This is a genomic window from Streptomyces sp. NPDC053665, from assembly GCF_055585285.1.
In genome coordinates this window covers 111,717-336,046 of sequence record NZ_JBVJKK010000003.1, presented here as the reverse complement: position 1 = coordinate 336,046, position 224,330 = coordinate 111,717, and the positions used below count along the sequence as shown (strand labels likewise).

General features: G+C 72.1%; 208 protein-coding genes, 4 tRNA genes, 2 pseudogenes and 2 riboswitches (2 of these 216 cut by a window edge). Of the genes and pseudogenes, 60 read left to right on the top strand and 154 right to left on the bottom strand.

Going from position 1 to position 224,330, the window contains the following annotated elements; all coding sequences use genetic code 11:
- The 15 genes from ACZ6ZN_RS14495 to purN form a co-directional block, all read right to left on the bottom strand.
- Positions 1–196 carry the 5' end (the start) of an HAD family hydrolase gene (locus tag ACZ6ZN_RS14495; RefSeq protein WP_469646154.1) on the bottom strand. 548 nt of this gene lie to the left of the window's left edge, so only the first 196 of its 744 coding nucleotides appear in the window; it begins with the start codon at positions 194–196; its stop codon lies off the left edge, out of view.
- Positions 186–458 carry an acyl carrier protein gene (locus ACZ6ZN_RS14490; protein ID WP_451876566.1) on the bottom strand — a complete coding sequence of 91 codons (273 nt, stop codon included), beginning with the start codon at positions 456–458 and terminating at the stop codon, positions 186–188. The genes ACZ6ZN_RS14495 and ACZ6ZN_RS14490 overlap by 11 nt, the downstream gene beginning before the upstream one ends.
- A 62-nt stretch (positions 459–520) precedes the next feature.
- Positions 521–1,534, bottom strand: a complete 1,014-nt coding sequence (locus tag ACZ6ZN_RS14485; protein ID WP_398106954.1) for a beta-ketoacyl-ACP synthase III — start codon at positions 1,532–1,534, stop codon at positions 521–523.
- A gap of 121 nt (positions 1,535–1,655) precedes the next feature.
- On the bottom strand, positions 1,656–2,591 hold the full coding sequence (locus ACZ6ZN_RS14480) for an AvrD family protein (RefSeq protein WP_469646151.1): 936 nt from the start codon (positions 2,589–2,591) through the stop codon (positions 1,656–1,658).
- 118 nt (positions 2,592–2,709) lie between these two features.
- Entirely contained in the window at positions 2,710–4,176 is a 1,467-nt protein-coding gene (locus ACZ6ZN_RS14475) for an MFS transporter (protein ID WP_469646150.1), read from the bottom strand.
- Positions 4,177–4,280: 104 nt separating this feature from the next.
- Positions 4,281–5,078, bottom strand: a complete 798-nt coding sequence (locus tag ACZ6ZN_RS14470) for an ATP/GTP-binding protein (protein WP_398106957.1) — start codon at positions 5,076–5,078, stop codon at positions 4,281–4,283.
- A gap of 46 nt (positions 5,079–5,124) precedes the next feature.
- Positions 5,125–5,781 carry an AAA family ATPase gene (locus tag ACZ6ZN_RS14465; protein ID WP_398106958.1) on the bottom strand — a complete coding sequence of 219 codons (657 nt, stop codon included), beginning with the start codon at positions 5,779–5,781 and terminating at the stop codon, positions 5,125–5,127.
- A 207-nt stretch (positions 5,782–5,988) separates the two neighbouring features.
- Entirely contained in the window at positions 5,989–7,137 is a 1,149-nt protein-coding gene (locus ACZ6ZN_RS14460; protein ID WP_469646146.1) for an LLM class flavin-dependent oxidoreductase, read from the bottom strand.
- An 88-nt stretch (positions 7,138–7,225) separates the two neighbouring features.
- Positions 7,226–8,344, bottom strand: coding sequence for a Gfo/Idh/MocA family protein (locus tag ACZ6ZN_RS14455; protein WP_469646904.1), 1,119 nt, complete (start codon positions 8,342–8,344; stop codon positions 7,226–7,228).
- Between the two features lie 44 nt (positions 8,345–8,388).
- Entirely contained in the window at positions 8,389–8,886 is a 498-nt protein-coding gene (locus ACZ6ZN_RS14450) for a flavin reductase family protein (RefSeq protein ID WP_469646145.1), read from the bottom strand.
- A 197-nt stretch (positions 8,887–9,083) separates the two neighbouring features.
- Positions 9,084–9,905 carry an MBL fold metallo-hydrolase gene (locus ACZ6ZN_RS14445; protein WP_469646142.1) on the bottom strand — a complete coding sequence of 274 codons (822 nt, stop codon included), beginning with the start codon at positions 9,903–9,905 and terminating at the stop codon, positions 9,084–9,086.
- Positions 9,902–10,831, bottom strand: a complete 930-nt coding sequence (locus ACZ6ZN_RS14440) for a helix-turn-helix transcriptional regulator (RefSeq protein ID WP_469646139.1) — start codon at positions 10,829–10,831, stop codon at positions 9,902–9,904. Before ACZ6ZN_RS14440 ends, ACZ6ZN_RS14445 begins: the two co-directional genes overlap by 4 nt.
- 199 nt (positions 10,832–11,030) lie before the next feature.
- A complete protein-coding gene (locus tag ACZ6ZN_RS14435; RefSeq protein WP_469646136.1) occupies positions 11,031–11,690 on the bottom strand; it encodes a ScbR family autoregulator-binding transcription factor in 660 nt (219 codons plus the stop codon).
- A gap of 175 nt (positions 11,691–11,865) precedes the next feature.
- On the bottom strand, positions 11,866–13,428 hold the full coding sequence (purH, locus tag ACZ6ZN_RS14430) for a bifunctional phosphoribosylaminoimidazolecarboxamide formyltransferase/IMP cyclohydrolase (RefSeq protein ID WP_469646134.1): 1,563 nt from the start codon (positions 13,426–13,428) through the stop codon (positions 11,866–11,868).
- The gene (purN, locus tag ACZ6ZN_RS14425; RefSeq protein WP_398106965.1) at positions 13,425–14,063 is read right to left on the bottom strand and encodes a phosphoribosylglycinamide formyltransferase; all 639 of its coding nucleotides are present in this window, start codon (positions 14,061–14,063) and stop codon (positions 13,425–13,427) included. Before purN ends, purH begins: the two co-directional genes overlap by 4 nt.
- A gap of 319 nt (positions 14,064–14,382) precedes the next feature.
- Between purN and ACZ6ZN_RS14420 the strand changes: the two genes are divergently transcribed.
- On the top strand, positions 14,383–15,165 hold the full coding sequence (locus ACZ6ZN_RS14420; protein WP_469646131.1) for a hypothetical protein: 783 nt from the start codon (positions 14,383–14,385) through the stop codon (positions 15,163–15,165).
- Positions 15,166–15,200: 35 nt separating this feature from the next.
- Here ACZ6ZN_RS14420 and ACZ6ZN_RS14415 read toward each other — a convergent pair whose 3' ends face one another.
- Complete coding sequence (locus tag ACZ6ZN_RS14415) at positions 15,201–17,114, bottom strand: cell division protein PerM (protein WP_469646129.1); 1,914 nt, start codon at positions 17,112–17,114, stop codon at positions 15,201–15,203.
- A 96-nt stretch (positions 17,115–17,210) separates the two neighbouring features.
- Here ACZ6ZN_RS14415 and ACZ6ZN_RS14410 point away from each other — a divergent pair, with 96 nt between their 5' ends.
- Positions 17,211–18,830, top strand: coding sequence for a helix-turn-helix domain-containing protein (locus tag ACZ6ZN_RS14410; RefSeq protein ID WP_469646126.1), 1,620 nt, complete (start codon positions 17,211–17,213; stop codon positions 18,828–18,830).
- Positions 18,831–18,932: 102 nt separating this feature from the next.
- Here ACZ6ZN_RS14410 and sucD read toward each other — a convergent pair whose 3' ends face one another.
- The 6 genes from sucD to ACZ6ZN_RS14380 form a co-directional block, all read right to left on the bottom strand.
- On the bottom strand, positions 18,933–19,817 hold the full coding sequence (gene sucD / locus ACZ6ZN_RS14405; RefSeq protein WP_398106969.1) for a succinate--CoA ligase subunit alpha: 885 nt from the start codon (positions 19,815–19,817) through the stop codon (positions 18,933–18,935).
- 21 nt (positions 19,818–19,838) lie between these two features.
- Positions 19,839–21,020: an ADP-forming succinate--CoA ligase subunit beta gene (gene sucC / locus ACZ6ZN_RS14400; protein WP_398106970.1), complete on the bottom strand. Its 1,182-nt coding sequence runs from the start codon at positions 21,018–21,020 to the stop codon at positions 19,839–19,841.
- 380 nt (positions 21,021–21,400) lie between these two features.
- On the bottom strand, positions 21,401–22,567 hold the full coding sequence (locus ACZ6ZN_RS14395) for a VWA domain-containing protein (RefSeq protein ID WP_469646124.1): 1,167 nt from the start codon (positions 22,565–22,567) through the stop codon (positions 21,401–21,403).
- Complete coding sequence (locus tag ACZ6ZN_RS14390) at positions 22,564–22,689, bottom strand: hypothetical protein (protein WP_469646121.1); 126 nt, start codon at positions 22,687–22,689, stop codon at positions 22,564–22,566. The genes ACZ6ZN_RS14395 and ACZ6ZN_RS14390 overlap by 4 nt, the downstream gene beginning before the upstream one ends.
- The gene (locus tag ACZ6ZN_RS14385; RefSeq protein WP_469646119.1) at positions 22,686–25,067 is read right to left on the bottom strand and encodes a DUF5682 family protein; all 2,382 of its coding nucleotides are present in this window, start codon (positions 25,065–25,067) and stop codon (positions 22,686–22,688) included. Before ACZ6ZN_RS14385 ends, ACZ6ZN_RS14390 begins: the two co-directional genes overlap by 4 nt.
- Before the next feature lie 62 nt (positions 25,068–25,129).
- Positions 25,130–26,260: an ATP-binding protein gene (locus ACZ6ZN_RS14380; RefSeq protein WP_398106973.1), complete on the bottom strand. Its 1,131-nt coding sequence runs from the start codon at positions 26,258–26,260 to the stop codon at positions 25,130–25,132.
- 157 nt (positions 26,261–26,417) lie between these two features.
- On the opposite strand from ACZ6ZN_RS14380, the gene ACZ6ZN_RS14375 reads away from it, so the two are divergent.
- Both ACZ6ZN_RS14375 and ACZ6ZN_RS14370 read left to right on the top strand, forming a co-directional pair.
- Entirely contained in the window at positions 26,418–27,785 is a 1,368-nt protein-coding gene (locus tag ACZ6ZN_RS14375; protein ID WP_469646116.1) for an SWIM zinc finger family protein, read from the top strand.
- A gap of 251 nt (positions 27,786–28,036) precedes the next feature.
- Positions 28,037–29,719 (top strand): DUF5691 domain-containing protein, encoded by a 1,683-nt coding sequence (locus tag ACZ6ZN_RS14370; RefSeq protein ID WP_469646112.1) that lies wholly within the window; start codon positions 28,037–28,039, stop codon positions 29,717–29,719.
- Positions 29,720–30,008: 289 nt separating this feature from the next.
- Here the strand turns inward: ACZ6ZN_RS14370 and ACZ6ZN_RS14365 are convergent, their stop codons facing one another.
- Positions 30,009–30,425 (bottom strand): cobalamin B12-binding domain-containing protein, encoded by a 417-nt coding sequence (locus ACZ6ZN_RS14365; RefSeq protein ID WP_398106976.1) that lies wholly within the window; start codon positions 30,423–30,425, stop codon positions 30,009–30,011.
- A gap of 599 nt (positions 30,426–31,024) precedes the next feature.
- Between ACZ6ZN_RS14365 and ACZ6ZN_RS14360 the strand changes: the two genes are divergently transcribed.
- The gene (locus ACZ6ZN_RS14360) at positions 31,025–31,915 is read left to right on the top strand and encodes an esterase/lipase family protein (protein ID WP_469646901.1); all 891 of its coding nucleotides are present in this window, start codon (positions 31,025–31,027) and stop codon (positions 31,913–31,915) included.
- A gap of 218 nt (positions 31,916–32,133) precedes the next feature.
- Positions 32,134–33,723 (top strand): M23 family metallopeptidase, encoded by a 1,590-nt coding sequence (locus ACZ6ZN_RS14355; protein WP_469646111.1) that lies wholly within the window; start codon positions 32,134–32,136, stop codon positions 33,721–33,723.
- An 85-nt stretch (positions 33,724–33,808) separates the two neighbouring features.
- Here ACZ6ZN_RS14355 and pcrA read toward each other — a convergent pair whose 3' ends face one another.
- On the bottom strand, positions 33,809–36,292 hold the full coding sequence (pcrA, locus tag ACZ6ZN_RS14350) for a DNA helicase PcrA (RefSeq protein WP_451879671.1): 2,484 nt from the start codon (positions 36,290–36,292) through the stop codon (positions 33,809–33,811).
- 313 nt (positions 36,293–36,605) lie between these two features.
- A riboswitch (cyclic di-AMP (ydaO/yuaA leader) is annotated at positions 36,606–36,779 on the top strand.
- Between the two features lie 8 nt (positions 36,780–36,787).
- Here pcrA and ACZ6ZN_RS14345 point away from each other — a divergent pair.
- Positions 36,788–37,957 carry a C40 family peptidase gene (locus ACZ6ZN_RS14345; RefSeq protein ID WP_469646108.1) on the top strand — a complete coding sequence of 390 codons (1,170 nt, stop codon included), beginning with the start codon at positions 36,788–36,790 and terminating at the stop codon, positions 37,955–37,957.
- Between the two features lie 77 nt (positions 37,958–38,034).
- A complete protein-coding gene (locus tag ACZ6ZN_RS14340; RefSeq protein ID WP_469646104.1) occupies positions 38,035–38,976 on the top strand; it encodes an SLAC1 family transporter in 942 nt (313 codons plus the stop codon).
- On the opposite strand, the gene ACZ6ZN_RS14335 is transcribed toward ACZ6ZN_RS14340, so the two are convergent.
- Complete coding sequence (locus tag ACZ6ZN_RS14335; RefSeq protein WP_451879668.1) at positions 38,954–39,307, bottom strand: hypothetical protein; 354 nt, start codon at positions 39,305–39,307, stop codon at positions 38,954–38,956. The genes ACZ6ZN_RS14340 and ACZ6ZN_RS14335 overlap by 23 nt on opposite strands.
- A gap of 472 nt (positions 39,308–39,779) precedes the next feature.
- On the opposite strand from ACZ6ZN_RS14335, the gene ACZ6ZN_RS14330 reads away from it, so the two are divergent.
- Positions 39,780–40,838, top strand: coding sequence for a C40 family peptidase (locus tag ACZ6ZN_RS14330; RefSeq protein ID WP_469646101.1), 1,059 nt, complete (start codon positions 39,780–39,782; stop codon positions 40,836–40,838).
- Between the two features lie 64 nt (positions 40,839–40,902).
- Here ACZ6ZN_RS14330 and ACZ6ZN_RS14325 read toward each other — a convergent pair whose 3' ends face one another.
- Positions 40,903–41,646, bottom strand: a complete 744-nt coding sequence (locus ACZ6ZN_RS14325; RefSeq protein ID WP_469646099.1) for a LuxR C-terminal-related transcriptional regulator — start codon at positions 41,644–41,646, stop codon at positions 40,903–40,905.
- On the bottom strand, positions 41,643–42,935 hold the full coding sequence (locus ACZ6ZN_RS14320) for an ATP-binding protein (protein WP_451879665.1): 1,293 nt from the start codon (positions 42,933–42,935) through the stop codon (positions 41,643–41,645). Before ACZ6ZN_RS14320 ends, ACZ6ZN_RS14325 begins: the two co-directional genes overlap by 4 nt.
- A 187-nt stretch (positions 42,936–43,122) precedes the next feature.
- Between ACZ6ZN_RS14320 and ACZ6ZN_RS14315 the strand changes: the two genes are divergently transcribed.
- Positions 43,123–44,535: a PspC domain-containing protein gene (locus tag ACZ6ZN_RS14315; RefSeq protein ID WP_469646097.1), complete on the top strand. Its 1,413-nt coding sequence runs from the start codon at positions 43,123–43,125 to the stop codon at positions 44,533–44,535.
- Entirely contained in the window at positions 44,522–44,743 is a 222-nt protein-coding gene (locus ACZ6ZN_RS14310; protein WP_469646095.1) for a hypothetical protein, read from the top strand. The genes ACZ6ZN_RS14315 and ACZ6ZN_RS14310 overlap by 14 nt, the downstream gene beginning before the upstream one ends.
- Positions 44,744–44,817: 74 nt before the next feature.
- On the opposite strand, the gene ACZ6ZN_RS14305 is transcribed toward ACZ6ZN_RS14310, so the two are convergent.
- From ACZ6ZN_RS14305 to ACZ6ZN_RS14295, 3 genes are all read right to left on the bottom strand, one after another.
- Complete coding sequence (locus tag ACZ6ZN_RS14305) at positions 44,818–45,351, bottom strand: DoxX family protein (RefSeq protein ID WP_398106987.1); 534 nt, start codon at positions 45,349–45,351, stop codon at positions 44,818–44,820.
- A 151-nt stretch (positions 45,352–45,502) separates the two neighbouring features.
- Entirely contained in the window at positions 45,503–46,873 is a 1,371-nt protein-coding gene (locus ACZ6ZN_RS14300) for a hypothetical protein (RefSeq protein ID WP_451879661.1), read from the bottom strand.
- Positions 46,874–47,064: 191 nt separating this feature from the next.
- The gene (locus tag ACZ6ZN_RS14295; RefSeq protein WP_451879660.1) at positions 47,065–47,880 is read right to left on the bottom strand and encodes a class II aldolase/adducin family protein; all 816 of its coding nucleotides are present in this window, start codon (positions 47,878–47,880) and stop codon (positions 47,065–47,067) included.
- Positions 47,881–48,042: 162 nt separating this feature from the next.
- On the opposite strand from ACZ6ZN_RS14295, the gene ACZ6ZN_RS14290 reads away from it, so the two are divergent.
- Both ACZ6ZN_RS14290 and ACZ6ZN_RS14285 read left to right on the top strand, forming a co-directional pair.
- Positions 48,043–48,669 carry a hypothetical protein gene (locus ACZ6ZN_RS14290; RefSeq protein ID WP_469646091.1) on the top strand — a complete coding sequence of 209 codons (627 nt, stop codon included), beginning with the start codon at positions 48,043–48,045 and terminating at the stop codon, positions 48,667–48,669.
- A 41-nt stretch (positions 48,670–48,710) separates the two neighbouring features.
- Positions 48,711–49,211: a pyridoxamine 5'-phosphate oxidase family protein gene (locus ACZ6ZN_RS14285; RefSeq protein WP_398106991.1), complete on the top strand. Its 501-nt coding sequence runs from the start codon at positions 48,711–48,713 to the stop codon at positions 49,209–49,211.
- A gap of 23 nt (positions 49,212–49,234) precedes the next feature.
- On the opposite strand, the gene guaA is transcribed toward ACZ6ZN_RS14285, so the two are convergent.
- Complete coding sequence (guaA, locus tag ACZ6ZN_RS14280; protein ID WP_451879658.1) at positions 49,235–50,815, bottom strand: glutamine-hydrolyzing GMP synthase; 1,581 nt, start codon at positions 50,813–50,815, stop codon at positions 49,235–49,237.
- 332 nt (positions 50,816–51,147) lie between these two features.
- Between guaA and ACZ6ZN_RS14275 the strand changes: the two are divergent.
- A pseudogene (locus ACZ6ZN_RS14275) lies at positions 51,148–51,438 on the top strand (chorismate mutase); the annotation flags it as partial.
- A gap of 435 nt (positions 51,439–51,873) precedes the next feature.
- Here ACZ6ZN_RS14275 and ACZ6ZN_RS14270 read toward each other — a convergent pair.
- On the bottom strand, positions 51,874–53,010 hold the full coding sequence (locus ACZ6ZN_RS14270) for a hypothetical protein (RefSeq protein ID WP_469646087.1): 1,137 nt from the start codon (positions 53,008–53,010) through the stop codon (positions 51,874–51,876).
- Between the two features lie 214 nt (positions 53,011–53,224).
- Between ACZ6ZN_RS14270 and ACZ6ZN_RS14265 the strand changes: the two genes are divergently transcribed.
- Positions 53,225–54,208, top strand: coding sequence for an LAETG motif-containing sortase-dependent surface protein (locus ACZ6ZN_RS14265; protein WP_398106994.1), 984 nt, complete (start codon positions 53,225–53,227; stop codon positions 54,206–54,208).
- 98 nt (positions 54,209–54,306) lie between these two features.
- On the opposite strand, the gene ACZ6ZN_RS14260 is transcribed toward ACZ6ZN_RS14265, so the two are convergent.
- The 8 genes from ACZ6ZN_RS14260 to ACZ6ZN_RS14225 all read right to left on the bottom strand — a co-directional run bounded on the left by ACZ6ZN_RS14260 (position 54,307) and on the right by ACZ6ZN_RS14225 (position 69,774).
- Complete coding sequence (locus ACZ6ZN_RS14260; protein WP_469646085.1) at positions 54,307–56,094, bottom strand: GMC family oxidoreductase N-terminal domain-containing protein; 1,788 nt, start codon at positions 56,092–56,094, stop codon at positions 54,307–54,309.
- A gap of 38 nt (positions 56,095–56,132) precedes the next feature.
- Positions 56,133–57,770: a succinic semialdehyde dehydrogenase gene (locus ACZ6ZN_RS14255; protein WP_469646083.1), complete on the bottom strand. Its 1,638-nt coding sequence runs from the start codon at positions 57,768–57,770 to the stop codon at positions 56,133–56,135.
- 136 nt (positions 57,771–57,906) lie between these two features.
- Positions 57,907–59,622, bottom strand: coding sequence for a serine/threonine-protein kinase (locus tag ACZ6ZN_RS14250; RefSeq protein ID WP_469646081.1), 1,716 nt, complete (start codon positions 59,620–59,622; stop codon positions 57,907–57,909).
- 73 nt (positions 59,623–59,695) lie between these two features.
- Positions 59,696–61,354: a serine/threonine-protein kinase gene (locus ACZ6ZN_RS14245; protein ID WP_469646078.1), complete on the bottom strand. Its 1,659-nt coding sequence runs from the start codon at positions 61,352–61,354 to the stop codon at positions 59,696–59,698.
- 128 nt (positions 61,355–61,482) lie between these two features.
- Entirely contained in the window at positions 61,483–62,649 is a 1,167-nt protein-coding gene (locus tag ACZ6ZN_RS14240) for a serine/threonine-protein kinase (protein ID WP_451879762.1), read from the bottom strand.
- Positions 62,650–62,742: 93 nt separating this feature from the next.
- The gene (locus ACZ6ZN_RS14235) at positions 62,743–64,863 is read right to left on the bottom strand and encodes a serine/threonine-protein kinase (RefSeq protein WP_469646898.1); all 2,121 of its coding nucleotides are present in this window, start codon (positions 64,861–64,863) and stop codon (positions 62,743–62,745) included.
- A 180-nt stretch (positions 64,864–65,043) separates the two neighbouring features.
- Complete coding sequence (locus ACZ6ZN_RS14230) at positions 65,044–67,557, bottom strand: protein kinase (protein ID WP_469646076.1); 2,514 nt, start codon at positions 67,555–67,557, stop codon at positions 65,044–65,046.
- Positions 67,558–67,725: 168 nt separating this feature from the next.
- Entirely contained in the window at positions 67,726–69,774 is a 2,049-nt protein-coding gene (locus ACZ6ZN_RS14225) for a serine/threonine-protein kinase (RefSeq protein WP_469646073.1), read from the bottom strand.
- 172 nt (positions 69,775–69,946) lie between these two features.
- Here ACZ6ZN_RS14225 and ACZ6ZN_RS14220 point away from each other — a divergent pair, with 172 nt between their 5' ends.
- Entirely contained in the window at positions 69,947–70,990 is a 1,044-nt protein-coding gene (locus ACZ6ZN_RS14220; protein ID WP_469646072.1) for a serine hydrolase domain-containing protein, read from the top strand.
- An 85-nt stretch (positions 70,991–71,075) separates the two neighbouring features.
- Here ACZ6ZN_RS14220 and ACZ6ZN_RS14215 read toward each other — a convergent pair whose 3' ends face one another.
- Complete coding sequence (locus tag ACZ6ZN_RS14215) at positions 71,076–72,782, bottom strand: glycerol-3-phosphate dehydrogenase/oxidase (RefSeq protein WP_469646070.1); 1,707 nt, start codon at positions 72,780–72,782, stop codon at positions 71,076–71,078.
- A gap of 274 nt (positions 72,783–73,056) precedes the next feature.
- Here ACZ6ZN_RS14215 and ACZ6ZN_RS14210 point away from each other — a divergent pair, with 274 nt between their 5' ends.
- Positions 73,057–74,265, top strand: a complete 1,209-nt coding sequence (locus ACZ6ZN_RS14210; RefSeq protein ID WP_398107004.1) for a nucleotide sugar dehydrogenase — start codon at positions 73,057–73,059, stop codon at positions 74,263–74,265.
- Between the two features lie 541 nt (positions 74,266–74,806).
- Here ACZ6ZN_RS14210 and ACZ6ZN_RS14205 read toward each other — a convergent pair.
- From ACZ6ZN_RS14205 to ACZ6ZN_RS14190, 4 genes are all read right to left on the bottom strand, one after another.
- On the bottom strand, positions 74,807–75,931 hold the full coding sequence (locus ACZ6ZN_RS14205; RefSeq protein WP_398107005.1) for a GuaB3 family IMP dehydrogenase-related protein: 1,125 nt from the start codon (positions 75,929–75,931) through the stop codon (positions 74,807–74,809).
- 105 nt (positions 75,932–76,036) lie between these two features.
- A complete protein-coding gene (gene guaB / locus ACZ6ZN_RS14200) occupies positions 76,037–77,542 on the bottom strand; it encodes an IMP dehydrogenase (RefSeq protein ID WP_398107006.1) in 1,506 nt (501 codons plus the stop codon).
- 152 nt (positions 77,543–77,694) lie between these two features.
- Positions 77,695–78,282 carry a sigma-70 family RNA polymerase sigma factor gene (locus tag ACZ6ZN_RS14195; RefSeq protein ID WP_033311556.1) on the bottom strand — a complete coding sequence of 196 codons (588 nt, stop codon included), beginning with the start codon at positions 78,280–78,282 and terminating at the stop codon, positions 77,695–77,697.
- A gap of 508 nt (positions 78,283–78,790) precedes the next feature.
- Positions 78,791–79,402: a response regulator transcription factor gene (locus tag ACZ6ZN_RS14190; RefSeq protein WP_003948568.1), complete on the bottom strand. Its 612-nt coding sequence runs from the start codon at positions 79,400–79,402 to the stop codon at positions 78,791–78,793.
- Between the two features lie 380 nt (positions 79,403–79,782).
- Here ACZ6ZN_RS14190 and ACZ6ZN_RS14185 point away from each other — a divergent pair, with 380 nt between their 5' ends.
- A complete protein-coding gene (locus ACZ6ZN_RS14185; RefSeq protein WP_004927066.1) occupies positions 79,783–80,112 on the top strand; it encodes a WhiB family transcriptional regulator in 330 nt (109 codons plus the stop codon).
- A gap of 64 nt (positions 80,113–80,176) precedes the next feature.
- Here the strand turns inward: ACZ6ZN_RS14185 and ACZ6ZN_RS14180 are convergent, their stop codons facing one another.
- A complete protein-coding gene (locus ACZ6ZN_RS14180) occupies positions 80,177–81,073 on the bottom strand; it encodes a LysR family transcriptional regulator (RefSeq protein WP_398107007.1) in 897 nt (298 codons plus the stop codon).
- 80 nt (positions 81,074–81,153) lie between these two features.
- Between ACZ6ZN_RS14180 and ACZ6ZN_RS14175 the strand changes: the two genes are divergently transcribed.
- Positions 81,154–81,822, top strand: a complete 669-nt coding sequence (locus tag ACZ6ZN_RS14175; protein ID WP_469646067.1) for an MOSC domain-containing protein — start codon at positions 81,154–81,156, stop codon at positions 81,820–81,822.
- Positions 81,823–81,915: 93 nt separating this feature from the next.
- Positions 81,916–82,689 carry an SDR family NAD(P)-dependent oxidoreductase gene (locus tag ACZ6ZN_RS14170; RefSeq protein WP_469646064.1) on the top strand — a complete coding sequence of 258 codons (774 nt, stop codon included), beginning with the start codon at positions 81,916–81,918 and terminating at the stop codon, positions 82,687–82,689.
- Between the two features lie 72 nt (positions 82,690–82,761).
- On the opposite strand, the gene ACZ6ZN_RS14165 is transcribed toward ACZ6ZN_RS14170, so the two are convergent.
- From ACZ6ZN_RS14165 to ACZ6ZN_RS14135, 7 genes are all read right to left on the bottom strand, one after another.
- On the bottom strand, positions 82,762–83,223 hold the full coding sequence (locus ACZ6ZN_RS14165; protein ID WP_469646062.1) for a hypothetical protein: 462 nt from the start codon (positions 83,221–83,223) through the stop codon (positions 82,762–82,764).
- Positions 83,224–83,338: 115 nt separating this feature from the next.
- Entirely contained in the window at positions 83,339–85,147 is a 1,809-nt protein-coding gene (locus tag ACZ6ZN_RS14160; RefSeq protein WP_469646059.1) for an alpha/beta hydrolase, read from the bottom strand.
- A gap of 9 nt (positions 85,148–85,156) precedes the next feature.
- Positions 85,157–85,450 carry a hypothetical protein gene (locus ACZ6ZN_RS14155; RefSeq protein ID WP_469646057.1) on the bottom strand — a complete coding sequence of 98 codons (294 nt, stop codon included), beginning with the start codon at positions 85,448–85,450 and terminating at the stop codon, positions 85,157–85,159.
- A gap of 437 nt (positions 85,451–85,887) precedes the next feature.
- Entirely contained in the window at positions 85,888–87,519 is a 1,632-nt protein-coding gene (gene groL / locus ACZ6ZN_RS14150) for a chaperonin GroEL (protein WP_469646055.1), read from the bottom strand.
- A 116-nt stretch (positions 87,520–87,635) separates the two neighbouring features.
- The gene (gene groES / locus ACZ6ZN_RS14145; RefSeq protein WP_053135717.1) at positions 87,636–87,944 is read right to left on the bottom strand and encodes a co-chaperone GroES; all 309 of its coding nucleotides are present in this window, start codon (positions 87,942–87,944) and stop codon (positions 87,636–87,638) included.
- Positions 87,945–88,113: 169 nt separating this feature from the next.
- Complete coding sequence (locus ACZ6ZN_RS14140; RefSeq protein ID WP_469646054.1) at positions 88,114–89,067, bottom strand: polysaccharide deacetylase family protein; 954 nt, start codon at positions 89,065–89,067, stop codon at positions 88,114–88,116.
- The gene (locus ACZ6ZN_RS14135) at positions 89,064–89,942 is read right to left on the bottom strand and encodes a polysaccharide deacetylase family protein (RefSeq protein WP_451880271.1); all 879 of its coding nucleotides are present in this window, start codon (positions 89,940–89,942) and stop codon (positions 89,064–89,066) included. The genes ACZ6ZN_RS14140 and ACZ6ZN_RS14135 overlap by 4 nt, the downstream gene beginning before the upstream one ends.
- A gap of 205 nt (positions 89,943–90,147) precedes the next feature.
- On the opposite strand from ACZ6ZN_RS14135, the gene ACZ6ZN_RS14130 reads away from it, so the two are divergent.
- Positions 90,148–91,347, top strand: a complete 1,200-nt coding sequence (locus ACZ6ZN_RS14130; RefSeq protein ID WP_469646052.1) for a THUMP-like domain-containing protein — start codon at positions 90,148–90,150, stop codon at positions 91,345–91,347.
- 117 nt (positions 91,348–91,464) lie between these two features.
- Here ACZ6ZN_RS14130 and ACZ6ZN_RS14125 read toward each other — a convergent pair whose 3' ends face one another.
- Both ACZ6ZN_RS14125 and ACZ6ZN_RS14120 read right to left on the bottom strand, forming a co-directional pair.
- The gene (locus tag ACZ6ZN_RS14125; RefSeq protein ID WP_469646050.1) at positions 91,465–92,511 is read right to left on the bottom strand and encodes an LCP family protein; all 1,047 of its coding nucleotides are present in this window, start codon (positions 92,509–92,511) and stop codon (positions 91,465–91,467) included.
- Positions 92,512–92,655: 144 nt separating this feature from the next.
- The gene (locus ACZ6ZN_RS14120; protein ID WP_469646048.1) at positions 92,656–93,723 is read right to left on the bottom strand and encodes a LacI family DNA-binding transcriptional regulator; all 1,068 of its coding nucleotides are present in this window, start codon (positions 93,721–93,723) and stop codon (positions 92,656–92,658) included.
- A 186-nt stretch (positions 93,724–93,909) separates the two neighbouring features.
- On the opposite strand from ACZ6ZN_RS14120, the gene ACZ6ZN_RS14115 reads away from it, so the two are divergent.
- Positions 93,910–96,216 carry a beta-xylosidase/alpha-l-arabinosidase gene (locus ACZ6ZN_RS14115; RefSeq protein WP_469646045.1) on the top strand — a complete coding sequence of 769 codons (2,307 nt, stop codon included), beginning with the start codon at positions 93,910–93,912 and terminating at the stop codon, positions 96,214–96,216.
- A gap of 30 nt (positions 96,217–96,246) precedes the next feature.
- On the opposite strand, the gene ACZ6ZN_RS14110 is transcribed toward ACZ6ZN_RS14115, so the two are convergent.
- Genes ACZ6ZN_RS14110 through tsaB form a run of 4 tightly spaced genes read right to left on the bottom strand, consistent with a single transcriptional unit; the run spans position 96,247 to position 98,747 of the window.
- Positions 96,247–96,504 (bottom strand): hypothetical protein, encoded by a 258-nt coding sequence (locus tag ACZ6ZN_RS14110; RefSeq protein ID WP_398107018.1) that lies wholly within the window; start codon positions 96,502–96,504, stop codon positions 96,247–96,249.
- Positions 96,501–97,598 (bottom strand): tRNA (adenosine(37)-N6)-threonylcarbamoyltransferase complex transferase subunit TsaD, encoded by a 1,098-nt coding sequence (tsaD, locus tag ACZ6ZN_RS14105; RefSeq protein WP_469646042.1) that lies wholly within the window; start codon positions 97,596–97,598, stop codon positions 96,501–96,503. The genes ACZ6ZN_RS14110 and tsaD overlap by 4 nt, the downstream gene beginning before the upstream one ends.
- Positions 97,591–98,064: a ribosomal protein S18-alanine N-acetyltransferase gene (rimI, locus tag ACZ6ZN_RS14100; protein ID WP_398107131.1), complete on the bottom strand. Its 474-nt coding sequence runs from the start codon at positions 98,062–98,064 to the stop codon at positions 97,591–97,593. The genes tsaD and rimI overlap by 8 nt, the downstream gene beginning before the upstream one ends.
- Before the next feature lie 29 nt (positions 98,065–98,093).
- Positions 98,094–98,747, bottom strand: coding sequence for a tRNA (adenosine(37)-N6)-threonylcarbamoyltransferase complex dimerization subunit type 1 TsaB (gene tsaB, locus ACZ6ZN_RS14095; RefSeq protein WP_451880267.1), 654 nt, complete (start codon positions 98,745–98,747; stop codon positions 98,094–98,096).
- 113 nt (positions 98,748–98,860) lie between these two features.
- Between tsaB and ACZ6ZN_RS14090 the strand changes: the two genes are divergently transcribed.
- Positions 98,861–99,424 (top strand): hypothetical protein, encoded by a 564-nt coding sequence (locus ACZ6ZN_RS14090; protein WP_469646041.1) that lies wholly within the window; start codon positions 98,861–98,863, stop codon positions 99,422–99,424.
- A gap of 97 nt (positions 99,425–99,521) precedes the next feature.
- On the opposite strand, the gene ACZ6ZN_RS14085 is transcribed toward ACZ6ZN_RS14090, so the two are convergent.
- The 5 genes from ACZ6ZN_RS14085 to ACZ6ZN_RS14065 all read right to left on the bottom strand — a co-directional run bounded on the left by ACZ6ZN_RS14085 (position 99,522) and on the right by ACZ6ZN_RS14065 (position 104,998).
- Entirely contained in the window at positions 99,522–99,689 is a 168-nt protein-coding gene (locus ACZ6ZN_RS14085) for a hypothetical protein (protein ID WP_398107022.1), read from the bottom strand.
- Positions 99,690–99,898: 209 nt separating this feature from the next.
- Positions 99,899–100,420, bottom strand: coding sequence for a tRNA (adenosine(37)-N6)-threonylcarbamoyltransferase complex ATPase subunit type 1 TsaE (gene tsaE / locus ACZ6ZN_RS14080; RefSeq protein ID WP_398107023.1), 522 nt, complete (start codon positions 100,418–100,420; stop codon positions 99,899–99,901).
- A complete protein-coding gene (locus ACZ6ZN_RS14075) occupies positions 100,389–101,645 on the bottom strand; it encodes an alpha/beta fold hydrolase (protein WP_451880269.1) in 1,257 nt (418 codons plus the stop codon). Before ACZ6ZN_RS14075 ends, tsaE begins: the two co-directional genes overlap by 32 nt.
- 111 nt (positions 101,646–101,756) lie before the next feature.
- Positions 101,757–102,926: an alanine racemase gene (gene alr, locus ACZ6ZN_RS14070; protein WP_398107025.1), complete on the bottom strand. Its 1,170-nt coding sequence runs from the start codon at positions 102,924–102,926 to the stop codon at positions 101,757–101,759.
- A gap of 632 nt (positions 102,927–103,558) precedes the next feature.
- Positions 103,559–104,998: an NAD(P)H-hydrate dehydratase gene (locus ACZ6ZN_RS14065; RefSeq protein WP_469646037.1), complete on the bottom strand. Its 1,440-nt coding sequence runs from the start codon at positions 104,996–104,998 to the stop codon at positions 103,559–103,561.
- 167 nt (positions 104,999–105,165) lie between these two features.
- Here ACZ6ZN_RS14065 and ACZ6ZN_RS14060 point away from each other — a divergent pair, with 167 nt between their 5' ends.
- The gene (locus ACZ6ZN_RS14060) at positions 105,166–105,486 is read left to right on the top strand and encodes a hypothetical protein (RefSeq protein WP_469646034.1); all 321 of its coding nucleotides are present in this window, start codon (positions 105,166–105,168) and stop codon (positions 105,484–105,486) included.
- Between the two features lie 23 nt (positions 105,487–105,509).
- Here the strand turns inward: ACZ6ZN_RS14060 and ACZ6ZN_RS14055 are convergent, their stop codons facing one another.
- A complete protein-coding gene (locus ACZ6ZN_RS14055) occupies positions 105,510–105,881 on the bottom strand; it encodes a holo-ACP synthase (protein WP_398107028.1) in 372 nt (123 codons plus the stop codon).
- A gap of 221 nt (positions 105,882–106,102) precedes the next feature.
- On the opposite strand from ACZ6ZN_RS14055, the gene ACZ6ZN_RS14050 reads away from it, so the two are divergent.
- On the top strand, positions 106,103–106,447 hold the full coding sequence (locus tag ACZ6ZN_RS14050; protein WP_398107029.1) for a hypothetical protein: 345 nt from the start codon (positions 106,103–106,105) through the stop codon (positions 106,445–106,447).
- A 72-nt stretch (positions 106,448–106,519) separates the two neighbouring features.
- Here the strand turns inward: ACZ6ZN_RS14050 and glmS are convergent, their stop codons facing one another.
- Complete coding sequence (gene glmS / locus ACZ6ZN_RS14045) at positions 106,520–108,367, bottom strand: glutamine--fructose-6-phosphate transaminase (isomerizing) (RefSeq protein ID WP_451878289.1); 1,848 nt, start codon at positions 108,365–108,367, stop codon at positions 106,520–106,522.
- Positions 108,368–109,089: 722 nt separating this feature from the next.
- On the opposite strand from glmS, the gene ACZ6ZN_RS14040 reads away from it, so the two are divergent.
- From ACZ6ZN_RS14040 to ACZ6ZN_RS14030, 3 genes are all read left to right on the top strand, one after another.
- A complete protein-coding gene (locus tag ACZ6ZN_RS14040) occupies positions 109,090–109,497 on the top strand; it encodes a hypothetical protein (protein ID WP_451878288.1) in 408 nt (135 codons plus the stop codon).
- A gap of 145 nt (positions 109,498–109,642) precedes the next feature.
- On the top strand, positions 109,643–110,611 hold the full coding sequence (gene coaA, locus ACZ6ZN_RS14035) for a type I pantothenate kinase (RefSeq protein WP_398107033.1): 969 nt from the start codon (positions 109,643–109,645) through the stop codon (positions 110,609–110,611).
- Positions 110,612–110,641: 30 nt separating this feature from the next.
- A complete protein-coding gene (locus tag ACZ6ZN_RS14030) occupies positions 110,642–111,574 on the top strand; it encodes a DUF389 domain-containing protein (RefSeq protein ID WP_469646895.1) in 933 nt (310 codons plus the stop codon).
- Between the two features lie 117 nt (positions 111,575–111,691).
- Here the strand turns inward: ACZ6ZN_RS14030 and glmM are convergent, their stop codons facing one another.
- From glmM to rplM, 3 genes are all read right to left on the bottom strand, one after another.
- A complete protein-coding gene (gene glmM / locus ACZ6ZN_RS14025) occupies positions 111,692–113,050 on the bottom strand; it encodes a phosphoglucosamine mutase (RefSeq protein WP_398107035.1) in 1,359 nt (452 codons plus the stop codon).
- Between the two features lie 185 nt (positions 113,051–113,235).
- Complete coding sequence (gene rpsI, locus ACZ6ZN_RS14020; protein ID WP_004927169.1) at positions 113,236–113,748, bottom strand: 30S ribosomal protein S9; 513 nt, start codon at positions 113,746–113,748, stop codon at positions 113,236–113,238.
- A gap of 43 nt (positions 113,749–113,791) precedes the next feature.
- Positions 113,792–114,235 (bottom strand): 50S ribosomal protein L13, encoded by a 444-nt coding sequence (gene rplM / locus ACZ6ZN_RS14015; RefSeq protein WP_010036634.1) that lies wholly within the window; start codon positions 114,233–114,235, stop codon positions 113,792–113,794.
- Between the two features lie 618 nt (positions 114,236–114,853).
- Here rplM and ACZ6ZN_RS14010 point away from each other — a divergent pair.
- Complete coding sequence (locus tag ACZ6ZN_RS14010; protein WP_469646029.1) at positions 114,854–115,723, top strand: hypothetical protein; 870 nt, start codon at positions 114,854–114,856, stop codon at positions 115,721–115,723.
- A gap of 7 nt (positions 115,724–115,730) precedes the next feature.
- On the opposite strand, the gene truA is transcribed toward ACZ6ZN_RS14010, so the two are convergent.
- The 33 genes from truA to ACZ6ZN_RS13845 form a co-directional block, all read right to left on the bottom strand.
- Positions 115,731–116,585, bottom strand: a complete 855-nt coding sequence (gene truA / locus ACZ6ZN_RS14005; protein ID WP_469646027.1) for a tRNA pseudouridine(38-40) synthase TruA — start codon at positions 116,583–116,585, stop codon at positions 115,731–115,733.
- A 141-nt stretch (positions 116,586–116,726) separates the two neighbouring features.
- A complete protein-coding gene (gene rplQ, locus ACZ6ZN_RS14000; RefSeq protein WP_376329276.1) occupies positions 116,727–117,218 on the bottom strand; it encodes a 50S ribosomal protein L17 in 492 nt (163 codons plus the stop codon).
- 181 nt (positions 117,219–117,399) lie between these two features.
- Entirely contained in the window at positions 117,400–118,422 is a 1,023-nt protein-coding gene (locus ACZ6ZN_RS13995; RefSeq protein WP_003966937.1) for a DNA-directed RNA polymerase subunit alpha, read from the bottom strand.
- Between the two features lie 151 nt (positions 118,423–118,573).
- Entirely contained in the window at positions 118,574–118,978 is a 405-nt protein-coding gene (gene rpsK, locus ACZ6ZN_RS13990) for a 30S ribosomal protein S11 (protein WP_003956432.1), read from the bottom strand.
- A 64-nt stretch (positions 118,979–119,042) separates the two neighbouring features.
- A complete protein-coding gene (rpsM, locus tag ACZ6ZN_RS13985) occupies positions 119,043–119,423 on the bottom strand; it encodes a 30S ribosomal protein S13 (RefSeq protein WP_004984507.1) in 381 nt (126 codons plus the stop codon).
- A gap of 194 nt (positions 119,424–119,617) precedes the next feature.
- Entirely contained in the window at positions 119,618–119,731 is a 114-nt protein-coding gene (gene rpmJ, locus ACZ6ZN_RS13980) for a 50S ribosomal protein L36 (RefSeq protein ID WP_003974245.1), read from the bottom strand.
- 59 nt (positions 119,732–119,790) lie between these two features.
- Positions 119,791–120,012 (bottom strand): translation initiation factor IF-1, encoded by a 222-nt coding sequence (gene infA / locus ACZ6ZN_RS13975; RefSeq protein WP_003948620.1) that lies wholly within the window; start codon positions 120,010–120,012, stop codon positions 119,791–119,793.
- A gap of 234 nt (positions 120,013–120,246) precedes the next feature.
- Positions 120,247–121,083, bottom strand: a complete 837-nt coding sequence (map, locus tag ACZ6ZN_RS13970; RefSeq protein ID WP_398107038.1) for a type I methionyl aminopeptidase — start codon at positions 121,081–121,083, stop codon at positions 120,247–120,249.
- A gap of 129 nt (positions 121,084–121,212) precedes the next feature.
- A complete protein-coding gene (locus tag ACZ6ZN_RS13965; protein ID WP_398107039.1) occupies positions 121,213–121,875 on the bottom strand; it encodes an adenylate kinase in 663 nt (220 codons plus the stop codon).
- Entirely contained in the window at positions 121,875–123,188 is a 1,314-nt protein-coding gene (secY, locus tag ACZ6ZN_RS13960) for a preprotein translocase subunit SecY (RefSeq protein ID WP_398107040.1), read from the bottom strand. Before secY ends, ACZ6ZN_RS13965 begins: the two co-directional genes overlap by 1 nt.
- A 245-nt stretch (positions 123,189–123,433) precedes the next feature.
- Positions 123,434–123,889 (bottom strand): 50S ribosomal protein L15, encoded by a 456-nt coding sequence (gene rplO / locus ACZ6ZN_RS13955; RefSeq protein ID WP_030233862.1) that lies wholly within the window; start codon positions 123,887–123,889, stop codon positions 123,434–123,436.
- A 2-nt stretch (positions 123,890–123,891) separates the two neighbouring features.
- The gene (gene rpmD / locus ACZ6ZN_RS13950; RefSeq protein WP_003974250.1) at positions 123,892–124,074 is read right to left on the bottom strand and encodes a 50S ribosomal protein L30; all 183 of its coding nucleotides are present in this window, start codon (positions 124,072–124,074) and stop codon (positions 123,892–123,894) included.
- Positions 124,075–124,076: 2 nt separating this feature from the next.
- Positions 124,077–124,682 (bottom strand): 30S ribosomal protein S5, encoded by a 606-nt coding sequence (rpsE, locus tag ACZ6ZN_RS13945; RefSeq protein WP_009190144.1) that lies wholly within the window; start codon positions 124,680–124,682, stop codon positions 124,077–124,079.
- A 41-nt stretch (positions 124,683–124,723) separates the two neighbouring features.
- Positions 124,724–125,107, bottom strand: a complete 384-nt coding sequence (gene rplR / locus ACZ6ZN_RS13940) for a 50S ribosomal protein L18 (protein WP_007494754.1) — start codon at positions 125,105–125,107, stop codon at positions 124,724–124,726.
- Between the two features lie 3 nt (positions 125,108–125,110).
- Positions 125,111–125,650, bottom strand: coding sequence for a 50S ribosomal protein L6 (rplF, locus tag ACZ6ZN_RS13935; protein ID WP_333932833.1), 540 nt, complete (start codon positions 125,648–125,650; stop codon positions 125,111–125,113).
- Between the two features lie 24 nt (positions 125,651–125,674).
- Complete coding sequence (gene rpsH / locus ACZ6ZN_RS13930; protein ID WP_015658459.1) at positions 125,675–126,073, bottom strand: 30S ribosomal protein S8; 399 nt, start codon at positions 126,071–126,073, stop codon at positions 125,675–125,677.
- Positions 126,074–126,286: 213 nt separating this feature from the next.
- Positions 126,287–126,472 (bottom strand): type Z 30S ribosomal protein S14, encoded by a 186-nt coding sequence (locus ACZ6ZN_RS13925; protein WP_003956452.1) that lies wholly within the window; start codon positions 126,470–126,472, stop codon positions 126,287–126,289.
- A 5-nt stretch (positions 126,473–126,477) separates the two neighbouring features.
- Complete coding sequence (gene rplE, locus ACZ6ZN_RS13920) at positions 126,478–127,035, bottom strand: 50S ribosomal protein L5 (RefSeq protein ID WP_333932834.1); 558 nt, start codon at positions 127,033–127,035, stop codon at positions 126,478–126,480.
- Complete coding sequence (gene rplX, locus ACZ6ZN_RS13915) at positions 127,035–127,358, bottom strand: 50S ribosomal protein L24 (RefSeq protein ID WP_003992365.1); 324 nt, start codon at positions 127,356–127,358, stop codon at positions 127,035–127,037. Before rplX ends, rplE begins: the two co-directional genes overlap by 1 nt.
- Positions 127,359–127,360: 2 nt before the next feature.
- Entirely contained in the window at positions 127,361–127,729 is a 369-nt protein-coding gene (rplN, locus tag ACZ6ZN_RS13910; RefSeq protein ID WP_003998823.1) for a 50S ribosomal protein L14, read from the bottom strand.
- Positions 127,730–127,829: 100 nt separating this feature from the next.
- Positions 127,830–128,117: a 30S ribosomal protein S17 gene (rpsQ, locus tag ACZ6ZN_RS13905; RefSeq protein WP_010036717.1), complete on the bottom strand. Its 288-nt coding sequence runs from the start codon at positions 128,115–128,117 to the stop codon at positions 127,830–127,832.
- Positions 128,117–128,341 (bottom strand): 50S ribosomal protein L29, encoded by a 225-nt coding sequence (gene rpmC / locus ACZ6ZN_RS13900; RefSeq protein ID WP_010036720.1) that lies wholly within the window; start codon positions 128,339–128,341, stop codon positions 128,117–128,119. Before rpmC ends, rpsQ begins: the two co-directional genes overlap by 1 nt.
- Complete coding sequence (gene rplP / locus ACZ6ZN_RS13895; protein WP_255954215.1) at positions 128,341–128,760, bottom strand: 50S ribosomal protein L16; 420 nt, start codon at positions 128,758–128,760, stop codon at positions 128,341–128,343. The genes rpmC and rplP overlap by 1 nt, the downstream gene beginning before the upstream one ends.
- Before the next feature lie 5 nt (positions 128,761–128,765).
- The gene (rpsC, locus tag ACZ6ZN_RS13890; RefSeq protein ID WP_369195975.1) at positions 128,766–129,587 is read right to left on the bottom strand and encodes a 30S ribosomal protein S3; all 822 of its coding nucleotides are present in this window, start codon (positions 129,585–129,587) and stop codon (positions 128,766–128,768) included.
- Positions 129,587–129,934: a 50S ribosomal protein L22 gene (gene rplV / locus ACZ6ZN_RS13885; RefSeq protein ID WP_033308966.1), complete on the bottom strand. Its 348-nt coding sequence runs from the start codon at positions 129,932–129,934 to the stop codon at positions 129,587–129,589. Before rplV ends, rpsC begins: the two co-directional genes overlap by 1 nt.
- A gap of 44 nt (positions 129,935–129,978) precedes the next feature.
- Positions 129,979–130,260 carry a 30S ribosomal protein S19 gene (rpsS, locus tag ACZ6ZN_RS13880; protein WP_053759516.1) on the bottom strand — a complete coding sequence of 94 codons (282 nt, stop codon included), beginning with the start codon at positions 130,258–130,260 and terminating at the stop codon, positions 129,979–129,981.
- A 12-nt stretch (positions 130,261–130,272) separates the two neighbouring features.
- Positions 130,273–131,109, bottom strand: a complete 837-nt coding sequence (gene rplB, locus ACZ6ZN_RS13875; protein WP_369195974.1) for a 50S ribosomal protein L2 — start codon at positions 131,107–131,109, stop codon at positions 130,273–130,275.
- Positions 131,110–131,147: 38 nt separating this feature from the next.
- Positions 131,148–131,567, bottom strand: coding sequence for a 50S ribosomal protein L23 (gene rplW, locus ACZ6ZN_RS13870; RefSeq protein WP_333932837.1), 420 nt, complete (start codon positions 131,565–131,567; stop codon positions 131,148–131,150).
- Positions 131,567–132,223: a 50S ribosomal protein L4 gene (gene rplD / locus ACZ6ZN_RS13865; protein ID WP_398107041.1), complete on the bottom strand. Its 657-nt coding sequence runs from the start codon at positions 132,221–132,223 to the stop codon at positions 131,567–131,569. The genes rplW and rplD overlap by 1 nt, the downstream gene beginning before the upstream one ends.
- A gap of 4 nt (positions 132,224–132,227) precedes the next feature.
- Complete coding sequence (gene rplC / locus ACZ6ZN_RS13860; RefSeq protein WP_369195972.1) at positions 132,228–132,872, bottom strand: 50S ribosomal protein L3; 645 nt, start codon at positions 132,870–132,872, stop codon at positions 132,228–132,230.
- 17 nt (positions 132,873–132,889) lie between these two features.
- Complete coding sequence (gene rpsJ, locus ACZ6ZN_RS13855; RefSeq protein WP_003948644.1) at positions 132,890–133,198, bottom strand: 30S ribosomal protein S10; 309 nt, start codon at positions 133,196–133,198, stop codon at positions 132,890–132,892.
- A 435-nt stretch (positions 133,199–133,633) separates the two neighbouring features.
- Positions 133,634–133,840, bottom strand: coding sequence for a DUF397 domain-containing protein (locus tag ACZ6ZN_RS13850; RefSeq protein WP_469646015.1), 207 nt, complete (start codon positions 133,838–133,840; stop codon positions 133,634–133,636).
- Positions 133,837–134,715: a helix-turn-helix domain-containing protein gene (locus ACZ6ZN_RS13845; protein WP_469646012.1), complete on the bottom strand. Its 879-nt coding sequence runs from the start codon at positions 134,713–134,715 to the stop codon at positions 133,837–133,839. The genes ACZ6ZN_RS13850 and ACZ6ZN_RS13845 overlap by 4 nt, the downstream gene beginning before the upstream one ends.
- Before the next feature lie 154 nt (positions 134,716–134,869).
- Here ACZ6ZN_RS13845 and ACZ6ZN_RS13840 point away from each other — a divergent pair, with 154 nt between their 5' ends.
- Together ACZ6ZN_RS13840 and ACZ6ZN_RS13835 are read left to right on the top strand one after the other, a co-directional pair.
- Positions 134,870–135,286, top strand: coding sequence for an ATP-binding protein (locus tag ACZ6ZN_RS13840; RefSeq protein WP_469646010.1), 417 nt, complete (start codon positions 134,870–134,872; stop codon positions 135,284–135,286).
- A gap of 204 nt (positions 135,287–135,490) precedes the next feature.
- Positions 135,491–136,765, top strand: a complete 1,275-nt coding sequence (locus ACZ6ZN_RS13835) for a family 16 glycosylhydrolase (RefSeq protein WP_469646007.1) — start codon at positions 135,491–135,493, stop codon at positions 136,763–136,765.
- Between the two features lie 137 nt (positions 136,766–136,902).
- Here the strand turns inward: ACZ6ZN_RS13835 and tuf are convergent, their stop codons facing one another.
- From tuf to ACZ6ZN_RS13760, 15 genes are all read right to left on the bottom strand, one after another.
- Complete coding sequence (tuf, locus tag ACZ6ZN_RS13830) at positions 136,903–138,096, bottom strand: elongation factor Tu (protein WP_030839706.1); 1,194 nt, start codon at positions 138,094–138,096, stop codon at positions 136,903–136,905.
- A gap of 156 nt (positions 138,097–138,252) precedes the next feature.
- Positions 138,253–140,379, bottom strand: a complete 2,127-nt coding sequence (gene fusA / locus ACZ6ZN_RS13825; RefSeq protein WP_398107046.1) for an elongation factor G — start codon at positions 140,377–140,379, stop codon at positions 138,253–138,255.
- Positions 140,380–140,418: 39 nt separating this feature from the next.
- Positions 140,419–140,889: a 30S ribosomal protein S7 gene (rpsG, locus tag ACZ6ZN_RS13820; RefSeq protein ID WP_003992340.1), complete on the bottom strand. Its 471-nt coding sequence runs from the start codon at positions 140,887–140,889 to the stop codon at positions 140,419–140,421.
- A gap of 2 nt (positions 140,890–140,891) precedes the next feature.
- Positions 140,892–141,263, bottom strand: a complete 372-nt coding sequence (gene rpsL, locus ACZ6ZN_RS13815; protein WP_003948652.1) for a 30S ribosomal protein S12 — start codon at positions 141,261–141,263, stop codon at positions 140,892–140,894.
- Between the two features lie 323 nt (positions 141,264–141,586).
- The gene (locus ACZ6ZN_RS13810) at positions 141,587–142,111 is read right to left on the bottom strand and encodes a DUF1707 and DUF4190 domain-containing protein (RefSeq protein ID WP_398107047.1); all 525 of its coding nucleotides are present in this window, start codon (positions 142,109–142,111) and stop codon (positions 141,587–141,589) included.
- 221 nt (positions 142,112–142,332) lie between these two features.
- Positions 142,333–146,232, bottom strand: a complete 3,900-nt coding sequence (locus ACZ6ZN_RS13805; RefSeq protein WP_451878285.1) for a DNA-directed RNA polymerase subunit beta' — start codon at positions 146,230–146,232, stop codon at positions 142,333–142,335.
- Positions 146,233–146,326: 94 nt separating this feature from the next.
- Positions 146,327–149,812: a DNA-directed RNA polymerase subunit beta gene (rpoB, locus tag ACZ6ZN_RS13800; RefSeq protein WP_398107049.1), complete on the bottom strand. Its 3,486-nt coding sequence runs from the start codon at positions 149,810–149,812 to the stop codon at positions 146,327–146,329.
- Between the two features lie 574 nt (positions 149,813–150,386).
- Positions 150,387–150,776, bottom strand: coding sequence for a 50S ribosomal protein L7/L12 (rplL, locus tag ACZ6ZN_RS13795; RefSeq protein WP_376329234.1), 390 nt, complete (start codon positions 150,774–150,776; stop codon positions 150,387–150,389).
- A 114-nt stretch (positions 150,777–150,890) separates the two neighbouring features.
- Complete coding sequence (gene rplJ, locus ACZ6ZN_RS13790) at positions 150,891–151,421, bottom strand: 50S ribosomal protein L10 (protein ID WP_094054440.1); 531 nt, start codon at positions 151,419–151,421, stop codon at positions 150,891–150,893.
- A 284-nt stretch (positions 151,422–151,705) separates the two neighbouring features.
- Positions 151,706–152,566, bottom strand: coding sequence for an SCO4651 family lipoprotein (locus tag ACZ6ZN_RS13785; RefSeq protein ID WP_469646000.1), 861 nt, complete (start codon positions 152,564–152,566; stop codon positions 151,706–151,708).
- 127 nt (positions 152,567–152,693) lie between these two features.
- On the bottom strand, positions 152,694–153,419 hold the full coding sequence (gene rplA / locus ACZ6ZN_RS13780; protein ID WP_234849665.1) for a 50S ribosomal protein L1: 726 nt from the start codon (positions 153,417–153,419) through the stop codon (positions 152,694–152,696).
- 79 nt (positions 153,420–153,498) lie between these two features.
- Positions 153,499–153,933 carry a 50S ribosomal protein L11 gene (rplK, locus tag ACZ6ZN_RS13775; RefSeq protein ID WP_093613725.1) on the bottom strand — a complete coding sequence of 145 codons (435 nt, stop codon included), beginning with the start codon at positions 153,931–153,933 and terminating at the stop codon, positions 153,499–153,501.
- A 170-nt stretch (positions 153,934–154,103) separates the two neighbouring features.
- Entirely contained in the window at positions 154,104–154,943 is an 840-nt protein-coding gene (gene nusG, locus ACZ6ZN_RS13770) for a transcription termination/antitermination protein NusG (protein ID WP_469645995.1), read from the bottom strand.
- Between the two features lie 80 nt (positions 154,944–155,023).
- Positions 155,024–155,308, bottom strand: coding sequence for a preprotein translocase subunit SecE (secE, locus tag ACZ6ZN_RS13765; protein WP_185012667.1), 285 nt, complete (start codon positions 155,306–155,308; stop codon positions 155,024–155,026).
- Between the two features lie 108 nt (positions 155,309–155,416).
- A tRNA-Trp gene (locus ACZ6ZN_RS13760) sits at positions 155,417–155,489 on the bottom strand.
- Positions 155,490–155,794: 305 nt separating this feature from the next.
- On the opposite strand from ACZ6ZN_RS13760, the gene ACZ6ZN_RS13755 reads away from it, so the two are divergent.
- Together ACZ6ZN_RS13755 and ACZ6ZN_RS13750 are read left to right on the top strand one after the other, a co-directional pair.
- The gene (locus ACZ6ZN_RS13755) at positions 155,795–157,021 is read left to right on the top strand and encodes a pyridoxal phosphate-dependent aminotransferase (RefSeq protein WP_469645992.1); all 1,227 of its coding nucleotides are present in this window, start codon (positions 155,795–155,797) and stop codon (positions 157,019–157,021) included.
- Between the two features lie 151 nt (positions 157,022–157,172).
- On the top strand, positions 157,173–158,204 hold the full coding sequence (locus tag ACZ6ZN_RS13750) for an adenosine deaminase (protein WP_398107054.1): 1,032 nt from the start codon (positions 157,173–157,175) through the stop codon (positions 158,202–158,204).
- Positions 158,205–158,691: 487 nt separating this feature from the next.
- On the opposite strand, the gene ACZ6ZN_RS13745 is transcribed toward ACZ6ZN_RS13750, so the two are convergent.
- The 9 genes from ACZ6ZN_RS13745 to ACZ6ZN_RS13705 all read right to left on the bottom strand — a co-directional run bounded on the left by ACZ6ZN_RS13745 (position 158,692) and on the right by ACZ6ZN_RS13705 (position 163,914).
- Positions 158,692–159,747, bottom strand: a complete 1,056-nt coding sequence (locus ACZ6ZN_RS13745) for a UDP-N-acetylmuramate dehydrogenase (protein WP_469645990.1) — start codon at positions 159,745–159,747, stop codon at positions 158,692–158,694.
- A 95-nt stretch (positions 159,748–159,842) separates the two neighbouring features.
- Positions 159,843–160,223: a DUF3291 domain-containing protein gene (locus ACZ6ZN_RS13740; protein ID WP_451878279.1), complete on the bottom strand. Its 381-nt coding sequence runs from the start codon at positions 160,221–160,223 to the stop codon at positions 159,843–159,845.
- A 31-nt stretch (positions 160,224–160,254) separates the two neighbouring features.
- The gene (locus ACZ6ZN_RS13735; protein WP_469645987.1) at positions 160,255–161,691 is read right to left on the bottom strand and encodes an MFS transporter; all 1,437 of its coding nucleotides are present in this window, start codon (positions 161,689–161,691) and stop codon (positions 160,255–160,257) included.
- Positions 161,692–161,785: 94 nt separating this feature from the next.
- Entirely contained in the window at positions 161,786–162,355 is a 570-nt protein-coding gene (locus tag ACZ6ZN_RS13730; protein WP_398107058.1) for a TetR/AcrR family transcriptional regulator, read from the bottom strand.
- A gap of 123 nt (positions 162,356–162,478) precedes the next feature.
- Positions 162,479–162,907 carry a MaoC family dehydratase gene (locus ACZ6ZN_RS13725; protein ID WP_469646893.1) on the bottom strand — a complete coding sequence of 143 codons (429 nt, stop codon included), beginning with the start codon at positions 162,905–162,907 and terminating at the stop codon, positions 162,479–162,481.
- An 8-nt stretch (positions 162,908–162,915) separates the two neighbouring features.
- Entirely contained in the window at positions 162,916–163,368 is a 453-nt protein-coding gene (locus tag ACZ6ZN_RS13720; RefSeq protein ID WP_369195954.1) for an FAS1-like dehydratase domain-containing protein, read from the bottom strand.
- A gap of 100 nt (positions 163,369–163,468) precedes the next feature.
- On the bottom strand, positions 163,469–163,633 hold the full coding sequence (gene rpmG, locus ACZ6ZN_RS13715; protein WP_003948671.1) for a 50S ribosomal protein L33: 165 nt from the start codon (positions 163,631–163,633) through the stop codon (positions 163,469–163,471).
- Positions 163,634–163,722: 89 nt separating this feature from the next.
- A tRNA-Met gene (locus tag ACZ6ZN_RS13710) sits at positions 163,723–163,795 on the bottom strand.
- Between the two features lie 46 nt (positions 163,796–163,841).
- Positions 163,842–163,914 (bottom strand) — tRNA-Thr (locus tag ACZ6ZN_RS13705).
- Positions 163,915–164,184: 270 nt separating this feature from the next.
- Between ACZ6ZN_RS13705 and ACZ6ZN_RS13700 the strand changes: the two genes are divergently transcribed.
- Both ACZ6ZN_RS13700 and ACZ6ZN_RS13695 read left to right on the top strand, forming a co-directional pair.
- Positions 164,185–165,447 (top strand): amidohydrolase family protein, encoded by a 1,263-nt coding sequence (locus ACZ6ZN_RS13700; RefSeq protein ID WP_469645984.1) that lies wholly within the window; start codon positions 164,185–164,187, stop codon positions 165,445–165,447.
- Between the two features lie 129 nt (positions 165,448–165,576).
- Complete coding sequence (locus ACZ6ZN_RS13695) at positions 165,577–166,233, top strand: SDR family oxidoreductase (protein WP_469645982.1); 657 nt, start codon at positions 165,577–165,579, stop codon at positions 166,231–166,233.
- Between the two features lie 81 nt (positions 166,234–166,314).
- Here ACZ6ZN_RS13695 and ACZ6ZN_RS13690 read toward each other — a convergent pair whose 3' ends face one another.
- A complete protein-coding gene (locus tag ACZ6ZN_RS13690) occupies positions 166,315–166,527 on the bottom strand; it encodes a hypothetical protein (protein ID WP_398107061.1) in 213 nt (70 codons plus the stop codon).
- 208 nt (positions 166,528–166,735) lie between these two features.
- Here ACZ6ZN_RS13690 and ACZ6ZN_RS13685 point away from each other — a divergent pair, with 208 nt between their 5' ends.
- Positions 166,736–168,247: an MFS transporter gene (locus ACZ6ZN_RS13685; protein WP_469645979.1), complete on the top strand. Its 1,512-nt coding sequence runs from the start codon at positions 166,736–166,738 to the stop codon at positions 168,245–168,247.
- Between the two features lie 75 nt (positions 168,248–168,322).
- Here the strand turns inward: ACZ6ZN_RS13685 and rox are convergent, their stop codons facing one another.
- Positions 168,323–169,753, bottom strand: coding sequence for a rifampin monooxygenase (gene rox, locus ACZ6ZN_RS13680; protein ID WP_469645976.1), 1,431 nt, complete (start codon positions 169,751–169,753; stop codon positions 168,323–168,325).
- Positions 169,754–169,998: 245 nt separating this feature from the next.
- A tRNA-Tyr gene (locus ACZ6ZN_RS13675) sits at positions 169,999–170,080 on the bottom strand.
- Between the two features lie 221 nt (positions 170,081–170,301).
- Here ACZ6ZN_RS13675 and ACZ6ZN_RS13670 point away from each other — a divergent pair.
- Positions 170,302–170,790 (top strand): YajQ family cyclic di-GMP-binding protein, encoded by a 489-nt coding sequence (locus ACZ6ZN_RS13670; RefSeq protein ID WP_451878273.1) that lies wholly within the window; start codon positions 170,302–170,304, stop codon positions 170,788–170,790.
- A 133-nt stretch (positions 170,791–170,923) separates the two neighbouring features.
- Here ACZ6ZN_RS13670 and ACZ6ZN_RS13665 read toward each other — a convergent pair whose 3' ends face one another.
- Positions 170,924–171,190 (bottom strand): GlsB/YeaQ/YmgE family stress response membrane protein, encoded by a 267-nt coding sequence (locus ACZ6ZN_RS13665; RefSeq protein ID WP_376329182.1) that lies wholly within the window; start codon positions 171,188–171,190, stop codon positions 170,924–170,926.
- Positions 171,191–171,384: 194 nt separating this feature from the next.
- Here ACZ6ZN_RS13665 and ACZ6ZN_RS13660 point away from each other — a divergent pair, with 194 nt between their 5' ends.
- Complete coding sequence (locus ACZ6ZN_RS13660) at positions 171,385–172,656, top strand: APC family permease (RefSeq protein ID WP_469645971.1); 1,272 nt, start codon at positions 171,385–171,387, stop codon at positions 172,654–172,656.
- 292 nt (positions 172,657–172,948) lie between these two features.
- On the opposite strand, the gene ACZ6ZN_RS13655 is transcribed toward ACZ6ZN_RS13660, so the two are convergent.
- The 12 genes from ACZ6ZN_RS13655 to ACZ6ZN_RS13600 all read right to left on the bottom strand — a co-directional run bounded on the left by ACZ6ZN_RS13655 (position 172,949) and on the right by ACZ6ZN_RS13600 (position 185,049).
- The gene (locus ACZ6ZN_RS13655; RefSeq protein ID WP_469645969.1) at positions 172,949–173,341 is read right to left on the bottom strand and encodes a YccF domain-containing protein; all 393 of its coding nucleotides are present in this window, start codon (positions 173,339–173,341) and stop codon (positions 172,949–172,951) included.
- Positions 173,338–174,201 (bottom strand): zinc metalloprotease HtpX, encoded by an 864-nt coding sequence (gene htpX / locus ACZ6ZN_RS13650; RefSeq protein WP_398107081.1) that lies wholly within the window; start codon positions 174,199–174,201, stop codon positions 173,338–173,340. The genes ACZ6ZN_RS13655 and htpX overlap by 4 nt, the downstream gene beginning before the upstream one ends.
- Before the next feature lie 248 nt (positions 174,202–174,449).
- On the bottom strand, positions 174,450–175,973 hold the full coding sequence (locus tag ACZ6ZN_RS13645) for an NADH-quinone oxidoreductase subunit N (protein WP_469645966.1): 1,524 nt from the start codon (positions 175,971–175,973) through the stop codon (positions 174,450–174,452).
- Positions 175,970–177,544: an NADH-quinone oxidoreductase subunit M gene (locus tag ACZ6ZN_RS13640; protein WP_469645961.1), complete on the bottom strand. Its 1,575-nt coding sequence runs from the start codon at positions 177,542–177,544 to the stop codon at positions 175,970–175,972. The genes ACZ6ZN_RS13645 and ACZ6ZN_RS13640 overlap by 4 nt, the downstream gene beginning before the upstream one ends.
- A gap of 6 nt (positions 177,545–177,550) precedes the next feature.
- Positions 177,551–179,545 (bottom strand): NADH-quinone oxidoreductase subunit 5 family protein, encoded by a 1,995-nt coding sequence (locus tag ACZ6ZN_RS13635; protein WP_469645958.1) that lies wholly within the window; start codon positions 179,543–179,545, stop codon positions 177,551–177,553.
- A complete protein-coding gene (gene nuoK, locus ACZ6ZN_RS13630) occupies positions 179,542–179,949 on the bottom strand; it encodes an NADH-quinone oxidoreductase subunit NuoK (RefSeq protein WP_398107085.1) in 408 nt (135 codons plus the stop codon). Before nuoK ends, ACZ6ZN_RS13635 begins: the two co-directional genes overlap by 4 nt.
- Entirely contained in the window at positions 179,949–180,842 is an 894-nt protein-coding gene (locus tag ACZ6ZN_RS13625) for an NADH-quinone oxidoreductase subunit J family protein (RefSeq protein ID WP_469645956.1), read from the bottom strand. Before ACZ6ZN_RS13625 ends, nuoK begins: the two co-directional genes overlap by 1 nt.
- Complete coding sequence (locus tag ACZ6ZN_RS13620) at positions 180,839–181,510, bottom strand: NuoI/complex I 23 kDa subunit family protein (protein WP_469645953.1); 672 nt, start codon at positions 181,508–181,510, stop codon at positions 180,839–180,841. The genes ACZ6ZN_RS13625 and ACZ6ZN_RS13620 overlap by 4 nt, the downstream gene beginning before the upstream one ends.
- 2 nt (positions 181,511–181,512) lie before the next feature.
- A complete protein-coding gene (locus ACZ6ZN_RS13615) occupies positions 181,513–182,481 on the bottom strand; it encodes a complex I subunit 1/NuoH family protein (RefSeq protein WP_469645950.1) in 969 nt (322 codons plus the stop codon).
- Positions 182,478–183,947 carry an NADH-quinone oxidoreductase subunit C gene (locus tag ACZ6ZN_RS13610; RefSeq protein WP_469645947.1) on the bottom strand — a complete coding sequence of 490 codons (1,470 nt, stop codon included), beginning with the start codon at positions 183,945–183,947 and terminating at the stop codon, positions 182,478–182,480. Before ACZ6ZN_RS13610 ends, ACZ6ZN_RS13615 begins: the two co-directional genes overlap by 4 nt.
- Complete coding sequence (locus ACZ6ZN_RS13605) at positions 183,944–184,651, bottom strand: NADH-quinone oxidoreductase subunit B (RefSeq protein ID WP_469645945.1); 708 nt, start codon at positions 184,649–184,651, stop codon at positions 183,944–183,946. Before ACZ6ZN_RS13605 ends, ACZ6ZN_RS13610 begins: the two co-directional genes overlap by 4 nt.
- Positions 184,642–185,049: an NADH-quinone oxidoreductase subunit A gene (locus ACZ6ZN_RS13600; protein WP_376329150.1), complete on the bottom strand. Its 408-nt coding sequence runs from the start codon at positions 185,047–185,049 to the stop codon at positions 184,642–184,644. The genes ACZ6ZN_RS13605 and ACZ6ZN_RS13600 overlap by 10 nt, the downstream gene beginning before the upstream one ends.
- A 238-nt stretch (positions 185,050–185,287) precedes the next feature.
- On the opposite strand from ACZ6ZN_RS13600, the gene ACZ6ZN_RS13595 reads away from it, so the two are divergent.
- From ACZ6ZN_RS13595 to ACZ6ZN_RS13575, 5 genes are all read left to right on the top strand, one after another.
- Positions 185,288–186,514, top strand: a complete 1,227-nt coding sequence (locus ACZ6ZN_RS13595) for a sensor histidine kinase (protein ID WP_451878262.1) — start codon at positions 185,288–185,290, stop codon at positions 186,512–186,514.
- A 255-nt stretch (positions 186,515–186,769) separates the two neighbouring features.
- Positions 186,770–188,131, top strand: coding sequence for a sensor histidine kinase (locus tag ACZ6ZN_RS13590; protein WP_469645940.1), 1,362 nt, complete (start codon positions 186,770–186,772; stop codon positions 188,129–188,131).
- Positions 188,132–188,566: 435 nt separating this feature from the next.
- Positions 188,567–189,226, top strand: coding sequence for a LuxR C-terminal-related transcriptional regulator (locus ACZ6ZN_RS13585; RefSeq protein WP_398112833.1), 660 nt, complete (start codon positions 188,567–188,569; stop codon positions 189,224–189,226).
- Between the two features lie 157 nt (positions 189,227–189,383).
- A complete protein-coding gene (locus ACZ6ZN_RS13580; protein ID WP_469645938.1) occupies positions 189,384–191,312 on the top strand; it encodes a 2-oxoacid:acceptor oxidoreductase subunit alpha in 1,929 nt (642 codons plus the stop codon).
- A complete protein-coding gene (locus ACZ6ZN_RS13575) occupies positions 191,305–192,384 on the top strand; it encodes a 2-oxoacid:ferredoxin oxidoreductase subunit beta (protein ID WP_469645935.1) in 1,080 nt (359 codons plus the stop codon). The genes ACZ6ZN_RS13580 and ACZ6ZN_RS13575 overlap by 8 nt, the downstream gene beginning before the upstream one ends.
- A gap of 36 nt (positions 192,385–192,420) precedes the next feature.
- Here ACZ6ZN_RS13575 and ACZ6ZN_RS13570 read toward each other — a convergent pair whose 3' ends face one another.
- A complete protein-coding gene (locus ACZ6ZN_RS13570; protein ID WP_469645932.1) occupies positions 192,421–192,807 on the bottom strand; it encodes a winged helix-turn-helix transcriptional regulator in 387 nt (128 codons plus the stop codon).
- A gap of 90 nt (positions 192,808–192,897) precedes the next feature.
- On the opposite strand from ACZ6ZN_RS13570, the gene ACZ6ZN_RS13565 reads away from it, so the two are divergent.
- Positions 192,898–193,752, top strand: coding sequence for an SDR family oxidoreductase (locus ACZ6ZN_RS13565; protein WP_469645930.1), 855 nt, complete (start codon positions 192,898–192,900; stop codon positions 193,750–193,752).
- A gap of 144 nt (positions 193,753–193,896) precedes the next feature.
- Positions 193,897–194,910 (top strand): EamA family transporter RarD, encoded by a 1,014-nt coding sequence (rarD, locus tag ACZ6ZN_RS13560; RefSeq protein WP_451877282.1) that lies wholly within the window; start codon positions 193,897–193,899, stop codon positions 194,908–194,910.
- 80 nt (positions 194,911–194,990) lie between these two features.
- Here rarD and ACZ6ZN_RS13555 read toward each other — a convergent pair.
- A pseudogene (locus tag ACZ6ZN_RS13555) lies at positions 194,991–196,070 on the bottom strand (MFS transporter); the annotation flags it as partial.
- 201 nt (positions 196,071–196,271) lie between these two features.
- Positions 196,272–196,895: a CGNR zinc finger domain-containing protein gene (locus tag ACZ6ZN_RS13550; protein ID WP_469645928.1), complete on the bottom strand. Its 624-nt coding sequence runs from the start codon at positions 196,893–196,895 to the stop codon at positions 196,272–196,274.
- Positions 196,896–196,916: 21 nt separating this feature from the next.
- On the opposite strand from ACZ6ZN_RS13550, the gene ACZ6ZN_RS13545 reads away from it, so the two are divergent.
- Both ACZ6ZN_RS13545 and ACZ6ZN_RS13540 read left to right on the top strand, forming a co-directional pair.
- Entirely contained in the window at positions 196,917–197,390 is a 474-nt protein-coding gene (locus ACZ6ZN_RS13545) for a VOC family protein (protein WP_398112064.1), read from the top strand.
- A 141-nt stretch (positions 197,391–197,531) separates the two neighbouring features.
- Positions 197,532–198,482 carry a M28 family metallopeptidase gene (locus ACZ6ZN_RS13540; RefSeq protein ID WP_469645923.1) on the top strand — a complete coding sequence of 317 codons (951 nt, stop codon included), beginning with the start codon at positions 197,532–197,534 and terminating at the stop codon, positions 198,480–198,482.
- A gap of 19 nt (positions 198,483–198,501) precedes the next feature.
- Here the strand turns inward: ACZ6ZN_RS13540 and ACZ6ZN_RS13535 are convergent, their stop codons facing one another.
- Positions 198,502–200,100: a tetratricopeptide repeat protein gene (locus ACZ6ZN_RS13535; protein ID WP_469645922.1), complete on the bottom strand. Its 1,599-nt coding sequence runs from the start codon at positions 200,098–200,100 to the stop codon at positions 198,502–198,504.
- 160 nt (positions 200,101–200,260) lie between these two features.
- On the opposite strand from ACZ6ZN_RS13535, the gene ACZ6ZN_RS13530 reads away from it, so the two are divergent.
- The 3 genes from ACZ6ZN_RS13530 to ACZ6ZN_RS13520 all read left to right on the top strand — a co-directional run bounded on the left by ACZ6ZN_RS13530 (position 200,261) and on the right by ACZ6ZN_RS13520 (position 202,620).
- Entirely contained in the window at positions 200,261–200,761 is a 501-nt protein-coding gene (locus tag ACZ6ZN_RS13530; RefSeq protein ID WP_469645919.1) for a DUF6668 family protein, read from the top strand.
- A 68-nt stretch (positions 200,762–200,829) separates the two neighbouring features.
- Positions 200,830–201,990 (top strand): amidase family protein, encoded by a 1,161-nt coding sequence (locus ACZ6ZN_RS13525; RefSeq protein ID WP_469645916.1) that lies wholly within the window; start codon positions 200,830–200,832, stop codon positions 201,988–201,990.
- 48 nt (positions 201,991–202,038) lie between these two features.
- Positions 202,039–202,620, top strand: a complete 582-nt coding sequence (locus ACZ6ZN_RS13520) for a flavodoxin family protein (RefSeq protein ID WP_398112069.1) — start codon at positions 202,039–202,041, stop codon at positions 202,618–202,620.
- Positions 202,621–202,669: 49 nt separating this feature from the next.
- Here the strand turns inward: ACZ6ZN_RS13520 and ACZ6ZN_RS13515 are convergent, their stop codons facing one another.
- Both ACZ6ZN_RS13515 and ACZ6ZN_RS13510 read right to left on the bottom strand, forming a co-directional pair.
- Positions 202,670–203,902: a LolA family protein gene (locus ACZ6ZN_RS13515; protein ID WP_469645914.1), complete on the bottom strand. Its 1,233-nt coding sequence runs from the start codon at positions 203,900–203,902 to the stop codon at positions 202,670–202,672.
- Positions 203,903–204,131: 229 nt separating this feature from the next.
- Positions 204,132–205,142: a polyprenyl synthetase family protein gene (locus ACZ6ZN_RS13510; RefSeq protein WP_398112071.1), complete on the bottom strand. Its 1,011-nt coding sequence runs from the start codon at positions 205,140–205,142 to the stop codon at positions 204,132–204,134.
- Between the two features lie 507 nt (positions 205,143–205,649).
- Positions 205,650–205,819, top strand: a riboswitch (cyclic di-AMP (ydaO/yuaA leader).
- A gap of 3 nt (positions 205,820–205,822) precedes the next feature.
- Here ACZ6ZN_RS13510 and ACZ6ZN_RS13505 point away from each other — a divergent pair.
- Complete coding sequence (locus ACZ6ZN_RS13505) at positions 205,823–206,623, top strand: transglycosylase SLT domain-containing protein (RefSeq protein ID WP_469645910.1); 801 nt, start codon at positions 205,823–205,825, stop codon at positions 206,621–206,623.
- Here the strand turns inward: ACZ6ZN_RS13505 and ACZ6ZN_RS13500 are convergent.
- Positions 206,587–207,435 (bottom strand): HAD family hydrolase, encoded by an 849-nt coding sequence (locus tag ACZ6ZN_RS13500; protein WP_398112073.1) that lies wholly within the window; start codon positions 207,433–207,435, stop codon positions 206,587–206,589. The two genes, ACZ6ZN_RS13505 and ACZ6ZN_RS13500, sit on opposite strands and share 37 nt — an antisense overlap.
- A gap of 186 nt (positions 207,436–207,621) precedes the next feature.
- Here ACZ6ZN_RS13500 and ACZ6ZN_RS13495 point away from each other — a divergent pair, with 186 nt between their 5' ends.
- The 4 genes from ACZ6ZN_RS13495 (at position 207,622) to ACZ6ZN_RS13480 (ending at position 211,766) form a co-directional block, all read left to right on the top strand.
- On the top strand, positions 207,622–208,692 hold the full coding sequence (locus tag ACZ6ZN_RS13495) for a GNAT family N-acetyltransferase (protein WP_469646891.1): 1,071 nt from the start codon (positions 207,622–207,624) through the stop codon (positions 208,690–208,692).
- 21 nt (positions 208,693–208,713) lie between these two features.
- Complete coding sequence (locus tag ACZ6ZN_RS13490) at positions 208,714–210,000, top strand: glycosyltransferase family 2 protein (RefSeq protein ID WP_469645907.1); 1,287 nt, start codon at positions 208,714–208,716, stop codon at positions 209,998–210,000.
- A gap of 116 nt (positions 210,001–210,116) precedes the next feature.
- Entirely contained in the window at positions 210,117–210,893 is a 777-nt protein-coding gene (locus tag ACZ6ZN_RS13485) for a polysaccharide deacetylase family protein (protein WP_469646889.1), read from the top strand.
- A 111-nt stretch (positions 210,894–211,004) separates the two neighbouring features.
- Positions 211,005–211,766: a hypothetical protein gene (locus tag ACZ6ZN_RS13480; RefSeq protein ID WP_469645905.1), complete on the top strand. Its 762-nt coding sequence runs from the start codon at positions 211,005–211,007 to the stop codon at positions 211,764–211,766.
- A 22-nt stretch (positions 211,767–211,788) separates the two neighbouring features.
- On the opposite strand, the gene ACZ6ZN_RS13475 is transcribed toward ACZ6ZN_RS13480, so the two are convergent.
- The 5 genes from ACZ6ZN_RS13475 to ACZ6ZN_RS13455 form a co-directional block, all read right to left on the bottom strand.
- Positions 211,789–212,934, bottom strand: a complete 1,146-nt coding sequence (locus ACZ6ZN_RS13475) for a glycoside hydrolase family 26 protein (RefSeq protein ID WP_469645902.1) — start codon at positions 212,932–212,934, stop codon at positions 211,789–211,791.
- A complete protein-coding gene (locus ACZ6ZN_RS13470) occupies positions 212,931–213,371 on the bottom strand; it encodes a hypothetical protein (RefSeq protein ID WP_469645898.1) in 441 nt (146 codons plus the stop codon). Before ACZ6ZN_RS13470 ends, ACZ6ZN_RS13475 begins: the two co-directional genes overlap by 4 nt.
- Positions 213,368–215,179, bottom strand: a complete 1,812-nt coding sequence (locus tag ACZ6ZN_RS13465) for a glycosyltransferase (protein ID WP_469645895.1) — start codon at positions 215,177–215,179, stop codon at positions 213,368–213,370. Before ACZ6ZN_RS13465 ends, ACZ6ZN_RS13470 begins: the two co-directional genes overlap by 4 nt.
- A gap of 195 nt (positions 215,180–215,374) precedes the next feature.
- On the bottom strand, positions 215,375–217,711 hold the full coding sequence (locus ACZ6ZN_RS13460) for a lipopolysaccharide biosynthesis protein (RefSeq protein ID WP_469645892.1): 2,337 nt from the start codon (positions 217,709–217,711) through the stop codon (positions 215,375–215,377).
- 4 nt (positions 217,712–217,715) lie between these two features.
- The gene (locus tag ACZ6ZN_RS13455; protein ID WP_469645889.1) at positions 217,716–218,963 is read right to left on the bottom strand and encodes a DegT/DnrJ/EryC1/StrS family aminotransferase; all 1,248 of its coding nucleotides are present in this window, start codon (positions 218,961–218,963) and stop codon (positions 217,716–217,718) included.
- 290 nt (positions 218,964–219,253) lie between these two features.
- On the opposite strand from ACZ6ZN_RS13455, the gene fahA reads away from it, so the two are divergent.
- The 5 genes from fahA to ACZ6ZN_RS13430 all read left to right on the top strand — a co-directional run.
- Entirely contained in the window at positions 219,254–220,465 is a 1,212-nt protein-coding gene (gene fahA / locus ACZ6ZN_RS13450) for a fumarylacetoacetase (protein WP_451877299.1), read from the top strand.
- 380 nt (positions 220,466–220,845) lie between these two features.
- Positions 220,846–221,784, top strand: a complete 939-nt coding sequence (locus ACZ6ZN_RS13445) for a M56 family metallopeptidase (RefSeq protein ID WP_398112181.1) — start codon at positions 220,846–220,848, stop codon at positions 221,782–221,784.
- 158 nt (positions 221,785–221,942) lie between these two features.
- On the top strand, positions 221,943–222,731 hold the full coding sequence (locus ACZ6ZN_RS13440; RefSeq protein WP_451877300.1) for a GntR family transcriptional regulator: 789 nt from the start codon (positions 221,943–221,945) through the stop codon (positions 222,729–222,731).
- A gap of 36 nt (positions 222,732–222,767) precedes the next feature.
- Positions 222,768–222,995: a 4Fe-4S dicluster domain-containing protein gene (locus ACZ6ZN_RS13435; protein ID WP_398112084.1), complete on the top strand. Its 228-nt coding sequence runs from the start codon at positions 222,768–222,770 to the stop codon at positions 222,993–222,995.
- Between the two features lie 15 nt (positions 222,996–223,010).
- On the top strand, positions 223,011–224,330 hold the 5' portion of the coding sequence (locus ACZ6ZN_RS13430) for an ABC transporter substrate-binding protein (protein ID WP_451877301.1). It continues 27 nt past the right edge of the window; only the first 1,320 of its 1,347 coding nucleotides appear in the window; it begins with the start codon at positions 223,011–223,013; its stop codon lies off the right edge, out of view.

Below are 224,330 nucleotides of genomic sequence, written 5' to 3'. Positions count from 1 at the left end.
AGTAGGCGCGGTTGGTCCGCGACCGGCACACGCCCGCCTCGGTCATGGCGCGCAGGCGCTGCCGCTCCTCCCTGTAGGCCTGGGCGGGGCGTCCTTCGGCGGCGAAACGGTACTCCAGGAACCGGAAGAGCGTGGTCTCCGTGGTCAGGGTGCCGTCGACGTCGAAGAACGCCGCTCCCGGGGCGTCAACGCGCAAGGCGCACGCCCTTCGCGGCCAGGAGCCGGGCGGTCTCGGCCACATTGGAGGCGTCGAGTATCTCGTCGTCGGTGATCTGCACCTCGTACACCTGCGACAGGTGGACGGCGAGCTCCAGCAGCACCAGGGAGTCGAAGTCCATGTCCTCGTACGGGGTGGCGGCGGTGGCGTCCTGCGGTGCCTCGAACTTGCCGCGGACGACGTCGAGGACGGCCTGAACCAGTTCGGCCGGGGCGGTGGTGGCGGTGGTCTGTGCGGTCATGGTCTTCCTTCGTCTGTTCCGTCGATGGGGTGGGCCAGGTGGCGAGGAGTGCCGTGGCGCGCTCAGGCGGGTACCACGTCCGGCCAGGTGAGGGCCGCGGAGCCCCAGGTGAGACCGCCGCCGAAGGCGGTCAGCAGGACCCGCTCCCCCACGGCGAGGGAGTCGGAGGCCGCGGCGTCGGCGAGGGCGATCGGGATGGACGCGGCCGAGGTGTTCCCGACCTGGTCGAGGTTGACCACCGCCCGCTCGGGGGGTATCCCGAGCTGTTCGGCGACCGCCCGCAGGATGCGGACGTTGGCCTGGTGGCCGACCAGGTGGCCGAGGCTGTCGACCGGCCAGCCGATCCGGTCGAGCAGGGAGCGGGACGACTCGCTCATCCGCTGCACCGCGGACAGGAAGACCTTGCGCCCCTCCATGGTGAAGTACTCGTCACCGGGGGCCGGTTCGGTCAGCGCGGCGCGCTGGCGGGAGCCGCCGGCCGGGATGCAGATCACGTCCTTCTGCGTGCCGTCGGAGCCGAGTTCGAAGCCGTGCAGCGCGCCGGGCCGGTCCGCGTCGCCCGCGGTCAGGACGACCGCGCCCGCCCCGTCCCCGAAGATCACGGAGGTGGTGCGGTCCGCCGGGTTGAGGATGGTCGAGTAGGTCTCGGCGCCGATGACCAGGGCCGTGGCGGCCCGTCCGGCGCTGATGGCGTTGGCCGCGGTCTCCAGTGCGTAGACGAACCCGGAGCACACGGCGCTGATGTCGAAGGCCGCCGCACCGGCGAGACCGAGCCGGGCCGCGACGTCGGGCGCGGTGGCGGGGCACAGGTGGTCGGGCGTGGTGGTCGCCAGGACCACGAGGTCGACCGCGCCCGGTTCGGGATCGACGCCCGCGGACTTCAGCGCGCGGTGCCCGGCCTCGACGGCGAGGTCACCGGTGGAGGTGCCGGGGTCGGCCCAGCGCCGGCTGCGTATGCCGGTGCGGGACGTGATCCATTCGTCGGTGGTGTCGAAGCGGTCCGCGAGTTCTTCGTTGCTGACGCGGCGCGGGGGAAGGTAGGCGCCGAGTCCGGTGAGTACGGCGGTCAGGGGCATGTCTCTCGCCTCCCGTGGAGGGCCATGGGCCGGTGGGGCCGGAGTGGCCCGGCTGCGGCCGAGGACGCAAAGGTGGGGATGGGAGCGGTGGGCTCCGGGTGGTGGGGCGCGCGAAGAACGGTCAGGCCGGGAGCAGGTGGGCGACGGAGCAGCTGAGCCGCAGGCCGGCGTGGTCGGCGACCACCTGGGCGCTGCGCCAGGTGCCCTGGGCGCTCCTCAGCAGCTGCGGCTCGCGCAGCCCGACCTCGAACCGGCCGTCCGACGGGGCTCCTTGGGGGGCCGGGCCGATGCTGGTCCGGCGCATCCACAGGGTGTTGCTGTCGGCGCGGGCGACCCCGTCCAGCGTGTAGAGCAGGACCTGGCCGAGCTGGAGGGCGGCGACGAACAGGTCGATCATCGTCGCCGGGCCGTCCGGGTCGAGGGTGAGGTCGGCCCGGGCGAGCGAGGAGTCCGGGAGCACCTCCACCGAGGTGAGCAGTTGCCGCCGGTCGCGGTGCGGGACGCCGAACGGCGCGTCGTTCCACGGCCCGGGCAGGGCGTCGGCACTGGGGTGGGAAGCCGTGCCGGGGGTGCTACCGGCCGCCTCCGCACGGCCGGTGCCCGCGGCGGTCTCCACCCGTACGGTGAGCAGTCCCACGCGGCATTCCATGGTGGTGGTGCCGTCGTCGGCCGTGTCCAGGAGCCGGCCCGAGACGGGGAAGGTGTCGAGTCCTTCCTCCTGCGGCTTGTTCCCGGCCTTGATGGTCAGTGACCGGACGGCGAACGGTGCCCCAGGGCCGAGGCCGCGCGTGTGGGCCGCGTGGAGGCCGGCGAGCCGAGCGCCGTAGATCATGACGTCGATGGTCGACAGGTGGGGGCGCTGGGTGCTGTCGCCCTTGCGGGACCAGGCTCCCGGGATCTCCAGCCCGGCGGTGGCGGTGATGCCCCCGGCGTCGATGGTGAGGTCGGTGAGCGAGTGGTGGACCCGCTTGAAGCCCTCGCCGAAGAACCGTCCTTCTCTGGCGCCGAGGAAGTCGTCCACGGTCCCCAGGGTGTCGAGAGGTGCTGCCGTAGTCATAGAGTTTCCTTCGTAGGCGGCCGACACCCTTGGGGATGAAGGCCGTTGAACGGCGACGGCGATGCCCGGGACCCTCCGCAACAGTGGACCGGGTATCGCCGGCGTCCGGGGACTGCGCTCAGGGGGTACGGGCGGCCTGCACGGGCTCGGCGGTGCCGGCGACCGGCTCGGTCTCGGCGGGGTCGACGTGGTCGCCGCCCGCCGGCTTCTTGAAGTTCAGCACCACCAGGAACGTCAGCGCGATGCCGACGGCGATCGCCCAGGTGGCGGTGGTGACGCCGTCCATCAGCTGCCCGGTGTCCTTGGCGTCGCCGCCGGCGGCGTCGGCGATGGCGATCAGCACCGCCAGGCCGACGGCACCACCGATCTGCTGACCCGTCGTGGCGATGCCGGAGCCGATGCCCTGGTCCGCTGCCTGCACACCGGTGGTGGCCGCGGCGAACATGGTGGTGAAGACGATGCCCTGGCCGAGCGAGAGCACGAACAGCGACGGGGCGATCAGCCCGTACGAGGCGTCCTGGCCGAGCGTCAGCGCGAGCACGACGGTGCCCACGAGACCCATGGTCAGACCGATGAACAGCGTGTTGCGGACACCGAACTTGGTGGCCCACTTGCCGCCCACGATCGTGCCGATCAGGACGCTGCCGGACGGCAGGACGAAGGCGAAGCCGGTGGTCCAGGCGCTGTAGCCCTGCACGACCTGCCAGTACTGCGTGAGGAAGTACGCCAGCGCACCGAACGTGGCCATGAACAGGAAGGTGATGCCGGCGCCGGTGGACAGGTTCCGCTTGCCGAACAGCCGCAGCGGCACCATGGGGGCCGCGCTCCGGCTCTCGATGACCAGGAAGAGCACGAACGTCACGACGGCCACGGCGAGCGCCGCCAGGACCTGACGGGAGCCCCAGCCCGCCTCCGGGCCCTGGACCAGGGCGAAGACGAACAGGGTGGAGGCGACGGTGCCGGTGAGGGCGCCCGGCAGGTCGAAGCCGCCGCCTGCCTGCGGCTTGTCGTCGGGCAGCAGCCACATGGCGACGAACATCGCGGCGCCCGCCAGCAGGACGTTGACGTAGAACACCGAGGGCCAGCCGAAGGCGTCGGTCAGCAGGCCGCCGAGGATGGAACCGAGCACCATGCCCGATCCACCGGCGCCGCCCCACACGGACAGGGCACGGTTGCGCTCGGCGCCCTCCGCGAAGAGCGTGGTGACCAGGGAGAGGGTCGCCGGCGCGAGGAAGGCCCCGCCCAGGCCCTGCACGGCCCGTGCCGCGATGAGCAGCCAGGGCTCCTGCGCGAGACCGCCCGCGAGGGAGGACGCCGCGTAGAGGAAGAGGCCGAGGACGAACATCCGCTTGCGGCCGAAGAGGTCGGTGGCCCGGCCGCCCAGCAGCAGGAACCCGCCGAAGGCGACGGCGTAGGCGGACACCACCCACTGGAGGTCCTGGGTGCCGAAGCCGAGGTTCTCGCCGATCTCCGGCAGGGAGACGAAGACGATGTTGTAGTCGATCGCAATGATCATCTGGGCGAAGGCGAGCAGTGCGAGCACCGCTCCCAGATGACGCGGCCGTGTCGAGTTGATGCCGGACACGCCGACTTCCTTTCGTGGTTGACGTCAGGGGACGAGGAGAGGGAGGGAAGGGAGAGGGGAAGGGGAGAGGAGCGGGAGGGGTCGGGGAGGTGACGCGGCGCGGGTCAGTAGCGCATGGCGTACGCGATGCGGCGCCCCAGCGACTTCTCGCGCTGGGCCTCGTGGAACCGGGCGTCGGCCTTGAGGTCCTCGATGTCCGCCTTGACGCGGCGCTGCGCCTCTTCGATGGCCTCCTCGATCGGGACCACCACCGGCAGGTCGAAGATCTTGACGATCTTCTCGATCCGGTCCGGGATCGGACCGCCGACGACCCGGTAGGGGATGTCCATCCGCTCCAGCGCCTCGACGAGCAGGTCGTCGGAGAGCCGGCGGAACTTCTCGGAGACCGGCCGGTGCCCGTCGGGCTCCATGTCGAACTCCACCGGCAGGTGGACGTAGGCGTCGTAGATGCGCTTGGCACGGGCGCGGGTGATGTCGCCGAGGGTGTCGGTGTAGCGCTGGTAGAAGTGCTTCACCGGCAGGCCCATGACCTTCTTGATGCCCTTGAACCACCAGTCCGCGCCGGGGTTGATGCCGACGCGCATACGCGCCTCGAAGTAGACCCACTCGTGGAACACGCCGCCGTCCGAGATGAACGCGTCCCCGCTCGACTCGTTGTGCACGCGCTCCTCGAAGCGGCGCAGTCCGAGTTTCACGAGTTCCATGGCATTGAGTTCCATGACGGTCTTGCCGGGGACGAGGTCCACGAGCAGCTCTCGGGACGTCTTGGCGTGGGTGCGCGGAATTCCGGTGGCTATGGAAAGGGCCTCGGTCGTCGTCGATTTACCGGTGGAATACGTACCGGAAATGGCGAGCTTGAGCTTCGGATTGTCCTTGAAACTGGGTACTTCGAGCGCGGACACAGTGGGTCACCTTCGCGGAAGAGAGCCGGAGGGCTCGATGGGTGGGTCAGCGGGCGGACGCGGCGAGCCCGACGGCCTCCTCGACCGTCATGACCGTCGCGTCCTCGAGCCCCAGGTGCTTCACGGTCTGGGTGAGGCGCTCGGCCACGTCGCCGTGGACGGTGTGCACGGGCAGGCCCGTGGCTTCGAGGGCCGGCAGCAGCAGTTCCTCGGACAGGTGCCGGAAGTTCTCGTTGATCGGGCGGTTGTCCGGATCCAGTTCGAACTCCACCGGCACGTGCACGAACGCCTGGTAGGCCGTGCGGGCGTGGTGCTTCATCAGCAGGCCGATGTCGTCCACGGCGGCTTCCAGTGCGGCCACCGTGGCGCTGCGGTGCCGGTCGGCCGGCGGGGTGCGCGTGCCCGGGTACGAACCGGCCACCAGGCGGAGCTTGGCGTACACCCACTCGTGCACCACGGAACCGTCGGACACGAACCCCTCGGGGTGTGCGGCCTCGCCGAGCAGGCGTTCCGCGTAACGGTTCACGGTGAGCTGGATGAGCTGGCCGTCCGTCCAGTTGTGGACGCTGCGGCCCTCGCCTCCGATCGGCTCCCGCATGGGCGAACCGTGGGTGCGGGGCAGGCCGGTCAGATGCGAGAGCGCCGTGGAAAGCGTGGTCTTTCCCGATCCGTAGGCGCCTACGACGGCGATTCGTTTCGTCACGGATCCAGCATCACAGTCGAGTTCGACTCGAACCAGTGGCCATCAACGCTATTGCCACGAACAACAGGATGCCCGGGGAATGCGGAACGAAGAATCCGGATACACGTTACGGCATCGAACGCGAACGTGGTCATGGAATTCACAATTCCGCAAAACAGGCGCGCGCCCGGCCCACAGGTGGACCGGGCGCGACAGGAGGGAAGGGGATCAGGAGGCGGTGGCGCCGAGTCGGGCGCGCAGCGGTTCGGTGTGCGGGAACAGGGCCCGGTTCTCGGTGCTCCACCGCACCGACTCCAGCCCGCGGTCGGCGGAGCCGGTGAACCGCGGGGCCACCTCGGTCGCCAGCAGCTCGAAGCTGCGCTTCACCTTCTCGAAGGAGGCCCAGTTGACGACGTAGGTGAGGAACGTGCCGAACCCGCCGGTCGTCTCCTGCAACTGCCGGATGGCCTCCACCGCGTCCTCGACCGATCCGACGACGGCCCGTCCCTGCTCGACGGTCGCCTCCAGGTGCTGGGACTCCGGTACGCCCTCCAGACCGCTCAGGACGTCCGCGCCGACCGCCTCGCCCCAGTAGCCGTGCAGCCACTTGCCGAAGCCCTCCCGGGCGTCGTCGAAGGCCTGCCGGCGGGTCTCGGCGATGTGCAGCGGCACGGCGATGCGCCAGTTGCGGCGGTCCACCTGCCGGCCGTGCTCCTCCGCCGACTCCTCCGCGTACTGCCACTGCCGGGCCAGGTCCACGGCCGGCCAGCCGGGCGGCGGCGCGCCGAACGACAGCAGGCCGAGGCCGTACTTGCCGGCGAGCTGCGGGCTGTTGGGGGTGCCCACGCTGGAGACGGCGATCTCGATGCCGGGCTTGCTGTAGCGCGGCAGCTGCATCTTGGCGTCCTGCAGCGTGTACCAGTCCGTCTTCTCGGAGATCCGCTCCTCGCCGTTGACCAGTTCGACGACGGTCGGGACGGCTTCGCGCGCCATGCGCTTGAGTTCGCCCAGGTCGAGCCCGAGCATGTGGGCGTCGTTCGGGGTGGCGCCGGGGCCGACGCCCAGGATGTAGCGGCCGCGCGTCAGGTGGTCGAGCATGATCGCCCGGGTGGCGACGTGGAAGGGGTGGTGGAAGGGCAGCGTCACCACGCCGTTGGCGAGCTTGATCTGCCGGGTCCGGTCGGCCAGGGCCGCGATCATCGTCTCCGGTGCGCCGACCGTCGGCCAGGACAGTGAGTGGTGCTCCCCGAACCAGCACTCGTCGAAGTTGAGTTCGTCGAGGTGCTCCACCAGGCTCAGGTCGCGGCGGATGGTCAGGTGGGGGTCCTGTCCGGGGGCGTGCAGGGGGGAGAGGAAGGCTCCGAAGCCGGTGTGCATGGTTCTCCTGGGGTAGGGGGTGGCGGCGCGCGCGACCGCGTGCCCGTCGGGCACGGCGTGCGGCCTGCGCGCGCCGGGTCGGGGGGGGTTACTGCGGTTCGCCGCTCCGGGCCGCGTGGACGACGCGGTCCAGCAGCCGGTGGTGCGCGGCGGCGTGCGCGAAGTCCGGCACCACGGAGGTGCCGTCGCGCAGGTCCGTGCGCAGTTGGTGGTAGGCGTGGGCGACCACGTGGGCGGGGCCCTGGAGGGACGGCAGGCGGTCGATCCCGTCGGGCAGCAGATAGTCGTCGGGGACCGTCAGCGGGCGCAGCTCGCGCTGGTCGCCCCGGGCGCCGCGGAGCTCCACCTGGCCGAACTGGAGATGGCCGGAGTCACCGGTCAGCACCAGATCGCCCTCCGTGCCGTTGATCTCCCAGAGCAGGTTGGTGCCGCGCGACGAGCCGCCCCGGTAGTGCAGGGAGGCGATCGCACCGCTCTCCAGCCGCCCGGTGACGGCGATCTGGTCCTCGGCGGTCATGGGGATCCGGGCGCCGGTCTCGGAGACCCGTACCCGGGGGCGTCGCGTCGCGGTGGTGGCGGTCAGGGTCGCGAATCCGGACAGCACCATGGTCAGGGCGTCCAGGGTGTGGCCGAACGGGACGGTCAGCAGGGTGGCGCCGTTGGCCCGGTCCGCGGTGTACGCGGTGCGCTCCGCCACCTCCGGTCCCCAGCCGCCGCCGGATCCCACCAGCGTGGTGGACAGCACGTCCCCGACGTATCCGTCCGCCACGAGGTCGCGCAGGTAGCGCACCACGGGAGCGGACCGCGCCTGCAGACCGACGGCGGTGCGCACACCCGTCGCGGCGGCGAGCCCCGCCAGTTCCTCGGCCTCGGCCAGGCCGTTGCCCAGCGGCCACTCGCTGAGCACCGTCTTGCCCGCCCGCAGGGCCGGCAGGATCAGCTCCCGGTGGCGGGGCACACGGACGGTGACCACCACGAGGTCGACGTCGTCCCGGTCCGCGAGTGCGGCGGCATCCGTCCCGGCGGCCGATTCCGGCAGTTCGAAGGCCGCGGCGGCCTTGCGCGCCGAGTCGGGTGTGGAGGCCGTCAGCGCGCGGAGTTCGTACCCTCCGACGGCTCTGAGCGCCGGCAGGTGCCCGCGCGCCCCCCAGCCGCCGTCGGCGCTGAGTCCGACGATCCCCACTCCGATCGGGGCCGCTGTGTGCATCACGAATGCGTCGTCCTTTCCTTCGGTACGTGGCTGGACGCGGGTCACATCCGGGCGTAACGCCCGTACAGCCCGCGGAAGAACAGCAGGGGCTCGTCCTCGTGGTGCGTGTCCAGGTCGTGGACGCGCGCGAGCACCAGGTCGTGGTCGCCGGCGGGTATCTCCTCCTCGACGGAGCACTCGATCCAGCCGATCGACCCGTCGAGCACGGGAGCCCCGCCCGGCGACGGCGTCCAGGGGACGCCGTCGAACTTGCCGGCCCCGCTGGTGGCGAACCGGGTGCTGAGATCGCGCTGGCCCTCGCCGAGGATGTTCACGCAGAAGCGGTCCGCCGAACGGACGTCGGGCCAGCTGGTGCTGGTCCGCGCCACGCAGAACAGCACGAGCGGAGGGTCCAGGGACACCGAGGTGAACGAGTTGACGGCGAGCCCTGCCGGAGCACCGTCCGCGGCGCGCAGGGCCGTCACGGCCACCACTCCGGTGGTGAACCTCCCGGCGACGGAGCGCAGCCGCCGCGGCTCGACCGGTGTCGTGCAGGACATCGGGGTAACAACCGTTGAGGACATGCCTCAAGGCTCAGCCGGTGCCCGGGGACCTGCCAGTGCGCAGGCAACATATTGGTCGCGCCAACAGAAGGGAACAGCCACTTAGGCCGAGATCGGGAACAAGTCCCGGTCCGCACAACGCAGTTCGGCGGCTGCCGGAACACAGCAGCCGCCGAAGGGGGTGGGGCGAGAGGTCAGCCGAGGGGCTCCCAGCGCGGCCCGCCGCCGGAGTCCGCGAGCCGTCCGAACACCGCGCCGGAGAAGTGGCCGGCGAATCCGATGGCGCCCGGCCGGGAGAGGTGGGCGACGATCTTGCGGCGGCTGCGGACCGCTTCGGCGGGGTCGAGGTCCGAGGCCGCCCGCCAGGTGAGGTCGGCCAGTTGCAGGGCCGAGTGCAGCACGTCGCCCACGACCACGGCCGTGGGGCCGTCCGCCCCACCGCGGATCACGTAGGAGAGGTGTCCCGGGGTGTGACCGGGCGTGGCGACGGCCGTCACGCCGGGGAACACCTCCTGGCCGTCCCGCACGGCCACCGGCTGCCCGGCCGGCCGGCGGTGCGCCCCCCGCCACTCGGCCGCCGAGGCCAGGAACCGGGCGCCGCCGAGCCGCTCGTCGGAGGCCCAGCCGACGTGGTCGTCGTGGACGTGCGTGAACGCCACGGTGTCCACCGATTCCCACGTGCTCCCGACGGCGGCGAGGGCGTCCGGCAGCCCTCCGCCCTGGAGGCGTCCGAGGGGCGCGATCGTGTGCTCGGCGGGGACGCGGACCGGGCCGAAGCCGGTGTCGACGAGCATCGCCCGGTCCTCCCACTCGACGAGCAGCGCGCCGACCGACGCCCGCAGGAAGCCCTCCTCGTCGAGGTGGTGGGCGTGGTCCCGCCAGAACGCCTCGGGCGAGTCCGGGAACCACGTCCTCGGGTTCAGCTGCACGTAGCCGTCCGGCAGGTAGGTCAGGCGGTGGGTGCCGAGCGCGACGGCGACCGGATGCGTCACATGGCTGTTCACGACGGTGGTCACCGGGCCTCCCGCACCAGGTCGCCGGAGCCCAGGCTGTTCATCTGCTGCCCCAGCGACACGTGCGACATCCTGCGCAGCGCGGCCTCCGTGCCGGTGCCCGGGGTGGGCAGGAACACCGTCATCCGCAGGGCGATGCGGCGGGTGAAGTCGAGTGTGGCTCGAGTGAAATGCAGGTCCCCGACGGCAGGGTGGGTGAGGAGTTCGGGACCGCAGGAGTCCTCCAGCACCTCGTGCCGGTCCCACAGCCGCGCGAACAGCGGGCTGGCGTCGCGCAGTTCCTCCACGAGCGCGGGGATCGCCGCGTCCTCGATGTGCAGCGCCACCTGGCTGCGGAAGCGCGCCACGACGCCGGGCGCGATCTTCTCCCACAGCGGGTAGGCGGAGCGCACGTCCTCGTTGAGGAAGAACTCCCGCAGGACGTTGTACGGCCGCTGCCGTCGCCCGTGACCGGCGGCCGCACCGCGGTCGACCGGCGCCTCGTCGGTGCGCCCTCCGCGGATGCCGAGGAGGGACTCCGCGGCGGCGTTGGCGACGACGACGTTCCACGCGTGGTCGGCGATGTACGCCGGGTTGGGCCACCAGTTCTCGACGAACGGCCGCATGGCCTCCGCCTCCGGCGGGCTGGCCGGCAGCAGCGGCACGGCCTGTACGCCCGCGAGCTGGCGCAGGTACAGCCGCTGGTTCTCGCTGAGGCGCAGCACCCGGGCGATGGAGTCCAGCACCTCCCCCGAGACGTTCTCGGCGCGGCCCTGTTCGATCCACGTGTACCAGGAGACCCCGACCCCGGCGAGGAGGGCGACCTCCTCCCGGCGCAGCCCCGGCGTCCGGCGCTTGCCCGCGTCCGGGAGTCCGACCTGGTTCGGTGACACCTCGGCCCGCCGTGCCATCAGGAACCGGCCGAGTTCGAGGAGATGCGGAGATGCCACGCGCCTGGCGGAAGCAGCGTTTCCCACGGTTACGGTTCCCCTTCTGTTTGTGGCAGAGCAGGGGGGAGGGTTGTTCAGCCTCCAGCAGCTCCCCCGTGCCGCCTGGCCTCATAACAAACATACATGCTTGTACGTTTCGGCGCTGTGACATATCCGCGTCAGCCACGCGCAGGGGCGTGACGCTCGCCACGCGCCCGGTTCAGCCGACGTCGTGCAGCACACGGCCGGCGTGGGCCTCGAACTGCTCCAGCTCCTCGGCCCGCCTCTCGTCGGCCCGCAGCCGCAGCAGCAGCCCCGGTGCGGCGATACCGGGCAGCATGGCCCGCCACAGCACGCAGATCCGGTGCAGCAGGTCCACCCGGCCGGTCGACAGCTGGGACAGCAGCTGGATGCCGGTGAAGGCCCCGACGACCAGGATCGCGAGCTCCTCGGGGTCGGTGTGCGGCAGGAGTTCGCCCTGCCTGCTCGCCTGCTGCAGCAGAGCACCCACGGTCTCCTGCGACCAGAGGTAGGGACGGGTGCCGGGCTCGTAGGAGGTCTCCTCGGTCGCCAGCCGCACCGCGGCCTGGAGGATCACATCGGTCTGCAGCCGCCGCGCGTAGGACAGCGTCAGATCGATGGCCGCCTGCAGCGGGCAGTCCGCGGTCACCGGCTGCAGCAACGGGATCTGGTACTCGACGATGGCGTCGGCCAGCGCCTCCTTGGAGGCGAAGTGGAAGTAGAGGGCCCCCCGGGTCAGACCCGCCCGCCGGAGCACTTCGGTGGTGCTGGCACCGTCGTAGCCGTGCTCCTTGATGCATTCGGCGGCGGACCGGAGCAGCAGCGCCCGGGTCCGCAGGGCGCGTTCCTGTCGTGGCATGGGACGGATCTCCGAGCGTGCGGGGCGGGGACCGGAACGGAGCCCCTGAAACAGATCAGTCTGTATGTTACTCGGGGTCCGGCCCGCCGATAAGGGTCCGGGTGGGGCAGAAAAACGGGCGGCGCCGCGCGTTCCCGCGCGGCGCCGCCCTCGTTCCCGTGGGACCGCCCCGGTCTCAGTGGAAGAAGTGCCGCGTCCCCGTGAAGTACATCGTGACGCCCGCCTTCCGCGCGGCCTCGACGACCAGTTCGTCACGGACCGAGCCACCGGGCTGCACCACGGCCTTCACGCCCGCCTCGGTGAGGATCTCCAGCCCGTCCGGGAAGGGGAAGAACGCGTCGGAGGCGGCGTACGCACCCGCCGCGCGCTCGGCGCCCGCCCGCTCGACGGCCAGCTTCGCGGAGTCGACGCGGTTGACCTGACCCATGCCGACGCCCACCGAGGCGCCGTCCCGGGCGAGCAGGATGGCGTTGGACTTCACCGCACGGCAGGCCTTCCAGGCGAAGGCCAGCTCGGCCAGCTCGGCCTCGCCCAGCGCCTCGCCGGTCGCCAGCGTCCAGTTGGCCGGGTCGTCGCCGTCGGCCTGGAGCCGGTCGGTGACCTGCAGCAGCGCGCCGCCGTCGATCGGCTTGACCTCGACCGGGGCGGCCGGGCCCTCGGGGCAGCGCAGCACCCGGATGTTCTTCTTCTTGGTGAGGGCCTCCAGCGCGCCGTCCTCGTAGTCCGGCGCGACGATGACCTCGGTGAAGATCTCCGCGACCTGCTCGGCCATCTCCTTGCTGACCGGGCGGTTGACGGCGATCACACCGCCGAACGCCGACAGCGGGTCGCAGGCGTGGGCCTTGCGGTGCGCCTCGGCGACGTCCGCGCCGATCGCGATGCCGCAGGGGTTGGCGTGCTTGATGATCGCGACGCAGGGCTCGGCGTGGTCGTACGCGGCACGGCGGGCGGCGTCCGTGTCCGTGTAGTTGTTGTACGACATCTCCTTGCCGTGCAGCTGCTCGGCCTGGGCGAGACCGCCCGTGCCGGAGACGTACAGCGCGGCCGGCTGGTGCGGGTTCTCGCCGTAGCGCAGGGTGTGCTCGCGCTCCCAGGTGGCGCCGAGGAAGTCGGGGAACTGCGACTCGTCGACCGGCGCGTAGGAGGAGGCGAACCAGGAGGCCACGGCCACGTCGTAGGCGGCGGTGTGCTGGAAGGCCTCGGCGGCGAGCCGCTTGCGCGTGGCGAGGTCGAAGCCGCCGTTCTGCACGGCGGACAGGACGTCGGCGTAGCGGGCGGGGCTGGTCACGACCGCGACCGAGGGGTGGTTCTTGGCGGCGGCGCGGACCATCGAGGGGCCGCCGATGTCGATCTGCTCGACGCACTCGTCGGGGGAGGCGCCGGAGGCGACGGTCTCGCGGAACGGGTAGAGGTTGACCACGACGAGGTCGAACGGCTCCACACCCAGCTCGGCGAGCTGCTCGCGGTGGCTGTCCAGGCGCAGGTCGGCGAGGATGCCGGCGTGCACGCGCGGGTGCAGCGTCTTCACCCGGCCGTCCAGGCACTCGGGGAAGCCGGTCAGCTCCTCGACCTTGGTGACGGGGACGCCGGCAGCGGCGATCTTCGCGGCCGTGGAGCCCGTGGAGACGAGCTCGACCCCGGCCTCGTGGAGCCCGCGCGCGAGGTCCTCGAGACCGGTCTTGTCGTAGACGCTGACGAGCGCCCGGCGAAGGGGCCGCTTGTTGCTCTCGGCGGTCACTGGATAACTACCTTTCGTCCCTCAATGCGATAGCCGTTGCGGGCGAGCCGCCCCACGACCTCGACGAGCAGCCTTCGCTCGACTTCCTTGATGCGCTCGTGCAGAGCGCCTTCGTCGTCCTCGTCCCGGATCTCCACCACGCCCTGCGCGATGATCGGCCCGGTGTCGACGCCGTCGTCGACGAAGTGGACGGTGCAGCCGGTGACCCTGGCGCCGTACGCGAGCGCGTCCCGCACGCCGTGGGCCCCCGGGAAACTGGGCAGCAGGGCCGGGTGGGTGTTGACGAACCGCCCGCCGAACCGGGCGAGGAACTCCTTGCCGACGATCTTCATGAACCCGGCGGAGACGACGAGGTCGGGTGCGAAGGCGGCGACGGCCTCGGCGAGCGCGGCGTCCCACTCCTCGCGGCTGCCGTGGTCCTTCACCCGGCACACGAAGGTCGGCAGGCCGGCGCGCTCGGCGCGGGCCAGGCCCTCGATGCCCGCGCGGTCGGCGCCGACGGCGACGATCTCGGCCCCGTACTCCTGCGCGCCGGTGGCGGCGATCTCGTCGAGCAGCGCCTGGAGGTTGGTGCCTGATCCGGAGACCAGCACGACGAGGCGCTTGGCGCGCGGGGCCACAGGCTTGGCGGCCACGGTGGTGGGCCTTTCTCGGGGGAGCGTCGGTCCGGGCGGCCGTTCCGGCGTCCGTGCGCCACGTTGGTGCGATCCTACGAATGCTGCGCCTCCCCGGATACGGGGAAGCCTACGAACCGGCCGGCCGTCAGCAACGATACCGGCACTCCGGACGGCCCCCACGGGACGGGGGCCCGGCCGGGAGGTAGCGTCTGGGCGGAGCCGGTCCGGGAACGCCTTCCGGACGCGGTGCGTTCAGGAGGTGACGGGCCGGGTTCCGTCACCACCCCCCAGTTCTGTCCACCGATGCCCCCTCACCAACGGGAAGACGCTCACCTTGATGCCGGACCGCAGCCTGCGACTCCCCACGATCCCCCAGCTGTCAGCACAGGGAGGGGAGCGCGGCGCCGTGCTGCTGCGGGAGCGCCCCAGCTCACCGCCCGACGCCCCGTCCGGCGGCGAGGGCCCGGACGGCCGGGGCCGCGGTCGCGAAGAGAACAACCCCTTCGCCCCGCCGCCCGAGGGCACCCCGGACCGCCCCTGGCAGCCCCGGCGCCCGTCCGGTGACGGCTCCCGGGACGGCGAGGAGGGCGACCGTTCCCCGTGGGGCAGCCGGTGGAGCGACCGGCAGCCCGGCCGCTCCCCCGACGGCTTCGGCGACCGCCCGCGCGGCCCCGAGGACAAGGGCGGCGGCCCCCAGGGCGGCGGGCCGGCCATGCGCTGGGACCCGACCGACCCCGCCCAGCGCCGGGCGCGCTACTCCCTGCTGTCGGGCATGTGGGCCTTCTTCTTCGCGCTGTTCGGCTGGCAGTACCTGGCCCTGCTGCTCGGCGCGCTCGCCCTGTACTGGGCCATCAGCGCGCTGCGCGCCAAGCCCCGCCCGGCCGAGCCGGACGCCCCGGCGGCCCCCGAGCAGCAGAGCCGTCCGCAGACGACGGCGGCGGTGAGCGGCCTGGTCACGGCGTCGCTGGCGATCGCCCTGGTCGCCGCGTCCTTCGCGGCCCAGCTCGTCTACCGCGACTACTACACGTGCACGAACGACGCTCTGACCAACGAGGCGAAGCAGTCGTGCTCCCGGCTTCTGCCCGAGGAGCTGCGGGGTCTGTTCGGCACGGACGGCTGACGCCCCGGCCGCCCCTTCGGCCCCCGGCCGCCGCGTCAGCCCCGGCCGGGCCCAGTGGACCGGTCGGGCGGGGGCGGTGACCCGTCGGTGGTGTCGGTGTCGGTTTCGGTGCCCATGTCGGTGTCGGTGTCGGTGTGGTGGGACATGCGGCCGGCGGCCTTGTCGAAAGGCTGCGGTGTCCGGTCCGCCGGCAGGGGGTCGAAGCCGAAGGCCGGGTCCTGCGGCAGGAAGTCGTACGGCTCGTAGCCGGGGTCGTCGTCCTGGTCGCCCAGTCCGTACAGGGCGTCGTGCCCGAGGGAGGACCGGAACGCGTCGGCTGCGTTGTCCGGGGGCGCCGACGCCGACGCCGACGGCCCCGCCTTCGCCGGGTCGGCACTCCCGGTGACCCCGGCCGGCCCCGCGACGCCGGTGCGCGGGAAGCGGCGGCCGAGCAGCGAGCCCTTCTCCGGGCGCCCCGGCCCGGCCTCCTCCCGCTGCCTGCCGATGCCCGGCTGCTCCGCCGAGAGCGTCCGGCTCCGGCTCCGCCACGAGCGCACCACCAGTGCCGTGAGCACGGCCGGCAGCACCAGCCACGCCAGGGCCGCGGCGCCCACCTGCCACCAGACCGGCCCGAACTCCGCCAGGACGTCCACGCCGAGCGGTCCGCCCGCCGGTACGGCGAGCCCGGTCAGCAGGGCCGCGCAGAGCAGCGCCCCCAGAGCCGCGGCCCGGGCCGTGCGTCCGGCGGGCCAGACGGCGGGCGCGCCCTCGCCGCCCGGCCCCGTGCCGTCCTGCTGCGGGACGGACCCGGCCGCCGTGCCCTTCGGTGGCGGGGCAGTGCCGGGCTGGGGCCGGGCCGAGGGGGTGGCGGCCTTGGCGGCCGTCCAGCCGACCACCACACCGGCGACGGCCGGCACCAGCCCCGCCAGCCAGTGCACGAGCGTCCCCGGCCCCGCCTCCGGCACCGCCGCCAGCAGAGGGAAGGGAGGCAGGAGCGGAGCCGGCGCGGAGGCGAGAGGGCTGACGGCGTGACCGGCGCCGAGCGCGAAACCGGGGCCCAGCGCGTAGGCCGCACCCCACACCGCCGCGTTGGGCAGCAGAGCCACGCACAGCAGCAGCACCGCGAACCGCCCCGACCAGCCCTCGGTCAGCCGCAGCAACGCCCCCTGCGCGCTCGCCCCGTGCCAGACCAGCGATACCGCGAGCAGCAGGGCACCGCCGCCGAGCAGGGCCGCCAGTCCGGCGCCCGCGGCCCGGGTGGCGGCGCCCGGGCGCCCGTCCGGGCCGAGCAGCAGCGGCCGCAGGGACCTCGGCAGCACGTGCAGCAGCCGTCGCAGCGGCCCGCCGGGACGGCCGTACGCCGACCAGACGCCCGCTCCGGACGCGACGACGGCGATCAGCGGAACGCACGCCCCGGCCCCCGTCCAGGACGGACGCAGGGGACCGCCGGCGGCGTAGAGGGCGGCGGGTGCGGCGACGGCGAGGTAGCCGAGGACGGCACCGGTCCACGCCGTGCGGGCTGGCACCAGCGGGGGTCCTTCGTCCTCGTCGGCGTAGCGGGCGTAGGCCGTGTGGCCGGCGCCGCCGTCGTGCCCGTCGCCCGCTCCGCCGAACGCCGCGTCCCGCCCCGCGCGGTGCAGCAGCCACACCGGCAGCACGAGCAGCAGCAGCGGGGTGACGCCCAGGGGGGCCGCGACACCGGAGAGCGTGTCGGTGCGCACCAGCTCGGCACCGTGGGCCAGCAGCCACAGGGCCGCCGCCACGTGCAGCGCCCCGCCGGGCCCGCTGTCGGGGTAGGGCGAGGTGATCCAGAGGAGCATCACCAGGACGGCGAACGAGGCGAGGCCCAGCCCGGCCGCGACGGCGCCGTCCACGAGACCGCCGCCCAGTCCGGGTGAGCGGTCGCGCATCCGGGTGAGCAGGGGCGGCGAGGGACGTCGGCGGGCGGTCATCTCCATCACGACGGCCATGCTCCCAACGACACGCGCTTTCCCGTCGTAACAGGCGAACCACCGCTGTGTCGCTCAATATACGTTTATGTACTTTTTCGGCCGGAGGAGCGTCCTGTGAGCCGGCGCCCCGACATCCCGCTTCCACCGCCCAAGGAGCGCCGACGCCTGCGGGAGAGCGCCTCGCTGACGCGCGCTCAGCTGGCCTCACAGGTAGGTGTCACCAGCGACACGGTGCGCGGATGGGAGACCGGCCGCTCCACGCCGCGCGGCCGCAAGGCGGAGACGTACGCGAGGCTGCTGAACTCCCTGGACGTCGAACCGGTGGTGAGGTCCTCTCAGGACGAGCAGGCCGAGCAGGCCGAGCAGGACGCAGCCGGTGCGGGGGAAGGCGAGACGGCCGACGCGGCGTCAGGCACGGCGGGCGGCGAGGCGGAGGCGTCGCGCACCGACGAGACGGCCGATACGAGTTCGGCCGCGGACACCCAGCCGGCCGCCCAGCCCGGTGGGAGCGCGGTCACGGCTCCGGCCGCGTCCGAGGGGTCCCGTACGGCCACCGTGGAGCGGAAGCGGGCCGGGGGCGGCCGAGGCCGGTTCCTCTTCACCCGGCGGCGCCGGGGCCCGGCGGCCCCCGACCGGCCCCGCGGCCCGGTTCCCGACCGCCCGCACACCCCCCTGCACGACCGGGCACACCCCTCCGGCCACCCGCCCGGCGCGGACCACGCCCCCGTACCCGCCCGGGACCGTGACCGTGAGCGTCATACGGGGCCGGACCGGAAGCACCCCGTCGGCCGCGGCCGCGGGCACGGGCACGAGCACGGGCCCGGACAGCACCGGTCCCCGGCCTCCGTGGCCGTCCGGGACCGGCCGCCCCTTCTCGAACGGGGGCCCGCCCACACCGGCACCGCCGGACCCCGCCGGCCGGACGGCGCGGCCGACGCGCTGACCCCGGCCGAGTCCTTCGACGCGCTGTACGCCTTCTGCGCACCCGCACTGGTCCGGCAGACCTACCTGCTGACCGGCCGCCGCGACCTCGCCCGGGAGTCGGTCGAGCGGGCGTTCCAGAACGCCTGGCAGCGCTGGCCCGAGGTGGCCCGGGACCCCGACCCGGCGGGCTGGGTGCGCGCGGCGGCGTACGAGTGGGCCCTCTCCCCCTGGCACCGGCTGCGGCCCCGCCACCGCCACCCCGAGCCGCCACCCTCCGACGCCCTCGACCGGGCGTTGATGAGCACCCTGCTGGAGCTGCCGCCGCCCTACCGCCGCGCCCTGGTGCTGTACGACGGGGTCGGCCTGGAGCTGCCCGAGACGGCGGCGGAGACGGAGGCGAGCACCCGCGCGACGGTGAACCGCCTGGCGCACGCACGCGAGGCGGTCGCGGAGCGGCTGCCGGACCTGGCGGACCCGGAGGTGCTGCACTGGCGGCTGGTGGAACTGGCCTCCGCCGAACGGCTGCGTGCGGCCAAACCGCCCGTCGTGCGCCGCGGCGGGGAACGCCGGGCCCGATTCTGGACCCGGGCCGCCATCGCCTTCACGGTCGCCCTCATCGGCACCACGGCCCTCACGCTCCACACCGCCCCGACGCGTTACGAGCCGCCCGTTCCGCCCGGGGAGACGGTCCAGGGCGTGCCGCCCCCGGTGGCACCCGGTCCGCTGTCGGAGTCGGAGCGGAAGCTGCGCTCGAAGCTGCGCGAACAGCAGCAGAAGGGGCCGGAACGGCTGCTGCCGCAACCACGGTGACGCGACTGCGGCGTCCGCGGCGCCTTCCGCGGCGCCTTCCGCAGACGACGGTGGGCCCGCCCCCGGAGAAGGGGCGGGCCCACCGTCGTGCGGCGTCCGCGCTCAGCCGGCGAGGATCTCGCGCGCGAGCTTGGCGGTCTCGGTCGGCGTCTTGCCGACCTTGACGCCGGCGGCCTCGAGGGCCTCCTTCTTCGCGGCGGCCGTGCCGGAGGAGCCGGAGACGATGGCGCCGGCGTGGCCCATGGTCTTGCCCTCGGGCGCGGTGAAGCCCGCGACGTAGCCGACGACCGGCTTCTTCACGTTCTCCTTGATGTACGCCGCGGCCCGCTCCTCGGCGTCGCCGCCGATCTCGCCGATCATGACGATCAGGTCGGTGTCGGGGTCGGCCTCGAACGCGGCGAGGGCGTCGATGTGCGTGGTGCCGATGACCGGGTCGCCACCGATGCCGACGGCGGAGGAGAACCCGATGTCACGCAGCTCGTACATCATCTGGTACGTCAGCGTGCCGGACTTCGAGACCAGGCCGATGCGGCCCGGCTTGGTGATGTCGCCCGGGATGATGCCGGCGTTGGACTGGCCCGGGGTGATGAGACCGGGGCAGTTCGGGCCGATGATCCGGGTCTTGTTGCCCTTGGACACGGCGTAGGCGTAGAACGCGGCCGAGTCGTGGACGGCGATGCCCTCGGTGATGACGACCGCGAGCGGGATCTCGGCGTCGATGGCCTCGACGACGGCGGCCTTGGCGAAGGCCGGCGGGACGAAGAGCACGGACACGTTCGCGCCCGTCTTCTCGATCGCCTCGGCGACCGTGCCGAAGACCGGGATCTCCGTGCCGTCGACGTCGACGGTCGTGCCCGCCTTGCGCGGGTTCACGCCACCGACGATGTTCGTGCCGTCGGCCAGCATGAGCTTGGTGTGCTTCATGCCCGTGGCACCGGTCATGCCCTGGACGATGACCTTGCTGTCCTTGTTGAGGAAGATAGCCATGGCTGTGTAGTCCCTCGTCCCTTACTTCGCAGCAGCCGCGAGCTCGGCGGCCTTGTCGGCCGCGCCGTCCATGGTGTCCACGCGCTGGACCAGCGGGTGGTTGGCGTCGGAGAGGATCTTGCGACCCAGCTCGGCGTTGTTGCCGTCCAGGCGGACGACGAGGGGCTTGGTGACGTCCTCGCCCTTGTCCTTGAGCAGCTGCAGCGCCTGGACGATGCCGTTGGCGACCTCGTCGCAGGCGGTGATGCCACCGAAGACGTTGACGAACACGGACTTGACATCCGGGTCGCCGAGGATGATCTCCAGGCCGTTCGCCATGACGGCGGCGGAGGCGCCACCACCGATGTCGAGGAAGTTGGCGGGCTTGACGCCGCCGTGCTGCTCACCGGCGTAGGCGACGACGTCCAGGGTGCTCATGACGAGACCCGCGCCGTTGCCGATGATGCCGACCTCGCCGTCGAGCTTGACGTAGTTGAGGTTCTTCTCCTTGGCGGCGGCCTCGAGCGGGTTGGCCGCGTCCTTGTCCTGGAGGGCCTCGTGCTCCGGCTGGCGGAACTCGGCGTTCTCGTCCAGGGAGACCTTGCCGTCCAGGGCGATGACCTCACCGGAGGCGACCTTGGCCAGCGGGTTGACCTCGACCAGGAGGGCGTCCTCCTTGATGAAGGTGTCCCACAGCTTGACCAGGACGTTCACGACCTTGTCGGCGACCTCGGCCGGGAACTTGGCGGCCGCGACGATCTCGCGGGCCTTGGCCTCGGTGACACCCTCGTTGGCGTCGATCGGCGTCTTGGCGACGGCCTCGGGGCGGGTGGCCGCCACCTCCTCGATCTCCATGCCGCCCTCGACGGACGCGATGGAGAGGAAGGTGCGGTTGGCACGGTCCAGGAGGAAGGAGACGTAGTACTCCTCCACGATCTCCGGGGCCGTCTCGGCGATCATCACCTTGTGGACCGTGTGGCCCTTGATGTCCATGCCGAGGATGTTGGTCGCGTGCTCGACCGCCTCGTCGGGGGTGCCGGCGAGCTTCACGCCACCGGCCTTGCCGCGGCCGCCGACCTTCACCTGGGCCTTGACGACGGACTTGCCACCGAGGCGCTCGGTGGCTGCGCGGGCCGCCTCAGGCGTGTCGATGACTTCACCGGCCAGCACCGGTACATCGTGCTTGGCGAAGAGGTCCCTCGCCTGGTACTCGAACAGGTCCACGCGCTTCCGTCCCTATCAGTGATCTCGCGGTTCGTTGTCTGCGTGGGCGTGCCGCGAGGGCAACGTGACGTCCGCTGTCTGTCACAAGGGAGGCGCACACGGTGTCCGAGCGCGCGGCATGTCCGTCTCGCAGGTTATCGCTGCTTCCGGGGGGCCTCTAAATCGAGGGTCACACCTGAGCGGTGATACCTGTCACATGATGCCGCGCTGCCTGGCACGGCGTGCCGGAGGCGGGTGTCGCGGTGCGTGCCGGAGGCGGGTGCCGGGCGCGTGCCGGGGTGCGTGCCGGAGTGAGGCGCCTCACCGGGCGGGGGCCGGCCCGGTGAGGCCCGCGGGACGCCCCTGCCCGACCCCCGAGGGTCCGGCCCCCCGGCCTCACCTCACGCCGCGTCCGGTATCGGCAGCGGCCGCTTCTCGAGCGCCGCCGCCATCACCTCCGGGAACAGGTCGGGCGTACAGGCGAACGCCGGCGCCCCGAGGGCCGCCAGGGCCGCCGCGTGCTCACGGTCGTAGGCCGGGGCCCCCTCGTCCGAGAGCGCCAGCAGCGTCACGAACTGCACTCCCGACGCCTTCATCGCCGCGACCCGCTTGAGCATCTCGTTGCGGATACCGCCCTCGTAGAGGTCGCTGATCAGCACGACCACGGTCTCCGCGGGCCGGGTGATCTGCGACTGGCAGTAGGCGAGCGCCCGGTTGATGTCCGTGCCGCCGCCCAGTTGCGTGCCGAACAGGACGTCCACCGGGTCGTCGAGCTGATCGGTCAGGTCGGCCACCGCCGTGTCGAAGACGACGAGTCGCGTGGAGATCGTCCGCATCGAGGCGAGCACCGCCCCGAACACCGATGCGTACACGACCGATGCCGCCATGGATCCCGACTGGTCGATACAGAGGATGACCTCCTTCTTCGTGGACCGGGTCGCCCGCCCGTAGCCGATGAGCCGCTCCGGCACGATCGTCCGGTGCTCGGGCAGGTAGTGCTTGAGGTTGGCCGCGATGGTGCGGTTCCAGTCGATGTCGTGATGACGGGGCCGGCTGACGCGGGCGCTGCGGTCCAGCGCGCCGGTGAGGGTGGCCCGGGTGCGGCCGGCCAGGCGCTTCTCCAGGTCCTCGACGACCTTGCGCACCACGGCCCGCGCCGTCTCCTTCGTGGTCTCGGGCATGGCCTTGTTGAGCGACAGCAGCGTGCCGACCAGGTGCACGTCGGCCTCGACCGCCTCCAGCATCTCTGGCTCCAGCAGCAGTGTGGCGAGGCCGAGCCGGTCGATGGCGTCGCGCTGCATGACCTGCACGACGGAGGACGGGAAGTAGGTGCGGATGTCGCCGAGCCAGCGGGCCACCGAGGGGGCCGACGCGCCGAGGCCCGCGGAACGGTCCCGGCCGGCCTGCTTCCCGCCGTCCTTCCTGCCGTAGAGCGCGGTGAGCGCTCCGTCCATCGCCGCGTCCTGCCCGGGCAGCACGCATCCCGTGCCGTCGGCGGCCTCGCCCCCGAGCACCAGCCGCCACCGCCGCAGCCTCTCCCGCGCGGCGTCCGTCGCCTCGGCCGTCACCGTTGCCCTCCCGCTCGCGGTCGTTCCCACAGCGGCATCACCGGCACGGTCGTCCCCGGCCGGCCGTCCGTCTCGTGCGTGTCGGCGACCGTCCTGGTCGCGGCCGTCGCGTCGGTCGTCATCCCGTCACCCCCGTCAGTTCGTCGTCACCGTGTTCCTCGTCCAGGCCGAGCAGCAGCCGGACGACCGGCAGTACGGCCTGTGCACGCGCCGGGTCGAGTTCGGGCGCGAAGCCGGGCGGGCCGGACGCCGCGGCGGCCGCGCCCCCCGTGGTGCCCGGGCCGCGCCGGACCAGTTCGCCCAGGGTGCGGCGCACCCCGGATTCGTACGCCGAGAACGTGCGCCGCAGTAGGGGCAGCACGTCCGTGAACGCGTCGGCCGGCACACCGGTCAGCCAGGCGTCGACCAGCCCGAGCAGCCGTTCGTCGTGCACGAGGAGCAGGCCGCCGCCGGAACCTCCTCCGACGAAGCCCTCGATCCAGGCGGCCGCGTCCGCGGGCGGGGTGCCCGGGGACAGGACGAGCCCCATGAGGCGCGCCGCCTCGTCCTGCTCCAGGGCGCCGTCGTCGAGCAGCAGCCGCACGGCCCGGCCCCTGATCACCCCGGGCACGGTGTCCCGCGCGGTCAGCACCCGGAGGACGGCCTGCCAGCGGTCCCTCAGCCGGCGGTGTCCCGCCGCGGGTGCGTCACCGAGGAGACCCACGGCCGAGTGCACGGCGTCCACATGGGACCGCATCTCCTCGGCGGCGTCCGCGTCCAGGGCGGCACAGGCCGGCGGCAGGCCGACGAAGACGCGCTCGGCCAGACCGGCGGCGACCTCCCCCAGCGCCCCGGTGTCCGTGCCGCGGACGTCTCCGTAGCGCAGGGAACGGACCAGGGCCGGGAGCGCCTGGGCGAGGTGGCCGACGTCCGCGTCGAGGGCGGCGCGGTCGGCCAGGATCCGCATCACCGTGGGCAGGGCGCCGGGCAGTTCGGCCAGCAGGCAGCGCTCGGCGAGTGCCGTGACGTCCGCGAGCCCCCGGGCGGCGACGGCGTCGGCCTCGGCCTTGGCGGTCGCGGCCGACAGGACGGTCGTGCCCCACACGCCGGCCTCGGCGATCCGCACGGACAGCTCCGGCTCCCAGCGCAGCCGCCATGTCTCGCGGAACGTACCCGTGCTGCTCCTGGACGCGGCCGGCTCGCCCCAGGCGATGCCGAGCAGCCGCAGCCGGTGCAGGAGTCTGCTGCGGGAGGCGTCGGTGTCCTTGCGCAGGTCGAGCTCCAGCTCGCGCTCCAGCGCCTCGGGCTTCAGCCGCAGCCTGCGCTGGAGCCGGTCCAGATCGCGTTGCAGCGGGACGGCCGGTGCCGTCGGCGGCACCTCCCCCAGCACGTCCCCCACGACCAGCCGGTCCTGCACCAGCGCCAGCGGCACGTCCGAGCCCTCGCACATGACCGCCCGCACGGCGTCGGTCGTCTCGCTCAGGCCGGGCAGCGGACGGCCGCGCATCGCGGCGAGCGTCTCCGCCAGCCGTACCGCCTCGATGACATGGGCGGAGGAGACGATCCGGTCCTCCTCGCGCAGCAGCCCGGCCACCTTGGTCATCCACCGCTCGACCGGCCGGTCGGGGGCGCCGAACAGGTGCCCGTACCAGCCCGGGGAGTCGATGCCCGCGCCGTACCCGCTGAACCGGGACAGCCTGCGGTGGGTCCACGGCACCCACGTCATGTCCGTCTTGACCTTGGGCAGGCCCTTCAGCAGCGCCTTGTCGGCGGTGACGGTGGTCTTCCGCCGCAGGGCCGGAACATGCCAGGCACCGCAGACGACGGCGACCCCTTCCGCGAACTCCTTCTGCGCCGCGCGCACGTGGAGGCGCATGTACGCCTCGCGCACCAGGTCACGGTCGCGCCCGCCGCTGCCGTACGCCTCCCGCAGGGCCGCCATGGCCTCCTCGAGCGCCGTGAACGGTGCGAGCGCGTCGCCCCCGCCCGTGCCCCGGTGCTCGACGACGTCCTCCCACCAGCGCTCCGGGTCGTCGTACCCGGCGGTCTCGGCGAGCACGCCGAGCGGGTCGATCCGCACCTCGGCGGGGTTCGGGCCCGGCGCTTCGCCGTCGCCGCCGGGCTCACCCGGAGGACGCTCCCCTCCGGCGTCCCCCTGCTCGTCCCACGCCAGGGTGTGCGTGGCCGGCAGGTCGATGAAGCGGGCCGGGACACCGTGCTCCAGCGCCCAGCGCAGGGCCACCCACTCGGGGGAGAACTCGGCCAGCGGCCAGAACGCCGAGCGGCCGGGCTCGTCCACCGCGTGGGCGAGCAGCGCGACCGGCGGCCGCATCTCCTCGTCGGCCGCGAGCGGGATCAGCGCGTCCGCCTCGGGCGGCCCCTCGACCAGCACGGCACCCGGCCGGGCCTGGTCCAGCGCGGCCCGCACGGCCCGCGCCGATCCCGGTCCGTGGTGGCGCACGCCGAGCAGCAACGGCTCCGCCCCGGACCGCCGGACCGCGGCCCCTTCCACCTCCGTCACCTTCTCCCCTCCCGTTCTCCCCTCCCGTCCCGTGTCCGCGGCCGGCCCCCGCACCGCGTGACTCACCCGCTCACCTCGCGGCAGGCCCGGTAGAAGTCCTTCCAGCCGTCGCGCTCGCGCACCACCGTCTCCAGGTACTCCTGCCAGATCACGCGGTCCGCCGCCGGGTCGCGGACCACCGCGCCGAGGATGCCCGCGGCCACGTCGCCGGGCCGCAGCACGCCGTCGCCGAAGTGGGCCGCCAGCGCGAGCCCGTTGGTGACGACGGAGATCGCCTCGGCCGTGGACAGGGTGCCGCTGGGCGACTTGAGCTTCGTGCGGCCGTCGGTCGTGACGCCGTCCCGCAGCTCCCGGAAGACGGTGACGACCCGGCGGATCTCGTCGAGGCCGTCGGGCGCGGCCGGCAGGTCGAGGGAGCGGCCGATCTGGTCGACACGGCGCGAGACGATGTCGACCTCGGCTTCCGGGCTCTCCGGCAGCGGCAGCACCACCGTGTTGAACCGGCGGCGCAGGGCGCTGGACAGGTCGTTGACCCCGCGGTCGCGGTCGTTGGCCGTGGCGATCAGGTTGAACCCGCGGACCGCCTGCACCTCCTGGCCGAGCTCCGGTATCGGCAGCGTCTTCTCCGACAGGATCGTGATGAGCGTGTCCTGGACATCCGCCGGGATGCGGGTGAGCTCCTCGACCCGGGCGGTCATGCCCTCCGCCATCGCCCGCATGACCGGGCTGGGCACGAGGGCGTCACGGCTCGGCCCGTGGGCGAGCAGCTGCGCGTAGTTCCACCCGTAGCGGATGGCCTCCTCCGGGGTGCCCGCGGTGCCCTGCACCAGCAGGGTGGAGTCGCCGCTGACGGCCGCGGCCAGGTGCTCGGACACCCAGGTCTTCGCCGTGCCGGGCACGCCCAGCAGGAGCAGGGCGCGGTCGGTGGCGAGCGTGGTGACGGCGACCTCGACGATGCGGCGCGGTCCCACGTACTTCGGCGTGATCACCGTGCCGTCGGGCAGGGTGCCGCCGAGCAGGTACGTGGCCACGGCCCACGGCGACATCTTCCAGCGGACCGGGCGCGGACGGTCGTCCTGAGCGGCCAGCGCGGCCAGTTCCTGCGCGAAGGCGTCCTCGGCATGCGGTCGCAACGCCTCGGCCGGTCGGGCCTCGCCCGCTTCGACGGACGTCGGCTCCACGGACACGGTCATGGCAAAGTCCCCCTCCAGCTCGCCCGGTTCGGATCTGCGGTCCACGTAACACCACGCCACTGACAATGCGCTCCGACCTGCGTGAACGCGGTCGCGGACGCCTGGCCGCCGATGCTCGCGGAGCCGATTGTCAGTGGCGGGATCTACCTTCGGTCCCATGACTCAGCAGGGGGTGCGCTGGACCGCGGACCAGGTGCTGGCACTTGCGCCTGACGCGGCATCACGCAAAGCGGGAAGCAAACTCGGCACGGCAGGGCCGTGGTCCGAGGCGGGGAGTACCGGCGAGGGGACGGTGTGGGGGCTGTGCAAGGGCAGCGGGAGCAAGCCGTATCAAACGGTCGTGGACCTCGCGGACGCGTCCGGGCCCGCGTACAAGTGCAGTTGCCCGAGCCGCAAGTTCCCGTGCAAGCACGCGTTGGGGCTGCTGCTGCTCTGGGCGGGCGAGGACGGGGCCGTGCCGGCCGGGGAGCCGCCGGGCTGGGCCGAGCAGTGGATCTCCGGCCGGCGCCGCCGTGCCGAGGAGAAGGCTGAGGACAGGAAGGGCGGGGACGGCACCGCGGGGTCGTCCGGTTCCGCCGGTCCGGAGGCCGCCCGCCGCCGGGCGGAGCGCCGGGCCGAGCGGGTCACGGCGGGCGCGACCGAGCTGGAGCAGCGCCTGGCGGACCTGCTCCGCGGGGGCCTGGCCTCGGCGGAGCACGCGGGTTACGGGCTGTGGGAGGAGACGGCGGCCCGCATGGTCGACGCCCAGGCCCAGGGTCTCGCCGCGCGGGTCCGGGAGCTGGGTGCCATCCCGTCCACCGGTCCCGGCTGGCCGGTGCGGCTGCTGGAGGAGTGTGCGCTGCTGCATCTCCTCGGCCAGGGCTGGCTGCGCCGTGAGCGGCTTCCGGACGGCCTCGCGGCCACGGTCCGCTCCCGTATCGGCCTGCCGGCCTCCGCCGACGGCCCGCCGCACAAGGACAGCTGGCTGGTCCTCGCCCAGTACGACACGACGGACCCGCGTCTGACGACCCGCCGGACATGGCTGCACGGCGCCGACTCGCAGCGCACGGTCCTGCTCCTGTCCTACGGCGCCGCGGGCCGGGCCCCGGAGTTGTCGCTGCCGGTGGGCCTGGCCCTGGAGGCCGAGGTGTCGGCGTATCCCGGCGCCGGGCAGCTGCGGGTCGCCCTGGGCGAGCAGTTCGCCCCGCCCGCGCCGACCGCGGTCCGCCCGCCGGGCCTGACGACGACCCGGGCGGTCGCGCGCTACGGCGACGCCCTGCGCGAGGACCCGTGGCTGGAGTCCGTTCCCGTCACGCTGGACCGGGTCGTCCCCGTCCCGGACGGCGGCTCCTGGCAGTTGGCGGACGCCGACGAGGACGCGGCCCTGCCGCTCACCCCCGCGGCGCGGTCCCGTCCGGGCCTGTGGCGGCTGGTCGCCCTGTCGGGCGGCGGGCCGGTCAAGGTCTTCGGCGAGTGCGGCCACCGGGGCTTCACCCCACTGACGGCCTGGCCCGAGGGCGCTGGCGACCCGGTCAGCCTCTGCTGACGGCGGGGCGAGGCGTTCAGCGACGCCCCCGCCGCGCCGCACGGACTCCCCCACACCACGGGCCGACCGCCGCACTCACCTCACCCACCCGTCGCCCATCGACCCGCCAACCCGTCGCCCCACCGGCCCGTCGGGCCATCCACCCGTCGACCCGCCACCCATCCCACGGATCCACGCATCGTCCGGCACCACAGGACAACCGGAGAGGACGGTCCTCGACCGCCCCCGGGTGTCCGGCAGAAGGGAAGTTCATGACCAGGACCTCCACACCCGTGGACGCGCCCGCCGAGGGCGCCTGGGAAGGGCTCGTCACGACCGCGCTGCTCGGCACCGACCGGCGCACCCCGCCGGGCATCGCTCCGGGTGCGGACGCGCCGGCGGCCCTGCTGGACGCGGCGGCCGTGGAGACCGTGCGCCGCCGGGCCGGTCTGCGTCCGGCACGGGCTGCCGAGCGTCCGCACCCTGCCCCGCCGGACACGCGCCCGCCGCTGCCGGCCGCGGCGGCCCGCAGGCTCGCCCTGCTCCTGGCCGACCGCCCGGGCCCGTCGGGCGGTGGCCGCCGGGGTGCGGCCCCCGACCTGATGGAACTGCTGCCGCAGTGGCTCGCGACGGCCAACGCCCGTGGCTTCGCACCGCCTGCGCACGTGCTCCCGGCGCTGCTGGACGCCGCCCGGGGCCGTACGGATCTGCGCCCGGCGGCACTGGAGTTCGCCGGGCCGCGTGCCCTGTGGCTGGCCCGGCTGAACCCGGACTGGCGGTTCGCCCTGCGGTCGACGCCCGGCGGTGGGGCGGCCCTGCCGCGCCTGGACGACGCCGAGGGGATCGAGCAGCTGTGGCAGGAGGGCCTGTTCGCGGAACGGGTCGCGCTGCTGTCCGCGTTGCGCTCCGGCGACCCGGCCGCCGCCCGCGAGCTCCTCGCGGCGACCTGGACGACCGAACGGGCCGAGGACCGGCTGATGTTCCTCGACTCCCTGCGCGCGGGCCTGGGCCCGGAGGACGAGCCGTTCCTGGAGCAGGCCCTCGCCGACCGCAGCCGCAACGTCCGGGCGACCGCGGCGGAACTGCTGTCGTCGCTGCCCGGTTCGGCGCTGGCCGCCCGGATGGCGGTCCGGGCGGCGGCCTGCGTGGCCATCGACCACACGCGGACGGCGTCCTCCTCCGCCGACGGACACGATGCGGACGCGGGGGCCCGTGAGTCCCGGGAGCCAGGACCGGCGATCGTCGTCGAAGCGCCGCACGAGTGCGACTCCGGTATGGAGCGCGACGGTGTGGTGCCCAAGGCACCCGCGGGACGGGGTGAACGATCATGGTGGTTCGGGCAGGTGGTGGAGGCGGCGCCGCTGGGCATCTGGTCGGGACGCCTGGGCGGCCGGACACCCGCGGAGATCGTGGCCCTGCCCGTGGCGGACGGCTGGCAGGGCGAACTGCACGCGGCGTGGTGCCGGGCGGCGGCCCGCCAGGGGGACGCCGCGTGGTCACGGGCACTGCTCGGCGAGCCCACGGCCCCGGAGGCGGGCGGCCCCGGAGCGGTGTCGCTGGCCGAACGCGCCAAGCTGCTCGACACGCTGGGTGGCGCCGAACGGGCCGAGTGGGTGGCCGGTTTCATCGCCACGCACGGCCTGTCCGAGGCGTTCCAGTTGCTCGGGGTGTGTGCGGTGCCGTGGGCTCCGCCGCTCGGCCGGGCGGTGGTGGACGCGCTCAACATCGCCCGGGACGCGGGGAGTTACCCATGGAGTTTCAGCGGAGTGATGGGACTGGCCGAGCGCTGCCTGGATCCGTCGGAGGCGGCCCGTCTCGATGCCCTGCTGGCCGTGCCGGACGAGGCGGAGAATTCCTCGCCCGGGGCCGGCGGCTACTGGGCGGAGGCCTTCCAGCGGCTGGTCACGACCCTGCGGCTGCGTGCGGCCATGACGGAGGAACTGCGGGCGCCGTGACACCCGGGGACCCGGCCGCGGGCACCACCGCCCGTCCGCCCGGCCCCGACCGGGTCGGCATCCGCCGCGTCAGCGACACCGACCGCACCGGCACTCACCACACCAGCCGCGCCCGAACTGCCCCACCCGCTCGAACTGCCCGACCCGCTCGGACCACCCGACCCGCTCGAACTCCGGGATCCGCTAAACGCGCCCGACCTGCCGACCCGCCCAACCCGCTCGGACCACCGGCTCCACTCAACCCGCCCGAACGGCCCGAACGGCCCGAACGCCCCGAACCGCCGGAGGCCTACGCCCCGGCCGGCTGGCGGACGTTCGCGCGGACCCAGTCGACGATCGCCTGGGTGGTCGCGCCGGGAGTGAAGATCTCCGCGACGCCCTTCTCCTTCAGCGGGGCGATGTCCGCCTCGGGGATGATCCCGCCGCCGAAGACCAGGATGTCCTCGGCGTCCCGCTCCTTGAGCAGGTCGATCACCGCCGCGAAGAGCGTGTTGTGCGCGCCGGAGAGGATGGAGAGCCCGATCGCGTCGGCGTCCTCCTGGATCGCCGTGTCGACGATCTGCTCCGGGGTCTGGTGCAGGCCCGTGTAGATGACCTCCATACCGGCGTCGCGCAGGGCACGCGCGATCACCTTGGCCCCGCGATCGTGGCCGTCGAGCCCCGGCTTGGCCACCACCACGCGGATCGGACCGGCTGCCACACCCATCACTGCCTCCATGAAGCGACTACATCCATCCGTACCGCCAAGTACCGCACAGATCCCCCGCGCAGTACACGCCGAACACACCGCTCGGGCCGCCGCCCACCGCAGCTGCTGCGGCGCCACGGCACGGACGCCCCGCCCCGAACCGTCCGGGCAAGTGAACGAACGTTATCTCCAGGATCCCGCACCCGGCAGTTTCGAGGTGCAGACCGAGGGGGAAATCACATGGTGGGACAAGCGCAAGGGGAGCCGCCAGGAGGTCCCCCGTTCGCCGCCGCACCCACCACACCCGGCGGCGGTACGGCACTTCGGCGAAGGCACACAGGGCCGGCACGACACGCGAGAGCACGCACGGCGCATCGGCGAGAAGCCTCGTCACCCCACCGATCGGGGACCTCGTCGCACCACCGGCGTCACCCACGCCACAGGCCGCGCACTGTTCCCGCAGCCCACGGGGCTCACACCGCTCGGGCGATCGTCGCCGGCCGTCTTCACGGCTGCTTTCCACGAGGGCACACGGGGGGCAAAGCCGCCCCAGGCGTGCCGACAGGAGGTCGGCCGTGAAGGTCACCGGGATCAGCGTGATCGCAGCCGTCGGCCGGATGAGCGGTGCTTCCCTGCCGTTCCTCCCGGCCGGCCGGAGTCTGCCGCCCGCGGCGACGGCCCTGCCGGGCGGATGGTCCGCGGCCCTGCTCAAGGCGACCGCCCTGGAGCTGGCGATCCTGGCCGGGCACCTCCTCCTCTACCCCTCCGGCATCACTCGGGAACGGCGCGCCCCGGTCCCGGCACCCGCCGGCGACGGCGCCGCCCGGCTGCCCGCGCGGGCGAAGCCGCCCGTGGTCCTGCTGCACGGGCTCATCGACAACCGCTCGGTCTTCGTCCTGCTGCGCCGCACCCTCGCCCGGCACGGCAGGCACCGGGTCGAGTCCCTCAACTACTCGCCGTTGACGTGCGACATACGGGTCGCGGCGGAGCGCCTCGGCCGGCACATCGAGGAGGTCTGCGAGCGCACCGGAGCCGAGCGGGTCGACATCGTCGGGCACAGCCTCGGGGGTCTGATCGCGCGGTACTACGTGCAGCGGCTCGGCGGTGACACGCGGGTGCGGACCCTCGTCACGCTCGGCACACCGCATGCGGGCACCCGGGCGGCGCGCCTGGCCGACGCGCACCCCATCGTGCGCCAGATGCGCCCCGGCTCACCGGTGCTCGAGGAGCTCGCCCTGCCCGCCCCTGACTGCCGTACGCACTTCGTCGCCTTCTGGAGCGACCTGGATCATGTGATGGTCCCGCCGGAGGCGGCCCGCATCGACCATCCCGATCTGTCGGTGCGCACCGTACGGGTCACCGGCATCGGCCATCTCGCCCTGCCCGTGTATCCCGCGGTCGCCGCCGGGATCCGGGAGGCTCTCGACGCGGCACACCCGGGGGAACCCTCCGCGGACGGGGCCGACGGCCCGGCGGGGGATGCCGCCGGTGGTCTGACGGTGGCCTGAAATTCGTCATACAGCCGCCACAGGACCGCGCAGCCCCGATCAGCTTCGAACAAACCTCGAACACAAGGCCAAGCCCGCGCCCGCATCCGTCAAAACACGGCCGAATGCCCGTTTCCTGCGCGCGTGAAACCTGCCGAAGATTGTCGTGCCCGCGTACCGCCGGGTACAGTCGCCGCACTGCTCTGGCAGCCCCTGTTGTCGAGGCGAAAGAGAAGTTGGTGAACGACCGTCACCCGTCGGGGACCATGCCCCCGGCTCCGGCTTCCGACGCCGACTCGGCGCACTACGCGTCGTACGGCACCCAGGAAGCCCCGTACGGCGACTTCACCACGTACGGCGACCACCCCGCCACCGGTTTTCCCTCCGGCGACGGCGCGGGGCTCGACGCCTCCGCCCACTCCGCTCCGAGCTTCGCCACGGACCCCCTCTTCGGCGACATGCCGGGCAACGGCCACGACACGGGTGCCTACAACTCCGGTCAGTGGTCCACGGGTACCCCCGAGCACGCGAACTATGACGCCTACGCGGCCCAGCACCACGCCGCCTATGACACCGGCGTCTACGACACGACCTCCTGGGCGACCGGGCAGCAGCCGGTGGCGGGCATCCCGTCGCCGTCCCCGGCCCCGGACGCCACCGGCCAGTGGGACAGCGGCGCCTGGCTCCAGCCGGACCCGTCGGGCAACGCGGCCGGCCACACCCAGCAGTGGGACTGGGGCACGCAGACCTTCGACACCGGCGCCTACGACGCCACGCAGTGGAACTCCGACGGCTCGGCACCGGCCGGCGACGGCCACGAGCACCCTGCCGAAACCTTCGAGCAGCGCGAGCCGACGCCGTTCGAGGCGCACGAGCCGACGCAGTTCGACCCGTCCGAGCCGGTGCCCTTCGACCAGCTCGAGACCGCGACGTTCGAGCACGTCGGCTACGACGACCCCACCGGCCACGGGCCCGCCGCCGACGGCGGCGAGACGGCCTCCACCGGTGAACTGCCCGCCGTCGGCCCGCTCCTGGACGGCCAGGAAGAGGTCGCGCCCCCCGGTTCCCGGGCCGCGGCGCGGGCCGGGTCCCGCTCCCGCCGCCGTACGCCGCCGAAGCGTTCGGCGCTGCTGACCGTCGCGGTGCCGTCGGCGTGCGTGATGGGTGTCGCGGGGATCGCGGCCGCGTCGGTGGGCAGCTTCACCGACGACAGCGCGGCCGAGGCGCACACGACGGCCGCGGACGTGCAGCCGGTGAAGCCGGCCGCCGCCAACAACAAGCTCGACACGCAGTTGCAGAGCCTCGCCGCCGGCGCCGACGACTTCGCCGACCGGGCCAGCCGGACGCAGGAGCGCATCGACCTCAAGGCCCAGCAGGTCGCCGAGAAGAAGCGGGCGGCGGAGGAGGCGGCCCGCAAGGAGCGGCTGCGCCCCAAGTTCGCCCTGCCGGTCTCGCAGCACGGACTGAGCGCCTACTACGGCCAGTCGGGCATCAACTGGATGTCCCTGCACACGGGCATCGACTTCCCCGTCGCGTACGGCACGACCGTGATGGCCGCGACCGACGGCACCGTGCGCACGCAGTGGAACAGCGCCTACGGCAACATGATGATCGTGACCGCGAAGGACGGCACGGAGACGTGGTACTGCCACCTCTCCACCTACACCGTCCCCTCCGGTACGGCCGTGAAGGCCGGCGACCCGATCGCCCGCTCCGGCAACTCGGGCAACTCCACCGGTCCGCACCTGCACTTCGAGGTGCGTCCGGGCGGCGGCTCGGCGATCGACCCGCTCCCGTGGCTGCGCAGCCACGGCATCAACCCGGCCTGACCGTCCGGCCGCCGGGGGCGCCCCGGCGGTTCCCGGCGCCCGGCTCCCGCCCGCGGCGTGCGAACGGGAGCCTCCGCTCAGCGGATCAGAGCTTCTCCACCGGCGCGTAGCGCAGCAGCAGCCGCTTGGGCTTGGTGTCGCCGAAGTCGATCGTCGCCTCGGCGTTCGCTCCCGTGCCCTTGACCGCGACGACCGTGCCGAGGCCGAACTGGTCGTGGGTGACCCGGTCCCCCACGGTCAGCGCCACCACCGGCTTCTCGGCGGTGCGGCGCGTGGCGAAGCCGGAGGCGCCGGACGCCGAGGAGCGCGAGCGGGACGAGGACAGGGAGGCCGCGACCGCGGAGACCGGCCCGGAGGACGCGGGCACGGTCGCACCCGTGCGCTTCCACTCGACGTGGGCCGGCGGGATCTCCTCCAGGAACCGGGAGGGCGGGTTGTACGAGGGCTGGCCCCAGGCGCTGCGCAGGGTGGACCGCGTCAGATACAGCCGCTCCCGGGCGCGCGTGATCCCGACGTAGGCCAGGCGGCGCTCCTCCTCCAGTTCCTTGTTCTCCCCCAGGGCGCGCATGTGGGGGAAGACGCCGTCCTCCATGCCGGTGAGGAAGACGACCGGGAACTCCAGGCCCTTGGCGGTGTGCAGGGTCATCAGCGTGATGACGCCGTCGCCGTCCTCCTCGTCGGGGATCTGGTCGGAGTCGGCGACCAGGGCGACCTGTTCGAGGAAGTCGGACAGCGTGCCGCCGGTCTCCGCGTCCTCGCCGCGCTCCTGCTCGAACTCCATGGCGACGGCGGCGAGTTCCTGGAGGTTCTCGATCCGGGTCTCGTCCTGCGGGTCGGTGGACGCCTGGAGTTCGGCCAGGTAGCCGGTGCGCTCCAGCACGGCCTCCAGGACGGTGGCAGGCCCGGCGCCGGACTCGACGATCGTGCGGAGGTCCTCCATCAGCGTGTTGAACCGCTTGACGGCGTTGGTGGAGCGCGCGGCCATGCCGTACGCCTCGTCGACGCGCTTGAGCGCCTGCGGGAAGCTGATCTTCTCGCGCTGGGACAGGGCGTCGATCATCGCCTCGGCGCGGTCGCCGATGCCCCGCTTGGGGACGTTGAGGATCCGGCGCAGCGGCACCGAGTCCTCGGGGTTGGACAGCACGCGCAGGTAGGCCAGGACGTCCCGGACCTCCTTGCGCTCGTAGAAGCGCACGCCGCCGACGACCTTGTAGGGCAGGCCGACGCGGATGAAGACCTCTTCGAAGACACGGGACTGGGCGTTGGTGCGGTAGAAGACCGCGACGTCGCCCGCCTTGGCCTCGCCGGCGTCGGTGAGGCGGTCTATCTCGTCGGCGACGAACTGCGCCTCGTCGTGCTCGGTGTCGGCGACGTAGCCGGTGATCCGCGCACCGGTGCCCGCGTTGGTCCACAGGTTCTTGGGGCGGCGGGACTCGTTGCGCTCGATGACGGCGTTGGCCGCGGACAGGATGGTCTGCGTGGAGCGGTAGTTCTGCTCGAGCAGGATCGTCGTCGCGTCCGGGTAGTCCTCCTCGAACTGGAGGATGTTGCGGATCGTCGCGCCGCGGAAGGCGTAGATCGACTGGTCGGCGTCGCCCACCACGCACAGCTCGGCGGGCGGCACCTCGGCCTCGGGCGGTACGTCGACCGGGTGCTCGGAGGTGCCGACCAGCTCGCGCACGAGGGCGTACTGGGCGTGGTTGGTGTCCTGGTACTCGTCGACCAGGACGTGGCGGAAGCGGCGGCGGTAGTGCTCGGCGACGTCCGGGAAGGCGCGCAGCAGGTTGACCGTCGTCATGATCAGGTCGTCGAAGTCGAGGGCGTTCGCCTCGCGCAGCCGCGACTGGTACATGGCGTAGGCCTGGGCGAGGGTCTTCTCGAAACCGTCGGTGGCCTGGGCGGCGAAGTCCTCCTCGTCGATCAGCTCGTTCTTCAGGTTGCTGATCTTGGCGCTGAAGGACTTGGGCGGGAAGCGCTTGGGGTCGAGGTCCAGGTCGCGGCAGACCAGGGCCATGAGGCGCTTGGAGTCGGCGGCGTCGTAGATCGAGAAGGAGGAGGTGAAGCCGAGCTTCTTGCTCTCCCGGCGCAGGATGCGCACGCACGCGCTGTGGAAGGTCATGACCCACATGGCGTTGGCGCGCGGGCCGACGAGCTGCTCGACGCGCTCCTTCATCTCGCCGGCGGCCTTGTTGGTGAAGGTGATCGCGAGGATCTGCCCCGGGTGCACGTGCCGCTCGGCCAGCAGGTGGGCGATGCGGTGGGTGAGCACGCGGGTCTTGCCGGAGCCGGCGCCGGCGACGATGAGCAGCGGGGAGCCGGAGTGGACGACGGCGGCCCGCTGGTTGTCGTTGAGCCCTTCCAGCAGCGCGGCGGCGTCGATCACCGGGCGGGGGGCGCCGTCCCGGTAGTGGGTGTCGCGGTCCGGCGGCACGTCGAACTTCCCGCCGAACAGATCGTCCGGAAGCGGCTCCGGAGCGTGATCGTCCTCGGGGGGCGGCGGGGGCTCGTCCGCGGGGCCCCGCTGGGCCTGGAGGCTCGCCAGGAAGTTGTCGTCAAAGAGGCTGCTCATCGCTCTCCGAGTCTAGGGCGCCCCACTGACAGTCCGCCGCCACCCCGGAGACATCGCCCCGGGCACCGGCGGGGCGGCCGGGCCCGTGGCGCGATGTCACCCTCCAGCGCCGCATGATCACGTTCCGCTATGTCCGCAACAATCCCGGGCAAATCAGGACCGAGCCGCCTGGATCGTTCACTCCGAGCAACGCTCCCCGGGAAGGTCACGAAAATGTATCGGGCATATCACCCATCAACCTTCACAGAGGCCACACGAGTTGGCTACCGTGCGACCAGGCCGCACGACCGTTTCCGGCGAACGTCGCCGGGCCGCGCGGCCTCCGCCGAGTCCGGTGTGCCGCAGCGGCAGCCGGAGCCGGGGACCCAACCGAGAACCCCGGGGTGAATCGGCCCGCCTCCTGATCCGGAGAAGGCCGTAGGGCAACCCTTCCGAACCACCCGCCCGAACCCGACAGCTAACCCGGTAGGCGGACGATGGAAGGAGTCGCCTCCCTTGGCGTCGCACCGCAAGTCGCGTCCCACCGGTTCGCGCGTGGCAGGCATACGGACCCCCGCCCTGGCAACGGCGGCCCTCACCTCCGTGGCCCTGCTGTCCCAGTCGGCCAACGCCGCCCCCGAGGCCGACGACAAGCCCAGCCTCGAAGAAGTCGAGAAGAAAGTCGACGACCTGTACCGCCAGGCCGAGTCGGCGACCGAGAAGTACAACGGGGCCAAGGAGAAGACCGCCAAGCAGCGCAAGCGCGTCGACACCCTCCTCGACGACGTCGCGCAGCGCGCCGGGAAGCTCAACGAGGCGCGCGAGAAGCTCGGCTCCTACGCCTCCGCCCAGTACCGCACGGGGGCGGCCGCGCCGGAGACGGCGACGTTCCTGCTCGCGGACACCCCGCAGGACTACTTCGACCAGACCCAGCTGATGGACCGGATGACCGGCCGCCAGAAGGAAGCGGTCGACGACTTCGTCACCCAGCAGTCCGAGACGATGACGAAGCGCCGGGAGGCCACCGAGAGCCTGGAGAAGCTCACCGACGCCCAGGGCGACCTGAAGGCGGCCAAGGCGACCGTCCAGCGCAAGCTGGCCGACGCCCGCGCGCTGATGTCGCGGCTGACCGCCGAGGAGAAGGCGCGGCTCGCGGCCATCGAGCAGGAGAAGCAGCGGGAAGCCGCCCGCCGGGCCGCCGAGCTGGCCCGGCAGCAGACCGCGCAGGAGCAGACCCAGCGCGAGGAGGCCCCCCGGCAGGAGAGCGGCTCGCCGTCGCAGGACTCCGGCTCGCCCTCCACGCCGGCCCCGGTGGACTCCTCGTACGCCACCAAGGCGGACAAGGCCCTGGCGTTCGCGCGCGCCCAGATCGGCAAGCCGTACGTCTGGGGTGCCGTCGGTCCCGGCTCCTACGACTGCTCGGGCCTCACCCAGGCCGCCTGGAAGGCCGCCGGCGTCACCCTCCCGCGCACGACCTACGACCAGGTCGACGCCGGCACCACCGTCCCGGTGTCCCAGGCCCGGCCGGGCGACCTGGTCTTCTTCTACGACGACGTCACGCACGTCGGGCTGTACATCGGCAACGGCATGATGATCCACGCGCCGAAGCCGGGCACGTACGTGCGCGAGGAGTCGGTCTACTACGACGGCGAGTCGGCGATCCACAGCGTGGTGCGGCCCGCCTGAGCGGACACGGACGTTTTTGAGGGGCACGCGCGCGTGCCCCTCACCTCCGGCGCGCGTTGCTCTCTAGCATCGGCGCTATGTCCGGTCCCTCCCCGTTTGCCACCTGGTGGGCGACGTATGCGCTGGCGACCGGCACCGTGTCGGTCGGTCTCGACTCCGCGGGTCACGCCACCCTCTCCCGCGTCGTGCTGGCCCTGGCCTGCGGGGCGTGGCTGGTGTCGGCCGTGAGCCTGCTGCAGCGGGCACGCGGCGCGTGGCGGGCGGAGGTGCCGGCGGTGTTCACCACCGCGGCGGCCGCCGCCCTCCTCGGCACCGGTTTCACCGCCGCGGGTCTGCGGTCCGTGGGCTGGGCGCTGCTGGCCCTGTCCGCGCTGGTCTGGGCGGTGCTGCTGGCCGTGGAGGTCGGCGGCCGGCGGGGAACGGTGTTCCTGCGGTGTGTGGCCACCCAGTGCCTCGCCGTGCTGGCGGCGGCCCTGGCCGCGGCCGAGTCGCTGGCCTGGCCGGCCCACGCGGCCCTGGTGCTGCTGTGGCTGGGGCTCGCGCTGTACGGCTTCGCCCTGTTCCGCTTCCAGCCACGGCAGGTGGAGGAGGGGCGCGGCGACCACTGGTTCGCGGAGGGCGCGCTGGCGGTCTCGGCGCTGGCCGGGGCGCAACTGCTGTCCGCCGACAGCTCCCGCCTCTACCTGTGGAACGAGGACGACGGCGACGCCCTGCGCAACACCGCCGTCACCCTGCTCGTGCTCGCCGCGGTCGCCTGCGTCGCCCTGCTGGTCGCCGAGCTGTTCTGGCCGCGGCACCACTACGACGCGCGGCGCTGGGCGACCGTGTTCTGCTGGGCCGTGACGGCGACGGCCACCCTGGAGGTCGCCACGGCGCTCGACGTCGCCTGGCTGGACGTCGCCGGCCAGGCGCTGCTGTGGGCGGCCGTGGCCGCGTGGCTCGCCTGCACCGTCTGGGCGGCCGCCTCGGCCCGGGCCGGCGCCCGGCCCTCCCGGGTCAGGTCCAGAGCACGGCGATGAAGACGTTGGCCGTGGTGAGCAGTCCGACCAGACCGAACAGGCCCTTGTCCACCCGCTCCTCGTCGCGCTTCACGTAGACCAGGCCGAGGATCACGACCAGGAGCGCCAGCTTCACGCCGATCTTGATGTTGTTCACGGACTGGTCGTCGGCCTGGTTGAGGCCGACCAGGGCCACGCCGGTGACCAGCATGGTCAGTGCGCCGTGCAGCATCGCGGGCGTGAAGCGGGCCGTACCCTCGCCCATCGCCTTCATCTGGGTGAGGAAGCCGCCCAGGAGCGAGGCGATGCCGATGATGTGCAGGCCGACGAAGAGGTGGATGAGGACGTCCATGAGGCCGGAGCCTAGCCAGGGCCCGTCCGGCCGCCCGACACCGGCCCGGCATCCCGAGCCCGGCGATCCGGCTCCGGCCCGGCCACCCGGAATCGGCCCGGTGGTGCATATATGCGCCCCATAGCACCCGATCACGGTCGTTCGCCCATGATCCCCGGCATCGGTCATCACGCTGAGTGAAGCGAGGGAGGCCGAGGCGGGATCTTGGTCGCATACGGTCACCACCGGTCCTCCGGGGACAGTTCCGCACACCCGCCACGAGGGCCGCACGCGCACCTCTACCGTCCTTCACCAGGTGACCGGCTCCCCACCGCCGCCCGGGCCAGGGGCGGCAGTCGGACACCACCGCCGAGAAAAGTCCGGCGGCGGCCCGTCTCCCCTGTGCGGGCCGCCGCCGGACGCGCAGGCCGCCCGTCCGCTCCCGGCGACCGCACACCCCCACCGGCGGTCGAGGAAAGGACGTGGCCCCCAGGTGGCAGCGCACCGCAAGCCCCGACAACGCCCCATGGCCGGCGGCACGGCCCGTACGGCCGCCACGATCGCGCTCGCCTCCGCGGCGACGGCGACGGGCTTCGACGGAACCGGGCACGCCGAACCGCAGCGCACCCCCGGCCAGGTCAGGGCGGAAGTGGCCAGGCTGTACCGGCAGGCGGAGGCCGCCACCGAGAAGTACAACGGCGCGAAGGAGCAGGCGGACGGGGCCCGGCAGCGGCTGAGGGGGTTGCAGGACCGGGCGGCCCGCTCGCAGGAACGGCTCGACGCGGCCCGGCAGGCGCTCGGCTCGGTCGCCGCCGCGCAGTACCGCTCCGGTGGCCTGGACCCGGCGATGCAGCTGGCCCTGTCCGACGACCCCGACCGCTATCTGGAGAACGCGGAGTTCGTCGAGCGGGCGGGCGACCGGCAGAGTGCCGCCGTCCGGCGGGTGCGCAGCCGGCTCCGCGAGATCGAGCAGCTGCGCGGTGCCGCCCGCGTCGAGCTGGCCTCCCTCAAGGCACGGCAGGCGGAGCTGAAGCGCCACCGGACGGCCGTCACCGGCAAGCTGGACTCCGCACGGCAGCTGCTGTCCCGGCTGACTCCGCAGGAACGTTCCCAGGTGGGCGGATCATCCGACCGCGCGACCCGCTCGGCCGGCGCGCGGGACACCCTCGCCCCTCCCGGATCCGCCACGGCCCGGGCGCCGGGCCCGCGGGCGGCCGCCGCCGTCTCCTACGCCTACGCCAAACTCGGCAGCCCCTACGTCTGGGGCGCGACCGGCCCGAACGCCTTCGACTGCTCCGGGCTCGTCCAGGCCGCCTACCGCTCGGCGGGCGTCTCCCTGCCGCGCACCACGTACTCCCAGATCGCCGCCGGGCGCCGCGTCTCCCGCTCCGAACTCCTCCCCGGCGACCTGGTCTTCTTCTACGCCGGGATCAGCCACGTCGGCATCTACGTCGGCGACGGGCGGATGATCCACGCCCCGAACCCGTCCGCCCCGGTCCGCGTCGCCCCGCTCGACGAGATGCCCTTCGCGGGGGCGACACGGGTGGCGTGAGCGGGCGGGCCGGCACCTGCCCGCGGGCTCACACCGACCGGCGGGATCGCACCAGCCTGCGGGCTCACACCAGCCGGCGGGCCGTCGCCCAGCGGGTGAGCTCGTGCCGGTTGGACAGCTGGAGCTTGCGCAGCACCGCCGAGACGTGGGACTCGACCGTCTTCACCGAGATGTACAGCTGCTTGGCGATCTCCTTGTACGCGTAGCCCCGCGCGATCAGCCGCAGCACCTCCCGCTCGCGCTGGGTGAGGCGGTCCAGGTCCTCGTCGACGGGCGGGGCGTCGGTGGAGGCGAAGGCGTCCAGGACGAAACCGGCCAGCCGCGGGGAGAACACGGCGTCGCCCTCCTGGACGCGGAAGATCGAGTCCACCAGGTCCGTGCCCGTGATGGTCTTGGTGACGTAGCCCCGGGCGCCGCCGCGGATCACGCCGATCACGTCCTCGGCGGCGTCCGACACGGACAGCGCCAGGAAGCGCACGGGCTGCTCGGTGGCCGCCATCAACGGCGCGCAGCGGCGCAGCACTTCCATCCCGCCGCCGCCCGGGAGGTGCACGTCCAGGAGCACGACCTCCGGCCGGGTGGCGGTGATGACCGTGACGGCCTGGTCGACGTCCGCGGCCTCGCCGACGACCTCCACGCCGGTCTGCGCGGTCTGCCCGATCTCCGCCTGGACGCCGGTGCGGAACATGCGGTGGTCGTCGACGAGGACCACGCGCACATGACGCCCCGGGCCGCCGCCCGACTCCGCGGCCCCGGCCGCCTGGTCCGGTCCGGCCGTACCGTTCGCCGCCTCGGTCGGGTCGCTCATGACGTCTTCTCCGCCCTCTCCATCTCCAGCTCGACCTCCGTGCCGCCGTCCGGCACCGCGCGCAGCCGCGCCGTCCCGCCGTTGCGCTCCATGCGGCCGATGATCGATTCTCTGACACCCATCCGGTCGGCGGGTATCGAGTCGAGGTCGAAGCCGGGACCGCGGTCCCGGACGGACACGAAGACCGTCTTCCCCTCGACCTCGGCGTAGACCTGCACGGCCCCGCCCTCGCCACCGTACTTGGCGGCGTTCACCATCGCTTCGCGCGCGGCCTGCATCTGTGCGGCGATCCGCTCGTCGAGGGGGCAGTCGCCGACCACCACGACCTCCAGGGGCACGCCGTGCTTGTCCTCCACCTCGGCCGCGTTGCGCCGCACGGCGTCGGCGAGGGTGGTGGGCTCGTCGGCCTCGTCCTTGCCGGTGCCCTCGGGCTTGTACAGCCAGGTCCGCAGGTCGCGCTCCTGGGCACGGGCCAGCCGTCGCACCTCCCCCGGGTTCTCCGCGTTGCGCTGGATCAGCGTGAGGGTGTGCAGCACCGAGTCGTGCACATGGGCGGCGACCTCCGCGCGCTCCTGGGCACGGATGCGCATCAGCCGTTCCTCGGACAGGTCCTGCGTCATCCGCACCAGGTAGGGCCCGGCCAGCAGCGTGATCCCGACGAGGACCGCGAGGGCCGCCTGGAGCACGGAACCGAGGTGGGCGGCGGAGCCCTGGAGCACGACGATGCCGGAGACACCGGCCGTGACCAGCAGCACGCCCCCCACCGAGCGCAGCAGGGCGACGGTGCGTCTGCGGCGGCCGACCTCCGCCCAGCGGGCCCGGCGGGCGTTGTCCGCCTGCCGCCACACCAGGGCGACACCGGCGCCGACGAGCACCGTCGGCCACAGGTAGACCCGGGCCCCGCCGCCGAGGTTCACGTTGCCCACGAAGACCAGGGCCACCACGACCATCAGGAGCAGCGCCACGATCTGGCCCTTGTCGGGCCGCCGGGCGACGAGTCTGCGCCGCCCGTCGGGCGAGGTCTCCGCGGTGGCGAACGACGGCGGCTTCTGCGCCTCGACACCGCCGACGCCGAGCGGGACGAAGAACCAGAACGCGGCGTACAGCAGCGCGCCGAGCCCGTCGGCCATGAACAGCCCGACGAAGACGAGCCGGACCCAGATCACGGGCAGCCCGAGGTGCCCGGCGAGCCCCCGCGCGACACCACCGAGCCAGCGTCCGTCGCTGCTGCGGTAGAGCTTGCGCGGCGGCCGCGGCTCGGCGAGGGGCGCTGCTGCGGCTTCCGACATGCCACTGATGGTCACACGGGCGCCAGGCCGGAGCATCAGGGTCGGCCCCGGAAACTCCCCTGATCTCCGGCGCCTCCGCCTCGCACCCGCCCGTGCCCGTGCCTGTGCCCGTCTCAGGGCCGATATCAGGGTCGGACCAGGGTCGATCCGGCTGCCGCCGCGCCGCCGCGCCCGTCACCATGGACCCATGACCGATCACGAGCACGCCGCGACGGGTCCGGGACCCGGCCCCGGCCCGCGCCCCGCCCCGGGCGACGGGCCGCAGGGTGCCGCGCCCGCCGCGGACGCCGGTCCGCCCGGCCCCGCCGGCCGGGCCGCGCCGGGCGGCCCGGCCGACCGGTTCCGGCGCGACCGCCGCCACAAGACCCTGGCCGGGGTCTGCGCCGGGCTCGGACGGCACTACGACATGGACCCGGTGATCTTCCGGATCACCCTCGCCGTGCTCTCCGCCACCGGCGGCCTCGGCCTGATCTTCTACGGCTTCGCCTGGCTCTTCGTCCCCTACGACGAGGACGAGAACGAGGTGCGCAAGCTGCTCACCGGCCGGGTCGACGGGCAGGCGCTGGCGGCGGTGCTGTTCGCGCTGGTCGGCTGCGGCGTCTTCCTGACCATGCTGAACAACGGCGGGGTGCTGACCTTCGCCGTCGTCCTCGCCCTGCTGCTGGCGGGCGCCGGCTACTGGTCGCGCCAGCGCGGTGCGCCCGACCCCGACCCGCTGGCCGCGCAGGCCGTCGCGGACGCCCCTCCGGAGCCCCAGGCCCCGCCGGTGTTCGCCTCCTCGCCCTCGTGGTGGCGCGACCCGATCGTCAAGGACGGCACCCACATCGGCGGCACGGGCTACCTGTGGGGCCCGCGCGACACGCACGACCTGGACATCGCCGCGGCGGTGGACGTGGCCCCGGGCACCCTGCGGCCCGGGACCCGTGAGACGGCCCCTGCCCCCCGCCCCCGGCAGCCCCGGCCCCGCGGTCCGCGCGCGATCGGCGGCTGGGCCTTCCTGCTGGCCCTGCTCGCCGGCGCCCTGGGCACCAGCCTGACGTGGGACGGCCACCCGCTCGGCACGAGTCTCCAGACGGGCCTGTCGTGCGCGCTGGTGGTGCTGGGACTGGGCATCGCCGTCAGCGCCTTCCTCGGCCGGACCGGGGCGGGCTCGATCCTGCTCGCGGTCGTCACGGCCGGTCTGCTCGCCGCCTCGGCGGCCCTGCCCCAGGACATCGGCACGCACTGGTCGCGCACCACCTGGCAGCCCGCCACGGCGGCGGACGTACGGCCGCACTACGAACTGGGCACCGGCGTCGGCACCCTGGACCTCACGCGGCTGGACCTGACGGGGAGGCAGACCGTGACCGTGCGGGCGGAGGTCGGGGTGGGCCGGGTGAAGGTGATCGTGCCGCGCGACGTGACGGTGCGGCTGAACGCCGAGGTGGGGATCGGGGACCTCCAGTTGCCGGGCGACGACCCGAAGGACGTGGACGTCCAGCCGGGGCGGCACCAGGAGGCCACCCTCTCGCCCGAGGCGGGCGTGCGGCGGTCGGGCACCGTCGACCTGGATCTCCGGGTCGGCATGGGACAGGCGGAGGTGGCCCGTGCTGCGGCATGAGATCCGGCCCGGCAGGCTGTGCGCGGGCACCGTCCTCACGGCGACGGGCGTCCTGTACGCCGGTGACGCGGGCGGCGCCTGGGAGATCCCCTGGTTCCTGGCCCTGCCCCTCGTGACGGGCGGGCTGTTCCTCGCGGGCGCGGTGGCGTTCGTGGCGGGCCGGGCGCGGCGACGCCGCCGAGCGGGCGGTGCGGAAGCGGAGGCCTGACCGGCCGGGACGGCGGTGTCCGGGGAAGGGCGGGACGGTGGTGTCCGGGAGGGGTCGGGACGGGCGGGCGCCCCCTAGCGGTATCCCCCGCCGCGTTGCCGTCGCCTCGCCCGCAGGGCGGCGTCCAGGGACAGCAGCGGCGCACCCGCCAGCACCAGGGGGATCCAGGCCATGAGGTACACCAGGTCGTTGCCGTAGTAGTACGGGTCGGAGGACCAGCTGACGGTGAGCCACAGGCTGAGGGAGATCAGCGCGCCCCCGAGGGCGGCGAGCCGGGCGAACAGGCCCAGCAGGGTGCCGATGCCGACGGCCAGCTCCCCGAGCGCGATCGCGTAGCCGAAGCCGGCCGGGCTCTTGAGGGAGAGGTCGACCAGGGCGGGGATGGCCGAGGAGTCGCGCACGGCACGCATCATGTCGCCGATCGACCCGGGGCCCGAGTCCTTCAGGAAGGCGCTGTCCGTGAGTTTGTCCAGGCCGGCGTAGACGAAGGTGACGCCGAGGAAGACGCGCAGGGGCAGCAGGGCGTAGCGGGCGGCGGTGTCCCGCCGGCCTCCTCCGTCGCCGAAGTGCGGGCCGTGGTGCGTGTCGGTTCTCATGCCGTGCGTCATGGCTGCTGGCCGCCTCTCACCCCGCCCGGTGCCGAGTCCCCTCGACAGACGATACGTACGTCGACCCGCCCGGGTTCAACCCCGCGCGGTCTTTTCCGCAGCCCAGCAGGCCCGCTGGCCCGTGGTCCGTGACGCCGTCGCCCCGGGGCCGTCACTCCGTCACGTCGATGGCGTACCGGTTCGTCTCCACGCCCGCCGCCGTGACGACCTGCACCTCCACCCGGCCCGGTTCCACCTCCGCCGGGACCGGCACGGTCAGCCGGGTGTCGGTCGGGTTGCGGAAGCCGCCGGGCACCGGCACCAGGGGCACGTGGACGTGCACGGCGCCCACCCGCACGACCATCCGCGCCAGCCGGTCGGCGCCCTGCGCCCCGGGCGGCACGAATCCGGCGCCCCGGATCTCGATGTCGTCGCCCGTGCGGATCGGGCCGTCCAGGTCGCCCGCCTCCCGGGCCCGGACCACGGAGAGGACGACCGGCCTGCCGCCCTCCGCGTACTTCCCGGCGAGATACGTCGCCGCCGACACCAGCACCACCACCGCCAGGCCCCACGGCAGGTCGGGCAGCTGGTCGGGCCGCCTGGCCAGCCGCACCGCCGCGAAGACGAGGGCGACTGCGCTGATCACCACGTACTGGAGGTCGGTGAAGGCACCCCGGCCGGCGTCGTCGGTCAGCAGATCGGCGGCCCGCGGCCGGTCGGCGCGCACCTTCTGGAGCCGCTGCCCCAGGACCCGCAACCCGACCACGCGCCGCACCAGCACGGCGACCCCGCAGACCACGGCGAGGACGGTCACCACCCCGGCGCCCCGGGCCAGATCCAGCCCGGCGATCAGCGCGTCCCGCTCCGCGTGCCGGGAGGCCGCGGCCAGGCGCCCGGCGAGCACGAGCACCGCGTAGGCCACGAAGAGCACCCAGGCGGCGGCGACGGTACGGGACGTGGAGAGCCGGTTGTCCTCGCCGATGACGGGGGCGAGGACACCGCCCCTGGCGCGGTGGAGCCACGACGCGGCCGTCAGCGCCGCGGCCACCACCAGCGCGGCGGCGAGCCCGGCCGTGCGGGCCGGCGTCCAGCCCGCGCCGAGCGCCGTGAGGGTCTGCGCGAGCAGCAGCGCCACGACGGCGGCCCCCACCACGGCGGCCGTCCGGCGCCACAGGCCCGTCAGCCACGCCCGCCCCTCGGCCCGGCCCCGCTCGGCCACCAGTTCGGCCGACTGCGCGAGTTCCTCGGAGACCCACTGCCGCGTGGCCGACGCCGAGTGGGCGACCGCGGCGGGCAGCCCGCGCCCGGCCGCGAACTCGTCCCGTGCGGCGAGGAACGCGGCGACGGCCCGCCGATGCCCCTCGCGCGCGCCGTGCGGGCAGTCCCCGCAGGCGCACCCGCCCGCGTGGCCGGTCCCGGCCCCGTCGGGAGCCCCGGCCCCGTGAGATCCGGCTCCGTGAGACCCGGCTCCGTGAGATCCGGCGTACGCAGCCGCGTACCCGCCCGTGTCCGGGCCGCCCTGCCTCGCCCCTTGCACCGCCACGCCCGACGCCCGCCTTCCCGCGATCCCGCCACCGCCGGCCTTCCGGACCCCGGAAACACCGCTGTGCAACTGCCCTGCGACGAGAGCGAATTGTGCCCTACACCACCCGCTCGGCGCGGTTCCGTCCGGTCACACGGGTGAACTTCGGCGCGCCGTGTTGACGCGGGGGCCGCATCGCCTCGGTGCGGCTGTCACGGTGCGCCCCCGTCCAGCAGGTCCGGTTCGCTGCGGCTGATCTCGCGCCACATCGGCTGGTAGTTGATCCACGCGACCAGGTCGCCGCCGAGCTGCTCCCGGGTGGCCACCGCCATCCGGTGGTCGATGCGCACCACCCGCCCGGCCGCCTGTGCCGTCAGCTGCACCTGGCACGAGCGCTCCATCGACACGAACCACCAGGCCGCCGCGTCCACCGAGTCGCCGACGGTCAGCAGCCCGTGGTTGCGCAGCACGAGCGCCTTGCGGGAGCCGAGCGCGGCCGCGATCCGGCGGCCCTCCTCGGCGTCGACGGCGACGCCCGTGTAGGAGTCGTACAGGGTGTGGTCCTCGTAGAAGGCGCAGCTCTCCTGGGTGATCGGCTCCAGCAGTGCGCCGAGGGCCGCGAGCGCCCGGCCGTGCACGGAGTGGCAGTGGGCGACGGCGACCACGTCGGGGCGGGCCGCGTGCACCTGGGCGTGCACGGTGAACGCCGCCTGGTTGACGTGGTAGCGGCCCTGGACGACCTGGCCGTCCGCGTTGGCCAGCACCAGGTCGCCGACGGTGACGTGCCGGAAGGGCATGCCGAACGGGTTGACCCAGAAGCAGTCGCTGTACTCCGGGTCGCGTGCGGTGATGTGCCCGGAGACACCGTCCTCGAAGCCCAGCCGCCCGAAGAGCCGCAGGGCGCCCGCGAGGCGTTCCTTGCGGTGCCGGCGTTCGTCCTCGACCGATTCGTGCATCGGCGGCATCGAGAACCGGAGCCGGTCCGTGGGCACCGGCCGGGGCGGGGTGGACCCGGGCGTCCCGTGCATGTGTCCTCCAGCACTGCGTTGGTTCACGGGGCGCGAAGTTACCCTCGGCCGGTCCGGCGCGACAGCTCGGTTCCGTAAAGACCGAAGGCAACCCTCGGGGCCCCTGAGGGGTCTGGTGTGCGGAATCAGCAGTGCAGCAATGCTTTTCAGCCAGGAGTGACCTTGAGCCTCGCCGACCGCCACATCGCGGCCCTCATGCGGCAGATCGCCACCCAGGACCGGTTCGAACTCGTCCACCCGTTCGCCGAGTGGCCGACGTTCGGCGCGCTCACGTACATCGCGGAGTGCTACGGCTTCCGGTACGCCGGCGTGCGCCTGGCCGGCAAGCAGAAGATGGCGCACATCGAGCTGGTCCGGGACCCCGGCCCCGAGGCGCAGCAGCGCGCGGCGGTCTGCCGGACGGCCTTCCCCGACCCGGGTCCCGGACGCCCGGCGCCGGGCATGTACCTCGGCACGCTCACCCCGGTCCCCGAGGCGCAGGCGGACGTCGACCTGGTCACCACGCTGATCCGGTACGACGCGGCGGGCGCCGCCGCCAACCGCAGGCAGCTGCTGGCCATGGCGTGGGCGGGACCGGCGCTCTTCGGGCTGCTGGCCGTGCTGACCGGCAAGTACGCCGTCCTCCTCCCGCTCGCCGTGCTGACCCCGGTGTTCCTGCTCGGCGCACTGCGGATCAACACGGCCCGGCGCGCGAAGCTGGCCGGGCGGCTGACGGCGGCCGGCTGCACACCCGTGCGGGACGAGGCCGGGCGGGAAGGGTTCGTGCGCCCGGCGCCGCACGCGGCGTAACCGGACAGAAGATGTCGGGTTTCGGCGGCACACTCGGGTTCATGAGCCCTGCCCCGCAGCCGATCCGCACGCCCCCGACGAACTGGGCCGCCTTCGCCGGCGCCGAGCCGGGCCTCGCCCGCACGGTCGAGGAGCGCTTCACCGCCCACACCCACCACGTCCTCGCGACCCTGCGCAAGGACGGATCCCCGCGCACCAGCGGGCTGGAGGTCCGCTTCCTGCACGGCGAGCTGTGGCTCGGCATGATGCCGGGCTCGCTGAAGGCCCTCGACCTGCGCCGCGACCCGCGCTTCGCGCTCCAGGCCAACCCGGGCGAGGGCACGGGCATGGGCGGCGGCGACGTGCGGATCAGCGGCCGGGCGGTCGAGGTCGGCGAGGGGGAGGCGAAGGCCGGATACGTCGAAGAGGTGGAACCGCCGCAGCCGTTCCACCTCTTCCGCACCGAGCTGACCGAGGTCGTGCGCACCCGCGTCGAGGACGACCACCTGGTCGTCCAGACGTGGAAGCCCGGCGAGCCCCTGCGCCTGATCAAGCGCACCTAGCGCCGGTCAGGCGCCCCCGGGGCCTACTCCCACTCGATGGTGCCCGGCGGCTTCGACGTCACGTCGAGCACGACGCGGTTGACGTCGCGCACCTCGTTGGTGATGCGGGTGGAGATCTTCGCGAGGACCTCGTAGGGCAGGCGCGACCAGTCGGCCGTCATGGCGTCCTCGGAGGAGACGGGACGCAGCACGATCGGGTGGCCGTAGGTGCGGCCGTCGCCCTGGACGCCGACGCTGCGGACGTCCGCGAGCAGGACCACCGGGCACTGCCAGATGTCCCGGTCGAGGCCGGCCGCCGTGAGCTCCTCGCGGGCGATGGCGTCGGCCTCGCGCAGCAGGTCGAGGCGCTCCTTGGTGACCTCGCCGACGATGCGGATGCCGAGGCCGGGGCCGGGGAACGGCTGGCGCTGGACGATCTCCTCCGGCAGGCCGAGCTCCTGGCCGACCATGCGGACCTCGTCCTTGAACAGCTTGCGCAGCGGCTCGATCAGCTTGAACTCGAGGTCCTCGGGCAGGCCGCCCACGTTGTGGTGGGACTTGATGTTCGCGGTGCCGCTGCCGCCGCCGGACTCGACGACGTCCGGGTAGAGGGTGCCCTGGACCAGGAACTCCACGGCCGGGCCCTCGTCGGCGATGATCTCCGCCTGCGCCTGCTCGAAGACCCGGATGAACTCGCGGCCGATGATCTTCCGCTTCTCCTCGGGGTCGGACACCCCGGCGAGCGCCTTGAGGAACCGCTCCTCGGCGTCCACGACCTTCAGCTGCACGCCGGTCGCGGCGACGAAGTCCTTCTCGACCTGCTCGGTCTCGCCCTTGCGCATCAGGCCGTGGTCGACGTACACGCAGGTCAGCTGGGAGCCGATGGCCTTCTGCACCAGGGCCGCGGCCACCGCGGAGTCCACGCCGCCGGACAGGCCGCAGATGGCGCGCTTGTCGCCGACCTGCTCGCGGATCGCTTCGACCTGCTCCTCGATCACGTTGCCGGTCGTCCAGTTCGGCGTGAGTCCCGCGCCCCGGTACAGGAAGTGCTCCAGCACCTGCTGCCCGTGCGTGGAGTGCATCACCTCGGGGTGGTACTGGACGCCGTAGAGCTTCTTCTCGTCGTTCTCGAAGGCGGCCACGGGCACGACGTCCGTGGAGGCCGTGACGGAGAAGCCCTCGGGGGCGGCGGAGCAGGCGTCGCCGTGCGACATCCACACGGCCTGCTCGCCGGGGGTGCCCTCGAAGAGGGTGGAGGACGCCTTGGCCACGTGCAGATCGGTGCGGCCGTACTCGCGGGCGCCGGTGTTGTCGACGGTGCCGCCGAGGGTCTGCGCCATCAGCTGGAAGCCGTAGCACATGCCGAAGACGGGGACGCCGGCCTCGAAGAGCGCGCTGTCGAGTCGCGGAGCGCCCTCCTCGTACACCGACGAGGGACCGCCCGAGAGGATGATCGCCGCGGGGTTCTTGGCGAGGATCTCCTGGACCGGCATGGTGCTCGGCACGATCTCGCTGTAGACCCGCGCCTCGCGGACGCGACGGGCGATGAGCTGGGCGTACTGCGCGCCGAAGTCGACGACCAGGACGGTGTCGGCGGCGCTGGCAGCGGGAGACGCTGATGACACGAGGTGCCTTCCGGCGGTGGGGCGGGGGTCTTGTGCCCCCGAGTCTACCGAGGTGCTCGCCCGCGGTGTCCCGCCCGCGGGCCCGTCCCGGTCCGCGGCCCGCCGTCTCACCATGCGAACCCGTTTGGCCACCGCCGGGCCCGCGGGCATACTGGCCGCATGCTCACGCACCCGACCTTCCGCTTTACCTATGGCATCCGGCCCACCGGCTGCCATGGTCGTGCTGCTTGAGCAACTGACAAGCGACTTCCCAGGCGCCCCGGGCCGACAAGGCCCGGGGCGCCTGTCGTCGTCCGGGCCCTGTCGCCCCGGGGCGGCCCCCGACGACGAGGAGCCCTTCCATGACCGTCACCGACGTGACCGGCGCCCGCACCACCGAGGCCGCCGACGTGATCACCGGCGCCCGTGAGCGCATCGACGCGCTCGACGACCGGATCATCGGCCTGATCCAGGAACGGGTGGCCGTCTCCGCCGTCATCCAGGAGGCGCGGATCTCCTCCGGCGGCCGCCGGGTGAACCTCTCGCGCGAGATGGAGGTCCTCGGCCACTACCGCGAGGCGCTGGGCAAGCCGGGCACGGCCCTCGCGATGACGCTGCTGGAACTGTGCCGCGGCAAAATCTGAATCGGCGTTCTGGAGACAGACGTACGCATCGCTCTCACCCGTACGGCGCGTGACCGCGTTCCACCGGGCGTCGTTGGTCCCGGTGTCCGCGCCAGCCAGCCGCGGGCCCGAAAGAACCACGCGTGGCTCACTGGGGCGATGAGACGCACGGATCGTGCCGTGCGTCGTGGGACCTCGCCCCAGGGAAGTGACCGGACGGCAGGGGACAGCAGCCCGGTCACCCAAGAGAACGGCCGGCTCCGGGGACGCCCGGGGCCGGCCGACGGACCTTGCACCACCACCCGGGTCGAGACCAGCGGCGCTACCCCCCGGCGCCGCTTCCGGGCACCGGCGCCGCCCTGCGCCGGTGCTGACGAGAGGAAGGGCCCCGCGGCTCCACACCGCGGGGCCCTTCGCCCTGTCCCGGCCCGGCCACCGGGGCGGGGCGGGGCGGACTCAGGTGCGGGTCACCGTCCCGCAGGCGCTGCCGTCGTCCAGCGGCCGGCTCCGGTCGTACGGGTCGACCTCGGGACCGCTCGGGGCCGGGTCCGCGGAGGTGGCCGACGGGAAGCCCGGGTGCAGGAAGCCGTCGTGGACGTCGCAGGAGGAGTTGCCTATCTCCTGGTCGTACTTCACCAGCAGCAGCCGGCCCGGGGTGACCCGGTAGCGGGCCGGGTCGGCGAGTTCGACGTCGAGGACGCGGCGCACGATGGTGCGGGCGACCTCGGTACGCCCGTCCGCCCGGACGAGCGGGTAGACGAAGGTGTAGTCGGCGTGCACGGCCACTCCCCCGTGCGTGCCCTTGCCGGTCGTCATGCGGCCGCGCGTCTTGATCACATCGCCCACCGGCCGCACCTCGTCCGGGTCGAAGCGGCTGAACAACGTCACCGGGTCGTCCTCGGCGCTCGGGGAGCGCAGGGCGGTGTTCAGGTCGTCGAACAGCTTCGGCTGCTTGGGGTCGAGGACGGCGAACGCGGCCTCGGGGCGCGCCCCGCCGATCACCCTCGGGTCGAGGTTGGTGCCGACCAGCAGCTTCTTGGTCAGCTTCAGCGCCTGTTCCACGCGGGCCTTCGGGACCGCGCCCACGGCCTTCGCCTCGGGCAGCACGATGCCCGCCTCGCCGTCCGCCCAGCGCAGTGCCGGGGATCCGGCGAACGGCTCGTCCAGGGTGGGCCGTTCCGTGCCGGCCGCGCCGGGGGCGGCGGTCGGCGCCGCGGTCTCCGCGGGCAGCGGCGCGGCCTCGGCGGCCGGCGGGTCCCCGGCGCCGAAGGGGTCGCCGGGCAGCAGCGACGGCTTGAGGGCCACCAGCACCACGGCCGCGGCGACGGGCACACCCACGATCGCCCACAGCGTGCGGCGCCGGCCGGCCCGCCCGTTCCCGGCCGGCCGGGCCGCGTCGGTGCGCCATCCGGGAGGCACTTCGCCCCGGGCGTCCTGCCGGCGCAGCCTCTCGGTCACGTGGCGCGCCCGCGCGGACGGCTCCTTCGGGGCGGAGGACCGGATGTCCCGCTCGGTGTCGCGGGCGAACTGCTCCCAGACGTCGTCGGGGATCTCCGAGTCCGACGACCGGTCGTCGGACGGCTTCTCAGACACGAACCCAAGATCTAATCGGGTGGCGGACGCCTCCACAAGAAGACCCCGCCTGTGACACAGCCCACATAAAAATTGCGTGAGGACCCGCACAACCTTTCACAGGTTCCACGGATCCAACCTGGCGAACCACGGGCCACTCCCGCGCCCCACACGCGGAGGCCTCCCCCAACGCTCGTACCGCAGCCCGCGGTACGCCGGACTCTCCGAGGTCTTCATGAAGCTTCGCCGCGCCATGGCAGCAGCGGCCGCAACGGCGGTCATAGCCCCGGTGGCACTGCTCGCGGCACCGGCCGCGTACGCGTCCGACGAAACCACGCCCACGCCGAGCGCGTCGGTGAGCGAGTCCGCTCCCGAGACGTCCGCCTCGCCGTCGGCCACCGAGTCCAAGCCCGCCGAGACGGCCCCGGCTCCGAGCACGTCCACGAGCGCCTCCGCTCCGCAGACGTCCAGCTCGCCGAGCACGTCCGCGAGCGCCTCCTCCCCGGCGCCGAGCACCTCCGCGCCGGAGGAGTCGGAGTCCCCCGACCCCGAGCCCTCCGTGTGCGAGGACACCAAGGTCGACGTCGCCATCTCCGGCCTGCCCGGCAAGATCGCCGCGGGCAGCGGCTGGCACAAGTTCTCGCTCAGCGTGCTGAACGACTCCGACTCCACCCTGAACGACCTCGACTTCTTCGCCGGGGCCTCCCCCGACAAGAACGGCGAGGAGCTGTTCACCAGCAAGCAGGTCCAGCTCCAGGCCTGGGACCCGGACAGCAAGGTCTGGACCGACCTGAACGAGGGCGGCTTCGCGGTCGGCTACGTCGGCTACACCGACGAGCTGAAGCCCGGCTACGAGGTCGACATCCCGCTGCGCCTCAACGTCAGCAAGTCCGCCCCGGTCGGCGCCGGCTTCTCGCTCGGCGCGACGATCTACGGTGACGACGACGCCGAGTGCACCGGCTTCGGCGACGTGTCGTACCGCTTCCAGATCGTCTCGGCCGGTACGGACACCGGTGGCACCAAGCCGCAGGAAGGCGGCAAGGCGCCCGTCACCGACGAGAAGCCGAGCGGGAACACGCCGGAGGTCACCGGCAGCCTCGCCGAGACCGGCTCCAGCTCCGCCCTGCCGATGATCAGCCTGGTCGGCGGTGCCGCGGTCGTCGCCGGTGCCGGTGCGATCTTCGTGGTCCGTCGCCGCAAGGCCGGCGCGGAGGCGTAAGCCACAGCGGCCGTCAGGCCGCAGCGAACGGAAGAGGGACCTGCGCTCGGAGGGGGGTGCAGGTCCCTCTTCCGTTGCCGTTCGGCCGCCGGTGGCGGCTACTTCCTGGGCGGCACCGCCGGCATGCCGAGGAACGGCAGCCGCAGCGCGCCGAACGCCTCCGCCGGGACCGCCGGCGACTTGGGCTCGACCGGCCGCAGCCGCGCGTACGCCGTGCCCTGCTCGGGGCGCGGGTCGGCGTCGCCCTTGTTGGGCCAGAAGGACATCGCCCGTTCCGCCTGCGCGGTGATGGTGAGGGAGGGGTTCACGCCCAGGTTCGCGGAGACGGCGGCGCCGTCGACGACCGAGATGCCGGGGTGCCCGTACAGGCGGTGGTAGGGGTCGATCACGCCCGTCTCCGGGGAGTCGCCGATGGGGCAGCCGCCCAGGAAGTGGGCCGTGAGCGGGGTGCCCATCAGTTCGCCGACGTTCGAGCCCGCGAAGCCGTTGATCTCGGCGGCCAGGGCCGAGGCGCCCTCGGTCGCGGCCTTGATCTGCTTGGGGTTGGGCGAGCCGTGGCCCTGGCGGGCGGTGAGCAGCCCGCGGCCGATCCCCGACGGCTTCACGTACGTCGTCAGGGAGTTGTCCAGCGACTGCATCACCAGGCCGATGATGGTCCGCTCCGACCAGCGGCGGTTGGACAGCGAGCGCAGGGTCAGCAGCGGGTGCCGGGCCGCGTGGGCGACGAAGCCGAGCACCCGTGCGGTGCCCGAGTTCCGCCCGGCGTAGGGCACTTGGAGGATGGACAGGCTGCCCATCGAGTTGGAGCCCTTGCCGTACCGGACCGGCTCGATGTGGGTGTTGGCGTCCGGGTGGATCGAGGACGTGATCGCGACGCCGCGGGTGAAGTCGGCCCGGGACGCGCCGTGGGCCTTGCGATAGCGCCGGTCGTCGGTCTGGGCGCCGACCAGGGCCTCGGAGTTGGTGCGGGTGAGCTCGCCCAGCCGGGCCGACAGCCGGGGCAACTGGCCGCCCGCCTTCATCCGGTGCAGCAGGGTCTGGGTGCCGTAGGTGCCGGCGGCGAGGACGACCTTGCGAGCCGTGTAGGTGCGGCCCTTCGCCTTGCGGCCGCCGTCGGTGGGCAGGGTGGCGACGGCGTAGCCGCCCCGCGAGTCGTCGGTGACGGACACGACCGTCGTCAGGGGGTGGACGACCGCGCCGGCCTTCTCGGCGAGGTGCAGGTAGTTCTCGTTGAGGGTGTTCTTGGCGCCGTGCCGGCAACCGGTCATGCACTCGCCGCACTCCGCGCACGCCTTGCGGGCCGGCCCGGCCCCGCCGAAGTACGGGTCGGGCACCTCCTCGCCCGGCTCGGCCTTCACCGTGCCGTCGGCGTCCTCGCCGTCGCCGAAGAAGACGCCGACCGGCGCGAGGTGGAAGGTGTCGCCGCAGCCCATCTTCTCCGCGGCCGCCTTCAGGTGCACGTCGGACGGCGTCATGGTCGGGTTGAGGCGGACCCCCAGCATCCGGCGGGCCTGGTCGTAGTACGGCGCCAGCTCGTCCTGCCAGTCGGTGATGTCACGCCACTGGGGGTCCTCGAAGAACGGCGCCGGCGGGACGTAGAGCGTGTTGGCGTAGTTGAGGGAGCCGCCGCCGACGCCCGCTCCCGCCAGCACCATGACGTTGCCCAGCAGATGGATGCGCTGGATGCCGTACATGCCGAGCTTGGGGGCCCACAGGTAGTTCTTGAGGTCCCAGGAGTTCTTCGGCAGGGTCTCGCGGGTGAAGCGGCGGCCGGCCTCCAGGACGCCGACGCTGTATCCCTTCTCGGTGAGGCGCAGGGCGGTCACCGAGCCGCCGAAGCCGGAACCCACGACGATGACGTCGTAGTCGTAAGCGTCCTGAGACACGTGCCGTCTCCCCTTCGAGTGGCTGAAGCGAACGTCGTCTACCGGAACCGGAACGCCTTCATCAGGCGCAGGCTCCTGCTCATGAACCGGGCGTACGCCTCGTCGTCCATGCCCAGCGAGGGGGCCATGGGCAGCACCCGCTGGTGGGCGACCGTCTGGGCCTCGGTGTACTTGAGGATGCCCTCGGAGCCGTGGCGGCGGCCCAGCCCCGAGTCCTTCATGCCGCCCATGGGCGACTGGACGCTGCCGTAGGCGGGCGCGTAGCCCTCGTTGATGTTGACCGTGCCGGTGCGCAGGCGGGCGGCGACCTCCCGGCCGCGGCGGCCGTTCTTCGTCCAGACCGAGGAGTTCAGGCCGTAGGCGGTGGAGTTGGCCCGCTCGATCGCCTCGTCCTCGTCCGTGAAGCGGTAGACCGAGACGACCGGCCCGAAGGTCTCCTCGGCGCAGACGGACATGTCCGTGGCGACGCCGTCGAGGATCGTCGGCTCGAAGAAGTAGGGGCCGATGTCCGGGCGGGCCACCCCGCCGGCGAGGACCTTCGCGCCCTTGGCGACGGCCTCCTCCACGTGCCGGGTGACGGTCTGGAGCTGGCGTTCGCCCACCAGGGACCCCATGTCGGCCCCGTACGCCAGCGACGTGCCCAGGCGCATGGCCCTGGTGCGGGCGGCGAAGCGCTCCAGGAAGGCGTCCGCGATCGACTCGTGGACGAAGAGCCGCTCGATGGAGATGCAGAGCTGTCCGGCCGAGGAGAAGCAGGCGCGCACGGCTCCGGCCGCGGCCTTGTCGATGTCGGCGTCCGCCAGGACCAGCATGGCGTTCTTGCCGCCGAGTTCGAGGGAGACGCCGACCAGCCGGGCGGCGGCGCCCTGGGCGACCTCGCGGCCGGTGCGGGTGGAGCCGGTGAAGGAGACGTAGTCGGCGTGCCGGACGACCTCGGGGCCGACGACCGGGCCGTCGCCGAGGACGACCTGGAACACGTCGGCGGGCAGTCCGGCCTCGAAGAGCAGGTCACGGGCCCACAGGGCGGTCAGGCAGGTCTCGGTGTCCGGCTTCATGACCACCGCGTTGCCCGCGGCGAACGCCGGGAGCGCGTCGCCGACCGACAGCTCCAGCGGGTAGTTCCAGGGGGCGATCTGGCCCACCACCCCGCGCGGGTGGCGCAGTTCGGTGACCTTGGTCAGGGTCGGCACGGCACCCGTGTGCCGCTTGGGCCCGAGGTAGGCGGGGGCCTTGCGGCCGTAGTGCCGGGCGGCGACCGCCACGGCCTGGACCTCCTCGTGGGCGTGCAGCCGCGCCTTGCCCGTCTCCAGCTGGATCAGGTCGAGCACCTCGGCCTGGCGCTCCAGCACCAGGTCGTGGAAGCGGAGCAGGACGGCGGCGCGCTGCCGCACCGGGGTCCGCGCCCACACGGCCTGCGCGGTGCGGGCCGCCGCGAAGGCCTGCGCCACGTCCTCGGGCGTCGACTCGGGCAGGTCGGCCAGCTTCTCGCCGGTGAACGGCGTGTGGTTGGCCGTCCGGCCCGAACCGGCCACGCCCTTGGTCAGCTGGGCGACCAGCTCGGGGGTGACCACGTCGGCGGCGGTGCGGGCGCCCTCCGGAGCGGGGGCGAGGGGGTTCGTACCGGCCTGAGCCGTGCCGGTCTCTGCCGTCTTCTCGGCGGCCTGCGCGTCCGTCATGAGGCGCAGGGTATGCCGCTGCGGGGCCTTTGGGTACCCGTCGGTAATACGGCTTCACCGGCTGCACACACGCTGCCAGTGACTGCTGGCAACAAACGCCCTGATCAGGGCGTGGGCGGTGACCGGCGGAACTTCCTCAGTCCTTTACGAACCCGAGACCGTCCCGGGCCCCCTCGAACACCGCGGTGCCCTCCGGCTCCTCCGCCGTCCCCCGGGCCATGTCGACGCGCAGCTCGTACAGGCGGTCGGCGGCGGTGCGCACCAGGAGCCGCAGGACGCGCCGGGGTGTTCCGTCCCGGGTGTAGGCGGTGTCGACGAGCACGGCGTCGTGGCCCTGGACGGTGGTCGGGGTGTACTCGGTGTGCGCCCGGCGGTCCCCGCCGACCTCGGTCGTGCGGGCCTCGTCCTCGAGGGAGCCGGGTGCCCGGTCCCAGCGGAGGAGCCGGACGCGGACGGTGCCGCCCCTCTCGTCGCCGTACAGGGCCGTGCGGGGCTGGTCGGCCGTGCTGCCGGTGCGGGCCAGCGCGCGGTAGTGGCCCGGCAGGTGGAGCACCGCCGCCAGGTCCGGCTCGTGGTGCGCGGTCCAGTCGGGGGTGGGGGCGGTACGGGAGGCGCGCCCGGCGGCCTGCGCACTGCTCGCGCCGACCTCGGCGCCCGCGCTGCCGGTGTCCGCACTGCTGGTGCCGGTGAGCTGGGTGGCCGTCCCGATGCCACCGGCCAGCAGCGCGCCCAGGAGGGCGAGGGGGGCGGGGCGGAGGAGACCTGGACGTCTCGGCGGCTCCTGCGGGCTCGATGCCGAAGCCTCGACCGGTGCTTCGGTGGCCGCTGCGGCCGCCGGCGCCTTCGGTGGTGCGGCGTCCGCGGGCGCTCCCGCAGTCCTGTCCGGCCTGTCCGGCCTGTCCGGCCTGTCCGGCCTGTCCGCAGGTGCCCTCGGCGCGGTGACGGCCGACGGCCCTGCCACGAGCGCCAGCGCGGCGGCCGCCTCCTCCGCGTCCGGCCGCTGGTCGGGGTCGGCGCTCAGCAACCGGGACATGAGCGGCCCGAGGGGACCGGCCCGCTCGGGTGCGGGCGGCCGGGACTCCAGGACCGCGGTGCGGGTCGCCTCGGGTGTGCCCCGGCGGAACGGGGACGAGCCCTCGACGGCGGTGTACAGCACAGCGCCCAGGGACCACAGGTCGGAGGCGGGACCGGCGCCGCGCCCGGACATCCGCTCGGGGGCGACGAACTCCGCTGGGGCGCCGGACTCCCCCGTCCCGGCGGCGTGTTCCCCGGCGTGCGGCTGAGCGATGCCGAAGTCGGTGAGCACGACCCGGCCGTCCTCACTGAGCAGGACGTTGGCCGGTTTCACGTCCCGGTGCACGATGCCGACGCTGTGCGCGGCGCGCAGCGCGCCGAGGACGGCGAGGCCGATCCGGGCCGCCTCCTCCGGCTCGACCGGGCCGCGGCGGAGCCGCTCGTGCAGGGACTCCCCCCGCACCGACTCCATGACGATCCACGGCAGTCCGTCGAGCATCTCGGTGGCGTCGAGCTCGTCGGGGCCCTTGGGGCCCGGGGGTTCGTCCCGCCGCTCCGGCTCGACCACCACGTCGTGGATGGTGACGGCGGAGGGATGGTCCACGCGGGCGGCGGCCCGCGCCTCGCGGTGCAGCCGGTGGGCGGCACGCCGGTGGCCGGCGTCTTCGGGGTCACCGGGCAACAAGGGCTGCCGTACGGCGACTTCGCGCTGGACGAGCTCGTCGTGGCCCCGCCAGACGGTGCCGGTCGCGCCGGAGCCGATGCGCTCGATCAGCCGGTACCGTCCGCCGACCAGCCGGCCCCGGGCGTCGTCCGTACCGCCCCCGTCGTTGCTCATGCCCCATCAGTACCGTGCGGCCCCGGGACTTGTCGACGCGGGGTGGGCGACGGGATGGCCAACAGGCGCCCTGTCAGGTGCCGTTGATGTCCAGGTTCTCGATCGCCTCGCTCGCCACCTCTGTGCCGCGGTCGGTGAAGTCGCCCTTGCCCGGGTAGCCGACGGTGAGCTTGTACAGGTCGCCGCCGGTGGTGCGGTAGTAGAAGATGCGCACTTCGCGGGGGCGGGGGTCCTGGGTGTCGTCGGTGACGTAGGCGACGGTGTTCTCGGCGGCCTTCTTGCCCCGGTAGGTCGTCGTGACGGGGTTCGTCCGCTCCGGGTCCGCCGGCATGTCCAGGACGTAGTCGCCGCTCTTCTTGAACTTGCTGTCGTCCTCGTACATCTCGGCGGCCGCGGAGGCCCCGATGGCGCCGCCGGTGTCCTCCGCCTTCTTCTCGAGGGTGAGTTCGATCCAGACGCTGCCGCTCCAGTCCGTGTACCTCACCCAGTGCTCGTCGTCGGACTCCCGGTCGGGCACGGTCCGCTGATAGCCCTCGGGAACGGCCATCGCCGCCCCCAGCGCCTTCTCCTGGCGGACCTCCCAGCCGTCGGGCAGGGGCCCGGCGAACGGGTCGGCGACCACCAGGTACGCCGCCACCGCCGCCGCGACGACCGCCGCGCCGAGGCCGGCCCAGCCCTTGCGGCCGAGGCGCGCGCCCCGGCGCCCGTCGGCCGGTCCGGTGACCCGGAGGGCCTGGGTGGGCTGCGGTGCGGGCGGCTCGACGGCCGCCGTCAGCAGGGCCCGTACCCGTGCCGCGTCCGGGCGGCGGGCCGGGTCCTTCTGCAGCAGTCCGCCGATGGCCTCGGCGAGCGGGCCGGTGGCCGAGGCAGGCGGCGCGGGCGTGGCGTTGAGGACGGACTGGAGGGTGGCGGGGGTGTTGCTGCGGCGGAACGGCGAGACCCCCTCGGTGGCCGCGTAGAGCACCACGCCGAGCGACCACAGGTCGCTGGCCGGACCCGGGCGCTGGCCCAGCACCCGCTCCGGGGCGATGTACTCGGGCGAGCCCACGAACCCGCCGGTGTCCGTCAGACTGGTCTCGCCCTCGATCTGGGCGATGCCGAAGTCCGTGAGCACGACCCGGTCGTGGCGGCCGAGCAGGACGTTGTCCGGCTTCACGTCGCGGTGCAGGATGCCCGCGGCGTGCGCGGCCTCCAGGGCGCCGAGCACCTCCAGGCCGATCCGGGCGGCCTCGCGCGCGGACAGGGTGCCCTCCTGCAGGGCGTCGCCCAGCGAGCGGCCCCGCACCAGCTCCATGACGATCCACGGTCTGCCGTCCACCACCGCGACGTCGTGGACGTCGACGACGGCCGGGTGGTCGAGCCGGGCCGCCGCCCGGGCCTCGCGGCGCATCCGCTCGAAGGCGTTGGCGCGTTCGCGCTCGGGAAGGTGCTCCGGGACGCGCGGTTCCTTGACGGCGACCTCCCGCTCCACCGTCTCGTCCTGCGCCCGCCACACCGTGCCCATACCGCCGTGGCCCAGCTTGCCGAGCAGCCGGTAGCGCCCGGCGATGAGCCGTCCCGTGCCGGGTTCCTCCGCCGGGCCGGCGGGCTGCCGGGGCGGCCCGGGCCGGGCGGGCTGCGCGGCGGGTGACGCGTACGGATCGCCCGGTACCGGCGCTTGCGGGTTCGGCGGTTGCAGAACGAAACTCGTCGGCTCGTCGGACCCGGAGCGGGCTCCCCCGTTGTTGCTCATGGGTCCATCCATATCGCGCCGGGCGCTCCCGTATCCACCATGGGCGGCAGCCGGTCACAGACCCGTGACGTCGGGGCGCGGCTCCCGGTCGGTGTCTCCGGCTCCCGCCGGTGCCGGCCGGGCCGCCGTCAGGGGGTGGCGGTGGGCGCGTGGCTGCTCGGGGAGGCGGACCCGGTCGCGGGGGTGCGGGGCGCCGAACTCGTCGGCACCGGGCCGCCGTCCCCGTCGCCGTCGCCGCGCAGCAGTGCCGCGGCGGAGATTCCGGCCCCGGCCATCGCGGCGACCAGCACCGCGGCGACGAGCACCCGCCGCCCGGGCTGGCGCAGGAACGGCTCCTCCCGCGGCCCGCCGCCCGGCACGGCCGCCGTCGGCGCGGGCGGCGGTCCGGCCGGGTCCGGCGGCCGGCCGCCGGGGACGACCCGCAGCACCGGGGCGTACCCGGGCGGGGGCGCGGGCGGGGTGCGTCCCGTCGTCAGGAAGGCCCGCAGCATCCGCTCCGCCCGGTCCGCGTCCAGCCGCCGGTCGGGGTCGCGTTCCAGCAGGCCGTGCACGACGGGCAGGAGCGGTCCGGCCTCGGCGGGCGGGCGGATGTCGCCGACGACCACCGCGTGCAGGACACCGCCGAGGGAGTCCCGGTGGAACGGCGACTCCCCGCTCAGCGCCGTGCACAGCAGCGCGCCCAGCGACCACAGGTCCGACTCCGGGCCCGTCCTGACCCCCGACATCCGCTCGGGCGCGGTGTACTCGGGCGAGCCGACGAACGAGCCGTTCTCGGTGAGCGTCGGGGCGCCCTGCACCTGCGCGATGCCGAAGTCGGTCAGGACGACCCGATCGGTACCGGACTCCAGCAGGACGTTGTCCGGTTTGAGGTCCCGGTGCAGCACCCCCGACGCGTGCGCGGCGCGCAGCGCGCCGAGCAGGTCCACACCGATGCGCGCGGCCTCGGCGGCGTCGACCGGGCCCCGCCCGGCGAGCCGGTCCGCCAGCGTGCCGCCCTCGACCAGCTCCATCACGATGTACGGCCGTTCGGCGTCCTCGACGACATCGTGGACGACGATGATGTGCGGGTGGCTCAACTGGGCGACGGCCCGGGCCTCGCGCAGCGTACGGTCCCGCTGGCGGCGGGCCTCCGCCGCGGACAGGGTGTCGTCGTAGGGGAGTTCCTTGACCGCCACGCCCCGGCCGAGCAACTGGTCGGTCGCCCGCCAGACCACGCCCATGCCCCCGCGCCCGAGCTTCTCCTCGAGCCGGTAACGGCCCGCGATGACACGCCTGTTGTGCCCCTCGGTCCCCATACGGCCATCATGCCCCACCGGACGGGACGGCTCCGGGGCGCCGGGACGCGGGTGGCCGAAACAGACGGCCGACGGGCCGGCGCCGGCCCGTCGTCAGGCGGTCTTCTCCTGCCAGCCTTGCAGGACCGAGGTGAACTGCTTGCGCGCCGTCGCCCAGTCCGCCGCCGGCGCGGACATGTAGAGGACGTACTCCGTGCCGTCGCGGGCCACGTACGTCTCCTCGATGGCGCGGCGGGGGCCGGGGAACTTGATGTCCTTGGCCAGCGCGGTCCAGGTGTACTCCCAGAGGGCGCCTTCGCGGTCGCGGTAGACGTTGCGCTCCAGCCGGACCCGCCGGTAGTCGACCAGCCGCTGCAACTGCTGCTCCAGGTCGAGCTGGTGCGCGTGGGGATCGGCGAAGTCCGGGGACGGGTCGACGGCGATCCGGACGAAGTGCCGTCCGTCGTCGGGCGTGTAGTCGATCTGCTTGATCTCGCCCTGCGCCCCGAACGGCTTGCGCTTCCAGCCCTCGGGCAGGTACAGGCTGAATCCGGCGGGGTCGTCGTGCCGCGTCCAGCCGTCCGGGACGGATCCCCCGGGCTTCGCGGTGCCGCCGGTGTCCGGCGAGCCGGAGGCGTCGCTCGTCCCGCGGCCCCGGTCCCACTGCTGGAGCACGACCGCGGTGCCGCCGCCGACGATGGCCGCGAGCGCCACGACCAGGGCGAGCGTGCGCAGCCGGCGCCGCCGCCGGCCGCCGGGCACCGGCCGGCCGGAGACCTGCGGCCCGGGCGGCTGCGGGGCCTGCGCGGTCGGGCCGACGGCCGTCGGACCGGTGCCCGTGCCGGTGATCCCCACCGTGCGGCTGCCGGCCGGGTGGCTGCCCACGGTGGGACGGCCCGCCGTGTGCGCACCGCCCGTGTGGCCGCCACCCGTGTGCGCACCGCCCGTGTGGCCGCCACCCGTGTGCGCACCGCCCGTGTGGCCGCTGCCCATGGGCGCACCGCCCGTGTGGCCGCCACCCGTGTGCGCACCGCCCGTGTGGCGGCTGCCCATGGGCGCACCGCCCGTGTGGCCGCCACCCACGTGTGCACCGCCCATGTGTGCACCGCCCATGTGTGCACCGCCCGTGTGCGTGCCCGCCGTGTGCGCCCCGGTCGTCGGCGACCCGCCGGCCGCGGTGCCGGTCTGCGGAGGGAGCGGGGCCCCGGGTTGCGGGGCGGAGCCGGTGCCGGCGGACCCGGCACCGGCCGGACCGGAGCCGCCCCGGCCCGCGCCCACCGGGCCCGTACCACCCCTGCCGGCCGTACCGCCCGTGCCGCCCGTGCCGCCCGTGCCGCCCGTGCCGCTGTGCGCCTCCCCGTACGGCGCCCCCGTCCCGCCGCCGTACCGCGTCGGCACGTACGCCTGCGCCCCGTTCGGGCGCCGCCCCTCCGCGGCCTCGGCGAGCATCTGCTCGGCCTCGGGCAGTCCGGGACGGGCGGCCGGGTCCTTGCGCAGCAGGGCGGTGATGACGGGCGCGAGCGGGCCGGCGTGGCGGAGTTCGGCGGCCTCCTCCTCGACCACGGCCTGCATCGTTGTCAGAGGGGTCGTCCGGCGGAACGGGGAGCGGCCCTCGACCGCCGTGTAGAGCGTCGCGCCGAGTCCCCACAGGTCCGAGGCGGGCCCCGGGTCCTGTCCGCGCACGCGCTCCGGCGCCAGGTAGTCGACCGAGCCGACGACCTCGCCGGTGCGGGTGATCGTCGTGTCGCCGTCGATCTGGGCGATGCCGAAGTCGGTGAGCAGGACGCGTCCGTCGCGGCCGAGGAGGACGTTGCCCGGTTTGACGTCGCGGTGCAGGACGCCCGCGGTGTGCGCGGCGCGCAGGGCCCGCAGCACCCACAGGCCGACGCGTGCCGCCTCGCGGGCTTCGACGCGACCGTCCTCCTTGACGGCGTCGGCCAGGGAGCGGCCCTCGACCAGCTCCATCACGATCCAGGGGCGCCCGTCGTGCTCCAGGACGTCGTGCACGGTGACGACCGCGGTGTGGCTGATCCGGGCCGCTGCCCTGGCCTCGGCGCGGGTACGCGCCAGCAGGATCGCCTGCTCGCTCTCGGAGACGTAGAGGGCGGCCGTCAGTTCCTTGACGGCCACCGACCGGTGCAGCACCTCGTCATGCGCCCGCCACACCCGGCCCATGCCGCCACTGCCGATGGATTCGGCCAGCCGGTAACGGCCCGCGACGAGCCGGCCCTGCATCTGATTCACGTTGCCCCGCAATGGTCTTGACAGGGTCAGCGTAAGGACCGGCCCCTCCCCGGGGAACAAGCGGGGTGCCACGGTGACCGCACTGTGACGGTTGTGGACTCCCGTGACCTCAGGGGCCGGTGAGGTGGACGGCGCCCGTTCGGCGGGCCCGCCGGTGGGTCCGCCGGCGGGTCACTTCGTCGCCCGGTACGTCGCCGCCGCCCGCTCGTACAAGCGGGTCACCTCGTCCCGCTCCGACTCGGGCCCGCGCACCTGGACCACGTGGTACCGCCCGTCGACCAGCATGGCGAGGTTGCGCACGTACAGCTCCTCGCCGTCGCCGCCGGTCCAGGTGAACTGCCCCTCGGCCATGGTCCGTCCGCCCACGTCGATCCGCTTCAGGCCGGTGGAGGTGGCCCAGCTGGAGTCGCGGTAGGGCTGCAACTCGCGCTCGCGCTCGCGCTGGTAGGCCATCGGATCGCTGCCGTACTCCGCGGCGCTGTCCCGGCCCGGCACGACGAGCAGCCGGAAGTCGCCCTTGGTGTACAGGACCTGGCCGTCGCCGTTGCGCGGTGTGCGGTCCCAGCCCTTGGCGACGGCGACCTGGAAACCGGCCGAGTCCTTGCGCAGGGTGAAGCCGTCACCGGCGCCGGGGCCGGTGGTCTGCGTCTCGCTGGAGCCGGTCGACGTCGACGGGCTCTCCCCGGGCGAGGTCTGGTCGGGCCGGGGCTCGCTGCTCGCGTCCGGCTCCGGAGCCCGGCCGGCCTCACCGGCGGCCCCGGTACGGTCCGTGCCCTGTCCCTGGCCGGTGTCCGACTTGGGCATGAAGAGCATGGCGTAGGCGATCGCCGCGGCCATCGCGAGCAGGACCAGCAGGAGCAGGGTGCGGCCGAGGCGGTGCGGCGAGCGGGTCTGCGTGCGGGCCCGCTTGTGCCGCCCGTGGTGCGCGGGCAGTCCGGCCCGCCGTCTGCGCACCAGCTCGCCCCGGCGGCGTACGACGGGCAGCCGGCCGGCGTCGACGGGCGGCGCCGGGACGACGTGCACCCCGGCCTCCGGCTCGGGCGCCGAACGCACCAGGGAGCGCAACCAGCCCCGCAGCTCCTCGAAATCCAGCCGGTCGGTGGGGTCCTGACGCAGCAGCGACTCCACCACGGGCCGCAGCGGCCCGCACTCCTCGGCGTACGCGGGCGGTTCCGCGCACACCAGCTGCACCAGCTCGGCGGTCGATTCCTCCGGGTAGGGCGCGTGGCCCTGCACGGCCCGGAACAGCAGCGCGCCGAGCGCCCACAGGTCGGTCGCCGGGCCGATCGGCGGTGCCAGCTGCCAGTTCTCGTGCACGGGCCCGGCCTGCTCCGGCGCCCAGCGTTCCGTCACCGGCCCGACCACCGCCATCCGGGCCTGCCGCGCCCGCTCGGCGGCCAGTGCCGTGGCGGGACCGCGCCGGGGGGCCGGGGTGTCGGCGACCAGGTCGTCCCAGCGGGTCGGCCCGCCCGGGGCGGCGCCACCGGCAGCGGGCGGCAGCGCGGCCTGCTCGCGTCCGTGCGGCGCGGCCGCGTCGCGGGGTGTCGCGCCGTGCCAGGCGGTGCCGGCCCGGGGGTTGCCGCCCACGCCGTAGGGGTCGGCGATCCGTCCGGGCGGCGGCGCCCCGGGGGCGGTGCCCTGCCCGGGGATGTACGGCGCGTGCGCCGGTCCGCCGCCGTAGGTCTCGTCGTCGGTGGCCGGCCGGGCTCCGGGGAGCGCCGCCCGCTCGCCCTGCTGGGCCTCCTGGACGCGTGCCGCGGCCCGGGCACCTGCCCGGTAGGCCGCGATCGCCCCGGCGCGTGCCGCCCTCGGGTCGGCGCTGTCCTGCTCCGCCCGGCGCGCGGGCACGGCCGGGCCGCCGCCGCCCGGTCCCTCGCTCCCGGCCGGGGGCAGTCCGCGGGACTCGCGGGCCTCGATGGCCGCCCGCCGGGCGGCCTCGGGGTCGCCCGCGCCGCCGGGCCCGGCCGGGCCCGAACCGCCGCGTCCCGAACCGCCGGTTCCCGGGCCGCCGTCGAACCCTTCCGTGCCGCCGCTGCGCTGCCCGGGCTCCCCGAGGGCCGGTTCCGGCACCGGGTCGTAGCCGCACAGCGCCTCCTCCGCCGCCCCCACGGCCAGCCCGGTCAGCATGACCCGGCCGTCCTCGCAGACCAGGACCGTGCGTGCGGTGATGTTCCGGTGCACCCAGCCGTGCGCGTGCAGCACGCGCAGCGCCGTGAGGACGTCGGAGGCCACCTCGGCCGCGCGGTACGGCGTCAGCGGCTTCTCGGCGAGCAGCGCGGCCAGCGGGCGCGCCTCCACCAGCTCGCTGACGACCCACAGGGAACCGCCCTCGGCGAACACGTCGAAGACCTGGTCGAGCCGGGGGTGGTCGGGGATGGCCGCCGCCGCCTGCGCCGCCTCGACCGCGCGCCGCACCACCGGGTCCGCGGGCCGCCGGCCGCCGCGGGTGCCCGCCCGTGCCCCGGACCGCCGCACCCCGCCGTCACGCGCGGTGAAGCCGTCGGGCAGCCCTTCCGCGTCGAGGACCTCCGCCTCGACGACCTCCGGCAACGGCACCTGCCGGACCAGGACTTCCTGCCCGCTGTAGGTGTCGAAGGCCCGGGTCTCGGTGAGTTCGTACTCTTCGGAGGGCGGCAGTGGCAGGCGGTAGCGGTCGGCGAGCACCCGGCCCGCGTAGTCGTCCACGTTGCCTCCCCCGGCAGCCCGGTCGGTCACATCCGTTCGCCTCACGGTCCGTTCCGGCTGCGCACGGTCCGCAAACATTCACGATACGTGCCACGGGCAACCCGCAGCGTGGGGATGCCAGATCTGCCTCCCCGAACCGCGCCTCCCCGAACCGCGGGCGGCCCATGCTCAGGACTTGGGTTCGAAGCTCGTGGTCAGCGTCCGCCAGGTGTCCTTGCGCAGCTTGCCGTCCCAGTCGGCCGCCTTCGCCGTGTACATCAGCGCGTACCCCTGCCGGTCGTCGACGACGAAACCCCGGTCGATCGTCCGGTACTTCGTACCGCCCTCCGCGTAGGTGAACTCCCAGTCGGCCGTCTTCCAGCCGCGGTAGTCCACCTCCTCTATGCGGATCTTGTCGTACTGGGCGCGCCGCATGTAGCGCTCCTGGTTGCGCCAGTCCGCGACCGGGTCGCCCTTGGGCGTGGACGTCCAGGCGATGAGCAGCTTCTGCCCGTCGGGGCCGGTGAACCGGTCTCCGGCGGCACCCGTCGTGGTGTACTTCCAGCCCTTCGGCAGGCCGATGGAGTACCCCTGGTTGCCCTGGTGCTCGGAGACCGCCGTGCTGCCCTTGTCCGCGGAGCCGCCCGAACCGGAGCCCTTGCCGGAGCCCTTGCCGGAGGAGTCGTCGGAGGTGTCACCGGACGAGTCGCCGGAGGCGGGTGCCGAGGAAGCGGGCCCGGTCTGCTCTCCGTCCGTGCCGGTGCCGCCCTTGTCGTCGCCCTTGGTGTCGCCGCTGCCCGGCGCGCTGGCGGCGGGCTTGCCTCCGCGGTCGCCCGAGGCGCCGTCGGAGCCCTTGTCGTCGCCGCCGAGGACGATGGCGACGACGGCCGCGACCACGGCCAGCGCCACGACCACCGCGATGATCACCAGGGTGCGCCGCGGCACCACGTCGGTGAGCGACGCCCGGGGCGGCGTGGGCCGTGCCGGCAGGTCCGGCGGCGGCATCACGGGCCAGCCGGAACTCCGGCCGCCGGACGCCGCCTTCGCGCCCTTGTCACCGGCCCCGGCCTCGGCCCCCGTGCCGGACTTCGCCGCCGGGGACGCGCCGGAACCCGTGGCACCGGTACGGGCCGCTCCGGTACCGCTGTCCGACGCCGAGGAGGAGACGGCCGTCTCCCCGGACCCGGCGGTGGCGGCGGCCGGTCCCGCAGCGGCCTTGCGCACGGACCGCAGCGCCCCGCGCAGCCGCTCCCCGGCCTCCTCGCCCCGCTTGCTCCCCGCTCCGGCCGCGCTCGCCTTGCGCGAGGAGCGGTCGGGCTGCGCGGGCAGCGGCACGACCTTCGTCGCGTCCAACGGCTCGGCCCCGGCCTTGCCGGGTGCGCGCAGGACGGAGTTGAGCATCGCCCGCGCGCCCGCGTCGTCGAGCCGCTGGGCCGGGTCCTTGGTGAGCAGCCCGTGGATGACGTCCCGGAGCGGGCCGGCGTTCTTCGGCTCCTCCAGCGGCTCGGTCATCACGGCCGTGAGGGTCGCTATGGCCGACCCCTTGTCGTACGGCGGGGCGCCCTCGACCGCCGCGTACAGCAGCCCGCCGAGCGACCACAGGTCGGCCGCCGGGCCGGGCTTGTGCCCGCGGGCCCGCTCCGGGGAGATGTAGGAGGGCGCGCCGACGAGCATGCCGGTCGAGGTGATGGACGGGTCGCCCTCGACCTGGGCGATGCCGAAGTCGGTGAGCACGACCCGGCCGTCCTCGGAGATCAGCACGTTCGACGGCTTCACGTCGCGGTGCAGGATGCCCTCGCGGTGCGCCGAGCGCAGCACGTCCAGGACGGCGAGCCCGACCTCCGCGGCACGCCTGGGGTCGAGGAGGCCGTCCTCCCGGATGACCTCGGCGAGCGACTTGCCCTCGACGAGTTCCATGACGATCCAGGGCCGGTCGTCCTCCTGGACGACGTCGTAGACCGTGACGGCGCTGGTGTTCCGGATCCGCGCGATCGCCTTGGCCTCGCGCAGCGTCCGGGTGATCAGCCGCCGCTTCTCCTCCTCGTCGATGCTCGTCGGGAAGCGCAGTTCCTTGACGGCGACCGTCCGGCCGAGGGTTTCGTCCTCGGCGCGCCACACGGTGCCCATGCCGCCGCGGCCGAGCACCTTGCCCAGCCGGTAGCGCCCCGCGAGGAGACGCTCCCTGTTGTCCTGACGAGTGTCCTGACGAGATGTGCCCGCCCGCTCCGCCTCCGACATGCGTCCCCTCATACAACCCGCCCTGACAGAGCCTCCATTGTCCCTCACCCGACAAGTGCCCCGTCCCCAGGGGCTCAGTGCTGCGGGCTCGGGTCCCCGCCGGGCGCGAACCCGGGTGCGGCACCCGGCGCGCCACCTTGCATGATGGGCCACCGACCAGTGAGGAGTCCGCATGCCGCCGATCCGGACCTGGCCTGCGCTGCCGGTGGCCGCAGCCCTCCTCGCGCTGCTCCCGGCCGACTCCTCCGCCCTTCCGGCGGCGCCCACGGACTCCGTCCTGCCGCTGCTCGTGGCGCGGGGCGGAGCACCGGCCGCCGCCCTGCTGGCCCAGGAGGGCGGCACCACCCGCTTTGCCCGGGCCGGGACCGGGATCGACCGCTCCGACCACTTCCGCGCCGGCAGCGTCACCAAGACGTTCGTCGCCACGGTCGTCCTGCAACTGGCCGCCGAGCACCGGCTGTCGCTGTCCGACACCGTGGAGCGGCACCTGCCCGGACTGGTGCGGGGAGCGGGCAACGACGGCCGCGCGCTGACCCTGCGCTCCCTGCTCACCCACACCAGCGGTCTGTACGACTTCGCCGCGGACACCCGCGGGACGGTCCCCGTCACGCCCCGTCAGGCCGTACGCATCGCGCTCACCCACCCTCCGGCCGCACGCGGCCGCTTCTCGTACTCCAACACCAACTACGTCCTGCTCGGCCTGGTCGTCGAGCAGGTCACCGGCCGCTCGTACGCCACCGAGACCGAACGCCGCATCCTCACTCCGCTGCGCCTGACCGGCACCTCCTTCCCCGGATCCCGCTCCCGCCTGCCCGCCCCGCACGGCCACGCCTACGCGGCCGACGGGGCCGACGTCACCCGACTCGATCCGCGGGTGGCCGGAGCCGCGGGTGAGATCGTGACGACGCTCGCCGACCTGGACCGCTTCTACGCAGCCCTGCTGGGCGGCCGGCTGCTGCCCCCGCGCCTGCTGCGCGAGATGCTCGACACCCGTGCCGCACATGGCGCGTACGGCATGGGCCTGTTCCCCGAGAGACTGCCCTGCGGTCTCACGGTGTGGGGGCACAACGGGCGCATATCCGGCAGCTACGTGCGCACCGCAGCCACCGTCGACGGCCGGCGTGTCCTCACCTTCCGCGTGAACACCGACGCGTTGACCGATCCCGGCCTCGAACCCGCGATGCTCGCGGCCGAGTTCTGCCCCCGCACCTCGTAGAACGACCCGCTCCCGAACGAAGATCCCGCTCCCCGACACTCGTTCGGGTGATGCGCGGCGGGCCCGGGGCCGGCCGCCGGGGGTGTCACAGCGGCACGATGTCCGGTGCTCCGAGCCGGGCCGCGTCCGCCGTGAGGTCGTCGGGCTGGCGCTGCGACTCCCGCTCGGCCTCCACCCGCTTCTCGTAGTGCTGCACCTCGCGCTCGATCTGGTCCTTATCCCAGCCGAGGACCGGGGCCATCAGCTCGGCGGCGGCCCGGGCGCTGCGTGTCCCCCGGTCGAAGGTCTCGATCGAGATGCGGGTCCGCCGCGTCAGCACGTCGTCCAGGTGCCGTGCGCCCTCGTGCGAGGCCGCGTAGACGATCTCGGCGCGCAGGTAGTCGTCCGCCGCCGGCAGGGGCTCGCCCAGGGACGGGTCCTCGGCGATGAGGTCGAGGAGTTCCTCGGTCAGCGCCCCGTACCGGTTCAGCAGGTGCTCCACGCGCACCACGTGCAGTCCGGTCCGGGCGGCGATCCGTGCCCGCGCGTTCCACAGGGCGCGGTAGCCCTCGGCGCCCAGCAGGGGCACCTCCTCCGTGACGCACTCGGCGACGCGCAGGTCGAGTCCGTGCACCGCCTCGTCCACCGCGTCCTTGGCCATGACCCGGTAGGTGGTGTACTTGCCGCCCGCCACGACGACCAGTCCCGGCACCGGGTGCGCCACGGTGTGCTCGCGCGACAGCTTGCTGGTGGCGTCCGACTCGCCCGCGAGCAGCGGCCGCAGCCCCGCGTACACGCCCTGGACGTCGTCCCGGGTGAGCGGCACCGCGAGCACCGAGTTCACGTGCTCCAGCAGGTAGTCGATGTCGGCGCTGGAGGCGGCCGGGTGGGCCTTGTCGAGGTCCCACTCGGTGTCCGTGGTGCCGACGATCCAGTGCCGGCCCCAGGGGATGACGAACAGCACCGACTTCTCCGTGCGCAGGATCAGCCCGGTCGTTGAGTGGATGCGGTCGCGCGGCACGACCAGGTGGATGCCCTTGGACGCGCGGACGTGGAACTGCCCCCGTTCGCCGACCATGGCCTGGGTGTCGTCCGTCCACACGCCGGTGGCGTTGACGACCTGCTTGGCGCGGATCTCGTACTCGCCGCCGCCCTCGACGTCCTGCACCCGGGCGCCGACGACCCGCTCGCCCTCGCGCAGGAAGCCCGTCACCCGGGCGCGGTTGGCCGCCTTGGCGCCGTACGCCACCGCCGTGCGCACCAGGGTCGCCACGTAGCGGGCGTCGTCCATCTGGGCGTCGTAGTACTGCAATGCCCCGACCAGCGCGTCCTTCTTCAAGCAGGGCGCCACCCGCAGGGCGTGAGAGCGCGTCAGGTGACGGTGCATCGGCAGGCCGCGCCCGTGCCCGCGGGCCATCGACATGGCGTCGTACATCGCGACGCCCGACCCGGCGTACAGCCGCTCCCAGCCCTTGTGCTGGAGCGGGTACAGGAACGGGACGGGCTTCACCAGGTGCGGGGCGAGCCGCTCCAGCAGCAGGCCGCGCTCCTTCAGCGCCTCCCTGACCAGCGCGAAGTCAAGCATTTCCAGGTAGCGCAGGCCGCCGTGGATCAGCTTGCTGGACCGGCTGGAGGTGCCCGACGCCCAGTCGCGGGCCTCGACCAGGCCCGTGGACAGGCCTCTGGTGACCGCGTCGAGCGCGGTGCCCGCACCGACCACGCCTGCGCCGACGACCAGCACGTTCAGCTCACGCTCGGCCATAGATGCGAGGGACTCGGCGCGCTGCGCCGGTCCGAGTGTCGCTGTCCTCACCGCTGCCTCCCGCGTTCTTCGGTCGCACCGGCCGCACCCGTCGGGCACAACCCCGTCCGTTCCCCCATGCCCAAATTCTGACCGGGTTGCCCGACTTCAGCCACCACGGATCCTCAGCCTGTGGACAACGTCCGCGGAACACTCACCGAAACTCGGCCGGACAATCCCACATAACGGTCATATTTACTCCTAGTCTGACATTGCGCTCGCCCGTCCTGTCCACAGGGCTTGCGCCCCTGTCCCACTTCGGCTATCGGGAAGGACGGCCACCGCCATGCCCGCAGATCTCGCCGTGATCGGACCCGGCCCGTACGGCCTGCCCCTGGCTCAGGCCGCCGTCGCCGCCGGCATCCCCACCATCGGCTACCGGACGGGCCCCGACGCCGGCTCGCTCAGCCCCGCGGAACTGCGCCGGCTGCTCTCGGGAGGCTTCCGGCCCATCACCGACCCGGCGGAGCTCGGCCGGGTGCGCACCGCGGTCCTGTGCGTGCCGACCCCGCCCGGAACGGACGGCGGGTTCGACCTCGGCCGGCTGGAGGCCGCCGCCCGCACCCTGGCCGCGCACCTGCGCCCGCACACCACGGTGATCCTGGAGTCCCCCGTGCACCCCGGGACGACGGAGGACTTCCTGCGGCCACTGCTCGAAGAGGGCTCCGGGCTGCGCGCGGGACGGGACTTCCACCTGGCCTACTCCCCCAGCCGGATCGACCCCGGCAACCGGGACGTCACCCCCGCCACCACCCCCCGGGTCATCGGCGGCCTCACCCCGGCCTGCACCGAGTCGGCCGCGGCCTTCTACGGACGGCTGACCGACAAGGTGGTACGCGCGCGTGGCACCCGCGAGGCGGAGACCGTGCACCTGCTGGAGTCCAACTACCGGCACGTGAACATCGCCCTCGTCAACGAGATGGCCGTCCTCTGCCACGACCTGGGCGTCGACCTGTGGGACGTCGTCCGCTGCGCGGAGACCAAGCCGTTCGGCTTCCAGGCCTTCCGCCCGGGCCCCGGCGTCGGCGGGCACTCCGTCCCGCAGGACCTGACCGCCCTCGGCGGCCGCGGCCTGCGCATGGTGGAACTGGCCCGGCAGGTCAACGACCGCATGCCCGGCTACGTCGTCCAGCGCGCCGCCGCGCTCCTCAACGAGCACGGCAAGTCGGCCCGGGGCGCCCGCGTGCTCCTCCTCGGCGTCACCTACAAACCCGACCTCGCCGACCTCGAGGGCACCCCGGCCCGGGAGATCGCCCAGCGCCTGCGCGAACTCGGCGCGGCGGTCAGCTACCACGACCCCTATGTCCCCGCCTGGAGCGTCCAGGACCACCCGGTCCCGCGCGCGGACTCGCTCTACGAGGCGGCAGCGGACGCGGACCTGACCATCCTGCTCCAGCAGCACCGCACCTACGACCTCCAGGGCCTGTCGGTGAAGGCGCAGCTGCTCCTCGACACGCGGGGCGCGGCCCCCACGGGGGCGGCGCACCGGTTGTGAAGAGGGGCGCGTGGGGTGCGACAGCCGCAGGACTGCTGGCATGCGGCACCCGGCCCGGGTACCTTACGAAAACAGACGGAGCCCACCGCAGCGGCCACTGCGGCAGGCTCCTGGATGGATCACGGGGTGTCCGCCCCTAGTTCTTGTGGGGGCGGCCGCTCACCATCCGAAGAGCCGCAAGATCCACCTCCTCCGGCACTGCACCGTCCGAAGACGGAGTCGGTCCCAGCGGGTGGGCTTGCGGTGGCGACCCATAGGCGCCCCCTTCCACGACGCCGCCCAATGGCCCGGTGAACGGCTCGTCGGTGTCGGGCCGGGCCCCGAGGGCGGGGTCCGGACCATGTCCTTGGAAGGGGGCCCCCAGAAGAACCGGGGCGCCGATCACGGACACTATCGGCGCGCCACCCCCCGCACGGCCCCGAACGGCCCGAAGGCAACCGTGCGCCCCCCTGCGACAACCAGCGCCCCGGCCGAGCCGCCCGGGCATGCGGAAGGGCCCGGCCGCTCCCCGAGTGACCAGGCCCTTCTCCAGCCGAGTGCGTTACCGCCGGTGCTGCGAGTCCGCCACCGTGACCTCGACGCGCTGGAACTCCTTCAGCTCGCTGTAGCCGGTCGTGGCCATCGCGCGGCGCAGAGCGCCGAAGAGGTTCATCGAGCCGTCGGGCGTGTGGGACGGGCCCGTGAGGATCTCCTCCAGGGTGCCGACCGTGCCGAGGGCGACCTTCTTGCCGCGCGGCAGCTCCTCGTTCACCGCCTCCATGCCCCAGTGGTGGCCCTTGCCCGGCGCGTCGGTGGCCCGGGCCAGCGGGGAGCCCATCATGACCGAGTCCGCGCCGCAGGCGATCGCCTTGGGCAGGTCGCCGGACCAGCCGACACCGCCGTCGGCGATCACGTGCACGTACCGGCCGCCCGACTCGTCCATGTAGTCCCGGCGGGCCGCGGCCACGTCGGCGACCGCCGTCGCCATGGGGACCTGGATGCCGAGCACGTTGCGCGTGGTGTGCGCGGCGCCGCCGCCGAAGCCGACCAGCACGCCGGCCGCGCCGGTGCGCATCAGGTGCAGGGCCGCCGTGTAGGTGGCGCAGCCGCCGACGATCACCGGGACGTCGAGCTCGTAGATGAACTGCTTCAGGTTCAGCGGCTCGTGCGCGCCGGAGACGTGCTCGGCGGAGACCGTCGTACCGCGGATGACGAAGATGTCCACACCCGCGTCCACGACCGCCTTGGAGAACTGGGCGGTGCGCTGCGGGGAGAGCGCGGCGGCGGTGACGACGCCGGAGTCACGCACCTCCTTGATGCGCTGCCCGATCAGCTCCTCCTTGATGGGGGCCGCGTAGATCTCCTGCAGGCGCCGGGTCGCGGTCTCCGCGTCCAGGCCGGTGATCTCGTCGAGCAGCGGCTGCGGGTCCTCGTAGCGCGTCCACAGGCCCTCGAGGTTCAGCACGCCGAGGCCGCCGAGCTCGCCGATGCGGATCGCGGTGGCCGGGGAGACGACCGAGTCCATGGGGGCGGCCAGGAACGGCAGCTCGAAGCGGTAGGCGTCGATCTGCCAGGCGATCGAGACCTCCTTCGGGTCCCGCGTACGGCGGCTGGGGACGACGGCGATGTCGTCGAAGGCGTACGCCCGGCGGCCGCGCTTGCCGCGCCCGATCTCGATCTCAGTCACGTCTGTGGCCTTTCCCTGATGCGTTGCAGCGTCTTCCAGTATCGCCGACGGGCACGACGAGGGCGGCCCCGGATGCCCCGGAGCCGCCCTCGGAAGGCCCGGCCGCTACTTGCTGCGGCTGTAGTTCGGCGCCTCGACGGTCATCTGGATGTCGTGCGGGTGGCTCTCCTTGAGACCCGCCGACGTGATGCGGACGAAGCGGCCCTTGGACTCCATCTCCTCGATGGTGGCGGCGCCCACGTAGCCCATGGTCTGGCGCAGACCGCCGACGAGCTGGTGCAGCACGTTGGCCAGCGGGCCGCGGTAGGGCACCTGGCCCTCGATGCCCTCGGGCACGAGCTTGTCGTCGGAGGCGACCTCGGCCTGGAAGTAGCGGTCCTTCGAGTACGACCTGCCCTGGCCGCGGGACTGCATCGCGCCGAGCGAGCCCATGCCGCGGTAGGACTTGAACTGCTTGCCGTTGATGAACTGCAGCTCGCCCGGGGACTCCTCACAGCCGGCCAGGAGGCTGCCCAGCATGACCGTGTCGGCACCGGCGGCGAGCGCCTTGCCGATGTCGCCCGAGTACTGCAGGCCGCCGTCGCCGATCAGCGGCACACCGGCCGCACGCGCGGCGAGGGACGCCTCGTAGATGGCGGTGACCTGCGGGACGCCGATGCCGGCGACCACGCGGGTGGTGCAGATGGAACCGGGGCCGACGCCGACCTTGATGCCGTCGACACCGGCGTCGATCAGCGCCTGGGCGCCGTCGCGCGTGGCGACGTTGCCGCCGATCACGTCGACGCCGACGCTCGACTTGATCTTCGACATCCAGCTGAGGGCGTTGCTGTTGTGGCCGTGCGAGGTGTCGACGACCAGGAAGTCCACACCGGCCGCGGCGAGCGCCTGGGCGCGCTCCAGGGCCTCGGGGCTGGCGCCCACGGCGGCGCCGACGATCAGCCGGCCCTCGGCGTCCTTGGCCGCGTTCGGGTACTGCTCGGCCTTGACGAAGTCCTTGACCGTGATGAGGCCCTTGAGGACACCCGCGTCGTCGACCAGCGGCAGCTTCTCGATCTTGTGCCGGCGCAGCAGCTCCATGGCGTCCGGGCCGGAGATGCCGACCTTGCCGGTCACCAGGGGCATCGGCGTCATGACCTCGCGCACCTGGCGGGAGCGGTCGGACTCGAAGGCCATGTCGCGGTTGGTGACGATGCCGAGCAGCCTGCCGTTGCCGTCGGTGACGGGGACGCCGCTGATGCGGAACTTGGCGCACAGGGCGTCGGCCTCGCCGAGCGTGGCGTCCGGGTGCACCGTGATCGGGTCGGTGACCATGCCCGACTCGGACCGCTTCACCAGGTCGACCTGGTTGACCTGGTCCTCGATGGACAGGTTGCGGTGCAGCACGCCGACGCCGCCCTGGCGGGCCATCGCGATCGCCATGCGCGACTCGGTGACCTTGTCCATGGCGGCGGACAGCAGCGGGATGTTGACCCGGACGTTGCGGGAGATGCGGGACGAGGTGTCGACCGCGTTGGGGAGCACTTCCGATGCACCCGGCAGCAGCAGCACGTCGTCGTAGGTCAGCCCGAGTGTCGCGAATTTACCGGGCACTCCGTCGACGTTGGCAGTCATGACACCTTCCCCAAATGGCCTTGATCGGTGCGGATGTCCATGCTAACGGGCAGCGGGGCTGTCTCATTCCACGGTTCCGCCCTGCTCCGGGCTTCGTATGTTCGTACGGAAGCGGTGCGCCGCCGGTTCAACCCGGCGGCAGTTCGGCGGGACTACTGCTCGGCCAGCGCCCGCAGGCGGCTCAGCGCCCGGTGCTGCGCCACCCGCACGGCGCCGGGTGACATTCCCAACATCTGACCGGTCTCCTCCGCCGTGAGGCCCACCGCGATGCGCAGCAGCAGCAGCTCGCGCTGGTTCTCCGGCAGGTTGGCCAGCAGTTTCTTGGCCCACTCGGCGTCGCTGCTGAGCAGGGCGCGCTCCTCCGGCCCCAGGGAGTCGTCCGGGCGCTCGGGCATCTCGTCGGACGGGACGGCCGTCGAACCGGGGTGCCGCATCGCCGCGCGCTGCAGGTCGGCGACCTTGTGGGCGGCGATGGCGAAGACGAAGGCCTCGAAGGGCCGCCCGGTGTCCCGGTAGCGGGGCAGGGCGAGGAGCACCGCCACGCAGACCTCCTGGGCGAGGTCCTCGACGAAGTGCCGGGCGTCTCCCGGCAGACGCGACAGCCGGGTGCGGCAGTAGCGCAGGGCCAGGGGGTGGACGTGGGCGAGCAGGTCGTGCGTGGCCTGCTCGTCACCGTCGACGGCGCGGTGGACGAGCGCGCCGATCGCCCCTTGGGCATGGGCCGCCTCGTCGTCACGCATCGGTCCATGGTGCCCTGCGGCCGAAGGGTCCGCGGCACCGCGCCCGTTGTTGTGCACCGAAGCGTTATGAGCAGGTGCGCCGGAACTCATCCCCTGCGCCCTCCCCTTCCGCTCGACCGACTCGTCCCCGAGGAACTCCACACCCTCAAGGATGCGGCATCCGCGGCGAAACAAGCAGCGGGCTCCCGGCCGATGCCCGGCCCACCCCTGCCGACCTGGCGTTCCCAGCCCGCAGCGCGACCGCGGCGACCTGTGCGGTCACCGGCGGGGCCTGCCGTTCGGATCATCCGGGGGAGGTGGGTCGGCGGCGGCCGGCTGCCGGGCACACGGCCCGGACCGGGCCGGGGTCCGGAGTCCCGTCCGGCGTCGGCGGCCGGCTCCCGCCTGCGCGGGTGCGGCCCGCGCGGGGGCCGCCACGTGCCCCCGCTCTCCGGCCGGCGCCGGGAACCCGTCACCGGCGCTGCCGCGATGCCGTCGGTTCTCTGCGGCCGGATCCGAACGACAGGCCCTAGCGCACCAGACCCCACCGGAAGCCGAGCGCCACGGCGTGCGCCCGGTCGGAGGCGCCGAGCTTCTTGAACAGGCGCCGGGCGTGGGTCTTGACCGTGTCCTCGGAGAGGAACAGCTCGCGTCCGATCTCCGCGTTGGAGCGGCCGTGGCTCATGCCCTCGAGGACCTGGATCTCACGGGCCGTGAGCGTGGGCGCGGCGCCCATCTCGGCCGAGCGCAGCCGGCGCGGGGCCAGCCGCCAGGTCGGGTCGGCCAGGGCCTGCGTCACCGTCGCGCGCAGCTCGGCGCGGGAAGCGTCCTTGTGCAGATAGCCGCGGGCCCCGGCGGCGACCGCGAGGGCCACACCGTCCAGGTCCTCGGCGACGGTGAGCATGATGATCCGCGCTCCGGGATCGGCGGACAGCAGCCGCCGCACCGTCTCGACGCCGCCCAGTCCGGGCATGCGCACGTCCATCAGAATCAGGTCCGAGCGGTCGGCCCCCCAGCGGCGGAGGACTTCCTCGCCGTTGGCCGCCGTCGTCACGCGCTCTACGCCGGGCACGGTCGCGACCGCACGGCGGAGCGCCTCTCGGGCAAGCGGGGAGTCGTCGCAGACGAGAACGGAAGTCATGGCCGCCCTCCGCAGCTGATGCGCGTCACCTTGAGCCTCCAGGCTGGTACGAAATCGTCACCTGTGCGGTCGACCGTCTCGGACACCCGCCCGAGCCCTTGTTCCTTCAACCGCCTCGCACTCTCAACGACGGTCACTCGAAAGAGTTACGGGGGCGGTCGCCATCTTCGGCACTCTACGTGAGGGGGCGGACACGGTGGAGACATGCGCAGCAGACCCGCGAACTTTCATCACAACCTATGCCCCATTCAGACCCATTTCTTCCGCTTTGCCAGTGTCTGGAGCTAGATTCGCAATGAGTCATATTTTCATCTCCTTAGATCGTAGTTGTACGGTCGTAGACACCGGATCCGCCCAAGACGGCTACAAGGGGTCACGCAATGGCAGATTTCTCCCGCCTTCCCGGACCGAACGCGGACCTGTGGGACTGGCAGCTGCTGGCTGCTTGTCGCGGGGTGGACAGCTCGCTCTTCTTCCATCCGGAGGGCGAACGCGGTGCGGCTCGGAGCGCTCGCGAGAACTCGGCCAAAGAGGTCTGCATGAGGTGCCCGGTACGCGCGGAGTGCGCCGCTCACGCCCTGGCGGTGCGTGAGCCGTACGGGGTGTGGGGCGGCCTGACCGAGGACGAGCGCGAGGAACTCATGGGGCGGGCGCGCAACCGGCTGGTGTCGGCGTCGGCATCGGGCGGGCACACCGCCTCGAACAACTGAAGGAACGTTTCTCTAACCGGCACGCGCACGCGTGCCGTCGGTCTTTGGACGCAGGGGGGAGGTGTCAGCGGCGGGCGGCCCGGGCCAGCTGGTCGAGGGTCGCCGCCACCGCCGGGACCTGGGCGAGATCGGGCAGGGTCAGCGCGACGATCTCCCGGCGCACCGCCGGCTCCAGCCGCACGGTCCGCACGCCCCGGGGCCGTACGGACTCGACGGCCAGCTGGGGCAGGACGGCCACGCCGAGGCCCGCGCCGACCAGGCCGACCACGGCCGGGTAGTCGTCGGTGGCGAAGTCGATGCGCGGGGTGAAGCCGGCCGCCGCGCACACCTCGGTCAGCTGGCCGCGGCAGCGCGGGCAGCCGGCGATCCAGGGCTCCTCGGCGAGTTCGCCGATGGCGACGGACTGCGCCTGCGCGAGCCGGTGCCGTTCCGGCACGAGCGCGACGAGCCGGTCCGCCAGCAGGGGCCGTACGACGAGGTCGTCCCACTCCTCGGCACCCGCGGCGCCCTCGTAGCGGAAGGCGAGGGCCACGTCGCAGTCGCCCTCGCGCAGCAGGCCCACGGACGCCGGGGGTTCGGCCTCCTCCAGGGAGACGCGGGTGCCGGGGTGGGCCGCGCGCAGGGCGGCGAGGGCGGTGGGGACGAGCGTGGAGCTGCCGCTGGGGAAGGAGACGAGCCGGACCCGGCCCGCGCGCAGTCCGGCGATGGCGGCGACCTCCTCCTCCGCTGCCGTCAGCCCGGAGAGGATGCCGGCCGCGTGCCGCACGAGGGCCTCGCCGGCCTGGGTCAGGCGCATCTCCCGTCCGGCGCGGATCAGCAGCGGGGTGCCCACGGAGGTCTCCAGGGCCTTCATCTGCTGGCTGACGGCGGGCTGGGTGCAGCCCAGCTCGCGGCCGGCGGCGGAGAAGGAGCCGGTGGCCGCGACGGCGCGCAGGACGCGGAGGTGGCGAGCTTCGATCACCCTTCAAGGATAAGGGACCCTTTGACCACGAAGCGAATAATGCGTCGACACTTTGGGGGCCGTTCGCCTAGCGTGCGCGCATGGAGCTGTTGTCAGTGAACCTGGGCCGCGCGACGGCAGTCGCGTACACCGACAACCCCGAAGGGGTGACCGGGATCGACAAGAGGCCGGTGGACCGTCCCGTGCGGGTGTCCGCGCCCGGGCCGAAGGGGGTCGGCGGGAGCGGGCTGGCCGGGGACGCGGTGTGCAAGCTGCAGCACCACGGCGGCGACGACCAGGCCGTGTACGCGATGGCCCGCGAGGACCTGGACGAGTGGGAGCGCGAGCTGGGCCGCACCCTGGCGGACGGGGCGTTCGGCGAGAACCTCACCACCCGGGGCCTGGACGTGTCCGGCGCGCTGATCGGGGAGCGCTGGCGGATCGGGCCCGAGGTGGTGCTGGAGATCACCTCCGGGCGGATCCCGTGCCGTACGTTCCAGGGTCATCTGGACGAGAAGGGCTGGGTGAAGCGGTTCACGCAGCGCGGTGCGCCCGGGGCGTATCTGCGGGTGATCGTGCCCGGGGAGATCCGCGCGGGCGACGCCGTCGAGGTCGTGCACCGGCCCGGGCACGACGTGACCGTGGCGCTGGCCTTCCGGGCGGCGACCACCGAGCGGGCACTGCTGCCCCGGCTGCTCGCCGCGGGCGAGGCGCTGCATCCCGAGCTGCTGACGGCGGCCCGTGAGTACCGGGACGCGTACGGCTCCTGACCGCGGCTCATCACGGCGGTCCGCGCGGGGCTCCGCCACGGACGGCCCCGCGGGCAAGCGGACGCATGGGATCCGGGTCACTACGCTGCTGCCATGACAACGGCTCTGATTACGGGATCGACGGCAGGCATCGGAGCCGCGTTCGCGCGGCGACTGGCGGCCGACGGGCACAACCTGGTGCTGGTGGCGCGGGACACCAAGCGGCTCCGGGAGCAGGCGACCGAGCTGCACGACCGGCACGGCATCGAGGCCGAGGTGCTGACGGCCGACCTCGCGGACGACAAGGGCATCGAGACGGTCGCCGACCGCCTCCGGGACCGCCGGAGCCCCGTCGACCTGCTGGTCAACAACGCCGGCTTCGCCAACAAGGGCCGCTTCCTGGAGGTGTCCGTGGCCGACGAGCTGCGGATGCTGAAGGTGCACTGCGAGGCGGTGCTGCGGCTGACCGCGGCGGCGACGGAGACCATGCGGGAGCGGGGCCGCGGCGGTGTCGTCAACGTCGCCTCGGTCGCGGCCTTCGTCCCGCGCGGGACCTACGGCGCCTCCAAGGCGTGGGTCGTGCAGTTCACCCAGGGCGCCGCGCGGGACCTGGGCCGCAGCGGGGTGCGGCTGATGGCGCTGTGCCCGGGGTTCGTCCGCACCGAGTTCCACGAGCGGGCCGGCATGGGCACGGACAACATCCCCGGGTGGATGTGGCTCGACGCGGACAAGCTGGTGACGGCCGCACTGCAGGACCTCGCCCGCGGCAAGACCCTGTCCATCCCGGACCCGCGCTACAAGGTGCTGATGGGCGCGGCGAAGCTGGTGCCGCGCGGAATGCTCGGGGCCGTCTCGTCCCGGACGGGGCGGAAGTACGGGCCGCAGTGACCCGCTGACGGCGCACGGCAGCCGCCCCCTCCCGGGCGGCGGCCCGCCCCACGAGGACGCCCGGCCCGTTGGTCAGAACTCCTCGACCTTCGTGCCGTTCGGGGTCTTGTAGCAGCCGGAGACGACGGTCAGGCTCAGTTTGGGTGGGTCGTTCTTCGCCATCTCCACAACCTTGACGCTCGCCTTTTTCGCGTCGTTGTCGGCGACCAGGTTCATGTTCTTGTTCCTGCTGGTGTCCGGTTCGTACGAGACGACTTTCCAACCGTGCTTCGGCAGTTCTGCCTTCAGCCGCTCCATGGCCCGGCCCAACTCGGCGGCGGACGCCGGATAGAAGCTCCACGGGTGGAACACCCGGAAGTACTTCTCCGGGTCCTTGTCCGAGCACTCCGTGACACCGGCGCGGCTGTCGGACGCCTTCCCCTTCACACCGATCAGGTCGTAGAGGTCGCTGGAAATCTTCTCGATCGCGTCGGCAGCCTCGACCGACGCACTGGTGCCGGCGAAGGGGACGTCTTCGGAATCGTCATCAGTCATGGCGCATCCAGTGAGGGTCGAGAGGACGAGGGGCACGACAAGTACACGGGCGGTCAGTCTGGTCTTCACGGCGGGAGCCTTACATCGTCGGTCGGGTGAGCGGCAACATGTCTTCCTACTTCACGCGCGCCCAAGGGTCAGGAGCCGGTATGAGAGGGACTTCGTCGCCCTTGCCGACCACCACCAGAGCCTGGTTGCGAAGACTCTGGGAGAAATCCTCCTCGCCCCTCGTGTCCCAGTAGCCGCTGTGCCCCTGCGTGTCCGTGGTCATCTGGTTGGCGCCGAACCCGTGGTCGCTGGGGATGGTGAAGCCGCTTCCACCATGGCCCCACCGTCCGATGTCCGGAACCGTGTCACCGTCGGCCTCCTCGTTCCACACGTGCCCCGCCGGTACGTCCATCTCTTCCGCGCTGGAGACCTTCACCCCCGGACTGCCAGCGAAAACGACGTCGGCGGCGTTGAGCTGCCCTGTTTGGGCAGCGGCGCCTATCACCGTTGTCCCATAGGAATGGCCGATCACTGTTCGGTGCGGTTCCGTCTCCCCGGAGTGAGACGCTTCCAGTCCATCTAGGAAGCGGTTGAGAGCCGGTGCCCCGTCGTAGGCGTAGTTCTCGAAGGGGGCGTCCTTGACCACGTCGTCCGGCGCGTCGTATCCGAGCCACGTAATGGTGGAGACGGTCCTACCGTCGGCCTCGTCGTTAGCCGCACGCCACACATCTTCCATCCGGCGGATGTTGCCCTTGATGCTCGCCAGGTCCGACTCGGTGCCCGGTACGTACACGGCTTGGTGGTCCGCGGTGTCCGGATTCCCATTGGCGATGATCGCCCGGCCGTCCCCGTCGGGGCTGAAGCCCAACAGGTACGCCTCCGGCAGCCCTCGTCTGCCGCTGGCGTCGAAGCGATCCTGGATGTGCTGCATGCCCTTGAGCGACGTGGTGAGGTATTCCCGGCGGTCCCCGTACTCCCGGTGCCATGCCATCCACTCGTCGGTGTGCACCTTGGCCGGGTACCCCCCAGCGGTGATCCAGGTCCACTCGTTGGCGGGCGGCTTGGGCATGGCGTTGAGTTCCGTCCGGTACCGGCCCCGCGTCTCGTCGAGCACGATGCGGTTGGCGTCGTCGCGCACGGCGGAAGGCACCCCGTCGAGGGCGCCTACAATCTCCGGGCGCATGGAGACCCACGCAGCCTGCTGCTCTGCATCCAACCCACTCCACCATGCCGCGTTCTCCCGCGGGCTGCCGTCCTTGGGAGGCTGCGGCATACCGTCGAGGTAGTCCTTGCCTGCGGAACGCACGCCTTTCGAGTCCGAGGCGGTGTCGGCCCAGTCGCCGTCGGAGACGGTCAGGTCGTCGTCCGCCATGAGCGCTCGGACCTTGGGCGCCCACTTGGCGTCGGCGTCCGTGGCCTCCTGGAGCGCCTCGGTTATCCGGTCGGCGAGGTCTTGCGCGCGTCGATAGTGGGGGTTGGGATCCAGGTTGGCCGCCTGGCGGGCCAACGCGGAAGCCGTGGGGTCGGTCAAGCCAGCGGCCTTGCCGCCCCCGGCGGGTGCGGCACCGGTTCCCTCGCCACCCGCCGGGTAGGTGATCGACCCATCGGAGTTGACGGTGTACTTGGCGGCGTGAGCCTCCTCCACCGCGGCATCCAACTTCTTCTTGGCCGCCGTGAGGTCGTGGACGAAGCCATTGAGCGCGGTGCTGGCCAGGCCGCACTCCGTCTGGGTGTAGTGGAAGTTCTGCGCCAGTTCTCGCAGTTGCTCCATCGCGGCCGAGGCGGCGTCGCCCTCCAGGGCCTGCGGCATGGCCTTGGCTATCTGCTTCTCGATACGGTCCTTGGCAGCGCTCGCCATGTCACTGGTCGCGCGGTAACCGTCGGCCGCGTCGGAGAACGCCGACAGTTTGAGGTTCTTGAGGGTGGCGTAGTCCATGGCGTGGGGTCACCCGCCCTGCGGCCGGTCACCACCGGCAGGCGTATCCCGGTACTCGGTCCTGAGTTTGGCGATCTCGTCCTTGATCGCGTGCTCTTGCTTGAGTACCTCGCTGCCCACTTTCTCCATGATCCCGGCCAGCTTGCCGCAGCGGTCGTCGACCTTCTTGACGTAACGCTGCCAGGAGCTGTACACCTCCCGCTGAGCGGTCGCGGTCAGACATCCGGCGTCGTCACCGAAGCCCTCCTGGCCGTCCTCCAGCCGGGTCTTCGCCCTGCCGATGTGGTCACGCAGGGAACCCACCTCGTGACCGGCCCTCGCCCACGCGGCCTTACTGGACCTGAGCTTCCCGGAACTGCCGCCCCCGCTCGGGCCGGCGGCGGAGTCGAGTTGTGTGTGCGCCGAATGCCGCGCCAGCGCCTCGCTCTTCGTTCTTTCCCACTCGTCCCAGGCCATGCGCCGGTCTCCTCCCCCTGTACAGCCGGTCTTCCCCTGTGCGCACGGTGCCCGCCACCCGGTTTACGCCGAGCGGGCGGAACGGGCGTCGGGCTGCCGACCGACGACCACCGTAGCGAAGTTGATCACGACGCGGGACGGGCGTGGTACTGGAAAAGTTGAGTAGAGCTACTCATGCGCCACGGTTGGTGATGGTGTTCAGGGGTCGGAAGCCCGGCAAGGGGCGTGAACGGGCGGAGCCCCGGTCCCTCGGGGGGACCGGGGCTCCGTGGGAGCGGGTCGGCTCAGTGGGCGTGGCCGTGGCCGTGGCCGTGGCCCGCGGCGGCCGGCTCCTCCTCTTCCTTCTTCTCGACGACCAGGGTCTCGGTCGTGAGGAGGAGGGAGGCGATGGAGGCGGCGTTCTCCAGGGCGGAGCGGGTGACCTTGACCGGGTCGATGACGCCGGCCTTGATCAGGTCGCCGTACTCGCCGGAGGCGGCGTTGTAGCCGCTGCCCTTGTCGAGCTCGGCGACCTTGGAGACGATGACGTAGCCCTCGAGGCCGGCGTTCTCGGCGATCCAGCGCAGCGGCTCGACGGCGGCCTTGCGGACCACGGAGACACCGGTGGCCTCGTCGCCGGTCTTGTCGAGGTTGCCCTCGAGGACCTTGACGGCGTGGACCAGGGCGGAGCCACCACCGGAGACGATGCCCTCCTCGACCGCGGCGCGGGTCGCGGAGATGGCGTCCTCCAGACGGTGCTTGCGCTCCTTGAGCTCGACCTCGGTGGCGGCACCCACGCGGATGACGCACACGCCGCCGGCCAGCTTCGCGAGGCGCTCCTGGAGCTTCTCGCGGTCCCAGTCGGAGTCCGTGGTCTCGATCTCGGCCTTGATCTGGGCGACGCGGCCCTGCACGTCTTCCTTGTTGCCGGCGCCGTCGACGACCGTCGTGTCGTCCTTGGTGACGGTGACGCGACGGGCGGAGCCGAGGACATCCAGGCCCACCTGGTCGAGCTTGAGGCCGACCTCCTCGGAGACGACCGTGGCGCCGGTCAGGACGGCCATGTCCTGCAGCATCGCCTTGCGGCGGTCGCCGAAGCCGGGGGCCTTCACGGCGACGGCGTTGAACGTGCCGCGGATCTTGTTCACGACCAGGGTCGACAGGGCCTCGCCCTCGACGTCCTCGGCGATGATCAGCAGCGGCTTGGAGGCGTTGGCCTGGATGACCTTCTCCAGCAGCGGCAGCAGGTCCGCGATGGCGGAGATCTTGCCCTGCGTGATGAGGATGTACGGGTCGTCCAGGACGGCTTCCATGCGCTCCTGGTCCGTCACGAAGTACGGCGACAGGTAGCCCTTGTCGAAGGCCATGCCCTCGGTGAAGTCCAGCTCCAGACCGAAGGTGTTGGACTCCTCGACGGTGATGACACCGTCCTTGCCGACCTTGTCCATGGCCTCGGCGATGAGCTCGCCGACCTGCTGGTCCTGGGCGGACAGCGCGGCGACGGCGGCGATGTCGGACTTCTCGTCGATCGGGCGGGCCGAGGCGAGCAGGTCGTCGGAGACGGCCTTGACGGCGGCGTCGATGCCCTTCTTCAGCGCGGCCGGGGAGGCACCCGCGGCGACGTTCTTCAGGCCCTCGCGCACGAGCGCCTGGGCGAGCACGGTCGCGGTGGTCGTACCGTCACCCGCGATGTCGTTGGTCTTGGTCGCCACCTCCTTGACCAGCTGGGCACCGAGGTTCTCGTACGGGTCCTCGATCTCGACCTCGCGGGCGATCGTGACACCGTCGTTGGTGATGGTGGGGGCGCCGAACTTCTTGTCGATGACGACGTTGCGGCCCTTGGGGCCGATCGTCACCTTGACCGTGTCGGCAAGCTTGTTGACGCCGCGCTCGAGGGCGCGACGGGCGTCCTCGTCGAACTTCAGGATCTTCGCCATGGGAGCGTGAGCCCTCTTCCGGAAATTGGGATAACGACAACTGCGCCCCGGGCGCCCGGCTTATTGGCGATCGCGGGGGCCAGGGGCGCAGTTCAGAGCAAGGTGCTTCGGGTGAATTACTTCTCGATGATCGCGAGCACGTCGCGGGCCGAGAGGACGAGGTACTCCTCGCCGTTGTACTTCACCTCGGTGCCGCCGTACTTGCTGTAGAGCACGACGTCGCCGACGGAGACGTCGAGCGGAAGACGGTTGCCGTCCTCGAAGCGGCCCGGGCCCACGGCCAGGACGACGCCCTCCTGGGGCTTCTCCTTGGCGGTGTCCGGGATGACCAGGCCAGAGGCGGTGGTCTGCTCGGCGTCGAGCGGCTGGACCACGATGCGGTCCTCGAGCGGCTTGATGGCAACCTTGGAGCTGGTGGTCGTCACGATCCGACCTCCCCCTTCGGAGATCTCACGGGGTTAACTGTCTGAGGTGGCGACCAGGTGGATCCGTCGTCGCGGGTGCCGGACCTGCCCGTCGCTGTGTTGGCACTCTCCAGGGGGGAGTGCCAGACCCGAGACTATGACTGCGATTAGCACTCGGTCAAGCGGACTGCTAATTGCCCGCGGCGCGTCGGTCGGCCGGCCGCTCCGGCGCGCCTCCCCGGTGGTCCTCCGGGTGGTTCTCCGGGTGGTTCTCCGGGTGGTCCTTCAGGTGGTCCGGCAGGCCTTTCTCCAGGTGGTCCTCCAGCCGTCCCACCCGCAGACCCCGGCGGTCGATCTTGCGCAGCAGGCTCCGCGTCCGTTCGGCGAGCGTCAGGGAGTCGGTGTCGCCGGACGGCACCGAGACGATGTCGCCCGGCCGCAGCCTCCGTGCGCCCCGGCGGTAGTCCAGCTCTCCGTCGCCGTCCAGGGACACGCGCCACAGGACGACCGCCCGGATGCCGCAGTCGGCTGCGGCGCGCAGGGTCGTCGTGTCGTAGGTGCCGTAGGGCGGCCGGAAGAGCCGGGGGTGGACGCCGAACCGGGCCCGGAGCTTGTGCTGCTGGCCGCAGATCTCCGCGCGCTGGCCGGCGTAGGGCAGTCCGCGCAGGGCGGGGTGGTCCAGCGTGTGGTTCTGGAGGGAGGCGCCGACGGCGCGCAGCCGGGCGAAGTGGGCGTAGCCGGGGCCCACGACGCTGTCGGTGAGGAACAGGCTGACGGGGAGCCGTCGTTCGCGCACCAGGTCGACGAAGCGGGGGTCGCGCTCGGCGCCGTCGTCGTAGGTGAGGAAGACGACCGGGTCGCGGGTGGCGACGCGGTCGACGACGGGCGGCAGGCCCGTCGCCCGGCGTCCGTCGACGGGAGCGGAGACCGCCCCGGGCGCTCGACCACCGGCGGGAGCGGAGACCGCCCCCGAGGCCCGGCCGTCGACGGGAGCGGGGGCCGCTCCGGAGGCTCGGCCGTCGGCGGGAGCCGAGGCCGCCCCGGGCGCTCGGCCGTCGGCGCCGCCCGGGTGCTCCCCCGGTGCCGTGGCGCAGCCGGCCAGCAGGGCCAGGCCCGCGCACAGGGCGGCGGCCCGCCGCCTCACAGGTAGTCCTCCAGCCGCCCGACGGCGTACCCCTCGGCCGTGACCTTGTTCAGGAAGCGGCGGAGCATGTCGGGCATCGTGCCCTTCCACTCGCCGGGGCCCCGGAAGTGGGTGAGCACGATGTCGCCCGGGCGCAGGTCGCGGTCCGCCTCGCGGTACTCCCAGTGGTCGGCGAAGACCTCCTCGTTCCACAGCGGGGCGTACGCGATGCCGCAGGCCTTGGCGGCCCGCAGGGTCGACCGGTCGTAGCTGCCGTACGGCGGGCGGAAGAGGGCGGGGCGCTCGCCGAAGCGCTGCTCGACGTAGCGCTGCATGCCGCAGATCTCGCGCTTCTGCGCGCGGTAGGACATGCCGCGCAGGTCGGGGTGGTGCAGGGTGTGGTTGTTCAGGGCGACGCCCTCGGCCTGCATCCGGCGGAAGTAGCGGGGGTCGTCCTCGACCAGGTAGCCGCTGAGGAACGCGGTGTAGGGGACGCCCAGTTCGCGTGTCATCCGCAGGAACGAGGGGTCCTTCTCGGCGCCGTCGTCGATGGTGAGGAAGACGACCTTGTCGCGGGTGGGGACCCGGGTGAAGACGGGCGGCAGGTCCAGTTCCCGGTGGTCCTCCACCTCGAAGCCCTTGCGCGTCTTGATCCTGGCCTTGCGCGCGGGGGCCGGCGGGGCGGACAGCGGTACGGCGCGCAGCCCCCACCGGCGGGCCGCGGCGACCCGGGCGGTGTGGGCGGAGCGCAGCTTGGAGGCGTAGGAGTCCAGGGCGCGGGCCGGGGGCGCCTTCAGGGGCTGCTGGCCGCCGGCCGGGACGACCGAGCGGTCGCCGCCCTGCGCGCAGCCCGAGGCGATGGCGGCCAGGGCGAGCACGGCGAGGCCGATCCGCAGACCGACGCGCGCTCGGCTCCTGTCCTCATGTGGCCAGATTTTGTCCTTACATGCCTGGCTTTTGTCATTTTGTACGACTGCTCGCATGGGGCCGGATCCTCGCAGCCCGCCCGTGCGAACCGGTCCCGACACCGCGGCCGCTCCCCCGACGGTCCACCGACTGGCCCACACCCCCGCCGCGCCGGTCGTGGTCGACAATGATCCGGTGAACGACCTCGCACCCCTCCTCACCCCCGAAGGCCGCGCCCTGCTCGACGAGGTGCGCGACACCGACCCGGCACAGGAGCTGGCGGTGGCGACCCGGCTGCGCCGCGAGCACCCGGCCGAGCTGGTGTCGGCGGCGCTCGGGCAGGCGCGGCTGCGGCAGCGGGCGGCGGTGAAGTTCGGCGCGGAGGACGCCCGCCGGATGTTCTTCACGCCCGACGGGGTGGAGCAGTCGACCCGGGCGAGCGTGGCCGCCTACCGGGCCGGGCGGATGGCCGCCCTGGGCGTGACCTCGGTCGCCGACCTGTGCTGCGGCATCGGCGGCGACGCGATCGCGCTGGCCCGGGCCGGGATCCGGGTCCTGGCCGTGGACCGGGACCCCCGCACGGCCGAGGCGGCCCGGGCCAACGCCGAGGCACTGGGTCTGGCCGAGCTGATCGAGGTGCGCGAGGCGGACGTCGCGGACGTGGACACCACCGGGTACGACGCCGTCTTCGCCGACCCGGCCCGGCGCGGCGGCCGGGGCCGGATCTTCGACCCGGAGGCCTACTCGCCGCCCCTGTCCTGGGCGGTGGCCGCCGCCCGCCGGGCGCCGCACGCCGCACTGAAGGTCGCCCCGGGCATCCCGCACGAGGCGGTCCCGCAGGACGCCGAGGCGGAGTGGATCTCCGACGGCGGGGACGTGAAGGAGGCGGTGTTGTGGTTCGGCACCGCCCCGGGCGCCGTGCGCGCCACTCTGCTGCCGGGCCCGCGCAGCCTGCTCTCGCGCGGCCTGCCCGACCCGGAGGTCCGCCCGCCCGGCCGCTACCTCTACGAGCCGGACGGCGCGGCCATCCGCGCCCACCTGGTCGCCGAGGTGGCCGAGGAGGTCGGCGGCGGCCTGCTCGACGCGACCATCGCCTACGTCACGGCCGACACCCTGCACCCGACCCCGTACGCCACCGCCTACGAGATCACCGACCATCTGCCCTTCAACGTCAAGAAGCTCAAGGCCCTGCTGCGGGAGCGGCGGGTGGGCACGCTGACGGTGAAGAAGCGCGGCTCGGCGGTCGAGCCGGAGGAGCTGCGCCGCAAGGTCAAGCCGCAGGGTCCGCACGCGGCGACGGTGTTCCTGACCCGGGTCGCCGGCGCCCCGGCCATGCTCGTCGGGCACCCGGCCCGAGAGTCGGGTGCGCCCGGCGGCCCGGCGCGGCAGCGGTAGCCGCCCCCCGTCCGCCCCGCGAGGGTGTACGGGCCCGGGTGCCGCCGGAAACCGGGGTGGCCGGGTCCGGCACGGCACCGACCCCGGGTTCTCCTCGGGCGGCGGCGCTCGTGCCGGTCACCGCAGCGACTCCCAGAGCTCGTCGGCCTCCGGCTGGTCCGCGACCACCCGGTTGGGGTCGGAGGGGGCCGGCACCACGGGCATCGTGACCGTGCGGACCGCGTCGGCCGACAGGCCCCGCAGGCTCCGCCCCAGCCGGCTCAGTTCCGCCAGGGAGTCCAGGCCGGTGTCCGCGGTCAGGCCCGCGGTCGCCGCGTCGGCGACCCGGTAGAGCTTCGCGGGATCGGTGAGCAGGTCCTCGGCCGCGATCTGCTCCAGCAGGGCCTTCACCAGCTTCTGCTGGAGGCCGATGCGCCCGAGGTCGCTGCCGTCGCCTATGCCGTGCCGGGTGCGGGCCAGGGCGAGGGCCCGGTCGCCGTCGAGGTGGTGGGTGCCGGCCTTCAGGTGCAGATGGCTGTCCTCGTCGGAGATGTCCTCCTCGGTGGTGACGGTGACGCCGCCGAGCGCGTCGACCAGCCGGGCGAACCCCGCGAAGTCGATCTCCAGGTAGTGGTCCATCCGCACGTGCGTCATCGCCTCGACGGTCTTCACCGCGCACACCGGACCGCCCACCTCGTACGCGCTGTTGAACATCGCGCCGTACGCCACCGCCGTCGACCCGCCGGACGGGGCCGGGCAGGAGGGGCGGGTGACCAGGGTGTCGCGCGGGATGCTCACCACCGTCGCGGCGGTCCGTCCGGCGTCGAGGTGGACGACCATCGCCGTGTCGGAGCGGGCGCCCGCGCTGTCCCCGCCGCCGAGCCGGCGGTTCTCCTCGCCGCTGCGCGAGTCCGAGCCCAGCACGAGGATGTTGAGCGCCTCGGCGGGCAGCGCGGAGTCCGCCGGCGCGGGCGAGGCGAGCGGTCGCGGCGGGCGGTCGTCGCCCAGCGCGTGGTCGATGTCGACACCGGTGATGTTGTCGTCGAGGTGCCAGTAGGCCCAGCCCGCCGCCGCGGCGCCCAGCACCAGCGCGCCCGCCAGGACCACCGCCGCGGCCCTGGGCAGGTTCGGGCGCCGGCGCGCCGCTTCACCCTCCCCGTCGCGTTCCGTCACGCCCAGGAACATAAGTCCGAATAATGTCGGCCAGGGAGTCCGGAGCGGCCTTTCTTGGGAAATTCTCAGATGGCGCAGGCTCGTCGAAACTTTCGAGCGTGCTCTCGACTTGCTTCGAATCCCTCGTCGGTCTCCCCCCGCCGCCCGGCTCCCGCGTCAGACTCCGGTCGCGGGCGCCGCCGTGCTGCTGCGGACCACCAGGCTCGTCGCCAGCTCGACCCGGGTGGCCGATGCGGCCTCCTCGTCGCGGCCGAGGTCCAGGACCAGCCGGGCCGCGGCCTCGGCCATCTCCGTCAGCGGCTGCCGCACGGTCGTCAGCGGCGGCCCCACCCAGCGCGCCACCGGCAGGTCGTCGAACCCGACCACGCTCAGGTCCTCCGGGACGCGCAGACCCAGCTCGCGGGCGGCCTCGTAGAGCCCGAGCGCCTGGAGGTCGTTCCCGGCGAAGACGGCGGTCGGCCGGTCCGGGCGGCGCAGCAGCTCCAGGCCGCGGCGGTAGCCGGTCTCGTGGTGGAAGTCCCCGGCCACGATCAGGGACGGGTCCACCGGCAGCCCGGCCGTCTCCAGCGCGGCCCGGTAGCCGTCCACCCGGGCGCGGCTGCACATCATCTGCGACGGCCCGCTGATCGCCCCGATCCTGCGGTGCCCGAGGTCGACCAGGTGCCGGGTGGCCGCGAGGCCGCCCTGCCAGTTGGTCGCACCGATCGACGGCACGTCCGCGCCGGGGTCGCCGGCCGGGTCCATCACCACGAACGGGATGGACCGGCTGGTCAGCAGCGCCCGCTGGGCCGCGTCGAGCCCGGACAGCACCAGGACCACCCCGTGCGGGCGCCGGGCCGCGACCTGGTCGGCCCAGCTCCGGCCGGGGGTGAGCCGACCCGCGCTCTCCGACAGCACCACACTGAGCCCGGCGTCCCGGGCCACGTTCTCCACGCCGCGGATGACCTCCATCGCCCAGGCGCTCTCCAGCTCGTGGAAGACCAGGTCGAGCAGCGGGGAGCGGGTCGCCTCGGCGCGCCGGCGCCGGTAGCCGTGGACGCGCAGCAGCTCCTCCACCCGGGCGCGCGTCGCCGCGGCGACGTCGGTGCGGCCGTTGAGCACCTTCGAAACAGTCGGTGCGGAGACACCGGCCTCGCGAGCGATCTCGGCGAGCGTCGCGGTCTGCGCGGTGCGCCCCCGCGTCCGGGTTTGCGTCCGGCTTTCAACCGGCTCCGGGGAAGTCATGGCGGCGATCGTATCCCTGCGGCACCTCTTGACGAAGCCCTCGGAGCGCCATAGGTTCCCGGAACATTCGAAGTACAGCTCGAAACATTCGTAGTAGCGGGTGCGGGAGAGATCGGCACAGCACCGTTCACGCGCTCGTGAGCACCGTTCGTTGAGAGGGCCGTCCGTCCACCCGACAGGAGCTTCATGACCACCGCGCCCTGGCGTGACCCCGCCCTGCCCGCCGCCGCCCGCGTCGACGACCTGCTGTCCCGGATGACCCTCCAGGAGAAGACCGCCCAGCTGTACGGCGTGTGGGTGGGCGCCGAGACGGACGGCGAGGGGGTCGCACCGCACCAGCACGACATGACCGTCGAGTACGACTGGGACGAGCTGATCACCCATGGGCTCGGCCAGCTCACCCGCCCCTTCGGCACCGCCCCCGTGGACCCGGTGCTCGGCGCGCGGTCCCTGGCCCGTGCCCAGCGGCGGATAGCCGCGGCCGGGCGCTTCGGCATCCCGGCGATCGCGCACGAGGAGTGCCTGGCCGGTTTCACCGCCTGGCAGGCCACGGCCTACCCCGTCCCGCTCGCGTGGGGCGCCACCTTCGATCCTGCGCTGGTCGAGGAGATGGCCCGCCGCATCGGCGAGGACCTGCGCTCGGTCGGCGTGCACCAGGGCCTCGCGCCCGTGCTGGACGTCGTCCGCGATCCGCGCTGGGGCCGGGTGGAGGAGACCATCGGCGAGGATCCGTACCTGGTGGGCACGGTCGGCGCGGCCTACGTGCGGGGGCTGGAGTCGGCCGGGGTCGTCGCCACGCTCAAGCACTTCGCCGGGTACGCCTCCTCGGCCGGCGCCCGCAACCTCGCCCCCGTCCGGGCGGGCCTGCGCGAGTTCGCGGACGTCACCCTGCCGCCCTTCGAGATGGCCCTGCGCGAGGGCGGGGCCCGTTCGGTGATGGCCGCCTACACCGAGACCGACGGCCTCCCGGCCTCCGCGGACCCGGAGCTGCTCACCCGGCTGCTGCGCGAGGAGTGGGGCTTCACCGGCACCGTCGTCGCCGACTACTTCGGCATCGGCTTCCTCCAGACCCTGCACCGGGTCGCGGGCACCCCGGCCGAAGCGGCCCACGCGGCCCTCGCGGCCGGCATCGACGTCGAACTGCCCACGCTCAAGTGCTACGGCCCGCCCCTGCTCGACGCCGTCCGCTCCGGCCGGGTCCCCGAGGAGCTGGTGGACCGCGCGGCCCGCCGCGTCCTGCTCCAGAAGTGCGAACTGGGCCTGCTGGACGAGGACTGGGACACCGAGCCCGACGGCCCGGTCAGCCTGGACCCGCCGCGCAACCGGGCCCTGGCCCGCCGCCTGGCCGAGGAGTCCGTCGTCCTGCTCGACAACCCGGGCGGGCTGCTGCCGCTGGCCTCCGGCACCCGGATCGCGGTCGTCGGTCCCCGGGCGGCGGACGCCCTGGCCATGCTGGGCTGCTACTCCTTCCCCTCCCACGTCCTCACCCACCACCCCGGCGTGCCGGCCGGCATCGAGATCCCCACCGTCCTGGAGGCGCTGCGCACCGAACTGCCGGACGCGAAGGTGACGTTCGCGCAGGGCTGCGACGTGAGCGACCCGGACCGGGCCGGCTTCGAGGAGGCCGTCGCCCGCACCGCCGAGGCCGACGTGTGCGTGGCGGTGCTGGGCGACCGGGCGGGCCTGTTCGGCCGGGGCACGTCCGGCGAGGGCTGCGACGCCACCGACCTCGCCCTGCCGGGCGCCCAGGGCGATCTGCTGGACGCGCTCCTGGCCACCGGCGTTCCGGTGGTGCTGGTCCTGCTGACCGGCCGCCCCTACGCGCTGGGCCGCTGGCACGGGCGGCTGGGCGCCGTCGTCCAGGCCTTCTTCCCGGGCGAGGAGGGCGGGCCGGCCGTCGCGGGCGTCCTGTCGGGCCGCGTGAACCCCTCGGGCCGGCTGCCCGTCAGCGTGCCCCGGGTGCCCGGCGGCCAGCCCTGGACCTACCTCCAGCCGCCCCTCGGCCTCGCGGGCGAGGTCAGCAACCTCGATCCGACCCCGCTGTACGCCTTCGGCCACGGCCGCTCGTACACGGCCTTCACCTGGGAGGACGTGGCGTGCGGTGACACGGAGATCGGCACGGACGGCGCCTGCGACCTGTCCGTCACGGTCCGCAACACCGGCGAGCGGGAGGGGGCGGAGGTCGTGCAGCTGTACCTGCACGACCCGGTGGCCTCGGTGACCCGGCCCGACGTCCGCCTGGTCGGCTACCGGCGGGTGGCGCTCTCCCCCGGCGAGGCGGCCCGCGTGACGTTCCGTTTCCACACCGACCTGTCGGCGTTCACCGACCGCTCGGGGCGCAGGGTGGTGGAGCCGGGCGCCCTGGAACTGCGCTTGGCGGCGTCCAGCACGGACGTACGCCACACGGCGCACCTCACGCTCACCGGTCCCGTCCGGGTCACCGGGGCCGGGCGGCGGCTGCGGTGCGAGACGGAGGTGACGGAGGCGGGGTGAGTCTCAGGGGGGCGACGGACCGGCTGCCGGTCAGCCGCCGTCCACCGACTCGAACCGCCACCGGTGCACCGCCCGCGTGACCAGCTCCCCATCCGGCTCGGGCAGTTCGGGCAGGTCGGCGTCGTACGGCGCGTCCCACCAGGTAATGACCAGGACCCGGTCCTGGGGGGCGCGCAGGGTCTCGCGGCGCAGCGGTGCGCGGGGCAGCTCCTGGGCGCGGGCCCAGCCGAGCAGGTCCTCGCCCCGCCCGGGCACGGCCCGCGCCTCCCACATCAGGGCGACCGTCACGAGTAGAGGTTCTCCTTGCTGACCTCGTGCACGTGGTCGTGGTCGTGGTCGTGGCCCGGGACGTGCGGTTCGGTCACCGGCAGGGAGGAGTCGGCGGACAGGTCCCAGCCCGACGCGGCGCGGTTGCGGGCGACCATCTCGGCGCCCAGGGCGGCGACCATCGCGCCGTTGTCCGTGCACAGCTTGGGCCGCGGCACCCGCAGCCGGATCCCGGCCGCCTCGCAGCGCTCCTGGGCGAGCGCGCGCAGCCGGGAGTTGGCGGCCACGCCGCCGCCGATCATCAGGTGGTCGACGCCCTCGTCCTTGCAGGCGCGGACGGCCTTGCGCGTCAGCACGTCCACGACCGCCTCCTGGAACGAGGCCGACACGTCGCGCACGGGCACCTCCTCGCCGGCCGCCCGTCTGGCCTCGATCCAGCGGGCCACGGCCGTCTTCAGCCCGGAGAAGGAGAAGTCGTAGGCGGGGTCGCGCGGGCCGGTCAGGCCGCGCGGGAAGGCGATCGCGTTCGGGTCGCCCTCCTTGGCGTACCGGTCGATGACCGGGCCGCCCGGGAAGCCGAGGTTCAGCACCCGGGCGATCTTGTCGAAGGCCTCACCGGCGGCGTCGTCGATGGTGGCGCCCATCGGGCGGACGTCGGAGGTGATGTCCGCGGACAGCAGCAGCGAGGAGTGACCGCCGGAGACCAGCAGCGCCATCGTCGGCTCGGGCAGCGGGCCGTGCTCCAGCTGGTCCACGCAGATGTGCGAGGCGAGGTGGTTCACGCCGTACAGGGGCTTGCCCAGGGCGTAGGCGTACGCCTTCGCCGCCGAGACGCCGACCAGCAGGGCGCCGGCCAGGCCGGGGCCGGCGGTGACGGCGACGCCGTCGAGGTCGCGGGCGCTGACGCCCGCCTCCTTCAGCGCGCGGTCGATGGTGGGGACCATCGCCTCCAGGTGGGCGCGGCTCGCGACCTCGGGGACGACGCCGCCGAAGCGGGCGTGCTCGTCGACGCTGGAGGCGATCGCGTCGGCCAGCAGGGTGGTGCCGCGGACGATGCCGACGCCGGTCTCGTCGCAGGAGGTCTCGATTCCCAGTACGAGGGGTTCGTCAGCCATTGATCTCGGTTCCTTGTGCGGAGTTCTCGGGGGCGGTCAGGCGCATCACCAGGGCGTCGACGTTCCCCGGCTGGTAGTAGCCGCGCCGGACGCCGATGGGCTCGAAGCCGAAGCGCTCGTAGAGTTTCTGCGCGCGGACGTTGTCCACGCGGCACTCCAGCAGGATCTCGGCGCACTCGAAGGCGGTGGCCGCCCGCAGCAGCTCGGCGAGCAGCCGGCCGCCGAGACCGGTGCCCCACCGCTCGCGGGCGACGGCGATGGTCTGCACGTCGGCCTGGTCACCGGTGGCGACCAGCCCGGCGTACCCGACGATCCGGGAGCCGCTCTCGGCGACCACGTACCGGCGGTTGGCCTCCGGCCCGCGGGCGTGGGCCAGTTCGGACCAGAACATGCCCCGGGACCAGGCGTCCTCGGGGAAGAGGGCCCGTTCCAGCTCCAGCACGGGGTCGATGTCCCACCAGCGCATCTCGCGCAGCGTGCACGTCTCGGCTTCGGTCACTTGGGGGTGACCACCTTGTAGTTCTTGGGGACCTGGGCGTCGGGCCGGCGCAGGTACAGCGGCCGCGGCGCGGGCAGTTCCTCACCCGCGGCGAGCCGCTCGGCGGCGAGCCGGGCCAGGGCGGCGGCGGACACGTGCTCGGGCTCGTGCGCCCGCGGGAAGGTGTCCGGGTAGAGCAGCGCGCCGGCGCCCACCGCGGGCAGGTTCTCGACCTGCGCGGCGATGTCGGCGGGCCGGTCGACGGCCGGGTCGGTGAGGCGGGTGCGCGAGTCGGCGTAGCGCGCCCAGTACACCTCCTTGCGGCGGGCGTCGGTGGCGACGACGAACGGGCCTTCCAGGTCGGCGGCGTAGGCGAGGCCGTCCAGCGTGCACACGCCGTGCACGGGGACGCCGAGGGCGAGCCCGAAGGTGTCCGCGGTCATCAGGCCGACGCGGAGCCCGGTGTACGGGCCGGGGCCGGTCCCGGCGACGATCCCGGTGACCGCGTCGAGCTTCAGCCCGGCCGCGGTGAGCACGCGGTCGATCGCCGGCAGCAGCAGTTCCCCGTGCCTCCGGGCGTCGACCTGACTGGACGAGGCGATGACGTCCTCGCCGTCGTGCAGCGCGACGGTGACAGCGGGCGTGGCGGTATCCAGAGCGAGCAAGAGCACGCAAACAGCCTACGGCTCCCCGGGCCCCGTGTCGGACGTACCTGCCGGGCCGTCACCTGCTGCTACCGTCACCTACCGTCACGACAGCGACGTACGACGTGAGGTGGGCGCCGGTGGCAGCCAGCAGCTCGGGAATCGTGGCCGCGCTCACCGCCGCGGCGCTCGCCACCGTCGGTTACCTCGCCCACCAGGCGGCCGAGGCACTCCCGGCCGGCGCCGCCCGTGCCGCGGCGACGGGCGCCGCACCGGCCGCCGGCACGTCGAAGGCGCCCCGGGTGAAGCGGGACCCCACCGCGTTGCCGGAGGGGTCCGGGGAGGGCGCGCGGGTCGTGTACGCACTGGGCCGCGACCGGGTGTGGCTGGTCGGCGCGAACGGCGAGGTCGCCCGCACCTTCGAGGTCGATCCGAGCGCCGTGGACCCGGCCCCCGGCCGCTATGCGGTGACGTCCCGCTCGGGCACGGTCACCGGCTCGGACGGCATCCCGGTCGAGCACGTCGTGCGTTTCACCAGCGTGGACGGCGTGGTGGTGGGCTTCAGCGCGGCGGTGGACGAGGCCAGGGCCGCGGCGGCGCCCGCCCCGAAGACGCGCACGGGCGGCATCCGCGAGTCGCGGGTGGACGGTTCGGCGATGTGGACCTTCGCGACGATCGGCCGCAAGGTCGTGGTCGTCCGCTAGCGGACCGGCGGACCGGCGGACCGGCGGACCGGGCAGGCGGGATGGCCAGGCAGCGGGGCGGGCAGGCAGGCAGGCGGAGTGGGCGTCCCGAGCGGGACTAGGCGGCTTCCCGGCGCTCCCCCGCGGGCCCGGAGAACCCGGGTTCGGGGGCGCGCGGCGGTGTGGAGATCAGCGCCGCCGCCTCGCAGGCCGCCAGCAGGTCGCGCATGGGCACCCCGGCGACCGCGAACGGCAGCGGCCGCCCCTTGCTCTCTGTAGCCGACATGGACGCCTCCTGAAGCGGCGGGGGCGGAAGTTAGGTAGACCTAACTACGAGCTGGGTTCCATGTGACCACGCACGACGCGCCGAGCGCAACATCATGCCGACGTCTTGTCGGAACGTTCGCCACCGGATCACGGAAGCCGCCCACCCGCCGGGCCGCCCGCCCACCCGGGCTGCCGGCCCACCCGGGCCGCCCGCCCGGCGTGCTGCGTCTAGGCGGTGAGGACACCGAGGTCGGCGGAGGACCAGCGTTCCCCCACACCGGTGACCGTCAGCTGCCGGACCTCGTCGGTCGTGTCGCCGACCGCCCGGTGGATGACGACCTGGAGACGGTCCTCGGTCAGCTCCTCGACCTTGCCCTCGCCCCATTCGACGACGACCACGGAGTCGGGCAGCGACACGTCGAGGTCGAGGTCCTCCATCTCGTCCAGCCCGCCGGAGAGCCGGTAGGCGTCGACGTGGACGAGGGGCGGGCCGTCGCCGAGGGAAGGGTGCACACGGGCGATGACGAAGGTCGGCGAGGTGACGGCCCCGCGGACGCCGAGCCCCTCGCCCAGGCCGCGGGTCAGCGTGGTCTTGCCCGCTCCGAGCTCCCCGCTCAGCATCACCAGGTCGCCCGCGCGCAGCAGTTTCGCGAGCCGGCGGCCCAGCTCACGCATCTGCTCGGGGGACGTGACGACGGTCTGGACGGACGATCCGGGCTCAGCCGGGCTGTGCGGTGCTGGTGCTTCCATAGCCCTTCACGGTAGCCCCTGCGGGCACGGCACCCGTGCGGGTGAGCAGGTCGGCGAGGCGGTCGGTGACCACTTCCGGGTGCTCCAGCATCACCAGGTGCCCGGCGTCCGGCACCAGCACCAGTTCCGCGTCCGGGAGCAGGTCGGCGATGGCCTCGCTGTGCTCACTGGGCGTGACCAGGTCCCGCACGCCGGCCAGCACGAGCACCGGCAGGTCGGCGAAGTGGGCCAGCGCCTCGGTCTTGTCGTGGTCGTTGAACGCCGGGTAGTACTCGGCGACCACGTCGATCGGGGTGCTCTCGATCATGCGCTCCGCGAACCGGGCCACGGCCGGGTCGACGTCCCGGGAGGCGAACGAGTACCGCTTGATGACGCCCGCGAACAGGTCCGCGGTGGCCCGGCGCCCCTTCTCCACCAGCTCGGCCCGCTGCCCCAGCGCCTTCAGCACCCCGGGCAGCACGCGCCGCACCACGTTGACGCCGGCCACCGGCAGCCCGTAGTTGACCTCGCCGAGCCGGCCCGACGACGTCCCCACGAAGGCGACCCCGACGACCCGCTCGCGGATCAGCTCCGGGTACTGGTCGGCCAGCGCCATCACCGTCATCCCGCCCATCGAGTGCCCGACCAGCACGATCGGCCCCTCGGGCGCGGCCGCGTCGATCACGGCCTTCAGGTCGCGGCCGAGCTGCTCGATGGTGACCGGCTCGCCGTCCCGGGTCTGGGCGACGCCGCGCCCGGACCGGCCGTGGCTGCGCTGGTCCCAGTGCACGGTCCGCACGACGCCGCGCAGGGCGGCCCGCTGGAAGTGCCAGGAGTCCTGGCTCAGGCAGTAGCCGTGGCTGAAGACCACGGTGACGGGGGCGGGGGCCTTGCGGCCGAAGAGCCTGCGGCGGCGCGGGCCCGCGGCCGGTGCGGCGTCGGGGTCGACATCGTCGACCTCGTAGTACAGCTCCGTGCCGTCGTCGGCGATCGCCTTGCCGGGCATCCCGCGCAGCGCGCCGTAGGGCCCCGCCGAGTCCAGGGCGAGGCGGGCCTTCTGCCGTATGCCGCGGCCGACGGTCATCCGCTCCAGGGCGACTCCGGCGGCCGCGCCCGTGGCCACGACGCCTATCGCGACGCCGGCGAGACCGGTCGCGCGGCGCCAGCCCCCCGCCGCCCCCGCGGCGGAGGCCGCGACGGCCGCGGAGGCGACGTCGACGACGACCTCCGCACTGCTCTCGCTCACGTACCGCTCCTCTTCGCCGGGCCGCTTCGGACGGCTCGCGTTCCTGGTTCCTGTGGTTCCGGTGGTGCGAGCGCTGACTGCCGTTCTTCGCGTGACGGGTTCTCTTCCGAGTTACCCGTCCTGTTCCTCATTCACATAGACGCGAGGAACCCGCGTTCCGATCCGGGTCACGATCTCGTAGGCGATGGTTCCGGCCGCCTGGGCCCAGTCCTCGGCGGTGGGCTCCCCGCGGTCCCCGGGGCCGAAGAGGACCGCCTCGGCGCCCGGCGCGGGCTCGTCCCCGCCCAGGTCGACGACGAACTGGTCCATGGCGACCCGCCCGGCGACCGTGCGCCACTTGCCCTCGACGAGGACCGGGCCGGCCGAGGAGGCGTGCCGCGGAACGCCGTCCGCGTACCCGAGCGGCACGAGCCCGAGGGTGGTCTCGCCCGGCGTCACGTAGTGGTGCCCGTAACTGACCCCGTGCCCGCCCGGTACCCGCTTGACCAGGGCCATCGAGGCGGACAGCGTCATCACCGGGCGCAGCCCGAAGTCGGCCGGGACGCCCAGTTCGGGGCTGGGCGAGATGCCGTAGGTGGCGATGCCGGTGCGCACCAGGTCGAAGTGGCTCGCGGGGAGGGTGAGCGTGGCCGGCGAGTTGGCGATGTGCCGCACCTCGGGGCGTACGCCCCTGGCCTCGGCGTACGCGACCATCTCGCGGAACAGGGCGAGCTGGGCGGCGATGGAGGGGTGGCCGGGCTCGTCGGCGCAGGCGAAGTGGGACCACAGTCCCGTGACGCTCAGCAGCCCCTCGGCCTCGGCCCGCAGCGCCTCGCGCACGAGGTCGGCCCAGTCGTCGCCGGGCTGGCAGCCGTTGCGGCCGAGTCCGGTGTCGGCCTTGAGCTGCACGCGGGCGGGCCGGTCCGCGTGCCGGGCGGCCTCGACGACCTCGCGCAGGGCCCACATGCCGCTGACGGACACGTCCAGATCGGCCTCGACGGCCTCGCGCCAGGGGCCGCCCGGTGTCCACAGCCAGCACATGATCCGGCCCGGGAGCCCGGCGGCCCGCAGGGCGAGGGCCTCCTCGGGGGTGGCGGTGCCCAGCCAGGTCGCCCCGGCGTCCAGGGCGGCGCGGGCGCACGGCACAGCCCCGTGCCCGTACGCCTCGGACTTCACCACGCTCATCACGGCCGCGCCGGGCGCGTGGGCGCGCAGAGCACGCACGTTGGCCCGCAGGGCGGCCAGATCGATCTCGGCACGGGCCCGCAGGGGCGCGGTCCGTGGGGCTGTTCTCTCGCTCATCGCGCCCAGTGTCTCAGAGCCCCCCACACCCTCGACGGCAGCGGCCCGCCCACGGAACCAAGATCACGCCGAGGCGGGGGCCGGGGGCGGGGGCGGCGGAGCGAGGAGCCCCCGGGCTCACCACCGGGCCCGACAACAGCAGGACGGCTTGTCGGCCGGGCCGCCCAGGTGGCGTCGGGCCGAGGAGCGGGGGTCGCGCCGTCGGCCGTCCGCCCTCGGTGGCCCACCCCGGGCGGCGGCCGGGGGCGGCGGAGCGAGGAGCCCCCGGGCTCGCGACCGGGCCCGACAACAGCAGGACTGCTTCTCGGCCGGGCCGCCCAGGTGGCGTCGGGCCGAGGAGCGGGGGTCGCGCCGTCGGCCATCCGCCGTCGAGTGGCGCACCCCGGGTGCCGGGCGGGGGCGGCGGAGCGAGGAGACCCCGGGCTCACCACCGGGCCCGACAACAGCAGGACCACTCCTCGGCCGGGCCGCCCAGGTGGTGTCGGGCCGAGGGGCGGGGGTCGCGCCGTCGGCCGTCCGCCCTCGGTGGCCCACCCCGGGCGGCGGTCGGGGGCGTGACCGTCGCCCCCGACCGCCCGGCCGCGGCCGGTTCCGTCCGGTGCCCGTTCCCGGTGGGCGTCGCGCCGCCCCGCTCAGCCCCGCACGTTGCGCCAGGCCTCCGGGATGGTCTCCGCCACGTCGTGGGCGCCCACCGGTGCCCCGTCCGCCGCGAGCCGCCCGGCCAGGCCGTGCAGGTACGCCCCGGCGCTTCCCGCGTCCCTCGCCGTGAGGCCCGCCGCCAGCAGGGATCCGGCCAGCCCGGACAGCACGTCCCCGCTCCCGGCCGTCGCCAGCCAGCCCGTCCCGGTCGCGTTCACCCGCACCGCACCGCCACCGGGGTCGGCCACCAGCGTGGTGGAGCCCTTGAGCAGCACGGTCGCCCCGTAGCGCCGGGCCAGCTCCCGCACCGCGCCCAGCCGTCCCTCCTCGACCTCCCGGCGCTCCACACCGAGCAGGGCCGCCGCCTCCCCGGCGTGCGGGGTCATCAGCGTCGGCGCCCGGCGTTCCCGGACGGCCCCGGCGTCCGCGAGCCGCAGCCCGTCCGCGTCGATCAGCACGGGCACGTCCGTGGCCAGCACCTCCGCCACCGTCGCCGCGTCGTCCCCGGCCCCGGGTCCGACCACCCAGGCCTGCACCCGCCCCGCGTGCTTCGGCCCTCGGTCCGACACGAGCGTCTCCGGGAACCGCGCGAGGACCGCGTCCCCGGCCGGCCCGACGTACCGCACCGCGCCCGCCCCGCCGCGCAGGGCCCCCGAGACGGCCAGGACGGCGGCCCCCGGGTAGCGCGCCGACCCGGCGGCGATCCCGACGACACCCCGGCGGTACTTGTCGCTCTCGGCCGCCGGCACCGGCAGCAGCCGGGCCACGTCCGCGTGCTGCAACGCCTCCAGCTCCGGCTCGGCCGGCAGCTCCAGCCCGAGGTCGACCAGCCGCACCGACCCCGCGTACTCCCGCGCCGGGTCGATCAGCAGCCCCGGCTTGTGCGTCCCGAACGTGACCGTCAGGTCGGCCCGCACCGCCGCGCCCCGCACCTCCCCCGTGGCGATGTCCACGCCGCTCGGCAGGTCGACCGCGACGACCGCGCCGCGCGACCGCGCCGCGGCGGCCGCCAGCGGCACCGCCTCCGGCCGCAGCCCGCCCTTGCCGCCGATCCCGACGATGCCGTCGACGACGAGGTCGGCACGCTCGACCAGTTCCCCGGCCCGGGCGGAACCGTCGGCCGCCACCGTCCGGCCCCCGGCCCGCCGCAGGGCCGCGAGCCCCGCCGCGTGCGCCCGGCCGGGCGCGAGCAGCACCGCGGTGACACCGGCTCCGCGCCGGGCCAGCCGGGCACCGGCGAACAGCGCGTCACCCCCGTTGTCACCGCTGCCGACCAGCAGCACGACCCTGCTTCCGTACACCCGGCCCAGCAGGTCGGCGCAGGCCGCGGCGAGCCCGGCGGCGGCGCGTTGCATCAGCGCCCCCTCCGGCAGCCGCGCCATGAGCTGCCGTTCGGCGTTCCTGACCGTCTCCACGCTGTACGCAGTACGCATGCGGTCGAGTTTCCCGCACACCGCCGTGGCCACTCCCGTCCGCCCCGCGCACGCGTCCGTGTCGCGGGTCGTTTGACGCCCTGCCAGCGGGCTGGTTGACGCTCCGCCACCTCCCGGGCGTAAGCTCGTGCCGATTTTGAACGCGTTCAAAAGGGGGACAGCGAGACATGACCAGCTCGACGACGCCCGGTGACGACGACAGCCCCGCCTCCGCCCTGGGCCCCACCGCCCTGGCCCTCGGCGCCTTCTCGGCCGTGGGCACGTGGTTCTTCCTGATCCCCTGGACCGTCCTGGCGGGTGCGCTCGCGGTGACGTTCGGAGTGATGGGCCTGCACCACGCCCGCACAGGCACGGGCACTGGCACTGGCACTGGCACCAGCACAGGCACAGGCAAGGCCACGGGCCGGATGTGGACCGCGGCCGCCGGTACGGCACTGGGCGCGGCGGGCGTCCTCGGTACGGCCGTGCTGCTCTGGGCGATGGCGTAGGAGACGGGGAACCCCACCCGGTGTCAGCCCTCGGCGATCACCACGGCCGAGGCGACTCCCGCGTCATGACTGAGCGACAGGTGCCACGACGTCACGCCCAGTTCGGCGGCGCGGGCGGCGACCGTCCCGCTCACCCGCAGCCGGGGCCGGCCGCTGTCCTCGACGTACACCTCGGCGTCGGTCCACAGCAGTCCGCCCGGTGCGCCGAGCGCCTTGGCGAGGGCCTCCTTGGCGGCGAACCGCGCCGCGAGGGAAGCGACGCCCCGCCGCTCCCCGCTGGGCAGCAGCAACTCCTGCTCGACGAACAGCCGCTGGGCCATCGCGGGCGTGCGTTCCAGGGACGCCGCGAACCGCTCGATCTCGGCAACGTCGATGCCGACCCCGATGATGCTCATGCGCAGCACCCTACGGTCCGCCCGGCCACCGAGGCGCCGCCGTGCCGGGCACAAGGGCGCCGGCGTTCCCGGCAGCAACCTCCTCCCCGCACCCGCGCAACCGGCCCACGGCAATGGCCAGCACAGACCCCTCGTCAGTCAACTCCCGCCCGCCCTTGTACAGTTCGCGACGACCGCGATGAGCAAACGGCATCGCACCGAAACGGGAGGACACACAGACCATGAGGTTCAAGTCGCTGGGTACGGCGGCCACGTCGGCGGCCCTCTTCGCCACCGCCCTCACCGGCACCGTCGCGACGGCCGGCACGGCGGCCGCGGCTCCGCAGGACTGCAGCAAGGCGATCGTGAACGTCACCGCCAAGGAGACCGTGAACGTCCGCTCCGCGCCGAAGAAGTCGGCCACGGCCCTCGGCATCTGGGGCAAGGGCAAGCGCGGCGGCGTCTGCAACGACGGCAAGGCCTACAAGGGCGGCTCGTACACGGCCTGCGGCAAGACCAGCAACATGTGGTACTACGGCGGCGACAAGGTCAACGGCTGGGTGCCGAAGACCTGCATCAACTGGTAGTCACCGCCCGCACAGTGGGGCAGGGGCGAACCGCACGGCCCGTTCGCCCCTGCCCCGCCGTCGCCCGGCCCGCTACTCCACCGTCACGGACTTCGCCAGGTTGCGCGGCTGGTCCACCTCGTTGCCCCGGGCCGTCGCCAGCTCGCAGGCGAACACCTGCAACGGGACCGTCGTCACGAGCGGCTGCAACAGGGTCGGCGTGACCGGGACGCGGATGAGGTGGTCCGCGTACGGCACGACCGCCTCGTCGCCCTCCTCCGCGATCACGATGGTCCGCGCGCCCCGGGCCCGGATCTCCTGGATGTTGGACACGATCTTGTCGTGCAGCACCGACCGCCCGCGCGGCGACGGCACGACCACGACGACCGGCAGGTCCTCCTCGATCAGCGCGATCGGCCCGTGCTTCAGCTCGCCGGCCGCGAAGCCCTCGGCGTGCATGTACGCCAGCTCCTTCAACTTCAGCGCGCCCTCCAGGGCCACCGGGTAGCCCACATGCCGGCCGAGGAACAGCACCGTGTTCTTCGAGGCCAGGGTGCGTGCCAGCTCCCGCACCGGCTCCATGGTGCCCAGCACCTGCTCCACCGCCCCGGAGATGGAGGACAGGTCGCGGATCACCGCCCGGATCTCGTCGCCCCACTTGGTGCCCCGCACCTGGCCCAGGTACAGCGCGACCAGGTAGCAGGCGACGAGCTGGGTCAGGAACGCCTTGGTCGAGGCGACGGCGACCTCGGGACCGGCGTGCGTGTAGAGCACCGCGTCGGACTCGCGCGGGATCGTCGAGCCGTTGGTGTTGCAGATCGCCAGCACCTTCGAGCCCTGCTCGCGGGCGTGCCGCAGCGCCATGAGGGTGTCCATGGTCTCGCCGGACTGCGAGATGGCCACGACCAGGGTCTGGGCGTCCAGGATCGGGTCCCGGTAGCGGAACTCGCTGGCCAGCTCCACCTCGCACGGGATCCGCGTCCAGTGCTCGATGGCGTACTTGGCGATCATCCCGGCGTGGAAGGCGGTACCGCACGCCACGATGACGACCTTGTCGATCTCGCGCAGCACGCGCGGCGGGATCCGCACCTCGTCCAGGGTCAGCGAACCCGAGCCGTCGATCCGGCCGAGCAGCGTGTCGGCGACCGCCTTGGGCTGCTCGGCGATCTCCTTGAGCATGAAGTAGTCGTAGCCGCCCTTCTCGGCGGCCGAGGCGTCCCAGTCGACGTGGTACGAGCGCACCTGCGCGGGGCGGCCGTCGAAGCCCGTCACCACCACGCCGTCCCGGCGCAGCTCCACGACCTGGTCCTGCCCCAGCTCGATCGCGGACCGGGTGTGCTCGATGAACGCGGCGACGTCCGAGGCGAGGAAGGCCTCGCCCTCGCCGACGCCGACCACCAGGGGCGAGTTGCGCCGCGCGCCCACCACCACGCCGGGCTCGTCCGCGTGCACGGCGACCAGCGTGAACGCCCCTTCCAGCCGACGGCACACCAGCCGCATCGCCTCGGCGAGGTCCGCGCAGGAGGAGAACTCCTCGGCGAGCAGGTGCGCCACGACCTCCGTGTCGGTCTCTGAGGACAACGCGTGCCCGCGCTCCTCCAGTTCGGCCCGCAGCGCGGCGAAGTTCTCGATGATGCCGTTGTGCACGACCGCGACGCGTCCCGCGTTGTCGATGTGCGGATGGGCGTTCTCGTCGGTCGGACCGCCGTGGGTGGCCCACCGGGTGTGGCCGATGCCCGTCGGCCCCGTCGGCAGCGGCCTGCCGTCCAGCTCCTTCTCCAGATTCAGCAGCTTCCCGGCCTTCTTGGCCGTCGCCAGCCCGCCGTCGGCCAGCACGGCGACACCCGCGGAGTCGTAACCCCGGTACTCCAGCCGCCTGAGCCCGGCCATCACGACCTCGAGCGCGGACTGCGGCCCCACGTATCCCACGATTCCACACATGGGCGGCAGCTTAGGGTCGACCCGGGCACGGAACAGGGCTTTGCGTGCCCGATTTCGGAAATAGTCCGGCGATCCGCGGCGTCGAGTCGAGAGGGTGACTATCGGTCAATCCCGGGGCTCCACGCCGGCCGCGCCCGGCGGCACCCGACACCGAGGGCTCGCGAAAGCTCCGCTTGTTGCCGGAATTGACGCCTCCGGTGACGGCCTTCACCAACAAGCGGTTTCTCGCCACCATCCCGCCGCCCAGGAATGCCTCTGCCTCGAATCGATCAACTGTGCCTATAGTTGCGCCGCGCCTGTCCGGGTCTGACCCATTCGGATTGCGCATGACCATACGGCGACCGGGGGAACGACGTCGCCGCAGCGGGGGCCCGACACACGCAGTGTCCAGACTCCCTGCCCGTGTGTCCCGCGTCGGCCGGTTCCGGCCGCCTCCGGCGTCGACGGCGCATCCCGGTCCCGACACCGCCAGTCGAAAGGATGCGCGCCTTGCGCTCCAGACCCCCCAGGGCTTCGAGCCCACTCCATCGACCGCATGGGCGGTCCATGCGGTTCCTCGGCCGCATGGTGCCGATCCGCCATCGAGCGCCTCGTCCAGTAGGACCGCGCTCCTCGAGGACGCCCTGCGCCTGCGTGAGTCTCCCGTGCCGACCCGAGTGCTCGACCGTCGTGGCCGCCTCGGAAGTGACCTGAAGATCCCCAGGACAGGAAGAATCAAGAGCATGTCGGATTTCGTAAGAGAGGGACGCCTGTTCCGGGTGGTCGGCTTCGCGGCTTCGCACCGGCAGCTGTTGCTGCGCAGCGACGCCACCGCTGTCGACGGAACGGACACCCGGGTCGAGGTGTACTTCGGTCACGTGGAGCTCATGCTCCTCAGGCCCATCTACCCCAAGGGGATCCACATCCGGCCGGCGTCGGAGGCGGAGTTCGCGACCCTGAAGGAGCGGCATGACCTCCAGGCAGGGGACGCGGGCTTCGCCTGGATGATCGAACCCGGCGGAGACAGCTTCGTCCTGTCGGCCAACCCCTCCTGGCGCGAAGCGGCCCGTGCGTTCGAGGACCCGTCCCTCTTCGACTTCGACCAGCCCTGGCCGCCGGACTTCCCCGTGGAGCACGGCAGCGTCGACTGACACGAGGGAAGCCCTGGGGGCGCCCCTGCCACAAGGGGCGTCCCCTCCTGCACCGCGTGCGGAACTCGCGCCCGGGTGACACACCCCACCCCCCACGGTGTTCAAACAGCGTTAACAATGGACTGTGATCTCTCCGGTCTCCCCGATGCCCCGGAGCGCCCACCGGCCCCGTCCGGAGGCGACTCCCTACGTCGATCTCACCCGAGCCGAGTGGAGCGCGCTGCGTGACAAGACGCCGCTGCCGCTCACGGCCGAGGAGGTCGAGAAGCTGCGCGGTCTGGGCGATGTCATCGACCTCGACGAGGTGCGGGACATCTACCTGCCGCTGTCCCGGCTCCTCAACCTCTACGTCGGTGCCACGGACGGCCTCAGAGGGGCGCTGAACACGTTCCTCGGCGAGACGGGCTCCCAGGCCGGCACCCCGTTCGTGATAGGAGTCGCCGGCTCGGTCGCCGTCGGCAAGTCGACCGTCGCCCGCCTGCTCCAGGCCCTGCTGTCCCGCTGGCCCGAGCACCCCCGCGTCGAGCTGGTCACCACCGACGGCTTCCTGCTCCCCACCAAGGAGCTCCAAGCCCGCGGCCTGATGTCCCGCAAGGGCTTCCCGGAGTCCTACGACCGCCGCGCGCTCACCCGCTTCGTCGCCGACATCAAGGCCGGCAAGGACGAGGTCACCGCCCCCGTCTACTCCCACCTGATCTACGACATCGTCCCCGACGAGCGCCTCACCGTGCGCCGCCCGGACATCCTGATCGTCGAGGGCCTGAACGTCCTCCAGCCCGCCCTGCCCGGCAAGGACGGCCGCACCCGGGTCGGCCTCGCCGACTACTTCGACTTCAGCGTGTACGTCGACGCCCGGGTCGAGGACATCGAGCACTGGTACCTCGACCGCTTCCGCAAGCTGCGCGCGACGGCGTTCCAGAACCCCTCCTCCTACTTCCGCAAGTACACGCAGGTCTCGGAGGAGGAGGCCCTCGACTACGCCCGTACCATGTGGCGCACGATCAACCGGCCGAACCTGGTGGAGAACATCGCCCCCACCCGCGGCCGTGCCACCCTCGTCCTGCGCAAGGGCCCGGACCACAAGGTGCAGCGGCTCAGCCTGCGCAAGCTGTGACCCCCGGGGAAAGTGGGTTCGATGGGAGCCATGCTTCACCTGCGCCTGATCTCGCCGTCCGACCGGACCGGTGAGGTGCTGCGCCTGGTCGAGGGGACGGTCGGCACCGCCCATCTCGTCGTCCTGCCCGGCGCCGCCCGCGACCCGGCCGGGGACGTCGTGATGTGCGACGTGGCGCGGGAGGCGGGCGACGAGCTGCTCGCCGGTCTGCGGAGGCTGGGCATCGACACCAGCGGTTCCATCGCCGTCGAGTCGATCGACCTGTCGCTGTCGGAGCGGGCCGAGCGCGCCGAGGCCGACGCGCCCGGCGAGGGCGCGGACGCCGTGCTGTGGGAGCAGCTGACGGAGGCGACCCACGAGGAGTCGACCCTCTCCGCGACCTACCTGGCCTTCATCACGCTCGCCACGATGATCGCGGCCTGCGGTGTGGTCCTGGACAACGCGATCCTGATCGTCGGCGCGATGGCGGTCGGCCCGGAGTTCGGCCCCCTCGCCGGCATCAGCACGGCGATCGTCCGCCGCCGCCCGCGCCTGGCCCTGCGTTCACTGATCGCGCTGCTGGTCGGTTTCGCGGCGGCCATGGCCGTGACGGTCGGCTTCAGCCTGTTCATGGACTCCGTGAGCCTGTTCAGCGAGGCCCAGCTGGAGGCGGACCGCCCCAACACCGGCTTCATCTACGCGCCCGACTGGTTCTCCTTCGTCGTGGCGGTCCTGGCCGGGACCGCCGGCACGCTGTCGCTGACCTCGGCGAAGTCGGGCGCCCTGGTGGGCGTGGCCATCTCGGTGACCACGATCCCGGCGGCGGCGAACGCGGCGGTGGCCCTGAGCTACGGCGACATGTCCCAGACCCGGGGCTCCTCGGAACAGCTCCTGCTGAACCTGCTGGGCATCATCGTCGCCGGCACCCTCACCCTCCTGATCCAGAAGGGCCTGTGGTCCCGGCAGCACAGGACCACCCCGTAGGCACAACGCCCTCAGGGGCGCGGGGAACTGCGCGACGAGCCACGACGGCCCGCAAGCCCGCCGACGACGACAGCCCCCACCCCGGACCGGCCCGGCCCGCGAACCCCCGGGCGGCGACTACCCCAGCGCCGACTTCACCGCATCGGCCAGCCGCCCCGCCACGGCCCGGGCCTGCCCGAGGTCGGCGGCCTCGACCATCACCCGCACCAGCGGCTCCGTGCCCGAGGGCCGCAGCAGCACCCGGCCGGTCGACCCCAGCTCCCGCTCCGCGTCGGAGACGGCGGCCGACAGCTCGGCGGAGGTCTTCACCCGGGACTTGTCCACGTCCGGCACGTTGATCAGCACCTGCGGCAGCCGCTCCATGACGGAGGCCAGCTCGCGCAGCGGACGCCCGCTCCCGGCGACCCGGGCCGCCAGCATCAGTCCCGTCAGGGTGCCGTCACCGGTCGTCGCGTGGTCGAGGATGATCACGTGCCCGGACTGCTCGCCCCCGAGGGCGAACCCGTGCTCCTTCATCTCCTCCAGCACGTACCGGTCGCCGACGGCCGTCTGCACGAGGCGGATGCCCTCGCGTTCCATGGCCAGCTTGAAGCCCAGGTTGGACATCACCGTCGCCACGACGGTCTCGGAGCGCAGAGTGGACCGCTCCCGCATCGCCAGCGCGAGCACGGCGAGGATCTGGTCCCCGTCCACCTCCTCGCCGGTGTGGTCCACGGCGAGGCAGCGGTCGGCGTCGCCGTCGTGCGCGATGCCCAGGTCGGCGCCGTGCTCGACGACGGCGGCCTTGAGCTTGTCGAGGTGCGTCGAGCCGCACCCGTCGTTGATGTTGAGGCCGTCCGGCTCGGCCCCGAGGGTGACGACCTCGGCGCCGGCCCGCTGGAACGCCTCGGGCGAGACCCGGGCCGCGGCGCCGTGCGCCTCGTCCAGGACGACCTTCAGCCCCTCCAGCCGGTTCGGCAGGACACCCAGCAGATGCTCGACGTACCGGTCGAAGCCCTCGCCGTACTCGCGCACGCGGCCCACTCCGGCGCCGGTCGGCCGGTCCCAGGGGGCGCCGGTGCGGTGCTCCTCGTAGACGGACTCGATCCGGTCCTCCAGCTCGTCGGCGAGCTTGTGGCCGCCGCGGGCGAAGAACTTGATGCCGTTGTCGGGCATGGCGTTGTGGCTCGCGGAGAGCATCACGCCGAGGTCGGCGCCCAGCTCCCCGGTCAGGAACGCCACCGCGGGCGTCGGCAGCACACCGACGCGCAGGACGTCCACCCCGGCGCTGGCCAGACCCGCGACCACCGCGGCCTCCAGGAACTCCCCGGACGCCCGCGGGTCACGCCCGACCACAGCGGTGGGCCGGTGCCCCTCGAACGTGCCCGCCTCGGCCAGTACGTGCGCCGCGGCCACGGACAGGCCCAGGGCCATCTCCGCCGTCAGATCCGCGTTGGCGACACCGCGCACGCCGTCCGTGCCGAAGAGTCGTCCCACAGTGGTGTCCTCCGTAGTGCTGAAGAGAATGCGGCAGTGCCGAAGAGAGTGCGGCTCACCTTCCCGCGTACCTTCCCTGAGACTGTCCGGGACCGGTAGGGGTTGTGTAAACGAACCGCCCCGGCAGCACAACCGTGCCGCCGGGGCGATCGAGGCGAAGCCAGTCGCGAGGACGGGCGTCGCGTTTAGCGCTTGCTGTACTGCGGAGCCTTGCGGGCCTTCTTCAGACCGGCCTTCTTGCGCTCGACCGCACGGTCGTCGCGCTTGAGGAAGCCGGCCTTCTTCAGCGGGCCGCGGTTGTTGTCGACGTCGGCCTCGTTCAGCGCGCGGGCGACACCGAGACGGAGGGCACCGGCCTGGCCGGAGACACCGCCACCGGCGATGCGGGCGATGACGTCGTAACGGCCCTCGAGCTCGAGAACCTTGAACGGCTCGTTGACTTCCTGCTGGTGCACCTTGTTCGGGAAGTAGTCCTCGAGGGTGCGACCGTTGATCTTCCACTTGCCGGTGCCCGGGACGATCCGGACGCGGGCGATGGCGTTCTTGCGACGGCCCAGGCCGGCGGCCGGCTGGGGCTCGCCGAAGCGGGAAGCCATGGACTCCGAGGTGTACTCGCCCTCGACGGGCACCTCGGACTCGGTGGTGTAGCTGTCGATGTCAAGCTCTTCGAGCGGCTGCTCGGCAGTGGTCTCGGCCACGATTCTCCTCAGATTCTGTTCGGTCTAGGGGTGGTGGCCGGACTTACTGCGCGACCTGGGTGATCTCGTACGGCTGCGGCTGCTGCGCGCCGTGCGGGTGCTGGTCACCCTTGTAGACCTTCAGCTTCGAGAGCATCTGACGGCCCAGCGTGTTCTTGGGGAGCATGCCCTTGACGGCCTTCTCGATGGCCTTCTCGGGGTTCTTGTCGAGCAGCTCGTCGTAGCGGACGGAGCGCAGACCACCCGGGTAGCCGGAGTGGCGGTACGCCATCTTCTGGGTCCGCTTGTTGCCGGACAGGTGCACCTTGTCGGCGTTGATGATGATGACGAAGTCACCAGCGTCGACGTGCGGCGCGTAGATCGGCTTGTGCTTGCCGCGGAGGAGCGTCGCGGCAGTGGTGGCGAGACGACCCAGGACAACGTCCTGAGCGTCGATGACGTGCCACTGGCGCGTCACATCGCCGGGCTTGGGGCTGTACGTACGCACGGTTCGTAGCCTTCGCTTCGAGTGAATGGTCCATAACTGGTCACCGAAACGATCACGACAGCCTGGACCGCACTGCGGCGACGCATACCGCGTACGTGGGGTCGCTGGTCATCGGCCCGGTGGACCGGTGTAAGGGCCCGTCCCGTGAGAATGAGCAAGCCAATACACAACGAACAAGCAGAATACCGGTGCACTCCACAAGGGTCAAAACGCGGTCCTCACCGCGCCCGCGCACCGCGCTCCGGGCGTTCCTCGGCGTGCACACGGCGGCACAGACCGTCACCACCCGTCTCAGGCTCCGGCGGCGCACCGGCCGTGCGTACGGGAACACCGACGAGAGCAGCAGATCCACACCCACGGCGAGGCACCACCCCGCCACGGACCCTCCCCCGCGCGGCCGCCGCAGCGCCCGCACCGCTCCCACCACGACCGATGGCCACACGCCCGCGCCGAGCGACGGCCACGACGGCAGGCAGACCAGCACCAGCACCGCCGGCAGCAGCCGCCCCAACCACCCGCAGATGTCGTCTTTGCCCATGCGCACGGGCGCAACGCTAGGGGCTGCGAGGCCGATCCGGGCGGACCAGCACACCCCATGTCCCGTCTAAGATGCGGCCCATGAGCATTGGGCAGGGGGGACCTCAGTCTCAGTGGGATCCCTGGAAACCGCAGTCGCAGCAGCCCTGGAGCAGCGGGGGCGGCCAGTCCCCCGACTGGGCCGCGCTCGCCGAGGCCTCCGAGGCCCGCAACAAACGACGCCGCCTGCTGCTGATCGGCGGCGGCGCGCTCGCCACCGTCGCCATCGGCACGGCCGTCGCGGTGGCCGTGGTCTCGGCCAACGGCGACGACCGGGCGAACAACCCGGCCTCCCTGCCCACGGCGGACATCCCCAGCGGCACCTCGTCGGCGCCGTCGTTCGCCCCGACCAGCGCCCCGCCCCCGCTGGACCCCAAGGACTTCATCGCCAGCGCCAAGAAGGACAAGGCCCCGCTCAGCCCGGAGACGCTCTTCCCCGGCACCCAGCTGACGATGGGCGACACCGTCTACAAGAAGGGGCCCACCGCCGACACGAGGAACTGCGCCTCGGCCGCCGGCGGCACCCTCCCCAAGGCCCTCACCGCCCACGACTGCACGCGCCTGATACGCGTGACCTACGTCACGGACGGCATCGCCGTCACGATGGGTGTGGCCGTCTTCGACACCGAGGCGCAGGCGCTCAAGGCCAAGGACCAGGCCGACAAGCGGAGCTTCGTCAAGTCGCTGTCCGGCGGCGGCGTGAAGGGCTTCTGCGAGTCCGCCATCTGCAACACCACGACCAACGCCTACGGCCGCTACGCCTACTTCGCCAACTCCGGGTTCACCAGCGGCAAGGACGTCACCCCGAAGGACACCGCGGTCTTCCGCACCAGCAACGACCTTCAGCAGTTCACGTTCAACCAGATCCGCCGCCGCGGGGAGGCCCAGGCCTCGGCCGCGGCGAACGAGTAACCGGCGCTCAGCAGCACCCGGCCGTCGGCAACGACCGTTTGTTGCGCGCCTCCTTGCTGCGCGCGGCGAGCAACTCGTCGGCCGGGTAGCCGACTTCCTCCAGCGTCAGCCCGTGCGGCCGGACGACGTGCACGGCCGAGTCGCGGACGCCCGCCGCCAGCACCTTGCCGGGCCAGTCGGCCGGCCGGTGGCCGTCCCCCACGAACAGCAGCGCCCCGATGAGCGAGCGCACCATGTTGTGGCAGAACGCGTCGGCCCGCACGGTCGCGGTGATGATCCCGTCCTCCCCCCGCACCAGGCTCAGCTCCTGGAGGGTGCGGATGGTAGTGGCGCCCTCCCGCTTCTTGCAGTACGCGGCGAAGTCGTGCTCGCCGAGCAGCCCGCGGGCGGCCTCGTTCATGGCGTCCACGTCCAACGGCCAGTCGTGCCACAGGACATGGCCGCGCAGCAGCGGGTCGACCCCACCGGGGTTGTCGGTGACCCGGTACGCGTAGCGCCGCCAGATCGCCGAGAAGCGGGCGTCGAACCCGCTGGGCGCCTCCCTGAGGGCCCAGACCCGGACGTCCCGGGGCAGCCGCCCGGCGAGCCGCTTGAGCAGCTTCTGGTGGTGCTCGTGCCACACCTCGCGCGGCAGATCGACGTGGGCGACCTGCCCCCGGGCGTGCACACCGGCGTCGGTGCGCCCCGCGACGGTCAGCTCGTACGTCTCCCGCGACCGCGTGACGGTCCGCAGGGCGTCCTCGATCTCGCCCTGCACGGTGCGCCGCCCCCCGGCCTGCTTGGCCCAGCCGGAGAACTCGCTCCCGTCGTACGACAGATCGAGCCGGACCCGGACGTGCCCGGCCTCTACTTCGTCACTCACGTACAGATCCTCTCAGCAACACAAAGGCGGGCCCGCTCCTGAAAAGGAACGGGCCCGCCAACGCACCCTCAGGGGCGCGGGGAACTGCGCGAACAACCACGACGAACCCGCAGCCGCCGACGCACAGCCCCCGGCAGACGCTTACGCGTCCTTGGACTCCTCGGCGGGAGCCTCGTCGGCCTTGGTCGTGTCGACCTGGGCCTCGGCAGCCTCGTTGTCCTTCGCGGCGCGCTTGGTCGCGGCCTCGGCCTCGCCGGTCGCCTCCTGCGCCACCGTCAGACCCTCGACCAGCTCGATGACGGCCATGGGCGCGTTGTCGCCACGGCGGTTACCGATCTTGGTGATGCGGGTGTAGCCACCCGGACGGTTCTCGTAGCGCGGGCCGATCTCGGTGAAGAGCGTGTGCACGATGCTCTTGTCCGTGATGACCTGGAGCACCTGACGACGGTTGTGAAGGTCGCCCTTCTTCGCCTTGGTGACCAGACGCTCGGCGTACGGCCGCAGACGGCGGGCCTTCGCCTCGGTGGTGGTGATGCGACCGTGCTCGAACAGCGACTTCGCGAGGTTCGCGAGCATCAGCTTCTCGTGCGCGGCGCTGCCGCCCAGACGGGCACCCTTGGTGGGCTTCGGCATGGTGTTTCTCCTAGGTGTCTGCCCCGGCCGTATCAGGTACCGGGGTCAGTATCCGAGCAGGCGGTTACCTGTCGGAGATCCGGGAGCAGCCCCGATGGGACGCTCCCGGAAGGGGCGCGGGGAACTGCGCGACAAGCCACAGCGCACCCGCACCCGAGTACGGACCGGACGGCCCGAGCTCTCAGTACTGCTCGGTCTCCACGAAGCCCGCGTCCGCGTCGTCGTCCGCCCCGAAGGCGTCGGCGGCAGCGGTCGGGTCGAAGCCGGGAGGCGAGTCCTTCAGCGCGAGGCCCATGCCCGCGAGCTTGGCCTTGACCTCGTCGATCGACTTCGCACCGAAGTTGCGGATGTCGAGCAGGTCGGCCTCGGACCGCGCCACGAGCTCACCCACGGAGTGGATGCCCTCGCGCTTGAGGCAGTTGTACGACCGAACGGTGAGCTCCAGCTCCTCGATCGGCAGCGCCAGGTCGGCGGCCAGGGCGGCGTCCGTGGGGGACGGGCCCATGTCGATGCCCTCGGCGTCGATGTTCAGCTCGCGGGCGAGACCGAACAGCTCGACCAGGGTCTTGCCGGCGGACGCCATGGCGTCACGCGGGCGCATGGCCTGCTTGGTCTCGACGTCGACGATCAGCTTGTCGAAGTCGGTCCGCTGCTCGACACGCGTGGCCTCGACCTTGTACGTGACCTTGAGCACCGGCGAGTAGATCGAGTCGACCGGGATCCGGCCGATCTCCTGGCCGACCTGCTTGTTCTGCACGGCGGAGACGTAACCGCGGCCACGCTCGACCGTCAGCTCCATCTCCAGCTTGCCCTTGCCGTTGAGCGTGGCGAGGACGAGGTCGGGGTTGTGCACCTCGACACCGGCCGGGGGCGCGATGTCGGCGGCGGTGACCAGACCCGGGCCCTGCTTGCGCAGGTACATCACGACCGGCTCGTCGTGCTCCGAGGAGACGACCAGCTGCTTGATGTTGAGGATCAGGTCGGTGACGTCCTCCTTGACGCCCGGCACGGTGGTGAACTCGTGCAGGACACCGTCGATGCGGATGCTGGTGACAGCCGCACCGGGGATGGAGGACAGCAGGGTCCGGCGGAGGGAGTTGCCGAGGGTGTAACCGAAGCCCGGCTCCAGCGGCTCGATCACGAACCGGGAGCGGAACTCGTCGACGACCTCTTCGGTCAACGAGGGACGCTGAGCGATCAGCATGTGTGGATCAGATCCTTCTCTCGTGGACGCCCGCTATATGACGCCCGACGGAAACCGCACCGGGAACAGCGCGGGTACTGCAAGGGTACGGGCGATACGGCCCTTTTACGGAGCCGTACCGCCCGAGAACCGTGAACCCGAAGGCGACGCGTCAGACGCGGCGGCGCTTCGGCGGACGGCAGCCGTTGTGCGGGGTCGGGGTGACGTCCTGGATGGAGCCGACCTCGAGGCCCGTGGCCTGCAGGGAGCGGATCGCGGTCTCACGACCGGAACCCGGGCCCTTCACGAACACGTCGACCTTGCGCATGCCGTGCTCCTGGGCGCGGCGGGCAGCCGACTCGGCGGCCATCTGCGCGGCGAACGGCGTGGACTTCCGGGAGCCCTTGAAGCCGACGTGGCCGGCGGAGGCCCAGGAGATCACGTTGCCGGACGGGTCCGTGATCGAGACGATCGTGTTGTTGAACGTGCTCTTGATGTGCGCGTGGCCGTGAGCGACGTTCTTCTTTTCCTTGCGGCGCACCTTCTTGGCAGCGCCCTGACGACCCTTGGGGGGCATCTATAACTCCTACGGGAGGTGGTCGGTCCTACAGCGAAGACCGTGGACAGGCGTCCGCTGTGGACTACTTCTTGCCCGGCTTCTTCTTGCCGGCGATGGCGCGACGCGGACCCTTGCGGGTACGAGCGTTGGTGCTGGTGCGCTGACCGCGGACGGGCAGACCACGACGGTGACGGAGACCCTGGTAGGTACCGATCTCGACCTTGCGGCGGATGTCGGCCTGGATCTCGCGACGGAGGTCACCCTCGGTCTTGATGTTGTTGTCGACGTACTCGCGGATCGCGACGAGCTGCTCCTCGGAGAGGTCGCGAACGCGGGTGTTCGGGTCGACGCCGGTGGCGGCCAGCGTCTGCTGCGAGAGGGTCCGGCCGATGCCGAACACGTAGGTGAGGGCGATCTCCACGCGCTTTTCGCGCGGGATGTCAACACCGGAAACGCGTGCCATTCAATGGCTCCAGTTACTTGACGGAGGTCTTCCACAGGAACCGGCTCCCAGCCGCCGTACCAGGTACGAACTGGGTCCCCGGCCTCCGACCGGGGGTGTCAGACGGATCGGTGTCCGCCTGGGCCCTGCGTATGAACTATTCAGCTTGCGTCGCGCGAAGACTCTGCGAGGAAGGCAGAGGGATCGGTCGTGCGTCAGCCCTGGCGCTGCTTGTGGCGCGGGTTGTCGCAGATGACCATGACCCGACCGTGACGGCGGATCACCCTGCACTTGTCGCAGATCTTCTTGACGCTCGGCTTGACCTTCATGGGATTGAGGTTCTCCGGGTCAGTGCCACCACCCCGCCGGAACGGGATGCGGGCAAGATCTACTTGTAGCGGTAGACGATCCGGCCACGCGTCAGGTCGTACGGAGAGAGCTCCACCACGACCCGGTCGTCAGGGAGGATGCGGATGTAGTGCATGCGCATCTTGCCGCTGATGTGTGCCAGGACCTGGTGGCCGTTCTGGAGCTCGACCTTGAACATGGCGTTCGGAAGAGACTCGACGACAGTGCCCTCGATCTCGATGGCACCTTGCTTCTTGGCCACGCTTCGCCCTTCGAATCGACTACCTTGATCGACTCCGTGCGGAGCGCATGAGGACATGCGGGTACACAAGAGCCGACGAGTCAGTCTACGTCAGGGCCCTCGGAAACACGAATCGAGAGAGTCTGCCCCGGCACGCAGGGCTTTAAGCGCGCCCAAGGGGCGCGGGGAACCGCGCGACCGCCCCCCACGCACCCGCAGCCGCCGTCGGGCGGGCCCACCCGCCCCGGAAGGCGATCAGGCCAGCGGATCCGGCGCAGCAACGACGCCCAGCTCGGCGAGTTTCGCCTTCCCCCCGTCGGGAGACGTCAGCACGAGCGGCCCCTCCTCCGTCAGAGCGACCGAGTGCTCCCAGTGCGAGGACCACGTACCGTCCGTCGTGATGACGGTCCAGTCGTCCTGGAGGACCTCCGTCCGCGGCGTCCCCAGGGACACCATCGGCTCGATCGCGAGGCAGAAGCCGGGCACCAGCTTGGGGCCCTTGCCGCGCCGCCGGTCGACGTAGTTCAGCAGGTGCGGGTCCATGTGCATCTCGGTGCCGATGCCGTGGCCGCCGTAGTCCTCGATGATCCCGTACTTGCCGCCGCCGGGCTTCGGCTGGCGGCGGATGTACGTCTCGATGGCGCGGGAGATGTCGACCAGCCGGTTGCCCTGCTTCATGGCCGCGATGCCGGCCCACATCGACTCCTCGGTCACCCGGGAGAGCTCGATCACCTCCGGGGAGTGGCCGGAGCCCACGAAGGCCGTGAAGGCGGCGTCGCCGTGCCAGCCGTCGATGATCGCGCCGCAGTCGATGGAGATGACGTCCCCGTCCTTGAGCACCACGTCGTCGGAGGGGATGCCGTGGACGACGACCTCGTTCACCGAGGTGCAGATCGTCGCGGGGAAGCCGCCGTAGCCGAGGAAGTTCGGCTTCGCGTTGTGCTCGGCGAGCACCTTGCGGGCGACCTGGTCCAGATCCTTCGTCGTGGCCCCGGGTACGGCGGCCTCCCGGGTCGCCGCGTGGATGGCGGCGACGACCAGCCCCGCCTCACGCATCTTGGCGATCTGCTCGGGGCTCTTGATCTGCACCATGGGGGCTGGGCCTTTCTGGACCTACGGCGGCTGTCGGACGCCTTCAACGATACGGGGCCGCGCGACCGGCCTGCCCACGCAGCGGCCGCGGCCCCCCGGGGGGAACCGCGGCCGGCTGTGCGGTGACGACTACGCGTCGTCCCCGCCGCGCTTGAGCGCCTCCATGGCGCGCGCGGTGACGTCCTCCACCTTGCCGAGCGCGGAGATCGTGACCACCAGGCCCTGGGCCTTGTAGTAGTCGATGATCGGCTCGGTCTGGGTGTGGTAGACCTCCAGGCGCGTGCGGACGGTCTCCTCGGAGTCGTCGTCGCGCTGGTACAGCTCGCCGCCGCAGACGTCGCAGACGCCGTCCTTGGCCGGCTGCTTGTACGTCACGTGGAAGACGTGCGAGGAGTCGTTGCGGCAGATGCGCCGGCCGGCGATCCGCTTGACGACCTCGTCCTCGGGGACCTCGAGGTCGAGCACCGCGTCGAGCTGCATGCTCTCGCGCTCGAGCAGCTCGTCGAGCGCCTCGGCCTGCGAGACGTTGCGCGGGAAGCCGTCCAGCAGGAAGCCGTTCTCGGCGTCCGGCTGCTCCATGCGGTCCTTCGCCATCGCGATGGTGACCTCGTCGGGGACGAGATTGCCCGCGTCCATGTAGGACTTCGCCAGCTTGCCGAGCTCCGTCTGCCGGCTGATGTTGGCGCGGAACAGGTCGCCCGTGGAGATGTGCGGGATCGACAGGTTCTTGGCCAGGAACGCGGCCTGCGTTCCCTTACCGGCACCCGGCGGCCCGACGAGGACGATTCGCATCAGCGGAGGAACCCTTCGTAATTGCGCTGCTGGAGCTGGCTCTCGATCTGCTTCACCGTCTCGAGACCGACACCCACGATGATCAGGATGCTGGTCCCGCCGAACGGGAAGTTCTGGTTTGCCCCGAAACCCGCCAACGCCATCGTCGGCACGAGAGCGATCAGTCCCAAGTACAGCGAACCCGGCCAGGTGATCCGGTTGAGTACGTAGCTCAGGTACTCAGCGGTCGGTCGGCCAGCCCGGATGCCCGGGATGAAGCCACCATACTTCTTCATGTTGTCGGCGACTTCCTCGGGGTTGAACGAGATCGCGACGTAGAAGAAGGCGAAGAAGACGATCAGCAGGAAGTACGTGACGATGTAGTACGGGTGGTCGCCCTTGACGAAGTGTTGCTCGATCCAGGTCTTCCAGCCCGAGGTCCCTCCGGCGAACTGAGCGATCAGCGCCGGGATGTAGAGCAGCGACGAGGCGAAGATGACGGGGATCACACCCGCCTGGTTCACCTTGAGCGGGATGTAGGTGGACGTGCCGCCGTAGGAGCGACGGCCGATCATGCGCTTGGCGTACTGCACCGGGATGCGGCGCTGGGCCTGCTCGACGAAGACCACCAGGCCGACCATCGCGAAGCCGACCAGGATGACCGTGCCGAACTCGATCCACCCGCCGGCCAGGGAGCCCTCCTGCTTGATGGCCCACAGCGCGGACGGGAAGGTGGCGGCGATCGAGATGAACATCAGGATCGACATGCCGTTGCCGATGCCGCGGTCGGTGATGAGCTCACCGAGCCACATCACGGCGGCCGTGCCGGCGGTCATCGTGATGACCATGGTGATGGTGACGAAGATCGACTGGTCGGGGACGATCTGGCTGGCCACCGGGCAGTTCTGGAACAGCGCGCCGCTGCGGGCGGTGGCGACGAGACCGGTGCCCTGCAGGATGGCGAGGGCGATCGTCAGGTAACGCGTGTACTGCGTGATCTTCGCCGTCCCGGCCTGGCCCTCCTTCTTCAGGGCTTCCAGACGCGGGATCACCACGGTCAGCAGCTGCAGGATGATGCTCGCCGTGATGTACGGCATGATGCCCAGGGCGAAGATCGTGATCTGCAGCAGCGCGCCGCCGCTGAACATGTTGACGAGCCCGAAGAGACCTTGGTTGGCCTGGGCGTTGTCGATGCAGGTCTGGACGTTCCGGTAGTCGACGCCTGGGATCGGGATGTGCGTACCGACCCGGTAGACCACGATGATGCCGAGCGTGAAGAGCAGCTTCTTGCGCAGGTCGGGCGTCTTGAACGCCCGGGCGAACGCGGTGAGCACGGTGCCTCCTGCGACCCCCGCGCAACTGCGTCAAGGGTGACGGTCTTGAGAGTCCAATGGAACTACGACATGGGTAACGGTCAACTGCCGCTCGGAGTGCCGGAAGTGCAGCACCCCGTGAGAAGAGGGCAGTGCAGGCCACCTTACCGGCGGGACTGCCGCCCTAGGAACGACCAACCGGGGATACCCCATTTGTGGGGTATCCCCGGTCGGGATCGTTCAGGTCATCGAGACGCCTGTGATGGTCAGACGAGCTCGGTGACGGTACCGCCGGCGGCGGTGATCTTCTCCTTGGCGGAGCCGGAGACGGCGTCGACCGTCACCTGCAGCGCCACGGAGACCTCGCCCTGGCCGAGCACCTTGACGAGCGCGTTCTTGCGAACGGCACCCTTGGCCACCAGACCCTCGACGGTGACCTCGCCACCCTCGGGGTACAGGGCGGCCAGCTTGTCGAGGTTCACGACCTGGTACTCGGTCTTGAACGGGTTCTTGAAGCCCTTCAGCTTCGGGAGGCGCATGTGGAGGGGCATCTGGCCACCCTCGAAGCGCTCCGGAACCTGGTAACGGGCCTTCGTGCCCTTGGTACCACGACCGGCCGTCTTACCCTTCGACGCCTCACCACGACCCACACGGGTCTTGGCGGTCTTGGCGCCCGGGGCGGGACGGAGGTTGTGGATCTTGAGCGGGTTCTGCTCCGCCATGATCAGTCGACCTCCTCGACCGTCACGAGGTGGCGGACGGTGTGCACCATGCCGCGGAACTCGGGACGATCCTCCTTGACGACCTGCGTGTTGATGCCCTTGAGACCAAGGGAACGCAGGGTGTCACGGTGGTTCTGCTTGCTGCCGATGTAGGACTTGACCTGCGTAATCTTGAGCTGCGCCATGATTACGCACCCGCCCCGGCACGCGCACGCAGCAGAGCCGCGGGGGCGACGTCCTCGAGCGGCAGACCGCGGCGGGCCGCGATCTCCTCGGGACGCTGCAGGCCCTTCAGGGCCTCCACGGTCGCGTGCACGATGTTGATCGCGTTGTCGGAGCCGAGCGACTTCGACAGCACGTCGTGGATACCGGCGCACTCGAGCACGGCACGCACCGGACCACCGGCGATAACACCGGTACCGGGCGACGCGGGCTTCAGGAGCACGACGCCGGCAGCCTTCTCACCCTGGATGGGGTGCGGGATGGTGCCCTGGATGCGGGGGACCTTGAAGAAGTGCTTCTTGGCCTCCTCAACACCCTTGGCGATGGCGGCCGGCACCTCCTTGGCCTTGCCGTATCCGACACCCACGGTGCCGTCACCGTCGCCCACCACGACCAGCGCGGTGAAGCTGAAGCGACGACCACCCTTCACAACCTTGGCGACGCGGTTGATCGCGACGACGCGCTCAACGTACGCGGTCTTCTCGGCGGCAGCAGCGCCGCCGTCACGGCCCTTCCGGTCCCGCCGCTCGCCGCCACCGGCACCGCCACCGCGGCGCTGGGGTCCAGCCATTGGAATTACCTCTCTCTGTTTCCGCTAGCTACGGAACCGACTCAGAACTTGAGTCCGGCCTCGCGGGCGGCGTCCGCCAGGGCGGCGATGCGCCCCGCGTACTGGTTACCACCACGGTCGAACACGACGGCCTCGACACCGGCGGCCTTGGCGCGCTCGGCGACCAGGGCGCCGACCTGCTTGGCCTGCGCGGACTTGTCGCCCTCGCCACCGCGGATCGAGGTGTCCAGGGTGGACGCCGACGCCAGGGTGTGACCCTTGATGTCGTCGATCACCTGGGCCACGATGTGGCGGTTCGAGCGGGTAACGACCAGACGGGGACGCTCCGCCGTACCGTTGATGTGCTTACGGATCCGGATGTGGCGGCGCTTGATCGCGGCGCGCTTGTAGGCGTCGCCCTTGAGGATCTTCTGTCCGTATGCCATGGCTTACTTACCCGCCTTTCCGACCTTGCGGCGGATGACTTCGCCCTCGTACTTGACGCCCTTGGCCTTGTACGGGTCGGGCTTGCGCAGCTTGCGGATGTTGGCCGCAACCTCGCCGACCTTCTGCTTGTCGATGCCCTCGACCGAGAAGCGGGTCGGGGTCTCCACCTTGAAGGTGATGCCCTCGGGCGCCTCGACGGTGATCGGGTGGCTGTAGCCGAGCGCGAACTCGAGGTTCGAGCCCTTGGCCGTCACGCGGTAACCGACACCGCTGATTTCGAGCTTCTTCACGTAACCCTGGGTCACGCCGGTGATCATGTTCGCCACCAGCGTGCGGGACAGGCCGTGCAGGGCCTTGCTCTGACGCTCGTCGTTGGGGCGGGTGACGTTCAGAACGCCGTCCTCACCCTTGGCGATGTCGATCGGCGCGACAACGGTGTGGGTCAGCGTGCCCTTGGGGCCCTTGACCGAGACCGTACGGCCGTCGATGGTGACGTCCACGCCGGCGGGAACCGTGATGGGGAGCTTGCCAATACGCGACATAGCTGTTTCCTCCGTTCCCTTCCGCTACCAGACGTAGGCGAGGACTTCCCCACCCACGCCCTTCTTGCCGGCCTGCTTGTCGGTGAGGAGCCCGTGCGACGTGGAGATGATGGCCACGCCGAGGCCGCCCAGCACCTTGGGCAGGTTGGTGGACTTCGCGTACACCCGGAGACCGGGCTTGGAGATCCGCTTGATGCCCGCGATGGAGCGCTCACGGTTGGGGCCGAACTTCAGCTCCAGGACGAGGTTCTTGCCGACCTCGGCGTCCTCGACCTTCCAGCCCGTGATGAAGCCCTCCTGCTGGAGGATCTCCGCGATGTGCGACTTGATCTTCGAGTGCGGCATCGCCACGGTGTCGTGGTATGCCGAGTTCGCGTTCCGCAGACGCGTAAGCATGTCTGCGATCGGATCAGTCATGGTCATGAATTGGCCTTCGGCCTCTCTCGCCGGGGTTTCCTGATGCGCCATCCCTCTCCCCGATCCGAGACGGGACGGGTGCGGCGCGGTGGACCTACGGCGTAGTAAGTCGTAAGGGCGGCGGCAGACGCCCAACCCCACAAGCCTAAGGCATGCGGGCTGGGCGTCCTGCCGCCCCGGTTGCTTACCGAGAGTCCTGCTAATCCCTGATTGGGGGGATTACCAGGAGCTCTTGGTCACGCCCGGCAGCTCGCCACGGTGAGCCATCTCACGAAGGCACACGCGGCACAGGCCGAACTTGCGGTACACGGAGTGCGGACGACCGCAGCGCTGGCAGCGGGTGTACGCACGCACGCCGAACTTGGGCTTGCGGGCAGCCTTCGCGATCAGAGCCTTCTTCGCCATCTCGCTCACGCCTCCTTGAAGGGGAAGCCGAGGTGACGAAGGAGCGCGCGGCCCTCAGCGTCGTTGGTCGCCGTGGTCACCACGGTGATGTCCATACCCCGGGTGCGGTCGATCTTGTCCTGGTCGATCTCGTGGAACATGACCTGCTCCGTGAGACCGAAGGTGTAGTTGCCACGGCCGTCGAACTGCTTGGGGGACAGGCCGCGGAAGTCGCGGATGCGCGGCAGCGCGAGCGACAGGGTGCGGTCCAGGAACTCCCACATGCGGTCGCCACGAAGCGTGACGTGGGCACCGATCGGCTGGCCCTCGCGCAGCTTGAACTGCGCGATGGACTTGCGGGCCTTGGTGACGGCCGGCTTCTGACCGGTGATCGTGGTGAGGTCCTTGATGGCACCCTCGATCAGCTTGGAGTCGCGGGCGGCGTCGCCCACACCCATGTTGACCACGATCTTGACGAGACCGGGGATCTGCATGACGTTCTCGTACTTGAACTCGTCACGCAGCTTGCCCGTGATCTCCTCACGGTACTTCTGCTTCAGACGCGGAGTGGTGGTGGTAGCCATCAGATGTCCTCACCCGTCCGCTTGGCAACGCGGATCTTGTTGCCTTCGTCGTCGAAGCGGTAACCGACGCGGGTCACGACCTTGTTGCCGTCCTTCTCCACGACCAGCTGGACGTTGGAGACGTGGATCGGCGCCTCGGTGGTGACGATGCCGCCGGCCTGCGAACCGCGAGCCGTCGGACCGGCCTTGGTGTGCTTCTTGACCCGGTTGACACCCTCGACCAGGACGCGGTCCTCGCGGGGGAAGGCCGCGATGACCTTGCCCTGCTTGCCCTTGTCCTTACCGGTGATGACCTGGACCAGGTCGCCCTTCTTGATCTTCATGCTCACAGCACCTCCGGCGCGAGGGAGATGATCTTCATGAACTTCTTCTCGCGCAGCTCACGGCCGACCGGGCCGAAGATACGGGTGCCGCGAGGGTCGCCGTCGTTCTTCAGAATGACGGCGGCGTTCTCGTCGAAGCGGATGTACGAGCCGTCCGGGCGGCGGCGCTCCTTGACGGTGCGAACGATGACCGCCTTGACGACGTCACCCTTCTTCACGTTGCCACCGGGGATCGCGTCCTTGACGGTGGCGACGATGACGTCACCGATACCCGCGTAGCGGCGACCGGAGCCACCGAGCACACGGATGCAAAGGATCTCCTTCGCACCAGTGTTGTCGGCGACACGCAGTCGCGACTCCTGCTGGATCACGTCTATCTCCTGATTGTCTGCCGGTTCCCGGGGCGGGTGCACAGCGTGCACCCGCCCCGAGCCTGGCGGAACGATGCCTAGGGGGTCCCCCTAGGAGGGATTACTTGGCCTTCTCGAGGATCTCGACGACGCGCCAGCGCTTGGTCGCGGACAGCGGCCGGGTCTCCATGAGGAGGACGCGGTCGCCGACACCCGCGGCGTTCTGCTCGTCGTGGGCCTTGAGCTTGTTCGTACGGCGGATGACCTTGCCGTACAGCGCGTGCTTGACGCGGTCCTCGACGGCGACGACGACGGTCTTGTCCATCTTGTCGCTGACGACCAGACCCTCACGGGTCTTGCGGAAACCGCGGTCCGTCTTGGTCTCTTCAGTCACGTTGCTCTCGCTCATCAGGCGCTCTCCACCGTCTCGATGCCCAGCTCGCGCTCACGCATCAGGGTGTAGATCCGCGCGATGTCCTTGCGGACGGCCTTGAGCCGACCGTGGTTCTCGAGCTGACCCGTCGCCGCCTGGAAGCGGAGGTTGAACAGCTCTTCCTTGGCCTCGCGGAGCTTGTTGAGAAGCTCCTCGTTGCCCAGCTCGCGCAGCTCCGACGCCTTGGTACCGGCCGACATCACGCTTCACCTGCCTCGCGCTTGACGATCTTGCACTTCATCGGCAGCTTGTGAGCCGCACGGGTCAGGGCCTCGCGCGCGATCTTCTCGTTGGGGTACGACAGCTCGAACATCACACGTCCGGGCTTGACGTTGGCGATCCACCACTCAGGAGAACCCTTACCGGAACCCATGCGGGTCTCGGCGGGCTTCTTGGTGAGGGGGCGGTCCGGGTAAATGTTGATCCAGACCTTGCCGCCACGCTTGATGTGGCGGGTCATCGCGATACGAGCCGCCTCGATCTGGCGGTTCGTCACGTAGGCCGGGGTCAGCGCCTGGATGCCGTACTCGCCGAACGCGACCTGAGTACCACCCTTGGCCATACCACTGCGCTTGGGGTGGTGCTGCTTGCGGTGCTTGACCCTACGGGGGATCAGCATGACGGTCAGGCCTCCGTTCCGGTGCTCTCAGCCGGAGCGGCGGCGGGAGCCTCGGCCTTGGGGGCCTCGGCGCCGGCAGCCTGCTGCGGCTTGCGACCGCGCCGCTCGCCACCACGGCCACCACGGGCCGGGCGGTCGTTGCCACCGCGGGCCGGGCGGTTGCCCGCACGGGCGGCGGCGTTCTCGGCGCGGACCTCGGCGATGTTCTTGACGTCGCCCTTGTAGATCCAGACCTTCACACCGATGCGGCCGAAGGTCGTCTTGGCCTCGAAGAAGCCGTAGTCCACGTTCGCGCGGAGCGTGTGCAGGGGCACGCGGCCCTCGCGGTAGAACTCCGAGCGGGACATCTCGGCGCCACCGAGGCGGCCACCGCACTGGATCTTGATGCCCTTGGCGCCGGCCTTCATCGCCGACTGCATGCTCTTGCGCATGGCACGGCGGAAGGAGACGCGGGAGGAGAGCTGCTCGGCGACGGCCTGGGCGACCAGCTGAGCATCGGTCTCGGGGTTCTTGACCTCGAGGATGTTCAGCTGGACCTGCTTGCCGGTGAGCTTCTCGAGGTCACCGCGGATGCGGTCGGCCTCGGCGCCGCGGCGGCCGATGACGATGCCCGGACGAGCGGTGTGGATGTCCACACGCACGCGGTCACGGGTGCGCTCGATCTCGACCTTGGAGATGCCGGCGCGCTCCATGCCGGACGTCATCATCCGACGGATGGCGACGTCTTCCTTGACGTAGTCCTTGTACAGCTTGTCGGCGTACCAACGCGACTTGAAGTCGGTCGTGACACCGAGCCGGAACCCGTGCGGGTTTACCTTCTGGCCCATTACCGGGTTCCTTCCTTGCTGCTGACGACCACGGTGATGTGGCTGGTCCGCTTGCGGATCCGGTAGGCACGGCCCTGGGCGCGCGGACGGAACCGCTTCAGGGTCGGGCCCTCGTCGACGTAGGCCTCGGAGACGAAGAGGCTGTCGACATCGGTGTGGTCGTAGTTGTGCGCGGCGTTGGCGATGGCGCTGTCCAGCACCTTGCCCACCGGCTGGCTCGCGGCCTGCGGGGCGAAACGCAGGACCGCCTGAGCCTCCGTGGCGCTCATGCCACGGATGAGGTCCACCACGCGGCGGGCCTTCATGGGCGTGACGCGGATGTACCGCGCCTGGGCCCTGGCTTCCATGGTTGTCCCTTCAGTGTCTGTCATGGTCGATTGCACCCCGCCGACTAGCGGCGCTTCGACTTCCGGTCGTCCTTGACGTGGCCCCGGAAGGTGCGGGTCGGCGAGAACTCGCCGAGCTTGTGGCCGACCATCGACTCGGTGACAAACACCGGGATGTGGGTCTTGCCGTTGTGCACCGCGAGCGTGTGGCCGAGCATGGCCGGCACGATCATCGAGCGACGGGACCAGGTCTTGATGACGTTCTTGGTGCCGGCTTCGTTCTGGGCGTCCACCTTCTTCATCAGGTGGTCGTCGACGAAGGGCCCCTTCTTCAAGCTACGAGGCATCTCAACCCGTCCTTAGCGCTTCTTGTTCGTCTTGCGGCGGCGGACGATGTACTTGTTCGACGCCTTCTTGGGCGAACGAGTACGGCCTTCCTTCTTGCCCCACGGGGACACAGGGTGGCGACCACCGGAGGTCCGGCCCTCACCACCACCGTGCGGGTGGTCAACCGGGTTCATGACCACACCACGGACGGTCGGGCGAACGCCCAGCCACCGCTTACGGCCCGCCTTGCCCCAGTTGATGTTGCTCTGCTCGGCGTTGCCGACCTCGCCGATGGTGGCGCGGCAGCGGACGTCGACCAGGCGGATCTCACCGGACGGCATGCGCAGGTGGGCCATCTGGCCCTCCTTCGCGAGCAGCTGCACGGAGGCACCGGCGGAGCGGGCGAACTTGGCACCGCCACCGGGACGGAGCTCGATCGCGTGGATCGTGGTACCGACCGGGATGTTGCGGAGGGCCAGGTTGTTGCCCGGCTTGATGTCGGCCCCGGGACCGTTCTCGACGCGGTCACCCTGCTGCAGGTTGCGCGGGGCGAGGATGTAGCGCTTCTCGCCGTCGGCGTAGTGCAGCAGCGCGATGCGCGCGGTGCGGTTGGGGTCGTACTCGATGTGCGCGACCTTCGCCGGCACGCCGTCCTTGTCGTGACGACGGAAGTCGATCACGCGGTAGGCGCGCTTGTGGCCACCACCCTGGTGGCGGACGGTCACACGACCGGAGTTGTTACGGCCACCCTTGCTGTGCAGGGGGCGGACCAACGACTTCTCCGGCGTGGACCGCGTGACCTCGACGAAGTCGGCGACGCTGGAGCCGCGACGGCCCGGCGTAGTCGGCTTGTACTTGCGGATTCCCATTTCTCAGTCCTCGTCCGATATCGGACGATCCGACCCGCTTACGCGGTCGGACCGCCGAAGATGTCGATACGGTCGCCCTCGGCGAGGGTCACGATCGCGCGCTTGGTGGACGCACGCTGGCCGAAGCCGGTGCGGGTCCGCTTGCGCTTGCCCTGGCGGTTGATCGTGTTGACCCCGGTGACCTTGACCGAGAAGACCGCCTGGACGGCCTGCTTGATCTGGGTCTTGTTGGCGCTCGGGTCGACGATGAACGTGTACTTGCCCTCGTCGAGGAGCGCGTAGCTCTTCTCGGAGACGACCGGCTTGAGCAGCACGTCACGGGGGTCCGTGAAGGACTTGCTCAGCGGGGTCTCGACGGTGTTCTTGCCCTCGGTCGCGTGGCGACGCGCCTTGGCGACGCGAGCGGCCTTGGCCTTCTTCGCGGCCTTGGAGGCGATAGCGGGGTGACGGATGGCCATCAGGCCTCGCTCCCTTCGGTGTCAGTGGCCTTCGGGCCGGACACGAAGGACTCGAAAGCGGCCTTGGTGAAGACCACGTCGTCCGAGACGAGAACGTCGTACGTGTTCAGCTGGCCCGGCTCCAGGATGTGGACCTGGGGCAGGTTGCGGGCGGACAGCCACGCGGCCTCGTCGGCGCGGTCGACGACCAGGAGCAGGTTCTTGCGCTCCGAGATCTTGCCGAACAGCGTCCGGGCGGCCTTCGTCGACGGGCTCTCGCCCTCGACGACGCCGGAGACGACGTGGATGCGGTTGTGGCGGGCCCGGTCGGTGAGGGCGTGACGCAGGGCGGCAGCCTTCATCTTCTTCGGGGTCCGCTGCGAGTAGTCACGCGGCACGGGACCGTGCACGACGCCACCACCGGCGAACTGCGGCGCGCGGGTCGAACCCTGACGGGCGCGACCGGTGCCCTTCTGGCGGTACGGCTTCTTGCCACCGCCGCGGACCTCGCCACGGGTCTTGGTCTTGTGCGTGCCCTGACGGGCAGCGGCCAGCTGTGCGACGACGACCTGGTGGATCAGCGGGATGCTGACCTTCTCAACGCCGAAGATCTCCGCGGGGAGCTCGACGGAACCGGCCTTGTCGCCCGCCGGCGAAAGGATGTCAACAGTGCTCATTACCTCAGGCCCCCTTGGCCGCGGTGCGGACCAGGACGAGGCCGCCGTTCGGACCGGGAACCGCGCCCTTGATGAGCAGCAGACCCTTCTCCGCGTCAACGGCGTGGACGGTCAGGTTCTGGGTGGTGACCCGCTCGTTGCCCATGCGACCCGCCATGCGGAGGCCCTTGAACACACGGCCCGGGGTGGCGCAGCCACCGATGGAACCGGGGGAGCGGTGCTTGCGCTGGGTGCCGTGTCCGGCGCCGAGGCCACGGAAGTTGTGGCGCTTCATGACACCGGCGAAGCCCTTGCCCTTGCTCTTGCCGGTCACGTCGACCTTCACGCCGGCCTCGAACACCTCAGCGGTGATCTCCTGGCCCAGCGTGTACTCGGAGGCGTCCGCGGTGCGGATCTCGACGAGGTGGCGACGGGGGGTGACGTCGGCCTTGGAGAAGTGGCCCTTGAGGGGCTTGTTCACCTTGCGCGGGTCGATGTCGCCGAAAGCGATCTGGACGGACTCGTAGCCGTCGACATCGTTCGTACGGACCTGGGTGACGACGTTCGGGCCGGCCTTGACGACGGTGACCGGGACGACGCGGTTGTTCGCGTCCCACACCTGCGTCATGCCGAGCTTCTCGCCCAGGATGCCCTTGATCTGCTTAGCCATCTCTCAGATCACCGGCCTCAGAGCTTGATCTCGATGTCGACACCGGCCGGGAGGTCGAGTCGCATCAGAGAGTCAACGGTCTTGGGGGTGGGGTCGAGGATGTCGATCAGGCGCTTGTGCGTGCGCATCTCGAAGTGCTCGCGCGAGTCCTTGTACTTGTGCGGCGACTTGATGACGCAGTACACGTTCTTCTCAGTGGGCAGCGGCACCGGGCCCGCGACCGACGCACCAGTGCGAGTCACCGTCTCGACGATCTTCTTCGCCGAGGAGTCGATGACCTCGTGGTCGTAGGCCTTGAGCCGGATGCGGATCTTCTGTCCCGCCATGGCTACTCAGTAGTCCTGTCTCTCTTACGCTCTGGAACCCGGCGGATTCCTTCTGCTGCCTTCGTTCCTCCGACCCACGCGGTCGGGCGTGTCGCGCTCCCGCTGACACAGATGTCCCTTGTTCGAACATCCCTGCTGGGAATGCACACGGCCCTTCCGGAACCGCAGGCCGGGGGCGAAGGCCCACCGGGTGCCTGGCCGGTGCCGCGCATACACTTCCCGGAAGATTCCCGTACGTCCGCCCCAGCGCTGCCGTGAGGCAGTTAGGGCGACGAGTACTGTGGGACTCGCTTCCGGTCCTCCCGGCGGGAGGCGCGCAGCATCAACACTCGACCGAGCAACTCCGACAGTCTGCCATATGGGGCAGGCCCGACGCTAATCGAGCCGGAGAGAGTACCCCGGGAGTGACGTAACTCAAACCGCGGGGCCGGTGCGTCAGCGGCCGGGGCGCTCCAGGTGCGGCACCCCGGCCAGGAATCCGACCCAGGCCGCGGCGGAGAGGCCCAGCCGATCGCCCTGCGCGTGCTTGGAGTCCCGGACGTGGACGGTACCGGGGGCTATCGCGATCTCGACGCAGGAATCGCCGTCGGGGCCACTGCTGTAGCTGCTCTTGAACCACGCCGGTTCAGCGGTGCCGATCATGTCTCTCCCAGCAGTTGCTCGATGAAGGCCAGCGACTCGCGTGGCGGAAGGGCCTGCGCCCGGATGGTGCCATAGCGCAGCTCCAGGATGCGGACCTGCTTCGCTTCCGTGCTCGGCCGGCCGCTGAAAGCGCCGTCGGAGCGTCCGACCGCAGTGCCGTCCGCGAACTTCAGCACCTCGATCCTGCCGTTCAGGCCCGGGTGCGCCTCGCTGCTCGTCGGCATCACCTGGAGCCTGACATGGCGCAACTGCCCCACCTCCAGCAGACGTTCGAGCTGCCGACGCCAGACCATTGTGCCCCCGACCGGGCGCCTCAGCGTGGCCTCCTCCTGGACGAAGCTGAACGACGGAGCCGGCGACCGTTCGAGCACGGCCTGCCGAGCCATGCGGGCCGCCACCAGCCGCTCCACCTCGTCAGGCGAGTACGCCGGTTGCCACGACTCGAACAGGGCGCGCGCGTGCTCCGGGGTCTGCAACAGCCCGGCGACGCTGATGCACTCGTACACCCCGATCTCCACGGCCTGCTCCTCCAGCTTGGCCAGTTCCCGCACCCTCCTGGGATAGCGGACCCGTTTGACGTCCTCCCAGGTCGCCGCGATCAGCCCGCCCGCCCCGAGCACCTCGTCGGCCCGGACGAGGTAGTCCTGCCGGGGGATCCGCTTGCCGCCCTCGACCTTGTAGACCATGTCCTCGCCGTAGCCGACCGCCGTGCCGAACGCGGCGGCCCGCATGCCCGCCCCCTCCCGGCGCAGCTTCAACTGCCGCCCCACCGTGGCGATCACCGCGACACCCCACTCGTCGTCGGGGTCGACCTCCCACCCGGGCTCGTCCCCCTCGGTGCTGAGCCGCCCCGTGTCCGCCGCCTCGGCCGTCATCGCCCACCCTTCCGTCGTACGACCCCCGCCCCGGCGCCCTACCCGCGCGCCCGGTGCCGACAGCCCGGACACCGCCGGACAAGCTCCGGACAGTGACCGTACGCACCCGCTGAGTCACTGTTCACGGTACGCGGGGACGGCCACGCTGAGGGCCGTGAAGCACAACTCGACCGAAGCCCGGCCCGGCACGCCCCTGCGCCACTTCGACCTCCGGCTCTCCCCCACTCCGCGCGGCGCCCGCCTCGCGCGCCTCCTCGCGACCGAGCAGCTGCGCACCTGGGGGCTGCCGTCGGACCGGGCCGCGCAGGTCGTCGCCGAACTGGCCGCCAACGCCGCCACGCACGGCCGGGTCGCGGGGCGCGACTTCGGCCTGCTGCTCTACGTCGTCGGCCGCACCCTGCGCATCGAGGTGACGGACACGCGCGGTGACCGGCTGCCGCAGAGCCCACCCGTCGACGCCGAGGCCGAGTCGGGCCGCGGTCTGCTCCTGGTCGACGCGCTGGCCGACCGCTGGGGTGTCGCCCGCGGGCTCCCACCCCGCAAGACGGTCTGGGCGGAACTCGACCTCTGAGCGGTACCCGCATCCCTAACACAGCCTTAAGCAGGCCTTAAGCCAAGCGGAGGGCGATCGACCGGCGCCAACTCGTCGCAGTTCAGGCGGTGTTGCCGGACCAAACGGGCAGTTGGTTGTGCGGTGAACCGTTCGTAGCATCCCTGCACGGCCGGCAGCGTCGGCCCACTCCCCCCATCCCCCACAGACAAGGTGTGTTCAGCCATGGCTGCTCATCGCACACGCCGGTGGACGCTCGGCGGGCTCGTCCCGCTGGTCTGCGCCTCCGTCGCCGCCGCCTTCACCCTGACCGCGGTCGGCCCCTCCGCCGGCCGGGCCGACGCGGCGACCACCGCGGCGACCTGGTCGGACGAGTTCGACGGTGCCGCCGGGAGCGCCCCGGACCCGGCCAAGTGGACCGTGGAGACCGGCGGCTCGGGCAACGGCAACAACGAGCTCCAGTACTACACGAACCGTCGCGACAACGTTGCCCTCGACGGCCAGGGCAACCTCGTCATCACCGCCCGCAAGAACACCGACCCCGGACTCCAGTGCTGGTACGGCAGCTGCCAGTACACCTCCGCCCGCCTCAACACCGCCCGGACCTTCACGCAGGCGTACGGGCACTTCGAGGCCCGCATCAAGGTGCCCCGCGGCCAGGGCATGTGGCCGGCGTTCTGGATGCTCGGCAACGACCTGGGCAGTGCCGGATGGCCGGACAGCGGCGAGATCGACATCATGGAGAACGTCGGCTACGAGCCCGGCGCCGTCCACGGCACCCTGCACGGCCCCGGCTACTCCGGAAGCGGCGGCATCGGCGCGGCGTACACGCTCCCGGGCGGCCGGGCCTTCGCCGACGACTTCCACGTCTTCGCCGTCGACTGGACCCCGGGGAAGATCACCTGGTCCGTCGACGGACAGACGTACCAGACCCGGACGCCGGCCGACCTGGGCGGCAAGAGGTGGGTCTACGACCACCCGTTCTTCCTGATCCTCAACCTCGCCGTCGGCGGCAACTGGCCCGGCAGCCCGGACGCGAACACCCGCTTCCCGCAGACGATGACCGTGGACTACGTCCGCGTCTCGACGTCCGACGGGGCGCAGGGCGGCTCCGGCGGCGCGACCGGTGCCCTCAAGGGCATCGGCGGCATGTGCGCCGACGTCGCCGGCGCCTCGACCGCCGACGGGACGCCCGTCCAGCTGCACGACTGCACCGGGGTCGACGCCCAGAAGTGGACCCTCGGCGGCGACGGCACCGTACGCGCCCTCGGCAAGTGCCTCGACGTGCGCGGCGGCTCCACCGCCGACGGGGCGGCGGTCCAGCTCTACACCTGCAACGGCACCAAGGCCCAGCAGTGGGTCCACACGGCCGCGCGGGACCTGGTCAACGTCGGCGCGGACAAGTGCCTGGACGCCAAGGGCAACTCCGCGGCCGACGGCACCCCGTTGCAGACCTGGACGTGCACCGGCGCCGCCAACCAGAAGTGGACGCTCGGCTGACCTTCTGACCTTCCCGACCCCCGCACCAGCACCAGCACCGGCACCCGCCGGACACGGCAAAGGGGCCCGTACGACCGAAGTCGTACGGGCCCCTTCGAGCCACTCAGGTCAGTGGACCCTCAAGTCAGTCCGGGGACTTACTTGTTGATCTTGGTGACCTGGCCGGCGCCCACGGTCCGGCCACCCTCGCGGATGGCGAACTTCAGGCCCTCTTCCATGGCGACGGGCTGGATGAGCTCCACCTTCATCTCGGTGTTGTCACCCGGCATGACCATCTCGGTGCCCTCGGGGAGGGTCACCACGCCGGTCACGTCCGTCGTGCGGAAGTAGAACTGCGGGCGGTAGTTGTTGAAGAACGGCGTGTGGCGGCCACCCTCGTCCTTGGACAGGATGTAGGCCTGCGCCTCGAACTCGGTGTGCGGGGTGACCGAGCCCGGCTTGATGATGACCTGGCCGCGCTCGACGTCCTCGCGCTTGATGCCACGGAGGAGCAGACCGACGTTCTCACCGGCCTGGCCCTCGTCGAGCAGCTTGCGGAACATCTCGATGCCGGTGACCGTGGTGGTGGTCTTCTCCTGCTTGATGCCCACGATGTCGACGGTCTCGTTGACCTTCAGGACACCACGCTCGATACGGCCGGTGACGACCGTACCGCGACCGGTGATCGTGAAGACGTCCTCGATCGGCATGAGGAACGGCTTGTCGACGTCACGCTCGGGCTGCGGGATGTTCTCGTCCACGGCCTTCATGAGCTCGAGGACGGAGTTGCCCCACTCCTTGTCGCCCTCGAGGGCCTTGAGCGCCGAGACCTTGACGACCGGCAGGTCGTCGCCCGGGAACTCGTACTCGGAGAGGAGCTCACGGACCTCGAGCTCGACGAGCTCCAGGATCTCCTCGTCGTCCACCATGTCGGCCTTGTTCAGGGCGACGACGATGTACGGAACGCCGACCTGGCGGGCCAGGAGCACGTGCTCCTTGGTCTGCGGCATCGGGCCGTCGGTGGCGGCGACCACGAGGATGGCGCCGTCCATCTGCGCGGCACCCGTGATCATGTTCTTGATGTAGTCCGCGTGACCGGGGCAGTCGACGTGGGCGTAGTGACGCGTCTCGGTCTGGTACTCGACGTGCGCGATGGAGATGGTGATACCGCGCTGGCGCTCCTCAGGAGCCTTGTCGATCTGGTCGAAGGCCGAGGCCTCGTTCAGGTCCGGGTACGCGTCGTGCAGCACCTTGGTAATGGCGGCCGTGAGGGTCGTCTTACCGTGGTCGATGTGACCGATGGTGCCGATGTTGACGTGCGGCTTAGTCCGCTCGAACTTCGCCTTCGCCACTGGGGTCCTCCTGGGAGTGGTTCTGGTACGCCTTACTTCATCGGCGCCAGGTGATCTTTGCTGGAAAGCCCGGGCCTCGGGGCATTCTCACCACGATTGCGGCGGAATGCCCCTCAAGGCTCCGGAGTCAAGCCTACGGCGTGTAGACGCGGTGCGTTACTCGCCCTTGGCCTTCGCGATGATCTCCTCGGCGACGTTCCGGGGAACCTCGGCGTAGGAGTCGAACTGCATGGAGTAGCTCGCACGGCCGGACGTCTTGCTGCGCAGGTCGCCGACGTAACCGAACATCTCCGAGAGGGGCACGAGGCCCTTCACGACGCGGGCACCGGCCCGCTCCTCCATGGCCTGGATCTGGCCACGGCGGGAGTTGATGTCGCCGATGACCTCACCCATGTAGTCCTCGGGCGTGGTGACCTCGACGGCCATCATCGGCTCGAGCAGTACGGGGCTGGCCTTGCGCGCGGCCTCCTTGAAGGCCTGCGAACCGGCGATCTTGAACGCGAGCTCGGAGGAGTCCACCTCGTGGTAGGCACCGTCGAGCAGCGTCACGCGGACGCCGGTCATCTCGTAGCCGGCGAGGATGCCGAACTGCATGGCCTCCTGCGCACCGGCGTCCACCGAAGGGATGTACTCCTTCGGCACACGGCCACCGGTCACCTTGTTGATGAACTCGTACGAGGCGTCGCCGCCCTCGATCGGCTCGATCGCGATGATGACGCGAGCGAACTGGCCGGTACCACCCGTCTGCTTCTTGTGGGTGAACTCGACCTTCTCGACGGCCTTGCGGATCGTCTCGCGGTAGGCGACCTGCGGCTTGCCGACGTTGGCCTCGACCTTGAACTCACGGCGCATGCGGTCGACCAGCACCTCGAGGTGCAGCTCGCCCATACCGCCGATGATGGTCTGGCCGGTCTCCTCGTCCGAGTGGACCTGGAACGACGGGTCCTCCTCGGCCAGGCGCTGGATCGCGACGCCGAGCTTCTCCTGGTCGCCCTTCGACTTGGGCTCGATGGCGACCTGGATGACCGGCGCCGGGAAGTCCATGGACTCCAGGATCACCGGGTTCTTGTCGTCGGACAGCGTCTCACCGGTGGTGGTCTGCTTCAGGCCCATGACGGCGACGATGTCGCCGGCGCCCACCGACTCGATCTCCTCACGCTTGTTGGCGTGCATGCGGTAGATCTTGCCGATGCGCTCCTTCTTGCCCTTCACGGAGTTCAGCACCTGGGTGCCGGACTCCAGACGGCCGGAGTACACGCGGACGAAGGTGAGCTTGCCGAGGTGCGGGTCGCTCATGATCTTGAACGCCAGCGCCGCGAGGGGCTCGTCCTCCGACGGCTTGCGGGAGATGACCTGCTCCGGGTCCTTGACGTCGTGGCCCTCGATGGCCTCGACGTCGAGCGGGGTGGGCAGGTAACGCACGACCGCGTCGAGCAGGGGCTGGACGCCCTTGTTCTTGAACGCGGTGCCGCAGAAGACGGGGGTGACGGTGACGCCGTCGCCCTTGCCGGACGCGATGGTGATGCGACGGATCGCGGCGTAGAGCTGCTCCACGGTGGGCTCGGTGCCCTCCAGGTACAGCTCCATCAGCTCTTCGTCGTTCTCGGCGACGGCCTCGAGCAGCTTGCCGCGGTACTCCTCGGCAGCCTCGGCGTGGGTGTCCGGGATGTCGACGGTGTCGTACATCTCGCCCTTGGTCGCCTCGGCCGACCAGACCAGGGCCTTCATCGTCACGAGGTCGATGACGCCCTTGAAGTCCGCCTCCGCACCGATCGGCAGCTGCATGACCAGCGGCTGCGCGCCCAGGCGGTCCGAGATCATGTCCACGCAGCGGTGGAACTCGGCGCCGGTACGGTCCAGCTTGTTGACGAAGCAGATACGCGGCACGCCGTAGCGGTCCGCCTGACGCCACACCGTCTCGGACTGCGGCTCCACACCGGCGACACCGTCGAACACCGTCACGGCACCGTCGAGCACGCGCAGGGAGCGCTCCACCTCGACGGTGAAGTCGACGTGACCCGGGGTGTCGATGATGTTGATGGTGTAGTCGTTGTCCTCGAGCGGCCAGTGACAGGTGGTCGCAGCAGACGTGATCGTGATGCCACGCTCCTGCTCCTGCTCCATCCAGTCCATGGTGGCAGCGCCGTCGTGGACCTCACCGATCTTGTAAGACACACCGGTGTAGAACAGGATCCGCTCGGTGGTGGTCGTCTTGCCCGCGTCGATGTGGGCCATGATCCCGATGTTGCGGACCTTGGCCAGGTCAAGTGAAGTGGTAGCCATAAGGCTTCAGTCTTCTCTCGGTCTCGATGTGGGTAGCGACTACCAGCGGTAGTGCGCGAAGGCCTTGTTGGACTCGGCCATCTTGTGGGTGTCCTCGCGCTTCTTCACAGCGGCACCGAGGCCGTTGGAGGCGTCGAGAAGCTCGTTGAGCAGACGCTCGGTCATGGTCTTCTCGCGACGGGCGCGGGAGTAACCGACCAGCCAGCGCAGCGCGAGCGTGTTGGCGCGACCGGGCTTGACCTCGATCGGAACCTGGTACGTCGCACCACCGACACGGCGGGACTTGACCTCGAGGGTCGGCTTGATGTTCTCCAGCGCGCGCTTCAGCGTGATGATCGGGTCGTTGCCCGTCTTCTCACGCAGACCCTCCATGGCACCGTAGACGATGCGCTCGGCGGTGGAGCGCTTGCCGTTCAGCAGCACCTTGTTGATGAGCGACGTCACCAGAGGAGAACCGTAGACCGGGTCGATGATGACCGGGCGCTTCGGGGCGGGGCCCTTACGAGGCATTCTTACTTCTCCTTCTTGGCGCCGTAGCGGCTGCGGGCCTGCTTGCGGTTCTTGACACCCTGGGTGTCGAGCGAGCCGCGGATGATCTTGTAGCGAACACCCGGCAGGTCCTTCACACGGCCGCCGCGCACGAGCACGATGGAGTGCTCCTGCAGGTTGTGTCCCTCACCCGGAATGTAAGCAGTGACCTCGATCCCGCTGGTCAGACGCACACGCGCGACCTTACGCAGGGCCGAGTTCGGCTTCTTCGGGGTGGTCGTGAACACACGCGTGCAGACGCCGCGACGCTGAGGGGAACCCTCGAGTGCGGGCGTCTTGTTCTTCTCGACCTTGTCCTGCCGGCCCTTGCGGACCAGCTGCTGGATCGTAGGCACTACTTCTCCGGTTTCTGTGTGCCGATTGGTGAAGCTAACCTGGAACGTCGCCGACCCACGCGGTCGGGTGTGTCGCATCCCGCGGACCCCTGCCGCCAGGCGGGATCAAGCGCGGATTGCGGTGGCCGGTGTCAGCTCGCTGTGCGGTTGATGGCACGCACGAGAGCCAGGGCACACCCCAGGCACAAGGTCTGAGCGTACCTACCGCATTCGCTGCGGTCAAAACAAATGGGCACCGCCCGCATCGCCATGCGGAGCATGTCAAGACCCTCGGCCCTCGACGATCTTCAATTCGACGGCGGACGGTCGACCCGGCGGACCCGTCAGGCCGCCAGGGCGGAGACCACCGTGAGCAACACCAGGACGAGTGCCCAGCCTGCCGTGGACAACCACCCCAGCACGATCCCGGTCAGCGCCAGCCCCTCCCCCAGCTCACCGCGGCTGCGGATCTCGGCCCGCGCCACGTGCCCGAGCACGACCGCCGGGATGCCGGTCAGACCCATCGTAGGCACGCACAACAGCCCGCACACGCCGGCCGCGACCGCCTTCCCGTTCGTCCGCGGCCGCGGCGCGGCCACGAACGTGCGCGGCACGGGCATGACGCCGGCCGGCTGCGCCAGCGGCCCCTGCGGCAGATCGGCGACGAGCAGCGCCAGCTCCCCCACCGTGCGGGCCCCGTAGGCCCGTGCGACCCGCTTCTCGAACTCCTCGCGCTCCATCCGCCCCTCGCCGTACCCGGCTCTGAGCACGTCCACGGCCCGCTCCCGGTCGGCGTGCGAGGCGAGCATGGTCGACGGTCCGCCGGCGCCCTGCCAGGGCTGCCAGGCCGGATAGTGCGGCTGCGACACGGAGCACCTCCCCGGGGCCCAAGTCCTTCCATGATGCGCCGAACACCCCGTTCCGGCACCGGTGCGTCCCCACCCAGGACGGCGTGTCGGCCACCGGCACCGGCGCAGCGCCGGGGGCGCACGCGGTCCGCCGGAGGCCCTCACAAGGGCGCGTGCGCCGTCCGGGAACGCCGAAGGGCGGCCACCCCGGAGGGTGACCGCCCTTGGCTCAAGCGACTCGCTTACTGGTTGTACGGACCGTAGTCGTAGTCCTCCAGCGGAACGGCCTGGCCGGAGCCCGTGCCGAACGGCGAGTAGTCGATGTCGTCGTAGCCGACGGCCGAGTACATCGCGGCCTTGGCCTCCTCGGTCGGCTCGACCCGGATGTTGCGGTAGCGGGACAGACCCGTACCGGCCGGGATGAGCTTACCGATGATGACGTTCTCCTTGAGGCCGATGAGGCTGTCGGACTTGGCGTTGATCGCCGCGTCCGTCAGGACTCGGGTCGTCTCCTGGAAGGAGGCGGCCGACAGCCAGGATTCCGTCGCCAGCGAGGCCTTGGTGATACCCATCAGCTGCGGACGACCGGAGGCCGGGTGACCGCCCTCCTGGACCACACGACGGTTCTCGTGCTCGAACTTCGAGCGCTCGACCAGCTCGCCGGGCAGCAGCTCGGCGTCGCCGGACTCGATGATCGTCACGCGGCGGAGCATCTGCCGGATGATGATCTCGATGTGCTTGTCGTGGATCGACACACCCTGCGAGTTGTAGACCTTCTGGACCTCGCCGACCAGGTGGACCTGGACGGCACGCTGGCCCAGAATGCGCAGCACGTCGTGCGGGTTGGTGGCACCCACGGTGAGCTTCTGGCCCACCTCGACGTGCTCGCCCTCGCTGACCAGGAGACGGGCGCGCTTCGAGATCGGGTAGGCCGTCTCGTCGCTGCCGTCGTCCGGCGTGATGACGATCTTCTTGGTCTTCTCGGTCTCCTCGATCCGCACGCGGCCGGAGGCCTCGGAGATCGGGGCGACACCCTTCGGGGTACGGGCCTCGAAGAGCTCGACGACACGCGGCAGACCCTGGGTGATGTCGTCACCGGCCACACCACCGGTGTGGAAGGTACGCATCGTCAGCTGGGTGCCGGGCTCACCGATGGACTGGGCGGCGATGATGCCGACCGCCTCACCGATGTCGACCAGCTTGCCGGTGGCCAGCGAACGGCCGTAGCACATCGCGCAGGTGCCGACGGCGGACTCGCAGGTCAGGACCGAGCGGGTCTTGACCTCCTCGACGCCGCGGGAGACGAGCTCCTCGATGAGGACGTCGCCCAGGTCGGTGCCGGCCGGGGCCAGGACCTGACCGTCGACCACGATGTCCTCGGCGAGGCAGCGCGCGTACACGGACGTCTCGACGTCCTCCGCCTTGAGCAGGGTGCCCTCGGCGTTCCGGTCGGCGATCTTCAGACGCAGACCGCGCTCGGTGCCGCAGTCCTCCTCGCGGATGATGACGTCCTGGGAGACGTCGACCAGACGACGCGTGAGGTAACCCGAGTCGGCGGTACGCAGAGCGGTGTCCGCCAGACCCTTACGGGCACCGTGCGTGGAGATGAAGTACTCCAGCACGGACAGGCCCTCACGGAACGACGCCTTGATCGGACGCGGGATCGTCTCGTTCTTCGCGTTCGACACCAGACCACGCATACCGGCGATCTGACGCATCTGCATCATGTTGCCTCGTGCACCCGAGTTCACCATCATGAAGATCGGGTTGGTCTTCGGGAAGTTGTCGTTCATTGCCTCGGCGACCTCGTTGGTCGCCTTGGTCCAGATCGCGATGAGCTCCTGCGTGCGCTCGTCCTTGGTGATCAGACCGCGCTCGTACTGCTTCTGGACCTTCTCGTCCTGCGCCTCGTAGCCCTTGACGATCTCCTTCTTCGCCTCGGGAACGACGACGTCGGAGATGGCCACGGTGACGCCGGAGCGGGTCGCCCAGAAGAAGCCGGCCGCCTTCAGGTTGTCGAGCGTCGCCGCCACGATGACCTTCGGGTAGCGCTCGGCGAGGTCGTTGACGATCTCGGAGAGCTGCTTCTTGCCGACCTCGTAGTCGACGAACGGGTAGTCCTCGGGCAGCAGCTCGTTGAAGAGCGCGCGGCCCAGGGTGGTGTTCAGCCGGAAGCTGTCACCCTGCTGCCACTCGGGCTCGCCCTCCTCGCGCGCCGGCGGGGTCCAGCCGCGCGGCGGGATGGTGCCGACCGGGAAGCGGACGTCGATCTTCGACTGGAGCGAGAGCTCGCCCGCGTCGAAGGCCATGATCGCCTCGGCGACCGAGGCGAAGGAACGGCCCTCGCCCTTGAGGTCGCGCATCTCGCCGTCGGTGGTGAGGAAGAACAGACCGAGGACCATGTCCTGGGTCGGCATCGTCACCGGGCGGCCGTCGGCCGGCTTGAGGATGTTGTTCGAGGACAGCATCAGGATGCGGGCCTCGGCCTGCGCCTCCGCGGACAGCGGCAGGTGCACGGCCATCTGGTCACCGTCGAAGTCCGCGTTGAACGCGGTGCAGACGAGCGGGTGGATCTGGATGGCCTTGCCCTCGACCAGCTGCGGCTCGAAGGCCTGGATGCCGAGGCGGTGCAGCGTGGGCGCACGGTTCAGCAGAACCGGGTGCTCCGCGATGACCTCTTCCAGCACGTCGTACACGACCGTGCGGCCGCGCTCGACCATGCGCTTGGCGCTCTTGATGTTCTGCGCGTGGTTCAGGTCGACCAGGCGCTTCATCACGAACGGCTTGAACAGCTCCAGCGCCATCGCCTTCGGCAGACCGCACTGGTGCAGCTTCAGCTGCGGACCGACGACGATCACGGAACGCGCGGAGTAGTCCACGCGCTTGCCGAGCAGGTTCTGACGGAAGCGGCCCTGCTTGCCCTTCAGCATGTCGCTGAGGGACTTCAGCGGGCGGTTGCCGGGGCCGGTGACCGGGCGGCCGCGACGGCCGTTGTCGAACAGCGCGTCCACGGCCTCCTGGAGCATGCGCTTCTCGTTGTTCACGATGATCTCGGGCGCACCGAGGTCGAGAAGCCGCTTCAGGCGGTTGTTGCGGTTGATCACACGGCGGTACAGGTCGTTCAGGTCGGAGGTCGCGAAGCGGCCACCGTCCAGCTGCACCATCGGGCGGAGGTCCGGCGGGATGACCGGCACGCAGTCGAGCACCATGCCCTTGGGGCTGTTGCTGGTCTGCAGGAACGCGGAGACGACCTTCAGGCGCTTGAGCGCACGGGTCTTCTTCTGGCCCTTGCCGGTGCGGATGATCTCGCGGAGCTTCTCGGCCTCCTCGTCGAGGTCGAAGGACTCCAGGCGCTTCTGCAGCGCCGCGGCACCCATCGAGCCGTCGAAGTACGTGCCGAAGCGGTCACGCAGCTCGCGGTAGAGCAGCTCGTCGCCCTCGAGGTCCTGGACCTTGAGGTTCTTGAAGCGGTTCCACACCTCGTCGAGGCGGTCGATCTCGCGCTGCGCGCGGTCGCGCAGCTGCTTCATCTCGCGCTCGGCGCCCTCGCGCACCTTGCGGCGCACGTCGGCCTTGGCGCCCTCGGCCTCCAGCTCGGCGAGGTCCGTCTCGAGCTTCTTGGCGCGGTTCTCCAGGTCGGAGTCGCGGCGCTGCTCGATCTGCTGACGCTCGACGGAGACGTGCGCCTCCAGCGAGGGCAGGTCGCGGGTGCGGCGCTCCTCGTCGACGAACGTGATCATGTACGCCGCGAAGTAGATGACCTTCTCGAGGTCCTTGGGAGCCAGGTCGAGCAGGTAGCCCAGCCGGCTCGGGACACCCTTGAAGTACCAGATGTGCGTGACGGGCGCGGCCAGCTCGATGTGGCCCATCCGCTCACGGCGCACCTTGGCGCGCGTGACCTCGACGCCGCAGCGCTCACAGATGATGCCCTTGAAGCGGACGCGCTTGTACTTGCCGCAGTAGCACTCCCAGTCCCGGGTCGGACCGAAGATCTTCTCGCAGAAGAGTCCGTCCTTCTCGGGCTTGAGGGTGCGGTAGTTGATGGTCTCGGGCTTCTTGACCTCGCCGTGGCTCCACTGACGGATGTCGTCAGCGGTGGCCAGACCGATCCGGAGCTCGTCGAAGAAGTTGACGTCGAGCACTATGCGTCAATCCCTCTCAGGGTTGTAAGTCATGGGGTCTGATACGGGGGTCCTGGGGCCGGCGGCCTTCGTGACGAAGGCCGCCGGACTCCCGTCAGACCTCTTCGACGCTGCTCGGCTCGCGCCGGGACAGGTCGATGCCAAGCTCCTCCGCAGCGCGGAAGACGTCCTCGTCGGTGTCGCGCATCTCGATGGACATGCCGTCCGAGGACAGCACCTCCACGTTGAGGCACAGGGACTGCATCTCCTTGATGAGCACCTTGAAGGACTCGGGGATGCCGGGCTCGGGGATGTTCTCGCCCTTGACGATGGCCTCGTAGACCTTCACGCGGCCGGTGACGTCGTCGGACTTGATGGTCAGCAGCTCCTGGAGGGCGTACGCGGCGCCGTAGGCCTCGAGGGCCCACACCTCCATCTCACCGAAGCGCTGACCACCGAACTGGGCCTTACCACCCAGCGGCTGCTGGGTGATCATCGAGTACGGACCGGTCGACCGGGCGTGCAGCTTGTCGTCGACCAGGTGGTGCAGCTTGAGGATGTACATGTACCCGACGGAGATCGGGTCCGGGAACGGCTCGCCGGAGCGGCCGTCGAACAGCCGGGCCTTGCCGGTCGGGAGCACCATGCGCTCGCCGTCCCGGTTCGGGATGGTGTGGTTCAGCAGACCGGCCAGCTCGTCCTCGCGGGCACCGTCGAAGACCGGGGTCGCGACGTTGGTGCCGGGGGCGACCTGGTCGGCGCCGATGGCCTGGAGGCGCTGGGCCCACTCCTCCGCCAGGCCGGAGACGTCCCAGCCGCGGCTGGCGAGCCAGCCGAGGTGGATCTCCAGCACCTGTCCCGGGTTCATGCGGGACGGGACACCCAGCGGGTTGAGGATGATGTCGACCGGGGTGCCGTCCTCCAGGAACGGCATGTCCTCGATCGGCAGGATCTTCGAGATGACGCCCTTGTTGCCGTGACGGCCGGCGAGCTTGTCACCGTCGGTGATCTTGCGCTTCTGCGCGACGTAGACGCGCACCAGCTGGTTCACACCGGGGGGAAGCTCGTCGCCCTCCTCGCGGTCGAAGACGCGGACGCCGATGACCTTGCCGGTCTCGCCGTGCGGCACCTTCAGCGAGGTGTCACGGACCTCACGGGCCTTCTCACCGAAGATCGCGCGCAGCAGGCGCTCCTCCGGCGTCAGCTCGGTCTCACCCTTGGGCGTGACCTTGCCGACGAGGATGTCGCCGGCGATGACCTCGGCGCCGATGCGGATGATGCCGCGCTCGTCGAGGTCGGCGAGGACCTCCTCGGAGACGTTCGGGATGTCCCGGGTGATCTCCTCGGGGCCGAGCTTGGTGTCACGGGCGTCGACCTCGTGCTCCTCGATGTGGATCGAGGAGAGGACGTCGTCCTGCACGAGGCGCTGCGACAGGATGATCGCGTCCTCGTAGTTGTGACCCTCCCACGGCATGAACGCCACGAGCAGGTTCTTGCCCAGCGCCATCTCGCCGTTCTCGGTGGCCGGGCCGTCGGCCAGGACCTGGCCCTCGATGATCCGGTCGCCCTCGTTGACGATGACCTTCTGGTTGACCGAGGTGCCCTGGTTGGAGCGGGCGAACTTGGCCAGGCGGTACGTGATGTACGTGCCGTCGTCGTTGGCGGTGGTGATGTAGTCCGCGGAGACCTCCTGGACCACACCGGGCTTCTCGGCCTTGACCACGTCGCCGGCGTCGACCGCGGAGCGGTACTCCATGCCGGTGCCGACGAGCGGGGACTCGGACTTAATCAGCGGCACGGCCTGACGCATCATGTTCGCGCCCATGAGGGCACGGTTGGCGTCGTCGTGCTCCAGGAAGGGGATCATGGCGGTCGCGACCGACACCATCTGGCGCGGCGAGACGTCCATGTAGTCCACGTCCTCGGGGCCGACGTAGTCGACCTCGCCGCCCTTGCGGCGGACCAGCACGCGGGCCTCGACGAAGCGCATGTCGTCGCCGAGCGTGGCGTTGGCCTGCGCGATGACGAAGCGGTCCTCCTCGTCGGCGGTCAGGTAGTCGACCTCGTCGGTGACCTGGCCGTCGATGACCTTGCGGTACGGGGTCTCGACGAAACCGAACGCGTTGACCCGGCCGTAGGAGGCGAGCGAGCCGATCAGACCGATGTTCGGGCCTTCGGGCGTCTCGATCGGGCACATGCGGCCGTAGTGCGAGGGGTGCACGTCACGGACCTCGAAGCCGGCCCGCTCACGGGACAGACCACCCGGGCCAAGGGCCGACAGACGGCGCTTGTGGGTGAGACCCGACAGCGGGTTGTTCTGGTCCATGAACTGCGACAGCTGGCTGGTGCCGAAGAACTCCTTGATGGAGGCGACGACCGGCCGGATGTTGATCAGGGTCTGCGGCGTGATCGCCTCGACGTCCTGGGTCGTCATCCGCTCGCGGACGACACGCTCCATACGCGCCAGACCCGTGCGGACCTGGTTCTGGATGAGCTCGCCGACGCTGCGCAGGCGGCGGTTGCCGAAGTGGTCGATGTCGTCGGTCTCGACGACGATGTTCGTGCCACTGTCGCCGACCGTCTCGGTCTCGCCCGCGTGCAGCTTCACCAGGTACTTGATCGTCGAGATGATGTCCTCGACGGTCAGGATGCCCGCGTCCAGCGGAGCGTCCGCACCCAGCTTCTTGTTGACCTTGTAGCGACCGACCTTGGCCAGGTCGTAGCGCTTGGGGTTGAAGTAGAGGTTCTCCAGCAGCGTCTGCGCGGCCTCACGCGTGGGGGGCTCGCCCGGACGCAGCTTGCGGTAGATGTCGAGCAGCGCGTCGTCCTGGCCCTGGGTGTGGTCCTTCTCCAGGGTGGCGCGCATGGACTCGTACTCGCCGAACTCCTCGAGGATCTGCTCGGTGGTCCAGCCGAGCGCCTTGAGCAGGACGGTGACGGACTGCTTGCGCTTGCGGTCGATGCGCACACCGACCATGTCGCGCTTGTCGATCTCCATCTCCAGCCAGGCACCCCGGGACGGGATGATCTTGGCGGAGAAGATGTCCTTGTCGGACGTCTTGTCGATGGAGGAGTCGAAGTAGACACCGGGCGAACGGACGAGCTGCGACACCACGACACGCTCGGTGCCGTTGATGACGAAGGTGCCCTTGTTCGTCATGAGCGGGAAGTCGCCCATGAAGACCGTCTGGGACTTGATCTCGCCGGTCTCGTTGTTGGTGAACTCGGCGGTGACGAAGAGCGGGGCCGCGTACGTGAAGTCGCGCTCCTTGCACTCGTCGATGGAGTTCTTCGGCGGCTCGAAGCGGTGGTCGCGGAAGGTCAGCGACATCGACCCGCTGAAGTCCTCGATCGGGGAGATCTCCTCGAAGATCTCCTCGAGCCCGGACTTGGTGGGGACGTCCTGACCGTTCTCGAGAGCCTCCTCGACCCGACTCTGCCAGGCGGTGTTGCCGAGCAGCCAGTCAAAGCTCTCGGTCTGCAGCGCGAGCAGGTTCGGAACCTCGAGAGGCTCCTTGATCTTTGCAAAAGAGATGCGCAGCGGGGCAGTGCTGGCGGCGTTGTTCGTATTCGCGGTCGAGGCGTTGCGCGAGGCGGCCAAGAGGGGGTCCTTCCGAGGGCTCGGACTCACTACGCGCGTACCGGCCCCTCTCCCGTACACGGAGACAAGCTGTGCCATGGGGGCCGAAAGGCCAGGTCAGGCATGTCTTGTCATCGATGCTCGGGCGAGGGCAGACCCCTGGTGACGGGCAGGGGGCAGCTAACAGGCAGCGCAAAGGGTCAGTGTAGCCACTTGGCACACTGATGTCCAGTCCGGGTTGTCAGGCCCGTGTTCACCCTCGTTGTTCCACTCCTGCGACAAGGTCCTGCTCTCAACGCACGTTGATACTGCCCTCTTCGTCGTCGATCCATGCCTCGGATTCGGATCCTTGTGACGACGCGTCCTGAGAATTGCGCGCTGCGTGCGGTTCGTCAAGGCCCCCCTGCCCCCGACCGGGGCCGCCCGGAGACACGACGAAGATCACCATACCCCCCGCCACAGAGGCTGCAAGGCAACCGTGGCCGCACCCCTGGAACGCCGAAGAGCGACCACCCGGATGGATGATCGCTCTTCCACGCTTGCGCGTTACACGCCCTGCGGGACGTGTCGGGGATCCTGGCGGATCCGGAAGGTCTTACTTGACCTCGACGGAGGCGCCGGCGCCCTTGAGGGACTCGGCGGCCTTCTCGGCGGCGTCCTTGGCGACCTTCTCGAGAACGGGCTTCGGGGCGCCGTCCACGAGGTCCTTGGCCTCCTTCAGACCCAGGGAGGTCAGCTCACGCACGACCTTGATGACCTGGATCTTCTTGTCGCCGGCGCCGGTGAGGATGACGTCGAACTCGTCCTTCTCCTCGGCGGCCTCGGCGGCGGCGCCACCAGCGGCACCACCGGCGACGACGACCGGGGCGGCCGCGGCGGCGGTGACGTCGAACTTCTCCTCGAACGCCTTCACGAACTCGGAGAGCTCGATGAGGGTCATCTCCTCGAACTGCGCGAGCAGGTCTTCCTGAGACAGCTTCGCCATGATGGCGGTCCTTCCACTAATTCGGCTGGTGCCGGATGTACATGTGAGGCGGGCGTACTACTGGCCCGCGACGGCCTCCGCGTTCAGGCAGCGGAAGCCGGGATGCGAGCCGAGTTACTCGGCACCGCCCTGCTCGTCCTGCTTGGCACGGAGCGCGTCCACGGTGCGGACGAGCTTCGACGGCAGCGCCTGGAAGACAGAGGCAGCCTGCGACTGCTTGCCCTTCATGGCACCGGCCAGCTTGGAGAGCAGAACCTCGCGGGACTCGAGGTCCGCAAGCTTCTTGATCTCATCGGCGGACAGCGCCTTGCCGTCAAGGACACCGCCCTTGATGATGAGATTCGGGTTGTCCTTGGCGAAGTCACGAAGACCCTTCGCCGACTCCACCGGGTCACCGGTGACGAAGGCGACGGCCGTCGGGCCAGCGAAGAGCTGGTCCTCGAGCGTGATCCCGGCCTCGTTGGCCGCAATCTTGGTCAGCGTGTTCTTCACCACGGCGTACTGGGCGTTCTCACCGAGCGAACGACGCAGCGTCTTGAGCTGCGCCACGGTGAGACCGCGGTACTCGGTCAGCACGGCGGCGTTGGAGCTGCGGAACTTGTCCGTCAGCTCGGCAACCGCGGCAGCCTTGTCGGGCCTCGCCATAGAGCCTCGGCCTCCTTCCGGGTGATTCGGACCGCGCGGACCCGAAGGAGGACTGGGGAAAACGAAACGCCCCGGCGCAAGCGCACGGGGCGTAGCTCGACCGGATCTCCACACGCACGGGGCGGCGGACTCCGGGAGCTTCTCCAGTGTCACCTGCGCGGGTCGTCCGCCGTTCAGCGGATCCTTCGGCCACCACGCCCTCGTGCGAGCGCGCGGTAACGACCAGCGGTCTTTGGCTTCTGTAGGAGCGTACGGGAACGGGTCGCCGTCAAGCAAATCCGCCCTCAAGGGGTGGAAGGAGGGCGCTCGCGCAGGAGGTCCTCGAAGTCTCCGGTGTCGGCACGCGGCGGGCGCTGGGCCCGGACCGGCACGCCGTAGTCGGTGTAGTAGGCGGTCTGGGTCGTCACGCCCGTGGCCGTCCGCGCCTTCTCCACCTTCTTGACCAGCAGGTCCCGCTCGTCGACCCAGACGTCCAGGGTCTCACCGGTGACCCCGGCGTCGGTGAGCTGCTCGCGCAGGCCGGCGTCGGTGACGTCGTCGGCGTCGACGGTGCCCGACCAGTGGGTGGCGGCCCGGCCGCGGACGGTCTCCCGGCCGACCTTCCTGACGTCCCGGGAGGCCAGCAGGAGCTTCACCGACTGGTTGGGGGTCGTGCCGCGCATCTGGTCGCCGAAGTGCGCCCCGGAGCCGCCGGTGAGGGCTTCGAGGTCCTCGTAGGCGTACCGGATCCAGCGTTTGCCGCCGGTCCTCTCGGCGAACTTCTCGCTCATGCGCGCGTAGTAGGCGTCGGGCAGGTAGCGGGCCTGGATCGAGGCGCTGCCGAGCCGGCGCATGGTGTCGGCGACGGTGCCGCCGGTATAGGTGATGGTGAGGGTGCCGGTCATGCCGCCGTCCCAGCCGAGGGCGCCGTCGGCCCTCATGGACATCAGCGAGCCCATGGCCGTGGTGGACTCCACCCGGGCGGACCCGGCGCGCTCGGTGGCGCGCTCGGCGGAGCGCAGGGCCGTCAGGGACCTGCCCCGGGCGGGCCCGTCCTCGCCGGGCCCGTCGGAGGGCGCCGAGGACGTGCAGGCGCCCAAGAGCCCCGTCAGCGCGGTCGCCACCGCGAGCCCCAGTCCCGTACGGCGCACGGTCGTGCCCTGCATACGTCCCCCCGTTCGCATCCGGTTCCCGCACGTTAACCCAGGCCACCGGCGTACGTACCGGAAAAGGGAACGGGCCCCGCACCTGTAGGAGGTGCGGGGCCCGTGACCGGTTGGGTGAGCCTCAGGCTCAGACCGCAGCCGGGTCCTCCTCGACGAGGAGGTTGCGGGTGCGGTTCGAGTCGACCGGAATGCCGGGGCCCATCGTGGTGCTGATGGCGGCCTTCTTGATGTAGCGACCCTTGGCGGCGGACGGCTTCAGACGGAGGATCTCCTCCAGCGCCGCGCCGTAGTTCTCCACCAGCTTGGTGTCGTCGAACGACGTCTTGCCGATGATGAAGTGCAGGTTCGCGTGCTTGTCGACACGGAACTCGATCTTGCCGCCCTTGATCTCGGTGACGGCCTTGGCGACGTCGGGGGTGACGGTGCCGGTCTTCGGGTTCGGCATCAGACCACGCGGACCGAGCACGCGGCCGAGGCGGCCGACCTTGCCCATGAGGTCCGGGGTGGCGACGACGGCGTCGAAGTCCAGACGGCCCTTCGACACCTCGTCGATCAGCTCGTCGGCGCCGACGATGTCGGCGCCCGCGGCACGCGCGGCCTCGGCACGGTCACCGGTCGCGAAGACCAGGACCCGGGCGGTCTTACCGGTGCCGTGCGGGAGGTTCACGGTGCCACGGACCATCTGGTCGGCCTTGCGCGGGTCGACACCCAGACGGAAGGCGACCTCGACGGTGCCGTCGAACTTGGTCGTGGAGGTCTCCTTGGCGAGACGGACGGCCTCGAGCGGGGCGTAGAGCTTCTCCCGGTCGACCTTGGCGTCCGCAGCGCGAAGGGACTTGCTGCGCTTGCTCACTACTGCTCCTGGGGATTCTTAGGAGTCGTGGTCCGGGCCGAGCAGGCCCTGCCACTACTGCTGTCTACGAGGTGGGTTCTCAGCCCTCGACCGTGATGCCCATGGAACGGGCGGTGCCGGCGATGATCTTCGACGCGGCGTCCAGGTCGTTGGCGTTGAGGTCGGGCATCTTGGTCTCGGCGATCTCGCGGACCTGCGCCTGGGTGATCTTGGCGACCTTGGTCTTGTGCGGCTCGCCGGAGCCCTTCTCCACACCCGCGGCCTTGAGGATCATCTTGGCGGCCGGCGGGGTCTTGGTGATGAAGGTGAAGGAACGGTCCTCGTAGACCGTGATCTCCACCGGGATGACCCAGCCACGCTGCGACTCGGTCGCGGCGTTGTAGGCCTTGCAGAACTCCATGATGTTGACGCCGTGCTGACCCAGCGCGGGGCCGACCGGCGGAGCCGGGTTGGCGGCACCGGCCTGGATCTGGAGCTTGATGAGCCCCGTGACCTTCTTCTTCTTGGGAGGCATAGCTCTCCGGGTCCTTTCGATTCGGGTCCTGCCCGCACTCGGGGACCACCCGGATGCAGGCATACCGCACAACGATAACGGGTATAGATGCGCGGCCAAAAACCGCGCAGGTCAGGCAAGCGCCGGAGCGTTCGCCTGACCTGCGCGGAAGCGGTGGTGTCCGGAAGAAACTAGTTCTTCTGGATCTGGTCGAAGGAGAGCTCGACCGGCGTCTCGCGGCCGAAGATCTCGACGAGGCCCTTGACCTTCTTCGAGTCCGGGTTGATCTCGTTGATGGTCGCCTGCAGCGTGGCGAACGGGCCGTCGGTGACGGTGACCGAGTCGCCGACCTCGAAGTCCAGCACCTGGACCTCGACCTTGCGCTGCGGGGCCGGCTTGCCCTCGGCCTCGGCGGCCTCGCGGGCGGCCTTCTCCTCGGCCTCGGGGGCGAGCATCTTGACGATCTCGTCCAGGGTCAGCGGGTACGGGTCGTAGGCGTTGCCCACGAAGCCGGTGACGCCGGGGGTGTTGCGGACGACGCCCCAGGACTCGTTCGTCAGGTCCATGCGGACCAGGACGTAGCCCGGGAGCTTGTTCTGCTTGATCGTCTTGCGGTCGCCGTTCTTGATCTGGACGACCTCTTCCTGCGGCACCTCGGCCTGGAAGATGTAGTCCTCGACGTTCAGCGAGACGGCGCGCTGCTCGAGGTTGGTCTTCACGCGGTTCTCGTAACCGGCGTAGGTGTGGATGACGTACCACTCGCCGGGCAGGACGCGCAGCTCCTCGCGGAGCTTCTCGATGGGGTCGCGGTCGTCCTCGGGCTCCGCCTCGGACTCTTCCTCGACCTCGGCCGCGACCTCTTCACCGGTCTCGGTCTCCGCCTCGGCGGCGTCGTCGTCCGCGACGGCGTCGGCAGCCTCGACCTCGGCGGAGGCCTCGGTGTCCTCGCTGTCCGCGCCCTCGACGGTGTCGAGCTCGTCCTCGACGGACTCGACAGGCTCGATGGCGTCGTTCACGTTCGGGTCAGACACGGTGGCTGCTTCTTCCTGGATACATAGGGGTGGAACATGCGAAAGGAGCGCCGGGTACCTCGGCGCTCTTCGCTGGCTGCTCAGCCGAACACGTACTTGGCGGCGTTGCTGAGCCCGTAGTCGATCACGGTGACCAGCCCGATCATGATGACGACGAAGACGATCACCACGGTCGTGTACGTCGTCAGCTGGTTGCGCGTGGGCCAGACGACCTTGCGCAGCTCTGCGACGATCTGGCGGTAGAAGAGGGCCAGGCGCTTCAGCGGGCCCTTCTTGCCGCGCTTGCCGCCCTTGCGCGTCTTCTTGGACTCCGGCGCCTCGTCCTGGGCATCAGGCATGTCGATGGAGCCCACGGCGTCCGTCACTCGTCCTCACCTGATTCCGGGTCGTGGCCGTGCCGCGCCCGGTCTGAGCCGCACGGCGGTGCATTGCTGTACGTACATGCGCACACATCCTGGCGATGGAGTGTGTAGCAGGGCCGGAGGGACTTGAACCCCCAACCGCTGGTTTTGGAGACCAGTGCTCTACCAATTGAGCTACGACCCTTTGTGTGTCCCCCAACGTACCGCATCCGTCCGAATGCCAGGTGTGCACCGGACGAGCGCGGCCTGCGGAGGCCAACGAGGTGAGAGTGTACGTGGTCCGCGGCCGGGCGTCGAACAGAAAGGACGCGAGGCAGGGGTCGTTGGCGGAAGATCGCCCGGGAAGCGGGGGCCGGGACCGGGGACGTCGGCCGAAGATCGCCCCTGGCGGCGTGGCCGATCCGGACTGGTGTTCAGGCGTTTCCCCGGGTTGTTCAGTCTGTGAAACCCCCGTGCCGCGCGCGTTTCCTGTCTGAAACGATGGGGCGCATGAGCGCTGCAACCCCTCCCACCGAGCGCCGGGTCTCCGCCCGAGTCGGCGCGATCTCCGAGTCCGCCACCCTCGCCGTGGACGCCAAGGCCAAGGCCCTCAAGGCCGCCGGGCGTCCGGTGATCGGCTTCGGCGCCGGTGAGCCCGACTTCCCGACCCCGGACTACATCGTCGAGGCCGCGATCGAGGCCTGCAAGAACCCGAAGTTCCACCGGTACACGCCGGCCGGCGGCCTGCCCGAGCTGAAGGCCGCGATCGCCGCGAAGACCCTGCGCGACTCGGGCTACGAGGTCGACCCGTCGCAGATCCTCGTCACCAACGGCGGCAAGCAGGCCATCTACGAGGCCTTCGCCGCGATCCTCGACCCGGGCGACGAGGTCATCGTGCCCGCGCCGTACTGGACGACCTACCCGGAGTCGATCCGGCTGGCCGGGGGCGTCCCGGTGGAGGTCGTCGCCGACGAGACGACCGGCTACCGGGTGACCGTCGAGCAGCTGGAGGCGGCCCGTACGGAGAAGACGAAGGTCGTGCTCTTCGTCTCGCCGTCGAACCCGACCGGCGCCGTCTACAGCGAGCACGAGACGGAGGCCATCGGCCACTGGGCCGTGGAGCACGGCCTGTGGGTGCTGACCGACGAGATCTACGAGCACCTCGTCTACGGCGACGCCTCCGCCGTGTCGCTGCCGGCGGTCCTGCCCGAGCTGCGCGACAAGTGCATCGTCGTCAACGGTGTCGCCAAGACGTACGCGATGACCGGCTGGCGCGTGGGGTGGATCATCGGCCCGAAGGACGTCGTCAAGGCCGCGACGAACCTTCAGTCGCACGCCACGTCCAACGTGTCCAACGTGGCCCAGGCCGCCGCGCTCGCCGCCGTCTCCGGCGACCTGGTCGCCGTGGCGAAGATGCGGGAGGCGTTCGACCGCCGCCGCAAGACCATCGTGCGGATGCTCAACGAGATCGACGGCGTGCTGTGCCCGGAGCCGGAGGGCGCGTTCTACGCCTACCCCTCGGTGAAGGCCCTGGTGGGCAAGGAGATCCGCGGCAGGCGTCCCAAGGACACGGTCGAGCTGGCCGCGCTGATCCTGGAGGAGGCCGAGGTCGCGGTCGTCCCGGGTGAGGCGTTCGGCACCCCGGGGTACCTGCGGCTGTCGTACGCGCTGGGTGACGAGGATCTCGTCGAGGGCGTCAGCCGGATCCAGAAGCTGCTGGCGGAGGCGCGGGACTGACGTCCCGGCCGTCGCGCTCGGCCCGGCCGGATGCGGCTGGGCTCACGGGGCATGCACCGGTTGCGGTGCGTGCCCCGTTTGTTTGTGCGAGCAAGACCTCGAAAGGGGAAACGGCTACCGGGACGGCTGAGGTGTACGGCAGGATCTTTGGATGGAGCGTGTACGTGATGTCTCTGAGCTGCCGAAAGCCCACCTGCACCTGCACTTCACCGGGTCCATGCGCCCCTCGACCGTGCTGGAACTGGCCGACAAGTACGGGGTGCGGCTGCCCGACGCGCTGAGCGAGGCGCTGACCAGCGGGGAACCGCCGAGCCTGCGGGCGACGGACGAGCGGGGCTGGTTCCGCTTCCAGCGGCTGTACGACGCGGCGCGCTCGTGCCTGCGGGAGCCGGAGGACATCCAGCGGCTGGTGCGCGAGGCCGCGGAGGAGGACCTGCGGGACGGGTCGGGGTGGCTGGAGATCCAGGTCGACCCGACGTCCTACGCGCCGCGGCTGGGCGGGCTGATCCCGGCGCTGGAGATCATCCTGGACGCGGTGGAGACGACGTCGCGGGAGACCGGGCTCGGGATGCGGGTCCTGGTGGCGGCGAACCGGATGAAGCACCCGCTGGACGCGCGCACGCTGGCCCGGCTGGCGGTGCGCTACGCGGACCAGGGCGTCGTCGGGTTCGGGCTCTCCAACGACGAGCGGCGGGGCATGGCCCGGGACTTCGACCGGGCGTTCGCGATCGCGCGGGAGGCCGGGCTGCTGTCCGCCCCGCACGGCGGCGAGCTGGCCGGTCCGTCGTCGGTGCGGGACTGCCTGGACGACCTGGGGGCGAGCCGGGTCGGGCACGGGGTCCGGGCGGCGGAGGATCCCCGGCTGCTGAAGCGGCTGGCCGACCGGGGGGTGACGTGCGAGGTGTGCCCGGCGTCGAACGTGGCGCTGGGGGTGTACGAGAAGCCGGAGGACGTGCCGCTGCGGACGTTGTTCGAGGCGGGTGTGCCGTTGGCGCTGGGCGCGGACGATCCGCTGCTGTTCGGCTCGCGCCTGGCGGCGCAGTACGAGATCGCGCGGCAGCACCACGGGTTCACGGACGCGGAGCTGGCGGAGGTGGCCCGGCAGTCCGTGCGGGGGTCGGCGGCGCCGGAGGACGTGAAGGCGAAGCTGCTGGCGGGGGTGGACGACTGGCTGGCCGGCTGACCGTGGCTTCGCCTGGCGCCGGTGGTGGGTCGGGGCCGCGCCGGGGGGTGTCCGTCCTCGGAACGGCGCGATGGGGTCTCACACCGACTCACTGCCCGTCGACGCGCCAACCAGCTGCGGGCGGACACCCCCCGACACGTCCCCTTGCGTCGTACCGCGGCTGTCCCGCCGCTGCGGGCATGCGTGCCGCTAGGGGCGGCACGGGTGGGCGCGGCGGCACCTCGCTACGCCGGGTTGCGGGCCTACCGGGCTTCAGCATCAACGCCGTGGTCGCCGCGACGCCGGGTTGCGGGCCCGCCGGGCCTCGGCATCGACGCCGCGCGCCTGCTGCGCCGGTCCCCTCCCCCCCGCGGGCATGCGTGCCGCTTAGGGCGATGGGGGTCCCCCCTGCTCGAGCGAAGCCGAGAGCTTGGGGGAGGGTGGGCGCGGCCTCACCCCGCAACGCCGGGCTGCGGACCCACCCGGCCTCGGTAGCAGCGCCCGGTGCCTACAGGCTGACTCCGACGGTCACCGGCTCGTTAACCAGGGTGATGCCGAACGCCTCGTGGACTCCGGCCACGACCTCGCGGGCCAGGGCCAGGAGGTCCTCGGTGGTCGCGCTGCCCCGGTTGGTGAGGGCCAGGGTGTGCTTCGTGGAGATGCGGGCCGGGCCCTCGCCGTAGCCCTTCGTGAAGCCGGCCTTGTCGATCAGCCAGGCGGCGGAGGTCTTGGTGCGTCCCTCACCGGCCGGGTAGGCGGGCGGCTCGGCCCCGTCGCCGAGCCGGTCGCGCACGCGGGCGCGGAACGTCTCGAAATCGGCGTCCGTGAGGATCGGGTTGGTGAAGAAGGAGCCCGCCGACCAGGTGTCGTGGTCCTCGGGGTCCAGGACCATGCCCTTGCCGGCGCGCAGCTTGAGCACCGTCTCACGGGCCTGCGCGAGGGGCACGCGGTCGCCCGGTTCCACCCCGAGGGCGCGGGCCGTCTCGGCGTAGCGGAGGGGGGCGGAGAGGCCCTCGGCGTCCTCCAAGGCGAAGCGGACGCGCAGGACGACGTAGTGCTCGGGATCGGACTTGAAGCGGCTGTGGCGGTAGGAGAAAGCGCACTCCTCGTTGGAGAGGGTGACCGTCTCGCCGGTGCGGCGGTCGTAGGCGACGACCTCGGTGATCGTGGCGGAGACCTCCTGCCCGTACGCCCCCACGTTCTGGATCGGCGTCGCACCGGCCGAGCCGGGGATGCCGGCCAGGCACTCGATGCCGGCCAGGCCCGCCTCCACCGTGCGGGCGACCGCGTCGGTCCACACCTCGCCGGCGGCCAGTTCCAGGGTGGTGCCGTCGAGGGAGAAGCCCTTCGTGGCGATGACGAGGGCGGTGCCGTCGAAGCCCTTGTCGCCGATGACCAGGTTCGACCCGCCGCCGATGACCAGCAGCGGGGTGCCCGTCTCGTCCGCTTCACGGACGACGGCGATCACTTCGTCGTCGGTGGTGGCGGTGACCAGCCGGGTCGCGGGGCCGCCCAGCCGGAAGGTGGTCAGGGGGGCGAGGGGGGCGTCGTGGAGTTCCTGCACGGGCCCAAGACTACGAGACGGCGCCGAGGGGATCGGCACGCGTGCGTGCGGCCCCGTTCCGCGGGGAACGGGGCCGCACGCACGCGTGGTGGTCGTCAGGGCAGCCGGCGGAGCGCCTCGGGCCAGGTGACGGGCAGGTCGTCGCTGTTCGCCTGCCAGGCGGTGAAGGCGGAGTCCTTCATCTGCGGGGCCAGGCCCTGGGAGGCCGGTCCGTGTGCGCCCGCGCGGGCGAAGGTGTGCAGGGCGTCCTTGGACTCCCAGGCCGACAGGGTCCAGAAGGTCCGCTTCAACGGCCTCGCCCGCAGGGTCGCCCCGTAGGCGCCGGGGCTGCGGCGGATCTGCCGCCACACGCCGGGCGTTCCGGCGAGGAACCTGAGCGCTCCCCACAGGGTGCGGGTCTCGAAGCGGGAGGCGAAGACGTACACCTCGGTGCCGGGTGGCGGGGGGTGCGGGACGGTCCAGGGAAGGGTCGGCATGGCCGCTTCTCCTTGTCGGGTCCGTGCGGGGTCAGTGGGAGGCCGTCTCGAGCACCGGTTCCGGTTCGGCCGGTGCGGCCTGCCGTTCGGTCCGGCGGCGGGTCGGGATCAGCAGGGCGGCGACACCTGCCAGGGCGACCACCGCGGAGCCGGTGACCAGGGCGGGGCGCATGCCGTCGACGAAGGTCTGGCCGGTCTCGTAGCCGCCCTGGGCCGCGAAGATCGAGGCCATCACGGCGACACCGAGCGCTCCGCCGACCTCCCGCATGGCGTTGTTGGCGCCGGAGGCGATGCCCTGCTCCTGCGGTCGGACGCTGGACATCACCAGGTGGGAGGCGGGGGCGAAGAACAGGGCCATGCCGACGCCGCTGATGATCAGGGCGGGCAGTTGCGCGGTGTAGGAGGCGTCCGTGGTGGCCACGACCGACATGTAGCCCAGGCCCAGAGCCTGGAGGAACAGGCCGGTGGCGACGACCGGGCGGCCGCCGATGCGGTCGGCCATGATGCCGGCGAGCGGGGCGACCAGCATCGGCATGCCGGTCCAGGGCAGCATCCTCAGACCCGCCTCGGTGGGCGAGTAGCCGAGGACGCCCTGCATGTACTGGCTGAGCAGGAAGATCGAGCCGAACATGCCGAGGAACATCAGCAGGCTCGCCGCGTTGATGCCGGAGAACGCCCGCGAGCGGAACAGCCGCATCGGCAGCATCGGGTTCTTGGCGCGCATGCTGTAGAGGACGAAGGCGACGAGCAGGGCTCCGCCCGCGACCAGCCCGGTCAGGACCAGGGACGAGGTCCAGCCGTCGGCGGGCCCCCGCACCAGGCCGTAGACGATGCCGAACAGGCCGCCGCTGGCGAGCAGGGTGCCCGGGACGTCGAGCGGGGCGCCGGTGCCGTGGGACTCGGCGAGGCGGAGGCGGGCCAGGGGAAGCAGGGCCAGGCCGAGCGGGACGTTCAGCCAGAAGATCCACTGCCAGGAGATGTGCTCGGTGAGGGTGCCGCCGACCAGTGGTCCGGAGGCGACGGCGAGGCCGTTGACGGCGCCCCATATGCCGTAAGCCATGCCGCGCTTGGCGGCGGGCACGGCGGCGGTCAGCAGGGTGAGCGTCAGCGGCATCATCACCGCCGCGCCCGCGCCCTGGACCGCGCGGGCGGCGATCAGGGAGTCGATGCCCGGTGCCATGGCGGCGGCGGCCGACGCGCCGGTGAAGACGGTGAGGCCGGCGATGAAGAGGCGCCTGCGGCCGAAGCGGTCACCGAGGGCCGCGCCGAACATCAGCAGGACGGCGAAGGTGAGCGTGTAGGCGCTCACGGTCCATTCCAGGTCGTGCAGTCCACCCCCGAGGTCCTCGCGGATGGAGGGCAGGGCGGTGGTGACGACGAGGTTGTCGAGGGCCGCCATGAATCCGGCGACGCTGGTGATGACGAGGGCCCAGCCGGCTCCCCCGCGACGTGCGGTCTGCTGTGACATCGCTCCCCCAAGAACGAATCGCGCGTTGATCAATTAGTTATTGATTACTAACTTTCGCGGTCACAGGAAGGCGCCGACTCCTCGCCCTTCCCGGTCAGTGCTCCGGCCGGCCCGTGGCGCGCACCGAGGGGTACATGCCCTCCCAGACGCGGTGCCCGGCCGGAAATCCCATGGCCACCAGGCAGTTGATGAGCATCCCGTACGCCATGAAGACCGTCGTCTCGCCGGCGTCCGCGCCGAGTGGCACGTGCACGGTGTCCCACAGCCGCATCCAGCCGTCGCGCACCGACTCACCGAACTCGTGGTCGCCCTCCTCCTCGGCGGCCTTCACGGCGACGTACATCTGCATCTGCATCATGAGCCGCTCGGGGCGCTCCTCGATGACCTTGGTGTACGCGTTGCCCATGGCGTGCAGGGCCTCTTCTCCGTGGAGACCCCGCGAGGCCTCCTCGAAGGTGCGGATGGTGTCCTCGATGCAGCGTTCGACCGCCGCGAGGAAGATCGCCTTCTTGCCCGGGAACAGCCGGAAGAGATAGGGCTGGGAGACGCCGACCCGCCGGGCGATCGCCTCGGTCGAGGTGCCGTGGTAGCCACCCCGGGCGAACTCGGTCGTCGCCGCCCGGATGACGCTCTCGCGCCGTTCTTCCGCACTCATCCTGGCCATGCATACGAAGTTAGTGCTCAATCACTAACCAAGTCAAGAGGAGGCGGCCGGTCGGTTGCGGCCCGGGAGGCGGCAGAGGGGCGCCCCTGGCGGAAAGCGCCCCTCACCTGCACTCTTCTGCGCTCAGGCCAGTCGTACGACCGCCCGGGACATGCCCAGGACCTTCTGCCCGGCGCTGGTCGCCGTCAGGTCGACGCGGACCGTGTTGTCGTCGAGCTTGGCCGCGACCTTGCCGTTGACCTCGATCTCGGCGCCGCGGTCGTCGTTCGGCACGACGACCGGCTTGGTGAAGCGCACGCCGTACTCGACGACCGCGCCCGGGTCGCCGGCCCAGTCCGTGACGACGCGGATCGCCTCGGCCATGGTGAACATGCCGTGCGCGATGACGTCCGGCAGGCCGACCTCCCGGGCGAACTTCTCGTTCCAGTGGATCGGGTTGAAGTCGCCGGAGGCACCCGCGTACTGCACGAGGGTGGCACGGGTCACGGGGAAGGTCCGGGCGGGCAGTTCGGTGCCGACCTCGACGTCGGACCAGGAGATCTTCGCCGTCATGGGATCGCTCACGCCTCCTCGGCCGCGCGGGCCACGAGCTTGGTCCAGGCGGTCACGACGTGCTCGCCGGCCTCGTCGTGGACCTCGCCGCGGATGTCCAGGATGTCGTTGCCCGCGAGGGACTTGATCGCCTCGATGGTCGAGGTGACCGTGAGCCGGTCCCCGGCGCGGACCGGGCGGCGGTAGGCGAACTTCTGGTCGCCGTGCACGACGCGGCTGTAATCCAGGCCGAGCTGCGGGTCCTGCACGACCTCGCCCGCGGCCTTGAAGGTGATCGCGAAGACGAAGGTCGGCGGGGCGATCACGTCCGGGTGGCCGAGCGCCTTGGCGGCCTCCGCGTCCGTGTACGCCGGGTTGGCGTCCCCGACCGCCTCGGCGAACTCACGGATCTTCTCGCGGCCCACCTCGTAGGGCGCTGTGGGCGGGTACGTCCGCCCCACGAAGGACTGGTCGAGCGCCATGGCCCGGTACCTCCTGGTTGCTCTGCTGACCGGTACGAGTCGTACAACGACGCGAGGCCGCCCCCGATCACTCGGGAACGGCCTCGTGTACGAGCCTGATTTATCGCGTTTCGCGGTGCGCGGTGTGCGCGTTGCAACGCGGGCAGTGCTTCTTCATCTCAAGACGGTCCGGGTTGTTACGCCGGTTCTTCTTGGTGATGTAGTTCCGCTCCTTGCACTCCACGCAGGCCAGCGTGATCTTCGGGCGGACGTCGGTGGCAGCCACGTGAGTGCTCCTTGACGAACGGATTGATGGTATTAACGCAGGAAAGAGTAGCCGATTGAAGGACCGACCCCGCAATCGGCTACTGTCAGTAGCGGTGACCGGACTTGAACCGGTGACACAGCGATTATGAGCCGCTTGCTCTACCGACTGAGCTACACCGCTGTGATGCGATCGGGCCCCGCCTTGCGACGGGAACCTCTCACACCAGAGCCCCAAAACGGAATCGAACCGTTGACCTTCTCCTTACCATGGAGACGCTCTGCCGACTGAGCTATTGGGGCGAGCGATGAAGACATTACACGGTCGCCCGCCGTTCGCCCAAATCCGTTTCGAGGCTTCCGCCCCCTGCACCCCGACCGCCCTCCCGGCGGCCCGGTGCGCGCCCGGATCCATGGCGGCAGACCGCACGGACCGGCCTGCCGAGGGCCCGGCGGACCACACCGGTACGACTATTGCGCTCCTCCCCGACACGGGCGGGAGGCCGCCCTAGGCTCGTCTCACTCTGCGTGATCACGCGTCCTCCCGCACGCAGCCCGAGCCCCTGGAGTGCGATGCCCGACAGCCGGCCGCAGCCGCCCCCTCCCCCGTCCTCCTCGCCCGGCCCGGCCGGTCCCGCGCCGCTGCTGCTGTGCGGGGCGCGGCTCACCGACGGCCGGACCGTGGACGTGCAGCTGGTCGGCGGGCGCATCGAGGCGGTCGGCACGGCGGGCAGCCTGCGGGCGGGCGGCGGCACACGCGCGTGCGGGGCCCGGGTGGACCTCGGCGGCTATCTGCTCCTGCCGGCCCCGGCCGAACCGCACGCCCACGCCGACACGGCCCTGTCGGCCGACAGCGAGGGCCCGGTCTCGTACGAACCCGAAGACGTCCAGCGCCGGGCCATCGAGGCCGCGCTGCTCCAGCTCGGGCACGGGGCGACGGCGGTGCGGGCGCACGTGCGCGTGGGGGACGTCCAGGGGCTGGGCTCGCTGGCGGCCGTGCTCCAGGCCGGCCGGGCACTGCGGGGGCTCGCGGAGCTGACGACCGTGGCGGTGCCCCGGGTGCTGACCGGCGTGGCCGGGGCCGACGGGCTGGCGGTGCTGCGGGACGCGGTGAAGATGGGCGCCTCGGTGGTGGGCGGCCGGCCCGACCTCGACCCCGATCCGACGGGCTACGTGGAGGCGGTCCTGGAGGTCGCCTCCGAACACGGCTGCCCGGTCGACCTGCACACGGACGCGGGTGACCCGGCCCGGCTGGCCCGGCTCGCCGCCATGGCGGGCGGGCTGCGCCCCGGCGTGACGCTCAGCCCCTGCGGTGACCTGGGGCGGCTGCCGTCCGAGGTGGCCTCGCGGACCGCCGACCAGCTGGCGGCGGCCGGCGTGACCGTGGTGTGCCTGCCGCAGGGCGGTTGCGGCGGTGTGGACCGCCGGGGCGCCGCGCCGGTGCGGCTGCTGCGGGCGGCCGGGGTGCGGGTCGCGGCCGGGAGCGGTGCCCTGCGGGACGTCTCGAACCCCGTGGGACGCGGCGACCCGCTGGAGGCGGCCTATCTGCTGGCCTCGCGCTACGGGCTGTCCCCGGAGGGGGCGTACGACGCGGTGAGTTCCTCGGCGCGGGCCGTGCTGGGGCTCCCCGAGGTGCGGGTGGAGGCCGGTTTCCCGGCCGAGTTGCTGGCGGTGCGCGGGGACCGCCTGGCCGGGGCGCTCTCGCTCGCGTACAGCCGTGTGGTCGTGCACCGGGGGCGTGTGGTGGCGCGTACCAGCGCGGTGCGGGAGTACTGCAGTTCCACCGGTTCCGTGGAACTGGGACTGCCGCGTCAGGGGCGGGGGGACGTGTCGTAGGGGGCGGGGCACGGGGGGACGAGGAAGCCCGGGGCGCGTGCGGGCGTGCGGGGGCTCGGGGGTGTGGAGGCGCGGGGGTGCGGTCAAGTCGTGCGGCGGACGGGGCTGTCCGGGCGTACGGTCGAAGACATGCGCATTGTCATCGCTGGTGGTCATGGTCAGATCGCGTTGCGGCTGGAGCGGTTGCTCGCCGCGCGCGGGGACGAGGTGGCGGGCATCATCCGCAAGGCCGAGCAGGCCGACGATCTGCGGCAGGCGGGTGCCGAACCGGTCGTGCTCGACCTGGAGTCGGCGTCCGTCGACGAGGTCGCCGAGCGGCTGCGGGGCGCCGACGCCGCGGTCTTCGCGGCCGGTGCGGGCCCCGGCAGCGGCGTGAACCGCAAGGGCACGGTCGACAAGGACGCGGCCGTCCTCTTCGCGGACGCGGCGGTGCAGGCGGGCGTTCGCCGGTTCGTGATCGTGTCGTCCATGGGGGCCGACCCGGATCACGCGGGCGACGAGATCTTCGACGTCTACCTGCGCGCCAAGGGCGAGGCGGACGCCCATGTGCGCGGCCTGGACGCCCTGGACTGGACGATCCTGCGCCCCGGCCGGCTCACGGACGACGCCGGTACCGGGCTGGTGCGGCTGGAGGCCCGCACGGGGCGGGGGCCGATCCCGCGCGACGACGTGGCCGCGGTGCTCGCGGAGCTGGTCGACACCCCGGCGACCGCCGGGCTGACCCTGGAGCTGATCAGCGGATCCGCGCCGGTGTCGGTGGCGGTCAAGTCGGTGGCGGGGAACTGACGGTTCGGGCGGGCGCGGCTGCTGCGGCGGGTGGCCGTCGCGACAGTCGCGGCCGCTGCGGCGGGTGACGCCTTCGCGCCGTCAGAACAGGGGCAGTTGGCCGGGAAAGTCCGGCACCACGTAACCGTCCAGGGACGGTTGCTCCGGGCCCGGGAGGGCCGGGCGGCGGGAGCCGGGGCACGAGGTGAGTTCGCCGTGCTCGCGCGCTCCGGGCGGGTCGTGGCGCGCGTACCGCCCGGCGACGACGGCGATCTCGCGGCGGCACTCGGGGCAGAACCTGCGGCGTGAGGACATGAGGCCAGTGTGCCGCGTGGCGGAGGGCGCTTCGCGGTGCACGCCGGAGGGCGCCTCGCGGTGCACGCCGAAGGGCGCTACGCGGTGCACGCCGGAGGGCGCCTCGTGGTGCGGGCCCCGCGCGACTCATCCAGTTGCTTAAGTCAATCAATAGGCTTAGCTTGTGCGGGTCACTGCTGCCCCCCTGCACGCTTATGGAGGCTCGGCCATGCCCTCAGCCCTGTCCCGCCCCGCCGAGGACGGGAGATCCGCCGCGCCGCGGGCCGACGCGGTCGTCGCGGCCCTGGCCTTCGGCGGGATCGTGGTCTCGCTGATGCAGACCCTGGTCATCCCGATCGTCCCCGACCTGCCCCGGCTGCTGAACGCCCCCGCGTCCGACACCGCGTGGGCCGTCACCGCCACGCTGCTCGCCGCCGCCGTCGCCACACCGGTGATCGGCCGGCTCGGCGACATGTACGGCAAGCGCCGGATGCTGCTGGTCAGCCTCGTCATGCTGGTGGCCGGATCGGTGACGGCCGCGCTCAGCGACTCGCTCGCGCCGATGGTCGTCGGCCGGGCACTGCAAGGGCTGGCGTCCGGCGTGATCCCGCTCGGCATCAGCATCATGCGCGACGAACTGCCCGCCGAACGGCTGGGCTCCGCAACGGCCCTGATGAGCGCCTCACTCGGTGTCGGCGGCGCTCTCGGGCTGCCCGCCGCCGCGCTGATCGCGGACAACTTCGACTGGCACGCGCTGTTCTGGGCCTCGGCCGCGCTGGGCGCGGTCGCCCTGGTGCTGGTGCCGGTCGTCGTGCCCGAGTCGCGGGTGCGCACCGGCGGCCGTTTCGACCTGGTCGGCGGCGTCGGCATGGCGGCCGGGCTGGTGTCCCTGCTGCTGGCCGTCTCCAAGGGCGCGGACTGGGGATGGAGCAGCGGCACCACGCTCGGGCTGTTCGCGACGGCCGTGGTCGTCCTGCTGGTCTGGGGCTGGTGGGAGCTGCGGGTCGAGGAACCGCTGGTCGACCTGCGGACCACCGCACGCCGTCAGGTCCTGGTCACCAACCTCGCCTCCATCGCCGTCGGGTTCGCCATGTTCGCGATGTCCCTGGTGATCCCGCAGCTCCTCCAGTTGCCCGAGGCGACCGGCTACGGGCTGGGCAGGTCACTGCTGGTGGCGGGGCTGACGATGGCGCCGTCGGGGCTGGTGATGATGGCCACGGCACCGGTGTCGGCCGCGCTGTCCAAGGCCAAGGGCCCCAAGAGCACGCTGATGGTGGGCGCCCTGATCGTGGCCGCGGGCTACGGGCTGAACATCGCTCTCATGTCCGAGCTGTGGCACTTCGTGCTCGTCACGTGTGTCATCGGAGCCGGTATCGGCTTCACCTACGGTGCGATGCCCGCGCTCATCATGGGCGCGGTGCCGGCCTCGGAGACGGGCGCCGCCAACAGCCTCAACACGCTGATGCGGTCCATCGGCACGTCGACGGCGAGCGCGGTGGCCGGGGTGATCCTCGCTCAGCTCACGACCCCCTTCGGAGCGGCCGTCCTGCCGTCCGAGAACGGCTTCAAGGTCGTCCTCGCCATCGGAGCGGGGGCCGCGCTGCTGGCGTTCGCCGTGGCCTCGTTCATTCCCCGCCAGCGGGTGGGGAGTTCGGGGGCGGCCGGCGCGCAGCAGGCGGCGGGCGGGACGCGGGCCGTACCGGAGGAACCGGCCAGGGACGGCGGGCGGGTCGGCGGGTGAGCCACGGCCGGTGACGGGTGGGGCGAGGAGCCGCTCGCCCCGCCCGGCGGTCGTGGTCCTCGCGTTGGGGCCGGCTCATGGCCGAGCCGGGCCGAACCACCGCAGCAACTGTTCCTCCAGCCCGAGTTGATCCTCACCGACCCAGGCCACATGGCCGTCCGGGCGCAACAGCACGGCGGGAACGTCGAGTTCCGCACCGCCGTCGACCACCTGGCCGACCCGGTCCGTCCAGCCCGCAGGGGACAGTTTGCCGCCGGTCCGGTCCAGCAGCAGTCCTCTGCCGTCGTGCATCCGCTCGTAGAGGCGGCCGTTGGCCAGCCGCACGTCCCGCAGCCGCCGGCCGAGCAGGTCGTGGCCCGCGCCGAAGTCGTAGCGGACGGAGATCGCCGCGATCTTCTCGATCAGGTGCCGGTTCACCGCCTCGAAGTCCATGAGTTCGGCCAGCAACCGGCGCACGGCCTGCGCGCCCGGCTCGGGTGCCAGCAATTGCATCTGCGCACGGGTGTTGTCCAGTACGGCGGCGGCCACGGGGTGGCGCTCCAGGTGGTAGCTGTCGAGCAATCCCTCCGGCGCCCATCCGCGTGCGTGTGCGGCGAGTTTCCAGCCGAGATTGAACGCGTCCTGCAGGCCGAGGTTGAGGCCCTGGCCGCCGGTCGGCGGATGGATGTGCGCGGCGTCGCCGGCCAGCAGGACACGGCCGGTGCGGTAGCGGTCGGCCAGCCTCGTCGCGTCGCCGAAGCGGGAGAGCCAGCGCGGTGCGTGCGCCCCGAAGTCGGTGCCGCCGTACGCCCGCAACTGCCGCCTGAACTCCTCCAGGGTAGGCGGAGCCGTACGGTCCTCGGCCACTCCCTCCGCCGGCACGATGACCCGGTACGTCCCCGTCCCGAGCGGCATGGCACCGAACCGGAACTGCGTCTTTCGGACCTCGGCCGTCACCGCCGCCACCTCCTCCGGCGACGCGGTCAGCTCCATCTCGCCCAGCAGCGTCTCGGTCCGGCTGGGCTCACCGGGGAAGCCGACGCCCAGCAGCTTGCGCACCGTGCTGCGGCCGCCGTCGCAGCCCACGAGCCAGCGTGAGCGCAGCCGTGCGCCGCCGGACAGTTCGGCCGTCACACCGTCCTCGTCCTGGCTCAGTCCGACCAGCTCGCAGGCGCGGCGGATCTCGGCACCGGCCCCGGCGGCGTGCTCGGTCAGCAGCCGCTCGGTGACGGTCTGCGGGATGCCGAGCATGTACCCGTGCGCGGTGTCCAGCCGCTGCGGCCACGGCTTGGTCAGACCGGCGAAGATGCCACCGTTCTCGATCTTCTTGCCCTGCGCCAGGAAACGCTCCAGCAGTCCGCGCTGGTCCAGGATCTCGATGCTGCGGACGTGCAGGCCGAGCGCGCGGGCCTGCCCGGTCGGCTCGGCCAGCCTCTCCAGCACCACGACGTCCAGTCCGTGCAGCCGCAGCTCCCCGGCCAGCAGCATGCCGGTCGGCCCCCCACCGACGATGATCACGTCGTACACGCGAACCCCCCTTTTCCGCCCATTCCTGCTTCAGGCCGAGGATTCTCCGACAACACGGGGGGCTTGCCGCAAGAGCCCCCTCGCGCTATACGTTGAGAGTGGCGAGGAGCAGGACTCCTCGCCTTTGCTGTGTCCGGTGCTCCCGGGGAACGTGGGCGCATGAGTGACGTAGGCCACACCAGCCTGCCGTGAGCGCAACACGAAGAAGCCCCTCCGGACTGAGTCCAGAGGGGCTTCCTCATGTGTGGCGGCGCCAGGATTCGAACCTGGGAAGGCTGAGCCGGCAGATTTACAGTCTGCTCCCTTTGGCCGCTCGGGCACACCGCCGGGGTTTGCTGCCCGTCGAGCCGCTTTCCGCGGCGCTCCGTGGCAACGACGTAAACAATACCCGATGCGGAGGGGTGCTTCGCCACCCGATTGATCTGCGCTCGGAGGGCCGGGGGTGGCTAGGCTTGTCCGGATGCGGCCCGGGCCCGGAACGGTTCCTGCCGCACCCCCCACACACGCCGTACGCACGACACGCACCCCGATACAAGGAGCCACAGGACATGGCCGACTCCAGTTTCGACATCGTCTCGAAGGTCGAGCGGCAGGAGGTCGACAACGCACTCAACCAGGCCGCCAAGGAGATCTCGCAGCGCTACGACTTCAAGGGCGTGGGTGCCTCGATCTCGTGGTCCGGCGAGAAGATCCTCATGGAGGCGAACTCCGAGGACCGGGTGAAGGCCATCCTCGACGTCTTCCAGTCCAAGCTGATCAAGCGGGGCATCTCGCTGAAGGCCCTGGACGCGGACGAGCCCCAGCTCTCCGGCAAGGAGTACAAGATCTTCGCGTCGATCAAGGAGGGCATCTCCCAGGAGAACGCGAAGAAGGTCGCGAAGACCATCCGTGACGAGGGCCCCAAGGGCGTGAAGGCGCAGGTGCAGGGCGAGGAGCTGCGGGTCAGCTCCAAGAGCCGTGACGACCTGCAGACCGTCATCAACCTGCTCAAGGGCAAGGACTACGACTTCGCGATGCAGTTCGTGAACTACCGGTAGGTCCGGCTGCCGGGCCGGCCCTCCGGCCCGGAAGCGGAGGAGCAAAGGGTGGGTGTCCGTTCCGGCGCCCACCCTTCCTGCTCCCGCGAACACGGCCACCCCGGTCGTCGGGCGCGGTGGGGGCCTGCCCCGGTCAGTCCCGGGAGTGACCGAACAGGAGGCGGTAGGCGATGAGCAGCACCAGCGATCCGCCGATCGCCGCGGCCCAGGTCGTGCCGTCGTAGAAGTCCTTGGTGATCGGATGGTCCATCCAGCGGGCCGATATCCAGCCGCCGATGAACGCGCCCGCTATGCCGATCAGGGTCGTGCCGATGAGACCGCCCGGGTCGCGGCCCGGCAGCAGGAACTTCGCGATGGCTCCGGCCAACAGTCCCAGGATGATCCAGCTGACGATGGTCATGCCGTGAACCTGCCCTTTCACGCTGTGCCCGCACGACCCCGGCTCCGTGAGCTTGCTCCCGGGCGGCCGGCTGTCTCGGGTGGTGCCACGGCGTCCGCGAGCGCGTCGTCGTTGCCGCGCGCGTTCATGCCGTCTTGACGGGGAGGACGTCCGCGGGACATCCACCGGTTGCGGTGGTCAGTAGGGTGCGACGCGTGACAGCCTCCGGTTCAGAACTGCGCCGCACCCTGGGTGTGGGCGACGCCGTGGTGGTCGGACTCGGTTCGATGGTGGGGGCGGGGATCTTCGCCGCCCTCGCGCCCGCGGCCCACGCGGCCGGGTCGGGGCTGCTCCTCGGGCTCGCCGTCGCCGCGGTGGTCGCCTACTGCAACGCCATGTCGTCGGCTCGCCTCGCCGCCCTCTACCCCGCGTCCGGTGGCACGTATGTGTACGGGCGCGAACGGCTCGGGCCGTTCTGGGGATATCTGGCGGGCTGGTCCTTCGTGGTCGGGAAGACGGCCTCCTGCGCGGCCATGGCGCTCACCGTGGGCGCGTACGTCTGGCCGGGGCAGGCGCACACGGTGGCCGTCGCCGCCGTGGTGGCGCTGACCGCGGTGAACTACGGAGGTCTGCAGAAGTCCGCGTGGCTCACGCGGGTGATCGTGGCGGTGGTCCTGGCCGTCCTCGCTTCCGTGGTGGTCGCGTGTCTGGTGTCGGGTGAGTCCGATGCCGCGCGGCTGCGCATCGGGGCGTCGGGTGGGGTGGACGGGGTGTTGCAGGCGGCCGGCCTGCTGTTCTTCGCGTTCGCGGGGTACGCCCGGATCGCGACCCTGGGCGAGGAGGTCCGTGACCCGGCACGGACCGTCCCCCGGGCGATTCCCTTGGCCCTGGGCATCGCGCTGGTCGTGTACGCGTGTGTGGCGGTGGCTGTCCTCTCGGTTCTAGGGGTCGGTGGGCTGGGGAGCGCGACGGCACCACTGGCGGACGCGGTGCGGGCCGCCGGTGTGCCGGGGCTCGTGCCGGTGGTGCGGGTCGGGGCCGCCGTGGCCGCGCTGGGTTCGCTGCTCGCGCTGATCCTGGGGGTGTCGAGGACCACGTTGGCCATGGCCAGGGACCGGCACCTGCCGGTGGCGCTGGCCGCGGTTCATCCCCGGTTCCGGGTGCCGCACCGGGCGGAGTTGGCGGTGGGCACGGTGGTCGCCCTGCTGGCCGCCACGGTGGACGTCAGAGGCGCGATCGGGTTCTCCTCCTTCGGTGTGCTCGCGTACTACGCCGTGGCCAACGCGTCGGCGTGGACGCTCGATTCGTCGTCGGTGGCGCGGGTGGTGCCGGCGGTGGGGCTGGTCGGGTGTGTGGTGCTGGCGTTTGCGCTGCCGGGCGGGTCCGTGGCCGTGGGTGCGGGCGTGCTGGCGGTGGGGGCCGTCGCGTACGGGGTGCGGCGGCGGTGGGGCGGGAACGGATCCGTGTCCGGGGCCGGCGGCGCGTGAAGCCGGGGGCCTCGCGTCGGCGGCGTCGGCGAGTCGTGCTTCCGCCCATGGGGTGAGCGGCTGCGTCGTCAACGGTGAGCGGGCCCCTGTGGCTGTATGAGGCCGGGTCTGTCAGTTGAGTCGTCGGTGGGCGTGGTGGTCGTCGGGCTCGGCGACTGCTCGATCGCGGTCATGGGTTCATCTTGCGGGCCGTCGGCGGAAGATGTGCGGGGCTGTGGACAACCCCCCGCCTGTGGACAACCTGCGTCTGTGGAGACCCTCCGCCCGTGAGGGCCGGGCCTGCGCCGCGGCGTCAGCGGGCTGCGAACGGCTCGTGCGTCCGCACGATGTCGCGGCCCAGCGGCAGCAGCGAGACCGGGATGAGCTTGAAGTTGGCCACGCCGAGCGGGATGCCGATGATCGTGGCGCACAGCGCGATGCCGGTGACGATGTGGCCGAGGGCGAGCCACCAGCCCGCGAGCACCAGCCACAGCACGTTGCCCACGCAGGACGGTGCGCCGGCGTCATGGCGCTCGACGGTCGTGTACCCGAAGGGCCACAGGGCGTAGACGCCGATGCGGAAGGCGGCCACGCCGAACGGGATGCCGATGATGGTGATGCACAGGAGCAGGCCCGCCGCCATGTAGGCGAGGAACAGCCAGAAGCCGCTCAGGACGAGCCATATGACGTTGAGTACGGTCCTCACTGGTTCCCACCTGCCATCTTCTCGAGCCGGGCGATGCGTTCCGCCATCGGCGGGTGTGTGGAGAACATCTTGGAAAGGCCCTGGCCGGGGCGGAACGGGTTCGCGATCATCATGTGGCTGGCCGTCTCGATGCGGGGCTCGGGGGGCAGCGGGAGCTGCTTCGTGCCCACTTCGAGCTTGCGCAGGGCGCTGGCCAGGGCGAGCGGGTCACCGGTGAGCTGGGCGCCCGAGGCGTCCGCCTGGTACTCCCGGGAGCGGCTGATGGCCAGTTGGATGACCGAGGCGGCGAGCGGACCCAGCAGCATGATCAGCAGCATGCCGATCAGCCCGGGGCCGTCGTCGTCGTCGGAGCGGCCGATCGGGATCAGCCAGGCGAAGTTGACCAGGAACATGATCACGGAGGCGAGGGCGCCGGCGACCGACGAGATGAGGATGTCGCGGTTGTAGACGTGGCTCAGTTCGTGGCCGATGACGCCGCGCAACTCGCGCTCGTCCAGCAGGCGCAGGATGCCGTCGGTGCAGCACACGGCGGCGTTGCGCGGGTTGCGGCCCGTGGCGAAGGCGTTGGGCGCCTCCGTCGGGGAGATGTACAGGCGCGGCATGGGCTGGCGGGCCTGGGTGGACAGCTCACGGACCATGCGGTAGAGCTGCGGGGCCTCGAACTCGCTGACGGGGCGGGCGCGCATCGCGCGCAGGGCCAGCTTGTCGCTGTTCCAGTACGCGTACGCGTTGGTGGCCAGTGCTACCAGGACGGCGATGACGAGCCCCATGCGGCCGAAGAAGCTGCCGATGACGATGATGAGTGCGGACAGTCCCCCCAGGAGGACTGCTGTCCTGAGCCCGTTGTGCCGGCGGTGCACGGTACGCCCTCCAAGTCGTGCGGCAGGGGAACCCTCGCTTGCGTCTGCGGTGCCACCGGTGCTGTGGTGTCACGTCCAGTGGACCCTCCCGTACTGGTCAACGCCAGGCGGGAGGCACTAGTTCCCTTGTGCGCGCGTGACCGGACGTGAGCCGTTCGGGTGACGGCCGCGCGTCCCGCCGCGCACGCGTGCGGGGGCGGGTTCCCCGCACGCGTGGGGTGAAAGCGCGGCCCGGGCGGCGGCCGGGCTCAGAAGAGGCCGGTGTCGGTGAAGCGCAGGACGAGCTGCGGCGCGCCGGAAAGGGCGATGCCGAGGACTCCGGTGACCGCGATCGCCGCCGTGAGCGGGGCGGGCACGCGCTGCTTCTCGGACGCACCCTCTGGGGCGCGGAACAGCAGGGCGGTCCACTGCAGGTAGTAGACCAGCGCGATGACGACGTTGACGGCCATGACCACGGCCAGCCAGCCGAGGCCGGCGTCGACGGCCGCGGAGAAGACGGTGACCTTGGCGAAGAGGCCGATGATGCCCGGGGGCAGCCCGGCCAGGCAGAGCAGGAAGAACGCCAGGAGGAGGGCCGACAGCGGGCTGGCCGCGTACAGGCCGCGGTAGTCGGCGACCCGGTTGAGCGTCCTGGTCCGGCCGACGAGTGCGGCGACGGCGAAGGCGCCCAGGTTCACGGCGCCGTACATCAGGGCGTAGGCGACGGTGGAGCCGATCGACTTCTCCGGGTCCTCGGAGTACGCGGCAGCCGCGATCGGCACCAGGAGGTAGCCGGCCTGGCCCACGGAGGACCAGGCGAGCAGGTGTACCGCGCTGTACGCGCGCGTGGTCTGCTGACGCAGGGCGCCGACGTTGCCCACGGTCATGGTGAGCGCGGCCAGGACCGCCAGGGCCGGGCCCCAGACGTCGGCGTAGGACGGGAGGGCGACGACTGTGACGAGGATCAGGCCGGTGAAGCCGACCGCCTTGCCGATGACCGACAGGTAGGCGGCGATCGGCAGGGGCGCGCCGACGTAGGTGTCGGGGACCCAGAAGTGGAAGGGCACGGCGGCCGTCTTGAAGGCGAAGCCGATCAGGGTGAGGACGACGCCGGTCTGGGCGAGCGTGTCGAGCCGGCCGTCGACGTGCTGGATGCGCTCGGCGATCCGGGTGAGGTGGAGGGTGCCCGTCGAGGCGTACAGGAAGCTCACGCCCATGAGGCTGACCGCGGTGGCGGTGACCGAGGACAGGAAGAACTTCAGGGCCGCCTCGGAGGACCTGCGGACGCCGTACTTCAGTCCGACCAGCGCGAAAGCGGGCAGGGAGGCGACTTCGAGGGCGACGATCAGGGTGGCGAGGTCGCGGGAGGCGGGCAAGAGGGCGGCACCGGCGGCGGAGGACAGCAGCAGGAACCAGTACTCCCCTTCGGGCAGGTCCTTGCGGGCGTCCTTCAGCGCGGTCACCGACAGCAGGGCGGCGAGGAGGGCGCCGCCGAGGACGAGGAACTGGATGACCAGGGTGAAGCGGTCGGCGGTGTAGCTGCAGACGGCGGCGTCGCCGTTGAGGCAGAAGGTGCTGCGGTCGCCGTCGAGGAGGGGCAGCAGCAGCGCGGTGGCGGCGGCGAGCCCGGCGACGGACGTCCAGCCGAGGATCGCCTTGCGGTGCTCGGGGACGAACAGGTCGGCGACCAGCACGACGAGTCCGACGACGGCCGCCAGGGTGGGCGGTGCGATGGCGAGCCAGTCGACGGACTGGACCAGGGAGGCGGCCAGGGGCTGGGCCGTGGAGCTCATCGGGTGCCTCCTGCGAGGAGCTGCTGGACGGCCGGGTCGCTCAGGCCGAGCAGGGCCTTGGGCCACAGGCCCGCGACGACGGTGAGGACGACGAGCGGGGTCCAGGCCGCGAACTCGTACGAGCGGACGTCGGTGAGGCGGGGCGCGTCCTGGGGCAGGGCGCCCATGCACACGCGCCGGACCACGGTCAGCAGGTATGCGGCCGTCAGCAGCGTGCCGAACGCGCCGATCGCCATGAAGGTGAGGAAGGCGGGGCGGCTGAGGCCCTCGGCGGGCTGGAACGCGCCGAACAGGGCCAGCATCTCGCCCCAGAATCCGGCCAGGCCCGGCAGGCCGAGGGAGGCGATCGCCGCGAAGGCCAGCAGGCCGCCGAGGCGCGGGGCCTTGCCGTAGAGGGCGGCGCCGGTCTCCTCGGCGAGGGTGTCCAGGTCGGTGGTGCCGGTGCGGTCCTTCAGGGCGCCGACCAGGAAGAACAGCAGGCCGGTGATGAGGCCGTGGGCGATGTTGGCGAAGAGCGCGCCGTTCACGCCGGTCGGCGTCATGGTGGCGATGCCGAGCAGGACGAATCCCATGTGGCCGACGGAGGAGTAGGCGATGAGGCGCTTCAGGTCGCCTTTCGCGCCCCGCTTGGCCAGGGCGAGGCAGGCCAGGGATCCGTAGATGATGCCGACGACCGCCAGGGCGGCGAGGTAGGGCGCGAAGGTGCGGAAACCGTCGGGCGCGACGGGCAGCAGGATCCGGACGAACCCGTACGTGCCCATCTTGAGCAGGACGCCGGCCAGCAGGACCGAGCCGACGGTCGGGGCCGCGGTGTGGGCGTCGGGCAGCCAGCTGTGCAGGGGCCACATCGGCGTCTTCACGGCGAGCCCGATCCCGATCGCCAGAACGGCGATGACCTGCACGGATGTGGTCAGCGACCGGCCGTTGTCAGTGGCGAGTGCCACCATGTCGAACGTGCCCGCCTTGATTCCGATCAGGAGCAGGCCGAGCAGCATGACCACGGAACCGAGCAGCGTGTACAGGATGAACCGCCACGCGGCCCGGCTCCGGTCCTCGCCGCCCCAGCGGGCGATGAGGAAGTACATCGGGATGAGGACCATCTCGAAGGCCAGGAAGAACAGCAGCAGGTCGAGGACGGCGAAGGTCGCGAGCGTGCCGGACTCGAGCACGAGCAGCAGGGCGACGAAGGCCTTCGGGGCCGGACCCGCCGGCATGTTGAAGTACGAGTAGAGCGCGCAGAGGAAGGTCAGCAGCGCGGTCAGGACCAGGAGGGGGAGGGAAATGCCGTCGACGCCGAGGTGGATGCGCACGTCGAGTGCGGGGATCCAGCTGATGTCAGTGCCGGCCTGCATCTTCGAGGGCTGGTCGTGGTCGAACCCGAGCGCGAGGACGATCGCCGCGAGGAGCACGGCGCCGGTGACGGTCACGCCGTGCCGGAGCACCGCCTGCTCGGGTGACTTCCCCTTCAGCCCGGGCGGGGCGGGCAGGAGAGCGGCGACGGCCCCGAGGAGCGGGCCGACGACGACGAACGCCAGAAGGAACTGCATCACGGACTCGCTGATATCGATCACGCCTGCTCACGCTCCCGTGGCGACGAGGACGGCGGCGACCGCGAGGACGACGGTGCCGGCGAGCAGCGCGCTCACATAGGTCTGGACGTTGCCGGTCTGGGCGCGCCGTACGGCGGCGCCGAGCCAGCCGGGCAGCGCACCCGCACCGCGCACATAGGTCTCGACGACCTCGCGGTCGAGGAACCGCACGAGGCTCGCTCCGGCCTGGACCGGGCGGACGAAGAGGGCCGCGTACACGGCGTCCAGGTGGAAGCCGGCGGCCGCGTGCCGGTGCAGGGGGCCGAGCAGGAGCCGTCCCGGGTCGGCGGGGTCGGGCGCCAGGGCGATGTCACCGTAGGCCGGCTCGTGGCTGGCGATGGCCTCGGCCTCGACCCGGGCGGCGTCGCCCCCGGGGTGGGCCGCGACGGCGCCGAGTGGGACACGGGCCCCACGTGCGGTGGTGTGCCGCCAGGCGGCGTAGGTGACGATGCCGCCGGCCAGGGCGACACCCGTGCCGAGTACGGAGGTCGTCAGGGTCGGGCCCAGGTCGCGGCCGTCGAACCAGTCGGGCAGCAGGCGGAACGCGAACCCGCCGAGAGCCAGGGACGGCACCGCGAGGACCCACAGCACGACGGTCATCGTCAGCGGCTGCCTGCCGTGGTCGGGGGCCTCGGCGCCCCGGCCGCGGAACGCCAGCAGCCACAGGCGGGTGGCGTAGGCGGCGGTGAGCACGGCCGTCAGCAGACCGGCGACGAGGACGATCCAGCCGGCCGCGGCGGGGGCGTGCTCGGTGTGTCCGGTGACGACGTGCTCGGCGACGCCGAGGACGGCCTCCTTGGAGAAGAAGCCGCTGAACGGCGGGATCGCGGCGAGGGCGAGCAGCGCCACGGTCATCGTCCAGTAGGCGTCGGGGACGCGGTCGCGCAGCCCGCCCATGCGGGACATGGCGGCCAGCGAGTTGGTGCCGGCGGCGTGGATGATCACGCCGGCCGCGAGGAACAGCAGCGCCTTGAAGGCGCCGTGGGACAGGAGGTGGAAGACGGCGGCACCGCGGTCGCCGACGGCGAGGGCGCCGGTCATGTAACCGAGCTGCCCGATCGTCGAGTAGGCGAGGACGCGCTTGATGTCGTCCTGGGCGAGCGCGGCGAGCGCCGAGCCGGCCATCGTGACGGCGGCCATGACGGCCATGACCACCATCGCGGCCTGTGAGGCCTCGAAGACCGGGAGGAGACGGGCGATGAAGTAGACACCGGCGGCGACCATCGTCGCGGCGTGGATCAGCGCGGAGACGGGGGTCGGGCCCGCCATCGCGTCGGGGAGCCACGTGTGCAGCGGGAACTGCGCCGACTTGCCCGCCACGCCCGCCAGGAGCAGCAGGGCGATCACGGTCGGGTGGTCCAGTCCGCCGCTCGCGACGGTGCCCAGGATGCGGGTGACGCGGAAGGAGCCCGCGTCGGTGGCCAGGGCGAACAGGCCGATCAAGAAGGGGACGTCGCCGAGCTTGGTGACCAGGAAGGCCTTGAGGGAGGCGGCGCGGGCTTCCGGGGTCTCCCAGTAGTGGCCGACCAGGAAGTAGGAGCAGATGCCCATGACCTCCCAGCCGACCAGCAGGACCATCAGGTCGCCGGAGTAGACGACCAGCAGCATCGCGGAGGTGAACAGCGAGACCAGGGCGGCGTAGGAGGGGTAGCGCGGGTCGTCGCGCAGGTAGCCCGTCGAGTAGATCTGCACACAGGAGGCGACCAGGCCGACCAGGACGGCGACGAGGGCGGCGAAGCCGTCGATGTGCAGGGCCATTTCGATCGGCACCGACCCGGTGGGGGTCAGTTCGGTGGCCGAGTCGACGGCGGCGCCACCGCTCTGGCGGGCGGCGACCAGCGCGGCGAGCACCAGGGAGGTGAGGGTCGGCAGGACGGCGAGCGGGCGGGTGAAGCCGGGGGCCGTGCGGCCCAGCAGCAGGCCGGCGACGGCCCCGAGGAAGGGCAGGAGGGGGACGAGGACGGCGAGGGTGGTCGTGGTCACGCGGTGGCCTCTGCCTTCCGGGCCTCGTCGGCCGGGCCGGCCGTGCGGGTGTCGTGGCCGGGTCCGTCCGGGCCGTCGGGGTCGTGCAGCTCGGCGGTGTCGCGGAGCTTGTCGATGTCCGCGGTGCCGCGGTTGCGGTGGACGGCGAGGACGATCGCCAGTCCGATGCCGATCTCGGCGGCGGCGATGGCGATGGTGAACAGGGTCAGGGCCTGGCCGGAGTGCAGGGTCTCCTCGGCGGTCCTGCTCAACCAGACGTCGAAGGCGACGAGGTTCAGGTTGACGGCGTTGAGCATCAGCTCGACCGACATCAGGACGAGGATCGCGTTGCGGCGGGCCAGGACGCCGTACAGGCCGGTGCAGAAGAGGAGGGCGGAGAGCACGGCGGGATAGGCGAGGTGCATCAGCGGGTCCCTTCCGTGCCGCGGCGGGGGTTGTGGCCGGTGTCCGAGGAGGGCGCGTCGGTTCCGGTGGCCTTCTCCGGCCCAGTCGCCGTCCCGGTCTGCGTCGCTGTCCCGGCCTCCGCCGCCGTCCCGGCCTGGGTCGCCGTCCCGGCCTGGGTCGCCGTCCTGGCCTGGGTCGCCGTCCTGGCGGCCTCGGTGGTCGCCTCGGTGGTCGCCTCGGTGGTCGCCACGGTGGTCGCCGCGGCCTGGGTGGGGGCGCCGGCCCGGGGCGTCGCACCGGCCTTGGTGGCCGCGCCGGCCGTGGTGGCCGCCTCGGGCTTGGCCTTGCGGGAGAGGACGATCGCGCCGACGAGGGCGGCGAGGAGGAGGACGGAGAGGGCCTCGAAGGGGAGGACCCAGTTCTGGAAGAGGCCGGCGCCGGTGGCCTCGGTGGACCCGGCGGCGGGACCGTCCAGGTCGATCCAGGTCGTGCGGAAGGCGTCCACCACGACCCAGACCAGGGCGGCGGCCGCGGCGACGGCCACAGTGAGGGCGGCCCAGCGGTTGCCGGAGTCGGCGTCCGGTGATCGGCCGATGGGGGCCCTGGTGAGCATCAGGCCGAACAGGAGGAGGACGACGACGGAACCGACGTAGATGAGGACCTGCACCCAGGCGATGAACTCGGCGGTGAGCAGGAGGTACTCGACGGCGAGGCCGCCGAGGGCGACCACGAGCCACAGGGCGGCGTGCACGAGTTGCCGGGTGGTGACGGTGACGAGGGCGGCGCCGAAGGTGACCAGGCCGACGAGGAGGAAGGCGATCTCGACCCCGGTCGGGGACAGGAAGCCGCGGGTCTCGGCGGCGGCGGTCGCGGAGTGCGCCAGGAACTGGGCGGCGCTGGCGGAGACGGTCACGCGGTGCCCCCCTGTTCCGGTCCGGGCCGGTCGGAGTCCGGCCCGGGCTGGTCCACCTGCTGCTTGGAGTCGCCGTGGGCGCGGGTGGGCTGCTCGGCGGCGCGGGCCTGCTCGTCGGCGTGCGGTTCGGTGACGGGCGGGGCCTGCTGGGCGGCGAGCTTGTCGGCGGCCTTGCGGGCGGCGGCGATCTCCTTCGGTTCCTCCGCGCCAGGGTCGAGGGCCGGCGGGGCCGGGACGGTCCACATCCACTCGCGGAGCTTGTCGCGCTCGTGGGTGAGGTCACGGATGTCGGTCTCGGCGTACTCGAACTCCGGGGACCAGAACAGGGCGTCGAAAGGACACACCTCGATGCAGATACCGCAGTACATGCACAGGGAGAAGTCGATGGCGAAGCGGTCGAGGACGTTGCGGCTGCGTTCGCGGCCACCGGGGGCGGCGGGCGGCACCGTCTCCTTGTGGGAGTCGATGTAGATGCACCAGTCGGGGCACTCGCGGGCGCACAGCATGCAGACCGTGCAGTTCTCCTCGAACAGGCCGATCACACCGCGGGAGCGGGGCGGGAGGTCGGGCTGGACGTCCGGGTACTGCGCGGTGACGGACTTCTTCGTCATCGTGCGGAGGGTGACGGCCAGGCCCTTGGCCAGGCCACTTCCTGGAATGGGGGCCATGGTTACTGGATCACCACCTTGACGACGCCGGTGAGGGCGATCTGGGCGAGGGCGAGGGGGACGAGGAGGGTCCAGGAGAGCTTCTGGAGCTGGTCCTCGCGCAGGCGCGGGTAGGTGACGCGCAGCCAGATGACGAGGAAGGCGAGGACGGCGGTCTTGAGCAGGGTCCACACCCAGCCGAGGCCGTCGGCACCCCAGGGGCCGTGCCAGCCGCCCAGGAAGAGGACGGTGGTCAGACCGCACAGGACGACGATCCCCGCGTACTCGGCGAGGAGGAAGAGGGCGAAGCGGAGACCGGTGTACTCGGTGTAGGCACCGAAGATGATCTCCGAGTCGGCGACGGGCATGTCGAAGGGCGGGCGCTGGAGTTCGGCCAGTCCGGCGACGAAGAAGACGATCGCGCCGACGATCTGCCAGGGCAGCCACCACCACTCGAAGGCGTCGAGGATGCCGGGCAGGGAGACGGTGCCGGCGGCCATCGCCACCGAGGCGGCGGTCAGCAGCATCGGCAGTTCGTAGGCGAGGAGCTGGGCGGCGGTGCGCAGGCCGCCGAGGAGGGAGAACTTGTTGGCGGACGCCCAGCCGGCCATGAGCGAGCCGAGGACGCCGACGCCCATGACGGCCAGCACGAAGAAGACGCCCGCGTCGACGACCTGCCCGACGGCGCCCTCGCCCGGGCCGATCGGGATGGCGAGCAGGACGAGGAGGTAGGGCAGGAGGGCGACTGCGGGGGCCAGCTGGAAGATCCGGCGGTCGGCGCCCGCGGGGACGATGTCCTCCTTCTGCGCGAACTTCACGCCGTCGGCGATCAGCTGGGCCCAGCCGTGGAAGCCGCCGGCGTACATGGGGCCCAGGCGGCCCTGCATGTGGGCCATCACCTTGTGTTCGGTCTGACCGATGATCAGGGGGAAGGTAAGGAAGACGACGAAGACGATCAGGAGTCGCAGGATGACGTCGAGCACGTCGTTCACCGCGGGCCTCCTGGGGCTTCGGGACGGGGACGGGGACGGGGACGGGGACGGGATTCGGAAGCGGAGTCCGACTCGGGCTCGGAATCAGCCTCGGAGCCAGATCCAGCTTCGGATCCGGATCCGGATCCGGGCTCGGGCTCAGGCTCGGGCTGGGAATCGGTTCCGCTGGAGCTGACCGGGTCGTCGTGGCTGTCGGGCTCCTCGGCGGCCTTCGCGGACTCGCGCGGCTCGGTGGGCTGCGGCTGGTCCGTCGGGTGCGGGGCCTCCCCCGCCCCGTCCGACCGCTCGGGTGCGGGTTCGTCGAAGGCCGGGCGGGCGTGGTGCCAGGGGGCGTCCGTGCTGCGTGGAGTGCGGGCCGGGCTGCCGGGCGGGGTGGTCGTGCCGTTGTCCGCCTCGGGCTCGGTCGGCGGGGCGGAACGCTGGCTCGCGCTGCCCTCCGACGCGCCGCGCGCGCGGCGGGGCCCGGCGGAGGAGCCCGGCCGCGTGCGCTGCGACGCCGAACCCTCGCTCGCGCTGCGGGCGCGGCGCGGGCCCGTCGACGCGGCGGTGTGGCCTTCCGCGGCCTGGGCGGAGGGGCCTTCGCCGGTGGAGGCCGCCGATTCGGCTGCGCCCACCGCCTCGGCAGCACCCGCGGCGCCGGCAACCCGAGCTGCGGCTTCAGTCGCGGATGCGGCCTCGCCGGCGCCCGGCACCGCCGATGCGGCAGCCCCAGCACCCTCCACAGCCGCAGGACTTCCCGAAGCCCCAGCGCTTCCCGACGCCGTCGCCTGGCTCGCCGAGCCCTCCGAGGCCGAGCGCGTGCGCCGCACCGGGCGCTCGCCCGCGGCACGGGGCGTGCGGGCCGGGCGTTCGCCTGCCGCGCGGGCGCCCCGGGCCGGGCGGGCGGGGGCCGGGGGGAGCTGGCCCTTCAGGGGGCCCCACTCGTTCGGGTCGGGCACGCCGGGCGGGAGCATCTGGCGGCGCTTGGGGCCGCCGTGCTCGGACTCGCCGGGTTCCTTCGCGCCGGGCCAGGCCTTGGCGACGCGCGCGGCGAGGACGAAGTCCTTGCGCAGGGGATGGCCCTCGAAGGTGTCGGGCAGCAGCAGGTGGTCCAGCCCCGGGTGGCCCTCGAAGACGACGCCGAACATCTCGTGCGTCTCGCGCTCGTGCCAGCCCGCGCCGGCGTAGACGCCGATCGCCGAGGGCAGGGTGGGGGCCTCGTGCGGGACCGTCGTACGGAGCAGGAGGCGGCGGACCGGGGACAGCGCGGCGACGTGGGCCGTGACGCGGAAACCGGTGCCCGGTTCGTCCACGGCGCTCAGCCAGTCGAAGTAGGTGCAGCCCAGCCGGTCGCGGGCGGTCTCCAGGGCGGGGATCCAGGCGGCCGGGGGCACGTCGACCGTGAGGACCTCGTAGGACTCCTCGGCGGTGGCGTCCGGGCCGAAGAGTTCGACGGCGTCGGCGGGCAGCCAGCCGACCGCGGTCATCGGCCCTCCCCGGACGTCACGTCGCCCTCGGCACCCCGAGCGGCGGCGGAGTCGACGGCCGGATCGGTGGCCGGATCGGCGACCGGATCGGTGGCCGGATCGGTGGCCGGACCGGCCGCACCAGGCGGCCGCACCAGGCCGCTCTGCAGTGCCGCAGCCGACGGGCGGGCCGGGCCCGCCGGGCCGTCGCCGTACCGGTCCCCCAGCGACTCGCGAGCGATCTTCTCCTGGAGCTTGAGGATGCCCTGGAGGAGCGCCTCGGGCCGGGGCGGGCAGCCGGGGACGTAGACGTCGACGGGGATGATCTGGTCGACGCCCTTGGTGACGGCGTACGAATCCCAGTACGGGCCGCCGCAGTTGCTGCACGCGCCGAAGGAGATGACGTACTTCGGCTCGGGCATCTGCTCGTACAGGCGCTTCACGGCCGGGGCCATCTTGTCCGTGACGGTGCCGGAGACGACCATCAGGTCGGCCTGGCGCGGGCCCGGCGCGAAGGGGATGACGCCGAGGCGGATGAAGTCGTGGCGGGCCATCGACGCGGCGATGAACTCGATCGCGCAGCAGGCGAGGCCGAAGTTGAAGACCCAGAGCGAGTAGCGGCGGCCCCAGTTGAGGATCACCTTCATCGGCTCGGGTGCGAGACGCGCGAGGGTGCCCAGCCGCCGCGGCTCCGGCAGCGGTACGGGCTCGGGGGTCACGTCCATGCCAGGACGCCCTTCTTGTAGGCGTAGAGCAGGCCCACGGCCAGGAAGCCGAGGAAGACGAACATCTCGACCAGGGTCGCGGCGCCGTAGCCGGGGGCGGCGAAGACGGTCGCCCAGGGGAACAGGAAGATCGAGTCGACGGCGAAGATGACGTAGAGGAACGCGTAGACGTAGTAGCGGACCTGGGTGTGGGCCCACCCCTCGCCGACGGGGTCGACGCCGCACTCGTAGGTCAGGAGCTTCTCGGGGGTGGGGACCACGGGCCGCAGCAGGCGGCCGGCCCCGAAGGCGACGGCGACGAACAGGACGCCGACGACGGCGAGCAGGCCGACGACCGAGTAGGCCCGGAAGTAGTCCGCCGCGACGACGGTCGTGGTGACGACGGTCGGTTCCGGCACGTCCGTCCCTCGCTCCCTGAAACTCGCACTGGTTCCCTGACGATCCCGCGGTACCCCGGCGGGGGCCGGAGACACGGACGCCGTCGTTCGGCGATCTGTACGCACGGGAGTCTAGGCCCTGATAAGGGCAGGGTAAGCAGCCCGTCACCGCCGGGATCAAGGGGGTGGGGTTTTCCTCAGTGGATCCTGGCGGCCCACCTCATGGCGCGGCCGTCCGCCGCCCGGCAGGCTTACGCACATGACCGAACGCTTCCCGTCCCCCGGCGCGAAGGCGGCCGCGGGGGCAGCCGGACAGGACGGCCACCCGCCGCCGCCCCGCTTCGCCTACGACCGGCACACCTGGAAGGAGATCGCCCACCTCCTGGCGAACCTCCCGGTGTCGCTGCTCGGCTTCACCTACGTCGTGACCGTGCTGTTCACCGGATTCGGGCTGACCGTCACGGTGGTCGGCTTCCCGCTGCTGGCGGCCGGGCTGATCGGGGCGCGGCAGCTGGGCCGGCTGGAGCGGGCGCGGGCGCGGGCGCTGCTCGGGGTGCGGGTGGAGGAGCCGAGCCGGCTGCGGCTGCGCGGCGGGGGCGGATTCTTCCAGCGGCTGTGGATGCAGCTGAAGGACCCGGTGGGCTGGCGGACGGTGCTGTACGAGTTCATCCGGCTGCCGTGGGGGGTGCTGACCTTCGCGGTGACGACGGCCTCGCTGTTCGTGCTGTGGCCGGTGCTGCCGTTCATCGCGCGCGGGCTGGCCAACGCCGACCGGGCGATGGTGCGGGCGCTGCTGTCGCCCTCCGACGAGCTGGAGCGGCGGATCGCCGAACTGGAGTCGGACCGGGGGGTCGTGGTCGACACGGCGGCGGCCGACCTGCGGCGCATCGAGCGGGACCTGCACGACGGGGCGCAGGCCCGGCTGGTCAATCTGGCCATGGGCCTGGGCCTGGCGAAGGAGAAGGTGCTGGAGGACCCGGACGCCGCGGCGGCGATGGTCGAGGAGGCGCACGGCGAGGTGAAGCTGGCGTTGCAGGAGCTGCGGGACCTGGCCCGGGGCATCCACCCGGCGGTCCTCACCGACCGCGGCCTGGACGCGGCCCTGTCGTCGGTCGCCTCGCGCTGCACGGTCCCCGTGAAGGTCACGGTCGACCTGCCCGAGCGTCCGGCGGCCGCGATCGAGGGCATCGCCTACTTCACCGTCTCGGAGTTGCTGCAGAACGTCAGCAAGCACAGCCGGGCGAGGTCGGCCTCGGTCGAGGTGTGGCGCACGGACGACCGGCTGCTCATCCAGGTGTGGGACGACGGCCGCGGAGGCGCGAGCGTCGACGGCGGTACGGGGATGAAGGGCCTGGCGGACCGGCTGAACGCGGTCGACGGCCTGTTCGTCCTGGAGTCGCCCGAGGGCGGCCCGACGACGGTCACGGCGGAACTCCCGTGGCGCGAACGGGACGCCGCGGCCGCCGGAACCGGCCCCTCCCACTAGCCGCCCCCGTCTCCCTGCGGCCCCCTTCCACAGCCGCCCCGTCTCCCCGTCTCCCCGTGGCCCCGTGGCCCCGTGGCCCCGCCGGCTCCTGGCCGGCGGGGCCACGCGCATGCCGCGCCCGCCCGAGTGCGGCGGGGCGGGGTGGGGAAAACCCCCCGTCCAAGAGGCCGACGGCCTTCATGGTCCGCGGGTGCCGGGAGGAGGAGGGTGGAGATACGAGGGAACAGCCGCAGGACGAGGAGAAGGACGGCGCCGATGGCCACGGGATACGGACAGGGGTACGAACTCGACGGTGAGCCCGGGTTCCGCGGGAGCACCGGACGGGGGCACCGGCTGCCCGCCGCGCTGCGCGCGCCGGTCGAGGGTCGCACCTGGCGCGAGCTGGGCTACGTGCTGCTGGGCCTGCCGATCAGCATCCTGCTGTTCACCTACGCGGTCACTATGGTCTCGCTCGGGGCGGGCCTGCTGGTGACGTTCCTGGGCATCCCGGTGCTGGCGGCGGCGCTCGCCGGGTGCCGGGGCATCGGCACGGTGGAACGGGCCCGGGCGCGGTCGCTGCTGGGCCTGGAGGTGGCCGAGCCGGAGCCGCTGCGGGTGCGCAAGCAGGGCGCCATGGCCTGGATGGGGGCCGTCCTGAAGAGCGGCACCTCGTGGCGGGCGCTGCTGTACTCGGTGCTGCAACTTCCCTGGGCGATCTTCTCCTTCGTCGTCGCCGTGAACGTCTGGGTGCTGGGCTGGGGGCTGCTGACGTACCCGCTGTGGTTCTGGGTGTTCCCCATGTACGCCGGGCAGGACGGGATGCAGCTGTACGGGGACGAGACGCACCGGGTGTACCTCGACAACCCGTTCGAGATCACCGTGACGGCGCTGGTGGGGCTGCTGTTCACGATCGCCACGCCGTGGATCGTGCGGGCGCTGACGATGGTGGACCGGCTGATGGTGCACGGGCTGCTCGGTCCGTCGCGGCTGGTCTCGCGGGTGGTGGAGCTGGAGTCGGACCGCGGGGTCGTGGTCGACACGGCGGCGGCCGACCTGCGGCGCATCGAGCGGGACCTGCACGACGGGGCGCAGGCCCGCCTGGTGGCGCTGGCGATGGACCTGGGGCTGGCGAAGGAGAAGCTCCAGGAGGACCCGGACGCGGCCGCGCGCATGGTGGACGAGGCGCACGGCGAGGTGAAGACCGCGCTCCAGGAGCTGCGGGACCTGGCCCGGGGCATCCACCCGGCGGTGCTGACGGACCGGGGCCTGGACGCGGCGCTGTCGGCGGTGGCGTCCCGCTGCACGGTGCCGGTGCAGGTCGAGGTGGACCTGGCGGAGCGACCGGCACCGGCGATCGAGGGCATCGCCTACTTCACGGCGTCGGAGCTGCTCCAGAACGTCAGCAAGCACGCGCGGGCGACCTGGGCGGGCGTGGAGGTCTGGCGCACGGAGAACCGGCTGATGCTCCAGGTCGTGGACAACGGCGTGGGCGGCGCGGACGCGTCCGCGGGCTCCGGGCTGGCGGGCCTGGCCGAGCGGCTGGACGCGGTGGACGGCATCCTCGTCGTGGACTCCCCGGCCGGCGGTCCGACCCGGGTGACGGCGGAGCTGCCCTGGCGGGGCGCCCGGATCCGGTGACGCCGCAGGTGCGTCCGGTGGAACGCCGAGCACGCACCCCGGGCCCCGGGGCCCCGGCCCCGGCCCCGGCGGGCGACCCCGTCCGCCGACGGACAGCCCCGGCAGCGCCTGTCCCCTCCGGCCGGTGAGGGGGCGGGCGCGCCCCGGCGTCCGGCGCGGAGTGAGCCCCCGCAGGTTCTTCCCCCTGGCCTGCGAGCCCCCCCTGGCCTGCGAGCCTCCCCCGGCCTGCGGGACGCCGGCCCCGGCCTTCGAGTCTCCCCCGGCCTGCGGGACGTCGGCCCCGAGCGGTGATCCGCCGGGCCGGATGCCCGTCCCGTGTCCCATTCGGGCGCCGGTCCTGAAATGCTGGACCTGTCGCACGGGTGGGCGCGGGGCCGTCGGGGTCCGCGGACGGGCGGCGCCGGGCCAGGGGGGCCGAACATCGTGGAGGACAGGGTGCGGGTGGTCATCGCCGAGGATTCAGTGCTGCTGCGGGAGGGCCTGACCCGGCTGCTGACCGACCGCGGGCACGAGGTCGTCGCGGGCGTCGGGGACGGTGACGCGCTGGTCAAGACGATCACCGAGCTGGACGCGCAGGGCGACCTGCCGGACGTGGTCGTGGCGGACGTGCGGATGCCGCCGACGCACACCGACGAGGGGGTGCGGGCGGCGGTGCAGCTGCGCAAGGCCCACCCCGGGCTGGGTGTGCTCGTGCTGTCGCAGTACGTGGAGGAGCGGTATGCCACGGAGCTGCTCGCCGGGTCCAGCCGGGGCGTCGGCTACCTGCTGAAGGACCGGGTGGCGGAGGTACGGGAGTTCGTCGACGCCGTGGTGCGGGTGGCCGGGGGCGGTACGGCGCTGGACCCCGAGGTGGTGGCCCAGCTGCTGGGCCGCAGCCGCAAGCAGGACGTGCTGGCGGGGCTCACCCCGCGGGAGCGGGAGGTGCTGGGACTGATGGCCGAGGGCCGCACGAACTCGGCGATCGCCCGGCAGCTCGTGGTCAGCGACGGGGCGGTGGAGAAGCACGTCAGCAACATCTTCCTCAAGCTGGGGCTGTCCCCGAGCGACGGTGACCACCGCAGGGTGCTGGCCGTGCTGACGTACCTCAATTCGTGAAACTCCAGACATGAGAGTCGGAGTGCCCGATCGTCGCGAAGTCGCGTCCAACATGCGAATCACCCCAAGAAGGCGACCCTTGCGGTCGTAGGGTTGATCCAGGGAGGCCTGCGGGAAGGCCTGTCCGGGACAGCCGCCTCGAGGGAGGTCCAGTTCAGTGACCAGCCAGGTCAGTAGCCCAGCGGAGCAGGCCGACGAAGCAGTCCTAGGAGAGCAGCGCAGAGCGGTGGGGGCGAAGGACGTCCGTCGTCTGGAGCGGGTGGTCATCAGGTTCGCGGGTGACTCGGGTGACGGCATGCAGCTCACCGGTGACCGTTTCACGTCGGAGACGGCGTCGTTCGGCAATGATCTGTCGACGTTGCCGAACTTCCCGGCGGAGATCCGGGCGCCTGCCGGGACGCTGCCGGGTGTGTCGTCGTTCCAGTTGCATTTCGCCGATCACGACATCCTGACCCCCGGTGATGCGCCGAACGTGCTGGTGGCGATGAACCCGGCGGCGTTGAAGGCGAACCTGGGGGATCTGCCGCGGGGCGCGGAGATCATCGTGAACACCGACGAGTTCACCAAGCGGGCCATGCAGAAGGTCGGCTATGCGTCCTCGCCGTTGGAGGACGGGTCGCTGGACGGCTACAGCGTGCATCCGGTGCCGTTGACGACGTTGACGGTGGAGGCTTTGCGGGAGTTCGATCTGAGCCGCAAGGAGGCCGAGCGCAGCAAGAACATGTTCGCGCTGGGGCTGCTGAGCTGGATGTATCACCGGCCCACGGAGGGCACGGAGAGGTTCTTGCGGTCGAAGTTCGCGAAGAAGCCCGACATCGCCGCGGCGAACATCGCGGCGTTCCGGGCGGGCTGGAACTTCGGGGAGACGACGGAGGACTTCGCGGTCTCCTACGAGGTGGCTCCGGCGGCGACGGCGTTCCCGCCGGGTGTGTACCGCAACATCTCCGGGAACCTGGCCCTGTCCTACGGGCTGGTGGCGGCCAGCCGCCAGGCGGATCTGCCGCTGTATCTGGGGTCGTATCCGATCACGCCGGCCTCGGACATCCTGCACGAGTTGAGCCGGCACAAGAACTTCGGGGTGCGCACGTTCCAGGCCGAGGACGAGATCGCGGGGATCGGGGCGGCGCTGGGCGCGGCGTTCGGCGGGTCGCTGGCGGTGACGACGACGTCCGGTCCGGGGGTGGCGCTCAAGAGCGAGACGATCGGTCTGGCGGTGTCGCTGGAGCTGCCGCTGCTGATCGTGGACATTCAGCGCGGTGGGCCGTCGACGGGGTTGCCGACCAAGACCGAGCAGGCGGATCTGCTGCAGGCGATGTTCGGGCGCAACGGTGAGGCGCCGGTGCCGGTGGTGGCGCCGCGTACCCCGGCGGACTGTTTCGAGGCGGCGCTGGAGGCGGCGCGGATCGCGCTGACGTATCGCACGCCGGTGTTCTTGCTGTCCGACGGGTATCTGGCCAACGGCTCCGAGCCGTGGAGGGTCCCGGATCTGGAGGAACTGCCGGATCTGCGGGTGCAGTTCGCCCAGGGCCCCAACCACACGCTGGAGGACGGAGCGGAGGTGTTCTGGCCGTACAAGCGGGACCCGCAGACCCTGGCCCGGCCGTGGGCGGTCCCGGGCACGCCGGGGCTGGAGCACCGCATCGGCGGCATCGAGAAGCAGGACGGCACGGGCAACATCTCCTACGACCCGGCCAATCACGACTTCATGGTCCGCACCCGCCAGGCCAAGATCGACGGCATCGACGTGGCCGACCTCGAGGTCGACGACCCGGACGGCGCACGGACCCTGGTGCTGGGCTGGGGCTCCACCTACGGGCCGATCACCGCGGCGGTACGGCGGCTGCGCCGGGCCGGGGAGTCGGTCGCGCAGGCGCATCTGCGCCACCTGAACCCCTTCCCGCGGAATCTGGGCGCGGTGCTGGAGCGTTACGACAAGGTGGTGGTCCCCGAGATGAACCTCGGGCAGCTCGCCACGCTGATCCGGGCGAAGTACCTGGTCGACGCCCGCTCGTACAACCAGGTCAACGGCATGCCGTTCAAGGCGGAGCAGCTCGCCGCGGCGCTGAAGGAGGCCATCGATGGCTGAGACGTCCACGACAGGCACCCGCGCCGTCGAGGCGCTGTCCCTGGTCCCCAAGGCCGAGGGCAGGCAGTCGATGAAGGACTTCAAGTCCGATCAGGAAGTGCGCTGGTGCCCGGGCTGCGGCGACTACGCCATCCTCGCCGCGGTGCAGGGCTTCATGCCCGAGCTGGGGCTGGCGCGGGAGAACATCGTCTTCGTCTCGGGCATCGGCTGCTCCTCGCGCTTCCCGTACTACATGAACACCTACGGGATGCACTCCATCCACGGCCGTGCCCCGGCCATCGCCACGGGCCTGGCCAGCTCGCGGCGGGATTTGTCGGTGTGGGTGGTCACCGGTGACGGGGACGCGCTGTCCATCGGCGGCAACCACCTGATCCACGCCCTGCGGCGCAACGTCAACCTCAAGATCCTGCTGTTCAACAACCGCATCTACGGCCTGACCAAGGGCCAGTACTCCCCGACCTCCGAGGTCGGCAAGATCACCAAGTCGACGCCGATGGGCTCGCTGGATGCCCCGTTCAACCCGGTGTCGCTGGCGATCGGCGCGGAGGCCTCGTTCGTGGCCCGCACCGTCGACTCCGACCGCAAGCACCTCACCGAGGTGCTGCGCCAGGCCGCCGCCCACGAGGGCACCGCCCTGATCGAGATCTACCAGAACTGCAACATCTTCAACGACGGCGCCTTCGACGCCCTGAAGGACAAGCAGCAGGCCGAGGAGGCCGTGATCCGCCTGGAGCACGGACAGCCGATCCGCTTCGGCGCCGGCCAGGCCAAGGGCGTCGTGCGCGACCAGCTGACCGGGGACCTGACCGTCGTCACGGTGACGCCGGAGAACGAGGAGCGGATCCTCGTCCACGACGCCCACGCGGCCTCGCCGACCACGGCGTTCGCGCTGTCCCGGCTGGCCGACCCCGACACCCTGCACCACACCCCGATCGGTGTGTTCCGCTCGGTCGACCGGCCCGTCTACGACACGCAGATGGCCGACCAGCTGGACCAGGCCGTCGAGCAGCACGGCAAGGGCGATCTGGCGGCGCTGCTGGCGGGCGGCGACACCTGGACCGTCGTCGGCTGACCCTGCCGGGGAGCACTGCGGAGAGGCCCGGGACCGCTAGGAGGCGGCCCGGGCCTCGTCGTACGCCCGGCGCGCCCGTTCCACGTCGTCCATGCGGTGGTGGGTCCAGCTCGTCAGGGACCTGACCTGCTCGGCGGCCTCGCGTCCGAGGGCGGTGAGGGAGTAGTCGACGCGCGGGGGGATGACGGGGTGGGCGTCGCGGTGGACCAGCCCGTCCCGCTCCAGGGTCTGGAGCGTCTGCGCGAGCATCTTCTCGCTGACCGCGCGGCCCCCGGCGGTGCCGACGGCCCGGCGCAGCTCGCTGAACCGGTACGACCGCTCCAGGAGTGCGATCAGGACGAGCACGCCCCAGCGGCTGGTGACGTGTTCCAGGACGAGCCGGTGCGGGCACAGGGCCTCGTTCCGGCGATCACTTACCGACATGCCCGTACCTTACTTCAAAGTGGGTACTTTCGAAAGGTAAGCGCCAGTCGTAGGGTTAGTGACATCCCACCCCACAAGGAGAGTCACCCCATGAGCATCGTCGTCACCGGAGCCACCGGGCACCTCGGCCGCCTCGTCGTGGAACAGCTGCTGGAGAAGGTCCCCGCCGAGCGGATCACGGCCGTCGTACGCACCCCGGAGAAGGCCGCCGGCCTCGCGGAGCGCGGTGTGCGGATCGCCGTGGCCGACTACAACGACCCGGCGTCCTTCGACGGCCTGTTCGCGGCCGGCGACAAGGTGCTGCTGGTCTCGGGCAACGAGTTCGACAAGGGCCGGGTGCGGCAGCACACGGTCGTCATCGAGGCGGCCAGGGCGGCCGGTGTGTCCCTGCTCGCCTACACCAGCGCCCCCAGCAGCCTGACCGCCGCGCTCGCCGACGACCACCGGGGCACCGAGAAGGTCCTGGCGGACTCGGGCGTGCCCTACACGCTGCTGCGCAACGGCTGGTACCACGAGAACTACACCGAGAACCTCGCCCCGGTGCTGGCGCACGACGCGGTGGTCGCCGCCGCGGGTGACGGCAGGGTCTCCTCCGCCTCCCGTGCCGACTACGCCGCCGCGGCCGTCGCCGTGCTGACCGGCGAAGGGCACGAGAACACCGCGTACGAGCTGGGTGGCGACACCGCCTGGAGCTTCGCCGAGTACGCGGCCGAGCTGAGCCGGCAGACCGGGAAGGACATCGCGTACAACGCCGTCTCCCCCGAGGCGCTGGTCGCCCTTCTGACCGGCGCGGGCGTGCCCGAGCCCTTCGCGCAGATCCTCGCGGGCGTCGACGCCTCCATCGAGCGGGGCGAACTGGTCGTCCCCGGCGGCGACCTGTCCCGGCTGATCGACCGCCCGACCACGCCGCTCTCCGAGGCCCTCGCCACGGCCCTCGCAGGCTGACGACCGGGCTCGTCGCCCCCTGACGGACCCTGCGCCGCCGCACCCCCGGACTGTCATGACCGTATGCCGATACGGGCATGACAGCCGGGGGTGCCCGGCGTTACCGTCGTCCGCGGAGACAGGCAAGGCGCGAAGGAGGGGCCCGTGACCGGCAAGCCGAGGGGTGAGCGGCACATAGGACTGCTGAACGGCTTCGCGGCCTACGGGATGTGGGGCCTGGTGCCCCTGTTCTGGCCCCTGCTGAAGCCCGCCGGCGCGGTGGAGATCCTGGCCCACCGGATGGTGTGGTCCCTGGTCTTCGTCGGCGCCGCGCTGCTCGTGCTGCGCCGCTGGGCCTGGGCGGGCGAGCTGCTGCGGCAGCCGCGCAAGCTCGGGCTGGTCACGGTCGCGGCGGCGGTCATCACGATCAACTGGGGCCTGTACATCTGGTCCGTGAACTCCGGGCACGTCGTCGAGGCCTCCCTCGGGTACTTCATCAACCCGCTGGTCACCATCGCGATCGGCGTGCTGCTGCTGAAGGAGCGGCTGCGGCCGGTGCAGTGGGCGGCCGTCGGGACCGGCTGCGCCGCGGTGGTCGTCCTGACCGTCGGCTACGGGCGGCCCCCGTGGATCTCTCTGGCCCTGGCCTTCTCCTTCGCCACGTACGGCCTGGTGAAGAAGAAGGTGAACCTCGGCGGCGTGGAGTCGCTCGCCGCCGAGACCGCGATCCAGTTCCTGCCCGCGCTCGCCTTCCTCGTCTGGCTGGGCGCGCGGGGCGAGTCCACCTTCGCGGCCGAGGGCGCCGGGCACGCGGCGCTGCTGGCCTCGGCCGGCATCGTCACCGCGCTCCCGCTGGTCTGCTTCGGCGCGGCCGCCATCCGCATCCCCCTGTCCACCATCGGCCTGCTCCAGTACATGACGCCGGTGTTCCAGTTCCTGCTCGGCGTCCTCTACTTCCACGAGGAGATGCCGCCGGAGCGCTGGGCCGGGTTCACGCTGGTCTGGCTGGCGCTCGCGCTGCTCACCTGGGACGCGTTGCGCACCGCCCGCCGCGCCTCGCGGGCGCTCACCAGGGAGATCAAGGCGCCCAGCGTCACCAGGGCGACCGGCACCGACAGCGCCGCGCGGAAAGCCGAGAGCGTCTCCTCGGGGCCGGGCCCGGTGGACGCCAGGCCGTAGACGGCCGTCACCGCGGAGATGCCGATGGCGGAGCCGAACTGCGTCGCCGTGGTGAGCAGTCCGCCGGCCAGGCCCTGCTCCGACCCGCTCACCCCGTCCGTCGCGGCGATGGTCAGCGGGCCGTAGGCCAGGGCGAAGGCGAGGCCCGACAGGAAGAGCGTCGGGAACATCGTCGCGTAGGACCAGTCCATGCCGACCGGCAGGAACAGCGCGTAGGCGGCCACCGCCAGCACGAAGCCGCCGACGATCACGCGGGCGTTGCCGAAGCGGGCGACCAGCCGCGGGGTGAGCGTCGGGGCGAGGACGGCGTCGATGCCCATGACCAGCAGGGCGAGCGCGGTCTGCGTCGACGACCAGCCGCGCAGTTCCTGAAGGTAGAGCGTGACGACGAACTGGAAGCCGAAGAAGGCGCCGAGGAACAGCAGGGCCCCCAGGTCGGCCCGCACGACCGGGCCCTGGCGCAGGATGCCCAGGCGGACCAGCGGGTCGGGGCAGCGGCGTTCGACGGCGACGAAGGCGGCGGCCAGGAGCAGCGCCGTGAGGCCCGTGGCCAGGGTGAGCGGCCACTGGTGCAGTCCGTGCTCCAGGCGGACGACGGTGTAGGCGGCGAGCAGCATGGCGCCCGCCGCGGTCGCCGCGCCGGGCAGGTCGAAGGTGCGCCGGCGCGAGGGCGGGGCGTCGCGCCGGGGGATCAGGCGCACGGCGGCCGCTAGCAGGGCAGCGGCCAGCAGCACGGGCGCGAAGAACACCCAGCGCCAGCCCAGTTCGGTGAGCAGCCCGCCGATCACCAGGCCGAGGGAGAACCCGGCCGCGCCGGTCCCGGCGAAGATCAGCAGGGCCTTGTTGCGTGCGGGTCCCTCCTCGTAGGAGGTGGTGATCAGGGAGAGCGCGGCCGGGGTCATGAAGGCGGCGGCGACGCCCGTGACGAACCGGGCGACGATGAGCATCCAGCCCTCGGTGGCGAAGCCGCCCAGTCCCGAGAAGGCGAGGAAGACGGTCAGCCAGAGCAGGAACATCCGCCGCCGGCCGAGCAGGTCGGCGGCGCGGCCGCCGAGCAGGGTGAAGCCGGCGTAGCCGAGGACGTAGGCGGTCATCACCCAGGCCGCGGTGCCGGTGGTCAGGCCGAGGTCGGAGCGGACGGCCGGGACCGCCACCGCCATCATCGCGACGTCGATGCCTTCGAGGAAGATCGTTCCGCACAGGACGAGCAGCAGCGCCCAGGCACGCGTGCCCATGCATCCACACTCCCCCGCCGCGGACCGCCGGCGCAACCGAGATTCGCCGGCCGCGCGCACGGCACCGGGCATCGCGCACCGGGCATCGGGACTACGGCGTCGCGCACAGCGCATCGGGCACCGGGACTACGGCGTCGCGGGTCCCCGGCGGGCGCGGTGCGCGCGGACCTTCTCGCGGTTGCCGCAGTGCTCCATCGCGCACCAGCGGCGGCGGCCCGGGCGGGAGGTGTCGACGAAGAGCAGGTGGCAGTCGTGTGCGCCGCACTCGCGCACGCGGTCGGCGTGCTCTCCGGTGAACAGGGCGATCGCGTCCCGTGCGACGGTCGACAGCAGGCCGGTGCCGGTGGCACCCGGGGCCCAGGTGTGGCGGCCGTCCGGCGTCATGCGGGCGACGAGCGGGGCTTCGCCCGCCGCCGCGTTCACGGTGTCCACGTGGGTGCCGCGCGGCGGACGGCCGTGGGCGCGGTCCGCGGTGAGCAGGAACAGCGCGTCGCGCAGTGCGCGGGCGCGCCGGAGCTCCGCGGGGGAGACGGTGAGATCGAGTCCGTCGGGCAGCCTGCTGCGCTCCGCCCAGGCGACCAGGTCGGCGGGCTCGTGCAGCGCCTCCCAGCGGGTGAAGGCGCCGGGACCGCCGGTGGTCAGCAGTTCCAGGCACAGGGCGCCGGGGTCGAAGCGGTAGGGCTTGCCCCGGGCCGTGACCAGGGTCAGGCCGGGGGACGGATCCGGCGATCCGGCAGCGCGTTCGCTCACCCAACCAGTATAAGTGGTTACATGACGCAGACACCGCAGTCCCCGGCCCCCGTCCACTTCAAGGTCGTCATCGACGCCGGGGACCCGCAGGCGCAGGCCGACTTCTGGGCCGCCGCCCTGCACTACGAGGTCGAGGACAACAGCGCCCTCATCGAGAAGCTGCTCGGCTTCGGCGCCCTGCCCGAGGACGCCACGGTGTCCTTCCACGGCCGCCGCGCCTTCCGGGACCTGGTCGCCGTGCGCCACCCCGGGGATCCGGTCGAGGAGGAGAGCGGGACCGGGCTGGGGCGGCGGCTGCTGTTCCAGCGGGTGCCGGAGGCCAAGACGGTCAAGAACCGGCTCCACCTCGACCTGCACCCGGGCCACGGGCGGCGCGAGGAGGAGGTCGCGCGGCTGGAGGGGCTGGGCGCGCGCGTGCTGCGGAGGGTGGCGGAGCAGGGCGGCGAGTGGGTGCTCATGGCGGACCCGGAGGGGAACGAGTTCTGCGTCCAGTGACGCGCACCGGATGCCACAACCGTGTGGCCGATTACCGGTCTTGACGGAAAGTCAGTCCCAGCTTCACCATCTGGGCACCCCATTCACTCCGGGCTGCCCGTGGACACCCCACGGCTTCCCGACGGAATCCGGAGTCCCCACATGAAGCTCTCCGTTTCCGCGCGCACCGTCGCCGCGGGCGGCATGGCAACAGCCATGCTCCTGACCGGCGGTGCCGTGGCCGACGCCGCGTCCTCCGCTCCCTCCAGAGCGGCGGCCGCGCCGGACATACCGGTGGCGAACGTCAAGACGCACCTGTCCCAGTTGCAGTCCATAGCCACCGCCAACGGCGGCAACCGGGCGCACGGCCGGACCGGTTACAAGGCCTCGCTGGACTACGTGAAGGCCAAGCTGGACGCGGCCGGGTACACCACCACCATCCAGCAGTTCACCGCTAACAGCCGCACCGGCTACAACCTGATAGCCGACTGGCCCGGCGGTGACACGAGTCAGGTCGTGATGGCCGGCTCGCACCTCGACAGCGTCTCCTCCGGCCCCGGCATCAACGACAACGGTTCGGGCTCGGCCGCCGTGCTGGAGACCGCGCTCGCCGTGGCCCGGGCCCAGTACAAGCCCACCAAGCACCTGCGGTTCGCCTGGTGGGGCGCCGAGGAGCTCGGCCTCGTCGGCTCCCGCTACTACGTCAACCGGCTCACCACCGGCGACCGTTCACGGATCAGCGCCTACCTGAACTTCGACATGATCGGCTCCCCGAACCCGGGCTACTTCGTCTACGACGACGACCCGGCGATCGAGACGACCTTCAAGGACTACTTCACCGGCATCGGCGTCCCCACCGAGATCGAGACCGAGGGCGACGGCCGCTCCGACCACGCGCCCTTCAAGAGCGCGGGCGTGCCGGTGGGCGGGCTGTTCACCGGGGCGAGCCGGACGATGACGTCGGCGCAGGCGGCGAAGTGGGGCGGTACGGCGGGCCGGGCCTTCGACCGGTGCTACCACTCCTCCTGCGACACCACCGCCAACATCAACGACACCGCCCTGAACCGCAACAGCGACGCCCTCGCGTACGCGGTGTGGGAGCTGTCCGAGTAGCAGCCGCGGGCCGGTCCGCCTAGGCGCCGCCGGCGCGTGCGGTGAGTCGGCCCATGCGGGCACGGGCCGACTCCAGTTCCTCGATCTCCTCGGCGGCCGCACCGCCCTCGGCGGCGAGTTCGGTCCACAGGGCGATCAGTTCGTGCCCCAGCTCCAGCCCGGTCGCCGCGTCGCGCACCGCCCGCCAGGCGGTCGCGGCGCTGCGCACGTTGCCGTAGGCGCCCTCCGCGTCACCGGCGCGGCGCCGGGCACCGGCCAGGTCCAGCGACATCCGGAAGGCCCGGAGCGGATCGCCCGCCAAGTACGAGATGTAGGCACCGAGTTCGCGCAGCCGGAGCACCTCGGGGTGCTCCGGCCCGAGCGTGCCGGACGCCCGGGCGACGGTCTGCTCCGCCAGTTCCGCGGCCGCGTCGATCCGGCCCTCCTTCACCGCCTCGTTGATCCGCGCGACCGGCTCCGCGAGCACCGCGGGGGCGTTCGGGTCGCCCGGGGCGGTGAGGGGCTCGTCGCCGAGCACGGCCTCCGCGACGGCGTCGAACCCGCGCGGCGGGGTGGGCTTGGGGTCGGGATCGGCCGCCAGCAGGGCGGCTTCGGGCATCGGCTGGGGCCGCGGCGCCGGGGCGTCCTCGGGGACGGGCAGCGGCCTGGCCTCCATGGGCGGGGGCGGGCCGAAGGAGCCGGTCGGGGGCGCGACGGTGCCGGGGGCCGACGGCGGGGCCGGGGGCGCGTCCTGCGGTACGGCGCGCAGGGCGAAGGTCGGGACGGAGTCGCCGGCGGGCTGCGCCTCGGGCACGGCCCGCAGCGGGAAGGTCGGGGCGGCGCCCCGCTCCGGCGCGGCGCGCAGGACGTGGGTCGCGCTGTCCTCCCGCCCGGGCTGCCGCTCGGCGGTCGCATCGGCGGCACCTTGCGGCTCGGCGCCCCCGGAAAGGAGGCCCGGCCGCTCCGGCACACCGGAAACAGGACCCGGCCTCCCCGGCACACCGGAAACAGACCCCTGCCGCCCCGGCACCCCGGGCTCAGACGCCTGCGCCCCCGGCACCCCAGGACCAGACGCCGGCCGCCCCGGCACCAAGGGCTCAGACGCCGGCCGCTCCGGCACCCCGAGAACAGGACCCGGCCGCCCCGGCACCTCGGAACCAGACGCCTGCCGCCCCGGCACACCGGGAACAGGACCCGGCCGCCCCGGCACCCCGGAACCAGACCCCTGCCGCCCCGGCACACCGGAAACAGACGCCTGCCGCCCCGGCACCCCGGGGACGGGACCCGGCCGCTCCGGTGCCCTGGGGACGGGTTCGGCCGTGAAGTGGCTGGAGCCGTCCGGGTCCACGCGCAGCGGGACGACGTAGCCGATGCGCTCGTCGTCGACCGTGGCCAGCACGGGATGACCGGTGGCCAGGGCGATGTGGTGGAGCCGGTCGAGCACGGCCCGCTGGATCTCCTCGCCGGGGGCCGCGAAGACCGGGACCCCGCCGACCGACGCGCCGTCGGACGCCCCGCCCGGACCCGCCGGGGAGCCCGCCCCCGCCCGGGGGACGTGGACCTCGATCGGCGTCGCCGGGGCCGCCGCGCGCACGGCCTGCTTGTGTTCCCGCTTCTTCTCGCGGCTGAGTCGAGACATCGTCCCCTCACTCGGCGTCGTACACCTACTGTCGAGTGTGTCCGCTCGCCCACGCTTCTCACGTCACCGCGGTGTCACAGGCTCGTCCCAAGGACAACGCCTGCCGGAGGGGATCGTTCCGCGGGGCGCGGGCACCGAACACACGAGGGAGGAGAGGGGCATGCCCACAGGGCGACAGGGGCCGGAGATCTGGTTGCGCGGCCCGGTGACCGCGACCGGGCCGGGAGCGCCGCAGCCGGTGCACGACCGCGCCGCGCCGCGGAGCTTCTCCTGGGTCGGCACGCACGGCGGCGCGGGCGTCTCCACCCTCGCCGCGGTCTACGGCGGGTACGACAGCGGCCGCTCCTGGCCCGGGGCGGGCGCCCCGCGCTCGGTGCTGCTGGTCGCCCGGACGCACGCGGCCGGTCTGGGCTCGGCCGCCGCGGCGGTGGAGGCCTTCCGGCGCGGCCAGGCCCCGCCGGGTCTCGACCTCGACGCCGTCGTGCTCGTGGCCGACGCCCCGGGCCGGCTGCCGCGCCCGCTCGTCCAGCGCGTCAGATCCCTGGAGTCGGTGATCGACGTGTACCGCGTGCCGTGGGTGACGGCCTGGCGGCTCGGCGAGCCCGGCGGACCGCCCCGCGAGACCGAGGCCCTGGCCCGCCTGACCGGGGCGGCGCGCTGACGGACACCGGGCTGTCCGCCACCCGGATCGCGGCGGCCGTACACGCCCGGCGCCTGCGCGCCACCGACGTGGCCGCGGCGGCGCTGCGCCGGATCGCACGGGCCGATCCGGATCTGTGCGCGTTCCTGGAGGTGTGGCCCGAGGAGGCACTGCGCCGGGCGGCGGAGGTGGACGCGCTGCTGGACGAGGGCGGCGCCCCGGGCGGACGGCCCCTCCCCCTCGCGGGCGTCCCCGTCGCCGTGAAGGGCCGTCACGGACTGCGTGCCGCGGGGGCTTTGGTCGAGGCCGGGTGCGTGGTCGTGGGCGCGACCTCCGTGCCCGGGCCGGGGACGGCGTGGCAGACCTGGGGGCTCGGGGCCCGGGGGCGGACGGTGAATCCGTGGCGGGCCGACCGGACGCCGGGAGGTTCCTCGGCCGGGGCCGCCGCGGCGGTGGCGGCCGGTCTCGTGCCGCTGGCGACCGGCGCGGACGGGGCCGGGTCGGTGCGGATCCCGGCGGCGTGGTGCGGGGTGCTCGGGCTGAAGGCGACGAACGGACGACTGCCCTCCGCCGACCGTACGGGGCTCGCCGCCCCCGGCGTGCTCGCCCGGTCGGCGCGGGACGCGGAGCTGTGGTGGCGGGTGGTGTCGGGGGAGCCGCCGTCGCCCGCGGTGGCGCTGCCCGTCACCGCCGTCTGGTCTTCCGGCCTGGGTTTCGCCGCGCCCGACCCGGAGCCGGTGGCGCTGGCCCGGGCCGCGGTGGAGCGGCTCGTGGCGGCCGGGGTGGTCCGGCTCGTACGGCCGCGCGTGCCGGTGGAGCTCGCCGACCCGGGGCCGGCGTGGCTCGCGTTGCGGGCGGCGGGGGCCGGGCGGGCGGCGGGTGGTCCGGGGCCCGGGGCGGACGGGGCCCACCGCGTGCGGGCACGGAACGACCGGCGGCTGGCGGAGCTGTTCGACGGCGCACAGCTGCTGCTCACCCCCACCGCCCCCACGGCACCGCACGGCCACGAAGGCCCCGGTGACCGCTACTCCACCTCCCTCACCTGGGCGTTCAACCTCAGCGGGCATCCGGCGCTGAGCCTGCCGGCCGGGTTCGGCGGCGACGGCTGCCCGGCCGGGCTGCAGCTGGTGGCACCGCACGGGCGGGAGGCGCTGCTGCTGGCCGTGGCGCGGGAGGCGGAGGCCCGGGCCCGTCGCCGAGCCGGCCCCGGCGGACGGGACCCTGGCGGATTTACTTGCGTGCGCATATGATGCAAGCGCCTGTAATTGACCGACGCCCATCATTCAGGGGGAACAGCCATGACCCGCCGCTTCCTTTTCGTCCTGGGCAGCGCCCGCTCCGACGGGAACTCCGAGCTGCTGGCCCGCCGGGCCGCCGAGCAGCTGCCGGCCGACGCCGAACAGCAGTGGCTCGACCTGACCGCCCATCCGGTGCCGGACTTCGAGGACCTGCGGCACGACAGCGACCACGTCCGCCCGACCGAGGGCAATGTGGCGCTGCTGCTCGACGCCACGCTCGGGGCGACCGACATCGTGATCGTGTCGCCCCTGTACTGGTACTCGGTCTCCGCGCAGACCAAGCGCTACCTGGACTACTGGTCCGGCTGGCTGCGCACGCCCGGCCTGGACTTCAAGGAGACCCTGGCCGGACGGACGCTGTGGGGCGTCACCGCCCTCGCGCACGAGGAGCAGGTGGTGGCCGACCCGCTGATCGGGACGCTGCACAACTCGGCCGCGTACATGGGGATGCGGTTCGGCGGGGTGCTGCTCGGCAACGGCAGCAAGCCCGGTGACGTGCTCGCCGACACCGAGGCGCTGGCCCGGGCCAAGACGTTCTTCGCCCAGGAGGCTCCGCCCGCGCGGTTCCTGTACGAGAAGTGAGCGCCGGGGGCGCGGCCTGGTGCTCCCGCTCCCCCGGCGCGCCGGTGGGTCACTTCCCCGCGTCGGCCGCCTTCACGAGCGCATCCTTGGTGACCGCGCCGACGTAGAGCCGGCCGTCGTCGGTGACGAGGGCGTTGACCAGGCGGGTCGAGAAGACCGTGCCCGAGCCGAACCTGCCGGTCACCTTGTCGCCGAGCGAGTCGACGAAGTCACCGAGGGCGCCGCCGCCCGCCCCCGCGCCGGAGGGCACGCCCTCGCCGCCGGTGTCGAAGGTGGCGATGGCGTTCCAGCCCTCGCCGATGGTCTTCATGCCGTCGGGGCCCTCGCCGAGGTCCTTCCCGGGCTCCGGGGCGTGCCCGCCCTTGCGGGCGTGCTCCTCGGCGGCCTTGCCGAACTCCTTGCCGGCGTCCTTCTCCTCGGTGACCTTCGCACCCTTGGGCGGGGTGAAGTCGAAGGTGGAGGCGGCCGGCCTGGAGAAGTCGACCTTGGTGAAGCCGGCGTCCACGACGGCCGAACCGCCGCTCGCGGGAACCAGGGTGAACTTCAGCGGCATGCCGGTCTTCGCGTCCACCGCCACGGTGACGGCTCCGATCGTCGAACCGGACTGCTTCGGCTCGACGAGCAGCTTGTAGGCGTCGCGGCCGGCGACCCGCGCGGTGCCGTCCACCGTGACGGAGGTGGTGTCGTCGACGGCCTTCAGCACCTCCTCGGCGAAGTCCTTGGGCGTGGCGGGCGGTTGCTGCTTCTCCGCCTTCGGGCTCTGCGGACCGGTGCCGTGGTAGACCTCGCCGGACGTGCCGTCGTAGGCCCAGACGTCCTTGCCGTTGTGGATGACGCTGTACTCGGCGGCGTTCTCCACCAGGGACAGCTTCTGCCGGTCCGGGCCGTCGGCGGCGACGCGCAGGGTGTGCGTGCCGGAGGCCAGTTCGGTGAGCTTGGTGGTCGGGTCGGCGGAGGAGCCGTCGCCGCCGCCCGCGGCGCCGGAGAGCAGACCGGACTCCAGGCCGCCGAGGTTCGGCAGACCGAGGTCCGTGGTGATCTTCACCGTGCCGGACAGCTGCTCGACGTCCGACTTCGCGATCTTCTCGACGAGCTGCTGGGCGGTGATCTCCGGAAGGTCGGGGTCGCCGGAGTCGGCGAGCGCCGGGACCAGGCCGATCGTCGCGGCCGCCACCCCGATCACGGTGACCGGGACGACGTAGCGGGCGGCCTTGCGCCGCCGGGACTGCCGCTCGTCGGCCTCCCCGCCGGTCGTGCTGTCGTCGGATGCGTACGGTGCCATGTGTGCCCTACCTCCATGGTCGGCGGCGGCCGTCCGTGTCGTCCACGCACTCGTCCGTGAGCCGCCGTTCTCACCCGAACAGGTGAGGAGTGGTGTCTTCCGTGGTTCCCATCTGACCAAATCGGCCGGGCGGATACGTCAGACCGCGGGCTCAACTCCGCGTACTGCTGGGGTATGACACGCGGGGGCGGCTTCTCCCCCGACCCGTAGGGGTCGGGGGGAGGCGGGGCTAACCGGCGCGGTGCACCACGGCGTCGCACAGCTCCAGCAGCGCCGTCTTCGCGGCGCACTCGGGCAGCGGCGCCAGCGCCGAACGGGCGTCCTGGGCGTAGCGGACGGTGTCCTGGCGGGCCTGCTCCAGCGCCGGGTGGGCGCGCAGCAGCCGCAGGGCCTCGGCGTGCCGGGCGTCATCGGTGAGGTCGGAGTCGAGCAGCTCGCACAGGGCGACGTCCTCGGCGAGGCCGAGCCGGGCGGCCCGCTCGCGCAGCCGGAGCACCGGCAGGGTGGGGATGCCCTCGCGCAGGTCGGTGCCGGGGGTCTTGCCGGACTCGTGGGAGTCGGAGGCGATGTCCAGGACGTCGTCCGCGAGCTGGAAGGCGACGCCGAGCCGCTCGCCGTACTGCGTCAGCACGTGCACGACCGTCTCGTCGGCGCCGGACATCATCGCGCCGAAGCGGCAGGACACGGCGATCAGGGAGCCGGTCTTGCCGCCCAGCACGTCGAGGTAGTGCTCGACGGGGTCGCGGCCGTCCTGCGGTCCGGCGGTCTCCAGGATCTGCCCGGTCACCAGCCGTTCGAACGCCTCGGCCTGCACCCGCACGGCCTCCGGGCCGAGATCGGCCAGGATGTGCGAGGCGCGGGCGAAGAGGAAGTCGCCGGTGAGGACCGCGACGGAGTTGCCCCAGCGGGTGTTCGCGCTCTCGACGCCGCGGCGCACGGCGGCCTCGTCCATCACGTCGTCGTGGTACAGCGTGGCGAGGTGGGTGAGCTCGACGACGACCGCCGAGGGCACGATGCCCGGCGCGTGCCGGTCGCCGAACTGGGCGGCGAGCATCACCAGCAGCGGCCTGAACCGCTTGCCGCCGGCGCGCACCAGGTGCTGGGCGGCCTCCGTGATGAAGGGCACCTCGCTCTTGGTGGCCTCGAGCAAGCCTTCCTCGACAGCCGTCAGTCCGGCCTGGACATCGGCTTCCAGAGCCTGGTCCCGCACGCTCAGCCCGAACGGCCCGACGTCGGTCACGAGGGGTCTCCTGTCTGCTGGTGTCTGGCGGTGCTTACGCGGATTGTCGATAGGTCGCTGCCCTCACTCGAGTCAGCGTATCCGGTCACGTTTCGATCACCGCCAGCGCCCATGGTTACAGGCCGGGTGGTATCCGATCAGGACCGCGATGTTTTCGATCAGGTCATAAGAACAGACATTTATCGACTTACCCGGAGCAAGCGGCTCATGCCGGATTTGCCCTTCTGAGTATGCAAATCCTTGTTTGCGGAATTTGCTCCACGAGACGTGATCAGTGAGTTGGGTCACCCCCACCCTTTCACGCCCGACCTTGGAAGGCGACACGTACGGCCGCACCGGGAAAGCGAGTTGAGCCTTGGCGAACGCAAAGGATCAAGGTGCCCCATACCGGTCGACCAAGGTCAACAAGCGTCATATGTGACTCCCGTGCTTGTTCCCGACATGTGCTCTCGCATACGTTCCGGCCCTGTCCGGCGGACGCCGAATCCTGCCACCGCCCGGACACCCATCAACCGATCACTCACGCAGGGCAGGAGCGGGGGACCCAGGTAAGTCGCCGGTCCGCACAGCGGAACGGCTCGGGGTGAAGCCGCGCACGGCACACGGTGCCGTACGCGGCCGGGCACCTCCCGGCCCGAACCCGACAGCTCACCTCGCAGGCGCCGGAGAGGAACATCGCCATGCCCGGACGAGGCACGCACCGTCGCCCCCGAAGGAACCCGATCACCCGTGGTGTCGTCGCAGCCGGCACCGGCGGGGCGGCCCTGGCCCTCCCGCTCCTCGGCGCGGCCCACGCCGTCGCCGCCGAGCCGCAGAGCGCGCCCGCCGCGCACGTCCTGCCGCAGGCCGCCCAGCCCGCGAAGTCGCTCACGTACACCGTGACCAAGGGCGACACGCTCTACCGCATCGCCGACACGTACGACGTCCAGGGCGGCTGGAAGCAGCTGTACAAGGACAACCGCGCCGCCGTCGGCGACAACCCGAAGCTGATCCACCCCGGTCTGAAGCTGAAGGTGAAGGGCGCCGAGGCCGCCGCCCCGGAGAAGAAGGCGACCACGTCGCCGGCCCCGGCCGAGTCGGCCGCGAAGCCCGCCGCCCAGCCGGCCGCGAAGCCCGCCGGCGGCGTCGCCCAGGCCACCCAGGCCTCGACGAAGACCTACGCGGACAACCTGGACGGCTGGATCCGCGAGGCGCTGGACATCATGGCGCAGAAGGGGATCCCGGGCTCCTACGACGGCATCCACCGCAACATCATGCGCGAGTCGTCCGGCAACCCCCTGGCGATCAACAACTGGGACTCGAACGCGGTCGCGGGCACCCCGTCCAAGGGCCTGCTCCAGGTCATCGACCCGACCTTCGCCGCGTACCACGTGGACGGCACCCCCTTCGACCCGTACGACCCGGTCGCCAACATCACGGCGGCCTGCAACTACGCGGCCGACCGCTACGGCTCGATCGACAACGTCAACGGCCCGTACTGAGCCGCCTCGTCCAGCAGTCGCTCGAGGACGACGGCGATGCCGTCGTCCTCGTTCGACGCGGTGACCTCGTCGGCCACCGCCTTCAGCTCGGGATGGGCGTTGGCCATCGCCACCCCGCGGGCGGCCCAGTCGAACATCGGGATGTCGTTGGGCATGTCACCGAAGGCCAGGGTGTCCGCGGGCCGCAGCCCCAGGTGCTCGGCGGCCAGCGCCAGCCCCGTCGCCTTGGTCACCCCGCACGGCTGCAACTCCACCGTGCCCGGCCCGGACATCGTCACCGTCGCCAGTGAGCCGACCACCGACCGGGCCGTCGCCGCCAGTTCGTCGTCCGACAGGTAGGGATGGCGCAGCAGCACCTTGCTGATCGGCTCGCCCCACAGGTCGTCGCGCCGGTCGACCCGCACGGCGGGCAGGGTCGGGTGCGGCATGAGGTAGCCCGGCTCGATCAGCGTCAGGCCGTCCACGCCGTCCTGGTCGACCGCCGCGTACACCTGACCCACTTCGGCCTCGATCTTGCCGAGGGCCGTCTCCGCGAGTTCCCGGTCCAGCGTGATGGACCACAGCAGCCGGTCCGCGCCGGCGTCGTACACCTGCGCGCCCTGCCCGCACACCGCGAGCCCCGTGCAGCGCAGGTCGTCCAGGAGCGGCCGCACTCTCGGCGCCGGGCGGCCCGTCACCACGAGGTGCTGGGCGCCGGCGTCCGCCACCCGCGCGAGCACGGCGAGAGACCGGTCGGACAGGGTGTCGTCGCCGCGCAGCAACGTCCCGTCCAGATCAGTGGCGATGAGTGAATACGCGAGGGGTGCGGCCATGATCAGAGAATACGGACAGCGGGCCCCTTCGTTTCATCGCGCGGCGGACGCCGATTGCCCGGTTGAGGGCCTCTGCACCGGTTGGCAACAACTTGCTCCGCTACCTACCCGAGGGACCGTCCCGGGCGGTACCTTCCCTGTGTCCAGGGGGGACTTGATCGGGGGGTCGGGTTGAGCAGTGGACGCATTCGTGTGGCCGGGCCCGGGGAGCTCGGTGAAGAGGAACGGGAGCGCTGGCGTGCGCTGCGCGCCGCATCGGGGGCGCCGCGCAACCCCTTCATGGAACCGGAGTTCACCGAGGCCGTCGGCCGGGTGAGGCCACAGGCCCGCGTCGCCGTGGTGCGGGACGGGGCCGAACCGGTCGGCTTCCTGCCGTACGAGCGGGGCCCGTTGGGGCAGGGCCGGGCCATCGGGCTCGGTGTCTCCGACGCCCAGGGCGCCGTCCTGCGGCCGGGTCTGGCACTGGAGACGGGCGAACTGCTGCGGGCCTGCTCGCTGTCGAGTTTCGCCTTCGACAACCTGGAGGCGGGGCAGCGGCTGTTCGTCGGGCACGCGGCCGAGGAGCACGCCACGTTCGTCATCGACGTGGAGAAGGGCTACGAGACCTACGAGTCGGTGCTGCGCGGCCAGTCGCCGAAGTTCCTCAAGACGACCCTGGCCAAGGAGCGCCGGCTGGGCCGGCAGGTGGGCGCCCTGCGGTTCGTGTTCGACGAACGCGACCCGGCCGCGCTGCGCACGCTCATGGAGTGGAAGTCGGCGCAGTACCGCAGGACCGGCCGCCGGGACCGGTTCGCACAGGAGTGGATCACCCGGCTCGTCGGGCAGCTGGCCCGGACCCGGGCCGCGCAGTGCAGCGGCACGCTGTCCGTGCTGTACGCCGGTGAGCGGCCCGTCGCGGCGCACTTCGGACTGCGTTCGGCCTCGGTCCTGGCCTGCTGGTTCCCGGCCTACGACCCGGAGTTCGCCAGGTTCTCGCCCGGTCTGGTGCTGCATCTGCGCATGGCCGAGGCGGCGGCGGCCGAGGGCGTCACCACCCTCGACCTGGGGCGGGGCGCCGCCGAGTACAAGGACGCACTGAAGACGGGCGAACTGCCCGTGTACGAGGGCGCGGTGCTGCGGCCGGGGGCGGGCGCGGCACTGCACTGGCTGCGCCGTGAGCCGGTACGCCGCGCGCACGGCTTCGTCCGCGCCCGGCCGCGGCTGGCGGCACTGGCGGCACGGACCCTGAAGGGCGCGGCCCGGCTGCGCCGTACCTGACACGAGTGGGGGGGAGGGCGCATGGCCCGTACGGCACGTGCGCGGGTAGAGATACGGCGGTTCCTGGCCGTCGGGGCGGTGCAGGTCGCCGAGCTGGACCTGGGTGCCGAGGAGGCGGTGCTCGTCCCGGGTCCGGGCAGTGCGCCGGTGACGTCCGGCGAGGTGTTCGTGCTGGTGCGCAAGGGCGGCAGGCCCGTGGGCACGCTGCTCGCACGGGTACCCGAGGGGGCGGACCCGAAGGCCGTGCTGGCGGCCCGGGCGGCGGTGGAGTGCGCGGCGGCACCCGGCGAGGAGCCGGAGCGGCTCGGGGCGCCGCCGTCCACGAGCGTCGTGGTGGCCACGCGGGAACGCACCGGGCACCTGGCCAGGGCGCTGGACTCCCTGCTGGCGCAGGACCACCCGCGCTTCGAGATCGTCGTCGTCGACAACGCGCCCGTGACGGACGGGACGCGGGAGCTGATCGAGCGGAAGTACGCCGAGCGCGTGCGGTACGTCTGCGAGCCCGTTCCGGGGCTCGCAGCCGCGCACAACGCGGGGCTGGCCGCCGTGACGGGCGAGGTGGTGGCCTTCACCGACGACGACGTGGTCGCCGACCCGCGCTGGCTGACCGAGCTGACCGCGCCGTTCTCCGCGGACGCCCGGCTCGGCTGCGCCACCGGCCTGATCCTGCCCGCGCGGCTCACCACCCCGGCCCAGGTGCTGCTGGAGAGCCACGGCGGCTTCGCCAAGGGATTCACCCCGAGGACGTACGACCCGGCGAGGCCCCCGGGCGACGAGCCGCTGTTCCCGTTCACGGCGGGGCGGTTCGGCTCCGGCGCCAACATGGCGTTCCGGACCCGGGTGCTGCGCGAGGTGGGCGGTTTCGACCCGGCCACCGGGGCGGGGACGGCCGCCCGGGGCGGGGACGACCTGTACGGCTTCGTCCGCGTCCTGGCCCAGGGCCACCGGCTGCACTACACGCCGTACGCCCTGGTCTGGCACCACCACCGGGAGACCTGGCGGGACCTGGAGACCCAGGCCTACGGCTACGGGGCCGGGCTCACCGCCTACCTCACGGCGGTCCTGGTGAACCGGCCCGGGCTGCTGCCGGCGTTCCTCGCGCGGCTGCCGCGCGGCCTCGCCCACGCCCGCGCGCTGACGGCCGTCCGTGAGACGCCGGGCGGGGGCACACCGGGCGACCACGACGTGCGGACCCACCCCTGGCCGCGACGGCTGTCCCGGTTGCAGCGCCGGGGCATGCTCTACGGCCCGGTCGGCTACCTCAGGGCGCGGCGGGCGCTGCGGGCGGCGGCGCGGGGGGCGAGATGAGGACGGGCGGCGGGGACCGGACGGGACCGGGCACGGGGGACGGTACGGCGGACGGCACACGGGACGGGACGGGGGACGGCACGGCGGACGGGACGGGGGGCCGCGCGGTCGTCCCGGTGTTCCTCTACCACTGCGTCCGCGACGATCCGCCGGACTGGATCGCCGAGTTCACGGTGACGCCGAAGCAGTTCGCCGCGCATCTGGACGCGGTCGTGCGCAGCGGGCGCACGCCCGTCACGATCAGCGTGCTCGCCGACCACCTGGCCGGGCGGGCACCGCTGCCGCCGCGGCCCGTGCTGCTCACCTTCGACGACGGGTTCGCCGACCTGCCCGGCCCCACCGCCGAGGCGCTGGCCCGGCGGGACCTGCCCGCCACCGCCTACCTGACCACCGGCGCCCTCACCCCGGGCGGCCGCAGTCTGCTGCCGCCCGCCGCGATGATGACCCTGGACCGGGCAGTGGAGCTGGAACGTTCCGGCATGGAGATCGGCAGTCACACCGTCACGCACGCCCAGCTCGACACCCTGTCCGCGAAGGACCTGGCCTACGAACTGCGCACGTCCAAGGCGGTGCTGGAGGACGCCCTCGGGCACGAGGTGCGCCACCTCGCCTATCCGCACGGCTACAACAGCCCGCGCGTACGGGCCATGTCGGCCCGGGCGGGCTACGAGACGGCGACCGCCGTCCGGCACGCGCTCAGCTCCGAGCGCGACGAGACCCACCGCATCGCACGGCTCATCGTCCGGCGCTCCCACACCCTGGCCGACGTGGAGGGCTGGCTGGCGGGGTCGGGTGCGCGGATCGCCCCGTACCGGGACGGGCCGAGGACGATCGCCTGGCGCTGGTACCGGCGGGCCCGGGCGGCGGTGCGCGGTCCGGAGTTCGCGGGCTGACCGAGGCCTCATCGTGATGTGCGGGTGTACAACCCCGCGGGGGTGCCGGCCGTCTGTAAGGCGCCGGAGGACGAGCCTCCGGCGCCTTTCCGTACGGAGATCGGGGATCAGGTGGGGAAGCAGGTCTGGAGAGTCGCCGTGGCCGGCGGTGCCGCGGCGGTGTTCACGGCCGTGGCCGCGGTGCCGGCCGGGGCGGCCGAGGGTGGCGTCGCGTTCACCCGTGTCCAGGTGAACGACGGCAAGCCGATCGTGATCGGGACGTCGAAGGAGGTCGCGGTGCCCGCCTCCTTCCGGATGGCGACCACCCGGGCGTGGGAGTACCCGGCGGTGTACCTCTACCGCGACAACGGGGACGAGCTGTGGCACGCCATCGAGACCAGCGACTGCCACAGGGTGAGCGCGGGCGTCTGCGACTTCGACGAGACGATGTACTTCGACCCGAGCGTGTGGGACATGCGCAACAGCGAGGCCGGGGTGTGGAAGGTCGCGGCCCGGGTGCACTTCGACGGGGACGGCGGTGACACCGACCACGAGGACCTGACGGTCGAGGTCAAGCGCAACTCCCGACTGACCGTCAACGCCTCGCCCGAGCCGGTGGACAAGGGCCGGACCCTCACGGTCACCGGGAAGGTCACGCGGGCCGACTGGCAGACCAGGAAGTACGCCTCCTACGGGGGCCGCCTGGTCAGCCTGCAGTTCAAGCCGGCCGGCACCGCCTCCTACAGCACGGTGAAGAAGGTGACCGCCAACGGCTCGGGTGAGCTCAGGACGACCGTGAAGGCCTCCGCGACGGGTACCTGGCGCTGGGCGTACTACGGCAACACCACCACCGGGCCGTCCACGTCGTCCGGGGACAGCGTCGTGGTGCGGTAGCCGATCGCCGCCGGGGCGCCGGCTACCCGAGCGGCTGGTTGAGGTACGGGTCCGCGACCGCGGTGCGCAGGCTGTCCCAGGCCGCGTCATTGGCCAGGGCGAGGTCGCAGTGGGGCCCCGGGTCGCGGTAGTTCCACTGCAGGGCCGCCTTGACGCCGTCCAGTCGCTTCAGCACGGAGGGCACCTGCGCGTACCACTCGGCCTGCCGGTCCGGGCGGTCCGTGTCGGCGGCGGTGCCGAACTCGGAGAGCATCAGCGGCTTGTCGCCGGAGATGTGCTCGCGGATCCACGCGTGCGTGGCGTCCTGGGTCCGGGCGAAGCTGCGCCAGCCGGTGTCGTGGCAGCGGTAGTAGTTGTACTGGTTGTAGCCGACCCAGTCGACGTAGTCGTCGCCCGGGTACATCGCCTTCATCGTGTCGGCGTGGTCGAGGTAGCCGGTGGTGATCCACGTCCACACCACGTTGCGGACGCCCAGGTCCCGGAACCGGTCGTGGATGTGCCGCCAGGCGCGCACGAACTCCGCCGGGGTGCCGTTGGCGGGGGTGCGGGTGTCCATCTCCAGGTCGAAGGAGAGGAACACCTTCCTGCCGTAGTCCTTGACGCGCCGGGCCTGGACGTCGATGACCCGCTCGTCCAGTTCCCCGGCGGCGATCTGCCTCCACGTCGGCTGCTGCCTCCTCGTGCCGCCCCACCACTTGCTCTCCCAGGACAGCAGCAGCATGCGGTCCCGGCCGACCTGCCGCTCCTCCGGGGTGAGTAATTGGCCCTCGCGGCGGGCCCCCTCGGGCAGCGACATGTCGTGGTACGTGTACACGATGTCGAGCTTGCGGCCCACGCGGCGCTCGTAGGCGGCGACCTTCTCCGGCAGGTCGTCCCGCTCGTGCGGCACGAACGCGCCGAACCAGGCCCCGCAGGGCGGCTCCAGCAGGGCCGTCGGACGGCAGTCGGCCCGGGAACCGGTGGCTCCCGGCTCCGGACCCGACGCGTTGCGCAGCGCCAGGACGGCGACCAGGACGGCGCTCACCACCGTCGCGGACGTGAGCAGGAGCCGGCGCCGCTTCGAGGCGAACGGCCCGCCGGGGCGCCGCCCGGTGGAGCGCTCCGGGCGGTGCTGCCCGGCCCGGTCCGGGCCGCGGCGGAGGAAGGGGCGGGGACGGTCGAACCTCACTGGGCGGTACCCTCCGGTGTCGTCGGCGTCGTCCGCGCCCGCGGGGAGGCGCGCAGCGGCGGACAGAACGCGGCGATGGTGGTGAGCAGGGTCAGCGTCAGCAGCACGCGCTGCGCGCTGAAGGTGTGCGTGGCGATCAGGACGGTCGCGACGAGCATCACGGCCGCGACGGACACGAACAGGGCCAGCATCAGCCGCTCCAGCAGGTCGGAGCGGCGCGCGAACGTCGCCTCACGGCCGGCGGCCGGGCCTTCGGCGGGGTGGGCCGCCAGGGCGGGAGCGCACACCCGGACCAGGGCGGCGCCCGGTCCCGCCGCCAGGAAGAGCACGACGGCCGCGCCGCGCAGCGGTGATCCGCCGGGCAGGGCGAGCGCGGCGAGGGCCAGCCAGCCCCCGAACGGGGGCGCCGTCCGGGCCAGGAGTTCCCGCGGTGTCATCGCTGCGCTCCCCCTGACTGCTTCAGTGCGTAGAGCCACCCGGCGCCGTTCTCCGCCACGAGCTCGAACCGCGGCGAGGCCGCGACGGAGTCCCGGATGCGGTCCAGCTGCGCCTTCGTGAGCTGCCCGTTCATCTCGGAGTTGGCGTACTGCCCCTGGGTGAGCAGCAGGTAGGCGCGGGCCGGCCGCTCCACCCCGGCCATGTCGGTGGCGAGGGTCGCGGCGGGCCGGGCGACGATCCGGTCGACGTGGCTGCGCGCGTCGTCGAGGAACCAGTAGTGGTCGACGCTTCCGTAGGAGTCGTAGGCCAGCGGGTAGTTGCGGTTGGCGGCGACGACGAGGGAGCCCTCGGGCGCCCGGTCGAACAACTCCTGCACGAGGGACACCTCCTGCGGCGGGAAGTAGTTGATCCGGTCCTTGCCCGAGTAGGCGGGGACGAACGCCAGGGTCCCGGCCAGGAGCGCCCCCAGGGGCACCCAGGTGGCGGCCGCCCGGCGACGGGTCCCCGGGGAGGCGGGCCGGGCGTCGCCGGGCTCCCGGGACCCGCCGTCCGCGGACGGGGGGTGCGCCCCGGGCAGGATCGCCGCGGCGGCGAAGAAGGCGGCGCCGGGCAGCATGAACAGCAGGACGCGGAAGATCATCTCGCTGCCGTAGCTGCTCGCCGCGAACATCGGCAGCGGGGCCGCGGCGATCAGCAGCAGCGGCCGGGCCCGGTGGCGCAGCGCCCGCCGGCGCAGCACGCCGCAGGCCGCGAGCAGCAGCACCGAGCCGGACAGCAGCCGGGCCGCCCAGGAGGTGGCGACGGCCCCGGTGCCCGTCGGGGTGGCGCCGTAGCCGGTCTCGACGTTGGCGCCGACGTCCCCGACCGAGCGGATCATGTCGGGCATCGCGGCGGACAGGAACGGCAGCGCGGCCGTCAGGCACCAGGCCAGGAAGATCACGACGGTGGTGGCGAGCGGGACCCAGTCGCGGTGGCCGCGGCTGAGGCACAGGGCGAGCAGGCAGACGACCAGCATGCCCGGGGTGAGCTGGTGGGAGATGACGATGGCCGTGACCAGCAAGGTGACCAGCACCGTCCACACCGCGGGCCGCGGTCCGCCGCCCGCCGGGGTCCGGCCGAAGCGGCGCAGCACCACCGCCAGCACCCCCAGGTGCAGCGCGTAGGCCACCGACTGGGGCGAGAAGTAGTCCTGCCCGACCCAGTTGGCGACGTAGAACAGCCAGACCGCGGTCCAGATCAGCCGCCGGTCCCGGGTGAAGGTGCGGTAGATCAGCAGCAGCGGGAGCAGCAGCATCAGGCTGGAGACCAGCGGCCACCAGGCCATGAACAGCGTCGACGACTCCACGCCCAGCAGCCGCACCAGGGCGGCCTGGGCGGCGAAGAAGCCCGGCCACTGGTCGTAGACGGCCATGTCGCCGACCTGGTCGGCCGTCTGCAGGCCGCCCGCCGTCAGCAGGTGGTCGATGACCGCGTCGTGTTTCCACGCCCAGGCGTACAGCGGCGTCGGGTAGAGCACGGCCTGGGTGGCCCGCTCCATCACCAGCAGCGCCAGCACGTACGCCGCCGCCCAGGCCCCCGGGCGGCGCGGATCGCGGACCGTGAGGAAGAACCCGGCCGTGAGGACCGCCAGTCCGGCCCAGAACGCCGGGTGCAGTGCGCTGACCAGCCCGTAGTCGTCGAGCCGGGAGACGTCGGTGTGCCGCACGGCGTACGCCCAGAGCGCGAGCGCCACGAGCAGCGGGACGCCGGACCGGCCGAGGGCCCCGCGCCCCGGCAGGGCGGGAGGCAGGTCGGACAGGTCCGTCACGGGCTCGTGGACGGGGCCCGGCGACTCCGGGGAGACGGGGCCGGCCGCCTGCCCGGCGGTTCCCGGACGGCTGTCCGGGATGCCCGTGCCGGCCCGTGCGGGTGCGGGTTCCGGCGTGGATCTCTCCTTCGGAGTGGCTGGCGGACGCACGGTGGTTCCCCCCTGGCGGTTCGGCTCTGTTCGGCTCTGGCGTGATCAGTCGTGGCGGCCGGCCGGCGGTCTGTGCGCGGTGCGGCGGGACGCGGAGCGGATGAAGCGGACGGGGTCCCACGCGGGCGCGGCCCGGCGCAGGAGCGGCGGGAGCGGGGCGAGGGCGGCGAGGACGCACAGGGCGGCGAGCAGGAGCGGCGCGAGGGGCGCGAGCGCCTCACGCCACACCCAGCCGCCGACCGCCACGAGGTACAGCACTCCCCAGCGCCCCTGCCACGGCAGGCGTCCGGCCGCCCGGGCGAGCAGCGGCCACAGCGGCACGAGGCACAGCAGCAGGCAGACCGGCGGCGCCCAGCGCAGCAGCGGCCCGGGCCCGTCGAGTCCGAGCACGTCCGCCAGCGAGCCGGCCGCCCTCTCGTACCCCGCCCCGTCCACCGGCCGCGGGTGCCGCCCCAGGGCGACCGGTGCGGTGTGCAGGGCGAGCAGGACGGCGGCCAGGGCGGTGCCGGGCAGCCACGGGCCGGGCCGGGTGAGCAGGGTGACGGCGGCGGCGAACACCACGAGCAGCACGGCGCCCGCGGTGAGCGACGGCAGCGGCAGGCCGTGCAGCAACTGCCGTCCGGTCGGCGCCGTTTCGCTGGGGTGCGCGAGCCAGGGCAGGTCGCGCAGCGGCGCACAGAAGAAGATCACGGCGACGCCGAGCAGACTCCACAGGGCGCCGCGCAGCCGCCGCTCCCCCGGGTCCGCTCCCGCGGGCCGGTCCGCCGGGCCGGGTGAACGCCCCGTTCCCGCGGGCTCCGCGGGCGCATGGCCGCGCCGGGCGCTGCCCTCCGGCCGCACGACGAGAGCCATCGTGTCCGCCTGGAGGGCCTCGCGCTCGTACCCGGGGCGCCCGATGAAGAGGGCGACGGTGTCCTGGTCGCCGTCCGGCCGGTACGCGGCCCTGCGGGCCCAGGTCGTGCCGTACCCGGCGGTGGCGTTCAGCCTGGCCCAGCGCGTGCCGTAGGCGGGCTCGTCCGGGTCCGGGACGGCGGGCGGGCGGGATGCGGGCAGGCGGGGTGCGGGCGGGCCGGCGGCGGGGCGCAGGGCCGCACGCAGCCCGGCGGCGGACACGACGGCGATCAGCGTCATGCTCAGCAGCACCGCCCAGCCGGCGCCGGCGATCCCGGCCGGGGTGAAGAGCACGGCCGCACTGCCCAGCACCAGGGCACACATGGCCCCTTGGAGTGCGGCGAGCACGCCCGTGCGCCCTTGGACGCGCAGCACGCCGATGTACAGCTCCACCACGACCCGGGGCAGTGCGCCGAGGGCGAGCAGCCGCAGCACGGTCGAGCCGTGCTCGGCGTAGTCCGGGCTGAACGGCGTGAGGATGTACGGGGCGAACAGGACCAGGACCGCCACGACCGGGACCAGCAGCAGCGTCATGCGGCGCAGGGCGCCCCGCACGCCGTCGGCGAGCCGGCGCGGATCGTGCGAGGCGTGCGCGGTGAGCGAGGAGGCCATGTTGATGGCCATGAACTCCATCGTGCCGCCGACGGTGTACGCCACGTAGAAGTAGCCGTTCTCGGCGGCGCTGAAGCGGACCGCGACCATCACCGGCAGCAGGTTGATCATGGCGAGGCTGAACAGCGCGCCGAGGGAGTCCCCGGCCAGGAACCGGCCCATGTCCCGCAGCTTCGGCGGGTCCTTGTCGCGGTCGGCCCTGGCCTGCCGCGGGATGAGCCGGCGGAAGATCAGCCAGCCCAGGGGCAGCGTGGAGAAGGCGATGGCCACCGCCCAGGAGACGAAGATGCCGAGCACGGGCAGGGTGCCGGCGAAGACGGCAAGCAGGGCCAGCTTGCCGACGGAGAACACCGCGTTGCCCGCCGGCACCCACTCCGCCTTGCGCAGGCCGGTGAGGACGCCGTCCTGGAGGGTCAGCAGCGCCCAGGCCACGCACGCCGCGACGAACACCGCGCCCGCCAGGGGCGTGCCCAGCGGGGCGTAGGAGGCGCCCCACGCGTCCAGGGTGAGCAGGAAGACGGCGGCGGCGAGCGCGACGACCAGCGAGCTGGCCACGTAGGTGCCCCACACCAGCCGCCCGGTGTCCCGGCCGGCGCGCGGGACGAAGCGGACGACGGCGCCGATCATCGTGGTCGCGGTGATGCTGGCGAGCAGCCGCATCGCGGCGATGGCGGCCGAGCCCTGGCCGACCGCCTCCTCGGAGTAGTAGCGGGCCGCCACCAGCCAGAAGCCCAGCCCCAGGACGGCCGAGACGCCGGTGCTGAGCATGAGGAAGTAGGCGTTCTTGAACAGCGAGTCGTGGGTGTGCCCGCTGTCGGCAGGCGGCGGTCCGTCGCCGGCGCGCGCGGCGGCGGACTCGTGCACCTGGGTCTCAGCCACGGAACTACCCCAGCCCTCCCGCTGTCCGACCGCTCCCGGACAGGGCGTCCGGCAGGGCGGCCGGCCGGGCCCCGGACCGCTCCAGCACCTCGACGACCGTCCGCGCCCGCAGCGGGTCCACGGGCAGCGCGTGCCGCGCGAACCAGCGGGCCGCCTCGGGTGCCGGTGAGGGGTCGGTGAACTCCGCACCGGCGTAGTCGTCCAGCGGCGGGTCGTACAAGTAGCCGACGACGATGCCCCGTTGCGCCAGGGCCGCGATCGCCGCGTCCCGGTCCGCCACGAAGAGCGGCACCCGGAACAACGGCTGTGTCCCGTACGCGTCACGGGGTCTGGCCCACGGCGTGGCCAGCAGCAGCTCGGTGCCCGCGCGGCAGGCGTCCAGCACGCCGTCCAGCCGGGCCAGCCTGCGTTCGATACGGGCCAGGCGGAGCGGGCCGGACTCCAGGCGGTAGTCGTGCATGTCCACGCGCACCCAGGGGTGGTGGGCGTCGAGCCCGGGCGCGTGGGGGGCGGCGCGGGCGAGCAGGTCCGGGCGCAGCGGCATGCGGATCTCGTCCCGGTCGGCCAGTCCGAGCAGCCGCACCGCGGCCCACGCGGCCCGGCGCAGCCGCAGCCCCCGCACGGCCGCCTCGGCGTACGGCCGGACCAGGTAGGCCAGTTCGGCCAGCGGCCGGCCCGGCGCGAGCAGTCCCGCGCAGGTCTTGCGCACCGCCTCGCCGAGGCCCGGGTCGGCGAGCGAGAGCATGCCCCCGGCCTGGGCGCCCACGTGCTTGGACAGGCTGAACACCGAGGCCTCGCCCCACGCGCCGACGGGCCGGTCCCCCACCCTGCTGCCGATCGCGTGCGCACCGTCCTCGAACAGCGGGATGCCGAGGGCGTCGCACGTGCGCCGCAGCCGCGGCGCCGCGTCCGGGTTGCCGTACAGGTTCGTCGTCAGCACGGCCGACACCGAGCCCCACACCTCGTCCGGCACCGCGTCGACGTCGATGGACGCGTCGAACGGGTTCAACGGCGCCTGCACGGGACGCAGTCCGGCCGCGAGCACGACGAAGAAGATCACGTCGTCGTTGACCGGCGACATCAGCACCCGTCCGCCGGGCGGGCACCAGTGGCGCAGCGCCACGTACAACCCGAAACGGCACGACGGTACGTACACACATTCCCGGCCGAGCCGCGTGCGCATGGTGTCTTCCAGCCGCTCGAGCCGTGCACCATGCCGCAGCGAACCCGGACCGGCCTCCCCAATGGCCATCCGCCCCCCTGGTGTGCCGTCGGAACGCCCCCTCCCCGAGGCCTTCCGGCACCCGCCCAGAGTCGCCCTGTTCGCACCGCTCCGTCAAGATTGCGTCGCGTCCTGTGGATAACTTCCGGCACGTACGCATGTGGTGCCCCGTCCGGCGGGGCCGGGCGCACGCCACCTGCCCCCTTCGTCCCGTTCGTCGCGCGGGACCCTGCCCGGATCGGGTGCGTCGCACGTAACGTGTGGCAGGACCACGGACACGTGGCGACGACATGGCACACCCGAAAGCGAGGCAGCACCCGATGCCCCCCTTCGATGTCCCCGAGGGTGACCCCTTCGGCCCGCACAACCTGCCGTACGGCGTGTTCTCCCTCCCCGGTTCCGACGACCGGAGGGTGGGCGTCCGGCTGGGCGACCATGTGCTGGACGCGGGCGCCGCGGCCCATGCGCTCGGCTCCCCGTACGCCTCCCTGCTCGCGCAGCCGACGCTCAACGCGCTGCTGGCCGCCGGGCGCACCGCCTGGTCGGACGTGCGCCGGGCGCTCACCGCCTGGGTGACCGTGCCGTCCCACCGCGAGGCCGTCGAGGAGCTGTTCCACCCGCTGTCCTCGGTGACGCTGCACCTGCCCTTCGAGGTCGCGGACTACGTCGACTTCTACGCCTCGGAGAACCACGCCCGCAACGTGGGCCAGATCTTCCGGCCCGACGCGGAGGACTCCCTCACCCCCAACTGGAAGCACCTGCCGATCGGCTACCACGGCCGCTCCGGCACGGTCGTGGTCTCCGGCACGGAGGTCCAGCGCCCCTCGGGCCAGCGCAAGGCGCCCACCGACCCCGCGCCGGTGTTCGGCCCGTCGGTCCGCCTGGACATCGAGGCGGAGGTCGGCTTCGTCGTGGGCGTGCCGTCCCGCATGGGCGCACCGGTGGCCCTGGCCGACTTCCGCGAGCACGTCTTCGGGCTGTGCCTCCTCAACGACTGGTCCGCCCGCGACATCCAGGCCTGGGAGTACGTGCCCCTCGGCCCGTTCCTCGGCAAGTCCTTCGCCACGTCCGTGTCCGCGTGGATCACCCCGCTGGACGCCCTGGACGAGGCCCGGGTCGCACCCCCGGCCCGGACGCACGAGCTGCTGCCGTACCTGGACGACGCCGGCGAGGAGCCCGGCGGCTACGACCTGCGCATCAGCGTCGCGATCAACGGCCACGTCGTCTCCGAGCCGCCCTTCTCCACCATGTACTGGACGGCCGCCCAGCAGCTGGCCCACATGACGGTCAACGGCGCGTCCCTGCGCACCGGCGACCTCTACGGCTCCGGCACGGTCAGCGGCCGGGCCGAGCGGGAGCGCGGCTCCCTGCTGGAGCTGACGTGGAACGGCCGCGACCCGCTGGAACTGCCCGACGGCAAGCGGACGTTCCTGGAGGACGGCGACGTGGTCACCCTGACCGCCTGGGCCCCCGGCCCGGACGGCGTACGGGTGGGACTGGGCGAGGTGACGGGCCGGATCGTGACGGGCTGAAGCCGCCCCGGGGAAGCTGGAGCCGCCCCGGGGACGGGGCGGCCCTCGTCGTCCCCGAGCGGGGCATGCCCTCTCGTCCCCGGACGGCGCGGAGGGTTCTCGCGGGCGCGGACGGAGCGGAGCTGGCAGACGCGGACGGAGCGCGCTCGCATCCGCGTTCAGCCCCTGACGCACGCCGCCCCGCCCCGTCATACTGGGCGTCGGGCGGTGTGCGCGCCCGCGCGCGTGCACGGCGCGTCCGGTGCGCCCGTGGCGCCCACCGGTGTGCGCGGTCGCGTCACCGGCGGGCGAGGCGGCCGCACCACCCGCGCGCACGGCGACCGCCTCCCCCGCACGACCCGTAGCCGCCCCTTTTCCACCAGGAACCGGAGCCCGTGGCCATGACCGTCTGCCTGCTCCTGTTGAGCGTTGTCGCCGTGACGGCCGCCGTGCCCGTTCCCCGTGCGCTGACCCGGGCCTCGTGGCCGGAGCGGGAACCGGTCGTCGCGCTGTGGGTGTGGCAGTGCCTGGTCGCCACCGTCCTGCTGTGCTGCCTGACGGCGCTCTCCCTGGGGGCGGCCGCCGTGTTCGGCACGGTCCGGGCCCAGCTCTTCGCGCCGGCGCCGCCCGCGGTGACGGCGGCGTACGACCTGTCGGCCGCCCCGCCGTGGGCCGCCGCCCTCACCCTCCTGCTGGCCTGCGGGGCCGCCTGGACCACCGCGATGCTCGCGCGCGAACTCGTCGAGGCGCGCCGCCGCCGGTCCGTGGCCCGCGCCCATCTGCGCGAGCGCGCCCCCGACCTGCCGGCGGGTCTGCCCGCCACCCGCGGACCGCTGCTCGTTCTGGAGGACGAGTACCCGGACGCCTGGTGGATGCCCGGCAGTCCGCCCCAGCTGATCGTCACCACGGGGGCCCTGCACCGGCTCACCGGCCACCAGCTCGACGCCGTGCTCACCCACGAGCGCAACCACGCCCGGGCGCACCACGACTGGCTGCTGCACCTGTCCACCGCCCTCGCCACCGGCTTCCCGCGGATCCCGCTGTTCGCGCACTTCTGCGACCAGACGCACCGCCTGGTCGAACTCGCCGCCGACGACACGGCCTCGCGCCGCTGCGGCCACCTGACCACCGCGCTGGCCCTGATCGAGCTCAACCAGCACCGGGGCGTGCTGTCCTGCGCCTCCAGCCACCGACTGCTGGGCGAGCGGGTCGACCGGCTGCTGGAGCCGCCGCCGCGGCTGGACCGCCGGCACCGCGCCCTGACCACCACCACGGCCGCGCTCGTGCCGCTGCTGCCGCTGCTGATCGCGTTCGCCCCGGGGCTGACGGCCCTGTCCTAGCCCCGCTCGGGAAGGCGGCGGCCCCGGTTCCCGGCCGGTGGCGGTTCCGGCCACCGGGGAGCCGAAAAGGCCAGCTCAGCAGTCGAGCCGGTGGCCTGCGCGGTGGCGCAACATTGCCGCAACACCACTTTCCCTACCGGATGGGTAGGGTCCGATCCATGCCCAGTGACCGCATCCGAGACCACGCCGGACAGGGAGCCGCGACCACCGTCGCCGCCCACCGCGCGCGGCGACGGCTGCGCGCCGACCGGGCCCGGCAACTGGCCGACCTGCTGCGCAGGCAACTGCTCACCGGCGCCTTCCCCGACGGCGCCCTCCCCCACGAGTCGACCCTCGCCGCCGACTACGGCGCCGGCCGCAACACGGTCCGCGAGGCCCTCGACCTGCTGCGGGCCGAGGGCCTGGTGGAACGCCGGCCCGGTGTCGGCACCGTGGTCACGGCCCACAAGTACCCCCACGGCCTGGACCGCCTGATGGGCCTCGCGGAGACCCTGCGCGAGCACGGCCGGGTCACCAACGAGGTCCGCACGATGGGCCCCGCCCCGGCACCCGCGCCGGTCGCCGCCCGGCTCGACCTGGCACCCGGCACCGACGTCCTGTACATCGAACGCCTGCGCAGGCTGAACGGCCTGCCCCTGTCCCTCGACCTCACCTACGTCCCCCTCGACATCGGCGCCGGGCTGCTCGGCGCCGACCTCGAGAACACCGACGTCTTCCGGCTGCTGGAAGCCGTCACCGGCCGGCGCCTCGGCCACGCCGAGATCACCCTCGAAGCGGTCAGCGCGGACACCCACTCGGCCGCCGTGCTGGAGGCCCCGCACGGCGCCGCCGTCCTGATGCTGGAGCGCCTCACCCACCTCGAGGACGGCCGCCCGGTCGACCTGGAGTTCATCCGCTTCCGCGGGGACCGCATCGCCATGAGCGGCTCCCTGCACCGGAACCGGTAACCCGCCACCCGCCCGCCCACCTTCCTGGAGACAGCCATGCCCTTGGCGCCCCAGCGGGCCGACGTGCCCGTGACCATCGACCAGTCGAAGTGCATCGACGGCTGCACGCTCTGCGTGGACATGTGCCCGCTGGACTCCCTCGCCATCGACGAGCGCAACGGCAAGGCCTACATGCATGTCGACGAGTGCTGGTACTGCGGCCCGTGCGCGGCGCGCTGCCCCACCGGAGCCGTCACGGTCAACATGCCCTACCTGCTCCGGTGAGAGGCCCGAACTCCCATGAAACGCACAGCAGTCGCCCTGTCCGCGCTCGTCCTCCTGCTCCCGCTCAGTGCCTGCGGCGGTGACGCCGAGGCCGGCGGCGGCTCCACGGTCACCGTCACCGTCGGCTACCAGTCCCGGACGATCAACACCGTCACGGCGGGCACCCTGCTCCGCTCCCTGGGCGCCTTCGAGAAGCAGCTGAACGCCCTGCACGACGGCGTGCGCTACGAGGTGGACTGGCAGGACTACGCCACCGGCGCGCCCATCACCGCGCAGATGACCGCCAGGAAGATCGACATCGGCTCGATGGGCGACTTCCCGCTCCTCATCAACGCGGCCCGCGGCAAGCAGCTGAACAGCCCGACCCGCCTGGTCTCGGTCACCGGCTACAACCTGCGCGGCGGCCTCAACACCATCGTCACCGCGCCCGGTTCGCGCCTGGACTCGCTGAAGGACCTGAAGGGCGCGAAGATCTCCACGAGCGTGGGGTCGGCCGCCGACGGCACCCTCGTACGGGCCCTCCAGCGCGCCGGCATCGACCCGGAGGACGGGATCGAGAAGCTCAACCAGCAGCCCTCCGTGGGCGCCTCGGCGCTGACCGCGGGAAGCGCCGACGCACTGTCGCAGTTCGTCGCCTGGCCGGGTCTGCTCGCCTTCCAGGGCAAGGCCGAGGCGCTCTACGACGGGGCCCGGCTGAACCTGCCCACCTTCCACGGCGTCACCGCGCGCGAGGAGTTCGCCACGCGGCGCCCGGCCGTCCTGGAGGCCTTCCTCAAGGCCCAGGCGGAGGCGACGGACTACCTCCACCGGCACCCGGTGGCCGCAGCGGAGAAGGTGGCGAAGGCCACCGGCCTGCCCGCCGAGGTCGTCTACCTCTACAACGGCGCCCACGGCATCGCCACGTTCGACCCGGCCGTCCGGCCCGAGCTCGTGGCCGCGCTGAAGAAGGACGTCGCGATCCTCAAGTCGGCGAAGCTCACCGGCGACGTGGACGTGGACTCCTTCGTCGACGACCGGTACGTGAAGAAGGCCCTCGGGACGACGGCGTACTCCCGGCACCTCGCCACGAAGCCCGCCCCGGCCGCGAGCGAGGCCTGGCCCGAGGGCGCCTCGAAGACGGTCACGTTCGACTCGCCCTCCGACCTGCTGCGCCACCTCGCCGAGCACCGCGACGGCGTCCGGGCCGCCTACGTCCCCGACACCACCACCGGCACCCAGTGGTTCGCCGACAAGGCCGTGTGGGTGGCCGACGGCCGGGAACTGCTGCCGTTCGTGGCGCCCGACACGGCACGGGCCTACGTCGCCGCGCACCGCGGGGCACGGGTCGTCCCCTAC

Coding starts and splice junctions, on each gene's coding strand:
- rpsK (WP_003956432.1), bottom strand. CDS start 118,978: ATGCCCCCCAAGGGTCGTCAGGGCGCTGCCAAGAAGGTGCGCCGCAAG.
- ACZ6ZN_RS13535 (WP_469645922.1), bottom strand. CDS start 200,100: ATGTCTCGACTCAGCCGCGAGAAGAAGCGGGAACACAAGCAGGCCGTG.
- ACZ6ZN_RS14420 (WP_469646131.1), top strand. CDS start 14,383: ATGCCGGACCGCAGCCTGCGACTCCCCACGATCCCCCAGCTGTCAGCA.
- rplL (WP_376329234.1), bottom strand. CDS start 150,776: ATGGCGAAGCTGTCTCAGGAAGACCTGCTCGCGCAGTTCGAGGAGATG.
- ACZ6ZN_RS13925 (WP_003956452.1), bottom strand. CDS start 126,472: ATGGCGAAGAAGGCTCTGATCGCGAAGGCTGCCCGCAAGCCCAAGTTC.
- ACZ6ZN_RS13690 (WP_398107061.1), bottom strand. CDS start 166,527: ATGTCCTCACGCCGCAGGTTCTGCCCCGAGTGCCGCCGCGAGATCGCC.
- ACZ6ZN_RS14175 (WP_469646067.1), top strand. CDS start 81,154: ATGGAGCTGTTGTCAGTGAACCTGGGCCGCGCGACGGCAGTCGCGTAC.
- ACZ6ZN_RS14210 (WP_398107004.1), top strand. CDS start 73,057: ATGCCCGCAGATCTCGCCGTGATCGGACCCGGCCCGTACGGCCTGCCC.
- ACZ6ZN_RS13740 (WP_451878279.1), bottom strand. CDS start 160,223: ATGCCGACCCTTCCCTGGACCGTCCCGCACCCCCCGCCACCCGGCACC.
- ACZ6ZN_RS13490 (WP_469645907.1), top strand. CDS start 208,714: ATGGCCCGTACGGCACGTGCGCGGGTAGAGATACGGCGGTTCCTGGCC.
- ACZ6ZN_RS14220 (WP_469646072.1), top strand. CDS start 69,947: ATGCCGCCGATCCGGACCTGGCCTGCGCTGCCGGTGGCCGCAGCCCTC.
- ACZ6ZN_RS13785 (WP_469646000.1), bottom strand. CDS start 152,566: ATGCAGGGCACGACCGTGCGCCGTACGGGACTGGGGCTCGCGGTGGCG.
- ACZ6ZN_RS14370 (WP_469646112.1), top strand. CDS start 28,037: ATGACCAGGACCTCCACACCCGTGGACGCGCCCGCCGAGGGCGCCTGG.
- ACZ6ZN_RS14265 (WP_398106994.1), top strand. CDS start 53,225: ATGAAGCTTCGCCGCGCCATGGCAGCAGCGGCCGCAACGGCGGTCATA.
- ACZ6ZN_RS14295 (WP_451879660.1), bottom strand. CDS start 47,880: ATGCACGGGACGCCCGGGTCCACCCCGCCCCGGCCGGTGCCCACGGAC.
- rpsM (WP_004984507.1), bottom strand. CDS start 119,423: ATGGCACGCGTTTCCGGTGTTGACATCCCGCGCGAAAAGCGCGTGGAG.
- rplK (WP_093613725.1), bottom strand. CDS start 153,933: ATGCCTCCCAAGAAGAAGAAGGTCACGGGGCTCATCAAGCTCCAGATC.
- ACZ6ZN_RS13750 (WP_398107054.1), top strand. CDS start 157,173: ATGGAGCGTGTACGTGATGTCTCTGAGCTGCCGAAAGCCCACCTGCAC.
- ACZ6ZN_RS13435 (WP_398112084.1), top strand. CDS start 222,768: ATGCCCTTGGCGCCCCAGCGGGCCGACGTGCCCGTGACCATCGACCAG.
- ACZ6ZN_RS13995 (WP_003966937.1), bottom strand. CDS start 118,422: ATGCTGATCGCTCAGCGTCCCTCGTTGACCGAAGAGGTCGTCGACGAG.
- ACZ6ZN_RS14250 (WP_469646081.1), bottom strand. CDS start 59,622: ATGAGCAACGACGGGGGCGGTACGGACGACGCCCGGGGCCGGCTGGTC.
- ACZ6ZN_RS13445 (WP_398112181.1), top strand. CDS start 220,846: ATGACCGTCTGCCTGCTCCTGTTGAGCGTTGTCGCCGTGACGGCCGCC.
- rplR (WP_007494754.1), bottom strand. CDS start 125,107: ATGGCATACGGACAGAAGATCCTCAAGGGCGACGCCTACAAGCGCGCC.
- ACZ6ZN_RS13730 (WP_398107058.1), bottom strand. CDS start 162,355: ATGGCCAGGATGAGTGCGGAAGAACGGCGCGAGAGCGTCATCCGGGCG.
- ACZ6ZN_RS14050 (WP_398107029.1), top strand. CDS start 106,103: ATGAGGTTCAAGTCGCTGGGTACGGCGGCCACGTCGGCGGCCCTCTTC.
- groL (WP_469646055.1), bottom strand. CDS start 87,519: ATGGCGAAGATCCTGAAGTTCGACGAGGACGCCCGTCGCGCCCTCGAG.
- ACZ6ZN_RS14320 (WP_451879665.1), bottom strand. CDS start 42,935: ATGTCGGAAGCCGCAGCAGCGCCCCTCGCCGAGCCGCGGCCGCCGCGC.
- ACZ6ZN_RS14165 (WP_469646062.1), bottom strand. CDS start 83,223: ATGACTGATGACGATTCCGAAGACGTCCCCTTCGCCGGCACCAGTGCG.
- ACZ6ZN_RS14120 (WP_469646048.1), bottom strand. CDS start 93,723: ATGACTTCCCCGGAGCCGGTTGAAAGCCGGACGCAAACCCGGACGCGG.
- ACZ6ZN_RS13610 (WP_469645947.1), bottom strand. CDS start 183,947: ATGACCGCGGTCGGCTGGCTGCCCGCCGACGCCGTCGAACTCTTCGGC.
- ACZ6ZN_RS14435 (WP_469646136.1), bottom strand. CDS start 11,690: ATGCCACGACAGGAACGCGCCCTGCGGACCCGGGCGCTGCTGCTCCGG.
- rplJ (WP_094054440.1), bottom strand. CDS start 151,421: ATGGCGAGGCCCGACAAGGCTGCCGCGGTTGCCGAGCTGACGGACAAG.
- ACZ6ZN_RS14060 (WP_469646034.1), top strand. CDS start 105,166: ATGACCAGCTCGACGACGCCCGGTGACGACGACAGCCCCGCCTCCGCC.
- ACZ6ZN_RS14065 (WP_469646037.1), bottom strand. CDS start 104,998: ATGCGTACTGCGTACAGCGTGGAGACGGTCAGGAACGCCGAACGGCAG.
- ACZ6ZN_RS14040 (WP_451878288.1), top strand. CDS start 109,090: ATGTCGGATTTCGTAAGAGAGGGACGCCTGTTCCGGGTGGTCGGCTTC.
- rpsC (WP_369195975.1), bottom strand. CDS start 129,587: ATGGGCCAGAAGGTAAACCCGCACGGGTTCCGGCTCGGTGTCACGACC.
- ACZ6ZN_RS14240 (WP_451879762.1), bottom strand. CDS start 62,649: ATGGGGACCGAGGGGCACAACAGGCGTGTCATCGCGGGCCGTTACCGG.
- ACZ6ZN_RS14115 (WP_469646045.1), top strand. CDS start 93,910: ATGACCACCGCGCCCTGGCGTGACCCCGCCCTGCCCGCCGCCGCCCGC.
- ACZ6ZN_RS13440 (WP_451877300.1), top strand. CDS start 221,943: ATGCCCAGTGACCGCATCCGAGACCACGCCGGACAGGGAGCCGCGACC.
- ACZ6ZN_RS13665 (WP_376329182.1), bottom strand. CDS start 171,190: ATGACCATCGTCAGCTGGATCATCCTGGGACTGTTGGCCGGAGCCATC.
- ACZ6ZN_RS13735 (WP_469645987.1), bottom strand. CDS start 161,691: ATGTCACAGCAGACCGCACGTCGCGGGGGAGCCGGCTGGGCCCTCGTC.
- ACZ6ZN_RS14225 (WP_469646073.1), bottom strand. CDS start 69,774: ATGTCGGAGGCGGAGCGGGCGGGCACATCTCGTCAGGACACTCGTCAG.
- ACZ6ZN_RS13565 (WP_469645930.1), top strand. CDS start 192,898: ATGAGCATCGTCGTCACCGGAGCCACCGGGCACCTCGGCCGCCTCGTC.
- ACZ6ZN_RS14480 (WP_469646151.1), bottom strand. CDS start 2,591: ATGACTACGGCAGCACCTCTCGACACCCTGGGGACCGTGGACGACTTC.
- rplC (WP_369195972.1), bottom strand. CDS start 132,872: ATGGCTAAGCAGATCAAGGGCATCCTGGGCGAGAAGCTCGGCATGACG.
- ACZ6ZN_RS14010 (WP_469646029.1), top strand. CDS start 114,854: ATGAGCATTGGGCAGGGGGGACCTCAGTCTCAGTGGGATCCCTGGAAA.
- fusA (WP_398107046.1), bottom strand. CDS start 140,379: ATGGCTACCACTTCACTTGACCTGGCCAAGGTCCGCAACATCGGGATC.
- ACZ6ZN_RS14195 (WP_033311556.1), bottom strand. CDS start 78,282: ATGCGTGACGACGAGGCGGCCCATGCCCAAGGGGCGATCGGCGCGCTC.
- ACZ6ZN_RS13530 (WP_469645919.1), top strand. CDS start 200,261: ATGCCCACAGGGCGACAGGGGCCGGAGATCTGGTTGCGCGGCCCGGTG.
- ACZ6ZN_RS14305 (WP_398106987.1), bottom strand. CDS start 45,351: ATGACGCACGGCATGAGAACCGACACGCACCACGGCCCGCACTTCGGC.
- ACZ6ZN_RS14335 (WP_451879668.1), bottom strand. CDS start 39,307: ATGGACGTCCTCATCCACCTCTTCGTCGGCCTGCACATCATCGGCATC.
- ACZ6ZN_RS13590 (WP_469645940.1), top strand. CDS start 186,770: ATGGCCACGGGATACGGACAGGGGTACGAACTCGACGGTGAGCCCGGG.
- rplO (WP_030233862.1), bottom strand. CDS start 123,889: ATGGCGGAGCAGAACCCGCTCAAGATCCACAACCTCCGTCCCGCCCCG.
- rplD (WP_398107041.1), bottom strand. CDS start 132,223: ATGAGCACTGTTGACATCCTTTCGCCGGCGGGCGACAAGGCCGGTTCC.
- rpmJ (WP_003974245.1), bottom strand. CDS start 119,731: ATGAAGGTCAAGCCGAGCGTCAAGAAGATCTGCGACAAGTGCAGGGTG.
- ACZ6ZN_RS14185 (WP_004927066.1), top strand. CDS start 79,783: ATGGCAGATTTCTCCCGCCTTCCCGGACCGAACGCGGACCTGTGGGAC.
- rpsH (WP_015658459.1), bottom strand. CDS start 126,073: ATGACCATGACTGATCCGATCGCAGACATGCTTACGCGTCTGCGGAAC.
- ACZ6ZN_RS13520 (WP_398112069.1), top strand. CDS start 202,039: ATGACCCGCCGCTTCCTTTTCGTCCTGGGCAGCGCCCGCTCCGACGGG.
- rplE (WP_333932834.1), bottom strand. CDS start 127,035: ATGGCTACCACCACCACTCCGCGTCTGAAGCAGAAGTACCGTGAGGAG.
- ACZ6ZN_RS13540 (WP_469645923.1), top strand. CDS start 197,532: ATGAAGCTCTCCGTTTCCGCGCGCACCGTCGCCGCGGGCGGCATGGCA.
- rplW (WP_333932837.1), bottom strand. CDS start 131,567: ATGGCCATCCGTCACCCCGCTATCGCCTCCAAGGCCGCGAAGAAGGCC.
- ACZ6ZN_RS13725 (WP_469646893.1), bottom strand. CDS start 162,907: ATGACGGCGAAGATCTCCTGGTCCGACGTCGAGGTCGGCACCGAACTG.
- ACZ6ZN_RS13645 (WP_469645966.1), bottom strand. CDS start 175,973: ATGAGCTCCACGGCCCAGCCCCTGGCCGCCTCCCTGGTCCAGTCCGTC.
- ACZ6ZN_RS13545 (WP_398112064.1), top strand. CDS start 196,917: ATGACGCAGACACCGCAGTCCCCGGCCCCCGTCCACTTCAAGGTCGTC.
- rpsS (WP_053759516.1), bottom strand. CDS start 130,260: ATGCCTCGTAGCTTGAAGAAGGGGCCCTTCGTCGACGACCACCTGATG.
- rplV (WP_033308966.1), bottom strand. CDS start 129,934: ATGGAAGCCAGGGCCCAGGCGCGGTACATCCGCGTCACGCCCATGAAG.
- ACZ6ZN_RS14390 (WP_469646121.1), bottom strand. CDS start 22,689: ATGACGACCGACGCGACGGCCGCGACCAGGACGGTCGCCGACACGCAC.
- ACZ6ZN_RS13700 (WP_469645984.1), top strand. CDS start 164,185: ATGCCCGACAGCCGGCCGCAGCCGCCCCCTCCCCCGTCCTCCTCGCCC.
- ACZ6ZN_RS14455 (WP_469646904.1), bottom strand. CDS start 8,344: ATGCACACAGCGGCCCCGATCGGAGTGGGGATCGTCGGACTCAGCGCC.
- ACZ6ZN_RS14340 (WP_469646104.1), top strand. CDS start 38,035: ATGTCCGGTCCCTCCCCGTTTGCCACCTGGTGGGCGACGTATGCGCTG.
- ACZ6ZN_RS13505 (WP_469645910.1), top strand. CDS start 205,823: ATGCCCGGACGAGGCACGCACCGTCGCCCCCGAAGGAACCCGATCACC.
- ACZ6ZN_RS14490 (WP_451876566.1), bottom strand. CDS start 458: ATGACCGCACAGACCACCGCCACCACCGCCCCGGCCGAACTGGTTCAG.
- rplQ (WP_376329276.1), bottom strand. CDS start 117,218: ATGCCGAAGCCCACCAAGGGTGCCCGTCTGGGCGGCAGCGCCGCGCAC.
- ACZ6ZN_RS13695 (WP_469645982.1), top strand. CDS start 165,577: ATGCGCATTGTCATCGCTGGTGGTCATGGTCAGATCGCGTTGCGGCTG.
- rpmD (WP_003974250.1), bottom strand. CDS start 124,074: ATGGCGCAGCTCAAGATTACGCAGGTCAAGTCCTACATCGGCAGCAAG.
- ACZ6ZN_RS13620 (WP_469645953.1), bottom strand. CDS start 181,510: ATGGCCCCCATTCCAGGAAGTGGCCTGGCCAAGGGCCTGGCCGTCACC.
- rplF (WP_333932833.1), bottom strand. CDS start 125,650: ATGTCGCGTATTGGCAAGCTCCCCATCACGGTTCCCGCCGGCGTGGAC.
- glmS (WP_451878289.1), bottom strand. CDS start 108,367: ATGTGTGGAATCGTGGGATACGTGGGGCCGCAGTCCGCGCTCGAGGTC.
- ACZ6ZN_RS13570 (WP_469645932.1), bottom strand. CDS start 192,807: ATGTCGGTAAGTGATCGCCGGAACGAGGCCCTGTGCCCGCACCGGCTC.
- fahA (WP_451877299.1), top strand. CDS start 219,254: ATGCCCCCCTTCGATGTCCCCGAGGGTGACCCCTTCGGCCCGCACAAC.
- rpsE (WP_009190144.1), bottom strand. CDS start 124,682: ATGGCTGGACCCCAGCGCCGCGGTGGCGGTGCCGGTGGCGGCGAGCGG.
- ACZ6ZN_RS14055 (WP_398107028.1), bottom strand. CDS start 105,881: ATGAGCATCATCGGGGTCGGCATCGACGTTGCCGAGATCGAGCGGTTC.
- ACZ6ZN_RS14125 (WP_469646050.1), bottom strand. CDS start 92,511: ATGTTCCTGGGCGTGACGGAACGCGACGGGGAGGGTGAAGCGGCGCGC.
- ACZ6ZN_RS13575 (WP_469645935.1), top strand. CDS start 191,305: ATGGCTGAGACGTCCACGACAGGCACCCGCGCCGTCGAGGCGCTGTCC.
- ACZ6ZN_RS13595 (WP_451878262.1), top strand. CDS start 185,288: ATGACCGAACGCTTCCCGTCCCCCGGCGCGAAGGCGGCCGCGGGGGCA.
- ACZ6ZN_RS13500 (WP_398112073.1), bottom strand. CDS start 207,435: ATGGCCGCACCCCTCGCGTATTCACTCATCGCCACTGATCTGGACGGG.
- ACZ6ZN_RS13845 (WP_469646012.1), bottom strand. CDS start 134,715: ATGACGGCCGAGGCGGCGGACACGGGGCGGCTCAGCACCGAGGGGGAC.
- ACZ6ZN_RS14460 (WP_469646146.1), bottom strand. CDS start 7,137: ATGCACACCGGCTTCGGAGCCTTCCTCTCCCCCCTGCACGCCCCCGGA.
- ACZ6ZN_RS14485 (WP_398106954.1), bottom strand. CDS start 1,534: ATGCCCCTGACCGCCGTACTCACCGGACTCGGCGCCTACCTTCCCCCG.
- alr (WP_398107025.1), bottom strand. CDS start 102,926: ATGAGCGAGAGAACAGCCCCACGGACCGCGCCCCTGCGGGCCCGTGCC.
- ACZ6ZN_RS14190 (WP_003948568.1), bottom strand. CDS start 79,402: ATGACTTCCGTTCTCGTCTGCGACGACTCCCCGCTTGCCCGAGAGGCG.
- tsaE (WP_398107023.1), bottom strand. CDS start 100,420: ATGGAAGCACCAGCACCGCACAGCCCGGCTGAGCCCGGATCGTCCGTC.
- ACZ6ZN_RS14085 (WP_398107022.1), bottom strand. CDS start 99,689: ATGTCGGCTACAGAGAGCAAGGGGCGGCCGCTGCCGTTCGCGGTCGCC.
- ACZ6ZN_RS14375 (WP_469646116.1), top strand. CDS start 26,418: ATGACTCAGCAGGGGGTGCGCTGGACCGCGGACCAGGTGCTGGCACTT.
- ACZ6ZN_RS14365 (WP_398106976.1), bottom strand. CDS start 30,425: ATGGGTGTGGCAGCCGGTCCGATCCGCGTGGTGGTGGCCAAGCCGGGG.
- ACZ6ZN_RS14255 (WP_469646083.1), bottom strand. CDS start 57,770: ATGACGGACGCGCAGGCCGCCGAGAAGACGGCAGAGACCGGCACGGCT.
- ACZ6ZN_RS14030 (WP_469646895.1), top strand. CDS start 110,642: ATGCTTCACCTGCGCCTGATCTCGCCGTCCGACCGGACCGGTGAGGTG.
- rplP (WP_255954215.1), bottom strand. CDS start 128,760: ATGCTGATCCCCCGTAGGGTCAAGCACCGCAAGCAGCACCACCCCAAG.
- ACZ6ZN_RS14170 (WP_469646064.1), top strand. CDS start 81,916: ATGACAACGGCTCTGATTACGGGATCGACGGCAGGCATCGGAGCCGCG.
- ACZ6ZN_RS13755 (WP_469645992.1), top strand. CDS start 155,795: ATGAGCGCTGCAACCCCTCCCACCGAGCGCCGGGTCTCCGCCCGAGTC.
- ACZ6ZN_RS14380 (WP_398106973.1), bottom strand. CDS start 26,260: ATGACCGTGTCCGTGGAGCCGACGTCCGTCGAAGCGGGCGAGGCCCGA.
- ACZ6ZN_RS13455 (WP_469645889.1), bottom strand. CDS start 218,963: ATGGCCATTGGGGAGGCCGGTCCGGGTTCGCTGCGGCATGGTGCACGG.
- ACZ6ZN_RS14315 (WP_469646097.1), top strand. CDS start 43,123: ATGACCGATCACGAGCACGCCGCGACGGGTCCGGGACCCGGCCCCGGC.
- ACZ6ZN_RS13965 (WP_398107039.1), bottom strand. CDS start 121,875: ATGCGAATCGTCCTCGTCGGGCCGCCGGGTGCCGGTAAGGGAACGCAG.
- ACZ6ZN_RS13470 (WP_469645898.1), bottom strand. CDS start 213,371: ATGACACCGCGGGAACTCCTGGCCCGGACGGCGCCCCCGTTCGGGGGC.
- tsaD (WP_469646042.1), bottom strand. CDS start 97,598: ATGGCTGACGAACCCCTCGTACTGGGAATCGAGACCTCCTGCGACGAG.
- guaB (WP_398107006.1), bottom strand. CDS start 77,542: ATGACTGCCAACGTCGACGGAGTGCCCGGTAAATTCGCGACACTCGGG.
- ACZ6ZN_RS14325 (WP_469646099.1), bottom strand. CDS start 41,646: ATGAGCGACCCGACCGAGGCGGCGAACGGTACGGCCGGACCGGACCAG.
- ACZ6ZN_RS14450 (WP_469646145.1), bottom strand. CDS start 8,886: ATGTCCTGCACGACACCGGTCGAGCCGCGGCGGCTGCGCTCCGTCGCC.
- map (WP_398107038.1), bottom strand. CDS start 121,083: ATGGTGCAGATCAAGAGCCCCGAGCAGATCGCCAAGATGCGTGAGGCG.
- rpmC (WP_010036720.1), bottom strand. CDS start 128,341: ATGTCGGCCGGTACCAAGGCGTCGGAGCTGCGCGAGCTGGGCAACGAG.
- ACZ6ZN_RS13720 (WP_369195954.1), bottom strand. CDS start 163,368: ATGGCGCTCGACCAGTCCTTCGTGGGGCGGACGTACCCGCCCACAGCG.
- ACZ6ZN_RS14245 (WP_469646078.1), bottom strand. CDS start 61,354: ATGAGCAACAACGGGGGAGCCCGCTCCGGGTCCGACGAGCCGACGAGT.
- ACZ6ZN_RS14160 (WP_469646059.1), bottom strand. CDS start 85,147: ATGGACTACGCCACCCTCAAGAACCTCAAACTGTCGGCGTTCTCCGAC.
- ACZ6ZN_RS13670 (WP_451878273.1), top strand. CDS start 170,302: ATGGCCGACTCCAGTTTCGACATCGTCTCGAAGGTCGAGCGGCAGGAG.
- ACZ6ZN_RS14235 (WP_469646898.1), bottom strand. CDS start 64,863: ATGCAGGGCCGGCTCGTCGCGGGCCGTTACCGGCTGGCCGAATCCATC.
- ACZ6ZN_RS13850 (WP_469646015.1), bottom strand. CDS start 133,840: ATGATCGGCACCGCTGAACCGGCGTGGTTCAAGAGCAGCTACAGCAGT.
- ACZ6ZN_RS13835 (WP_469646007.1), top strand. CDS start 135,491: ATGGCTGCTCATCGCACACGCCGGTGGACGCTCGGCGGGCTCGTCCCG.
- ACZ6ZN_RS14415 (WP_469646129.1), bottom strand. CDS start 17,114: ATGGCCGTCGTGATGGAGATGACCGCCCGCCGACGTCCCTCGCCGCCC.
- sucD (WP_398106969.1), bottom strand. CDS start 19,817: ATGGCTATCTTCCTCAACAAGGACAGCAAGGTCATCGTCCAGGGCATG.
- rplX (WP_003992365.1), bottom strand. CDS start 127,358: ATGAAGATCAAGAAGGGCGACCTGGTCCAGGTCATCACCGGTAAGGAC.
- ACZ6ZN_RS14360 (WP_469646901.1), top strand. CDS start 31,025: ATGAGCGGTGCTTCCCTGCCGTTCCTCCCGGCCGGCCGGAGTCTGCCG.
- rpsJ (WP_003948644.1), bottom strand. CDS start 133,198: ATGGCGGGACAGAAGATCCGCATCCGGCTCAAGGCCTACGACCACGAG.
- rplB (WP_369195974.1), bottom strand. CDS start 131,109: ATGGGAATCCGCAAGTACAAGCCGACTACGCCGGGCCGTCGCGGCTCC.
- rimI (WP_398107131.1), bottom strand. CDS start 98,064: ATGCGCTGGTGGGACATCGACCCCGTGCTGGAGCTGGAACGGGCCCTC.
- ACZ6ZN_RS13685 (WP_469645979.1), top strand. CDS start 166,736: ATGCCCTCAGCCCTGTCCCGCCCCGCCGAGGACGGGAGATCCGCCGCG.
- ACZ6ZN_RS13515 (WP_469645914.1), bottom strand. CDS start 203,902: ATGGCACCGTACGCATCCGACGACAGCACGACCGGCGGGGAGGCCGAC.
- rpsG (WP_003992340.1), bottom strand. CDS start 140,889: ATGCCTCGTAAGGGCCCCGCCCCGAAGCGCCCGGTCATCATCGACCCG.
- ACZ6ZN_RS14285 (WP_398106991.1), top strand. CDS start 48,711: ATGAGCCCTGCCCCGCAGCCGATCCGCACGCCCCCGACGAACTGGGCC.
- coaA (WP_398107033.1), top strand. CDS start 109,643: ATGCCCCGGAGCGCCCACCGGCCCCGTCCGGAGGCGACTCCCTACGTC.
- ACZ6ZN_RS13605 (WP_469645945.1), bottom strand. CDS start 184,651: ATGGACGTGACCCCCGAGCCCGTACCGCTGCCGGAGCCGCGGCGGCTG.
- pcrA (WP_451879671.1), bottom strand. CDS start 36,292: ATGAGCAGCCTCTTTGACGACAACTTCCTGGCGAGCCTCCAGGCCCAG.
- rpsQ (WP_010036717.1), bottom strand. CDS start 128,117: ATGAGCGAGAGCAACGTGACTGAAGAGACCAAGACGGACCGCGGTTTC.
- nuoK (WP_398107085.1), bottom strand. CDS start 179,949: ATGCACCTCGCCTATCCCGCCGTGCTCTCCGCCCTCCTCTTCTGCACC.